This is a genomic window from Kribbella sp. NPDC050459 (genome assembly GCF_040655315.1).
Taxonomy (GTDB): Bacteria; Actinomycetota; Actinomycetes; order Propionibacteriales; family Kribbellaceae; genus Kribbella.
Genome location: NZ_JBFAJQ010000009.1, coordinates 109,777 through 333,735, shown reverse-complemented (window position 1 = coordinate 333,735; position 223,959 = coordinate 109,777). Strand labels below are relative to the sequence as shown.

At 69.4% G+C, this 223,959-nt stretch carries 216 protein-coding genes, 3 tRNA genes and 2 pseudogenes (2 of these 221 cut by a window edge); 110 read left to right on the top strand and 111 right to left on the bottom strand.

Annotated elements, in window-relative coordinates:
• Together AB0I12_RS28025 and AB0I12_RS28020 are read right to left on the bottom strand one after the other, a co-directional pair.
• Positions 1 to 917: the 5' portion of a peptidoglycan-binding protein gene (locus AB0I12_RS28025; RefSeq protein ID WP_359935026.1), read on the bottom strand. 379 nt of this gene lie to the left of the window's left edge; 917 of the gene's 1,296 nt are visible here — the first part of the coding sequence; the start codon lies at positions 915 to 917; its stop codon lies beyond the left edge, outside the window.
• Positions 914 to 1,960, bottom strand: coding sequence for a hypothetical protein (locus AB0I12_RS28020; protein ID WP_359935024.1), 1,047 nt, complete (start codon positions 1,958 to 1,960; stop codon positions 914 to 916). Before AB0I12_RS28020 ends, AB0I12_RS28025 begins: the two co-directional genes overlap by 4 nt.
• 113 nt (positions 1,961 to 2,073) lie before the next feature.
• Here AB0I12_RS28020 and AB0I12_RS28015 point away from each other — a divergent pair, with 113 nt between their 5' ends.
• Genes AB0I12_RS28015 through AB0I12_RS28005 form a run of 3 tightly spaced genes read left to right on the top strand, consistent with a single transcriptional unit; the run spans position 2,074 to position 5,036 of the window.
• The gene (locus AB0I12_RS28015; protein ID WP_355475692.1) at positions 2,074 to 2,772 is read left to right on the top strand and encodes a response regulator transcription factor; all 699 of its coding nucleotides are present in this window, start codon (positions 2,074 to 2,076) and stop codon (positions 2,770 to 2,772) included.
• Positions 2,762 to 4,612, top strand: a complete 1,851-nt coding sequence (locus AB0I12_RS28010) for a HAMP domain-containing sensor histidine kinase (RefSeq protein ID WP_359935022.1) — start codon at positions 2,762 to 2,764, stop codon at positions 4,610 to 4,612. The genes AB0I12_RS28015 and AB0I12_RS28010 overlap by 11 nt, the downstream gene beginning before the upstream one ends.
• Positions 4,613 to 4,622: 10 nt before the next feature.
• Positions 4,623 to 5,036: an MmcQ/YjbR family DNA-binding protein gene (locus AB0I12_RS28005; protein ID WP_359935020.1), complete on the top strand. Its 414-nt coding sequence runs from the start codon at positions 4,623 to 4,625 to the stop codon at positions 5,034 to 5,036.
• A 14-nt stretch (positions 5,037 to 5,050) separates the two neighbouring features.
• Here AB0I12_RS28005 and AB0I12_RS28000 read toward each other — a convergent pair whose 3' ends face one another.
• Genes AB0I12_RS28000 through AB0I12_RS27975 form a run of 6 tightly spaced genes read right to left on the bottom strand, consistent with a single transcriptional unit; the run spans position 5,051 to position 10,501 of the window.
• The gene (locus tag AB0I12_RS28000; RefSeq protein WP_359935018.1) at positions 5,051 to 5,998 is read right to left on the bottom strand and encodes an LLM class F420-dependent oxidoreductase; all 948 of its coding nucleotides are present in this window, start codon (positions 5,996 to 5,998) and stop codon (positions 5,051 to 5,053) included.
• The gene (locus AB0I12_RS27995) at positions 5,999 to 6,742 is read right to left on the bottom strand and encodes an SDR family oxidoreductase (protein ID WP_359935016.1); all 744 of its coding nucleotides are present in this window, start codon (positions 6,740 to 6,742) and stop codon (positions 5,999 to 6,001) included.
• Between the two features lie 8 nt (positions 6,743 to 6,750).
• Positions 6,751 to 7,404, bottom strand: a complete 654-nt coding sequence (locus AB0I12_RS27990) for a histidine phosphatase family protein (protein WP_359935014.1) — start codon at positions 7,402 to 7,404, stop codon at positions 6,751 to 6,753.
• Positions 7,405 to 8,463 (bottom strand): phosphotransferase family protein, encoded by a 1,059-nt coding sequence (locus AB0I12_RS27985; protein ID WP_359935012.1) that lies wholly within the window; start codon positions 8,461 to 8,463, stop codon positions 7,405 to 7,407.
• Positions 8,460 to 9,263 carry an SDR family NAD(P)-dependent oxidoreductase gene (locus AB0I12_RS27980; RefSeq protein WP_359935010.1) on the bottom strand — a complete coding sequence of 268 codons (804 nt, stop codon included), beginning with the start codon at positions 9,261 to 9,263 and terminating at the stop codon, positions 8,460 to 8,462. Before AB0I12_RS27980 ends, AB0I12_RS27985 begins: the two co-directional genes overlap by 4 nt.
• Positions 9,260 to 10,501 (bottom strand): acyl-CoA dehydrogenase family protein, encoded by a 1,242-nt coding sequence (locus AB0I12_RS27975; RefSeq protein ID WP_359935008.1) that lies wholly within the window; start codon positions 10,499 to 10,501, stop codon positions 9,260 to 9,262. The genes AB0I12_RS27980 and AB0I12_RS27975 overlap by 4 nt, the downstream gene beginning before the upstream one ends.
• A gap of 56 nt (positions 10,502 to 10,557) precedes the next feature.
• Here AB0I12_RS27975 and AB0I12_RS27970 point away from each other — a divergent pair, with 56 nt between their 5' ends.
• Positions 10,558 to 11,145 carry a TetR/AcrR family transcriptional regulator gene (locus AB0I12_RS27970; protein WP_359935006.1) on the top strand — a complete coding sequence of 196 codons (588 nt, stop codon included), beginning with the start codon at positions 10,558 to 10,560 and terminating at the stop codon, positions 11,143 to 11,145.
• A 38-nt stretch (positions 11,146 to 11,183) separates the two neighbouring features.
• Here the strand turns inward: AB0I12_RS27970 and AB0I12_RS27965 are convergent, their stop codons facing one another.
• From AB0I12_RS27965 to AB0I12_RS27955, 3 genes are all read right to left on the bottom strand, one after another.
• A complete protein-coding gene (locus AB0I12_RS27965) occupies positions 11,184 to 13,310 on the bottom strand; it encodes a hypothetical protein (protein ID WP_359935004.1) in 2,127 nt (708 codons plus the stop codon).
• A 540-nt stretch (positions 13,311 to 13,850) separates the two neighbouring features.
• Positions 13,851 to 15,302, bottom strand: a complete 1,452-nt coding sequence (locus AB0I12_RS27960) for a M81 family metallopeptidase (RefSeq protein ID WP_359935002.1) — start codon at positions 15,300 to 15,302, stop codon at positions 13,851 to 13,853.
• Positions 15,303 to 15,366: 64 nt separating this feature from the next.
• Positions 15,367 to 16,389, bottom strand: a complete 1,023-nt coding sequence (locus AB0I12_RS27955; protein ID WP_359935000.1) for a LacI family DNA-binding transcriptional regulator — start codon at positions 16,387 to 16,389, stop codon at positions 15,367 to 15,369.
• Between the two features lie 113 nt (positions 16,390 to 16,502).
• Here AB0I12_RS27955 and AB0I12_RS27950 point away from each other — a divergent pair, with 113 nt between their 5' ends.
• Positions 16,503 to 18,407 (top strand): discoidin domain-containing protein, encoded by a 1,905-nt coding sequence (locus AB0I12_RS27950; protein ID WP_359934998.1) that lies wholly within the window; start codon positions 16,503 to 16,505, stop codon positions 18,405 to 18,407.
• Here the strand turns inward: AB0I12_RS27950 and AB0I12_RS27945 are convergent.
• Positions 18,398 to 19,627 carry an amidase gene (locus tag AB0I12_RS27945; RefSeq protein ID WP_359934996.1) on the bottom strand — a complete coding sequence of 410 codons (1,230 nt, stop codon included), beginning with the start codon at positions 19,625 to 19,627 and terminating at the stop codon, positions 18,398 to 18,400. The two genes, AB0I12_RS27950 and AB0I12_RS27945, sit on opposite strands and share 10 nt — an antisense overlap.
• A gap of 68 nt (positions 19,628 to 19,695) precedes the next feature.
• Here AB0I12_RS27945 and AB0I12_RS27940 point away from each other — a divergent pair, with 68 nt between their 5' ends.
• Positions 19,696 to 20,145, top strand: coding sequence for a GNAT family N-acetyltransferase (locus AB0I12_RS27940; RefSeq protein WP_359934994.1), 450 nt, complete (start codon positions 19,696 to 19,698; stop codon positions 20,143 to 20,145).
• Here AB0I12_RS27940 and AB0I12_RS27935 read toward each other — a convergent pair.
• Entirely contained in the window at positions 20,142 to 20,753 is a 612-nt protein-coding gene (locus tag AB0I12_RS27935; RefSeq protein ID WP_359934992.1) for a hypothetical protein, read from the bottom strand. The genes AB0I12_RS27940 and AB0I12_RS27935 overlap by 4 nt on opposite strands.
• 18 nt (positions 20,754 to 20,771) lie before the next feature.
• Between AB0I12_RS27935 and AB0I12_RS27930 the strand changes: the two genes are divergently transcribed.
• Positions 20,772 to 21,566 carry an aminotransferase class IV gene (locus AB0I12_RS27930; RefSeq protein ID WP_359934990.1) on the top strand — a complete coding sequence of 265 codons (795 nt, stop codon included), beginning with the start codon at positions 20,772 to 20,774 and terminating at the stop codon, positions 21,564 to 21,566.
• Here AB0I12_RS27930 and AB0I12_RS27925 read toward each other — a convergent pair.
• Complete coding sequence (locus AB0I12_RS27925; protein WP_359934988.1) at positions 21,541 to 22,962, bottom strand: CCA tRNA nucleotidyltransferase; 1,422 nt, start codon at positions 22,960 to 22,962, stop codon at positions 21,541 to 21,543. The two genes, AB0I12_RS27930 and AB0I12_RS27925, sit on opposite strands and share 26 nt — an antisense overlap.
• Positions 22,963 to 23,025: 63 nt before the next feature.
• Between AB0I12_RS27925 and AB0I12_RS27920 the strand changes: the two genes are divergently transcribed.
• The 10 genes from AB0I12_RS27920 to AB0I12_RS27875 all read left to right on the top strand — a co-directional run bounded on the left by AB0I12_RS27920 (position 23,026) and on the right by AB0I12_RS27875 (position 33,764).
• The gene (locus AB0I12_RS27920; protein ID WP_359934986.1) at positions 23,026 to 25,314 is read left to right on the top strand and encodes a hypothetical protein; all 2,289 of its coding nucleotides are present in this window, start codon (positions 23,026 to 23,028) and stop codon (positions 25,312 to 25,314) included.
• Entirely contained in the window at positions 25,307 to 26,953 is a 1,647-nt protein-coding gene (gene murJ, locus AB0I12_RS27915; RefSeq protein WP_359934984.1) for a murein biosynthesis integral membrane protein MurJ, read from the top strand. The genes AB0I12_RS27920 and murJ overlap by 8 nt, the downstream gene beginning before the upstream one ends.
• Before the next feature lie 102 nt (positions 26,954 to 27,055).
• A complete protein-coding gene (locus tag AB0I12_RS27910; protein ID WP_359934982.1) occupies positions 27,056 to 28,720 on the top strand; it encodes a protein kinase family protein in 1,665 nt (554 codons plus the stop codon).
• Positions 28,717 to 29,445, top strand: coding sequence for an RNA polymerase sigma factor SigM (gene sigM / locus AB0I12_RS27905; protein WP_359934980.1), 729 nt, complete (start codon positions 28,717 to 28,719; stop codon positions 29,443 to 29,445). Before AB0I12_RS27910 ends, sigM begins: the two co-directional genes overlap by 4 nt.
• A gap of 124 nt (positions 29,446 to 29,569) precedes the next feature.
• Positions 29,570 to 30,331, top strand: a complete 762-nt coding sequence (locus tag AB0I12_RS27900; protein ID WP_359934978.1) for a hypothetical protein — start codon at positions 29,570 to 29,572, stop codon at positions 30,329 to 30,331.
• Positions 30,332 to 30,449: 118 nt separating this feature from the next.
• Entirely contained in the window at positions 30,450 to 31,439 is a 990-nt protein-coding gene (gene trxB / locus AB0I12_RS27895) for a thioredoxin-disulfide reductase (RefSeq protein WP_359934976.1), read from the top strand.
• A 47-nt stretch (positions 31,440 to 31,486) separates the two neighbouring features.
• A complete protein-coding gene (gene trxA / locus AB0I12_RS27890) occupies positions 31,487 to 31,804 on the top strand; it encodes a thioredoxin (RefSeq protein ID WP_355475881.1) in 318 nt (105 codons plus the stop codon).
• 43 nt (positions 31,805 to 31,847) lie between these two features.
• The gene (locus tag AB0I12_RS27885; protein ID WP_359934974.1) at positions 31,848 to 32,972 is read left to right on the top strand and encodes an N-acetylmuramoyl-L-alanine amidase; all 1,125 of its coding nucleotides are present in this window, start codon (positions 31,848 to 31,850) and stop codon (positions 32,970 to 32,972) included.
• An 85-nt stretch (positions 32,973 to 33,057) separates the two neighbouring features.
• Positions 33,058 to 33,312: a type II toxin-antitoxin system prevent-host-death family antitoxin gene (locus AB0I12_RS27880; protein WP_359934972.1), complete on the top strand. Its 255-nt coding sequence runs from the start codon at positions 33,058 to 33,060 to the stop codon at positions 33,310 to 33,312.
• Complete coding sequence (locus AB0I12_RS27875; RefSeq protein WP_359934970.1) at positions 33,309 to 33,764, top strand: type II toxin-antitoxin system VapC family toxin; 456 nt, start codon at positions 33,309 to 33,311, stop codon at positions 33,762 to 33,764. Before AB0I12_RS27880 ends, AB0I12_RS27875 begins: the two co-directional genes overlap by 4 nt.
• Here the strand turns inward: AB0I12_RS27875 and AB0I12_RS27870 are convergent.
• Complete coding sequence (locus AB0I12_RS27870) at positions 33,742 to 35,871, bottom strand: MMPL family transporter (protein WP_359934968.1); 2,130 nt, start codon at positions 35,869 to 35,871, stop codon at positions 33,742 to 33,744. The two genes, AB0I12_RS27875 and AB0I12_RS27870, sit on opposite strands and share 23 nt — an antisense overlap.
• A gap of 73 nt (positions 35,872 to 35,944) precedes the next feature.
• Between AB0I12_RS27870 and AB0I12_RS27865 the strand changes: the two genes are divergently transcribed.
• Positions 35,945 to 36,271 carry a helix-turn-helix transcriptional regulator gene (locus AB0I12_RS27865; RefSeq protein ID WP_359934966.1) on the top strand — a complete coding sequence of 109 codons (327 nt, stop codon included), beginning with the start codon at positions 35,945 to 35,947 and terminating at the stop codon, positions 36,269 to 36,271.
• On the opposite strand, the gene AB0I12_RS27860 is transcribed toward AB0I12_RS27865, so the two are convergent.
• The 4 genes from AB0I12_RS27860 to AB0I12_RS27845 are packed head-to-tail and all read right to left on the bottom strand — an operon-like array spanning position 36,251 to position 38,215.
• Complete coding sequence (locus tag AB0I12_RS27860) at positions 36,251 to 36,889, bottom strand: permease prefix domain 1-containing protein (RefSeq protein ID WP_359934964.1); 639 nt, start codon at positions 36,887 to 36,889, stop codon at positions 36,251 to 36,253. The genes AB0I12_RS27865 and AB0I12_RS27860 overlap by 21 nt on opposite strands.
• Positions 36,890 to 36,918: 29 nt before the next feature.
• Positions 36,919 to 37,311 carry a DUF2784 domain-containing protein gene (locus AB0I12_RS27855; protein ID WP_359934962.1) on the bottom strand — a complete coding sequence of 131 codons (393 nt, stop codon included), beginning with the start codon at positions 37,309 to 37,311 and terminating at the stop codon, positions 36,919 to 36,921.
• 2 nt (positions 37,312 to 37,313) lie between these two features.
• On the bottom strand, positions 37,314 to 37,967 hold the full coding sequence (locus tag AB0I12_RS27850; RefSeq protein ID WP_359934960.1) for a GNAT family N-acetyltransferase: 654 nt from the start codon (positions 37,965 to 37,967) through the stop codon (positions 37,314 to 37,316).
• Between the two features lie 47 nt (positions 37,968 to 38,014).
• Entirely contained in the window at positions 38,015 to 38,215 is a 201-nt protein-coding gene (locus tag AB0I12_RS27845) for a hypothetical protein (protein WP_359934958.1), read from the bottom strand.
• Positions 38,216 to 38,413: 198 nt separating this feature from the next.
• On the opposite strand from AB0I12_RS27845, the gene AB0I12_RS27840 reads away from it, so the two are divergent.
• The 4 genes from AB0I12_RS27840 (at position 38,414) to AB0I12_RS27825 (ending at position 42,009) form a co-directional block, all read left to right on the top strand.
• Positions 38,414 to 39,724 carry a PLP-dependent aminotransferase family protein gene (locus AB0I12_RS27840; protein WP_359934956.1) on the top strand — a complete coding sequence of 437 codons (1,311 nt, stop codon included), beginning with the start codon at positions 38,414 to 38,416 and terminating at the stop codon, positions 39,722 to 39,724.
• A 144-nt stretch (positions 39,725 to 39,868) separates the two neighbouring features.
• On the top strand, positions 39,869 to 40,816 hold the full coding sequence (locus tag AB0I12_RS27835; protein WP_359934954.1) for a D-alanine--D-alanine ligase: 948 nt from the start codon (positions 39,869 to 39,871) through the stop codon (positions 40,814 to 40,816).
• Positions 40,817 to 40,831: 15 nt separating this feature from the next.
• On the top strand, positions 40,832 to 41,656 hold the full coding sequence (locus AB0I12_RS27830) for an SURF1 family protein (protein WP_359934952.1): 825 nt from the start codon (positions 40,832 to 40,834) through the stop codon (positions 41,654 to 41,656).
• Positions 41,653 to 42,009, top strand: coding sequence for a DUF3817 domain-containing protein (locus AB0I12_RS27825; RefSeq protein WP_359934950.1), 357 nt, complete (start codon positions 41,653 to 41,655; stop codon positions 42,007 to 42,009). The genes AB0I12_RS27830 and AB0I12_RS27825 overlap by 4 nt, the downstream gene beginning before the upstream one ends.
• Positions 42,010 to 42,192: 183 nt before the next feature.
• On the opposite strand, the gene AB0I12_RS27820 is transcribed toward AB0I12_RS27825, so the two are convergent.
• The 9 genes and pseudogenes from AB0I12_RS27820 to rpmH form a co-directional block, all read right to left on the bottom strand.
• Positions 42,193 to 42,939, bottom strand: a complete 747-nt coding sequence (locus AB0I12_RS27820) for a dihydrofolate reductase family protein (RefSeq protein WP_359935054.1) — start codon at positions 42,937 to 42,939, stop codon at positions 42,193 to 42,195.
• Positions 42,940 to 43,043: 104 nt separating this feature from the next.
• Positions 43,044 to 44,018 carry a ParB/RepB/Spo0J family partition protein gene (locus AB0I12_RS27815; protein WP_359934948.1) on the bottom strand — a complete coding sequence of 325 codons (975 nt, stop codon included), beginning with the start codon at positions 44,016 to 44,018 and terminating at the stop codon, positions 43,044 to 43,046.
• 157 nt (positions 44,019 to 44,175) lie between these two features.
• Positions 44,176 to 45,111 (bottom strand): AAA family ATPase, encoded by a 936-nt coding sequence (locus AB0I12_RS27810; protein WP_359934946.1) that lies wholly within the window; start codon positions 45,109 to 45,111, stop codon positions 44,176 to 44,178.
• 518 nt (positions 45,112 to 45,629) lie between these two features.
• Positions 45,630 to 46,301: a 16S rRNA (guanine(527)-N(7))-methyltransferase RsmG gene (rsmG, locus tag AB0I12_RS27805; RefSeq protein ID WP_359934944.1), complete on the bottom strand. Its 672-nt coding sequence runs from the start codon at positions 46,299 to 46,301 to the stop codon at positions 45,630 to 45,632.
• A 10-nt stretch (positions 46,302 to 46,311) separates the two neighbouring features.
• Complete coding sequence (locus AB0I12_RS27800) at positions 46,312 to 46,821, bottom strand: R3H domain-containing nucleic acid-binding protein (protein ID WP_355694295.1); 510 nt, start codon at positions 46,819 to 46,821, stop codon at positions 46,312 to 46,314.
• 313 nt (positions 46,822 to 47,134) lie between these two features.
• Positions 47,135 to 48,115, bottom strand: a pseudogene (gene yidC, locus AB0I12_RS27795) (membrane protein insertase YidC); the annotation flags it as partial.
• 9 nt (positions 48,116 to 48,124) lie between these two features.
• On the bottom strand, positions 48,125 to 48,439 hold the full coding sequence (gene yidD, locus AB0I12_RS27790; RefSeq protein ID WP_359934942.1) for a membrane protein insertion efficiency factor YidD: 315 nt from the start codon (positions 48,437 to 48,439) through the stop codon (positions 48,125 to 48,127).
• The gene (gene rnpA / locus AB0I12_RS27785) at positions 48,436 to 48,786 is read right to left on the bottom strand and encodes a ribonuclease P protein component (protein WP_359934940.1); all 351 of its coding nucleotides are present in this window, start codon (positions 48,784 to 48,786) and stop codon (positions 48,436 to 48,438) included. Before rnpA ends, yidD begins: the two co-directional genes overlap by 4 nt.
• A gap of 26 nt (positions 48,787 to 48,812) precedes the next feature.
• Positions 48,813 to 48,950: a 50S ribosomal protein L34 gene (gene rpmH, locus AB0I12_RS27780; RefSeq protein ID WP_130386492.1), complete on the bottom strand. Its 138-nt coding sequence runs from the start codon at positions 48,948 to 48,950 to the stop codon at positions 48,813 to 48,815.
• Positions 48,951 to 50,786: 1,836 nt separating this feature from the next.
• On the opposite strand from rpmH, the gene dnaA reads away from it, so the two are divergent.
• The 6 genes from dnaA (at position 50,787) to AB0I12_RS27750 (ending at position 58,099) form a co-directional block, all read left to right on the top strand.
• Entirely contained in the window at positions 50,787 to 52,475 is a 1,689-nt protein-coding gene (dnaA, locus tag AB0I12_RS27775) for a chromosomal replication initiator protein DnaA (protein ID WP_359935052.1), read from the top strand.
• A gap of 451 nt (positions 52,476 to 52,926) precedes the next feature.
• Positions 52,927 to 54,072: a DNA polymerase III subunit beta gene (gene dnaN / locus AB0I12_RS27770; RefSeq protein WP_359934937.1), complete on the top strand. Its 1,146-nt coding sequence runs from the start codon at positions 52,927 to 52,929 to the stop codon at positions 54,070 to 54,072.
• A gap of 26 nt (positions 54,073 to 54,098) precedes the next feature.
• A complete protein-coding gene (gene gnd / locus AB0I12_RS27765) occupies positions 54,099 to 55,019 on the top strand; it encodes a phosphogluconate dehydrogenase (NAD(+)-dependent, decarboxylating) (RefSeq protein ID WP_359934935.1) in 921 nt (306 codons plus the stop codon).
• A 1-nt stretch (position 55,020) separates the two neighbouring features.
• Positions 55,021 to 56,160 carry a DNA replication/repair protein RecF gene (gene recF, locus AB0I12_RS27760; protein WP_359934933.1) on the top strand — a complete coding sequence of 380 codons (1,140 nt, stop codon included), beginning with the start codon at positions 55,021 to 55,023 and terminating at the stop codon, positions 56,158 to 56,160.
• Positions 56,153 to 56,701: a DciA family protein gene (locus AB0I12_RS27755; protein WP_355693690.1), complete on the top strand. Its 549-nt coding sequence runs from the start codon at positions 56,153 to 56,155 to the stop codon at positions 56,699 to 56,701. The genes recF and AB0I12_RS27755 overlap by 8 nt, the downstream gene beginning before the upstream one ends.
• A gap of 48 nt (positions 56,702 to 56,749) precedes the next feature.
• Positions 56,750 to 58,099 (top strand): hypothetical protein, encoded by a 1,350-nt coding sequence (locus tag AB0I12_RS27750; RefSeq protein WP_359934931.1) that lies wholly within the window; start codon positions 56,750 to 56,752, stop codon positions 58,097 to 58,099.
• Between the two features lie 11 nt (positions 58,100 to 58,110).
• On the opposite strand, the gene AB0I12_RS27745 is transcribed toward AB0I12_RS27750, so the two are convergent.
• From AB0I12_RS27745 to AB0I12_RS27735, 3 genes are read right to left on the bottom strand one after another with little or no spacing between them, the layout of a single operon-like run.
• Positions 58,111 to 58,668, bottom strand: a complete 558-nt coding sequence (locus AB0I12_RS27745; RefSeq protein WP_359934929.1) for a hypothetical protein — start codon at positions 58,666 to 58,668, stop codon at positions 58,111 to 58,113.
• On the bottom strand, positions 58,665 to 59,273 hold the full coding sequence (locus AB0I12_RS27740) for a hypothetical protein (RefSeq protein WP_359934927.1): 609 nt from the start codon (positions 59,271 to 59,273) through the stop codon (positions 58,665 to 58,667). Before AB0I12_RS27740 ends, AB0I12_RS27745 begins: the two co-directional genes overlap by 4 nt.
• Positions 59,270 to 59,908 (bottom strand): hypothetical protein, encoded by a 639-nt coding sequence (locus tag AB0I12_RS27735; RefSeq protein WP_359934925.1) that lies wholly within the window; start codon positions 59,906 to 59,908, stop codon positions 59,270 to 59,272. The genes AB0I12_RS27740 and AB0I12_RS27735 overlap by 4 nt, the downstream gene beginning before the upstream one ends.
• 342 nt (positions 59,909 to 60,250) lie before the next feature.
• Between AB0I12_RS27735 and gyrB the strand changes: the two genes are divergently transcribed.
• From gyrB to AB0I12_RS27700, 7 genes are all read left to right on the top strand, one after another.
• A complete protein-coding gene (gyrB, locus tag AB0I12_RS27730) occupies positions 60,251 to 62,302 on the top strand; it encodes a DNA topoisomerase (ATP-hydrolyzing) subunit B (protein WP_359934923.1) in 2,052 nt (683 codons plus the stop codon).
• A gap of 44 nt (positions 62,303 to 62,346) precedes the next feature.
• Positions 62,347 to 65,004, top strand: a complete 2,658-nt coding sequence (gene gyrA, locus AB0I12_RS27725) for a DNA gyrase subunit A (protein ID WP_359934921.1) — start codon at positions 62,347 to 62,349, stop codon at positions 65,002 to 65,004.
• Complete coding sequence (locus AB0I12_RS27720; RefSeq protein WP_359934919.1) at positions 65,004 to 65,858, top strand: DUF3566 domain-containing protein; 855 nt, start codon at positions 65,004 to 65,006, stop codon at positions 65,856 to 65,858. Before gyrA ends, AB0I12_RS27720 begins: the two co-directional genes overlap by 1 nt.
• 97 nt (positions 65,859 to 65,955) lie before the next feature.
• A tRNA-Ile gene (locus tag AB0I12_RS27715) sits at positions 65,956 to 66,029 on the top strand.
• 34 nt (positions 66,030 to 66,063) lie between these two features.
• Complete coding sequence (locus AB0I12_RS27710) at positions 66,064 to 66,192, top strand: DLW-39 family protein (RefSeq protein WP_311136380.1); 129 nt, start codon at positions 66,064 to 66,066, stop codon at positions 66,190 to 66,192.
• 9 nt (positions 66,193 to 66,201) lie between these two features.
• Positions 66,202 to 66,277: transfer RNA gene (locus AB0I12_RS27705), tRNA-Ala, on the top strand.
• Positions 66,278 to 66,647: 370 nt separating this feature from the next.
• Entirely contained in the window at positions 66,648 to 66,938 is a 291-nt protein-coding gene (locus AB0I12_RS27700) for a hypothetical protein (RefSeq protein ID WP_359934917.1), read from the top strand.
• 256 nt (positions 66,939 to 67,194) lie between these two features.
• Here the strand turns inward: AB0I12_RS27700 and AB0I12_RS27695 are convergent, their stop codons facing one another.
• Entirely contained in the window at positions 67,195 to 67,554 is a 360-nt protein-coding gene (locus AB0I12_RS27695; RefSeq protein WP_359934915.1) for a hypothetical protein, read from the bottom strand.
• A gap of 258 nt (positions 67,555 to 67,812) precedes the next feature.
• Between AB0I12_RS27695 and AB0I12_RS27690 the strand changes: the two genes are divergently transcribed.
• Positions 67,813 to 68,514 carry a tyrosine-protein phosphatase gene (locus AB0I12_RS27690; protein WP_359934913.1) on the top strand — a complete coding sequence of 234 codons (702 nt, stop codon included), beginning with the start codon at positions 67,813 to 67,815 and terminating at the stop codon, positions 68,512 to 68,514.
• 297 nt (positions 68,515 to 68,811) lie between these two features.
• Here AB0I12_RS27690 and AB0I12_RS27685 read toward each other — a convergent pair whose 3' ends face one another.
• The 4 genes from AB0I12_RS27685 to AB0I12_RS27670 form a co-directional block, all read right to left on the bottom strand.
• Entirely contained in the window at positions 68,812 to 69,171 is a 360-nt protein-coding gene (locus AB0I12_RS27685) for a YciI family protein (protein ID WP_359934911.1), read from the bottom strand.
• 91 nt (positions 69,172 to 69,262) lie between these two features.
• On the bottom strand, positions 69,263 to 69,946 hold the full coding sequence (locus AB0I12_RS27680) for an ROK family protein (RefSeq protein WP_359934909.1): 684 nt from the start codon (positions 69,944 to 69,946) through the stop codon (positions 69,263 to 69,265).
• A gap of 42 nt (positions 69,947 to 69,988) precedes the next feature.
• Positions 69,989 to 70,642 carry a hypothetical protein gene (locus AB0I12_RS27675; RefSeq protein WP_359934907.1) on the bottom strand — a complete coding sequence of 218 codons (654 nt, stop codon included), beginning with the start codon at positions 70,640 to 70,642 and terminating at the stop codon, positions 69,989 to 69,991.
• Positions 70,639 to 70,902, bottom strand: coding sequence for a hypothetical protein (locus AB0I12_RS27670; protein WP_359934905.1), 264 nt, complete (start codon positions 70,900 to 70,902; stop codon positions 70,639 to 70,641). The genes AB0I12_RS27675 and AB0I12_RS27670 overlap by 4 nt, the downstream gene beginning before the upstream one ends.
• 53 nt (positions 70,903 to 70,955) lie before the next feature.
• Here AB0I12_RS27670 and AB0I12_RS27665 point away from each other — a divergent pair, with 53 nt between their 5' ends.
• The 3 genes from AB0I12_RS27665 to AB0I12_RS27655 all read left to right on the top strand — a co-directional run bounded on the left by AB0I12_RS27665 (position 70,956) and on the right by AB0I12_RS27655 (position 72,125).
• Positions 70,956 to 71,213, top strand: coding sequence for a hypothetical protein (locus tag AB0I12_RS27665; RefSeq protein ID WP_359934903.1), 258 nt, complete (start codon positions 70,956 to 70,958; stop codon positions 71,211 to 71,213).
• Between the two features lie 91 nt (positions 71,214 to 71,304).
• Positions 71,305 to 71,670, top strand: coding sequence for a YciI family protein (locus AB0I12_RS27660; RefSeq protein ID WP_359934901.1), 366 nt, complete (start codon positions 71,305 to 71,307; stop codon positions 71,668 to 71,670).
• A gap of 92 nt (positions 71,671 to 71,762) precedes the next feature.
• Entirely contained in the window at positions 71,763 to 72,125 is a 363-nt protein-coding gene (locus AB0I12_RS27655) for a VOC family protein (RefSeq protein ID WP_359934899.1), read from the top strand.
• On the opposite strand, the gene AB0I12_RS27650 is transcribed toward AB0I12_RS27655, so the two are convergent.
• The gene (locus AB0I12_RS27650) at positions 72,122 to 72,418 is read right to left on the bottom strand and encodes a hypothetical protein (RefSeq protein ID WP_359934897.1); all 297 of its coding nucleotides are present in this window, start codon (positions 72,416 to 72,418) and stop codon (positions 72,122 to 72,124) included. The two genes, AB0I12_RS27655 and AB0I12_RS27650, sit on opposite strands and share 4 nt — an antisense overlap.
• Between AB0I12_RS27650 and AB0I12_RS27645 the strand changes: the two genes are divergently transcribed.
• A complete protein-coding gene (locus AB0I12_RS27645) occupies positions 72,397 to 73,155 on the top strand; it encodes a nucleoside triphosphate pyrophosphohydrolase family protein (RefSeq protein ID WP_359934895.1) in 759 nt (252 codons plus the stop codon). The two genes, AB0I12_RS27650 and AB0I12_RS27645, sit on opposite strands and share 22 nt — an antisense overlap.
• 19 nt (positions 73,156 to 73,174) lie before the next feature.
• Here AB0I12_RS27645 and AB0I12_RS27640 read toward each other — a convergent pair whose 3' ends face one another.
• A complete protein-coding gene (locus tag AB0I12_RS27640; protein ID WP_359934893.1) occupies positions 73,175 to 73,651 on the bottom strand; it encodes an NUDIX hydrolase in 477 nt (158 codons plus the stop codon).
• A gap of 176 nt (positions 73,652 to 73,827) precedes the next feature.
• Between AB0I12_RS27640 and AB0I12_RS27635 the strand changes: the two genes are divergently transcribed.
• From AB0I12_RS27635 to AB0I12_RS27615, 5 genes are all read left to right on the top strand, one after another.
• Positions 73,828 to 74,481: a cutinase family protein gene (locus AB0I12_RS27635; RefSeq protein WP_359934891.1), complete on the top strand. Its 654-nt coding sequence runs from the start codon at positions 73,828 to 73,830 to the stop codon at positions 74,479 to 74,481.
• A 146-nt stretch (positions 74,482 to 74,627) separates the two neighbouring features.
• Positions 74,628 to 75,404, top strand: coding sequence for an LLM class flavin-dependent oxidoreductase (locus tag AB0I12_RS27630; RefSeq protein WP_359934889.1), 777 nt, complete (start codon positions 74,628 to 74,630; stop codon positions 75,402 to 75,404).
• A 66-nt stretch (positions 75,405 to 75,470) separates the two neighbouring features.
• Positions 75,471 to 76,085 carry an FMN-binding negative transcriptional regulator gene (locus tag AB0I12_RS27625; protein WP_359934887.1) on the top strand — a complete coding sequence of 205 codons (615 nt, stop codon included), beginning with the start codon at positions 75,471 to 75,473 and terminating at the stop codon, positions 76,083 to 76,085.
• A 35-nt stretch (positions 76,086 to 76,120) separates the two neighbouring features.
• Positions 76,121 to 76,759: an SDR family NAD(P)-dependent oxidoreductase gene (locus AB0I12_RS27620; protein WP_359934885.1), complete on the top strand. Its 639-nt coding sequence runs from the start codon at positions 76,121 to 76,123 to the stop codon at positions 76,757 to 76,759.
• 55 nt (positions 76,760 to 76,814) lie between these two features.
• A complete protein-coding gene (locus tag AB0I12_RS27615) occupies positions 76,815 to 77,594 on the top strand; it encodes a putative hydro-lyase (protein WP_359934883.1) in 780 nt (259 codons plus the stop codon).
• A gap of 34 nt (positions 77,595 to 77,628) precedes the next feature.
• Here the strand turns inward: AB0I12_RS27615 and AB0I12_RS27610 are convergent, their stop codons facing one another.
• A complete protein-coding gene (locus tag AB0I12_RS27610; RefSeq protein ID WP_359934881.1) occupies positions 77,629 to 78,042 on the bottom strand; it encodes a hypothetical protein in 414 nt (137 codons plus the stop codon).
• 58 nt (positions 78,043 to 78,100) lie between these two features.
• Positions 78,101 to 78,916, bottom strand: a complete 816-nt coding sequence (locus AB0I12_RS27605; protein WP_359934879.1) for an endonuclease/exonuclease/phosphatase family protein — start codon at positions 78,914 to 78,916, stop codon at positions 78,101 to 78,103.
• Positions 78,917 to 79,186: 270 nt separating this feature from the next.
• Between AB0I12_RS27605 and AB0I12_RS27600 the strand changes: the two genes are divergently transcribed.
• A complete protein-coding gene (locus AB0I12_RS27600; RefSeq protein ID WP_359934877.1) occupies positions 79,187 to 79,825 on the top strand; it encodes a VanZ family protein in 639 nt (212 codons plus the stop codon).
• Positions 79,826 to 79,888: 63 nt separating this feature from the next.
• Here AB0I12_RS27600 and AB0I12_RS27595 read toward each other — a convergent pair whose 3' ends face one another.
• Positions 79,889 to 80,500, bottom strand: a complete 612-nt coding sequence (locus AB0I12_RS27595) for a pentapeptide repeat-containing protein (RefSeq protein WP_359934875.1) — start codon at positions 80,498 to 80,500, stop codon at positions 79,889 to 79,891.
• A gap of 104 nt (positions 80,501 to 80,604) precedes the next feature.
• Between AB0I12_RS27595 and AB0I12_RS27590 the strand changes: the two genes are divergently transcribed.
• Positions 80,605 to 81,495: an NAD(P)-dependent oxidoreductase gene (locus AB0I12_RS27590; protein ID WP_359934873.1), complete on the top strand. Its 891-nt coding sequence runs from the start codon at positions 80,605 to 80,607 to the stop codon at positions 81,493 to 81,495.
• Positions 81,496 to 81,499: 4 nt separating this feature from the next.
• On the top strand, positions 81,500 to 82,255 hold the full coding sequence (locus AB0I12_RS27585; protein ID WP_359934871.1) for a protein phosphatase 2C domain-containing protein: 756 nt from the start codon (positions 81,500 to 81,502) through the stop codon (positions 82,253 to 82,255).
• Here AB0I12_RS27585 and AB0I12_RS27580 read toward each other — a convergent pair.
• The 3 genes from AB0I12_RS27580 to AB0I12_RS27570 are packed head-to-tail and all read right to left on the bottom strand — an operon-like array spanning position 82,243 to position 85,374.
• Positions 82,243 to 83,184, bottom strand: a complete 942-nt coding sequence (locus tag AB0I12_RS27580) for a DUF4328 domain-containing protein (RefSeq protein WP_359934869.1) — start codon at positions 83,182 to 83,184, stop codon at positions 82,243 to 82,245. The two genes, AB0I12_RS27585 and AB0I12_RS27580, sit on opposite strands and share 13 nt — an antisense overlap.
• Positions 83,185 to 83,224: 40 nt before the next feature.
• Positions 83,225 to 84,757 carry a glycerol-3-phosphate dehydrogenase/oxidase gene (locus tag AB0I12_RS27575; RefSeq protein WP_359934867.1) on the bottom strand — a complete coding sequence of 511 codons (1,533 nt, stop codon included), beginning with the start codon at positions 84,755 to 84,757 and terminating at the stop codon, positions 83,225 to 83,227.
• Positions 84,754 to 85,374, bottom strand: coding sequence for a helix-turn-helix domain-containing protein (locus AB0I12_RS27570; RefSeq protein ID WP_359934865.1), 621 nt, complete (start codon positions 85,372 to 85,374; stop codon positions 84,754 to 84,756). Before AB0I12_RS27570 ends, AB0I12_RS27575 begins: the two co-directional genes overlap by 4 nt.
• Positions 85,375 to 85,493: 119 nt before the next feature.
• On the opposite strand from AB0I12_RS27570, the gene AB0I12_RS27565 reads away from it, so the two are divergent.
• From AB0I12_RS27565 to AB0I12_RS27550, 4 genes are all read left to right on the top strand, one after another.
• The gene (locus AB0I12_RS27565; RefSeq protein WP_359934864.1) at positions 85,494 to 87,074 is read left to right on the top strand and encodes an FAD-binding oxidoreductase; all 1,581 of its coding nucleotides are present in this window, start codon (positions 85,494 to 85,496) and stop codon (positions 87,072 to 87,074) included.
• A gap of 22 nt (positions 87,075 to 87,096) precedes the next feature.
• Positions 87,097 to 87,816 carry an SDR family oxidoreductase gene (locus AB0I12_RS27560; protein WP_359934862.1) on the top strand — a complete coding sequence of 240 codons (720 nt, stop codon included), beginning with the start codon at positions 87,097 to 87,099 and terminating at the stop codon, positions 87,814 to 87,816.
• Positions 87,813 to 88,814, top strand: a complete 1,002-nt coding sequence (locus AB0I12_RS27555) for an S-adenosylmethionine:tRNA ribosyltransferase-isomerase (RefSeq protein WP_359934860.1) — start codon at positions 87,813 to 87,815, stop codon at positions 88,812 to 88,814. The genes AB0I12_RS27560 and AB0I12_RS27555 overlap by 4 nt, the downstream gene beginning before the upstream one ends.
• A gap of 139 nt (positions 88,815 to 88,953) precedes the next feature.
• Positions 88,954 to 89,115, top strand: coding sequence for a hypothetical protein (locus AB0I12_RS27550; RefSeq protein WP_359934858.1), 162 nt, complete (start codon positions 88,954 to 88,956; stop codon positions 89,113 to 89,115).
• 2 nt (positions 89,116 to 89,117) lie between these two features.
• On the opposite strand, the gene AB0I12_RS27545 is transcribed toward AB0I12_RS27550, so the two are convergent.
• Positions 89,118 to 89,864: a rhomboid family intramembrane serine protease gene (locus AB0I12_RS27545; RefSeq protein WP_359934856.1), complete on the bottom strand. Its 747-nt coding sequence runs from the start codon at positions 89,862 to 89,864 to the stop codon at positions 89,118 to 89,120.
• A 60-nt stretch (positions 89,865 to 89,924) separates the two neighbouring features.
• Positions 89,925 to 90,455, bottom strand: coding sequence for a peptidylprolyl isomerase (locus AB0I12_RS27540; protein ID WP_359935050.1), 531 nt, complete (start codon positions 90,453 to 90,455; stop codon positions 89,925 to 89,927).
• 277 nt (positions 90,456 to 90,732) lie between these two features.
• Between AB0I12_RS27540 and AB0I12_RS27535 the strand changes: the two genes are divergently transcribed.
• Positions 90,733 to 91,608, top strand: coding sequence for a hypothetical protein (locus AB0I12_RS27535; protein ID WP_359934854.1), 876 nt, complete (start codon positions 90,733 to 90,735; stop codon positions 91,606 to 91,608).
• Positions 91,609 to 91,691: 83 nt separating this feature from the next.
• Here the strand turns inward: AB0I12_RS27535 and AB0I12_RS27530 are convergent, their stop codons facing one another.
• On the bottom strand, positions 91,692 to 92,006 hold the full coding sequence (locus AB0I12_RS27530) for a hypothetical protein (protein WP_359934852.1): 315 nt from the start codon (positions 92,004 to 92,006) through the stop codon (positions 91,692 to 91,694).
• A 125-nt stretch (positions 92,007 to 92,131) separates the two neighbouring features.
• Entirely contained in the window at positions 92,132 to 92,605 is a 474-nt protein-coding gene (locus tag AB0I12_RS27525) for a methylated-DNA--[protein]-cysteine S-methyltransferase (protein WP_359934850.1), read from the bottom strand.
• 109 nt (positions 92,606 to 92,714) lie between these two features.
• Between AB0I12_RS27525 and AB0I12_RS27520 the strand changes: the two genes are divergently transcribed.
• The 3 genes from AB0I12_RS27520 to AB0I12_RS27510 all read left to right on the top strand — a co-directional run bounded on the left by AB0I12_RS27520 (position 92,715) and on the right by AB0I12_RS27510 (position 96,609).
• Complete coding sequence (locus tag AB0I12_RS27520; RefSeq protein WP_359934848.1) at positions 92,715 to 93,440, top strand: DUF4328 domain-containing protein; 726 nt, start codon at positions 92,715 to 92,717, stop codon at positions 93,438 to 93,440.
• Between the two features lie 229 nt (positions 93,441 to 93,669).
• The gene (locus AB0I12_RS27515; protein WP_359934846.1) at positions 93,670 to 95,802 is read left to right on the top strand and encodes a DUF4328 domain-containing protein; all 2,133 of its coding nucleotides are present in this window, start codon (positions 93,670 to 93,672) and stop codon (positions 95,800 to 95,802) included.
• A 12-nt stretch (positions 95,803 to 95,814) separates the two neighbouring features.
• Positions 95,815 to 96,609: a sugar phosphate isomerase/epimerase gene (locus AB0I12_RS27510; protein ID WP_359934844.1), complete on the top strand. Its 795-nt coding sequence runs from the start codon at positions 95,815 to 95,817 to the stop codon at positions 96,607 to 96,609.
• Here AB0I12_RS27510 and AB0I12_RS27505 read toward each other — a convergent pair.
• Positions 96,576 to 97,136, bottom strand: coding sequence for a TetR family transcriptional regulator (locus tag AB0I12_RS27505; protein ID WP_359934842.1), 561 nt, complete (start codon positions 97,134 to 97,136; stop codon positions 96,576 to 96,578). The two genes, AB0I12_RS27510 and AB0I12_RS27505, sit on opposite strands and share 34 nt — an antisense overlap.
• 88 nt (positions 97,137 to 97,224) lie before the next feature.
• On the opposite strand from AB0I12_RS27505, the gene AB0I12_RS27500 reads away from it, so the two are divergent.
• Complete coding sequence (locus AB0I12_RS27500; protein WP_359934841.1) at positions 97,225 to 98,367, top strand: NAD(P)/FAD-dependent oxidoreductase; 1,143 nt, start codon at positions 97,225 to 97,227, stop codon at positions 98,365 to 98,367.
• Here AB0I12_RS27500 and AB0I12_RS27495 read toward each other — a convergent pair.
• Positions 98,364 to 99,362, bottom strand: coding sequence for a LacI family DNA-binding transcriptional regulator (locus AB0I12_RS27495; RefSeq protein ID WP_359934839.1), 999 nt, complete (start codon positions 99,360 to 99,362; stop codon positions 98,364 to 98,366). The two genes, AB0I12_RS27500 and AB0I12_RS27495, sit on opposite strands and share 4 nt — an antisense overlap.
• 119 nt (positions 99,363 to 99,481) lie before the next feature.
• Here AB0I12_RS27495 and AB0I12_RS27490 point away from each other — a divergent pair, with 119 nt between their 5' ends.
• The 5 genes from AB0I12_RS27490 to AB0I12_RS27470 all read left to right on the top strand — a co-directional run bounded on the left by AB0I12_RS27490 (position 99,482) and on the right by AB0I12_RS27470 (position 105,949).
• A complete protein-coding gene (locus AB0I12_RS27490; RefSeq protein WP_359934837.1) occupies positions 99,482 to 100,969 on the top strand; it encodes an alpha-N-arabinofuranosidase in 1,488 nt (495 codons plus the stop codon).
• 115 nt (positions 100,970 to 101,084) lie between these two features.
• Positions 101,085 to 103,211, top strand: a complete 2,127-nt coding sequence (locus AB0I12_RS27485) for a family 43 glycosylhydrolase (RefSeq protein ID WP_359934835.1) — start codon at positions 101,085 to 101,087, stop codon at positions 103,209 to 103,211.
• Positions 103,212 to 104,105 (top strand): glycoside hydrolase family 43 protein, encoded by an 894-nt coding sequence (locus tag AB0I12_RS27480; protein WP_359934833.1) that lies wholly within the window; start codon positions 103,212 to 103,214, stop codon positions 104,103 to 104,105.
• A gap of 61 nt (positions 104,106 to 104,166) precedes the next feature.
• On the top strand, positions 104,167 to 105,057 hold the full coding sequence (locus tag AB0I12_RS27475; protein WP_359934831.1) for a hypothetical protein: 891 nt from the start codon (positions 104,167 to 104,169) through the stop codon (positions 105,055 to 105,057).
• A gap of 1 nt (position 105,058) precedes the next feature.
• A complete protein-coding gene (locus tag AB0I12_RS27470) occupies positions 105,059 to 105,949 on the top strand; it encodes a hypothetical protein (protein ID WP_359934830.1) in 891 nt (296 codons plus the stop codon).
• Here AB0I12_RS27470 and AB0I12_RS27465 read toward each other — a convergent pair.
• Entirely contained in the window at positions 105,936 to 107,303 is a 1,368-nt protein-coding gene (locus AB0I12_RS27465; protein ID WP_359934828.1) for a PLP-dependent aminotransferase family protein, read from the bottom strand. The genes AB0I12_RS27470 and AB0I12_RS27465 overlap by 14 nt on opposite strands.
• A 17-nt stretch (positions 107,304 to 107,320) precedes the next feature.
• Here AB0I12_RS27465 and AB0I12_RS27460 point away from each other — a divergent pair, with 17 nt between their 5' ends.
• The 3 genes from AB0I12_RS27460 (at position 107,321) to AB0I12_RS27450 (ending at position 110,251) form a co-directional block, all read left to right on the top strand.
• Positions 107,321 to 108,265 (top strand): RNA polymerase sigma-70 factor, encoded by a 945-nt coding sequence (locus AB0I12_RS27460; protein WP_359934827.1) that lies wholly within the window; start codon positions 107,321 to 107,323, stop codon positions 108,263 to 108,265.
• Positions 108,266 to 108,347: 82 nt separating this feature from the next.
• Positions 108,348 to 109,523 (top strand): FAD-dependent oxidoreductase, encoded by a 1,176-nt coding sequence (locus AB0I12_RS27455; protein WP_359934826.1) that lies wholly within the window; start codon positions 108,348 to 108,350, stop codon positions 109,521 to 109,523.
• 53 nt (positions 109,524 to 109,576) lie between these two features.
• Positions 109,577 to 110,251, top strand: coding sequence for a pyridoxamine 5'-phosphate oxidase family protein (locus AB0I12_RS27450; protein ID WP_359934825.1), 675 nt, complete (start codon positions 109,577 to 109,579; stop codon positions 110,249 to 110,251).
• Here AB0I12_RS27450 and AB0I12_RS27445 read toward each other — a convergent pair.
• The 5 genes from AB0I12_RS27445 to AB0I12_RS27425 all read right to left on the bottom strand — a co-directional run bounded on the left by AB0I12_RS27445 (position 110,248) and on the right by AB0I12_RS27425 (position 113,996).
• Positions 110,248 to 111,033 carry an ABC transporter permease gene (locus AB0I12_RS27445; protein WP_359934824.1) on the bottom strand — a complete coding sequence of 262 codons (786 nt, stop codon included), beginning with the start codon at positions 111,031 to 111,033 and terminating at the stop codon, positions 110,248 to 110,250. The genes AB0I12_RS27450 and AB0I12_RS27445 overlap by 4 nt on opposite strands.
• Positions 111,030 to 111,974 carry an ATP-binding cassette domain-containing protein gene (locus AB0I12_RS27440; protein WP_359934823.1) on the bottom strand — a complete coding sequence of 315 codons (945 nt, stop codon included), beginning with the start codon at positions 111,972 to 111,974 and terminating at the stop codon, positions 111,030 to 111,032. Before AB0I12_RS27440 ends, AB0I12_RS27445 begins: the two co-directional genes overlap by 4 nt.
• A gap of 132 nt (positions 111,975 to 112,106) precedes the next feature.
• Positions 112,107 to 112,631 carry an EXLDI protein gene (locus tag AB0I12_RS27435; RefSeq protein ID WP_355693597.1) on the bottom strand — a complete coding sequence of 175 codons (525 nt, stop codon included), beginning with the start codon at positions 112,629 to 112,631 and terminating at the stop codon, positions 112,107 to 112,109.
• 115 nt (positions 112,632 to 112,746) lie between these two features.
• On the bottom strand, positions 112,747 to 113,358 hold the full coding sequence (locus tag AB0I12_RS27430) for a hypothetical protein (RefSeq protein ID WP_359934822.1): 612 nt from the start codon (positions 113,356 to 113,358) through the stop codon (positions 112,747 to 112,749).
• 377 nt (positions 113,359 to 113,735) lie between these two features.
• Entirely contained in the window at positions 113,736 to 113,996 is a 261-nt protein-coding gene (locus AB0I12_RS27425; protein WP_359934821.1) for a cell division protein CrgA, read from the bottom strand.
• A 99-nt stretch (positions 113,997 to 114,095) separates the two neighbouring features.
• On the opposite strand from AB0I12_RS27425, the gene AB0I12_RS27420 reads away from it, so the two are divergent.
• A complete protein-coding gene (locus tag AB0I12_RS27420; RefSeq protein WP_359934820.1) occupies positions 114,096 to 114,866 on the top strand; it encodes a DUF881 domain-containing protein in 771 nt (256 codons plus the stop codon).
• 17 nt (positions 114,867 to 114,883) lie between these two features.
• A complete protein-coding gene (locus AB0I12_RS27415) occupies positions 114,884 to 115,501 on the top strand; it encodes an aminodeoxychorismate/anthranilate synthase component II (protein ID WP_359934818.1) in 618 nt (205 codons plus the stop codon).
• A 53-nt stretch (positions 115,502 to 115,554) separates the two neighbouring features.
• Here AB0I12_RS27415 and pknB read toward each other — a convergent pair whose 3' ends face one another.
• From pknB to AB0I12_RS27385, 6 genes are all read right to left on the bottom strand, one after another.
• Positions 115,555 to 117,399: a Stk1 family PASTA domain-containing Ser/Thr kinase gene (pknB, locus tag AB0I12_RS27410; protein ID WP_359934816.1), complete on the bottom strand. Its 1,845-nt coding sequence runs from the start codon at positions 117,397 to 117,399 to the stop codon at positions 115,555 to 115,557.
• Positions 117,400 to 117,525: 126 nt separating this feature from the next.
• Positions 117,526 to 118,980 (bottom strand): penicillin-binding transpeptidase domain-containing protein, encoded by a 1,455-nt coding sequence (locus tag AB0I12_RS27405; RefSeq protein ID WP_359934814.1) that lies wholly within the window; start codon positions 118,978 to 118,980, stop codon positions 117,526 to 117,528.
• The gene (locus AB0I12_RS27400) at positions 118,977 to 120,374 is read right to left on the bottom strand and encodes an FtsW/RodA/SpoVE family cell cycle protein (protein ID WP_359934812.1); all 1,398 of its coding nucleotides are present in this window, start codon (positions 120,372 to 120,374) and stop codon (positions 118,977 to 118,979) included. Before AB0I12_RS27400 ends, AB0I12_RS27405 begins: the two co-directional genes overlap by 4 nt.
• Positions 120,371 to 121,786, bottom strand: a complete 1,416-nt coding sequence (locus AB0I12_RS27395; protein ID WP_359934810.1) for a protein phosphatase 2C domain-containing protein — start codon at positions 121,784 to 121,786, stop codon at positions 120,371 to 120,373. The genes AB0I12_RS27400 and AB0I12_RS27395 overlap by 4 nt, the downstream gene beginning before the upstream one ends.
• Positions 121,787 to 121,796: 10 nt before the next feature.
• On the bottom strand, positions 121,797 to 122,279 hold the full coding sequence (locus AB0I12_RS27390) for an FHA domain-containing protein (RefSeq protein ID WP_359934808.1): 483 nt from the start codon (positions 122,277 to 122,279) through the stop codon (positions 121,797 to 121,799).
• Positions 122,280 to 122,289: 10 nt separating this feature from the next.
• Complete coding sequence (locus AB0I12_RS27385) at positions 122,290 to 123,132, bottom strand: DUF3662 and FHA domain-containing protein (RefSeq protein WP_359934806.1); 843 nt, start codon at positions 123,130 to 123,132, stop codon at positions 122,290 to 122,292.
• 170 nt (positions 123,133 to 123,302) lie between these two features.
• On the opposite strand from AB0I12_RS27385, the gene AB0I12_RS27380 reads away from it, so the two are divergent.
• Positions 123,303 to 123,386 (top strand) — tRNA-Leu (locus AB0I12_RS27380).
• Between the two features lie 65 nt (positions 123,387 to 123,451).
• Here AB0I12_RS27380 and AB0I12_RS27375 read toward each other — a convergent pair.
• The gene (locus AB0I12_RS27375; protein ID WP_359934804.1) at positions 123,452 to 125,212 is read right to left on the bottom strand and encodes a GAF domain-containing protein; all 1,761 of its coding nucleotides are present in this window, start codon (positions 125,210 to 125,212) and stop codon (positions 123,452 to 123,454) included.
• A 183-nt stretch (positions 125,213 to 125,395) separates the two neighbouring features.
• On the opposite strand from AB0I12_RS27375, the gene AB0I12_RS27370 reads away from it, so the two are divergent.
• The 3 genes from AB0I12_RS27370 to AB0I12_RS27360 all read left to right on the top strand — a co-directional run bounded on the left by AB0I12_RS27370 (position 125,396) and on the right by AB0I12_RS27360 (position 129,251).
• Positions 125,396 to 126,151: an ABC transporter ATP-binding protein gene (locus AB0I12_RS27370; protein WP_359934802.1), complete on the top strand. Its 756-nt coding sequence runs from the start codon at positions 125,396 to 125,398 to the stop codon at positions 126,149 to 126,151.
• A complete protein-coding gene (locus tag AB0I12_RS27365) occupies positions 126,136 to 127,971 on the top strand; it encodes a hypothetical protein (RefSeq protein ID WP_359934800.1) in 1,836 nt (611 codons plus the stop codon). Before AB0I12_RS27370 ends, AB0I12_RS27365 begins: the two co-directional genes overlap by 16 nt.
• A gap of 302 nt (positions 127,972 to 128,273) precedes the next feature.
• Positions 128,274 to 129,251: a helix-turn-helix domain-containing protein gene (locus AB0I12_RS27360; protein WP_359934798.1), complete on the top strand. Its 978-nt coding sequence runs from the start codon at positions 128,274 to 128,276 to the stop codon at positions 129,249 to 129,251.
• Between the two features lie 48 nt (positions 129,252 to 129,299).
• On the opposite strand, the gene AB0I12_RS27355 is transcribed toward AB0I12_RS27360, so the two are convergent.
• Positions 129,300 to 132,932 carry a S8 family serine peptidase gene (locus AB0I12_RS27355; protein ID WP_359934796.1) on the bottom strand — a complete coding sequence of 1,211 codons (3,633 nt, stop codon included), beginning with the start codon at positions 132,930 to 132,932 and terminating at the stop codon, positions 129,300 to 129,302.
• A gap of 147 nt (positions 132,933 to 133,079) precedes the next feature.
• Between AB0I12_RS27355 and AB0I12_RS27350 the strand changes: the two genes are divergently transcribed.
• Both AB0I12_RS27350 and AB0I12_RS27345 read left to right on the top strand, forming a co-directional pair.
• Positions 133,080 to 133,889: a PrsW family intramembrane metalloprotease gene (locus AB0I12_RS27350; protein ID WP_359934794.1), complete on the top strand. Its 810-nt coding sequence runs from the start codon at positions 133,080 to 133,082 to the stop codon at positions 133,887 to 133,889.
• Complete coding sequence (locus AB0I12_RS27345; protein WP_359934792.1) at positions 133,873 to 134,988, top strand: pyridoxal phosphate-dependent aminotransferase; 1,116 nt, start codon at positions 133,873 to 133,875, stop codon at positions 134,986 to 134,988. The genes AB0I12_RS27350 and AB0I12_RS27345 overlap by 17 nt, the downstream gene beginning before the upstream one ends.
• Here the strand turns inward: AB0I12_RS27345 and cysS are convergent.
• Positions 134,985 to 136,466, bottom strand: a complete 1,482-nt coding sequence (cysS, locus tag AB0I12_RS27340; RefSeq protein WP_359934790.1) for a cysteine--tRNA ligase — start codon at positions 136,464 to 136,466, stop codon at positions 134,985 to 134,987. The genes AB0I12_RS27345 and cysS overlap by 4 nt on opposite strands.
• 335 nt (positions 136,467 to 136,801) lie before the next feature.
• Between cysS and AB0I12_RS27335 the strand changes: the two genes are divergently transcribed.
• Entirely contained in the window at positions 136,802 to 137,917 is a 1,116-nt protein-coding gene (locus AB0I12_RS27335) for an endonuclease (protein WP_359934788.1), read from the top strand.
• 1 nt (position 137,918) lies between these two features.
• On the opposite strand, the gene AB0I12_RS27330 is transcribed toward AB0I12_RS27335, so the two are convergent.
• A complete protein-coding gene (locus tag AB0I12_RS27330) occupies positions 137,919 to 140,525 on the bottom strand; it encodes a hypothetical protein (protein WP_359934786.1) in 2,607 nt (868 codons plus the stop codon).
• Positions 140,526 to 140,707: 182 nt separating this feature from the next.
• On the opposite strand from AB0I12_RS27330, the gene AB0I12_RS27325 reads away from it, so the two are divergent.
• The 3 genes from AB0I12_RS27325 (at position 140,708) to AB0I12_RS27315 (ending at position 143,692) form a co-directional block, all read left to right on the top strand.
• Positions 140,708 to 141,760: a hypothetical protein gene (locus AB0I12_RS27325; protein ID WP_359934784.1), complete on the top strand. Its 1,053-nt coding sequence runs from the start codon at positions 140,708 to 140,710 to the stop codon at positions 141,758 to 141,760.
• Between the two features lie 3 nt (positions 141,761 to 141,763).
• On the top strand, positions 141,764 to 142,795 hold the full coding sequence (locus AB0I12_RS27320; protein ID WP_359934782.1) for a hypothetical protein: 1,032 nt from the start codon (positions 141,764 to 141,766) through the stop codon (positions 142,793 to 142,795).
• Between the two features lie 72 nt (positions 142,796 to 142,867).
• Positions 142,868 to 143,692, top strand: coding sequence for a siderophore-interacting protein (locus AB0I12_RS27315; RefSeq protein WP_359934780.1), 825 nt, complete (start codon positions 142,868 to 142,870; stop codon positions 143,690 to 143,692).
• A gap of 3 nt (positions 143,693 to 143,695) precedes the next feature.
• Here AB0I12_RS27315 and AB0I12_RS27310 read toward each other — a convergent pair whose 3' ends face one another.
• Complete coding sequence (locus tag AB0I12_RS27310) at positions 143,696 to 143,947, bottom strand: hypothetical protein (RefSeq protein ID WP_359934778.1); 252 nt, start codon at positions 143,945 to 143,947, stop codon at positions 143,696 to 143,698.
• A gap of 90 nt (positions 143,948 to 144,037) precedes the next feature.
• Positions 144,038 to 144,745: a hypothetical protein gene (locus AB0I12_RS27305; RefSeq protein WP_359934776.1), complete on the bottom strand. Its 708-nt coding sequence runs from the start codon at positions 144,743 to 144,745 to the stop codon at positions 144,038 to 144,040.
• A gap of 46 nt (positions 144,746 to 144,791) precedes the next feature.
• Between AB0I12_RS27305 and AB0I12_RS27300 the strand changes: the two genes are divergently transcribed.
• The 6 genes from AB0I12_RS27300 (at position 144,792) to AB0I12_RS27275 (ending at position 152,353) form a co-directional block, all read left to right on the top strand.
• A complete protein-coding gene (locus tag AB0I12_RS27300; protein ID WP_359934774.1) occupies positions 144,792 to 145,682 on the top strand; it encodes an aminoglycoside phosphotransferase family protein in 891 nt (296 codons plus the stop codon).
• A gap of 12 nt (positions 145,683 to 145,694) precedes the next feature.
• On the top strand, positions 145,695 to 146,153 hold the full coding sequence (locus tag AB0I12_RS27295) for a group II truncated hemoglobin (RefSeq protein ID WP_359934773.1): 459 nt from the start codon (positions 145,695 to 145,697) through the stop codon (positions 146,151 to 146,153).
• Between the two features lie 77 nt (positions 146,154 to 146,230).
• Positions 146,231 to 147,286, top strand: coding sequence for a glycine betaine/L-proline ABC transporter ATP-binding protein (locus tag AB0I12_RS27290; protein ID WP_359934771.1), 1,056 nt, complete (start codon positions 146,231 to 146,233; stop codon positions 147,284 to 147,286).
• Positions 147,286 to 149,238 (top strand): ABC transporter permease subunit, encoded by a 1,953-nt coding sequence (locus tag AB0I12_RS27285; protein WP_359934769.1) that lies wholly within the window; start codon positions 147,286 to 147,288, stop codon positions 149,236 to 149,238. The genes AB0I12_RS27290 and AB0I12_RS27285 overlap by 1 nt, the downstream gene beginning before the upstream one ends.
• Positions 149,235 to 150,188: an ABC transporter substrate-binding protein gene (locus AB0I12_RS27280; RefSeq protein ID WP_359934767.1), complete on the top strand. Its 954-nt coding sequence runs from the start codon at positions 149,235 to 149,237 to the stop codon at positions 150,186 to 150,188. Before AB0I12_RS27285 ends, AB0I12_RS27280 begins: the two co-directional genes overlap by 4 nt.
• Positions 150,189 to 150,673: 485 nt before the next feature.
• Entirely contained in the window at positions 150,674 to 152,353 is a 1,680-nt protein-coding gene (locus AB0I12_RS27275; RefSeq protein WP_359934765.1) for a DUF222 domain-containing protein, read from the top strand.
• A 550-nt stretch (positions 152,354 to 152,903) separates the two neighbouring features.
• Here AB0I12_RS27275 and AB0I12_RS27270 read toward each other — a convergent pair.
• Positions 152,904 to 155,714 carry a BTAD domain-containing putative transcriptional regulator gene (locus AB0I12_RS27270; protein WP_359934763.1) on the bottom strand — a complete coding sequence of 937 codons (2,811 nt, stop codon included), beginning with the start codon at positions 155,712 to 155,714 and terminating at the stop codon, positions 152,904 to 152,906.
• A 42-nt stretch (positions 155,715 to 155,756) separates the two neighbouring features.
• Between AB0I12_RS27270 and AB0I12_RS27265 the strand changes: the two genes are divergently transcribed.
• Entirely contained in the window at positions 155,757 to 156,614 is an 858-nt protein-coding gene (locus tag AB0I12_RS27265; RefSeq protein ID WP_359934761.1) for an NAD(P)-binding domain-containing protein, read from the top strand.
• Between the two features lie 26 nt (positions 156,615 to 156,640).
• On the opposite strand, the gene AB0I12_RS27260 is transcribed toward AB0I12_RS27265, so the two are convergent.
• Together AB0I12_RS27260 and AB0I12_RS27255 are read right to left on the bottom strand one after the other, a co-directional pair.
• Entirely contained in the window at positions 156,641 to 156,889 is a 249-nt protein-coding gene (locus AB0I12_RS27260; RefSeq protein ID WP_359934759.1) for a hypothetical protein, read from the bottom strand.
• Entirely contained in the window at positions 156,886 to 157,407 is a 522-nt protein-coding gene (locus AB0I12_RS27255; protein WP_359934757.1) for an RNA polymerase sigma factor, read from the bottom strand. Before AB0I12_RS27255 ends, AB0I12_RS27260 begins: the two co-directional genes overlap by 4 nt.
• Before the next feature lie 258 nt (positions 157,408 to 157,665).
• On the opposite strand from AB0I12_RS27255, the gene AB0I12_RS27250 reads away from it, so the two are divergent.
• Positions 157,666 to 158,262: a ParA family protein gene (locus AB0I12_RS27250; RefSeq protein ID WP_359934755.1), complete on the top strand. Its 597-nt coding sequence runs from the start codon at positions 157,666 to 157,668 to the stop codon at positions 158,260 to 158,262.
• Positions 158,263 to 158,428: 166 nt separating this feature from the next.
• Here the strand turns inward: AB0I12_RS27250 and AB0I12_RS27245 are convergent, their stop codons facing one another.
• The 4 genes from AB0I12_RS27245 to AB0I12_RS27230 form a co-directional block, all read right to left on the bottom strand.
• Positions 158,429 to 159,598 (bottom strand): ROK family transcriptional regulator, encoded by a 1,170-nt coding sequence (locus AB0I12_RS27245; protein ID WP_359934753.1) that lies wholly within the window; start codon positions 159,596 to 159,598, stop codon positions 158,429 to 158,431.
• A 50-nt stretch (positions 159,599 to 159,648) separates the two neighbouring features.
• The gene (locus tag AB0I12_RS27240; protein ID WP_359934751.1) at positions 159,649 to 160,533 is read right to left on the bottom strand and encodes an oxygenase MpaB family protein; all 885 of its coding nucleotides are present in this window, start codon (positions 160,531 to 160,533) and stop codon (positions 159,649 to 159,651) included.
• 221 nt (positions 160,534 to 160,754) lie between these two features.
• A complete protein-coding gene (locus AB0I12_RS27235; RefSeq protein ID WP_359934749.1) occupies positions 160,755 to 161,288 on the bottom strand; it encodes a GNAT family protein in 534 nt (177 codons plus the stop codon).
• Positions 161,289 to 161,292: 4 nt separating this feature from the next.
• A complete protein-coding gene (locus tag AB0I12_RS27230; protein WP_359934748.1) occupies positions 161,293 to 162,588 on the bottom strand; it encodes an XRE family transcriptional regulator in 1,296 nt (431 codons plus the stop codon).
• 228 nt (positions 162,589 to 162,816) lie between these two features.
• Between AB0I12_RS27230 and AB0I12_RS27225 the strand changes: the two genes are divergently transcribed.
• Positions 162,817 to 162,990 carry a hypothetical protein gene (locus tag AB0I12_RS27225; protein ID WP_355475507.1) on the top strand — a complete coding sequence of 58 codons (174 nt, stop codon included), beginning with the start codon at positions 162,817 to 162,819 and terminating at the stop codon, positions 162,988 to 162,990.
• A gap of 375 nt (positions 162,991 to 163,365) precedes the next feature.
• On the opposite strand, the gene AB0I12_RS27220 is transcribed toward AB0I12_RS27225, so the two are convergent.
• Complete coding sequence (locus tag AB0I12_RS27220; protein ID WP_359934746.1) at positions 163,366 to 163,866, bottom strand: hypothetical protein; 501 nt, start codon at positions 163,864 to 163,866, stop codon at positions 163,366 to 163,368.
• On the opposite strand from AB0I12_RS27220, the gene AB0I12_RS27215 reads away from it, so the two are divergent.
• Positions 163,865 to 164,296 carry a MarR family winged helix-turn-helix transcriptional regulator gene (locus AB0I12_RS27215; RefSeq protein ID WP_359934744.1) on the top strand — a complete coding sequence of 144 codons (432 nt, stop codon included), beginning with the start codon at positions 163,865 to 163,867 and terminating at the stop codon, positions 164,294 to 164,296. The genes AB0I12_RS27220 and AB0I12_RS27215 overlap by 2 nt on opposite strands.
• Before the next feature lie 149 nt (positions 164,297 to 164,445).
• On the opposite strand, the gene AB0I12_RS27210 is transcribed toward AB0I12_RS27215, so the two are convergent.
• Complete coding sequence (locus tag AB0I12_RS27210) at positions 164,446 to 165,453, bottom strand: GNAT family N-acetyltransferase (protein ID WP_359934743.1); 1,008 nt, start codon at positions 165,451 to 165,453, stop codon at positions 164,446 to 164,448.
• Positions 165,454 to 165,463: 10 nt separating this feature from the next.
• On the bottom strand, positions 165,464 to 166,915 hold the full coding sequence (locus tag AB0I12_RS27205) for an MDR family MFS transporter (protein WP_359934741.1): 1,452 nt from the start codon (positions 166,913 to 166,915) through the stop codon (positions 165,464 to 165,466).
• A 145-nt stretch (positions 166,916 to 167,060) separates the two neighbouring features.
• On the opposite strand from AB0I12_RS27205, the gene AB0I12_RS27200 reads away from it, so the two are divergent.
• Positions 167,061 to 167,426, top strand: a complete 366-nt coding sequence (locus tag AB0I12_RS27200) for a hypothetical protein (RefSeq protein WP_359934739.1) — start codon at positions 167,061 to 167,063, stop codon at positions 167,424 to 167,426.
• Position 167,427: 1 nt separating this feature from the next.
• Here AB0I12_RS27200 and AB0I12_RS27195 read toward each other — a convergent pair whose 3' ends face one another.
• Entirely contained in the window at positions 167,428 to 168,546 is a 1,119-nt protein-coding gene (locus AB0I12_RS27195) for an MFS transporter (protein ID WP_359934737.1), read from the bottom strand.
• A 3-nt stretch (positions 168,547 to 168,549) separates the two neighbouring features.
• Here AB0I12_RS27195 and AB0I12_RS27190 point away from each other — a divergent pair, with 3 nt between their 5' ends.
• Positions 168,550 to 169,371, top strand: a complete 822-nt coding sequence (locus AB0I12_RS27190) for a helix-turn-helix transcriptional regulator (RefSeq protein WP_359934735.1) — start codon at positions 168,550 to 168,552, stop codon at positions 169,369 to 169,371.
• Here the strand turns inward: AB0I12_RS27190 and AB0I12_RS27185 are convergent.
• From AB0I12_RS27185 to AB0I12_RS27145, 9 genes and pseudogenes are all read right to left on the bottom strand, one after another.
• Entirely contained in the window at positions 169,344 to 169,955 is a 612-nt protein-coding gene (locus AB0I12_RS27185; RefSeq protein WP_359934733.1) for a TetR/AcrR family transcriptional regulator, read from the bottom strand. The genes AB0I12_RS27190 and AB0I12_RS27185 overlap by 28 nt on opposite strands.
• Positions 169,948 to 171,504, bottom strand: a complete 1,557-nt coding sequence (locus tag AB0I12_RS27180) for an AMP-binding protein (RefSeq protein WP_359934731.1) — start codon at positions 171,502 to 171,504, stop codon at positions 169,948 to 169,950. The genes AB0I12_RS27185 and AB0I12_RS27180 overlap by 8 nt, the downstream gene beginning before the upstream one ends.
• 15 nt (positions 171,505 to 171,519) lie before the next feature.
• Positions 171,520 to 172,677, bottom strand: a complete 1,158-nt coding sequence (locus AB0I12_RS27175) for an acyl-CoA dehydrogenase family protein (RefSeq protein WP_359934729.1) — start codon at positions 172,675 to 172,677, stop codon at positions 171,520 to 171,522.
• Positions 172,674 to 174,581 carry a biotin carboxylase N-terminal domain-containing protein gene (locus tag AB0I12_RS27170; protein WP_359934727.1) on the bottom strand — a complete coding sequence of 636 codons (1,908 nt, stop codon included), beginning with the start codon at positions 174,579 to 174,581 and terminating at the stop codon, positions 172,674 to 172,676. Before AB0I12_RS27170 ends, AB0I12_RS27175 begins: the two co-directional genes overlap by 4 nt.
• A 5-nt stretch (positions 174,582 to 174,586) precedes the next feature.
• The gene (locus AB0I12_RS27165; protein ID WP_359934725.1) at positions 174,587 to 176,140 is read right to left on the bottom strand and encodes a carboxyl transferase domain-containing protein; all 1,554 of its coding nucleotides are present in this window, start codon (positions 176,138 to 176,140) and stop codon (positions 174,587 to 174,589) included.
• The gene (locus tag AB0I12_RS27160) at positions 176,137 to 177,249 is read right to left on the bottom strand and encodes an acyl-CoA dehydrogenase family protein (RefSeq protein ID WP_359934723.1); all 1,113 of its coding nucleotides are present in this window, start codon (positions 177,247 to 177,249) and stop codon (positions 176,137 to 176,139) included. Before AB0I12_RS27160 ends, AB0I12_RS27165 begins: the two co-directional genes overlap by 4 nt.
• Positions 177,246 to 178,955, bottom strand: coding sequence for an acyclic terpene utilization AtuA family protein (locus tag AB0I12_RS27155; protein WP_359934721.1), 1,710 nt, complete (start codon positions 178,953 to 178,955; stop codon positions 177,246 to 177,248). The genes AB0I12_RS27160 and AB0I12_RS27155 overlap by 4 nt, the downstream gene beginning before the upstream one ends.
• Positions 178,952 to 179,740, bottom strand: coding sequence for a TIGR03084 family metal-binding protein (locus AB0I12_RS27150; protein ID WP_359934719.1), 789 nt, complete (start codon positions 179,738 to 179,740; stop codon positions 178,952 to 178,954). The genes AB0I12_RS27155 and AB0I12_RS27150 overlap by 4 nt, the downstream gene beginning before the upstream one ends.
• Before the next feature lie 1,134 nt (positions 179,741 to 180,874).
• Positions 180,875 to 180,970, bottom strand: a pseudogene (locus tag AB0I12_RS27145) (SOS response-associated peptidase); the annotation flags it as partial.
• A 143-nt stretch (positions 180,971 to 181,113) separates the two neighbouring features.
• Between AB0I12_RS27145 and AB0I12_RS27140 the strand changes: the two are divergent.
• The 3 genes from AB0I12_RS27140 (at position 181,114) to AB0I12_RS27130 (ending at position 184,029) form a co-directional block, all read left to right on the top strand.
• Entirely contained in the window at positions 181,114 to 181,752 is a 639-nt protein-coding gene (locus AB0I12_RS27140) for a hypothetical protein (protein ID WP_359934717.1), read from the top strand.
• 71 nt (positions 181,753 to 181,823) lie between these two features.
• Positions 181,824 to 182,717 (top strand): BadF/BadG/BcrA/BcrD ATPase family protein, encoded by an 894-nt coding sequence (locus AB0I12_RS27135; protein ID WP_359934715.1) that lies wholly within the window; start codon positions 181,824 to 181,826, stop codon positions 182,715 to 182,717.
• Between the two features lie 70 nt (positions 182,718 to 182,787).
• Entirely contained in the window at positions 182,788 to 184,029 is a 1,242-nt protein-coding gene (locus AB0I12_RS27130) for a hypothetical protein (protein ID WP_359934713.1), read from the top strand.
• A gap of 3 nt (positions 184,030 to 184,032) precedes the next feature.
• Here AB0I12_RS27130 and AB0I12_RS27125 read toward each other — a convergent pair whose 3' ends face one another.
• Together AB0I12_RS27125 and AB0I12_RS27120 are read right to left on the bottom strand one after the other, a co-directional pair.
• Positions 184,033 to 186,096: a YhgE/Pip domain-containing protein gene (locus AB0I12_RS27125; protein ID WP_359934711.1), complete on the bottom strand. Its 2,064-nt coding sequence runs from the start codon at positions 186,094 to 186,096 to the stop codon at positions 184,033 to 184,035.
• The gene (locus tag AB0I12_RS27120; RefSeq protein ID WP_359934709.1) at positions 186,093 to 186,791 is read right to left on the bottom strand and encodes a hypothetical protein; all 699 of its coding nucleotides are present in this window, start codon (positions 186,789 to 186,791) and stop codon (positions 186,093 to 186,095) included. The genes AB0I12_RS27125 and AB0I12_RS27120 overlap by 4 nt, the downstream gene beginning before the upstream one ends.
• 56 nt (positions 186,792 to 186,847) lie before the next feature.
• Between AB0I12_RS27120 and AB0I12_RS27115 the strand changes: the two genes are divergently transcribed.
• Entirely contained in the window at positions 186,848 to 187,459 is a 612-nt protein-coding gene (locus tag AB0I12_RS27115; protein ID WP_359934707.1) for a TetR/AcrR family transcriptional regulator, read from the top strand.
• Here AB0I12_RS27115 and AB0I12_RS27110 read toward each other — a convergent pair.
• Together AB0I12_RS27110 and AB0I12_RS27105 are read right to left on the bottom strand one after the other, a co-directional pair.
• The gene (locus AB0I12_RS27110; RefSeq protein WP_359934705.1) at positions 187,440 to 188,906 is read right to left on the bottom strand and encodes a molybdopterin-dependent oxidoreductase; all 1,467 of its coding nucleotides are present in this window, start codon (positions 188,904 to 188,906) and stop codon (positions 187,440 to 187,442) included. The genes AB0I12_RS27115 and AB0I12_RS27110 overlap by 20 nt on opposite strands.
• A 496-nt stretch (positions 188,907 to 189,402) precedes the next feature.
• On the bottom strand, positions 189,403 to 189,783 hold the full coding sequence (locus AB0I12_RS27105) for a MarR family transcriptional regulator (RefSeq protein WP_355693484.1): 381 nt from the start codon (positions 189,781 to 189,783) through the stop codon (positions 189,403 to 189,405).
• A 367-nt stretch (positions 189,784 to 190,150) separates the two neighbouring features.
• Here AB0I12_RS27105 and AB0I12_RS27100 point away from each other — a divergent pair, with 367 nt between their 5' ends.
• The 6 genes from AB0I12_RS27100 (at position 190,151) to AB0I12_RS27075 (ending at position 195,872) form a co-directional block, all read left to right on the top strand.
• Positions 190,151 to 191,167 (top strand): ATP-binding cassette domain-containing protein, encoded by a 1,017-nt coding sequence (locus tag AB0I12_RS27100; protein ID WP_359934703.1) that lies wholly within the window; start codon positions 190,151 to 190,153, stop codon positions 191,165 to 191,167.
• Positions 191,164 to 191,970, top strand: a complete 807-nt coding sequence (locus AB0I12_RS27095; RefSeq protein ID WP_359934701.1) for an ABC-2 family transporter protein — start codon at positions 191,164 to 191,166, stop codon at positions 191,968 to 191,970. Before AB0I12_RS27100 ends, AB0I12_RS27095 begins: the two co-directional genes overlap by 4 nt.
• Positions 191,963 to 192,772: an ABC-2 family transporter protein gene (locus AB0I12_RS27090; RefSeq protein WP_359934699.1), complete on the top strand. Its 810-nt coding sequence runs from the start codon at positions 191,963 to 191,965 to the stop codon at positions 192,770 to 192,772. Before AB0I12_RS27095 ends, AB0I12_RS27090 begins: the two co-directional genes overlap by 8 nt.
• A 92-nt stretch (positions 192,773 to 192,864) precedes the next feature.
• A complete protein-coding gene (locus tag AB0I12_RS27085; RefSeq protein ID WP_359934697.1) occupies positions 192,865 to 193,653 on the top strand; it encodes a hypothetical protein in 789 nt (262 codons plus the stop codon).
• Between the two features lie 11 nt (positions 193,654 to 193,664).
• Positions 193,665 to 195,005 (top strand): hypothetical protein, encoded by a 1,341-nt coding sequence (locus AB0I12_RS27080; protein WP_359934695.1) that lies wholly within the window; start codon positions 193,665 to 193,667, stop codon positions 195,003 to 195,005.
• A gap of 90 nt (positions 195,006 to 195,095) precedes the next feature.
• Positions 195,096 to 195,872, top strand: a complete 777-nt coding sequence (locus AB0I12_RS27075) for a metallophosphoesterase family protein (RefSeq protein WP_359934693.1) — start codon at positions 195,096 to 195,098, stop codon at positions 195,870 to 195,872.
• A gap of 71 nt (positions 195,873 to 195,943) precedes the next feature.
• On the opposite strand, the gene AB0I12_RS27070 is transcribed toward AB0I12_RS27075, so the two are convergent.
• Positions 195,944 to 196,588, bottom strand: coding sequence for a GNAT family N-acetyltransferase (locus AB0I12_RS27070; protein WP_359934691.1), 645 nt, complete (start codon positions 196,586 to 196,588; stop codon positions 195,944 to 195,946).
• Positions 196,589 to 196,650: 62 nt separating this feature from the next.
• On the opposite strand from AB0I12_RS27070, the gene AB0I12_RS27065 reads away from it, so the two are divergent.
• Positions 196,651 to 197,577, top strand: coding sequence for a hydroxymethylglutaryl-CoA lyase (locus AB0I12_RS27065; RefSeq protein WP_359934689.1), 927 nt, complete (start codon positions 196,651 to 196,653; stop codon positions 197,575 to 197,577).
• A gap of 12 nt (positions 197,578 to 197,589) precedes the next feature.
• On the opposite strand, the gene AB0I12_RS27060 is transcribed toward AB0I12_RS27065, so the two are convergent.
• Entirely contained in the window at positions 197,590 to 198,591 is a 1,002-nt protein-coding gene (locus tag AB0I12_RS27060) for a hypothetical protein (RefSeq protein ID WP_359934687.1), read from the bottom strand.
• Positions 198,592 to 198,594: 3 nt separating this feature from the next.
• Complete coding sequence (locus tag AB0I12_RS27055) at positions 198,595 to 199,038, bottom strand: hypothetical protein (RefSeq protein ID WP_359934685.1); 444 nt, start codon at positions 199,036 to 199,038, stop codon at positions 198,595 to 198,597.
• Between the two features lie 114 nt (positions 199,039 to 199,152).
• Here AB0I12_RS27055 and AB0I12_RS27050 point away from each other — a divergent pair, with 114 nt between their 5' ends.
• A complete protein-coding gene (locus AB0I12_RS27050) occupies positions 199,153 to 199,998 on the top strand; it encodes a helix-turn-helix transcriptional regulator (protein ID WP_359934683.1) in 846 nt (281 codons plus the stop codon).
• Here AB0I12_RS27050 and AB0I12_RS27045 read toward each other — a convergent pair.
• Positions 199,990 to 200,376, bottom strand: coding sequence for a VOC family protein (locus AB0I12_RS27045; RefSeq protein WP_359934681.1), 387 nt, complete (start codon positions 200,374 to 200,376; stop codon positions 199,990 to 199,992). The genes AB0I12_RS27050 and AB0I12_RS27045 overlap by 9 nt on opposite strands.
• A complete protein-coding gene (locus AB0I12_RS27040) occupies positions 200,373 to 201,068 on the bottom strand; it encodes an EcsC family protein (protein ID WP_359934680.1) in 696 nt (231 codons plus the stop codon). The genes AB0I12_RS27045 and AB0I12_RS27040 overlap by 4 nt, the downstream gene beginning before the upstream one ends.
• Before the next feature lie 134 nt (positions 201,069 to 201,202).
• Between AB0I12_RS27040 and aat the strand changes: the two genes are divergently transcribed.
• Complete coding sequence (gene aat, locus AB0I12_RS27035; RefSeq protein ID WP_359934678.1) at positions 201,203 to 201,868, top strand: leucyl/phenylalanyl-tRNA--protein transferase; 666 nt, start codon at positions 201,203 to 201,205, stop codon at positions 201,866 to 201,868.
• On the opposite strand, the gene AB0I12_RS27030 is transcribed toward aat, so the two are convergent.
• The gene (locus AB0I12_RS27030; protein WP_359934676.1) at positions 201,861 to 202,547 is read right to left on the bottom strand and encodes a TetR/AcrR family transcriptional regulator; all 687 of its coding nucleotides are present in this window, start codon (positions 202,545 to 202,547) and stop codon (positions 201,861 to 201,863) included. The two genes, aat and AB0I12_RS27030, sit on opposite strands and share 8 nt — an antisense overlap.
• Positions 202,548 to 202,659: 112 nt before the next feature.
• On the opposite strand from AB0I12_RS27030, the gene AB0I12_RS27025 reads away from it, so the two are divergent.
• Complete coding sequence (locus AB0I12_RS27025; RefSeq protein ID WP_359934674.1) at positions 202,660 to 203,127, top strand: nitroreductase/quinone reductase family protein; 468 nt, start codon at positions 202,660 to 202,662, stop codon at positions 203,125 to 203,127.
• 13 nt (positions 203,128 to 203,140) lie between these two features.
• Here the strand turns inward: AB0I12_RS27025 and AB0I12_RS27020 are convergent, their stop codons facing one another.
• Positions 203,141 to 204,928, bottom strand: a complete 1,788-nt coding sequence (locus tag AB0I12_RS27020; RefSeq protein WP_359934672.1) for an ABC transporter ATP-binding protein — start codon at positions 204,926 to 204,928, stop codon at positions 203,141 to 203,143.
• A complete protein-coding gene (locus AB0I12_RS27015; protein ID WP_359934670.1) occupies positions 204,915 to 206,756 on the bottom strand; it encodes an ABC transporter ATP-binding protein in 1,842 nt (613 codons plus the stop codon). The genes AB0I12_RS27020 and AB0I12_RS27015 overlap by 14 nt, the downstream gene beginning before the upstream one ends.
• Positions 206,757 to 206,821: 65 nt before the next feature.
• On the opposite strand from AB0I12_RS27015, the gene AB0I12_RS27010 reads away from it, so the two are divergent.
• Positions 206,822 to 207,880: an adenosine deaminase gene (locus tag AB0I12_RS27010; RefSeq protein WP_359934668.1), complete on the top strand. Its 1,059-nt coding sequence runs from the start codon at positions 206,822 to 206,824 to the stop codon at positions 207,878 to 207,880.
• Here AB0I12_RS27010 and AB0I12_RS27005 read toward each other — a convergent pair.
• The 6 genes from AB0I12_RS27005 to AB0I12_RS26980 all read right to left on the bottom strand — a co-directional run bounded on the left by AB0I12_RS27005 (position 207,872) and on the right by AB0I12_RS26980 (position 213,057).
• Positions 207,872 to 208,639, bottom strand: coding sequence for an ABC transporter permease (locus tag AB0I12_RS27005; RefSeq protein WP_359934666.1), 768 nt, complete (start codon positions 208,637 to 208,639; stop codon positions 207,872 to 207,874). The genes AB0I12_RS27010 and AB0I12_RS27005 overlap by 9 nt on opposite strands.
• Positions 208,636 to 209,616, bottom strand: coding sequence for an ATP-binding cassette domain-containing protein (locus AB0I12_RS27000; RefSeq protein ID WP_359934664.1), 981 nt, complete (start codon positions 209,614 to 209,616; stop codon positions 208,636 to 208,638). Before AB0I12_RS27000 ends, AB0I12_RS27005 begins: the two co-directional genes overlap by 4 nt.
• A 143-nt stretch (positions 209,617 to 209,759) precedes the next feature.
• The gene (locus tag AB0I12_RS26995; protein WP_359934662.1) at positions 209,760 to 210,455 is read right to left on the bottom strand and encodes a PadR family transcriptional regulator; all 696 of its coding nucleotides are present in this window, start codon (positions 210,453 to 210,455) and stop codon (positions 209,760 to 209,762) included.
• Between the two features lie 58 nt (positions 210,456 to 210,513).
• Positions 210,514 to 211,584 carry an acyltransferase gene (locus AB0I12_RS26990; RefSeq protein ID WP_359934660.1) on the bottom strand — a complete coding sequence of 357 codons (1,071 nt, stop codon included), beginning with the start codon at positions 211,582 to 211,584 and terminating at the stop codon, positions 210,514 to 210,516.
• A 103-nt stretch (positions 211,585 to 211,687) separates the two neighbouring features.
• Positions 211,688 to 212,104 carry a GNAT family N-acetyltransferase gene (locus AB0I12_RS26985; RefSeq protein ID WP_359934658.1) on the bottom strand — a complete coding sequence of 139 codons (417 nt, stop codon included), beginning with the start codon at positions 212,102 to 212,104 and terminating at the stop codon, positions 211,688 to 211,690.
• The gene (locus AB0I12_RS26980) at positions 212,104 to 213,057 is read right to left on the bottom strand and encodes a helix-turn-helix domain-containing protein (protein WP_359934656.1); all 954 of its coding nucleotides are present in this window, start codon (positions 213,055 to 213,057) and stop codon (positions 212,104 to 212,106) included. Before AB0I12_RS26980 ends, AB0I12_RS26985 begins: the two co-directional genes overlap by 1 nt.
• 82 nt (positions 213,058 to 213,139) lie before the next feature.
• On the opposite strand from AB0I12_RS26980, the gene AB0I12_RS26975 reads away from it, so the two are divergent.
• Positions 213,140 to 213,403, top strand: coding sequence for a hypothetical protein (locus AB0I12_RS26975; RefSeq protein ID WP_359934655.1), 264 nt, complete (start codon positions 213,140 to 213,142; stop codon positions 213,401 to 213,403).
• On the opposite strand, the gene AB0I12_RS26970 is transcribed toward AB0I12_RS26975, so the two are convergent.
• Together AB0I12_RS26970 and AB0I12_RS26965 are read right to left on the bottom strand one after the other, a co-directional pair.
• Positions 213,391 to 214,563 (bottom strand): DUF418 domain-containing protein, encoded by a 1,173-nt coding sequence (locus AB0I12_RS26970; RefSeq protein WP_359934653.1) that lies wholly within the window; start codon positions 214,561 to 214,563, stop codon positions 213,391 to 213,393. The two genes, AB0I12_RS26975 and AB0I12_RS26970, sit on opposite strands and share 13 nt — an antisense overlap.
• Positions 214,564 to 214,649: 86 nt before the next feature.
• Positions 214,650 to 214,790, bottom strand: a complete 141-nt coding sequence (locus AB0I12_RS26965; protein WP_359934651.1) for a hypothetical protein — start codon at positions 214,788 to 214,790, stop codon at positions 214,650 to 214,652.
• 102 nt (positions 214,791 to 214,892) lie between these two features.
• Here AB0I12_RS26965 and AB0I12_RS26960 point away from each other — a divergent pair, with 102 nt between their 5' ends.
• Positions 214,893 to 215,750 carry a DNA-formamidopyrimidine glycosylase family protein gene (locus AB0I12_RS26960; protein ID WP_359934649.1) on the top strand — a complete coding sequence of 286 codons (858 nt, stop codon included), beginning with the start codon at positions 214,893 to 214,895 and terminating at the stop codon, positions 215,748 to 215,750.
• A gap of 10 nt (positions 215,751 to 215,760) precedes the next feature.
• The gene (locus AB0I12_RS26955; RefSeq protein WP_359934647.1) at positions 215,761 to 216,192 is read left to right on the top strand and encodes a DUF2871 domain-containing protein; all 432 of its coding nucleotides are present in this window, start codon (positions 215,761 to 215,763) and stop codon (positions 216,190 to 216,192) included.
• Positions 216,193 to 216,249: 57 nt separating this feature from the next.
• On the opposite strand, the gene AB0I12_RS26950 is transcribed toward AB0I12_RS26955, so the two are convergent.
• Entirely contained in the window at positions 216,250 to 217,089 is an 840-nt protein-coding gene (locus tag AB0I12_RS26950) for a hypothetical protein (protein ID WP_359934645.1), read from the bottom strand.
• A 127-nt stretch (positions 217,090 to 217,216) separates the two neighbouring features.
• Here AB0I12_RS26950 and AB0I12_RS26945 point away from each other — a divergent pair, with 127 nt between their 5' ends.
• The 3 genes from AB0I12_RS26945 (at position 217,217) to AB0I12_RS26935 (ending at position 221,931) form a co-directional block, all read left to right on the top strand.
• A complete protein-coding gene (locus AB0I12_RS26945) occupies positions 217,217 to 217,540 on the top strand; it encodes a rhodanese-like domain-containing protein (RefSeq protein ID WP_359934643.1) in 324 nt (107 codons plus the stop codon).
• Between the two features lie 143 nt (positions 217,541 to 217,683).
• Positions 217,684 to 221,013, top strand: a complete 3,330-nt coding sequence (locus tag AB0I12_RS26940) for a phosphodiester glycosidase family protein (protein WP_359934641.1) — start codon at positions 217,684 to 217,686, stop codon at positions 221,011 to 221,013.
• A gap of 9 nt (positions 221,014 to 221,022) precedes the next feature.
• Positions 221,023 to 221,931, top strand: a complete 909-nt coding sequence (locus AB0I12_RS26935) for an LD-carboxypeptidase (RefSeq protein ID WP_359934639.1) — start codon at positions 221,023 to 221,025, stop codon at positions 221,929 to 221,931.
• Here the strand turns inward: AB0I12_RS26935 and AB0I12_RS26930 are convergent.
• Both AB0I12_RS26930 and AB0I12_RS26925 read right to left on the bottom strand, forming a co-directional pair.
• The gene (locus tag AB0I12_RS26930; RefSeq protein WP_359934637.1) at positions 221,903 to 223,681 is read right to left on the bottom strand and encodes an alpha/beta fold hydrolase; all 1,779 of its coding nucleotides are present in this window, start codon (positions 223,679 to 223,681) and stop codon (positions 221,903 to 221,905) included. The genes AB0I12_RS26935 and AB0I12_RS26930 overlap by 29 nt on opposite strands.
• A 60-nt stretch (positions 223,682 to 223,741) precedes the next feature.
• Positions 223,742 to 223,959, bottom strand: the end of a protein-coding gene (locus AB0I12_RS26925) for an ABC transporter ATP-binding protein (RefSeq protein WP_359934635.1). It continues 1,561 nt past the right edge of the window; only the last 218 of its 1,779 coding nucleotides appear in the window; its start codon lies off the right edge, out of view — the gene reads right to left on this strand; its stop codon occupies positions 223,742 to 223,744.

The window sequence follows — 223,959 nt, the reverse complement described above, 5'->3', positions numbered from 1 at the left end:
TTCAGCCGCTGCGCGGTCTCCGCGTCGACCTTGACCGTGACGACCAGCGACGCACCGCTGGCCGACATCACCACACCGTTCACCGTCCCGCCGCGCTCGACCTTCACGTCGTCGACGCGGCGCGGCAGCGTCTTCACGTAGACCACCTCGGACACCGGCAGCGGCGTACCGGCCTTGAACTCGGCCTCGTTCTGCGCGTCCTTCGCGTCGGCGAGGTTCTCTTCGGCGTCGTCCACAGCGCCTTGCTGAACTGAGGTGTCCTTCGCCTTGGCGTCCTTGGCCGCCTTCAGCTGCGACTGCGCCTGCCGGAGCTGCTTCTTCGCGGCGTCGACCTGCTTTTTCGCCTGGTCAACGGCCTGGGTGAACTGCTCGTCCGCCGCCGGGGCGTCGTATCCCGCGTTCTCGTACAGCCGCTCGACGGCCGCCGAGGTGTCAAGGTCGTACTCGTCGTCGACGTCCCCGGGGTCGAGCCCCAGCCTGTCGAGCGTCTGCTCCAGCTGCAGCACGTCAGGTCCCTTGCTTCCGGGCGACAGCGTCCGGTACATCGGCAGGACGCCGGCCAGCCCGATCACCGGCCGCCCAATGATCTCGAGCAGCGCCTTGCCTTCGGTAAGCGTCGAGCCGACCGCGGGCACCTTGCCGGTCACGATCGGCGCCGTCTTGATCCCGCTGGTCTCGACCCGGATGTTCACCGCACCGTCGAACGACGCGTCACCCCGGCCGACCACCTTGCTGGACAGGGCCTTCTTCGCCACCGGCACCGTGATCTGGGAGGCCTTCGGGGCCGCGGTCTTGGCGGCGGCGTCCTCCGGCGAGCTGATCCGGCTGCCCGCCATCACACCGATTCCCAGGGAGGCGACGGCCACACTGGCCACGCTGACCAGGACCCGGCGCCGGGACTTGGGCGAAGCGGTCACCGGTTCGCCATCTCGTCGCGGTACGCCTCGAGCTCGGACTTGTGCTGGTCGACGAACTCCTTCTCGGCCTCGTACTGGACCTTCTTGTACGCGTCCTCGTACCCCTTGGCCTTGCACTTCTGGTCCGCCACCGCGAGGTCGATCTCGGACTTGCGCAGCTCGGCCAGCTTGGTCGCGTCGACCTTGTCGAACGACGGCGGGCCGCTGACCTTGGCCGGGCCGTTCTTCGCCGGCGGCTTGTTCCCGGTCAGCGTGTCGAGTTTCTGCTGGATCTGCTGGCGCGGGTCGTCGACCTTCTTGAATCCCGAGTGTCCGGCGTCGGCCAGACAGTCGGTCCAGGCGGTGGTCGCGTCCACGACCCGCTGGTCGGACTCGATCCGCTTCTGCAGCGCCTGGATGTCCTTGAACAAGCTGTCGAATTTCTTGAAGTCGACGTTCCGGTTCGAGTCGTCGCCGTACACCTGCTTCACTGCCTTGCCGCGACAGCCGAGGTCCATCTCGCCGCTCGAGCTCGGGCCGTCCTTGCCGCCCTGGATCACGACGGCGCCGTTCCCGTTCGCGTTCGGGCCGTTGAGCGCCTTGTCGTAGGCCTTCTGCGCGGCGGGCGACAGCGCGGCGCGGATCTTGGTGTTCGGGTTCGAGTCGTCCTCCCCGGCCTTCGACCAGTCGATCGTGCTGATCCCGTACCCGTACTGCTCGGCGAACTTGTCCGGCGGCAGGTTGAACGCGTCAGCGAACTTGCTCTTCGCGTTCTGCTCCGGCGGTACGGCGACGTACTCGAAGCCCGCCGCCTTCATGCAGGTCACGGTCGCGTCCTCGACCTTGCGCTGCTTGGCCAGGTCCTCCTCGGTCGGCTGCTGCGCGCCGCCGGCCCGCATCGCGATCTTGAACCCGCCGCCGCCGGACGAGCTGACGAACCCGTCGCCCATGTACTCCGCGAGCGGGCTCTTGTCGCTCTTCTGGTCGGACGCGACCGGCGCCTTGTCGTTCCCGCAGGCGGCCAGCGCCAGGACCGCCACCACGGCGAGTGCAGTTGTCTTCATGGCTGTGGAGCGTGCCGCCCGGGCGGTGAAGAACCTGTGAAGGTCCCGTTTGCACCTGATGCTCTCAGCCGATCTTCATCGGATTCTCATGTCTTTCGGCGACATTGAGGACTATGCCAGCGCGGATCCTGGTCGCCGAAGACGACCTCAAGCAGGCGGAGCTGATCCGGCGGTACCTCGAGCGGGAAGGGCACCTGACCGTCGTCGTACACGACGGCCGGGAGGCGATCGACGAGGCCCGCCGGCGCAGCCCGGACCTGCTGGTGCTCGACGTGATGATGCCGAAGGTCGACGGCCTGGACGTCTGCCGTGTCCTCCGGGCAGACGGCGACGTGCCGATCATCATGCTGACCGCCCGCTCCACCGAGGACGATTTGCTGCTCGGCCTCGATCTCGGCGCGGACGACTACCTGACCAAGCCGTACAACCCGCGCGAACTGGTCGCCCGGGTCCGCACGGTCCTGCGGCGGACCCGCAGCCGCGCCGAGGGCGAGGTGTACCGGGTCGGCGAACTGGAGATCGATCCGGCTCGCCACGAGGTCCGGCTGGCGGGCCGCCTGGTCGAGCTGACGCCGGCCGAGTTCAAGATCCTCGCGTGCCTGGCCGCGTCGCCGGGGCGTGCGTTCTCGCGGCAGCAGCTGCTGGAGCACGCGTTCGGCTTCGACCACTACGTGTTCGACCGGACCGTCGACGTACACGTGATGAACCTGCGGAAGAAGATCGAGCCGTCGTCGGGCGCCCCGGCGTACCTGAAGACCGTGTACGGCGTGGGCTACAAGCTCGCCGACAAGGCGGTCAGCCATGCGTCGTAGCGTGCTGGTGCGGTTCCTCGGGCTGTCGCTCGCGGTCGCGCTCGGCGCCGTGATCGCGACCGCGGTGATCGCGACGTACAGCACGTCGGAGAAGCTCCAGGGCGAGATCGACGCGAACACGGGTCAGCTGCAGGTCGACGGCGAGATCTACGGCGAGCTGACGCGGTACGCCGCCGATCATCCGACCTGGTCGGGTGTGGCCCGTCTGGTGCACGACCTGGCCGACAAGCTCGGCCGGCGGATCGCGGTGACGAGTGAGACCGGCGAGGTGATCGCGGACTCGGCCCGGATGCTCGGCGCCGCGCCGGACCTGCCGTCGGTGCCGGCGGCAACCGTCGACGTGCGCACCTCCGGATTGGGGAAGCTGAGTGGCGCGATGACGGTGTACGCCGCGCGGAAGACCGTCGCCGCGACCGGGGGATTCGTCGCAACCGCCGCGATCGGGCCGCCGTTCGTCGCCTACCCGGAATGGGGTCTGACCGACGACGAACTGAAGGAGCGTGACAAGCTCGCGCAGCAGGCGGCGGACTGCTCCACCGCCAAGGGCAAGCCGGCGAGTGTGAACCGGATCGCCGGGGCCGTCCCCCAGGTGATGGTCGAGTCGACGCAGTCCGTGGCCGGCGTCCGGGTGGAGAAGGCCAACACGCTCGCGGACGACGAGTGCATGCCGCCCGGACTGACCGCGCCGAGCGCGAAGGCGAAGATCGTCAACGACGACGAGGTCAGGCGCTCGACCGCCTGCCTGGACGCCGCCGGGATCGACTACAAGGTCAACGAGTTCCAGGGCCTGAAGTCCGTCGACCCGGCGGTGAAGGAACTCGCCGGCGACACGTTCGGCAACTGTCTCCAGCAGGCCCGTGTCCAGGCGCTCACGCCGTACGTCGCTCCGCCCGCGAAGCTGTACCTCGGGGCGAAGAGCACGTTCGACGTCTTTTCCGGCGAAGGCCTGCTCCGGACGGCGGCCACCGCGCTCGGCGTGCTGCTGATCGCGGCACTGGTGATGCTCTTCGCGGGGCGCCGGCTGGTCCGGCCGATCGTGGCGCTGACCGGTGCGGCGCAGCGGATGCGGAACGGCGACCACGCGGCCCGGGTGCCGGTGAGCGGGAAGGACGAGGTCGCGCGGCTCGGGCACGCGTTCAACGACATGGCCGAGGCGATCCAGCGGCACGATTTCCAGCGTAAGGCGATGGTCAGCGATGTGGCGCACGAGCTGCGGACACCGCTGGCGAACATCAAGGGCTACCTGGTCGCGTCGGAGGACGGCGTGGTGCCCCTCGATCATGCGCTCGTCACCTCGTTGCTGGAGGAAACGGCTCTGCTCGAACACCTGGTCGCCGATCTCCAGGACCTGGCGCTCGCCGACGCCGGCATGCTCCGCCTGCACCCCGCCGAGCGCGACCTGTCGGAGTTGGTGCAGCAGGTCGTCTCGGCCCACCGTCCGACCGCTGAGCAGGCCGCCGTCACCCTCTCGTCCACAGCTCGTGGGCCCGCGCCGGCGGTTGTCGACGGCGCACGCATTCGTCAGGCTCTCGGCAACCTGGTCTCGAACGCCATCCGGTACACCCCGCCCGGCGGCCAAGTGCAGGTCGGCGTACGGCCTGTGGACAACGGCTACAACCTCAGCGTGAGTGACAACGGCACCGGCATCGCGGCGGAACACCTCCCACACCTGTTCGACCGCTTCTACCGCGCGGACGTCTCCCGCACCCGCACCACCGGAGGCAGCGGCCTCGGCCTCGCCATCACCAAACACCTCGCCGAAGCCCACCACGGCCGCATCACCGTCACGAGCCAGGTAGGCGACGGCTCCACCTTCACCATCTGGATCCCGGCTGGCTAAGGTCGACTGTGTGAAGGCTCGGGTGGCCGACGTACACGCGATCGCGTCCGGGATGCCGCACGTCACCAAGTGGGAGCGCGACGACGGGACCGACCGGCCCGTGTACCAGGTCGGCGGGAAGTCGTTCGTGTTCTTCCGGACGCCGCGCCCCGACGCCGTGGATCCGGTGAGCGGCACGAAGTACGACGACGTGATCATGATCTGGGTCGAGTCCGAGACCGAGAAGCTCGCGCTGGTGTCCGACGACTCCAACCCGTTCTTCACCACACCGCACTTCGACGGCCACCCGTCGGTCCTCGTCCGGGCCGGCGAGCTGGGTGAACTGTCCCGGCAGGAGCTCACCGAGATCATCCAGGACGCCTGGCTGTCCCGCGCCTCGAACCGCCGCGCAACGATGTGGCTGCGAGAGCACCGGTTGAGCTGATCCCGCTGCCACCGCTAGTTCGGGGTGAGTGAGCGGGCGGTTTCGAGGAGGCTGGTGCCGGTTGGGAGTGTGGCGATGATGGGGGTGTCGAGGCCGTTCTCGACGTAGCGGTTGATGTGGGCCCGGCATTGGGCGGGCGTGCCGTGGACGATCAGGTCGTCGACGAGCTCGACGGGTACGGCGGCCATCGCGGCGTTGCGGTCGCCGGCGGACCAGGCGTCGCGCATCGGTTTCATCAGCTCGGCGCGGCCCAGCCAGTCGTGGAACGCGGCGTACCCGGGCACGGTCAGGTACGTCGCGATCAAGTAGCGCCCGATGTTGCGCGCCATCTCCGCGTCCTCGGTGACGCACACGAAGATCCGCGCGGCGAGTTCCTTGTCCGGGCCGAGCTCGGCGCGCACCCGGCGTACGTCGTCCGCGGACAACCAGTTGGTGATCGCCCCGTCGGCCTCCCGCGCGGCGAGCCGGAGCATCTGCGGCCGGAGAGCGGCGAGCATGATCGCGGGCGGCACGTCCGGCGCCTTCTCCAGCCGGAACCGCCGGATCGTGAAGCTGTCGAACTCCCCGTCGACCTTCTCCCCCGCGAACGCCTGCCGCAGGAACCGCAGCACGTCGCGGGTCCGCGCCAGCGGCGGGTCGTACGCGATCCCGTTCCACCCGGTCACGATCGTCTCCGACGACGCCCCGATGCCGAGCACGAACCGCCCCGGCGCGAGATCCGCCAGCGCCGCCGCGCTCATCGCCAACGCGGCCGGCCCCCGCGTGTGCACCGGTACGACGGCCGTCCCCAGCCGCAACGAAGAGTCCCACTCGGACGCGAGCACGAGCGGCGTGAACGCGTCCGCGCCGGCCACCTCCGCCGACCACAGATCCGTGTACCCGAGGTCGAACAACGATGAGATCAACGAACGATGCTCCCGCAGCGGTACGCCGGTCAGCGGCACCGTCAGGCCCCAGCGCATTCAGATCATCCTCTTCAGCACCGGCAGCGGCGCGAACCGCATCACCTGCGCGAGCGGCCACCACGGCCGCGCCGGGACGTACGCCTTCGCCTTCTCCGCCTCGATCGCGGCGACCATCGCGCGCACCCCGACCTCCGTGTCGACGATGAACGGCGCGCGCTCCACGTGCTCGTTCATCTCGGACCGGATGTACCCGGGATAGATCGTGCTGACCTTGATCGGCTTGCCCATCAGCTCCAGCCGCAGCCCTTCCCCGAGCGAGGCGAGCCCGGCCTTGGTCGCGGCGTACGTCGTGATCGTCTTCGGGAAGCCGCGCAGCGCGGAGATCGACGCGATCAGCACCAGGTGGCCGGCGTTGCGCGCGCGGAACAGCTCGAGCGCCGCCTCGACCTGCGCGAGCGCGCCGACGAAGTTGGTGAGCGCGGTGTCGCGGTTGGCGTCGAACCTGCCGGTGCCGAGCGGCGCGCCCTTGCCCAGGCCGGCGTTCACGACGACCCGGTCGAGCGGCAGCTCGGCGTCGATCGCCCGGAACACCTTGAACACCTGGTCGTGATCGGTCACATCCAAACTGTGGATAACCACTGTGATCTGTGGATGGCGCTCGGCCAGCTCGGTCCGCAGCGCCTCCAGCCGTTCGGTACGGCGTGCGGTCAGCGCGAGGTCGTGCCCCTTCGCGGCGAACTGCCGCGCCATCTCCGCACCGAGGCCGGAGCTGGCGCCGGTGATCAGGATGTTCCGTCGCATCGGGTGTCCTATCTGTACGTGAGCAGGTCCGCGCCGAGGTGGACGTGTTCGTTGTAGCTCACCACGGTCAGCCCGCCGCGACCGGACACGACCTTGGTGATCGCGGTGTTGATCGTCACCGAGTTCAGCTTCGTCCACAGCCCGTCGCCGCCGGACAGCAGCCGGCTCACGACGGCCGCGATCGGCCCGCCGGACGTGAAGACGAGCGCCGTCTCCCCCTTCCCGAGCCGCTCGGCGGTCCGTCGTACCGCGGCCTCGGACCGTTCGCAGAACGCCTGGAAGGTCTCGGTGTACCCGTCGCCGCCGTCGATCCACCGCTGGGTCGCGGCGCTGAACACCTCTTGGAACGCTCGCCGCGGATTGCCGGTCCGCGCGAGATCCGCGACCATCACCGCGTGCCGCCGGTACGCCGGTTTGTGCGCGACGATCACCTCCTGGTGATCGAACTCGTCGAACCCCGGATCCACGTCCACCGTGAATCCCGCGAGCGACGCGGTCTGCTGGTGCCGGCGCATCGAACCGGACACCACGAGCGCCGGCTTCACGCCCGCGAAGGTCTCGCCGAGCCGCGCCGCCTGCTGCTCACCGAGGGCGGACAGCTTGTCGTAGTCGCGCGCACCGAACGACGCCTGCGCATGCCGGATCAGATAGATGGCGGGCACTCACGCCTGCCGGATGATCCTGCGGCAGCGCCGCTCGAGCAGGTTCACGGGCAACCAGAAGTTCTTGAAGCGCGGGTTCCGGGTCTGCTTGTGGTGATAGCGGTAGTAGATCTGCTGCGCTATCACTGCCAGCCGGAAGAGCCCGAACACCTCGTAGAACGCCCAGTTGTCCGCCGTGAGCCCTGACTGCTTCGCGTAGTACTCGACGATCTCCGCCCGGGTCAGCATGCCGGGCACGTCGGAGGGCTGCAGCCTGAAGCGGCGGAAGGCCCAGTCGTCGTCGGCCTGCACCCAATACGCGAGCGCGCTGCCGAGATCCATCAACGGATCCCCCAGCGTTGCCAGCTCCCAATCGAGTACGCCGACCACGCGCAGCGGATCGTCCGGTGCCAGGACGACGTTGTCGAGCCGGAAGTCGTTGTGGATGACGCAGGTCCGTACGTCGGTCGGCTGATGCGCGGCCAGCCACGCCATCACCTTCTCGTAGCTCGGCACGTTCCAGGTCTTCGCCTTGCGGTAGCGCTCGGACCAGCCGTTGACCTGGCGTTCGACGTACCCGGCACCGCGCCCGAGATCAGCCAGCCCGGCGGCGACCGGATCGACGGCGTGCAGTTCGGCGAGCGTGTCGATCAACGTGAACCCCAGCTGCCGGGTCTGGGCCGGTGTGAGGTCGACGCCCAGCTGGTGATGCCCGGGGATCGTCCCGACGACCCGCTCCATCACGTAGAACTCGGAGCCGATCACCGTCTCGTCATTGCAGTGGGCAACCATCTCCGGGACGTACCGGAAGACCGGCTTCAGGCTCTGCTGGATCCGGAACTCGCGGCCCATGTCGTGCGCGCTCTTCGCCTTGGTCCCCGCGGGCGGCCGCCGCAGGATCAGGTCGTGTCCCGGATAGCTCAGCAAATAGGTGAGGTTCGAGGCCCCGCCGGAGAACTGCTTCACCTCGGGCAGCCCGTCCGGCACCGCGGTCTGCTCGCGCAGCCAGGCGTCGACGGCGGGTACGTCGAACGCGTCCTCGTCCCGCACCGGCCGAGCGCCGTCCGGCACGCCCGTCACCGCCCGTCCGTCGGTCGTGTCTCCGCCCCGTGCTCAGCACGTTCGTGCGCACGCGCGGCGATCCTGCGCATCTGGCGGTCGTACAACGGGCGGGCGAACCGCTTGGTCAGCCAGGCGAGCTGTGCCGGCCGGTCCGGGACGATCAGGAACCGCTGCTTCTTGATCCCGTCGATGACAGCGACCGCGATGTCGTCCGCGGACCGCGGCGACTTCTCGATCAGCTGCCGCGCGGTCGCCCCCATCGCGCTGTCCGCACCGCGGATCGAGTCCGCGAGATTCGTCCGGAAGAACGACGGGCAGACCACCGACACGGTCACGCCGTACGGATGGAGCTCGTGCGACAACGTCTCGGAGAGCGCGACGACGCCGGCCTTGACCGTGTTGTACGAGCTCATCATCGGCGGATGGACGAGGCCGGCCGCCGATGCGGTGTTCACGATGTGACCGGCGCGCTGCCGTTTGAACAGCGGCACGAACGCGCGGCAGCCGCGGACCACGCCCATCAGGTTGATGTCGACGACCCGGTCCCATTCGTCCAGCGTCTCGACGTCGATGCGCCCGCCGGTCGCGATACCGGCGTTGTTCACCAGGATGTCCAGGCCGCTCCAGTTCTCCTCGCACCACGCGACCGCGGCGTCCCAGTCCTCCGGGCTGCGGACGTCCAGCTTCAGGTACGGCGTACTCCCCGGTGCGTCCGGCGACACGTCGGTGCCGAGCACCTGGTGGCCGTCAGCAACGAACCGGGCGACCAGGGCGGCGCCCAGCCCGCTCGCGGCACCGGTGACGAGAACCCGACTCACTTGGCCTCCTGAGCTGCCGCGAGATAGGACGCGAGCTCGATCCTCGCGATCACCCCACGATGCACCTCGTCGGGGCCGTCGGCCAGTCGCAACGCGCGGGCGCTCGTCCACGCGGCCGCGAGCGGGAAGTCCTCGGACAGCCCACCGCCGCCGTGCAACTGGATCGCCATGTCGATGACGTCCTGCGCCATCCGCGGTACGGCGACCTTGATCTGGCTGACCTCACTCAACGCCCCGACGAGCCCCTGCGTGTCCAGCAGGTGCGCCGTCTGCAGCACGAGCAGTCGTGCCTGGTTGATCGCGATCCGTGCGTCCGCGATCCGCTCACGGTTGCCGCCGAGGTTGACCAGCGGCTTGCCGAACGCGGTCCGGCTGGTGCCGCGCTGCAGGGCAAGCTCGAGCGCCTTCTCGGCCAGGCCGACCAGCCGCATGCAGTGGTGCACGCGCCCCGGACCGAGGCGGCCCTGGGCGATCTCGAACGCCCGGCCGGGTCCGACCAGGATGTTCGCGGCCGGCACCCGAACCTCGGTGAAGGACACCTCGCCGTGGCCGTGCGGCTCGTCGTACCTGCTCATCGCGGGGAGCAGGCGCTCGACCTTCACGCCGGGGGTGTCGCGCGGGACGAGGACCATCGTGTGGCGCTCGTACCGATGCGCGTCCGGGGCGGTGAGGCCCATGAAGATCAGCAGCTCGCAGTCCGGGTGACCGACGCCGGTGCTCCACCACTTGCGGCCGTTCAGCACGACGTCGTCACCGTCGACGACCGCCGTGGCCTGCATGTTCGTGGCGTCGGAGGACGCGACGTCCGGCTCGGTCATGCAGAACGCGGAGCGGATCGTGCCGTCCAGCAGCGGCTCCAGCCAGCGCTTCTTCTGCTGGTCGTTGCCGTAGCGGAGCAGAACCTCCATGTTCCCGGTGTCCGGCGCGTTGCAGTTGAAGATGTACGGCGCGATGAAGGACCGGCCGGTCAGCTCCGCGATCGGGGCGTAATCGAGGTTGCTGAGGCCTTCGCCGTACTGCTCGTTGCCTGGTTCCGCGGGCGGGAGGAACAGGTTCCACAGGCCTGCGTCGCGGGCTTTCACCTGCAGGTCCTTGATCAGCGGCTGCGGCTGCCACGGGTCACCGGCGGTGCGGATCGCATGGTGCAGCTCCGCCTCGACCGGCTCGATCTCGCTCCGCAGGAAGGCTTCCACGCGGGTGATCAGCTCTTGAGCCCGGGCCGAAGGTTCGAACCCCATCAAGACTCCTCTCCCTCGCCTTGACCGTAGCGGGCCTCTAAGCAATGCTCAATAGCATGGATCACCGGCTGTCAGCGGAAGACCGCAAGAAGCAACTGGTCAAGATCGGCCTGATGATGCTTCGCGACCAACCGATCCATGAGCTGTCCATCGACGCGATCGCCGCCGAGGCCGGAATCTCCCGCGGGCTGCTGTTCCACTACTTCCCGAGCAAGCGCGACTACTACCTCGCGGTCATCTCCGCGGCCGGCCGCCGCCTGCTCCGGGTCACGAAGCCGGACGACGCGCTGCCCCCCGAGGAGCAGCTGCGCGAGATGCTCGTCCAGTTCGTCGCGTTCATCACCCGCCGGCGGACGGCGTACATCTCGTTCGTCCGCGGCGCCGCCGGCGGCGACGACTTCGCCGTCAAGGTGTACGACGAGACGCGCGCGGGCCTGACCAAGCGCGTCCTCACCTACCTGGGCACGCCCGATGTGGCCGATGAGCCCGCCTCCCAGGATTACCTCCGGATCCACGCCTGGCTGTCGTACGCCGAGGACCTGGCGATCGAGTGGTCCGGTCTCCCCGAGGCGGACCGGCCGTACTCGGCCGACCACCTCGTCGACCACTCGATCGAGGCCCTCCAGATGCTGCGGAAGTTGTAGATCGGGACCGGCCGTGACGACCGGCCCCGATCGGACTGTCAGCCGTTGGCGAGAGTGAAGCGCTCCACGCCGCAGGCCGAGGTGGCCGGGTTGTTGTTGGTGTCGCCGCTGTAGGTGACCTGCCAGCGCCAGGTCCCGAGCGTGCTCGCGACGAAGGACGTGTTGGTCGTGCTGTACGTCCCGTTGCCGTTCACGGTCACCGTCTGCGTGTACGCCCCGGCGCCGGCGCAGGTCGCGTCAGCAGGAGCGAACAGCTTGAACGTGATCGTGCCCGTCGGAGTGAGGGCGCCGCTGATCGTGGCGTCGTCGTTCGGGATCAGGTTCGGTGCGGTGCTGATCGCCGGGCTCTTCTTGGTCACGACGAGGTGCTCACTGGTGCACACGCTCGTCGCCCCGTTGTTGTTGGCGTCGCCGCTGTACACGGCCTGCCAGTAGTAGTCGCCCGCGGTGTTGAACGTGATCGCGTTGGAGTCAGGCACGACGCCGTTCGTCACGTTCACTGTGCCGGCGCTCTGCGCACCGGTCGAGCAAGCGTTGTCGGTGTAGACCGTGTAGGTCACGGTCCCGCCGGCGTTCGCCGTGGCGTTGCTCAGCGTCGCCGAGTCGTGAACGCTGCCGCCGACCTCGACGGTTGTGGCCGACAAGCTGGTGGCGATGGTCGGCGACTTCTTGGTCACGACCAGATGCTCACTGGTGCAGACGCTGGTTGCCGGGTCGTTGTTCGAGTCCCCGCTGTAGGCGGCCCGCCAGTAGAAGTCACCGGTCGAGTTGAAGGTGACCGCGTCGGAGTCGGGCACGACACCGTTGGTCACCGTCTTGGTCCCCGCGTTCGCGAAGCTTGTGGAGCAGGTGGAGTCGGAGTACACGGTGTAGGTCACCGTTCCACCGGCGTTCGCCGTCGCTCCGGTGAGGGTCGAGGAGTCGTGCACTGTACCTCCGACCACGACCGTATCTGCCGACAGCGTGGTGGTGATGGCCGGCTGCCTGTTGATGTGGTTGGTGTAGGTGCAGTCGACCACGCCCTCAGGCGCCATCGTGATGTTCGTTGTCGCACCACTGAGCGAGTAACTGGTCCCGGTACCGGTCGCGGTACAGGCGAGGTTCTTCAGCGTCCAGCCGGTCGGCAGGGTCGACTCGGTCACGCTGTAGTTGCCGGCCTGGACCTGGGTCGCGCTGCTGTAGGTCTGCACGCCACCGTTGGACAGGTTGAACGTCGAGGGGCTGAGTCCACCGGTTGTGGTGTAGCCGAACGAGGCGTCGCCGTTCTCGGTGACCTTGCGGATGATGATCTTGCCGCAGTTCGCGATGTTCACCGGCTGCGGTGCGACGAAGTCCTTGACCTCGGCCGGGAACGACGCCGACGAGCGGCTCTTCAGGAACGCGCTGCCGAACGCGGTGCACTGACCGGCCGGGAAGATTCCGGCATCGGTCATGTTGATTGCTGCCTCACCGAACTCCAGTCCGGCGAGAGTCCCACCGGCGATCGGTTCGGTGATGGTGCCGGCGTTGACCGCGCCTTCGGCGAAACCGGCGGCGCTCAGGTCGACCCGCTGGCCCCAGCACGGCAGGGAGTTCGCCGAGAAGCACTGGCTTGCAGAGCCTGTGGTGGTCCACTTGAGCAGGCCGAGTACGGGGTTGCCGCCACCGTTGGTGAAGTCGAAGGTGATCAGCAGGTCGCCGGCACTCCGGTTGAGCGTCTTCTGGCCGGTCGTGGTCAGGTTCGGCTGCGCCAGTTTGTTGATCTCGAAGTCCATGTTGGCCGAACCGAGGACGTTCGACCGCTCCCACGCCAAGTACAGGTAGACCTTGCCGTTGGCTGCGGTCTCGCTGGCGACGTAGAAGCGTGTGAGGTCGCTCTTCTGCGGCGGAATCGAACCGGTGACCACGGAGACGTTCGGGTCGTCTTCCTTCGAGCCTTGACCGAACGCGTTGTCGGTCGAACCGCTGGTCAGGTCGTCGCCGCGGACACGGTTCGGGGCGTTCACCCAGTCGGTGTTTCCGCCGGTGTTGACGATCATGTTGCCGTCGTTGCCTTCGAAGCTGCTCCCGGCCAGATTCGCGTTGGCGTTCGGCACCAAGGCCGCCGCCAGCAGCGCGACGCCGGACGCGAGGATCAGGGGACGCCGGAAACGCCGAAGCGTCCGCGGCTCTGTTCGCGATGTCACGGTGGTGTGCCCTTCTGTTTGAGCACTGAAATGCGGTACTGCGGTCGTGTCCGGGGAGCGATAGGGAGCAGAGAGGCTTACTCGTGCGGACGCGGCTTCGTCCTGCCGTCAGCAGAACGGCGGCCGGCGGATCGACGGCGTGATCGGGGCGGCATGGACGCGCCCGCGATCGCCGGGTGCACGCCGCGAACACGGCGGAGCACGGCCGGTCGGCCGGACCTCGTCCGGCGCACATCGACGGCCCATGGGTCCCCCCACCTGGAACGTCGCCGGCCTCGGGTCCCCACCCCGGGCGACGCTCCGTCACGGTCAGCGTCACCCACGTAAGCGCTGCCCCCAGCACCACGATCACGAGGCGTTATGAAGCTACACCCGCCCCCCACCGCCAGCAAGACATCGAACCGATGCCCAGGGCAAGAAATGAAACCCGCGGTCCGGCCACCGCGCCCGCCTTGGCACTGTGCACTTTCCCGGCTACTGCCGGCGGTCGCGAACTACCGCTCGCGTTCACCCACAGGCACAGCGCCACGGACGCGTGGGTCAGATTCTCTCGGGCTTCAGGTCGGGGTCTGCCATGTCAGGGTCGAAGGGGAACAGCGGGCGTAGTACGCCGTGGTGGCCGAGGCGGAGGAGGTCCTGATCGACGCCGCCGGGGGTGAGAGCCAGGAGCCAATCGGCGGCGAGGTTGTAGAGCTCTGGTTCCAGGTAGCCGATCTTGACGATGACCAGGTCGGTGGTCGCCGGGTCGAGGCCCAGGAGGGTGAAGTCCGCGATGTGGTGGTAGGGCTTGCGGCGGGTGGTCAGGATCGAGTACAGACCACCGACCTGAACCACCGCGACAGTCCCGCCGACAGGATCCTCGGAGATCGAGAACACGGTGCCGGACAGCGCGACCGGGCCCGCGGGGCCGGAGTCGACCTTGCCGCCGGCGGTGACCTCGACCGGGTTGCCGACGCCGGCCGCGACGCAGGCGGCGACCGCCTCGGCGTCGGCGATGCCGGCGTGGATCGCGGTGGCCTTGCCGGAGGTCAGTTCCTCGATCGTGAGCAGCTCACCGAGGGTCCACGACGTGTCACCGGCGCCGCCCGCCGTCGGGTTGTCGCCGGAGTCGCTGATCAGGAACGGCCGCGCGGTGGAAGCGAGCCCGGCCGCAACGCATTCGTGCAGGGTTCCGGTGGGTGCCACGAACTCGAACCCGTCCCGGGCGTCCCAGTACGCCCGCGCCAACTCGGCAGCGCGCTCGCTGATCAGCGCGTCGTCGTCGCCGGTGACGACCACGGCGGCCCGGCACCGCGGCTCATCGGCCCACGCGTACCCGACCCACACGGCCGCGTCCAGAACACCGGGTTCGTCCGCGATCTCGCCGACGCGCCGGTAGATCGACTTGGCCGGCTCGAGCCGCGTCGAGGTCTTCTCGCCCGGCAGCAGCACCGGCACCTGCACCCACGCCTTCCCCGGCTTCCCGAGCCCGGACCGGACCCGCTCGACCAGGTTCCGCAGGGCGCGTTCGCGGCTCTCCATCGCGTCCTCGTGCGGCGCCATCCGGTAGCAGGTGATCAGATCGACCGCCGTACCGAGCTCGCGGGACACGTTGCCGTGCAGGTCCATCGATGCGGACACCAGCACGTCAGGGCCGAGCACAGCCCGGATCCGCGTGGCCAGGTCGGCCTCCGCGTCCTGCCGCCCGACCACACTCATCGCGCCATGGATGTCGAAGAAGAACCCGTCCAGCTCACCGGCACTCTCGAGGCGCGTGATGATCTCGGCGGACAGGTCGTCGTACACCTCCGGCAGGACCGCTCCGCCGGGCAGGGAGCGTGCGTGCAGCAACGGGACCCACTCGATCCCCTGCGCCCAGTCCTTGCCGAGGAAGTCGTACCGCTCCAGGATGCGGTCACCGCGGCGGACGTCGAAGTCGGCGAGGCCGGCCCGGTGTGGCGAGAACGTGCTGGACTCGATGGCGATCCCGGCGATGCCGATCCGAAGGTTCATGTCTAAAACCTGCCACAACCGAGCCGTTTCGCGCACCGCCTAACTCCGCATCTGGACACCGGGTTCAGCGAAGGTCGGGTGGTGGGGCGGTCGAGGCTCGGGGGGTAAGGGTGGTGGCTAGTTCCACGTGTAGGGCCTCTAGGGCGTGGCGGTCCAGGAGGCGGATGAGGAGGCTGACGGCCATTCGGCCCATCTCCTGGAGCGGTTGCCGGACCGTGGTGAGTTGAGGGGTCGTGGCGCGGCTGAGGTCGAGGTCGTCGAAGCCGGCGATCGACACATCGCCGGGCACTGACAGGCCGCGCTCGCGAGCGGCTTGGAGCGCTCCGACGGCGGCCTTGTCGTTGAAGGCGACCAGCGCCGTCGGGCGGGGGGCGAGGTCGAGCAACTCGCCCGCGGCGCGGTAGCCGTGCTGCGTGGTCGGCTGGTCGTGGCGGATGAGCGAGGGGTCGGGCAGGATGCCGGCGTCGGCGAGGGCCGCGGAATGACCGCTGAGCCGGGCATCGGCGGCCAGCCACTCCCGCGGGCCGGCGATCACGCCGATCCGGGTGTGCCCCAGCCCGGTCAGGTACGTCGTGAGTTGCCGGGCGCCGGAGTGATGGGCAGCGGACACGGACGGGATGTCGGGCGGAAGCGCCGTCCGCGGGTCCACGACGACGAACGGAAAACGGCGCGTGCTCAGCCGAACCAGTTCGTCGCTCGGCTCCGGCGGGAGGATCAGGATCGCGCCGGCGAGTGAGCGCTGGGCGGGCAGCTGGCCGAGCACGCGCTCGTGTTGCGCGGCCTCGCCGGCGTTCAGGACAACCTGCCGACCGTGACGGTCCAGCGTCTCGGCGATCGACGAGACGATCAGCCCGAAGTAGTCGGTGAGCACGTAAGGACACCGGACGTAGACGGCTCCGTCGACCGGTTTCGCCGTACCGCCGCGCGGTGCGGGCGCGCGCAGGCCGAGCTCCTCGATTGCCTGCTCGACGAGCTGCCGGGTCTCGGGTGCCACGCTGCCGGCCTGGTTCAGGACGCGGGACACCGTCGCGATCGACACCCCGGTCGCCGCCGCGACGTCCCGAACGGTCGCTTTAGCACGCGGCATTTGTTACATCCCCTTGTTTCACGCTCAGCACTCTAAACCCACGCTCCCAGACCTTGACAGTCCTCGGCGGCGAGCGTTTTCTGTGGCCGTTTGTTTCATCCCTGAGGAGCGCGATGAGAACACCCGTCTTCGGCGTCGCCCTTGCTCTCGCGGCGGCGTCACTCACCGGGCCCGCCCAGGCCCAGCCCCCGACGACCCAGGTCCAGGTCTGGGTCACCACACCGGACCGCGCCGAGCTGCTGCACGAGCGCGCGCCGGTCGCCTTCAGGTCCACATCGGACGGCGCGAGCGACCGGACCACGATCACGGTCGACCCGCGCACGACGTACCAGACCATGGACGGCTTCGGTGCCTCGATCACCGACTCGTCCGCCGACGTGCTGTACCGGCTCAGCCCGGCCGATCGCGAGCAGACGATGCGGTCGCTGTTCGACCCGCGACAGGGCATCGGCGTCAGCTTCCTGCGGCAGCCCGTCGGCTCGTCCGACTTCACCGCGGCGGCCGAGCACTACACGTACGACGACGTACCCGCGGGCCGGACCGACTTCGGACTGCGGCACTTCAGCATCGCCCACGACCAGCAGCAGGTGCTGCCGCTGCTCCGCCGTGCGAAGCAGCTCAACCCGCAGCTCAAGGTGATGGCCACGCCGTGGAGTCCGCCGGCCTGGATGAAGACCGGCGACTCGCTCGTCGGCGGCCGTCTCAGGGATGACCCGAAGGTGTACGACGCGTACGCGCGCTACCTGGTGAAGTTCGTGCAGGCGTACATGCGGGCCGGCGTACCTGTCGACTTCCTCTCGATCCAGAACGAGCCGCAGAACCGCAAGCCGAGCGCGTACCCCGGAACGGACCTGCCGGTCCGCCAGGAAGCAGCTGTGATCACCGCCCTGGGTCCGCTGCTGCAGAAGGTCAGCCCGCGGACCAAGATCCTCGGCTACGACCACAACTGGACCACGCACCCCGGCGACATCGCCTCCACGCCGCCCGGTGAGGACCCGGAGACCGACTACCCGTACAAGCTGCTGCGCACCTCGGCGGCGAAGTGGATCGCGGGTACGGCGTACCACTGCTACTCCGGCGACCCGTCCAAGCAGACCGACCTGCACAAAGCCTTCCCGTCGAAGGGGATCTGGTTCACCGAGTGCTCCGGCTCGCACGGGCCGAACGACACCCCGCCGCAGATCTTCCGCGGCACGCTCACCTGGCATGCCCGCACGCTGATGCTCGGTACGACGCGGAACTGGGCGAAGTCGGTCGTGAACTGGAACATCGCCCTCGACTCGACCGGCGGCCCGCACCTCGGCGGCTGTGACACGTGCACCGGCCTGGTGACGCTGCAGCCGGACGGCACGGTGTCGACGGACGCGGAGTACTACACGATCGGCCACCTGTCGAAGTTCGTGCAGCCGGGCGCGGTGCGGATCGCAAGCACGTCGTACGGGACGACCGGGTGGAACGGGCAGCTGATGTCGGCCGCGTTCCGCAACCCGGACGGTACGACGGCGCTCCTTGTCCACAACGAGAACGACGATCCGCGCTCGTTCGCCGTGGCGCTCGGAGACGAGACCTTCGAGTACGAACTGCCCGGCGGGTCGATCGCGACCTTCACCTGGGGACGGACGGCAGCGGACGCACCGCAGCAGTTGACGCCGCAGAGCGCGTCGGCGAGCGTCAACGGAGCCGATGCCGGTCTGCTGATCGACGCGGACGGATCGACCGTGTGGCAGAGCAAGACGGCGCAGGCACCGGATCAGTGGGTGCAGGTGGACCTGGGGAAGGCACAGACGTTCCGGCAGGTCGCGTTGGACAGCGGCGGGAACATCGGTGACTACGCGCACGGTCATACGGTTGCTGTCAGCAACGACGGGAGCAGTTGGCGGACGGTTGCCACTGGTACGTCGAGCAGTCAGCTGACGACGGTCGAGTTGCCGCCTACGCGGGCACGGTACATCCGGGTCACGCAGAACGGCAGTGCCGGTAACTGGTGGAGCCTGGCGGATCTGCGGGTCTACCGCTGAGCTTCGATCCAGCATGCAACCGCGACCGCCTGCTCATTGCTCGCAGCAATGACCTGCAGGCCCACGGGAAGGCCGTCAGCCGGGATCGGCAGGCTGACGGCCGCGTGCCTGGTGAGGTTCGCCAGGCGGGTGTTGTTCAGTAGCTGCCGGCGTACGTCGGCGTCGGGGGTGGCGAGTGGCGGGGCTGTGGTGAGGACTGTCGGGGTGATGACCGCGTCCACCGTGGACAGCACCGCGTCGAGCTCGGCCGTGATCGCTGCTGCTTGTATTTTGGCTCGCTGGTAGTCGGCCGGCTGCACCAGCGCGGCTTCGAGCAGCCGCTGGCGGACGTCTGGCTGGTAGCTGTCCTGAATCCGGTCCTTGTGGTTGGCAACCGCTTCCGGGCCTTGCAGATTCGCAGCTGTGGAGAAACTTGTGGACCAGTCGGGCAGCTGCACGTCAACAGTGTCGAGTTTCTCCACAGCCGCCAGCCAGGCACTACGAACCTCAGGACCGAGGTGTAGGTACTCAGCGTTCGTCACGATGCCGAGGCGAGGCCGAGCGCTGGGCTCCAGGGTCGTGGTTTCGGTCAGGGCAGTCAGGGCGTAGCTGGCATCTCTGGCAGTGCGGGTCAGGACGCCCACATGGTCGAGCGTCTGGGACAGGGGGAAGACGCGGTCGGTCGGCAGCGTGTTGTAGGTCGGTTTGAAGCCGACGACTCCACACAGCGCGGCCGGGATGCGTACTGAGCCCGCAGTGTCCGTTCCGATCGCCAGCGGGACGACCCCGGCCGCCACCGCGGCTGCTGAGCCCGAACTGGAGCCGCCGGTCATCCGCGACGGGTCGTGCGGGTTGCGGCACGGGCCGACGCGGTTCGACGTGCCGGTGCAGCCGTACGCGAACTCATGGGTGTGCGAGAGGCCGATCACGATCGCCCCCGCGGCGCGCAACCGGCGTACGACGTCGGCGTCCTGGCGACCGACCTCGTCCATCGACGCGGACCCGCAGCGGTACGGCAGGCCTTCGACCTCGACGATCTCCTTCACCAGCACGGGTACCCCGGCGAGCGCACCCGTGCGGTCGTGCGCCGCGGCCGCCTTGCGCGCACCGTCCGCGTCGAGGTGCACGATCGCGTTCAGGTGCGCCACGGCAGCCGCACGCGTCAACGCGTCCTCGACCAGCAGCACCGGATCCAGCACGCCGGCCCGCACCAGCGCGGCGGTCTCCTCCAACGTCCTCACTCGCCCATCAGACCACGGAGAGGAAACGGAAACAGGAGCGTCATGCCGTGTTGCTACCGTCCGATCGCATGGTGATCGAGGGAGTGGAACTGCGGACGGCACCGCCGACGGACGCGGAAGTACTGGCCCTGACCACGGCGCAACAGGCCGAGCTGGCGGCGATGTACGGCGAGGACCAGCCGCTCGTCGCGCTGCATCCCGACATCGCGTTCACGCTGCTCACGCTGGACGGAGCACCGGTCGGCTGCGTCGGCCTGCAGCCGGTCGCGCCGGGCCTCGGCGAGATCAAACGCATGTACGTCGCCCCGTCCGCGCGCGGCTGGGGCCTGTCCCGCATCCTGCTCGAGGCTGTCGAGGCGTCGGCCCGCACCGGTGGAATGACGCGGCTCCGCCTCGAAACCGGCACCAAGCAGGTCGAAGCGATCGCCCTCTACACGAACCACGGCTACCGCCCCACCCCGCCGTACCCGCCCTTCGAGAACGAGATCGCCTCGCTCTGCTACGCGAAGGACATTTAGAGGTTCAGCACCAGGTCGTCGCCGTCGCGGTGGAAGCCGAGGTTCTTCAGGTACGGCGTGGAGTCGCGCATCCGGGGTGACGCGAGGACCTGGCGGAACCCGCGATCGGTGAAGACGTCACTGCGCCGGTAGACGAACTCACCCGGCGTGAAGTCGCGGTACTTCGGGACCGCGTAATCCAGGTCGATCTGCGCCCGGCCGTCGCCGGCGTCGTGCGCGAGGACGACGCCGACGGTGCGGTCGCCGTGCTGCACCAGGAACGCGTACTGGCTGGTGCCGGGCGTGAAACCGGGGTTGAACCGGGTGATCTCCTTCTGGTGCCGGTCGAGGATGTAGCCGAGGTATTCGTCGGACTCGTCCACCTGCAGCACCTGGTACTCCTTCTCGTCGTGCCGGTGCCGGAGCAGCCGCCACAGGTACACGACGTTGATGACCGCGAGCACCGCGTTCATGCCGACCATCGGCCAGACGCCGATCACGGCGTTGAACCCGACCAGGATCACGCAGCCGACCAGGTTCAGGATCCGCAGCCGCAGGATCCGGGTCTGCAGCAGTGACACTACGACGAGCGCGGATCCGCCCCACCCGATGATGCTCCACACGTCCACACGGCGAGACTAGGGCCTGTGAGCGATTTCCTGATGCTGGACGGCGCCCGGTCACCGGCGGTCGACGCGACGTTGCTGCGAGCAACGGCGTACGGGCATTTCACGTCGATGCAGGTGCGCGACGGGCGTGTCGACGGGCTGGACCTGCACTTCGAGCGCCTGGACCGCAGCACGCGGGAGGTCTTCGGGCAGCCGTTGCCCGAGGATCGGGTCCGTCGCGACCTGCAGGCAGCGCTCGAGCAGGCAGGTACCGGCGATCTCTCGATCCGCGTCAACGTCTTCGCCACCGACGAGCTTCACCTGCTGACCCGAGTCGGCCCGCCGGTCCCGGCTGGCACCGAGCCGCTCCGCCTGCTCGCGTTCCAGCACGAGCGCGGTGTCCCGCACCTGAAGCACACCGGCACCTTCGACCTCACCTACTACGCCCGCAAGGCCGAACTGTCCGGCTACGACGACGCCGTCTTCCACACCGCGACCGGCGAGATCTCCGAAGCCTCGATCTGGAACATCTGCTTCGCCCGCGGGCCGGACCTCGTCTTCCCGTCGGCGCCGGCACTTCCCGGCATCCGCCAGCAGGTCCTCCAACGCGGCCTGGACGACTACACCACCACGCCGGTCCCGCTGGCCGACCTGACGACGTACGACGCCGCCTACCTCACCAACTCGATCGACCCGGCGCTCCCGGTCGCCTCGATCACCACGCAGGACGGCACTACGACGTACGAGCCGCACCCGATCTCGGCGGACACCATCGCGAAGGTCTACGCGGCCGTCCCCGCCCAGCCGATCAGGAGCGGTTCGACCACCAGGTGAGGAGCTCTCCCCGGGCGCGGTCCTCGCCGAGCGGGCCCTGGTCGAGGCGGAGGTCCATGAGGAACCTGTAGGCCTCGCCGACCTCGCGGCCCGGCGGGATGCCGAGGATCTCCATGATCTGGTTGCCGTCGAGGTCGGGGCGCAGGGCGTCGAGCTCCTCCTGCTCCTGCAAGCGTTCGATGCGTTCCTCGAGGTCGTCGTACGCGGCCCGCAGTGAGTCCGCCTTGCGGAGGTTGCGGGTCGTGCAGTCCGCCCGGGTCAGAATGTGCAGCCGGTCGAGCTGGTCGCCGGCATCGCGGACGTAGCGGCGGACCGCGGAGTCCGTCCACTCGCCGTCGCCGTACCCGTGGAAGCGCAGGTGCAGCTCGATCAGCTTGCTGACCTGGTCGATCTGCTCGTTGCTGAACCGCAGCGCCTTCATCCGCTTGCGGGCCAGCTTGGCCCCGACCACGTCGTGATGATGGAACGTCACTTTGCCGCCGGCTTCGTTCCGCTTCGTCTTCGGTTTGCCGATGTCGTGGATCAGCGCCGCGAACCGAACGACGAAATCCGGCGTCGGAACAGAGAGACGAGACTCCAGATCCATGGCCTGATCGAGGACGGTGAGCGAGTGCTGGTAGACGTCCTTGTGCCGATGGTGCTCGTCGACCTGCAGCTTCAGGGCCGGCAGCTCGGGCAGCACGTGCTCGGCCAAGCCGGTCGAGACCAGCAGGTCGAGCCCGATCCGCGGGTGATCGGAGCAGATCAGCTTCTCCAGTTCGTCCCGGACCCGCTCGGCCGACACGATCGTGATCCGGTCGGCCATCGCGGTCATCGCCGCGACCACCGCCGGGTCCGGCGTGAAGCCGAGCTGTGCGGCGAACCGGGCCGCCCGCATCATCCGCAGCGGGTCGTCGGAGAACGAGTCCTCCGGCGTACCGGGGGTGCGGATCCGGCGGTTCGCGACGTCCTCGATCCCGCCGTACGGGTCGACGAACTGGCGCGACGGCAGCCGGACCGCCATCGCGTTCATCGCGAAGTCCCGGCGGGCCAGATCGCCCTCCAGGGAGTCGCCGTAGGCCACCTCCGGTTTGCGCGAGGTGGGATCGTAGGTTTCCGACCTGTAGGTCGTGATTTCCAGGACCCACTCACCCTTGCGACAACCGATGGTGCCGAACGCCTTGCCGATATCCCAGACATGGTCCGCCCAGCCGGACAGCAACCGCTCGATCACGTCCGGGTGCGCTGACGTGGTGAAGTCCAGATCCTTGCTCCCCCGGCCGAGGAGAATGTCCCGGACCGGACCGCCGACCAGCGCGATCTCGTGGCCCGCGGCGGTGAACCGGGATCCCAGTTCGTCGACGACCGGAGCGAGTTGCAGCAGGGCCTGGACGGCGCGCTGCTGTACTGCTGACAACGATCCGGCTGAGGCTGACTGGTCGGCAAAGGGTGACACGGGGAACTAGGTTACGGTGACGGCGTGTTCAGACGGCGACTGAGGCTCCCAGCGGTGCTGGGCGCTTGCCTGTTGGTTGCTGCTTCGGCAGCGACCCTGGCTGCTCCGGCCGAGGCCGCGCCGAGCGACGAGCCGACCGTCCAGGTCACGATCGACTCGTTCGGCCCGGCCGCGCCGAAGGTCGGCGAGCAGGTCGTGATCAAGGGCCGGGTGACGAACACCAGCTCGGTGACGTTCGACGACCCGCAGGCCCTGGCCTGTATCGACCGGACGCGGCTGGCCAGCACTGCCGCCCTGGACGCGATCCCCACCGATCAGAACGTCCCGATGAACGACCGGGACAGCTGCCGCAACCTGACGAACGACGAGCAGACCTTCCAGCCGTTCGAGCAGCCGCTGGCGCCGAAGCAGACGGTCGAGTTCACCTTGACGGTGCCGTGGAAGGAATGGCGGATCACCGGCCACACCGGCGTGTACGTCGTCGGCGTCACGTTCCGCGGCAAGCCGCCGAACAGCGAGCGCGTGATGGCCGGCCGGGCCCGCACCCTGATGCCGGTGCTGGGCCAGGAGCCGCTGACCCGATCGGTCAACACCGCACTCGTCGTACCGCTGCGGCACCGCCCGACCCAGCTCGGCGGCAAGAACTTCGCCAACGAGTCGCTGGCCCGGTCCCTGGCTCCGTCCGGGTCGCTCGGCCGGCTGCTCGCGCTCGGCCAGCAGCACAAGGTGACCTGGCTGGTCGACCCGGCGATGCTCGACGAGATCCGGCAGATGGCCACCGAGTATGTGGTGGTCGGCGAGAACGGACAGACCACACCCGGCACCGGCAAGGCCGTCGCGACCGCCTGGCTCAAGGAGTTCGAGTCCGGCCGGGCCCGCGGCAACCAGATCGTGCTGCTGCCGTACGGCGACCCGGACGTGGCCGGCCTCGTGGACTCCGGCGACCCGCTGAAGAAGCTTGTCGCCCAGGCCCGGACGAAGACCGAACGGTCCGGCGGCGAGCTGGCCCCCGGATTCACCAACGGCCTCTGGCTCGAAGGCGGCGCCGCCGCGAGCCGCTACCTGGCTGCCGCGGCCGGCGGGTTCCCGGGCTCCACCCCCGACGACCTGAACCTGGTCAGCAGCTCCTCGTGGTCTGCCGGCACCCGCCCGGTGCTGACCACCACCCCCGTGTACAACGTCCTCACGCCGGGCGGCACGCACCGCACGGAGCGCACGGTGATCGCCGACTCGTCCCTGACCGCCGGCGGCCCCGACCCGGAGACCGCCGAGAGTCCGCTCCAGGTGCGGCAGCGGTTCGCGGCCGTCACCGCCCTGATCGCGGCTGCGGGCAAGAGCACCGCGTCGGTGGTCATCGCGCCGCCGCGCGGCTGGGACAGTGACGGCGTCGCGACCGCCGCGCTCGCGGGCAGCCTCTCGCTGCCCTGGATCAAGGCCACCGACGTCGCCGGCGTGGTCGCGGCCAACCCGCGACCGCAGGAGACCAAGGCACCGGCCGCGCCGAAGACGAACGGCGTACTCACCGAGTCCCACCTGCAGAGCGTCAAGGACCTCGACGAGGCCACCACGACGATGCAGGACCTGCTCGTCGACGGGACCGCGCTGCCCGAGGTGATGACGCAGGCGCTGCTCCGGTCCACGTCCTCCGGCTGGAACGGTCACCCGGAGGAGGCGCGGCACTTCACCGCGATCGAGCTCGGCTCCGCCAACCAGCAGCTGGGCAAGGTGCACCTGGTGAACGCGAGCGTCGACCGCGGGCTGCGCAAGGAGATCAAGGTCAACCTGGCCGGCAGCAAGGGCACGTTCCCGCTGACGATCACCAACGAGACCGACTGGTCGGTCCGGGTCGGCATCGTGGTCACCTCGGTGAACCGGTCCGACCTGAAGATCAGGACGCCGCAGACCGTCGTGCTCGGTCCCGGTCAGAAGTGGACGCCGCGGATCAACGCGAGCGCCGAGCAGAACGGTCTGATCCGCGCGAACGCGCAGGTGACGAACGCGGCCGGCAAGCCGGTGGGCAAGTCCCAGGAGCTGCTGATCCAGGCCAGCCAGTACGGCAGCGTCGGCTGGATCCTGGTCGGCGCGGCCTGCGCGCTGCTGTTCGGTACGTCGTTCGTCCGCATCTACCGCCGGGTCCGCACCGAGCGCCGCACCACGGCCGCCGCGAGCGCCACGGCCGGCACCGCCGACGCGGCGGAGACGACCGAGACGACGGACACCCCTGATCCCGCCCACGATCGCCCCGGAACGAACGGCGTCGCCGAAGCCCCGGACGCGTCCCTGAAAGAAGGAGTCGGTTCGAAGGATGGCTGACCGCACCCTGCGCTCCGCGGCGGTGATGGCAGCCGGAACGGTGCTGTCCCGCCTGCTCGGATTCGTCCGGATCGCCCTGCTCGCGGCCGCCATCGGCACCGCGCTGCGCGGCGACATCTTCACCGCCGCGAACACCATCCCGAACAGCCTGTACATCCTGCTCGCCGGCGGCGTGTTCAACACCGTGCTGGTCCCGCAACTGGTGCGCGCGATCAAGAACCACGACGACGGCGGCCAGGATTTCACCAACCGGTTGCTGACCTTCGGCTTCGTCGTGCTCGCGGTCGTCACGGTCGCCTGTGTGCTGGCGGCGCCGGCGATCGCCGAGCTGTACATGCCGAAGGAGCTGCACGAGCCGTCCCGGGCGATCGAGAAGGCGAACATGGTGATGTTCGTCCGCCTGTGCCTGCCGCAGATCTTCTTCTACGGCGCGTTCGTCCTGGTCGGGCAGGTGCTGAACGCGCGCCGCCGGTTCGGTCCGATGATGTGGGCGCCGATCGCGAACAACATCGTCGCCTGCGCCTCGATCGTGGTCTTCCTGTTCGTCTACCGGGTCGGTGACCCGCCCGCGACGTACAGCCACGGCGAGGAGCTGTTGCTCGGTCTTGGGCACACGGTCGGCATCGCCGTCCAGCTCCTGGTCCTGCTCCCCTACCTGCGGGCCAGCGGGCACTTCTACCGGCCGAAGTTCGGTCTCCGCGGTACCGGTCTGGGACACACTGCCCGATTGGGCATCTGGACGGTGCTGTTCGTGGCGGTCAACCAGGTGACCCTGGTCGTCGTCACCCGGCTCGCGATCGCCGGTACCGCCTCGGGCGACCCGGGCGCGAAGGCCGGTCTGTTCGCGTACAGCACCGCGATGCTGATCATCCTGGTGCCGCACGGCATCGTCACGGTCTCGCTCGCCACCGCCGCGCTGCCCCAGATGTCGGCGCTCGCGGCCGACGGCGACACGGCCGAGGTGGCGCAGTTGTCCGCCCGGTCGATCCGGCAGACGCTGGCGATCGTCGTACCGGCGGCGGCAGCGATGATCGCGTTCGCGTACCCGATCGTAACGATCATCGCGGGCTACGGCTCGGGCAAGAACAACCTGACGCTGATGTCGTACACGCTGATGACGCTCGCGCTCGGCATCGTGCCGTTCACCATCCAGTACTTCCAGCTGCGCACGTTCTACGCCTTCGAGGACACCCGGACGCCGTTCTTCCTGCAGTGCGTGATCGCGGCGGCCAACATCGCGGCGGCCGTGATCGGGGTCCGGGTGCTGCTCGACCAGGCGCACCTCCGGTTCAGCGGTGTGGTCCTCGGCGCGGCGTACGCCCTCGCGTATCTGGTCGCCGTACTGATCTCCCGCCCGGTGCTGCGCCGCAAGGTGCCGCGGGTCCCGGGCGCCGGGATCGGGCTGCCGCTGCTCGCGATGGTCATCGCCGCGGTGGCCGGCGCCGGCGCGGGACGGGTCGTGCTCTGGGTGCTCGGCCTGGCGATCGACTGGTCCGGCCCGCTCGGCGCGGTCCTCGAGCTGGCGGTCGCGGCGGTCGTGATGCTGCCGGTGTACGCCGCGGTGGCCCGGGTACTCCGTATCCACGAAGTGAACGACGTGGTGTCCATGGTCACATCGAAGCTGCCGATCCGCCGCTGATCCGGACCGCTTGTGCGTTAGTGCACCACCTGTCCGGTCAGCGGGGCACTACGATGGGGCCTGCGATCAGGCCGCTGGGCATCAAGGAGGGCGAGAGACACCGTGTCGAACCAGACCGTGAGTCCTGGTGCCCTCTTGGCCGGGCGGTACCGGATCGCCGAGCTGCTCGCGGAGATCGACGGCGCCCGAGTCTGGCGTGCCGTCGACGAGGTGCTCAGCCGCGCGGTCGTCGTCGACGTCCTGCCGGTCGGTGACCCGCGGACCAACCTGCTCTTCGACGCCGCCCGCCGGGCCGCCGCGGCGAACGACCCGCGGTTCCTGCGGGTGCTCGACTGCGACATGCACGACGGCGTGACGTACTGCGTGCGCGAGTGGGCCGGCGGCCGGTCGCTGGAGCGGATGCTCAGCAGCGGCCCGCTCACCGGGCAGCAGGCCGGGTGGCTGGCCCGCGAGGTGTCCGAGGCCCTCGAGAACCTGCACCGCACCGGCTACGCGCACGGCGCGATCAGCCCGGCCACCGTCGTGGTCACCGACGCGGGCGCGATCAAGGTCATCGGCGTCTCCACCGAGGCGGCGCTGCGGTCGTCCGGCGCCGGTTCACCGGAGGAGGACGTCCACTCGCTCGGCGAGTTGCTCTACGCCTCGCTGACCGGCCGCTGGCCCGGCCCGGCTCCCGCCTGGGGCCTGCAGCCCGCGCCGGTCGAGCACGGCCGGCTGCTGAGCCCGCGCCAGGTGCGCGCCGGCGTGCCGCGCTCGCTGGACGACATCAGCGACCGCCTGCTCGGTGACCCGCCGCGGCACCACGCGCCGCCGATCACCAGCGCGGCCGGCCTGTCCGCGGCGCTGTCCGGGGTCGTCGGCAGCTCGCACGAGCCGCCGAACCAGATGGACGAGACGGTCCAGGTCGCCCGTCAGAACGGCAGCATCGACGACGCCACCCAGGTGGTGCCGCAGCCCCCGCCGCCCGCGCTCGATCCGACACCGCAGCCGTCGTACGACGCCGAGCAGAACGGGTACGGCGCGCCGCAACCGGCGTACAACCAAGCGGCCGAGACGCGTCCGGTGCGCCGCCAGCCGCCCCCGCCGTCGAACGGGAACGGCCGCCGCCGGCATGACGAGCCGAAGCCGAAGGGCTCGTGGGGCGGCCGGATCCTGATCCTGCTCGCGATCCTCGCGCTGCTGTCGGTGATCGCGATGGCCCAGTTCCTGCTCAAGGGCGCGATGAACAACGACCAGGGCAGCGGCGACGGCGGGACCAAGAGCAGTGCCCCGCCGCAGACCAGCACCACTCCGTCGTCGACCGGCGGCGTGGCGAAGATCGTCGGCGCCAAGGACTTCGACCCGGAGCCGGCCGGCAACGGCAACGAGCACTCCGAGGACGTGAAGAACACCTACGACGGCAAGGCGTCGACGACCTGGACGACGATGTCGTACAGCCGGGCGAACCTCGGCGGCCAGAAGCCCGGCGTCGGCATCTACTACGACCTCGGCGCGCCCACCAGCGTGTCGAAGGTCCAGGTAGCGCTGCAGGGCGACGGCACCAGCGTCCAGCTGCTCGTGCCGAAGAGCGCCGACGGCGCCGCGCCGAGCACGGTGGACGGCTGGAAGCCGGTCGCCGACCAGGACGACCAGCCGGAGGGTACGGTGACCCTTACCCCCTCGGCACCGACCGAGACGCAGTACGTGCTCGTCTGGCTGACGAAGCTGCCGAAGGACGACGGCGGCAAGTACCGGGGCACGATCTCGGAGGTCACGATCCAGAAATGACCGCTCACGTGGACTCGGGCAACCCGCCGCCCCGGCCGGACGTCCCGCGCATCGGAGCGGGCGATCCGGTGGCGCAGGGCGCGGTGCAGCCTGCCGCGGCCGGCGGTCCGGTGAGCTACGACCAACTGGACGACCACGAGCTGCTCCGGATGCACGTGGCCGGCAACCCGGACTCGTTCGGGTTCCTGGTCAAGCGGCACCGGGACCGGATGTGGGCGGTCGCGATCCGCACCCTCGGCGAGCCCGAGGAGGCGGCGGACGCGCTGCAGGAGGCCTTCATCTCGGCGTTCCGGCGGGCGGACTCGTTCCGCGGGGACGCGAAGGTGACCACCTGGCTGCACCGGATCGTGGTGAACGCCTGTCTGGACCGGATCCGCCGCCGTCAGGTGCGCGCCGCCGACCCGTTGCCCGAGGACGAGGACCGCGCCGCCGAGCTGGCGGGGCCGGCCGAGGACGATCCGGCCGAGGTGCGGGAGCGCCGGCTGGACGTGCTGAACGCGCTCAAGCAGATCAACGAGGACCAGCGCGCCGCGCTGGTCCTGGTCGACATGGAGGGCTACTCGATCGAGGAGGCGGCCGCGATCCTCGACTGCGCCCCCGGCACGGTCAAGTCGCGCTGCGCCCGCGGCCGCGCCAAGCTGCTCCCGCTGCTGCGCCATTGGCAGACGACCCGGGAGTCCGACGTACCGGACAAGTCCGCCGCGGAAGCGGTGGGAACCGAATGACCGGGTCCCCCGTCGAAGCGAAGTCGCCTGCCTCTGGCGACCGGACGACCGACGCCTTTGACGGAGTTCTTCCTATGACCCTGTGGCTACGGCTGCGTACCTCCCGTGAGGAGGCGAGCCCCCGATGACCGACCCCGGTCTGCCGACCAGTGAGCACCTCGAGCACCTGGACACGGACACGATCGCCGACCTGATCGAGAACCTGCTGCCCGCGACCGAGGCGCACCGCGCTCGTGAGCATGTGAAGGCCTGCCCCGAGTGCCAGCAGACGTACGACGCCCTCCTGGAGCTGACCAGGGACCTGGCCGAGGAGGGGCGCGCCGACATTCCGATGCCGACCGACGTCGCCGAGCACCTGGACGCGGTGATCGTGTCCGAGTCGGTGCTGCGCGCGTCCACGGTCGGCGTGCACTCGCTGGCCCAGATCCGCGAGGAGCCGCGCCGGCACCTGCCGAAGCTGCTCGGCGCCGCGGCGGGTGTGGTGCTGATCGCCGCGCTCGGCGTCGGTGTGGTGTTCGCCACCAAGGACCAGGGCGGCGACGGCGCCGCGTCCGCCGACCCGAACACCCCGCCCGCCGACACGGTTGCGGTCAGCTCGAAGGACATCGGTCCGTCGACGAAGCGCTGGCTGGACCACACCCCGAGCGCGATCCTGCACGGATCGGCCGACGAGCAGTCGTGCGCACGGTCGTTCGCGGCCTCCCGCCCGAACTCGGACGTCCGGCTCGTCCAGCCCGCCAAGGTGGACGGCAAGCGGGCTACGATCATCGGCCTGCAGGGTGCGCAGCCGAGCCAGATCCAAGTGTTCGCGGTCACCGGATGTAGCGTTCCCGGCGGCTCGCCCAGCTCGTTCTACGAGACCACGGTGACGCTGCGCAACCGGTGAGCCCACGTCCGTCTGTCGATGCGGTGCCCCGGCCCCGTGATGGGTACCGTGGGAATGGTCGGCCTCTAGGATCCGTTGAGTACGACGTCACTGTCTCGACGACACGAGGAACGCCTGGATGAGCGAGTCCACCACAGTCCGCAACGTCATCATTGTCGGCTCCGGCCCGGCCGGTTACACCGCCGCCGTGTACGCCGCGCGCGCGGCGCTGGAGCCGCTGGTCTTCGAGGGTTCCGTCACCGCCGGCGGCGCGCTGATGAACACCACCGAGGTGGAGAACTTCCCCGGTTTCTCGCAGGGCATCATGGGCCCGGCGCTGATGGACGAGATGCGCACGCAGGCCGAGCGGTTCGGCGCCGAGCTGGTACCGGACGACGTGATCAAGGTCGACCTGACCGGCGACATCAAGGTGGTCACCGACTCCGCGGGTACCGAGCACCGCGCCAAGGCCGTCATCCTGGCGATGGGTTCGGGCTACCGGAAGCTGGGCCTGGCCGACGAGGAGCGGATGTCCGGTCACGGCGTGTCCTGGTGTGCGACCTGTGACGGCTTCTTCTTCCGCGACCACGAGATCGCGGTCGTCGGCGGCGGCGACTCGGCCGTCGAGGAGGCCACCTTCCTGACCAAGTTCGCGAAGAAGGTGCACCTGGTGCACCGCCGCGACGAGCTGCGGGCCTCGAAGATCATGGCCGACCGGGCGTACGCCAACGACAAGATCGAGTTCCACTGGAACTCGGCCGTCGACACGATCCACGGCGAGGACAAGCTGACGCACCTGACGCTGAAGGACACCGTCACCGGCGAGACCCGCGAGCTGCCGGCCACCGGCCTGTTCATCGCGATCGGCCACGACCCGCGCTCGGAGCTGGTGAAGGGCCAGGTCGACCTGGACGCGGAGGGCTACGTGCTGGTCAAGCCGAACACCACCGAGACCAACCTGCCGGGCGTGTTCGCCGCGGGTGACCTGGTGGACCACACCTACCGGCAGGCGATCACCGCGGCCGGCACCGGTTGTGCGGCCGCCCTGGACGCCGAGCGCTTCCTGGCCACCCTCGAGGACGCGGCCACCGCGGCCGCCGCCGCGGCCACCCAGCCCGTCTCTGTCTGACCTGAACCTCACACCTCACTGAAGGAGATACGCCCGTGGGCGAGAAGATGAACGCTGTCACCGACGCCGAGTTCGACCAGACGGTGCTGAAGAGCGACAAGCCGGTCCTGGTCGATTTCTGGGCCGAGTGGTGTGGCCCGTGCCGCCAGGTGTCCCCCATCCTGGAAGAGCTGAACCAGGACCACGGCGACAAGATCACGTTCCTGAAGATGAATGTCGACGAGAACCCGGTCACCCCGAGCAACTACCGCGTTACCGGTATCCCTACGATCAACGTCTACGTGAACGGTGAACTGGCCAAGTCCATCGTCGGCGCCAAGCCGAAGGCGGCGCTGCTCAAGGAGCTGGCCGACTTCACTGGCTGAGAAGCAGGACAACCCCGTCCGCCACGGTAAGAGGAGCCAGTTGATGGAAGCCCCCCACGGCGTGTACAGGATCGGCGACAGCGGTGAGGCGGTCGCCGAGATCGTCGGCAAGCTGCAGCGGCTCGGGCTGCTGACCGGCGGTCACGACGTCTACGACGAAGCGACCGCGCACGCCGTCCGGGGCTTCCAGCAGCAACGCGGGCTGATGATCGACGGTGTCGTCGGCCCGCAGACCTACCGGGCGATCGACGACGCGCGCTGGCGGCTGGGCGACCGGCTGCTGACCTACGTGCCGTCGCATCCGCTGAGCGGTGACGACGTCCTGAGCCTGCAGGCCAAGCTGCAGGAGCTCGGGTTCGCGGTCGCCCGGATCGACGGGATCTTCGCCGCGGACACCCAGCGCGCGGTGACCGAGTTCCAGCGCAACATGGGCCTGCCGGCCGACGGCACCTGCGGCCCGTCGACGTTCAAGGCCCTCGAGCGCATCCGCCCGATGGCGACCGGCGGCCGCCCGGATGCGCTGCGCGCCCGTGAGGCTGTCCGCGCCGCCGGACCGCGACTGTCCGGCAAGACCGTGGTGATCGACCCGGGCCACGGCGGTTTCGACTACGGCTGGGAGGGCTTCGGCCTGCGCGAGTCCGACATCGCGTACGACCTGGCCGCCCGGATCGAGGGCCGTCTCGGCGCCACCGGCGTCCGGGCGTACCTGTCCCGCGGCCGCGACCAGGGGCCGGACGAGCTGGCCCGAGCCGCGTTCGCGAACGAGACGGACGCGAACCTGTGTGTCTCGCTGCACACCGACGGGTCGATGAACCCGCAGGCGCAGGGCGTCGCGACGTACTACTACGGCAACGACCTGCACGGCGCCTCGTCGAGCGTCGGCGAGCAGTTCGCCGGCCTGGTGCAGCGCGAGATCGTCGCCCGGACCGACCTGCTGAACGCCCGGACGCACGCCAAGACGTGGGACCTGCTGCGGCGGACCAAGATGCCCGCGGTGCGACTCGAGATCGGCTACGTGACGAACCCGCACGACTCCGCCCGGCTGGCCGACCCGGCGTTCCGCGACGTGATCGCCGAGGCGATCGTGGTCGCGATCCAGCGGGTGTACCTGCCGCCGGAGCAGGACGCCGCCACCGGCATGCTCCGCTTCGGGCAACTCACCGTCTGACCACAGTTCGGCGATCGTCGGGTGTATCCCGGAATAAAGTGGCTACAATGCTCTCGAGGTAAGTAGCCACCTAAGGGAGAGCGGCATGGACGTCGGCATTCGGGAGCTTCGCGACAACCTCAGTCGCCACCTGGCTGAGGTCCGCTCCGGACGCACGGTGACAGTGACAGACCATGGGCAACCGGTCGCCCGCATTGTGCCCGTCGGGCAACCGACGCGACTGGAGCGACTTCGCGCCGAAGGGCGCGTGCAGCCCGCCCGTCAGAAGAAGCAGCTCGCGCCCGACCCGATTCATGCCGAGGGCTTGGTCGGCGAGCTCATCGACGAGCAGCGCCGGTGATCGGCTATCTCGACACATCGGCTTTCGTACCGCTGCTGGTCAGCGAGCCGAGCAGTGCGGCTTGTCGGCGATTCTGGGATGACGCGGACGCCGTGGTGTCGAGTCGACTGCTCTATGTGGAGACCGCGGCCGCACTCGCGCAGGCGCATCGCATGGCGCGCCTGGACGACCAGGCGTATTCGTCGTGTCGCCGGCTGCTGGACCAATTCTGGCCGCAACTCGAGATCACCGAGCTTGACGAGGCATTGATCCAGCGCGCGGCAGAACTCGCGGACCTTCTCGCGCTGCGCGGGTACGACGCCGTCCACTGCGCTTCCGCCGAACAGCTGGAGGACGCCGATCTTGTCGTCGCATCCGGCGACAAGCGCCTCCTCGATGCATGGAAGTCTTTGGGGCTGGTCACCTTCGACACCAATGCGCCCGACGACGCTACGAGTGATCCTCGAGCTTGATCTTCGGGAGGATCCGGTCGAGCCCGCTCGGCAGCCACCAGGCGCGGATGCCGAGCAGGCGCAGGACCGCGGGGACGATGACGCAGCGGATCAGCACGGCGTCGAGCAGCACCGCGGTGGCCAGGCCGAGACCGAACTGCTTGAGCATCCGGTCCGGGCTGAGCAGGAACGCGCCGAACACCACGATCATGATCGCGGCCGCCGCGGTGATCACGCTGCCGGTCGTCGCCAGGCCTTCGCGGACCGCCACCCGGGCGTCGCCGGTTCGCCGCCACTCCTCGTGGATCCGGGAGACCAGGAACACCTCGTAGTCCATCGACAACCCGAACACGATCGCGAAGATCATCACCGGGACGAACGCCTCGATCGGCCCGGCCTGCGCACCGAACCAGCCTTGCTGGAACACCAGCGTGATGGCACCGAGCGAGGCGCCGATGCTCAGCAGGTTGAGGACGGCGGCCTTCAGCGGGATCAGCACCGAGCGGAACACCGCCATCAGCAGCAACGCCGACAACCCGACGACGACCAGCACGAAGATCGGCAGCCGCTTGCTCACCGCCGCCGCGAAGTCGTCCGCGGCCGCCGTCGACCCGCCGATCAGGTACGTCGCTCCGGTCCGCCCCTCCAGCGCCGGCAGCGTGTCGTCCCGCAACCGCTGGACGAGGTCGCTCGTCGCCGCGTCCTGCGGAGCCGACTTCGGGAACGCCAGCACGGTCGCGATCTTGCCGTCCGGCGTCAGCTGCGGCGGTGTCACCGCCGCGACCCCAGGATCGGCGGCCAGCGTCTGGCCCAGCGCCTGCGCCGCGGCCGAGTCGCCCTCCGAGACCACGACGAGCGGACCGTTGAAGCCGGGCCCGAACCCGTCCGCCAGCAGGTCGTACGCCTTCCGGCTCGTCTTGGCCGGATCGTCCGTGCCCGCATCCGCGAACCCGAGCCGCATCCCAAGCGCAGGCAGCGACAGCGCCACCAACGCGACGACGCCGAGCACCAGCGGCACCCACGGCCCGCGCTGCACCAGGCCGGCCAGCCGCCGCCACCCGTCGCCCGGCGTACGCCGCTGCTTCGCGGCATGCTTGCGTACGCTCCGCTCGATCCGCTTCCCGAACAGTGTCAGCAACGACGGCAGCAAAGTCACCGCCGCGAGCATCGTCATCAGGACGGTCAACGTGACACCGAGCGCGACGCCCTGCAGTGAGCCGAGTCCCAGCGCCAGCAGGCCGAGCAACGCGATCACCACCGTGCACCCGGCGAACATCACCGAGCGGCCTGCAGTGTCCAGAGCGACGGCCTTCGGGTCGGCCGTGCCCTTCAACAGCTCGTGCCGATAGCGCGAGAAGATCAGCAACGCATAGTCGATGCCGACGCCGAGACCGACCAGCATCATCACCGGCGTCGTGTACTCCGGCACGGTGAAGAAGTGCGACGCGAGCATCAGCAACGCGACCGTGCTGCCGACCGCGAACACGGCGGTCAGCAACGGAAGTGTTGCCGCCAGCAACGACCCGAACAGGAACACGAGGATCACCAGCGCGGCCAGGATGCCCGCGCCCTCGGACGCGCCGCCCGAACTCTCGGCGGCGTTCCGGGCCAGATCGCCGCCGGCCTCGACCTGGAATCCCGGCCGGGCGAGGTCCTGCGCACGGTGGATGATCGTCCGGACGTCCTCCACCGGCATGTCCGCGGCGGCGACGTCCAGCCCGACCGTGGCGTAGGCCGTACGTCGATCTGTCGACATTGCGCCCGGTGCCGCGAACGGATCGGCGACCGAGGCGACGTGCGGGAGGTCGCGGACCGCGGCCAGCATCGACGCGACCCTGGGCTTCTCCGCCGCGAGACCGCTCTCGGCCCGGAACACGAGTTGCACGCTCGCGGTGTCGCCCTGAGGCTGGTGCGCCGCGAAGATGTCCGTCACCCGCTGGGAGTCGGTCCCCGGCAAGGAGTTGTCGTTCTTGAAGTTCGCGCCGACCACGGTCGACGCGACGGTGACCGCGGCCAGCGCGAGCACCCAGAGCACGAGTGCCAGGCCTGCGTGCCGCATGGCCCAGCCGGAAACCCGGTGCAGCACACCGGGCCGGGTCGCTGGTCGGATCGGGGTCTCCACACTCATCGCAGGTCCCTAATAGGTAGATCGGCTACATGTTGCCTCTCGACATTAACAGACCCATGAGTAGACTGGCTACATGAAGGCGGATGCGCTGCGTGGACACCTCGACCCGATGATCCTGGCGGTCGTCGAGCACGAACCGCTGCACGGCTACGCGATCATGGAGGCGTTGCTGGAGCGCAGCGGCGGCGAGCTCGACCTGCCGACCGGCACGCTCTACCCGGCGCTGCGCCGCCTGGAGCGGGCCGGCTACCTGGCCAGTGAGTGGAGCACGGTCGGCGGCCGCAAACGGCGGACGTACCAGCTCACCAGTGCGGGTGCGAAGATGCTTGCCACCGGCAAGCAGGAGTGGGTGACGTTCCGGGCGGTGGTGGAAGGGGTGCTACGCCCAAGCGAGGCGTAAGCCGCGCGTGGCCTGCTGGGCGACCAGAAGCAGCGGCAGCACGACGAAGCCGCAGACCACGCCGAGGCCGAGCAGGCCGTTCGGATGCGGGCTGGTCAGCGCCATCAGGAGGCTGATCGCGCCGATCGCCGCCGCGTTCGCGAGCGCGAAGACCGTCGTCACGCCGGCCAGGTGGTCCCGGACCAGCGGATACCGCAGGCCGATGCCGGCGGCAACGACCGCGAGGACGGCGCCGGCGATGGCGATCGTGCCGACGTCGCGGACCAGCGCCTGCAGCAGGTCGTTCAGCGGGTTGGGGTCGTCCGGCCCGCTGTTCCAGCTCCAGGCGCCTTCCCGCCACACGATGGGCTGGATGATCAGCGCCGCGAACAGCAGCACCGCCGTACGCCGGCTCTGACTGACGGCAAGATCCGCGCGATAGCCCGGCGCGACCTCCTCGAGGGTCCCGAAGTCGGCCACCGCGTGCTTCTCCGCGGCGCGCCTGTCCATACCGTCCGCCTCGAAGGCCTCGGCGGCGTCGGTCAGGTGGTCCCGCGCCTCGGCGAGCAGGTCCGCCTTGCGGCGGCGGGGTCCCCAGAGCTCCTTGCCGAGGGCCGCGAGGTAGTCGTCGATAGGCACTGCTCCAGTATGAGGAGCGCGTCCCCGGCTCACGTCCGGGGTCCCACTGACTCACCCCTGAGCTTGGCGCGGCGCCGGTGCCGGAGGACGAAGAATCCGATGTACCCGATCACGACGAGCGCGAAGCCGACCTTCTCTGCGACGGGAGTCGCGCCGTCGGGCCACAACCAGCCGTTGAGGTAGTGCTGGATGTATCCGCCCGCGTAGACGCTCTCGCCGCCCTCCCGGCGGAAGAACTTCTCGGTCGCCGTCACCGGACAGCCGAAGTCGACCAGCACGATCACCAGGTTCCACACCACGATCGCGAGGTGATACCAGATCAGCTGCGGCCAGCGCCAGGCGAGGAACGCGCCGATCACGAAGAACACGAGCAAGGCGCCGTGCACGAGCATCACCACGTCCGCCAGCACCCGATAGATCACGGCTACTCCGGGCCCGACCGCAGCGCGTCGCGGACCGTCACCGGCGCCGCCGGCGACTGCTCCGGACGGATGGCGCCCATCAGGCGCTCGACGGCTGCCTCCATCTCACTGCGCCAGGTGATCGCCGACCGCAGGTCCAGCCGCAGCCGGGGATTGCGCGGGTGCTCGCGCACCACCCCGAACCCGACCGCACGCAGGAAGTCGGTCGGCCACACGCAGCCCGGCCCGTCCCAGCGTGAGTCGCCGAACGCCTCGACCGCGCGGAAACCTCGCTTCAGTACGTCCTTGGCCACCGCCTGGACGAGGATCTTGCCGAGCCCGAGTCCCAGGTACCGCGGCAGGATCCGGCCGGTCGCGAGAACGACGGCGTCCGGGCTGACGGGTGCCGTCGGGAACGCCTGGATCCGGGGCAGGTACGTCGCTGGGGCGTACACCGCGAAGCCGGCCGGCTCGTCGTCGACGTACAGCACGATACCGGCGGTCCCCCAGTCCAGCAGCAACTGGGACAGCCAGGCTTCCTTCTCCAGCCCGGTGTCGCCGTTGCGGTCGGCCTGCCGCGCCGCCACCGGATCGAGCTCCCAGAACACGCAGTCACGGCACGGGACCGGCAACTCGCCGAGGTTGGCGAGCGTCAGCGGTTCCAGCCGTCGGGCCATCAATGCATCCGTTCAGCGCTACGTGCTGTTGGCTTCGTCACCATCCGTCAGCGGGTGACCGGTTCGGCCGCCGGTTCGGGGACCGGGGCCGGGGTCCGCGCGTCCGGCGTGCGGGTCGCCTCCGGGGCGACGTACCGCTGTTGCACCTTCGCGGCCGGTTGCCGCCGGAACAGCTCGCCGGCGAACCCGGCCAGTACGCCCAGCGCCAGGCCGCCGAGCGCCCATCCGGCTGTCCTGCCCACGCTCATCCCTGATTCCGCCTTCCGGTTCCACCTCTCAGGCCGCACCGCGCGCCCCTCCGGCTGTCTCAGCAGCCAGATTCCGGCATGGTCGAACCTGCCCCTATAAGGCATGGTAGTGAGAGGTCACGCCGATCCCCAGTCCCGACCTGGGTCTGTCGACGTAACCTGGTGACTTCCCCCTCGATCACCGTTGGAGTGGCCCTCGTGAGTGCTGACGTGCCCGATGTCCGGCAGACCCGTCTCGACAACTACGTCGAGGCGTACGCAGCCCGGACGAAGGGCATGACCGCATCGGAGATCCGGGCGCTGTTCTCGGTCGCCAGCCGCCCCGAGGTGGTCTCGCTCGCGGGCGGTATGCCGAACATCGGCGGCCTGCCGCTCGACGTGGTCGGCGGCGCGGTCCGCGACCTGGTGATCGAGAGCGGCGCGACCGCGATGCAGTACGGCTCCGGCCAGGGCGACCCGGCGCTCCGCGACCAGATCTGCGACATCATGCGGCTGGAGGGCATCGAGGCCCATCCCGACGACGTCGTCGTCACGGTCGGCAGCCAGCAGGCCGTCGACCTGGTGACCCGGGTCTTCTGCGATCCGGGCGACGTGGTGATCTGCGAGGCGCCGTCGTACGTCGGCGCGCTCGGCGTGTTCCGCGCGTACCAGTGCGAGGTCGTCCATGTCGCGATGGACGACGACGGCGTGGTGCCGGAGGCGCTGGAGCAGGCGATCGCGTCGGTCCGGGCGGCCGGCAAGCGGATCAAGTTCTTCTACACGATCCCGAACTTCCACAACCCCGCCGGGGTCTCGCTGTCCGACGAGCGGCGGGCGCGGGTGCTGGAGATCTGCCAGCGGGCGGAGCTGCTGATCCTCGAGGACAACCCGTACGGACTGCTCGGATTCGAAGGTGAGCCGCAGCAGGCGTTGCGCGCCGCGGACCGGGAAGGGGTCATCTACCTCGGCTCCTTCTCGAAGACGTTCGCCCCCGGCTTCCGGGTCGGCTGGGCGGTCGCGCCGCACGCCGTCCGCGAGAAACTCGTGCTGGCACAGGAGTCCGCGACCCTGTGCCCGCCGACTTTCAGCCAGCTCGCCATCTCGTCGTACCTGGTCCGGCACGACTGGATGGGGCAGGTGAAGCAGTTCCGGGAGATGTACCGCGAGCGCCGCGACGCGATGCTCGCGGCGCTGGCCGAAAAGATGCCAGCAGCAACCACCTGGACACGGCCGCGGGGCGGGTTCTACGTCTGGCTGACGTTGCCGGACGGGCTGGACGCGAAGGCGATGCTGCCCCGGGCGGTCACCGCACGCGTCGCCTACGTGCCCGGAACGGCCTTCTTCTCCGACGGTTTCGGCTCCCAGTGCATGCGGCTGTCGTACTGTCATCCGACGCCGGAGCGGATCACCGAGGGAGTCGGCCGGCTCGCCGCGGTGATCCACGAGGAGCTCGAGCTCCGCCAGACGTTCGGCCCGCTGCCACCCGGCGCCGGCCGCGAGTACGACGCTCCGGGGCCGGAGCTTTCGTAGGTTTTTCGCCGCTCTGCTTCGCAAAGGTTGCGCAAGGGAGCTGCGGGCGGCCGGGGGTGCGGGAATCGGTAGGGGTACCGTTCGAGTGGGCCTCGGGACCGGCGGCCGTGCCGGAGTCGCCCACGAGTGATCGGGATATTTGTGATGAGTGATCTGGGTCGGGTGCTGGTACTGGCAGGTGGGCTGTCGCACGAGCGGGACGTCTCGCTGCGATCCGGCCGCCGGGTGGCGGACGCGCTGCGCAGTGTCGGCGTCGAGGTCGAACAGCGCGACGTCGACGCCTCGCTGGTCGACCGGCTTCGCGACGATCCCCCGGACGCGGTCTTCCCCGTCCTGCACGGCGTCACCGGCGAGGACGGCGCCCTCCGCCAGGTCCTCGACCTGTACGGCGTTCCGTACGTCGGGGCCGACGCGGCCGCGTGCCGTACGGCGTTCGACAAGCCGGTCGCCGCGACGGTCGTCGGCGCCGCGGGACTGCACACGCCTGCCTCGGTCGTGCTCGGGCACGACACGTTCCGCGAGCTCGGCGCTGCGGCGTTGATGGAGGCAGTGATCCAGCAGGTCGGGCTGCCGCTCGTCGTGAAGCCGGCCCGGGGCGGGTCGGCGCTGGGTGCTTCGATCGTGCGCTCGGTCGAGGAACTGCCGTCGGCGATGGTGAACTGCTACGCCTACGGTCCGGTCGCGTTGATCGAGCAGTACGTCGACGGGACCGAGGTGGCCGTCACGGTCGTCGACACCGGCGACGGGCCGCGGGCGCTGCCTGCCGTCGAGATCCGCCCGGACTCGGGGTTCTACGACTACGAGGCCCGGTACACCGCAGGCGCGACGCAGTTCGTCGTACCTGCTCGGTTGGAGCCTGAGGCCGCCGGTGCCTGCGCCGCGGCCGCCGTCCAGGCGCACCAGGCGCTGGGACTGCGCGACCTGTCCAGGACCGACCTCGTGGTCGACGCCGCCGGCGTGCCGTGGTTCCTCGAGGTGAACGTGGCTCCGGGGATGACCGAGACGTCGCTGGTCCCGCTGGCCGCCGAGGCGGCCGGGATCGAGCTCGGCGTCCTCTGCCGCGATCTGCTTGCCACCGCAGCAGCCCGCTGAGCGCCGGACGTAGCAATGCCAGACCCCCGCTCTCCGGAGCCCGCTCGGCCGCTGTGGCGGACCGTGCTGACGCCGCAGTGGTCCGGTCTCCTGGTGCTCGCTTTGGCGCTCGCCGGTGTCATGACCGCCATGGGTGTGTGGCAGTTGAGCGTGTACCAGTCGAAGACGGCGGACGCGACCGCTCAGCGCGCTGCTGCTCCGCCGGTCGCTCTGCAATCACTCTTCTCCATCGACGAGGGCCTGCCGTCGAAGGCCGTCGGTCGGCGCGTCACCATCGAGGGGACCTGGGGGCCGGCCGCTGACCAGGTGTTCATCGCGGATCGCGCCCAGGACGGCAAGAACGGCTTCTGGGTGCTTTCGCCGCTCATGCTCCCCGACTCCGGCGCTGTGATGGTGGTCCGCGGCTGGGTGCCTGTCGTGGCCGACGCGGCCGCGCAGGCGCCTACCGGTCCGGTGCGGTTGACCGGCTCGGTGGTGGCGTCCGAGGCCGAGGACTCGTCGGCCGACGCCGCCAAGGGGCGGGTGCTGTCGTCGCTGCGGATCCCGACGATCGTGCACCTGGTGAAGTACCGGGTGTACGACGCGTTCGTCGTGCAGACCGCTGTCGACGCGGGCACCGTACCGTCACCGGCACCGGCCACTGTCGTGCCGCCTCCGCCGCCGACGGATCACGCCGGCCTGCGGAACGTGGCGTACGCCGTGCAGTGGTGGATCTTCGCGGCGTTCACGCTGTGGATGTGGGCCCGGATGGTGCTGGATGCACACCGCACCCCGCCGGACGCCGAGACGGGCGACCAGGTCGGGGAGCCTGTGGAGTCAAGCGGTACCGTTTCAGCGTGACTTCCTCTGCTGACCCCGCCACTTCCGCCGCCGGCCCGCAGCCGCTCACCCCGGCTGTCCGCGGCGCCCTGATGCGCTACCGCGTGATCGCGTACGTGGTCGGCGTGATGCTGCTCCTGCTGCTGTTCGTGGCGATGCCGCTGAAGTACCTGGCCGACGACCCCGGCGCGATGAACGTGATCGGCCCGATGCACGGCTTCCTGTACGTCGTGTACCTCCTCGGCACGTTCGACCTGTTCCGCCGGGTCCGCTGGTCCTTCCCCCGGCTGGTCCTGATGGCGGTCGCCGGCACCATCCCGTTCCTCTCGTTCTACGCCGAGCGCAAGACGTCGCACGAGCTTCTCGGTCGCTAGTCGTCGATGTTTCACATGAAACATTCGCGGGAGGTGGCGACGTGGATTTGTCGACATGTCTCTCTGGTGATGAATCCCGACAGTTCGTGCCGTTAACTAGCTCTGTCAGCGCGATCCTAAGCAACCTCGCGGGACTTACATCCGTGTGATTTCTGGGCTCGACGCCGCAGGACAGCGGCCATTTCAGGTCCGCAGAACGGCGTAGTGGAGCCGAACGCTGCCACCGGCATCCGCTCGCATCGAGAGCAGCTGCAACCGGGTCGGAGCCTCGCCGATCGCGAGCGGAGCGCCGTCCATGATCGACGGCGTGCCCAGCCCTCCGACCAGAGCGGGCGCCACCGTCAGGTGCAGCTCGTCGATCAGATCTGCTCGCAGGAGCGTGCCGTTCAAGCCGCCGCCTGCCATCGACAACACGCAGCTGATGCCCAGCTCGGCGCCCATCGCGGCGATTGCCTGCGCCAGGTTGACCCGCTCCTCGCCGGCGACGAGATAGCAGATGCGCTCCCGGCGGAGATAGGCCAGATAGTCCGCCGGCGTCGATCGCGCCACCAGAACCAGCACATCCCAGCCTTCATGCTTCTCGGTCCAGCGCACCCGTCCGCGGCTGTCGACCACCGTGAACCACATGTGCGGCGGCGACGGCTGTCCGATCACGTCGGCCGGGAGGAAGTGGCCGTAGAGCCCGGCCGGATCACCGTCGTACGCCGGCAGCTCGTCGGGCGTCTCGTCCTCGGCGACCAGGCTGCCACTCCCCTCCAGAACGGCGCTGCAGCCGTACTGCTGCCTGACCAGCTCGACGACATCCATCGCGACCGAGTCCGGCGCCGATGGAGTCATCGCCTCCCACAGCCGCGAGCTGGGCTCACGCATCAAGAGGGCATCCCGAACGAGCGCGACCTTCCCGTCGGCACTTGCTCCTACGCTGACCACCACGCGCGGTCGGTTCTGCACCTGGGCCTCCTCGGGCTCGAGAGACCCCCAGACATACCAACGCCCGCCGACAATTCGGCGGGCGTTCGTCTGGGTGATCGGCGTCAGGCCCCGCTGGCCTTGTTCGGATCCATCAGCGTGACGATGCGCTCGAGGTCGTCGAGAGAGGCGAACTCGACGGTGATCTTGCCCTTGGTCTTTCCGAGGTCGACCTTCACGCGCGTCTCGAACCGGTCCGACAGTCGATCCGCGAGGTCGACCAGCCGCGGTGCGACCGGCTTGTTCCGGCGGCGCGGCGCGGCCGTGTCGTCGCCGTGCATGTCCCCGAGCGCGACGATCTCCTCGACCGTCCGCACCGAGAGCCCTTCGGCGACGATCCGCTGCGCGAGCCGCTCGATCGCGTCACCGCTCGGCAGACCGAGCAGCGCCCGCGCGTGGCCGGCCGACAGCACCCCGGCCGCGACCCGGCGCTGAACGGATGCCGGCAGCTTCAGCAGTCGCAGCGTGTTGGAGATCTGCGGACGCGACCGCCCGATCCGCGTCGCGAGCACCTCCTGCGTGCACCCGAAGTCGTCGAGCATCTGCTGGTACGCCGCGGCCTCTTCCAGCGGGTTCAGCTGGCTGCGGTGCAGGTTCTCCAGCAGGGCGTCCCGGAGCATCGCATCGTCCGACGTCTCCCGCACGATCGCGGGGATCGTCGTCAGGCCGGCGGCCTGCGTCGCGCGCCAGCGGCGCTCGCCCATGACGAGCTCGTACGTGTCGTCTTCGAGCCGGCGGACGACGATCGGCTGCAGCAGGCCGATCTCCTTGACCGAGTGGACGAGCTCCTCCATCGCATCCTCGTCGAAGACCGTCCGCGGCTGCTTCGGGTTCGGCGTGATCTTGTCGACCTCGATCTCCGCGAACGACGCCCCCGGCACCGCGGCGAGCTCCGGCTCCTGCGCTCCCTGCGGCGCGGCCGGCGTCGCCACCGGCGGCGCCCCCGGGATCGAGTTCGACTTGCTGCCGAGGGTGGTGGTGCCAGGCGCCGGCGAGCTGGGGATCAGCGCACCAAGTCCGCGTCCGAGTCGGGTGTTCATCGCGCTCCCTCGAGTTCGACTGCCTGCTGAGCTACTGCTGACCTAATCACAACGCTGACCGACGACCGCGGCCGTCACCGCAGCCTGCGTGTCCTGTTTCACGTGAAACGAGCCGGGCCCGTTCCACGTGAAACACTGCCACGCCGCTGCGCCTGGCTCAGGAGTTGTTCCGCATCGCGATCTCGCGCGACGCCTCCAGGTACGACAGCGCACCGGCCGACGCCGGGTCGTACGCGAGCACGGTCTGCCCGTGGCTCGGGGCCTCCGAGATCCGTACCGACCGCGGTACGGCGGTGCGCAGGACGGCGTCCTTGAAGTGACCGCGGACCTCGGCCGCGACCTCGCCGGCCAGCTTCGTCCGGGCGTCGTACATGGTCAGCAGGATCGTCGACACGTCCAGCGACGGGTTGAGGTGCGACTTCACCATGTCGATGTGCCGCAGCAGCTGCGACAGACCCTCGAGCGCGTAGTACTCGCTCTGGATCGGGACCAGGACCTCGCGGGCGGCGGTCAGGGCGTTCACGGTCAGCAGGCCGAGCGACGGCGGGCAGTCGATGAAGACGTAGTCGTATTTCTCCCCCGCGGTCTCGGTCTCGCTCAGGTAGGCCTCGAGCACACTCTTCAGCCGGCTCTCCCGGGCCACCAGGCTGACGAGCTCGATCTCGGCGCCGGCCAGGTCGATGGTCGCCGGGATCACCTGGATGCCGGGGTGCTCGGCGCACGGCTGGATCAGCTTGCTCAGCGGCTCGCCTTCGATGATCGCCTCGTACACACCCGGCGTACCTTCGGTGTGGTCGATACCGAGGGCCGTCGACGCGTTGCCCTGTGGGTCGAGGTCGATCACGAGGATCTTCGCGCCGTAGAGGGCAAGGCCGGCCGCGACGTTCACCGTCGTCGTGGTCTTGCCCACGCCACCCTTCTGGTTGGCGACGACGAAGACTCGGGTCTCGGCAGGCAGCGGGAACTCGCGGCCCATCGTGCGTCCTTCATTCACCAGCAGGGTCCGTTCGGTGGCGGCGGCGATCGGAGTCTCCAGGAGTCGTCGCTGAAGCTCGTCCGACGTGGCCCGCGCGGCGATCTGTGCGGCAGTCATAGCGCCCATTCCAATAGGTGCGGGACTTGGCCCGAAGAGGATGTCTGTAGGGGTCGGAGCGGGTCTGCCCCCAGCTCCGTCCACAGGCTTCTGTGGACGAATTCCCGTGTGCAGAGGCAGTTTCATGCGGTGGTCATCCACAGGCGGCGGAGACTCCGAGAGGTCCGGCTCGACGTCCACCAGTGACGCCGAATCGGACCCGGGACCATCATCTCGCATCTCAGGCGTTTCACGTGAAACAGACGCCTGGTCGCCGTCCGCCGCACTGCCGAGACCGGCCGCGGCAGCGGCCTGGAGTCTCGAGGTGTCGATCGGCGGCGCGAGGTACGGCTGCTCGGTAGCCGGCGTCGAAGAGGTCTGGACAGGGGTTGCCGGCGCGGGCGACGAGCTGGGAGCGGGTTCCTGAGTCACCACACGGACGGCGGAGTCCGGTTCGGTCGGCCAGCCGATCCCCTGGGACGCCCCTGGCTCACCGGTGCTCTTCTCGGGCCATCCGAGGGCACGACTCACCAACCCGCTCACCTCCCGTGTCTTGCGTGCCGGGATCCCCCTGCAGCACGTCCGGCCACAATACTCACCACAGTCGTGGGGTTGGCCAGTTCATCGCCGCCAAGTTCGTGAATATGACAAACCTCTGCGCCGAGCTTCATCAACTCGCGTTCTGAGGCGTCCAGTTCCTCCTCTGCGGACGCCCCTTTCATGGCCAGCATCAGTCCGCCCTCGACACAGAGCGGCAGACACCAGCGCGCCAGTTTCCCGAGCGGAGCGACCGCCCGCGAGGTGACTACGTCGTACGACGCCGACGGCAGATCCTCGGCCCGCGCGCGGACGACCGTCGCGTTGGCGAGCTCCAGGGAATCGACCGCCTCCTGGAGAAAGATCGTGCGCCGGAGCAAAGGCTCGACGAGATCCACCTGGAGGTCGGGCCGCACGATCGCGAGCACGATGCCGGGGAGGCCGGCGCCGGTGCCCACGTCGGCGACCGACGCGCCCTCCGGGATCAGCCGCTCGACCACGGCGCAGTTCAGCAGGTGGCGGTCCCACAGCCGCGGAACCTCGCGCGGTCCGATCAGGCCGCGCAGCGTGCCCTCGGTCGCCAGCAACTCGGCGTACGCCGAAAGCCGGACCGCCGCCCGTGGAAACAGCCTGTCCACGAGCGGCGGTGTTTCACGTGAAACGTGTTCGGTCATCGGTGCGCTGTCATGGCTGAACCACCACGCGGCGGCGGGGCTCCTCGCCCTCGGACTCCGACGTCAGGCCGGCGGCCGCGACGACGTCGTGGACGACCTTGCGCTCGAACGGCGTCATCGGGTCCAGCCGCACCGGGGTGCCGGTCGCCTTCGCCTCCTCGACGGCCTTGCGGCCGACCTCTTCGAGCTCCGCCTTCCGGTTCGCCCGGTAGTTCGACACGTCGAGCATCAGCCGCGACCGCTCACCGGTCTCCCGGTACACCGCGAGCCGGGTCAGCTCCTGGAGCGCCTCCAGGACCTTGCCGTTCTCGCCGACGAGGTTGTTCAGCTCGGCGCCGACGATCGAGACCGCGGCCCGGTCCCCGTCGATGTCCATGTCGATGTCGCCGTCGAGATCGGCGATGTCGAGCAGTTCCTCGAGGTAGTCCGCCGCGATGTCGCTCTCCGCCTCGAGGGCCTTCAGGCGATCCTCGGCCGAGTTCGTGCCGGCGGACTGCTCCGCCGTGTCGGTGTTCTGCATGCCGTCGGTCACGGCCACTCCTTCACAGTGTCGGGATCCGCCTCACGGGGACCCGGGGCTCGGGGCAATCAGGGGGTGCGCCGGGTCAGCGCGAACCGCCGGAGCGCTTCTGCGCCGCCTTCTTCTGCGCGGCCGACTTCGCCGCGGGCTGGCGCTTGGCTCCGGTGCCCTTCTTGCCGGCCGGCTGCTTCTTGGCAGCTGCGGCCTGAGTCTTCTTCGGTGCGTCCTGCTTCGGCGCCGTGTCCTGCGGCCTGCTCGAGGACGGCTGTCCGTTGCTCGAGGCGTCCGCGCCGCCGGCTGCCGGTCCGCCGGTCCTCCGGTCACTGCGCGACTGCCGCTTCGGCTGCTGGCGCTGCGCGGGACGACGGTCCGTCGTCTCGGTCTCGGTCGCGGTGCCGACGGCGCCCGGGACACCCTCGTCGGCCGCCCGGCCGTGGCGCAGGTTGTGCTCGCGCTTGCGGGCCTGCATCGCGTCGTACGCCGGGGTGCCCGGAGCGGGATTGCGGCGGATCACGTAGAACTGCTGACCCATCGTCCACACGTTGGAGACGAACCAGTAGATCAGCACACCGATCGGGAAGTTGAAGCCACCGATGAGGAAGAAGATCGGGAAGACGTACAGCATGATCTTCTGCATCTGCGCGGCCTGGCCGGTGAGGGCCTCCTTCGGCATGTTCTTCCGCATCAGCTGCAGCTGAGTGATGAACATCGTCGTCGTCATCAGGATGATGAGGACGATCGCGACGACCTTGACGTTGTTGGCGCCGGGGCCGCTGGCCTTCAGGAAGGTCTGCGAGATCTCCGCGCCGAAGATCTTCGCGTGCTGCAGCGAGTAGACGTACGGCTCCATGATCGCGCTGTGCGCCTTGCCGTTCGCCGCGTAGTCGAGCACCCGGAACAGGGCCAGGAAGATCGGCGACTGCAGCAGCAGCGGCAGGCACGAGGAGAACGGGTTGGTCCCGGTCTCCTTGTACAGCTTCATCATTTCCTGACCGAGCTTCTCCCGGTCATGGCCGTACTTCTTCTGCAGCTCCTTCATCTTCGGCTGCAGCAGCTGCATGTTCCGGCTCGAGCGGATCTGCCGGACGAACAGCGGGATCAGCAGCGTCCGGATGGTGACGGTCAGACCGACGATGGACAGCGCCCACGCCCAGCCACTGTTCGGGTCGAGCACCTGGCTGAACAGCCAGTGCCAGCCGACGAGCAGCGCCGACACGGCCCAGTAGAGCGGGGTCATCACCGTGTTGAACAGGTCTACGATCCCGTCCCACACCGCGAGTCCGGGGATGGCCAGAAGAGTCACTCACACACCTCGCTGCGCAGGCCCGGCGTCGGCCGACGGTCCGGGCTGGTTGGCGGAGAAAGACTCTCCGCGCTGGTCGACATCTCTGGGAGGAACGGGGTCGTAGCCTCCGGGGTTCCACGGGTGGCAGCGGATGAGTCTCCTCATCGCCAGCCAGCTACCGCGCACCGCACCGTGGCGTTCGACCGCTTCCAAGGCATACGCCGAACAACTCGGGTAGAACCTGCAGACCTGCCCGTACAGCGGGCTGATCAGCAGCCGGTACAACTTCAGGAAACCGATGATCCCGCTCCGCACGGGATTGATCCGCATCATGGCCGCAGCACCCGGCCCAGGGCGCCGTCCACGTCGGCCGCCAACTCGTCGTACGACGCCGCGGCGGACGACGGGAGAGCGCGGACGACGGTCAGGCTGCCGGCCGGCAGATCGGGTAAGCGCGTGGCCAGGACCGCACGCAGACGGCGGTGGACCCGGTTCCGCAGAACCGCGTTGCCCACCGCCTTGTTCACAACGAACCCGACGCGCGCCGGGCCGACAGCATCGCCTGTGTCGGCCTGCGCCAGCACATGCAGGACCACCGCGCGTCGCGCCGCGCGCCGTCCGGACCGGACGGCGCGACGGAAGTCGTCGGACCGGCGCAATCGGTTCGACGCGGGCAACACGAGGTGGTCACCGTCCGACGGGTCGCTCAGGCCGCGAGGCGCTGACGACCCTTGCCACGGCGGGCGGCGATGATCGCGCGACCCGCGCGGGTGCGCATCCGAAGACGGAAGCCGTGCTTCTTGTGCCGACGACGGTTGTTCGGCTGGAACGTCCGCTTGCTCACTGGAATGACTCCGGTTACTCGAGAACACAAATTTGTCGACAAATCCACTGATTCGGATCTGCCCGTTGGTGCATCCTGCACACCGTCGGAGAACCAGAGATGGTCCCGCAGGGAGCGCAGCACGAAACGGCCGGCTCAACACCGACCGATCCACGGTACGTGGCTCCTTGTGGACAGGTCAAACCAGGTATCCCCAAGGTTTTCCACAGGCTTGTGGACAGGATAGTGGACGAGCGGTCGGCGGAGTACTCGTCACTGTCCGGCCGGATCGGCGACAGAGAGCGACCTCGCACCATGACTACGCTCCGGCGTCTACCCGACACGCCGCAAGTTGCCCCCAATTTCCTGTTCATAGCCTGTGGATGACAGCTTGAAGCCGTGTGGGCGGACTTGTTAGCGTCACTTCTTCACACCAGAGGTCCCACACCCCGCGATCGGTAACCAACCTGCTCCGGCGGTCGTTCACAACTGTGGACAACCGTGTGGACAGCGGCCCGCACGGTGGTCGGGTCGAATGGTCGCGCAGCCCGGATCAGTCCGGAACGCGCCGGCCACCGCAGCGATGGATTCGGGGAGCAACGCGTGGTCGAGGACCAATCCGCCAGTGCGGAATTCACACCGGTGGAATTCAGCCCGGCCGAGCACCGGACGGACCACACCGCTGACGGCCGGCAGGACCTCCGGCCCGAACCCGACGCCGGCCTCCGGCCCGAACCCGAGGCCAACTTCCGCACCGAGGTGCCGCCCGCGCCGGAGCCGCTGCCCCGGACCGAGACCACACCCGGTCCGCGCGCGGAGACGCCGATGCCGCGGATGGATCCCGGTGACTACCTGAGCCCGTCGCTCCCGATCCCGATGCCCGAGCCGCCGGCCGCCGGTTACCGGCCCGCGCCGCCCCCGGGTCCGTACGGCTACCGCTCCGAGCTCGAGCGTGCGGCCACCGATCTTCCGTCCGGCCCATCCCAGTCCACAGCAGGTACGTCGTACTTCGGTGCGGCACCGGCCGTGAATCAGCACCCCGGCGCGGGCAACGCCTGGGGTGCCGGCGATTGGGGTACTGGCGGCACTGCAGCAGGAGCGGTACCGATCGAGGGGGAGGCACGTGTGGACGACGCAGCCACTAACCAGTGGTCACCCGACGGCAGACCGGCTCAGCAGAGCGCGGCCGCGCCACCAACCGCCGAGCACACCTCCGCGGAGCTGCCCCAGGTAGAGGCGACGCCCGAGCGGGCCGTCTCCGACCAGCAGGCACCGCAGCAGCCGGTGGCCGTCGAGCGCACGCCCGACGAGCGAGCAGCTGAGCACCAGCCCAGCGAGCCGCAGTCCACTGACGTGCAGACCCCGCACCAGGCCGCACAGCAGCATCACCTGCCCCCGCAGCTCCACCACAACCAGCACCTGCCTCTGCAGCCGCACCAGCAGGCGCTACAGCCTCCGGTCGCTCAGCAGAGCGCTCCACAGCACCCGCAGCAGCAGCTGCCGCAACACCCCACCGCCCAGCAGGGCGCACCACACCACCCGCAGCAGCAGTCAGCGGAGCAGCAACCGCAGGCGCAGCAACCGACGCAGCAGCCAACGCAGCCACAGCCGGAGGAACAGCAACCGCAGGCGCACGCGGCGCAGCAGCCACAGGCGCAGCAGCCACAGGCGCAACAGCCGGCAGTGCTACAGCCGACGCAACCGCAGGCGCAACCGCCGGCGCAGCAGCACGCGCCAGCGCAGCAGCCGCAGCACCAGCAGTCGCCACCACAGCAGTCGCAGCCACAGCCGACTCACCAGGGGCAGCCCCAGCAGGTGCACCCGCAGCAGCCGCATCCGCAGCAGGTGCAGCCGCCGGTGCAGGCACAGCCGGCGGCTCCGGCTGCGACGGACCTGGGTGAGGCGTGGGCTCGCGTGCTTGCCGGGCTGCCGCCGAACCAGCGGGCCTGGCTGACCAACTCGCGTCCGGTCACGCTGCACGAGAGCACGGCGATCGTCGCGGTGCCTGACGACTTCACCCGCGGACAGCTCGAGACCCGCCTCCGTCCGGACCTCGAGCGGATCCTCACCGAGAGCTTCGGCCGTGACATCCGGATCGCCGTCACCGTCGACCCGTCCCTCGATCCGGAGCTCCGCGAACAGCAAGCTCCGCCGCAACCGCAGTACACACAGCAGCCTCCACAACAACACACGCCGCAGCGGCACGTGCCCCAACAGCACGCGCCGCAGCAGCCGATGCAGCAGCAGCCGCCGCCCGTCCGCGAGCCACTGCGCACCGACGGTGCCTTCCAGCCGACCATCCAGTCCGCGCTGACCGATCCGGCCAACCATTTCAGCGCGCCGCCGGCTCCGCAGCACTACGAGCAGCAGCCGGCCCCGCAGCAGCAGTCGTCGTTCGGTCAGCCGCTCGGATCGGTCGCCCCGCCGCTCGGATCGGTCGCCCCGCCGCTCGGATCGGTCGCCCCGCCGCCGAACGGTTCGTCGCAGGCGGCCACCGAGGCGCAGGGTGAAGCGCGGCTGAACCCGAAGTACACCTTCGAAACCTTCGTCATCGGAAGCTCGAACCGGTTCGCGCACGCAGCGGCCGTCGCCGTCGCGGAAGCACCGGGCAAGGCGTACAACCCGCAGCTGATCTACGGCGACTCGGGTCTGGGCAAGACCCACCTGCTGCACGCGATCGGGCACTACGTCCGCAGCCTCTACACCGGCGCCCGCGTGCGGTACGTGTCCAGCGAAGAGTTCACCAACGACTTCATCAACGCGATCCGCGACGACAAGGCGTCCCAGTTCCAGCGCCGGTACCGCGACGTCGACGTGCTGCTGATCGACGACATCCAGTTCCTGGAAGGCAAGATCCAGACCCAGGAAGAGTTCTTCCACACCTTCAACACGCTGCACAACGCGAACAAGCAGATCGTGATCAGCTCCGACCGCGCGCCGAAACGCCTGGAGGCGCTGGAGGACCGGCTGCGGAACCGGTTCGAGTGGGGCCTGATCACCGACATCCAGCCGCCGGACCTCGAGACCCGGATCGCGATCCTGCGGAAGAAGGCCGCGACCGAGCGGCTGACGGCGCCGCCGGAGGTGCTGGAGTTCATCGCGTCGAAGGTGCAGACCAACATCCGCGAGCTCGAGGGCGCGCTGATCCGGGTCACCGCGTTCGCCAGCCTGAACCGGCAGCCGGTCGACCTGAGCCTGGCCGAGATCGTGCTGAAGGACCTGATCCCCGAAGGCAGCAAGCCCGAGGTGACCGCGAGCATGATCATGGGCCAGACGGCGTCGTACTTCGGTTTGTCGATCGACGACCTGTGCGGCTCGAGCCGGAGCCGCGTGCTGGTGACCGCCCGGCAGATCGCCATGTATCTGTGCCGCGAGCTGACCGACCTGTCGCTGCCGAAGATCGGTCAGCAGTTCGGCGGCCGCGACCACACGACGGTGATGCACGCCGAACGGAAGATCCGGCAACTGATGTCGGAGCGGCGCAGCGTCTTCAACCAGGTCACCGAACTGACCAACCGGATCAAGCACCAAGCCAAGCAGCAGTAACCACACAGGCTGGGGACACAGCTGTGGAAAAGTGTGGGTATCGCAGTGGAAAGCCTCGTCTGTGGTGTGGATTGGCTGTGGGGACAGATTTCGCCGTCCACCGTTGTCCTCAGCACAAGCGAGCGTCGTCCACACGGCGTCCCCACCCCGATTTGGCCTCTGACCTGGGAAGTCGCCGCTTTTCCACAGTATCCACCGGTGCGAAGAACACTATGGAATCTGTAGAGAGCTCGAAGGCCACAAAACGATCGAGCGGCCCGATCTGGGGAAAACCCCGATCTCGCGCCGGCTTGCGGGACCTGTCAGGCTGTTCTCGGAAGTACTCGGAGCAGTACTTGAACGACGCCGACGCGACCCGCCCGAAGCGCCACGTCAGGCCCGATGGGCGCACAGCACACTTGTCCGTGGCAGGATCTGCCTGGCACACAGCCGAATCAGGAGGCACCCAGCGGTGAAGTTTCGCGTCGAGCGCGACGTACTGGCCGAGTCGGTGGCCTGGGCCGCGCGCAGTTTGCCCAGTCGTCCCAGCGTCCCGATCCTTGCCGGCCTTCTCGTCGAAGCCGAGGACGGGCAGATCACCCTGTCCGGCTTCGACTACGAGACGTCGGTGCGGGTCACGGTGCCCGCGCAGGTGGCCGACTCGGGGAAGTGCCTGATCTCCGGCCGGCTCGTTGCCGACATCTCCAAGAGCCTTCCGAACCAGCCCGTGGACGTCGCTGTGGACGGCGCGAAGGCACAGGTCACCTGTGGCAGCTCGCGGTTCACGCTCCAGACGCTTCCCACAGAGGAATATCCGGCCTTGCCGGACCTTCCGGCCGCCAGCGGGACGGTCAAGGCCGACGTCTTCGCCCAGGCCGTCTCCCAGGTGGTGACCGCGGCCGGCCGCGAGGACACGCTGCCGGTGCTGACCGGTGTCCGGGTCGAGATCGAGGGCTCCACCATCTCGCTGCTGGCCACCGACCGCTACCGGCTGGCGATCCGCGAACTGCAGTGGAACCCGCAGTCCCCCGACGCCTCCGCGGCCGCGCTGGTGCCGGCCCGGGTGCTGTCCGAGACCGCCAAGGCGATGACCGGCTCCGACGTGATCGTGTCGCTGGCCGCCCCGGGCAGCGGTGACGGCATCGTCGGCTTCGAGGGCCAGGTGTCCGGTGGCAACCGGCGCGCCACCACCCGGTTGCTGGACGGCGAGTTCCCGAAGGTGCGCGGCATCATCCCGACCGACGCGGCGATCGCGACCCGGGTGCGGATAGACACCGCGACCCTGGTCGAGGCCGTGAAGCGCGTCGCGTTGGTTGCGGAGCGCAACGCTCCGGTCCGGCTGACCTTCGAGGAGGACAGCGTCACCCTCGACGCGGGCAGCGGTGACGAGGCGCAGGCGTCGGAGTCGCTCGAGGCCCGGGTGGTCGGCGATCCGGTGACCGTAGGCTTCAACCCGACGTACCTGCTCGACGGTCTCGGCGCGATCGGTACGCCGGTCGCGCACCTGGCGTTCACGCAGGCGACGAAGCCGGCCGAACTGACCGGTGTGACGGACTTCGACGGTGAACCGATCAGCGAGTTCCGCTACGTCCTGATGCCGGTCCGCCTGAACAGCTGAACACCAACAGAACAAGGGGATTCACGATGGAGCTCGGCCTTGTCGGTCTCGGCAAGATGGGCGGCAACATGCGCCAGCGGATCCGGAACGCCGGTCACACGGTGGTCGGGTTCGATCACAACCAGGACATCTCCGACGCCGAGGACCTGGCCGGCATGGTCGGCAAGCTCACCGCCTCCGACCAGCCCAAGGTGGTCTGGATCATGGTGCCGGTGCAGGCGATCGACGCGGTCGTCACCGAGCTGGCCGAGCTCCTGTCCCCCGGCGACATCGTGATCGACGGCGGCAACAGCCGCTGGACCGATGACACCCGGCGCGCCGCGCAGCTCGCCGAGAAGGACATCCGCTTCGTCGACTGCGGCGTGTCCGGCGGTGTCTGGGGCCTGGAGAACGGCTATGCGCTGATGTGCGGCGGCGACAAGGAGACCGTCGAGCAGGTGATGCCGATCTTCGAGGCGCTGAAGCCCGAGGGCGAGTTCGGCTTCGTGCACGCCGGCAAGGTCGGCGCCGGGCACTTCTCGAAGATGGTCCACAACGGCATCGAGTACGGGATCATGCAGGCCTACGCCGAGGGCTACGAGCTGCTCGAGGCCGCGGACGTCGTGGAGAACGTGCCGGAGGCCTTCGAGTCCTGGCGCGAGGGCACCGTGATCCGGTCCTGGCTGCTCGACCTGCTCGTCGCCTCGCTGAAGGACGACAGCCACCTGGCCAAGATCCGCGGGTACGCCGACGACTCCGGCGAGGGCCGCTGGACGGTCGAGGCCGCGATCGACCACGCGGTACCGATGCCGGCCATCTCGGCCGCGCTGTTCGCGCGGTTCGCGTCCCGGCAGGAGGACTCGCCGGCGATGAAGGCGATCGCCGCGATGCGCAACCAGTTCGGCGGACACGCGGTGAAGGGTGCCGAGGCCGCCGATCCGTCGTACGCGACCCCGCCCAAGAACTGAGGTGTACGTCACCGCCCTGGGTCTGCTCGACTTCCGGTCCTACCAGCAGGCGGAGGTCCAGCTCGCTCCGGGCGTGACGGCCTTCGTCGGGCCGAACGGCCACGGCAAGACCAACCTGGTCGAGGCGATCCACTACACCGCGACCCTCGGGTCGCACCGGGTGGCCAACGACGCACCGCTGGTGCGGGCCGGCGCCACCCGGGCGATCGTGCGGACGGAGATCCGCAGCCAGTACGACCGCGACGTGGTGGTCGAGCTGGAAATCAATCCTGGGAAGGCAAACCGGGCCCGGATCAACCGGTCGCCGGTGCCGCGGCCACGGGAAGTGCTCGGTCTGCTGCGCACGGTGCTGTTCGCGCCGGAGGACCTCGCGCTGGTGAAGGGCGATCCGTCCGAGCGCCGGCGGTTCCTCGACGAGCTGCTGACCCTGCGAGCGCCGCGGATGGCCGGCGTACGGCAGGACTACGACCGGGTGCTCAAGCAGCGGAACTCGTTGCTGCGGAGCGCGTCGCAGGCGCGCCGGCAGAACCGGACGAGTGCCGCCGAGGGACAGCTCCGGACGCTCGAGGTCTGGGACTCGCATCTCGCCCGCTCCGGGGCCGAGCTGCTGGCCACCCGCCTGGAGTTGCTGGAGTCGCTCCGCCCGCTGGTCTCGACCGCATACGACGCTGTTGCCCGCGGCAAGGGTGACGCGCGGCTCGAGTACAAGTCGTCCGTGCTGCTCGAGCCCGGGGTGGCGTCCCGGGAGCAGCTCGAGGAGGTGCTGCTCGCGGCGGTGCGGGAGAAGCGGCAGGACGAGCTCGACCGCGGCGTGTCGCTGGTCGGCCCGCACCGCGACGACGTACTGCTCGGGCTCGGGGACTTGCCCGCGAAGGGGTACGCGAGTCACGGTGAGTCCTGGTCGTTCGCGCTCGCGCTGCGACTGGCGTCGTACGACCTGCTCCGCGCGGACGGGGGTGAACCGGTGCTGATCCTCGACGACGTGTTCGCCGAGCTCGACTCGCAGCGCCGGGACCGGCTGGCCGAGCTGGTCGCGCCGGCCGAGCAGGTGCTGGTGACCGCGGCGGTCGGCGCGGACGTGCCCGCCGAGCTCAGCGGAGCGCGCTTCGAGGTGGGTGAGGGGGTCGTTCAGCGTGCCTGAACCCCCGGATTCCTCCGAGAGCGTCCCCGAGAGCGAGGCCGAGCACGACAAGCAGGGCCTGGAGCTCGCCAAATCCCTGGCGGCGCGGCTGAAGCAGCAGGCGGCGAAGGGCGGGATCAAGCCGGTCAAACGCCGCCGCCGGCCGCGGCTCGGAGCCCAGATCAGCAGCGCCCGCCCCGATGACCGCGATCCCCAGCGCCTGACCAACACGCTCGGCCGGCTGATGCGCGACCAGGGCTGGGAGGTCGACGTCGCCGTACACGGCGTGATGGCGCGCTGGCCGTCCATCGTCGGCCCCGAGATGGCCGAACACTGCAAGCCGGAGTCGTACGACGACACCGTCCTCACCGTCCGTACGTCGTCGACCGCGTGGAAGGTCCAGCTCGACCTGCTCGTCCCGCAACTGCTCTTCCGCCTGAACGCCGAACTCGGCGAAGGCACCGTCTCCCAGGTCAAGGTCCTCGGCCCCAACACCTACACCTGGCGCAAGGGCCCCCGCACCATCCGCGGCGGCCGCGGCCCCCGCGACACCTACGGATGACGGACTGAATTGCTCGGAGGACCCGGCCCTCCCCTAGGATCAGGCGCGATGCGCACGCTCGTCGACGGCTTTCGCGAGATGGTCCACCTGATCGGGGATACGTTCCGGCTCTGGTGGAAGAACCTCCTGCCCATGACCACCTGGTGGGTGGCTGGGTTCGTCGGCTTCACGGTGTGCTCGCAGGGCGCGATCTGGCTGGCCGAGCACCTGCACTCGAGTCTCGGCACCGGCCTGTTTGCGGTCGGCGTCCTGCTGCAGATCATCGCGGCCGTCGGCATGATCCGGACCTGCGCCATGTCGCTGTACCGCTGGCGGGATGCGGCGAGTGACGACGCGGAGGAGACGTCGGACCCGACGCAGCGCGGCCTGCTCGAGCTGCTGGCCGTCACGCTGCTGCCGCTGGTCGCGGTCTGGTCGGCGTGGGGCTTCTTCGATGCTCAGGTCAGCCAGTTGAGCGCGACGTACCTCGTCCAGAACGGACTGCAGCCGGGCTCGTCGTTCTTCAAGGTGGGAATGCACAGCTGGCACAACTACCTGCCGGCGCTCGCCGTCCTCCTGGTGCTGCGCCGCGTCCTGCAGTCGGTCGACGACCGCTGGCCGAGCCGCCCGGTGAAGCTCACCCAGGTCTGGGCCGAGGCCTTCTTCGTGCTGCTCACCTTCGTGATCACGCCGTACGCGATCGACGAGGGCAAGGAGTGGTTCAAGGACCGCAGCTTCTGGTACTGGTCGCTGGACTGGTGGGATGGCGTCAAGGGCTTCTTCGACAAGATCCACATCCCGATCCCGGCCGGTATCGAGTTCCTCTGGGGCTTCCTGTGGGAGACGCTCTGGCCGATGTTCAAGCTGGGCATCGCCGAGCCGCTGACCTGGCTGGCGATCACCACGGTCGTCTTCGGCCATCGGGTGCTGTCCAGCGGAGGTGTCTTCCGCGGGACACGGCTGGAGCGCCGGCTCGGCGCGCAGACCGAGGCGCAGGAGGCGCCGCAGCGGGGCCGGATCGTCGGCCTGACCTACAAGGCGCCGGACCTGCTGCTGGCCGGGGTACGGGAGAAGTTCTACCCCGCGATCAACGCGTTCCGGCTGCTGGTCCGGGTCGGCCCGGTGTTCCTCGGCGTGGTCTGCCTGGTCTACACGTTCTGGCTGCTCGGCAACGACTGGGCGTTCGTCGCCTTCCAGCGGCTGCTCGGCATCCACGGGCAGTACTGGGGCCTGATGAACCACGAGATCGCGAGCCTGATCCAGGGGCTGCTCTTCGAGCCGCTGCGGATCGCGCTCCTGGCCGCCGCGTTCGACCTGTGCATCTCGGTCGGCAACGAGCGCCGGGCCGAGGCCGCGGCGATCGCCCAGGCCAAGGCGCCGCGCGAGGTCGTCAAGCAGCCGGCTCCCGCGACCGTCTGACGGGCTTTTCGTCAGGGAGTGATCAGGACCCGTCGGTGGATGTAGAAGTCCTCGACGACCAGGCCGACCAGGTTCGGTACGGCGCTCTTCGGGACGATGTACACCTTCGCGATCTTGGCCGGCTTGTCCATCGTGAACGGATGGTCGTCGTCGCCGCAGAACGTCGGCAGCGGGTACCCAGTCGCGAGCGTGTCGTCCCAGGTGTTGCCTTTGCTGTCCCGCAGCAGCGCGTCACAGCTGAAGCCCTGATCCTTGAGCATGATCCCCTTCCGCGGGGTCACGGTGAGCGTGGCCAGCATGAAGATGGACCCGGCCGGTGCGTCGAGCTCGATCGCCTCGCCGTCCTCGTTCAGGATCGAGGTGTAGGCCTTCAGCGAGTCCAGCTTCCACTCGATGCTCTGGACCGTCACCGGGCCCTGGGTGACGACCTCGTCGACCCGGCCCTGCTTGTACAGCTGCTCGTCGTCGCTCAGGTACGGGTGCAGCAGGGTGAACGATCCGAGGCCCAGCAGGCCGACCATCAGCGACGCCTGCACGACCAGCCGGCTCGCCCGGCTCGCGAGGTTCACGACGCCACCCGGGTGACCGAGTCGTTGACGACGTACTGGTCGTCGGCGTGGTCGACCATCTGCTGGGCGATGTCCTCGGTCGGGACACCCAGGTCGACGCGCACCTCGGAGTTGTAGACGTTCCAGAGCATGCTCGGCTTGAGTCTCAGGGTCAGGCCCTTCAGGTCGGTCGGGTTGACCTCGAAGACGATGGCCCCCGTGCTGGCGAAGCCCGCATCGGGGAAGCTCATGTCGCTCTCGTTCGGGTCGCTGACCTTCTCGTACACGCTGTCGCCGTCGGTGATCAGCGTCGGCGTGAACGTGTCGGGGTCCTTCACGCCGCGCACGGCGTCCCACTCGACCGCGACGAAGATGCCATTGGTGTCGATCGGCTTGTCGTCGGAGCCCCCGTCCCCGCTGAGGATCTTGCGGGCGAACTTGATCCGGGTCACCTTGATCGTCGACCCGCTGCCCGCGTACGGGAGGGCTTCGCCGATGGTGCCGTGCACGACCGTCAGGTTCGAGTCGTCGCCGTACACCTGGTCGGGGCCGGCCAGCCGGGCCACGCCGCCGATCAAGATGAACAGCAGACCGACCAGGATGGTCGCGGGGCGGTAGAGCTTCACTTGTTCTTCCCGTCGTCGATGACAACGGTCGGCTTCAGCCGGACGACGGCGGCCGGATCCTCGTTGTGCCAGTACGGCTTCTCGTTCACGCCGAGGGCCCCGTTGTCGCTGTCGTAGTGCTCCTGCAGGACGCCGATCTCGACGACGTCGGCGGCGAAGTCCGGTTCGACGTCGAACTTCGTGCTGCATTCCTCCGGTGGGAGCCCGTAGACGAGCACCCAGTTGAGGTTGTCGCCGCGGCAGGCGCCGCCATTCGAGTCGATCAGATCCTGACCGCCGCCGGGGACGAACTTGACCAGCTTGCTGGCTACCGACTCACTGGTGAATTCTTCGGAGTCGATGTTCTTCGCGGTGAAGTAGACCCGGAGCGTGGTCTCAGCGTCGGTGTACTCGCCCTTGGGCTTGCGGATGATCTCGGCCTTGGTGAAGTTGAACTCGAACCGGCCGGCGGTCACCGTCGCCGGGGCGTCCAGGGTCGGGACCGTGCGGCCCGTCTTCTCTTTCCAGCCGCCGGTGGCCAGCACGATCAGCGCCGCCACCACGACGAGGGCGATCAGCAGCAACCAGATCCGCCGGTGCCGGTGAATCACCCGGTCGGCGATCATCGCATCGATGACCTCGTCGAGACTTTCCACGGCTGCGATCCTAGAGGGCCGTGGGTGCGCGCCGGGCACACGCTCCCCGGCCGGACTGTGTGGTCTGGACCGGTAGCCGCCGGGATGGTCAGTGGCGAAACACCCGGAGGCCGCTGAGAGGCCGTGAGCGCTTTCTGGCCCCCCTCCCGCGAGAGGGGACATGGCAATGAGGGAGAAAAGACGGCCTGTCCACAGTTTCAGGCGACTGGTGGCCGGTTCTGCTTCGCTCGACGGGTAGAATGGACGGTGTAGAGCGAGCCGCGCCTCTGCCATCACCGTAGAGGGCGGCTCAACTGTGCCGCGATGCCTCGCGAACGCGGGGTCCGAGGAGGACAACCACCGGTGACCGACGAGCCGACCGAGATCGACGCCAACCAGTCCGCCGACCCCATCGGCCCCAGTGATACCGCCGCAGCCGATCTGCACGAGATTCGCTCCTCGGTCGTCGAGCGCGAGTACGACGCGAGCGCCATCCAGGTCCTGGAGGGTCTGGACGCGGTCCGGAAGCGTCCCGGTATGTACATCGGGTCCACCGGCGAGCGGGGTCTGCACCATCTGGTCACCGAGGTGGTCGACAACGCGGTCGACGAGGCGATGGCTGGGTACGGCGACCGCATCGTGGTGACGCTGCTTGCCGACGGCGGGGTCCGGGTCGAGGACAACGGGCGTGGCATCCCGGTCGGCATCGTCGAGTCCGAGGGCAAGCCGGCCGTCACCGTCGTACTGACCGTGCTGCACGCCGGCGGCAAGTTCGGCGGCGGCGGTTACAAGGTGTCCGGCGGTCTGCACGGCGTCGGCGTCTCGGTCGTGAACGCGCTGTCAACCCGGCTCAAGGTCGACGTGAAGACCGGCGGCAAGCTGTACACGCAGTCCTTCACGATGGGCAACCCGGACGAGGACCTGGCCGAGATCGGCACCTCGACGTCGAACGGTACGACGATCACGTTCTGGGCCAGCCCGGACGTCTTCGAGACCACGACGTACTCGTACGAGACGCTGGCCACCCGCTTCCGCGAGTACGCGTTCCTGAACAAGGGCCTCGAGCTGGTGATCCGGGACGAGCGCCCCGACCACATCGACGAGGACGGCAAGCCGCTCGAGCAGTCCTTCCGGTACGCCGACGGCCTGGTCGACTACGTGAAGTACCTGACCGGGATCCGCGAGACCGTGCACCGCGACGTCATCTCGTTCGAGGCGGCGGCCGCCGACGACACGATGAGCCTCGAGGTCGCGCTGCAGTGGAGCGGCTCCTTCCAGGAGTCCGTGCACACCTTCGCGAACGCGATCAACACCCACGAGGGCGGCACCCACGAAGAGGGCTTCCGGGCCGCGCTCACCTCGCTGGTGAACGGCTTCGGCGAGGACCAGGGGATGATCAAGAAGAAGGAGGACAGGCTCACCGGTGACGACATCCGGGAAGGCCTGACCGCGATCATCTCGGTCAAGCTCGCCGAGCCGCAGTTCGAGGGCCAGACCAAGACCAAACTCGGCAACACCGAGGTCAAGGGCTTCGTCCAGCGGGTCGTGAACGACCGGCTCGGCGCCTGGTTCGAGCAGAACCCGGCCGAGGGCCGCGAGATCATCCGCAAGGCGACCGCCGCGGCCAGCGCCCGGATCGCGGCCCGCAAGGCCCGCGACCTGGCCCGCAACCGCAAGGGTCTGCTCGGCGGCGGCGGCCTCCCGGGCAAGCTGGCCGACTGCCAGTCGACCAACCCGGAGGAGTGCGAGGTCTACATCGTCGAGGGTGACTCGGCGGGCGGCTCCGCGAAGGGCGGCCGGGACCCGAAGTTCCAGGCCATCCTGCCGATCCGCGGCAAGATCCTGAACGTCGAGAAGGCCCGGATCGACAAGGTCCTGCAGAACAACGAGGTCCAGGCGATCATCTCGGCGCTCGGCACCGGCATCCACGAGGACTTCGACGAAGAGAAGCTCCGGTACCACAAGATCGTGATCATGGCCGACGCCGACGTCGACGGCCAGCACATCCGGACCCTGCTGCTGACCCTGCTGTTCCGGTTCATGCGGCCGCTGATCGAGCGCGGGCACGTGTACGCCGCGCAGCCGCCGCTGTACAAGATCCGCTGGAGCAACCAGCCGCACGAGCTGGCCTACAACGACCGGGAGCGCGACGGACTGCTCGAAGCCGGCCTCGAGGCAGGCAAGAAGCTGCCCAAGGAGAACCCGATCCAGCGCTACAAGGGTCTGGGCGAGATGAACGCGAACGAGCTGTGGGAGACCACGATGGACCCGGCCAACCGGGTGCTGCTGCAGATCACCCTCGACGACGCGGTGCGCGCCGACGAGACGTTTCAGACGCTGATGGGCGACGACATCGAGGCACGGCGCAGCTTCATCCAGCGCAACGCCCGCGATGTCCGGTTCCTCGACATCTGAGTTCTCGCCCCACACCGACGTACCTGATCTGAACGGGACTTTTCATGACCGAGACCCCCACCACGCCGGGCCACGACCGGGTCGAGCCGCTCGACCTGCAGACCGAGATGCAGCAGTCGTACCTCGACTACGCGATGGCCGTCATCGTCGGCCGCGCGCTGCCGGAGGTTCGCGACGGCCTGAAGCCGGTGCACCGCCGGATTCTCTACGCGATGTACGACGGCGGCTACCGGCCGGACCGCGGTTTCAACAAGTGCTCCCGCGTCGTCGGTGACGTCATGGGTCAGTACCACCCGCACGGCGACTCGGCGATCTACGACACCCTGGTCCGGCTCGCGCAGCCGTGGGTGATGCGAGCGCCGCTGATCCAGGGCCAGGGCAACTTCGGCTCGCCCGGTAACGACCCGGCGGCTGCCATGCGGTACACCGAGTGCCGGATGGCGCCGCTGGCGATGGAGATGGTCCGCGACATCGACCAGGAGACCGTCGACTTCCGGCCGAACTACGACGGCAAGTCGCAGGAGCCGGTGATCCTGCCGGCCCGCTTCCCGAACCTGCTGGTCAACGGCTCGTCCGGGATCGCGGTCGGGATGGCGACCCAGATCCCGCCGCACAACCTGCGCGAGGTCGCGGCCGCGGTCGACTGGGCGCTGGAGCACCCGGACGCGACGCAGGAGGAACTGCTCGAGGCCTGCCTGCAGCACATCAAGGGCCCGGACTTCCCGAACGGCGCGCTGATCGTCGGCTACAAGGGCATCGACGACGCGTACCGCACCGGCCGCGGCTCGGTCACGATGCGCGCGGTGGTCGACATCGAGGAGGACGCCAAGGGCCGTACCAGCCTGGTCGTCACCGAGCTGCCGTACATGGTGAACCCGGACAACCTGGCGCAGAAGATCGCCGAGCTGGTGAACACCGGCAAGGTGAACGGCATCGCCGACATCCGCGACGACAGCTCGTCGCGGACCGGTCAGCGGCTCGTCATCGTGCTGAAGCGCGACGCCCAGCCGCGCGTCGTGCTGAACAACCTGTACAAGCACACCCAGCTGCAGGACACCTTCGGCTGCAACATGCTGGCGCTCGTCGACGGCGTACCGCGCACGCTCAGCGTGAACCTGTTCATCAGCCACTGGATCGACCACCAGATCGAGGTCATCCAGCGGCGCACCCGCTTCCGGCTGCGTGAGGCCGAGAAGAACGCGCACATCTACCGCGGGTACGTGAAGGCGCTCGACGCCCTCGACGAGGTGATCGCGCTGATCCGGCGCAGCCCCGACGTGGACGAGGCGCGCACCGGCCTGATCCAGCTGCTCGAGATCGACGAGATCCAGGCGCAGGCCATCCTCGACATGCAGCTGCGCCGGCTGGCCGCCCTGGAGCGGCAGAAGATCATCGAGCGGTTGCAGGAGCTCGAGGCGATCATCGCCGACCTCGAGGACATCCTGGCCAGCCCGGAGCGGCAGCGCTCGATCGTCAAGGACGAGCTCGCCGAGATCGTCGAGCGGTACGGCGACGAGCGGCGGACCGAGATCATCGCGGCCGACGGCGACCTGTCCGTGCAGGACCTGGTGCCGGACGAGGACGTGGTCGTCACGATCTCCCGCGGCGGGTACGCGAAGCGGACCAAGACCGACCTCTACCGGACGCAGAACCGCGGCGGTAAGGGCGTCCGCGGCGCCGCGCTGCGGGCCGAGGACGAGATCAGCCACTTCTTCGCCACCACGAACCACCACTGGATGCTGTTCTTCACCACCAAGGGCCGGGTCTACCGGGCCAAGGTGTGGCAGCTGCCCGAGTCGGCCCGGGACGCGAAGGGTTCGCACGTGGCCGGTCTGCTCTCGTTCCAGCCGGACGAGCAGATCGCGCAGGTGCTGACGCTGCGCGACTACGGGCAGTCGGACTACCTGGTGCTCGCGACCAAGAAGGGCCTGGTCAAGAAGACGGCGCTGGGCGACTACGACTCGGCCCGGCAGAGCGGCATCATCGCGGTCAACTTCCGCGAGGAGGACGACGAGCTGATCGGCGCCGACCTGGCCACCGCCGAGGACGACCTGCTGCTGGTGTCGCGCAAGGGCCAGTCGATCCGCTTCACCGCGAACGACGAGCAGCTGCGGCCGATGGGCCGGGCCACCTCCGGCGTCACCGGCATGAAGTTCCGCGACGGCGACGAGCTGCTGTCGATGTCGGTGATCCGGGCAGGTGCGGACGAGGACACGCAGTTCGTCTTCACGGTGACCGACGCCGGATACGCCAAGCGTTCGCGCGTGTCGGAGTACCGGCAGCAGGGCCGCGGCGGTCTCGGCATCAAGGCGGTCAAGCTGAACGACGAGCGCGGCTCGCTGGTGGGCGCGATCATCGTCGTCGACGAGGACCAGGTGCTGGCGATCAAGGCCAGCGGCCAGGTTGTCCGCAGCCGCGTCGACAGCGTCCCGGTGAAGGGCCGCGACACGATGGGCGTCCGGTTCGCCGGCGTCGCCGAGTCCGACGCCGTGGTCGCGATCGCCCGGAACACCGATCTGACCGTGGCTCTGGAGGAGTCGGAAGGCGCGGAAGCGGGTACAGAACCGGCTGATGCCCAGAATGTGGACGGATCGACAACCGAATCCACCTCTGAGAGCGTCCAGAATGATGACGAGCGTTCGACGGACGTGGACGGCGCGGCTACCGTCGAAAGCGACGAAGCCGGCCAGGAGGGTGACTGATGACCAACCGCGCGAGGCCGACATGGCCTGAAGGTGCGGCCGACAGCTCCAACTCCCAGCGCACCGCGCCGGGCGCGAAGCCGTCTGCCGCCCCGGCCAACCCGGCCTCCAACGGTCGTTCCAACGGCCAGCCGAGGACAGGTACGCCGAACGGCCAGCGGCCGTCCGAGTACCGCCCGCAGGCGAGACCGGCCACTCCCGGGGCCACCCCGGCACGCCCGCAGCAGCCTGCGCCGAGTACCCCGGGCCGCCCGGAGCCGTGGTCGGCGCCTTCGGCAGGCGCACCCGCCGCCGGCGGCGCCGCGCCGTACGGCGGGGGCGAGGCGAAGACCGAGTCGCTCGGTGACCGGATGAACGCGGCGCGTCAGGCGGTGCTGGACAAGGCCAACTCGGTCAAGGACGCCAAGGCCGAGCGCACCGAGACCCGGCAGAACCGGCTCGCCGCGAAGGACGCCAAGGAGGCGAAGACCTCGAGCCGCCACCAGACGCGGAAGGCGCGGCTGCGGATGTCCCGCATCGACCCGTGGTCAGTGATGAAGACGGCGTTCCTGCTGGCGATCGCGTTCGGCATCGTCACCTGGGTCGCGGTCTTCATCGTCTGGTCCGCGATCGGCGCGGCCGGCGTGTTCGACAACATCAACTCGACCGTCCAGGAAGTCCTCGGGACGCCGGCCGGCGAGCCGTTCCGGGTCGAGAACTACATCAACACCGGCAAGGTGATGGGCTTCACCACGCTGCTGGCCTGCGCGGACGTGCTGATCATCACGGCGCTCGCGACCCTCGGATCCTTCCTCTACAACATCGCCGCGACACTCCTCGGCGGCCTCGAAGTCACCCTCGCGTCGGAGGACTGACCAGCTACGGCCGGGCCCGATGAGGCCCGGCCGGAACCGGTTTGGGAGTAGGGCACTTGGTGCGGTAATCTCTCCCGGGTTCGACACCGCAGTTCGCGGGCCTATAGCTCAGACGGTTAGAGCGCTGCCCTGATAAGGCAGAGGTCACTGGTTCAAGTCCAGTTAGGCCCACTTTGTTCGAAGCCCGACCCAAGGAGTCCCAGTGCTGCGAAAGATCATGCTGGTGCTGCTGGCCGGCGTCGGCGGATACTTCGTCTACAAGAAGACCCAGCAGTCCCGCGCCGAAAAGGACCTCTGGGCCGAGGTCGCCGACCCGGTAACCCCGGGTCACTGACCACCCCACGGGGGCGTAGCTCAACTGGCAGAGCACTGCCTTTGCAAGGCAGGGGTTAGGGGTTCAAGTCCCCTCGTCTCCACCACAGCATTCCTGCACTCCAGACCCCGATCCTCGGCCGGCGCGACCGTCCTCACCTGATTCGTGGGGAAGCGGCGTGCCCTAACGAGCCGCCCTCGACCTGGGGGCAATCCTCCCGCAGCCGGGCGTTTGAGCTTGTCGGCGAGTGCCGCGAACGAGCCTTCGACATGTGCAGGCATGGCAGTACCGATACGTCGGCGACTGGCACAGCATGAGCCTCGCCGGGCTGGTCATCATCGCGGTCATCGCTGCCGGGCTCGGCACGTACTGGCTGATGGTGCCGGTCGTCATCTGCCGACGGCGAGTCGTCTCTTTACATCCGCCGCGCTGGCCTGGGCTGGCGACTATCAAGACGTCGTGGCAAGAATGTCGACATGCTGCTCGTCGCCGAAACCGTCTGGCACGGAATGCCGAGCTGGGTGTGGACGGTCGCGAGCGTAACGGCCCTGATCCTGTTGTCGATCGGCATCGGAGCCCGCCGCCTAGGCCGCGTCGATGACTGGTACTACACGGCCAGCGGGGCACTCCTCATGCTGTTCATCGTCGCCGATAGCCTTCATTGGGACCTCGTGATGGTGGCCGGATACGCGGCGGCGCTTGGCCTTGGCGCATACGGCACAGTCATGCGGTTTCGACGCCCGAAGGAGGAGCGGCGACCGAACTGAATCCGCCCGGTTAGTTCGTGCCCCCGCGTGCCCTAACGAGAACATGGGAGCGAGCTCGACCAGTCACCATCGGGCCTAAACCGGTCGGCCCATGCTCAGGTCAACTCCCCTCGTCTCCACCACAGCATTCCTGCACTCCAGAGCCCAATCCTCGGCCAGCCCTCCCCGGTCTGTGACCCGCCAACAAATCCGGGACATGGCTAGAAGACCGGCGGCCACCTGGGGCGCCGACGTTGCCGTCTCATTGAGCCCGCCGTCATTCCTGCCCGAGATCGACTTTGGACTGGAGCAACGGGCCACCGAATCTTCGTGTCGCATCGATCCAGTCCGGCCCGAGCGTCCATGGCACCACCCGGATGACGGCCGCATCGACGATATCGGGATCAGGGCTGTCCAAGAGTTCTTCGAGGAAGTGATAGCACTTCTCGATGCGGGCTACGTCGTTGGACCGGATGGCAGGATCAAACACAGGGTGAAAGAAGCCCACCGATACGTAGGAGAACATCGCGGGGCCGACGACGTCCTGCCCGTACATCTGGATGACCTCCGTGACGGAGTCCCGCGCATCGGGAAACTCGGACACGATCCGGGCAGCAATGTTTTGGCCTGTGATCACCGACCGATCCTAAAGCGCAGTCCCACGCAGAGCTCCCGAGATTGCATCCGGACCCCCGGTCCGCCCGCGGGGAGCCGGGATCCTCCCGCATCGGACGGCCACCGCAAGCGGCTATCCAGGTTTTGCAGGTTTAGACCCAAGTTCAAAACTTATATTCCGGCGCCTCGCCGTGCAGACTCATGGCCTCGCAGAGCGACTCACAGCCATCTCACCGATCCGCGGCCGAAGGAAGTGGTTCAGATAACTGTGACCGGACCCATGCAGCTGACATGGCCCAACTGTCTCAACGTCCGCGACCTCGGCGGCCTCCCCACCAGTGACGGACGCCAGATTGCTGCCGGGGCATTGATCCGTTCCGACAATCTGAGCCGATTGACTGACGCCGGCGTTACAGCGGTACGGGAGGCATCCGTGAGCCGCATCATCGACGTGCGAACGCCACCGGAGTGCGACGGCGACCCGTCGCCCTTCGCAACGAACCCTCTCTATCGCAACATGCCTCTCTACAACGCCGACGATCCGTACGACCCAACCCTGAGCCTCGAACAGAACTACGTGGCGATGCTCGACCTCCACCCCGAGTTGCTCGCCGCCGCCGTCGGGGCGATCGCGGACGCACCGACCGGTGCAGTCGTCGTCCACTGTCATGCCGGAAAGGACCGCAGTGGGAACGTGGTCGCACTGGCCTTGAGCGTCGCGGGAGTACCGGCCCAATCAGTCGCCGCCGACTACGCCTTCCTGGACGACCGCATGCGCGACCACTTCGCCGAACAGCTCGCCCTCATCAACGACCCCAACGAACGTAGCCAACTAGCCGAGTCCTTCACCGCTCGCCCAGAGACGATGCTCGCCGTACTTCAGCACCTCGAAGACCAATATGGCGGCGCCGAGGCGTACATCCGTCAGAGTGGGCTGGGCGACAACCAGCTCTACGCGCTGAGAGCCCGACTCGTCGCTTAGCGACGGCCCAGACGGTCAATCACGAAGCAGGCACGGACCCCCACAGTAGGTACCTCGCTACGACTGCCCCAGTCAGACCCAACGAGCTGCAACACCGAGCGGCAATGAGGCCGCTTGTGCGGCGCTCTGACTCATGCGATCCGTCAAACCCCTCGTCTCCACCAAGTAATGGCCTGACGTGCACCGGGTGTACGGAGAGCAGATCGCCGACGGCGTCGGCGCGGTCAGTCGGTTGCAGCCAGTACACCCGGAGACCGCGGACCCCGCGGCGATCATCCGGGGTCGTCGGTGGTGGAGCTACTTGGCTAGGCGTTGGGGTTTGAAGCGGCGGATTTCGTGGGGCCAGCCGCAGGCCTCGGCTACCTTGGCGGCCCACATCTTGGCGGCTTCGTCGTCGGCGACGCTCACCAGGGCGAAGCCGCCCAGGTACTCCTTGGTCTCGACGTACGGGCCGTCGGTGACGAGGACCTCGCCGCTCGTCGGGTCCGCGTTGTAGATCGGGCCGTCCTCTTCCTCCAGTCCCCCGGCGAAGACGTACACGCCGGCGGCCTTCATCTCCTCCGTCACGGCCCGGGCGCGGTCTCCGCGGCCGTGGTACCACTCCTCGGGGTGGTCGCCGACCCACTGCTGGTTGAAGTAGATGAGGTACTCGGGCATGCCTGCTCCTCCAGTTCCAGCGGACCCGATGCCCGCTCCCACCTACGCTACGAACAGTCTCCGGCGAATCCGACAAGCGCCCGCGAGACATTCATCCAGCCGCGTGCAGCAGACCTAGGTACGCCGCCGACTTGTACTGAGGCTCGCAGCGAGACGCGAGTACGTCGAGGCCAGGGACCTCGGCCTGTACGGCGGTGACGACGCCGGGGTGGGTGCGGATCAGGCCACCGGCCAGGACGACCCTGTCGATCGCCGGCCGCTGTGCCCGGATCGCCTTCGCCAGGGAACGCACTACGAGGTCGCACTCGGTCGCCTGCAGCGGTGTGGACAACGCGTGGCCGCCGATCTGTGCATCCAGACAGCCGAGTCGACCGCATCCGGCGCAGACCTTGTCGCCGAACGACGTCAGATGACCGAACTCGACCGGCACGATCTGCGCTTCGCGGATTCCGACGGCGCCGACGCCTGTACCGATGCCGACGTACAGCGTGATTCCTGGCGGCCGGCCGAGGAGCAGCCACTCTCCCGTCGCGGCGGCCTCGGCGTCATTCATCGACAGCGCCGCCGGTGCCGGCATCCCCAGTTCGTGGCTGATGCTGACGTCCATCCAGCCGAGATGGTGCGCGCCCCGAACCCGATCACCTTCCACCAATCCCGGCGCGGCGACCAGCCAGGGCAGGTCCCGGTACCCGTTCGGATCCACCTCGTGCGGTGGCTCGTCGTCGCGGATCAAGAGGGTTTGGATCGACGAGCCGCCGACCTCGATCGTGAGCACCGATACGCGCGGCAGCCTAGCCGGGCGAGCGGGTGCATCGGCTCAGAGGGTGAGGCGGCGGCCGCGGTAGCCGTGGCCGGTTTTGGTGAGGGTCCAGCGGGTCCAATGTCTGGGTGAGAGGCGGAACGGGAGGTGGGCCTGCAGCCATGGGATGAGTGTGGCCAGGTCGTTGTCTGTTGCTTCGGGGATGCTGAGGCGCAGACCCATGGATCGTCTGGCTTCGATGTGCAGGTTGGTCCAGGAGGAGCCGAGACGAACGCCGCCGGGGGTCTCGAAGCCGGTTGCACCCTGATTGGGCCAGATGTCGCCGGAGGGGGTCTTCAGGGTGAAGTCGGCGTTGGCGGTCAGCCAGATCGGCGCCATTCCCCAGGGGTTGGTGGGCAGGGGCTCCAGGTCCCTGAGCAGGTCGAGAGCTTCGTGGATCCGGTCCGGCGGGACCGGAAAGCGGTGGTCCTGCGCGGGGAAGGCCTTGCGGATCCTCCGTACCGCCTGCCGGGCAGGCTCGAGTTCCGGCGTGTGCGGCAGGTGGAAGTAGTACGCGGTGCCGTCGACGACGGTGCACGAGTCCAGAAATCCTTGCCAGGCCGAGAAGGCGTCGTGCACCGAGGTACGGCCCAGGCGATGAGCTCCGCCGGACGAGATCGGCAGGCCGTCGTACACCACGGCCGACTGAAGGCTCGGATCCGCGTGGATCACCGGTTGAACCAGCGGCCCGCGCGGCTGAGGAAGCCGCCGGAGCGGCGGTCGGCCGATTCCACGAACTTCTCGTTCGGGATGAAGTCGCCTTCGATCTCGCCGTTGTCGTCGACCTTCCAGGCGCCCCGGATCGCTGTCGGAGGCACCTTGTCCTTCGGGCCGAAGTCGCCGACGATCTCGTACACCCAACCGCCGGGCGTGTTCTTCGCCTCGGCGACCAAATCCGGGGGAACCTCGCGATCGGTCATCTGCCTGCCCATCTGACGAAGGTGTGCGCCGAACGATAACAACTGTCGGTCGTACCCTGCGGCATATGAGGTACGACCTCTATTTCTGGCTCTCGGGTGCGGCGGAGGACCCCCAATGGCACGACGATCTGGACTGGCGTCAGCCGTGGGGCCGTATTGACCTTGCTGATCGGTTCGTGGGGCTGACGCTGCCGTACAGCTGGGAGGCCACCGCCGCGCTTCCGGCTATCGCCGGTGCGTACGGGCTCGACGCCTACGACCCGCAGGCGGACCAACTGGTGCCGGCCGGGCGGATAGAGGCGTTGCCTGATGAGATGGAGTGAGAAAGTCGCGGCGGGTGTGTCGGATCGCCGTGTCCTTGTTCGTGGTGTTGGTGTGGCGGCTGGTTGGTCGCCGGACTGAGAGGAGAGGGCTGTGGCGCAGTATTTGATCTCGTTCAACGACGAGTGGGTGCCTGAGCACACGGGTGAGGAGTTGGGGGCGAAGAGCATCGCGGGGCGGGCGGTGATCGCGGAGATGGAGGCTGCTGGGGTCTTCGTGTTCAGCGACGGGGGTATCGACGCCTCGACCGCGATCTGCAGCGTGGAGGCGAAGGACGGGGAGCCGATCTTCAGCGACGGGCCGTACGTCGAGACCAAGGAGCACCTCGGCGGCTTCTGCGTCGTCAACGTGCCGGACGACGAGACCGCTCGCTACTGGGCCGGCCGACTCGCCGTCGCGCTCGACTGGCCGCAGGAGGTCCACCGCTTCCCGGGCAGCGAGCGCCACAACCGCCCGTGACCCACGCGGGGTGGGTCAGGCGCGGCGCGTGACCCACCCTGGACTGGGCTGGTTGAGAGCATGAGACTGGCCGGCGAGGGAAGGAGATGCTCGTGCAGGTGACACATCTGTTCGCGAATCTGTCGGTTCCGGACATCGACGAAGCTCGCGGGTTCTACGTGGACTACCTGGGGCTCAGCGACGCAGGGCTGACCGAGCTGGGTTGGGTCGCCAGGTTCCAGACGCCGGACGGACAGGCCGCCGTACAACTCGTCACGCGCGACGCGACGGCGCCGGCGGACTCGGTGCTTTCGGTTGCCGTGGGCGACGACATCGAGGAGGCGTACGAGGAGGCGCAGCGGCGCGGCTTCGAGATCGTGTACCCGCTGACCACCGAGCCGTGGGGGATCCGGCGGTTCTTCGTCCGCGCGCCCGACGGCAATCTGATCAACGTCAACGGGCACAAGGACGGCTAGCGGCCGAACGCCCAGGCCGCCATCCGCGGGAACTCGGCCTGCCAGAACGGGTCGCCGTGGTTGCCCTGGCGCTCGGTGAGGACGACGTCCGCATCGGCGTCGCGGAGGGCGTCTGCCCAGCGGGCGGCGTTCTCCATGAACCAGGGCTCTTCGGTGCCGGCGACCAGGTAGGTGCGTGGCAGCCTGCTGGGCATGACGTCCGGAGGGCGGTAGCCGCCGCCGGGTGAGGAGGCGAAGACCGCGCCGTAGATGTCGTGGTGCCGGAGGCCCCATGGTGAGCGCGAGTTCGGCACTCGCGGACACGCCGAACACCGCGGTCCGCTCGGCCGGCAAGGCGACCCCGAAGCGCGATCGCACCCAGTCGCGGACGTCGTCGACGAAGAACTTCTCGTGTGCCGCGAACCGTTCCGGGCTGAACGACGGCGAGTACTCCTCGATCCGTGCCATCTCGTCCGGATCCTCGGTCCGGTACGCACCGACCACCAGCGTCGGCGGTACGTCGGCTTGCTCGAGATCCCTGCCCCACTGCGAGATCAGCTGGCCGTCACCCGCGAACACGACCGCTTCCGGCGGATCCGACGGCACGTACACGGCGACCTGGCGCCCACCGTCGTACTCGAACATCTCGGTGACGAGCTCGCTCGTGCGCAGCGAGTATTCCACGCCTGGCAGACTGACGCGCGTGACTGATCAGGGTGCGTTCGACTTCAGCGGCTACCAGGAGGCAGCGGCGCGGACCGCCGGGCTGGTCGCGACCGATCATCCGATCGTGTACCCGACCTTGGGCCTGGTGAACGAGGCCGGCGAGGTGGCCGGCAAGGTGAAGAAGATCTTCCGCGACCGGCAGGGCGTGATCACCGACGCCGACCGGCAGGCGCTGACGCTCGAGCTGGGCGACGTGCTCTGGTACCTGTCCGAGCTGTGCACCAGACTCGGCATCAGCCTCGAGGACGTCGCCGAACAGAACATCGCCAAGATCGCCGACCGCGCCTCCCGCGGCGTCCTCCACGGCGACGGCGACCACCGCTGATCAGCCGACGGCGCCGTGGCTAATGCTCGATCAGGCCGCCGGGGTGGACGGGTGGGACGTGGCCGGTGGGTGGGTGTGAGTGGGTCAGGGTGATGCCGACGTCGACGAGGGCGGCGCGGCGGAGGGTTGGGACGTCGGTCAGCGGTGTCCACACGGATTCGGCGGTTTCGCCGTTGGGCTCGGGGCGGGTGGTGCCGGCGGTGATGCGGACGGCGTAGAAGATGCCGATGTTCTGGTGATCCTCCGGCCCCGGACGACGGCGTACGGCGGCCGGGACGATGCGCGAGTCGACGCCCAGCAGCTGCTCGACCACCGACTCGTACCCGGTCTCCTCCGCCACCTCACGAGTCACGGTGTCGAACGGATCCTCCCCCGGCTCGACGCCGCCGCCCGGTAGCGTCCACCAGGTCCCGTCGCCGTACGGCGAGACGTAGCGCGCCAGCAGCACCCGCCCGCCCTCGACACACACCGCGTACGCCGCCACCCGTCGACTCATCCCCGGACCTTAACCCGCGGGACATGTTGCCTCGGGCAATAGCGGTCTCGCGGTGGACGCATCCGGCCAAGCGCTGGCCACATCCGCACACGCCAGGAGGATGTGACCGACCGCAACTAGTGTCGACCCTCGGTGATCGTACGATCACAATAAGCAATCATCACTGAGGAGGACTGATGCGGAAACTTGCGGCCCTGGTGGCCGGGCTGGTCGCGGCGGCCGGTGGGGTCTACGTCTTGGCGGCGCCCGCGGCGCAGGCGGCTGACTGCGGCGGGACGTACACGATCGTTGTCGGCGGCACCGGGGACAACGACTCCAACGCGCCGTACTGGCAGGGAAACATCAGCCAGCGCGTCGGGTACCCGGCCCAGCCGATCGGCTACAACGCGCGGCAGGGCGTCAATGAGCTGAACCGGCTGATCCGCGATCACCGCAACGCCTGCCCCGACCAGCACGTGAAGGCCGTCGGGTTCTCGCTCGGCGCCGCGGTCGTGCATACCTGGGTGACCGAGAACTGGCAGACCATCGACAACGTCAACGCGGTGCTGATCGCTGATCCCAAGCGCGCGGCAGGTCCTGGCTCGGCGGGCGCCGCTGCCCACCCGCTGGTTGCCCCGGTCGTCGGAGCGCCGCTGGCCGGTGCCGACAACTTCTTCGGCGACATCCCGACGCTGACGCTGTGCACCGACGACATCATCTGCGACGCCAACGCGGCGTCGGGTCTGCCCGGATACCTGTGGGAAGGCAGGCACGGCAACTACAACTTCAACGTCGACGTGTACACCGACGACGCCCGCGGCCAGTGGTTCAACGGGGTCTACATCCCCTGACTGTGCCCGCTCGACAGGTAGTGCACCAGCGAGACACCGTACGCACGAGCGTGTCCACGCCTAGGTGCACTACCTGAATGCAGGACACCTCCTGTCGAGAGGGCCCGCAGGGAATGCGGCCCGCCTCGAGCAGGGTTGCGACGGGTATGACGATTGAGATCGGAGTCATCCTGCCGACGTCCTCGCCGGATCCGGCGCGGCCGATCCTCGGCGACGTGCGCGAGAGTGCGCGGTACGCCGAGGAGGCCGGGCTGGACTCGGTGTGGTCGACGGATCATCTGATCGCCAGTGCGCCCATGCTGGAGAGTTCCGTCGTGCTGGCGACGGCGGCCGCGGTGACCGAGCGGATCACCATCGGGTACAACGTGATGCTGCTGGCGCTGCGGCCGGTCGCGTGGGCGGCGAAGCAGATCAGCACGCTGCAGCTGGTCTCGAACGATCGCCTCGTGCTCGGTGTCGGGACGGGCAATCCCGCGCACGGCGATGCCGGATGGCGGGCGGCCGGTGTCGAGTTCGCCGACCGCGGGCGGCTGACCGACGAGGCGCTCGCCGTCCTGCCGGACCTGATCGCGGGCACCAGCCCCGATTTCCAGATCTCCCCCGGCGCGAAGGTGCCGCCGATCTTCGTGGCCGGCAACGGCGCCCGGGCGCACCGGCGAGCGGCGGCGTACGGCGACGGGTGGGCGACGATCGCGATGACGCCCGATGAGGTACGCATCAACCTGAAGCAGATCAACGAACTTGCCGACGGCAAGCAGTTGAAGGCGACCGTGGTCGCGCCGCAGCTCGACGGCGACCTGATCGAACTGCTCGCCGCGTACGAGGGGGCCGGCGCCGAGCGCATCATCCTCCCGCCCACGGGTGACTGGCGCCGCGATTACGACCAGGCGGCAGAGCTTCGCAACCGTTACCACCGCGGCTGAGTGGGCTGATGGAAGGCCGATCGATTGGACCTGTCCGGGCGAGGCGTCGGTAGGGAAACTGGTTCCATGTATGTTCCTGCGCATTTTGCCGGTGAGGACGAGGCCGTCCAGGAGTTGCTGCACAGCCGTGGAGCGGCGGATCTGGTGACGGCCACGCCGGAGGGGCTGGTGGCAACGATGTTGCCGTTCCTGTACGACCAGGAGCGGAACGTGTTGCTCGGCCATCTGGCGCGGAACAACGAGCACTGGAAGCTCCCGGTGATCGGTGACGCGCTGGTGATCATGCGCGGCCCCGACGCGTACATCTCCCCCACCTGGTACGCCTCCAAGCAGGAGCACGGCCGTGTCGTCCCGACCTGGAACTACATCACCGCTCACATCCACGGCACGATGACCGTGCACGACGACCCTGCCTGGGTGGAGGACGTCGTACGGCGGCTGTCGGACCGGCACGAGTCCGGCCGCGCGGAGCCGTGGTCGGTGGACGACGCGCCGGCGAAGTTCGTCAGCGGGCAGCTCCGGGCGATCGTCGGCGTGGAGATCGCGATCCAGCGGATCGAAGCGAAGTTCAAGCTCAGCCAGAACCGCCCGGCTGCGGACGTCGACGGCGTGATCGCCGGCCTCCGAGCCGACGGCGACGACCGGTCGGCCGCAGCGGTGGAGCACCATCGCCCAGTTTGACCTTGACCTTGGGGTCAACGTTTATCCTCCGGAGCATGTCGGGAGTCGTGGTGGTGGGAGTGGGGCCAGGGATCGGCCTGGCGGTGGCGCGACGGTTCGTCCGCGAGGGGATGAGCGCCGGCCTGATCGCGCGTTCGGACGCGACGGTGAAGTCGGCCGCCGCGGAGTTCGGAAGCGCCGACGTGCTCCCGGTGACCGCGGACGTGACCGATGAGCGCGTGCTGCGTGCGGCACTCGACCGGATCGTCGAGGCGTACGGCGTACCGGATGTGGTCGTCTACAACGCGGCAATGATCCGGTCGGACCGGATCGGTGACCTCACCGCCCACCAGCACCTCGACGCGTTCGCGGTGAATGTCGTAGGTGCGATCACCACCGCCGCCCACCTCGCGCCCGCGATGGCCGAGCGTGGCAGCGGGTCGTTCCTGATCACCGGCGGCATGCCCGTGCCGAAGCCGGACTACGCGAGCCTCTCCCTCGGCAAGGCCGGTGTGCGCGCGGTCGTCACGCTGCTCCACCAGCAGTACGGCGCGGCCGGCGTCCACGCCGCGAGCGTCACCATCAGCGGCGGCGTCTCTCCCGGCAGTCTCTGGGACCCGGACGACATCGCCAACCACTATTGGCGCCTCCACCAGCAGGCTCCGGCGGAATGGATCCACGAACTCGTCGTCTGACCCTTGTCGTATTGTTCAACAATCCCTATCGTGAGATCACCTGAGAGGGGGTCTCATGACGATCGCAACGCTCACTCCGGCCCAGGCGCGGTCCCTGTTCCGGGACGACTACAGCGGGCCCACCACCGGTTGGGCCGGCGGCTACACGCAGACCAACCTCATCGCGGTCCCCGCGGACTGGGCGTACGACGTGCTGCTCTTCTGCACGCGCAACGCCCAGGCGTGCCCGGTGCTCGACGTGAGTGACCCCGGCGACTCGGCGACGCGGCTCGCGCGCGGCGCCGACCTGAGGACCGACCTCCCGCAGTACCGGATCTGGCGCGACGGCCAACTGGTGGCCGAGGTGGCGGATGCGACCGAGGCGTGGCGGGACGACCTGGTCGCGTTCTCGCTCGGTTGCAGCTTCACGTTCGAGAGCGCGCTGGCGGCCGAGGGGATCCCGCTGCGGCACGTCGAGCAGGGGCGGAACGTGGCGATGTACGTGACCAACCGCGAGTGCGAACCTGCCGGGCGGCTGCACGGTCCGCTCGTGGTGTCGATGCGCCAGATCCCCGCCGATCGCGTGGACGACGCGGTCCGGATCACGCGAGCGATGCCCGCGGTGCACGGCGGTCCGGTGCACATCGGCGATCCGGCTGCGCTGGGGATCACCGGCCTGGCGCGGCCGGACTTCGGCGATCCGGTCGACGCGGCCGACGGCGACGTACCGGTGTTCTGGGCCTGCGGCGTGACGCCGCAGGCGGCGCTGATGGCGTCGCGGCCGCCGTACGCGATCACCCACGCGCCGGGCTACATGTTCATCACCGACCGCCGCGACAGCGACTACCGCCTCTAGCGCAGACCGCAGTGGCCAGACCTGCTCGCTCAGGTCACCCGGTGAACACCGCGCGGAGGTGCTTGCCGTTGACGAGCAACGCGACGCCGAGCAGCAGCAGACCGCACACGGCCTGCTCGCCCTTCAGCCACAGCGGGAAGGTGCCCGGCAGCGCGATGATCACCACGATCGCGACCAGCATCGCCGCCGAGACGATCCGGAGCCGGAGGAACCCCCGCCGCGAACCTCGGGACGCACTGCGGGCGAACAGAACGGTCAGCAGGGCACTCGCGACGACGATCGTGCCGCGGACCCAGACGGCATCGTTCACGACGGACGCATGATGGCGGAGGGCAACGATCGCGGCGAGCGTCAGCACGCTGATCGCGAGATACCCGCCGGTCAGCAGTTGCACGCTCCGCAGCGCGGCCGTGCTGCGTGGGTGTCCCACGTTCACTGGAGTAGTCATGTCTCGACTGTCCCGCTGTGGCCGTGGCCGGCACATCGCCCGCTCGGCTCCACCCTGATCAACCGATCGGTGGATTCCCCCGGTGCCGCCAGCGGAAATCGCAGACGACCGCGCGGTGGTCCGAGGGATGGATGCCGTCGACGGCGTCTCCCGCGACGACGGCCGACTCGACGTTGACGAGCTGGTCCTCGTGGCCCGGCCGGTAGAAGATGTGGTCGATCCGCTGGTCGACCAGCTCCGGGCCGGCCTCGAGCGGTGCGGACGGATGCGTCGACGGCAGCGTCACCGCATCGGGTCCACCGTTGCCCGCCGTCCACGCGTCGATCATCACGTCGCGGAGGGGACGCAGTACGGCGCTGTCCGCCGCGGCGTTCAGATCGCCCATCACCAGGGACGGGCACGGCCCGTCGGCCGATGGATGGGTGCCGAGGTCGGCGAGCAGCGTCGCCTGGGCGAGCCGGTCGTCGCTGAAGGTCGTCGCATGTTCCAGGCAGGCCGCCACGACCGGCAGCGGGCCCGCCGGATGAGCGACCCGGGCGCGCAGCGCGACCGGATCCCAGGATCGATGGCGGGCCGGCATCGGGATCGTCTCCTGCTCGACGATCGGCCAGCGACTCAGCAGTGCGACGCCGAGCTCGACCCCGGCGTGGTCGGGCGCCTGTGCCGGATCCGGGGACCGCGGGTACGACGGCGACGCGAAGACCGCATGGAATCCGAGCGCGTGGGCGAACTCGTCCGCCTGGGTGGTGCCGTCGCCGCCCCACACCTCCTGCAGGGCGAGCACGTCGGGCGTGAACCGCTCGATCGTCGCGAGGATCCCCGGCTGCCGCTCCCGCCAGCGCGGGCCGAACCGCCACCAGATGTTCCACGTCATCGCGCGAAGCTGCGGATCGACCACGGCTGTTCCCTCCGAATCGGCTGCGACCGATCCCCTGTACCCACCTCCGGCCCGCACAAGATCGTTGCCTCGAGCACCTTCCTTCTGTGTCAATTCGTGCACGGAGTATCACAGACTGTCACGGCGGGTTTACGGCTGCGTGCAGATGTCCGGACAGGGCTGGCGGCAGTACCGGCGGTCGGCTGATCGTCGAGTCAGGAAGTCGAGAGAGTTCGAGTCAGGTCGACCACGGGAGGGTCCGGACACGTGCTCGAGACTTATCGCGGGATCCCACACCTGTTGGACACCTGGCTCGTGCTGACCGGCATGGCATTGCCGGTGGCGCTGTCCTCGCTCCGTCGCCCGGGCGATCTGGTCCCCCGGCTGGCGGCGTTCTGTGCACCGGCCGCGTTCGCGCTGGTGATCGCGGCGACGCTCAGCCCGACGACCCACCGGCTCGGTCAGATCGGCCAGTGCGGCACGCACCTCACCACCACCGGCGGGCTGACGTCGCTCCAGGGGCTGCTCAACGTCGTGCTGTTCGTGCCGGCCGCGGGCATGCTGACGCTGGCCAGCGGTCGCCCCGGTGACGGCATCGCCGCCGGGATCGGGCTGTCGGCCGCCGTCGAGGCCGTCCAGGCGCTGGTGCCGCAACTCGGCAGGTCGTGCCAGTTGCACGACCTGATCGCGAACTCGCTCGGTGCGGCCTGTGGAGTCGGCTTGGCCGCCGGCGTCCAGACGCTGACCCGCCGGGTCGGCCCGGGCTTCCTGGTCGTCAGCCCGGCGGTGGTCGAACACGCTGCGATGCTCGTCGTCCGGCGGCCGCGGCCTCCGGCCCGGCACCGCCGGGGAACCCTCACCCGCCCGGTGCGATATCACAGTACGAATACACAGTTATCCGGATAGTTATCCACAGGCTGTGGATAGGACCGTGGATGACCGCCTGGCTATCTGGGGATATCCACAGCCTCAGGGGCGGACGTCGAGCCCGAGAGCGGCCGCGACGACCATCGCCTGGGTGATGTCGATGCGGGCGTCCCGGAGTGTGACGGTCACCGGGTCGAGCGTCGACAGGTCGGATCCGCGCAGGTCAGCACCGGTGAAATCGGCCTTCTGCAGGTACGCCCCGGACAGGTCGAGGTCCCGCAGCACCGCCTTCGGCGCCCGGACGCCGGTCAGATCTGCCTCGCGGAACTTCACCCCGGTGATCTCGGCGCCCTTCAGGTCCGCGCCGGGCAGTCCGGTGAACGACCAGTCGCCGCCGGACACCTTCATCAGGCTGTACGTACAGTCGTCGAAGAAGCTGCCGACGAACTTGCACCGGGCGAAGGTCGTGTCGAACAGCGAGCACCGGACGAACGTGCAGTTCACGAACGCGGCGTCGGTGTGCGTCGACGCGTTGAAGCGCACCCCGCGGAACGTGCACTCGTCGAACACACCGCCGCGGTTGTCCACCTCGGTCAGGTCACAGTCCACGAAAAGCACCCGCCGGTACGTCTGTCCGGACGGGTCCGCGTCGTCCCAGTCCCGGATCGTCGACTCGGTCGGCGCCGCCGGGCGCCCGTCCACTCGATCGGCCATGGCGCCCAGAGTGCCACGCCGTACGGACAGATACGGACAGAGTTGTGATGCTGACGACGGAGAACTCCCACGCGACCGACAAATACGGGCCGCACGATGGAGGAGTGACCGGAACTGAGCGGGTGATGGTGTTCGGCGCGGGAGGCTTCCTCGGCGCCAGGATCTGCGCGCTGCTCGCCGACCGGGGCATCGAGTACCGCGGGCTGAGCCGGACCCGGAGCGAGCCGTACCGGCGCTGCGACCTGGCCGCGATGCACCCGTACGCGCTGGACACCCAGATCGGGATGTACAAGCCGACGGTGATCGTCAACGCGGTCGGCGCCACGGTCGGCGAGCCGTCCGACCTGGTCCGGGCGAACGTGATCGCGGTCGAGGCCTTGCTCGCCTCGGTCCGCAGCCAGGCCGACCACGCCCGGTTCGTCCAACTCGGCTCCGCCGCGGAGTACGGCGGGGCGCCGCACGGCACCAGCCTGTCCGAGGAGAGCGCGCCGCGGCCGGCCGGCCCGTACGGCATCACCAAGCTCGCCGGGTCCGAGCTCGTCCTCCGGGCACAGCGAGCCGGTGCCGACGCCGTCGTCCTGCGGATCTTCGACGTGATCGGGCCGGGGGCTCCGGCCAGCACGCTGACCGGCCGGGTGATCCGGGACCTGCGGTCGCGCCAGTTGATCGAGGTCGGGTCACTGGACGTGTGGCGCGACTTCGTCGACGTCCGGGACGTCGCCGAGGCGGTGCTCGCGGTCGCGCTCGCGGACCGGAAGCTGTCGCCGGTGCTGAACGTCGGGACCGGCCGGGCGACGCTCGCGCGGGACGTCGCCGGGCAGTTGTTCGAGCTCAGCGGCCAGCCGGCGACGATCGTCGACGATACCGGCGAGGAGACCGCACTCGGCGCACCGTGGCAGCAGGCCGACACGACACGCATCGGGGATGAGCTCGGCTGGTCACCGAAGATCTCCCTGGACCAATCCCTCTCCGACAGCTGGGCTGAGTCAGACTAGGTGCGTGGAGATCCGCTCGCTCAGTGAGGCCGCGCCGGATCGGGTTCCGCCCGCCGTCAACGAGGATCTCGTGGTGACCGGGCCCGACTTCGCCGTCGTACTGGACGGAGCCACCGCTCCGCAGGGCGTCGAGTCAGGCTGCCGGCACGATGTCCCGTGGCTGGTGAAGCAGCTCGCGCAGCAGCTGGCCCCTCCGCTGCTCACGCAGACGTCCGCATCGCTGCCCAATGTGCTCGCAGACGCGATCGCCGCCGTCCGCGCGACCCACGCGGACACCTGCGACGTCAGTAATCCCGACAGCCCGTCGTCCACGGTCTCGATGGTTCGTCTGCACGCGGATCACGTCGAGCATCTGGTCCTGGCAGACTCGCCCGTGATCATGCGCTCCCCCGACGGCAAGGTCACCGTCCACAGCGACGACCGGATCGACCGGCTCCCGGAGCGGACCCTCGAGGCGGTACGCCGGTTGCGTAATCGGCCCGGCGGCTTCTGGGCGGCGAGCACCGCGCCCGAGGCGGCGTACCAGGCAGTCACCGGGACGACGGACCGCGCCGACGTCGACGTGATCGCGATCCTCTCCGACGGCGCGTCCCGCTTCACCGAACGCTACGGGCACTCGTGGGACGAGCTGCTCGACGTACTGACTGTCGACGGTCCGCGACAGCTGATCGACCGCGTCCGGGAACACGACGCCGCCTGCGCCGCACCTGGGTGGAAGCGGTACGACGACGCGAGCGCCGTCCTGCTTCAGGGACCGTAGGTCGGGAAACCCGGACCGGGGTGCTGCCGGCGCGGGGCGTACTGCGGCGGTTGGGGCGGGGACGCGAAGTCCTGGACCCGCGGCGGCGCGAGGCGCTCCTGCTGCCAGCTTCCGACCTGGAGCAGCAGCAGCGCGGCCGTGATCGCCGCGACGACCAGCAGCACCGCCGCCACGGTGAACCCGATGTTGACGCCCAGCGCGAGGCGGACCATGAAGTCCTGCAGGTCGTAGATGTCGACGTACGAGCTGTTCGGATCGCCGCTGTCGGCGGCGTTGACCAGCCGGACGATCCAGATGATCATCCCGATCACCGCGGCCGCACCGCCGCCGACGATGATCACCCAGAAGGCGCTCCACGAGACCCACCAGGTATAGAGCAGGGCGTGGATCCGGCCGGATCGCGCGACACCGGGCCGGCTGGGAGGCTCACTGGCGCGGGCGACGTCCTCGACGACCTGCAGCGGGTACCAGAACTGCACGATCGGGCAGAACCAGGAGCCGACGACCCAACCGGGTGCCCTCCGGTGCATGCGCTGCACAGGCACGGTCGGGGTCGGGGAGAACGGCGAGTAGAGGAAGTCGACGTTGTCGCGGGCCCGCCACAGCCAGACCAGGAACGCGATCCCGGTCCCGACCAGCAGGTAGCCCACCAGGTCGAGGAGCGGTCCGCTGCCGGCGATCGACTCGAGGCCGCGGTCGATCTCCTCGTCCGAGAGCAGCCCGTACACGAACCGCTTCACCTCGCCGTACGAGCGCCACATCAGCACGCACTGGATCACAGCGCCGAGCGCGGTCACCCCCATCAGCGCGATGCTCACGATCGCCAGCGCCCGCAACGGCCGGTACTGCGGCACGACCGGCATCGGCCGGTACGGCATCGGCTGGTACGGCCCCGGACCTTGATACGGCCCCGGATACGGCTGCGTCACACTCCACCTCCCCGGAGCCAAGTTAACCCCACGGCTGGAGTCACACCGCCGCGAAGGCCTCCAGCACCGCGGGCAGGGCCAGCTCCCGGTCCGCCGCCGACAGCCCGATCCGCGTCCGCCGATCCAGTACGTCGTCCGCGGTCAGGGCCCCCTCGTGCCGGACCGCGAACTTCACCTCGGCGTACGTCGTCCGCAGCCCCGGCGCGATCGGGGCCTGCAACTCGGGCGCACCGGCGATCACCTGCGGCGCCTCCACGCCGTACCGCTGGACGAACCGGGCGGGCGCCCTGACCGCGGCCAAATGCACGCGATCGGCCGCGCCGACCAATGGGATCCGATGCGTCTCACAGGACCGCCGCACCTCGAGCGTCGACTGCGCGAGCGCCGTGTCGAGCGTGTCCTGTGCCATCCGGCGGTACGTCGTGAGCTTGCCGCCGACGATCGTCACCACGCCGTCCGGGCTGGTGATCACCGCGTGCCGCCGGGAGATGTCGGCGGTCTTGTCCTCGCCCTTGTGGTGGCCGGTGTCGAGCAGCGGCCGCAGCCCGGCGTACGTGCCGAGCAGGTCCGCGCGGGTCACCGGCTGCTGCACCGCCGAGCTGATCGTGCCAAGCAGGAAGTCGATCTCCGCGTCGCTCGCCCGCGGTACGTCGCTCACCGGGCCGGGCGCCTCCTCGTCGGTGAGGCCGACGTACACCCGGTCGTCGGGCGCCGGGATCGCCATCACCACGCGGCGCAGCTCGCCGGGCACCGGCACGGTGAGGATGGCGGACAACCCGCCGAACACCGACTGCGGCAACACCAGATGGGCACCGCGGCTCGGGCGGAGCTTGATGCCGGAGGCAACCTGGTCGGCCCAGATACCGGCCGCGTTGATCACGATCCGCGCGTCCACCGACCGCCGGTCCCCGGTCAGCTGGTCGACCAGGACCGCTCCCCGGCCGGTGACCTCGGTCGCGGCGACGCGGGTCAGGATCCGGGCGCCGTACTGCGCCGCGGTGCGGGCGATCGCGACGACCAGGCGCGCGTCGTCGTACAACTGGCCGTCCCAGGTCAGGAAACCGCCGCGCAACCCGTCCGGGCGCAGCGTCGGCGCGTACCGGAGGATCTCGGCCGAGCCGATCCGGCGGGAGTGCGGGAGGTAGTCGTCGCTGGTGCGGGCGAACGTGCGCAGGACGTCGCCGCCGAGGAACGCCGACCGCAGCATCGCGGCCTGCGCGAAACTTGCCTGCGGCAACCACGGCGCGATCTGCGGGATCGGGTGCACCAGGTGCGGCGCGGTGGTCTTCATCAGGATGCCGCGCTCGACGGCGCTCTCGTACGCGATGCCGACATGGCCGGACGCCAGATATCGCAGCCCGCCGTGCACGAGCTTCGAGCTCCACCGGCTGGTCCCGAAGGCCAGATCGTGCTTCTCCACCAGGACAACGCTCAGTCCGCGCGCGGCCGCGTCCAGCGCCACGCCGGCGCCGGTGACCCCGCCGCCGATCACGAGCACGTCGACCGCCCGGAGCTCGCTCAGCTCCCGGGCCCGCCGTGCCGCGTTCAGACTCGCGTTGCCCACGGAGATCATGGCGCCAAGTACCTCGTGAGCATCGTCCGCAGTTCCTCGTCGAGCTTCGGGTACTCGTCCTTCTCGGCCATCACCGGGCCGGACACCGCGGACGCCAGCGAGACCAGGATGATCTGCCGCGCCAGCCACACCGGGTCGCCGTCGCGGATCGAGCCGTCGGCCTGACCCTGGCGGATGCCCTCCTCGACGAGCGCCAGGTGCGCGACCGTGCTGCTGCCGCGGCGCTCCAGCAGGTACGGCGTGAGGAACTCGGGGTCGAGCTCGATGATCTTCCGCATCAACGGGTGCACACGGGTCTTCGCGACCACCTCGACGACACCCTCGACCAGGCGGGCGCGACCGTCGACGGCGTCCGGCTGGAACGCGGACACCAGCGCGATCGTCCACTCCCGGGTCATCAACGCGGCGACCACGGCCTGCACGTTCGGCCAGCGCCGGTAGAGGGTCGCGCGGGAGACCTCGGCGTGCCGGGCGATGTCGGCCATCGTCATCCGGCGCATCCCGATCGCGAGCAGCAACTCGTACGCCGCGTCCAGGATCCGCTCCTCGCCGATCGCGTTCGCCGGCGTCGGGCGCGTGCTGGTCTCTTGGTCCGGTTCGCTGCTACGCTGAGACATCACACGTCAGAGTGTATCAGCGACTCTGTCATCCCGGAACTGTCCAGGGGAGGTGGGAGCCAGGGGGTTCCACCTCCCCTGGACGCTACCTCGCCACACCACCTGAAAGGGAGTCAGCGATGACCGAATCCGACCTCCCGGTGGTGCAACTCACGCCCGGCCGCTGGGGCGACCCCGCCCACCCGGTCGACCTCCCCGCAGCCGCCCGGGAAGCTCTCAAACACCTAGGCGTCCACCGCCCCGCCCCAGCACCCAGCGCAGCGGCCGGTGGTGAGAGTGAGCTGTCCGCGTCGCAGCTCGGGTTCTTGACGGCTGTTGTGGGCTCTCAGCACGTGGCGTCCGACTGGGACTCTCGCTGGGCACACACGCGGGGATACTCGACGACAGACCTGCTGCGGTTCCGCGCCGGCGACACCTCCGACATGCCGGACGCGGTCGTCTACCCCGCCACACACGACGAAGTGCAAGAGCTTCTGACCGGCTGCGCAGAGCACGACTTGGCAGTCGTCCCGTACGCCGGCGGCACCTCGGTCGTGGGCGGGCTCGCACCCACTCGCCGCTTCGTCACTGTGGACCTCAAGCGCCTTGACCAGCTGCTCGAGCTGGACGAGATCTCGAGAACAGCCACGCTCCAAGCGGGCGTCCGCGGTCCAGCAGCCGAGGCACTGCTGGCCGAGCGCGGCTACACGCTCGGCCACTTTCCCCAGTCGTACGAAGGCGCATCGATCGGCGGGTACGCGGCGACGCGCTCGAGCGGTCAGTCCTCCGCCGGATACGGCCGGTTCGACCAGATGGTGGTGGGCCTGACCGTCGCCACCCCGAGCGGCACGATCGAGCTCGGCCGGGCCCCGATGTCCGCGGCCGGCCCCGACCTGCGCCAGCTCGTGCTCGGCTCCGAGGGTGCGTTCGGGGTCATCACCTCGGTCGTCGTACGGGTCCGCCCGCGGCCCACCGAGCGGCACTTCGAGGGCTGGCGTTTCGACTCGTTCGAGGCCGGCCTGACCGCCGTCCGGCGACTCGCGCAGGACGGCCCGCTGCCGACCGTGCTCCGCCTGTCGGACGAGGTCGAAACGGCGGTGAACCTGGCCGACCCGGACGTGCTCGGTGGCGGATCCGGCGGCGTCCTGGCGATCATCGGCTTCGACGGCCCGTACAACCAGGCGACCGCAGACGTGCTGACCGCGGCCGGCGGGCAGAACCTCGGCGAGGGACCGGGCGAGACCTGGCGGACCGGCCGCTACCGCGCGCCGTACTTGCGCGATCCCCTCCTCGACGAGGGCGCGCTCGTCGAGACCCTCGAAACAGCCGCGTTCTGGTCGCGCATCCCAGCCCTGAAGGCGGCCGTCACCGAAGCCGTCACCGGCGCGCTGAGCGCGACGCCGCCGTTGGTTCTGTGCCACATCTCCCACGTGTACGAGACCGGCGCTTCGCTCTACTTCACGGTGATCTGCGCCCAGGCCGACGATCCGGTCGAGCAGTGGCGCACCGCCAAACACGCGGCGAACCAGGCGATCGCGGCGGCCGGCGGCACGATCTCCCATCACCACGGCGTCGGCACCGACCATCGCGACGCCTACGCGGCAGAGATCGGCCCGCTGGCGATCGAGGCCCTCCAGGCCGTCAAGCACACGCTCGATCCACACAACGTGATGAACCCAGGAATCCTGCTCCCCGAAGAGCGGCCCTTGACTTCAAGTTGACTTGAGGTACGACGGTGTCGGCATGACTCCTGAACCGTCCGATCGTCCCGTTGCTCTCATCACCGGTGCGTCCGCCGGGCTCGGGCTCGCCCTTGCGCACGGGCTCGCCGATCGCGGCTGGGCGCTCGTCATCGACGCCCGCGGCGCCGAAGCGCTCAAGGACGCCGCCGACGCCTTGGCCGACCGTACGGACGTCGTACCGCTCGCCGGCGACGTCACCGACCCGGATCACCGCGCCGACCTGGTGGACGCGATCGCCGAACTCGGTCGGCTCGATCTGCTCGTCAACAACGCCAGCTACCTCGGGCAGAGCCCGCTGCAAGCACTCGGCTCGGCGGACCTCGACGAGCTCCGCCGCGTCTACGAGGTCGACGTACTCGCACCGATCGCGCTGACGCAAGCCCTGCTCCCCGCACTCACCACAGCGTCCGGTGTGCTGATCAACATCAGCTCCGACGCGGCGGTGGAGGCATATGAGACCTGGGGCGGCTACGGCTCGGCCAAGGCCGCGCTCGACCACGCGACCCGGGTACTGGCCGCGGAGCACCCGGCGCTGGCCGTGTACGCCGTGGATCCGGGCGATCTGCGGACGGCGATGCACCAGGCCGCGTTCCCCGGTGAGGACATTTCCGACCGGCCAGAGCCCGCAACCGTCGTACCGGCGTTCCTCAACCTGCTGGACAGCCGGCCCGCGAGCGGCAGGTACCGAGCGGCCGAGTTCGCGCCGGCGGTGGCGTCGTGAAGGTGCACCCGCACACCCGATTCGTGCTGCCGGAGGCGCTGAACGCCGGCGAACCACCGGAAGCCCGCGGCGTGTCGCGGGACCAGGTGAAGCTGCTGGTCGCGGAGGGGTCGACCGTCACGCACACCCGCTTCGACCGGATCGGCGACCATCTGCGGCCCGGCGACCTGCTGCTCGTCAACACGTCGACCACCCTGGCGGCCGCCGTCGACGGCACGCCGTACACCGTGCACTTCTCGACGTCGCTCGACGACGGCACCTGGGTCGTCGAACTGCGCAACGGCGGTCGCCCGATGTTCGACGGTACGGCGGGCGAGCGGGTGGAGTTGCCCGAAGGCGCGCTGACGCTGCTGGCGCCGTACCACGGCAATCGGCTGTGGATCGCCAAGCCGCCGGTCGACGATGTGCTCGGGTATCTGCGGCGGCACGGGCGGCCGATCACGTACGACTACGTCGGCAAGCGGTGGCCGGTGGCGTCCTACCAGACCGTCTTCGCGCGCGACCCCGGCAGCGCGGAGATGCCGAGCGCCGCACGTCCGTTCAGCTTCGAGCTGGTGAGTCACTTGGCGTCGGAGGGCGTCCTGATCGCGCCGATCGTGTTGCACTGCGGCGTGTCCTCGCTGGAGAGCCACGAGCCACCGCAGCCGGAGCGGTACGACGTGCCCGCGCACACGGCTCGCCTCGTCAACTGGGTCAAGGCGAACGGTGGCCGCGTGATCGCGGTAGGCACCACCGCCGTCCGAGCCATCGAGACCGCCGCCGGCTCCGACGGCACCGTCACCCCGTCCCACGGCTGGACCGACCTGATCCTGAGCCCGGACCGCCCGCCGCACGTAGTCGACGGCCTGATCACCGGCTGGCACGCCCCCGAAGCCTCACACCTACTCCTCCTGGAGTCGGTAGCCGGCCCCGAACAGGTCCAGCACGCCTACAACGCCGCGATCGCCCACAACTACCTCTGGCACGAGTTCGGCGACAGCTGCCTGCTGCTCCGCTGACGGTGGCGGTTCAAAGTGCAACTAATTGGCCTAGGCCACAACTTGTGCTCAGTTGGGTAAAACCTGGTGACAGGCCGGGCGCGGTACTCGTCTAATCAGGTGACGTCCCGACGGGGGACCAACTGGTAAGGACATCCACATGAGCCCACGCGCAGTGGACAAACGGGCCCGCCCCGGCAACGAGCATCAGGTCGTGCAGCCTGCCGCCCCGGAGACGCCCAGCGCGGTCACCGCGCTCCAGGCCGCCGATCACACCAAGCGCATCTCCGAGCACAAGCAGCCCACCAAGGCCGCCTCCTGAGCTCAGGCGTTCTGTTTGTCGCGGTGGTTGTGATCTGAGAGCCGGACGAAGATCCAGCCGATCGCGGCACCGGTGACGAAGCCGCCGAGGTGGCCTTCCCAGGAGACGCTCGGGATGGCGAAGGACAGGAACGCGGTGACGGCGACGTACATGATGATCCAGGTGATGTCGAGGCCGCGGGCGCGGCTGATCACCAGGAGGGCGCCGACCAGGCCGAGGACCGCGCCGGAGGCACCGAGCGTCGCGCCGCCGGGGGACGACAGCAGCCAGACCGCGACGCTGCCGCCGATCGCCGACAGCAGGTACAGGATCGTGAACCGGAGCCGGCCGAGCATCCGCTCCAGCGGCGGGCCGAGCTGCCAGAGCATGAACAGGTTCGCGAAGATGTGGAAGAACTGCCAGTGCGTGAAGGCGGAGGTGAGCATCCGCCACGGCTCGGTCTCGACCAGGACCGGGACCATCACCAGGTCGCCCAGGAGTTGCGGGCTGCCGACGCGGACGGCGATGAAGACCAGGAGGTTCAGCGCGATCAGCGTGTAGGTGACGACCTGCTGGTTGCCGGCGCGCTGGATGCCGCCGAGTGACGTCCGGGTGCGCGGGATCGAGCGGACGCCCTCGTTGAAGCAGTTCGGGCACTGGAAGCCGACGGCGGCGCTGTTCATGCAGTCCGGGCAGATCGGCCGGTCGCAGCGCTGGCAGCGCACCCCGGCGGGCCGATCCGGGTGCCGGTAGCAGACGGTCTCGGTCACGCGGGTTGCGTCCCTCCCCTGGAAGCGCGGGGCCGACGGTGCGCCGGCCCCGCGGGAAACTCAGGCGTTCTTGCGCTCGACGACGACCTTGTTGATGACGATCGGCTCGAGCGGCCGGTCACCGGGTGCCGTCTTCGCGGTGGCGATCGCGTCCACGACCTTCTTGGACTCGTCGTCGACGACCTCGCCGAAGATCGTGTGCTTGCGGTTCAGGTGCGGCGTCGGGACCACGGTCACGAAGAACTGCGAACCGTTGGTGCCGCGGCCGAACTGGATGCCGGCGTTCGCCATTGCGAGCAGGTACGGACGGTCGAACTGGAGCTCCGGGTGGATCTCGTCGTCGAACTGGTACCCGGGCGTGCCGGTGCCGGTGCCGAGCGGGCAGCCGCCCTGGATCATGAACCCGTCGATCACCCGGTGGAAGCCGAGGCCGTCGTAGAACGGGCGGGTGACCTGCTGGCCGGTCTCCGGGTCGGTCCACTCCTTGGTGCCCTCGGCCAGGCCGACGAAGTTGCTCACCGTCTTCGGCGCGTGGTTGGGGAACAACCTGATGACGACGTCGCCCTTGTTCGTCTGCAGGGTTGCGTACAGCTCTTCGGCCACGGGAGTCACTCCTAGTCGGAATACAACGGCTTACCCCTCGATCCTGTCATGTGAGTTCAAGAACAACCGCATCGACCGGCGGAGCAGGACGCCCGGATCGGCACGATGTGTACGGAGAGTGCGGTGGGGGCACCGGGTTATCGGCTCGTGACGTCGTACGATGCAGATGAAGCCGGATTTGTCCAGAGCCGTAACCAGATGGAGCCCATGTCGCCGATGGGCGGGAGAGCTGTCCGCTGGGGCGGGTGGCACCGAGGAGGGAACCGTGGGTTTGAGGAAGTCCAAGGGCCGGGTCGAGACCGCCAAGGGCCGGGTCCGGCCACTTGCCGAGTCGGCGTCGGAGAAGCTCGGACCGGCCGTCGGCCAGGTCCGTGAGCACCTCGCACCGGCTGTGGGCACCGCACGGGAGAAGGTGTCGCCGTACGCCGAGAAGGCCGTCGAGCGGGGCGCGCACCTCGCCAGCCAGGCGGTGGAGAAGGCCGGTCCGGTGCTCGACGACGCGCTCGCCAAGGTGGGACCGGCGACCGAGCACGCGGCCGAGAAGGCGCGTGAGCGACTGAACGACGACCTGCTGCCGAAGGTGACCGCCGCGCTGGCGACCCTGGCAGCCGCCGCCGAGCCGGTCGTCGAAGAGACCGCCCGCCGGGGCAAGGCCACCAAGGCCGCGCTCAAGGGTGAGCTCGACGTGCCGAAGAAGAGCCACAAGCTCCGCAACGTGGCACTGTTCCTGGGCCTCGGCGCACTGGCCGCGGCAGCGGTGAAGAAGCTGCTGACCCCGCCGGAGCCGGCCTGGCAGTCCACGCCGACCAGCGGTCGCGACTACAGCTCGGCCCCGGCCGGGACGGCGTCGCGCCCGACCGACACCACGACGTCGTCCAACGGCCAGACGGACGCGAAGCCGGCCTCCGAGGCCAAGCCGGACGCCGCCACGACCGACGCCGCCACGACCGACGCCGCCAAGGCGGAGGCAGCCAAGACAGAGGCAGCCAAGGCCGACGCCTCCAAGGCCGAGGCCCCGAAGGCGGAGGCCAAGGCCGACGAGGCCAAGGACGACGTGAAGGCTGCTTCGAACGGCGTGGCGAAGAAGGCCACGACCAGGAAGTCGACGGGCTCCAGCGAGTCCAAGCCCAGCGACTCCTGACACCACCGCAACGGCGAAGGTCCCGAACCCCAGGTGGGGTTCGGGACCTTCGTCTGTCCGGACGTCGCCTTGCGCGAACGACGTCAGTTGGCCTCGGGTTCCGGGTCGCCGGACTTCGCGATCGTGTAACGGCCGGCGGAGAGCAGCTGGGTCGCGTACCGGTGCGTGATGCACGGGTAGGTGCCGCCGCAGCTCAGGCAGACCGCGTCGTTGCGGTGCAGCCAGGGGACGACCTTGAGCCGCTTGGTCCAGGTCAACGGCTCCCGGTCAGGGGCGTGCATCCGGAGCGCCGCGCGCGCGGCGTCCTGGATCTCCGGGGCCGACCATTCCTCGGCGCTCTTGTTCATCAGGGCACTGAGGTCGGGGTGGAGGTGGTCAGTGGTGCGGGCTTTGTTCATTTGTATGTCTTCCAAGGCAGGTGGGAGGACGCCTGACGGATGGCACTGAATCACTCGCTTCAAACGTTAGTGCCCCGCAATGTCAGGCGCGCTCCGAGACGACCCGCCCGGGTGTCAGATCTTCGTTAGTTCCACAGCGTCTCGAGGGTGACCCGGGCCTCGAGCTCGAGCAGGTGCCGCTTGGTCGGGATGCCGCCGCCGAAGCCGACCATCTTCCCGCCGGCGCCGACCACCCGGTGGCAGGGCACGACGATCGCGATCGGGTTGCGGTTGCACGCCGTGCCGACGGCGCGGGCGGCACCGATGTCGCCGACGATCTTCGCGACGTCGCCGTAGGTCTGCATCTCGCCGTACGGGATCCGGGTGAGCTGTTTCCAGACGGCGCGCTCGAAGTCGGAGCCGCCGCGCACCGACAGCGGCAGGGTGAACTCCTGGAGCTCACCGGCGAAGTACGCCTTCAGTTGCTCGGCGGCCTCGGTCAGCAGCGGGTCGGTGCCGAGCGGCCGGTCGGTGGCCCCGAAGTGCAGCCGGCAGAGCCCGGTCTCGTCGACCGCGAGCGTGAGGTCGCCGATCGGCGAGTCGATCACGGACCAGTCCATAGGACCATCCTCCCTACCCGGACCGACATTTTCTGGCAGGAATGCGCCACGGACCGGCCGCAACCGGATGTTCTCGCCCGGTCACGCCCTGTTGTGCTATGTCTGATCCATGCCGAGCCGGGCGTCGCAAGTACCGCTGGACCGGTGGTTCAGTTCCGAGCGGGCGATGGGTATGGGTGCCTCGATCCTGATCGGACTCGTCACCGTCACCACGTGGTCGACCGCGTGGTCGGACTGGAACCTGTATCGGACCCGCAAGCTGTACGCCGACCGGCCGGGCAAACTGGCCGAGGCGGACCTGATCTCCGGCTCGCTCGGGATCGTGGCCGCGCTGGCGCTGCTCGCGGCGGCCGTGGTGTTCATCGTCTGGCTCTGGCGGGTCCGCTGGAACGCGGAGATGTTCTGCCGCGGCGAGCACCGCTTCACCCGAGGCTGGGTGCTCGGCTGCTGGCTCGTCCCGGTGGTGAACCTCTGGTACCCCAAACAGGTCGTCGACGACGTCATGGCGGCCAGCGATCCGCGCACCGACCCGTTGACGCCGGCACTCAAGGACATCCCGGGCACCCGGCTGGTGTGGGCCTGGTGGCTGACCTGGGTGGTCGGCCTGGTCACCGGAAACATCGTGCAAAGAGGCGTCCTCGTCGGCGCGTCGCAGCTGGGAGACCTGCAGACGAACGTCATACTGTCCTCCGTCTCGGCGCTGTTCACCACCGCCGCGGCCGTCTTCGCGGTGATCCTGGTCCAGCGGATCGACGAGCTGCAGACCCAGCGTCCCTGGGTGCCGTGGTGGGCGGTCGGGACACCGCACAGTGGCTTCCAACCCCCTGCGCGGTAAACCAAACCGTCACGCCCCGTCCGGTGCCTCGTTACCAATGGTGATGGGCGTACGAAAAGAACACGTTAAGTCGACACCCTCCGTGCTGGGGCCGACTGCCCTGGCATACCTACTTCGTGGTATCAATGTGGCTCGGTCACGCGGGGGCAGGGCCAGGCAGACAAGCCGGACAGACGACGGAGTTCCAGCAACGCGAGGGACGCGAGACGTGAGCCACCCGCAGGCATTGATGACTGCTGTCGAGGATCAGGAAGAATGGCAGCCGCACGCGGCTGAGGAGTTCCAGCAGGTCGGGACGGTCGGGAAGATCGCCATCGGACTGCTCGGGGCCTCGACGGTCACCCACCTGTTGTCCACCTGGTCCGACTGGAACACGTATTCCGTGGTGCACCGCTATCTCGGCGGGATGCCGAACGTCGACGATGCGGACCTGAACCGCGCCGACGCGATCGCCAAGGTCACCGCGATCCCGAACGTGGTCGTCTCGGTCGCGGCCGCGGTGGTCTTCGTGATCTGGTTGTGGCGGGCCCGGGTCAACTCCGAGGTGTTCTGCCAGGCCGACCACCGCCGCAGCCACGGCTGGGTGCTGGCGAGCTGGTTCTGCCCCGGCCCGAACCTCTGGTACCCGAAACAGATCGTCGACGACGTGTGGCTCGCCAGCGATCCGAAGACCCCTGTGTACAGCGACGACCTGCGCCGGTTCAGGACCCCGACCCTCACCTCCGTGTGGTGGGTCGCCTGGATCGGCGCTCTCGCGTTCGACGTCGTGGTCCGCCGGTTCCTGATGTGGATGGAAGCCACCGTCGGATCGCTGCGCGGGATCGCCCTGGCCGGTACGGCGTCGCTCGTGCTGACGGTCGTGTCCGCGATCGCCGCGACGATGGTGATCCGCAAGATCAACCACATGCAGACCACCCGCAAGTGGGTGCCGTGGTGGGACCAGGGCCCGAAGCTGAGCGCGGTCCCGGCGTACGAGTCCGCCGCCGTCCCGTCGTACGCGAACGACGACACCGACGAGCAGCCGGCGATCTCCGAGCCGATCGCGTCCGGCCCGGCGCTGGGCCTGGTCCGCGAGCCGCAGCTGCAGATGGCCGGTGCTCCCGAGGCGGCCGGCCCGTTCGCCCCGGCCGCCCAGGCCCCGACGCCGTTCGCGCCGACTGGTTTCGCTCCGGCCCCCGCCCCACAGACCCCCGCGCCGTACGCTCCCGCCCCACAGACCCCCGCGCCGTACGCTCCCGCGCCGCAGGCTCCCGCTCCGTACGCGCCGGCCGCCGAGCAGGCGCCCGCGCAGAGCCCGTTCGCGCCGCAGAACTTCCCGGGTGACGGCGCGGCCGCACCGGCCGCGTTCGCCGGTAACCCGCAGCTCGACGAGGGCCCGAAGTGGAGCCCGTTCGCCCCGGTCGTGGAGAACTGGCGCGACGACGACGCCGGTCCGGCGACCGAGCAGTTCAGCCCGATCGAGTCGTGGCGGGACGAGAAGCCGGTCGAGGAGACGACGTACGAGGCGCCGCAGCAGAGCTGGGAGGACTACCGCAGCTCGGTCACCGCGGACGTGCTCGGTACGACGGGCAGCTGGCGCGACGAGGCCGCCCCGATGACGGTCGTCCAGCCGGACCCCTACGCGTACCAGCCGGAGCCGGCTCCGCAGCCCGCCGAGGAGCCGTGGGCGGCGCGCTACTCCGAGCCGTACTCCTACGAGTCCGACTACCTCACCTCGACGGCCTCCCCCGCGGAGGCGCAGACCGCACCCGAGCCTGAGCCCGCGCCTGTTGCGCGCGCCGGCCGCCGGGCCGCTCGGGTCGCGGTCGACAGCCCGTCGGCGATCCAGCCGGCGGTCCCGGACAACACGACGCACGCGGCGCCTGCCGAGACCTACTCGGCGTACCCGGACCACAACGTCTACGGCCAGTCCGAGCACGCCCAGCCGTCGTCCCACGTGTCCGCCTCGTCCGGGTACTACGAGCCCGCGCCGGCCCCGAGCCACCAGGAGCAGGACGACTTCCTGACCCCGTCGAAGCCGCTCCCGCCGGTGCCGTCGTACGGTCCGGAGCCGACGTACTCGTCGAACAACGACTACACCGACTACGGCTCGTCGTACACGCCGGACTACTCGTCGTCGTACAGCTCGAACAACTCGAACGGCTACGAGTACGACAGCTACAGCAGCGAGTACAACAGCACCGAGACGTACGAGACCTACAGCCCGAACTACGCGACCGAGTCGTACCCGTCGCAGCACGAGCCGGAGCAGACCGAGTACCAGCAGCAGTCGCCGTACCAGTACGAGCAGCAGCAGCCTGCTGACTCCGACCAGCCGACCGGTCCTCGGACACACGGTCGCCGTGGTCGCTGGGGCGTCTGATCTGATAGCGGTATGCGTCTAGGTTTCGCCACCCTCGGTTGTCCCGGAGCTCCACTCGACGACGTCCTGGCACTTGCCCGGGACAACAAGTTCACGGGTCTGGAGCTGCGGGCCGCGCCGGACGAGTTCACGCACACCGGGCTGTCCGCGGCCGAGCGGCGGGAGCTGCGGACCCGGATCGAGGACGCGGGCCTGGAGATCTTCGCGATCAGCAGCTACGTGAAGCTGTGCGCGGTGGAGGACCAGCCGCTGGAGGCGCACCTCGAGCTGGCCGCCGATCTCGGCGCGCTCGGCGTCCGGGTGTTCCCGGGTGACCAGACAGACGACCAGACAGGCGACGGTACGGTGGAGGGCCCGAGCGCCGGCGAGATCCGCGCGCTCGATCGCGTCACGGCCGCGCCGCGCGACGTACCGATCCTGCTGGAGACGCACGACTCGCACTCGACGGCCCGTCAGGTCGCCGCGTTCTGTGCGCTGCTCGACGCCGATGTCCCGGGCCACAACGTCAAGGCGCTCTGGGACAGCTCGCACACCTGGTCGCACGGCGAGACCCTCGCCGAGTCGTTCGCGCTGCTGCGGCCGTGGCTCCAGGTCGTCCAGTTCAAGCAGGCCGATTCGGGGCAGGACTACCGTCCGGTCGCCATCGACGCCGGCGACTTCCCGATCGGCGAGCTGATGACTGTGCTCGACGGTACGGACTACCCGCTCTCACTCGAGTGGGAGCTGAAGTGGCACCCGCAGCTGCCGTCCCTGGCCGAGACCCTGCCCGCGGTTCACGCCTGGCTGGGATCCGGCGCGGTCAGGTAGCGGGCCAGCGTCGGCCCGAGCCAGGCGACCACCTCGTCGTCGGGCATCTTCGCGATCGGCGGGAAGCCGAGGATGTAGCGGCACAGCGCGAAGCCGAGCACCTGGCTCGCGACCAGACCTGCCCGGACCTCGGGCTGGTCGACCGCCTGCACCCGCAGTGTGGGTGCGAGCTGGGCGGCGAAGATCCCGCGCATGCGCTCGACCGCGACCTCGTTGGTGACCGCGGTCCGCAGCAGGACGCGCAGTGAGTCGTCCGCCTCCCATCGCTCCAGGAAGTGCCGCACCAGCACCTGCCCGAGCGACTCCAGCGGTACGCCGTCGAAGTCCGGCAGCCGGATGTCGAACTCCGCCGCCGCCGCGAACAGCTTCTCCTTGTTGCCGTAGTACCGCATGACCATCGCCGGGTCGATCGCCGCGTCCGCCGCGATCGCCCGGATCGTCGCCCGCTCGTACCCGTCCTGGGCGAACCGTTCGCGGGCCGCCGCGAGGATCGCCGCGCGGGTCCGGTCGGACTTCTTCTCCGTCATGCCCGCAGCATATGCCAACACGTGTTGACTTTTCGAGCCGAGAGTTCTAGCGTAAAAGTCAACAAGCGTTGATAAATGAGGAGGGACGATGACTCCGCAGCAGGCAGAGGTCGTGGTGGTGGGTGCGGGTCCGGTCGGGCTCGCGGTGGCGGTCGGTCTCCGGCTGCACGGACACGACGTGGTGGTGGTCGACCAGCAGGCCGAGGGTGCGAACACCTCGCGGGCCTGCGTGATCCACCCGCGGACGCTGGAGGTCCTGGAGCAGCTCGGGGTGACCAAGCGGCTCGTCGATCTCGGCCTGGAGTTGCAGCACTTCGCGATCCGCGCCGACGACCGCCTGCTGGTCCCGGTCGGGTTCGCGGACCTGCCGACCGAGTACCCGTTCGTCACGATGATCCCGCAGCCGGTCACCGAGCAGGTCCTGCTCGAGCGGCTGGAGGAGCTCGGCGGCGCAGTGCTCCGTCCGTATGCCGCGACCGGCCTGGCCCAGACCGCCGACGGCGCCGAGGTCACGCTCGACAACGGCGACGTGATCACGGCTCGGTACGTCGTCGCGGCCGACGGCATGAACAGCACGATCCGCGAGCTCGCCGGCCTGCGGATGCCCGGCAACACCCTGCAGATCTCCTGCAGCCTGGTCGACGTGCGCGTCGACAGCGGCCTGCCGGTCGACGAGGTCGCGCTGTACTTCGCCTCCGCCGGGCTGCTCGTGGTGGCGCCGCTGCCGGACGGGAGCTTCCGGCTCGTGGCCGAGGTGCCCGACGCGCCGGAGCACCCGGACCTCGCGTACGCCCAGCGACTGCTGGCCGACCGCGGCCCGCGGAAGTCGCACCCCGAGGTCACCGAGGTGGTGTGGGGCTCGCGGTTCCGGATCCACGAGCGGGTCGCGGATTCGTACCGGGCGGGCCGGGTGCTGCTGGCCGGCGACGCGGCGCACACGCACAGCCCGGCCGGCGGCCAGGGGATGAACCTCGGGCTGCGTGACGCGGTGACGCTCGCCGACGCGCTGTCGCAGGCGCTGAACGGTGCCGAGGCCGGCCTGGACGCGTACGCCGAGAACAGCCGCGAGGAGGCGGTCCGGGTGATCGGGCTGGCGCACCGCCTGACCCGCCTCGCGAACGTCCCGCACGCGATCCGCCCGGTGCGCAACGCCGTCCTCGGCCTGATCGGCCGGGTCAGCAAGACCCAGAACGGCCTGGCCAAGCAGCTCGCCGGCTTCCCGGAGCGCTAACCGCCCGTGGACTCGCGGACCTCCAGCGTGTACGGGACGCTGAGGTCGCGGTGCGTCGAGTCGGTCTTGCCGGCGATGCGGTCGAGGAGCAAGCTGACGGCGCTGTCGGCCAGCCACTCCTTGTCCGGCGAGATCGTGGTCAGCGTCGGCGAGTGGTACCGGCCGTCCTCGATGTCGTCGAAGCCCACCACGGCAACGTCCTCGGGCACCCGCAGGCCCGCGTCGGCCAGTGTCCGCAGGGCGCCCAGGGCGAGCAGGTCGTTGAAGCAGAACACCGCGTCCGGCGGCTCCGGCAGCGCGAGCAGTTCACGCATCGACGTGGCGCCGTCGAGCCGGTGGTAGCCGGCCGCGGCGAGCTCGAGCGCCGGGTCGTGCGGCATCCCGGCCGCTTTGAGCGCCTTGCGGTACCCCTTCCGCCGGACCGCGCCGGTGCCGGTCCCGCCGACGCCGATCGCCGCGATCCGGCGCCGTCCCAGGGAGACCAGGTGCGTGGTCGCGTCGTACGACGCCTGCACGGAGTCGACCGCGACCCGGTCGAACTGGCCGCCGGCCGGTCGTTCGCCGAGCAGCACGAGCGGCTTCCCGGTGTCCGCCGAGCTGAGCTTGGCCGGGGCGGTGGCGAGCGGGGAGAAGATGATGCCGTCGATCAGCTGGCCGCGCATCCCGTCCAGCACGAACTGCTCGGCGGCGGCCTCGCCCTCGGTCTGGTCGATCAGCACGGTGATCCCGCGCCGTTTCGCGGCCCGGCTGATCTCCGCGCCGAGCTCGGCGAAGTACGGCGATCCCATCTCCGGGATCGCCAGCGCGATGAAGTCCGAGCGGCCCTTGCGCAGCGAGCGGGCGCTGACGTTCGGCGTGTAGTTCAGGGCGGCGATCGCGGCCTCGACCTTGGCCCGGGTGCGGGCGGTGATGTGCGGGTAGTCGTTGATCACGTTCGAGACGGTCTTGACCGAAACCCCGGCCCGCGCGGCCACGTCACTCAGCCTGGTCGCCATCGGAGAACCTCCTGTAACCGACTTGTCGCCCGAGTGTGCCACCGCCGAACCCTTTACACCGATTGTCAATCGTTGTAGACATCCACGTTAAACGTTGTAAACGGCCCTGTGGAGGTCTTGTGACGCGGCTAGTGGTGGACCCGGCGTTCGTGGTCGGCGCGCTGGACCGGCGTGTCTTCGGCTCGTTCGTGGAGCACATGGGCCGCTGTGTCTACACCGGGATCTACGAACCGGGGCATCCCGCCGCCGACGCGGACGGGTTCCGGCAGGACGTGCTCGAGCTGGTCCGGGAGCTCGGCGTGACCGCGATCCGCTACCCCGGCGGCAACTTCGTCTCGAACTACGACTGGGAGGACGGCGTCGGCCCGAAGGACGAGCGGCCGCGGCGGCTCGACCTGGCCTGGCGGGCGATCGAGCCGAACCAGTTCGGCACCGACGAGTTCGTCGCCTGGTCGCGCCGGGCCGGCGTCCAGCCGATCTGGGCGGTCAACCTCGGCACCCGCGGCATCCGCGAGGCGGTCGACCTGCTGCAGTACTGCAACCTGCCGGCCGGCACCGCGCTCGGCGACCGCCGGGTCGCGAACGGCAACCCGGAGCCGCACGACATCCGGATCTGGTGCCTGGGCAACGAGATGGACGGCCCCTGGCAGATCGGCCACAAGACCGCCGAGGAGTACGCGCGGCTCGCCGAGGAGACCGCGAACGCGATGCGCCGCGTCGACCCGGGCCTCGAGCTGGTCGCCTGCGGATCGAGCAACGCCGGGATGCCGACGTTCGGCGAGTGGGAGCGCGTCGTCCTCGAACGCACCTACGACCTGGTCGACCACATCAGCCTGCACGCGTACTACGAGCCGCGCGACGGCGACCAGGCGAGCTTCCTCGCCGCCGCCGAGGAGATGGACCGGATGATCTCGTCGGTGATCGCCACCGCCGACCACGTGAAGGCACTGCGGCGCAGCGACAAGGAGCTGACGCTGTCCTTCGACGAGTGGAACGTCTGGTACCAGCAGCACTTCCCCGGCGAGCTCGGGCTGCCGATCCGCGAGGCCGGCCCGCTGATCGAGGACACCTACACCGTCGACGACGCGGTCGTCGTCGGCAGTCTGCTGATCACGCTGCTCCGGCACGCCGACCGGGTGAAGATCGCTTGCCTCGCGCAACTGGTGAACGTGATCGGCCCGATCCGCACCGAGCCCGGCGGCCGTGCGTGGCGGCAGACGATCTTCCACCCGTTCGCGCTGACCGCGCGGTACGCCGGTCCGACCGTGCTGCGGACCGCGGTGAGCGGCGGTCCCGAGATCGACACGGCCGCCTTCGGCCGGGTCCCGGCGCTGTGGAGCACCGCGACGTACGACGAGGACACCGGGGAGACCGCGATCTTCGTGGTGAACCGGAGCGAGACCGACAAGATCGATCTGGAGATCCCGGTGGCCGGACATGCGGTCCGGCACCTGGCCCTGTACGACGAGGACCGTTCCGCGGTGAACACCGCGGACGATCCGGACCGGGTTCAGCCCCGGGCCGTCGACGCCACCGAGGTCGTCGACGGTATCTGCCGTGCCACGTTGCCGCCCGCATCGTGGCACGTGATCCTGCTCAGCAGTTGATTCGAGAGGGGACCCGCCCGTGCCTTCGAAACGACTACTCGCCGCAGCCCTGGCTGTGGTTGCCGTCGCAGCCGGTACCTCGGCCGCGACGGCCGCGCCTCTGGTGCCGTCTGGGGTGACCACGACCAACGCGATCAGCTCCAGTTTTGCCGACACCTTCGCCGACCCGTCGATCATCCAGGGCCGCGACGGCTACTGGTACGCGTACGCCACCTCCGACCCGTTGGTGGCGAACGGCCCGTTCGGCCTGATGCACATGGCCCGGACCAAGGACTTCAGCTCCTGGGAGTACCTCGGCACGGTGTTCAGCGACCAGACCAAGCCGGCCTGGGCAGCGCCCGGATCGTTCTTCTGGGCCCCCGACATCCGGTACTTCGACGGCCACTACGTCATGTACTTCACCGTCACCGACACGAACGCCAACGCCGGCGGCGACCCGGCCATCGGCGTCGCGACCGCCCCGACGCCGGCCGGCCCGTGGACCGCGACCGACGGCCCGGTCGTCACGCCGAAGCCGGACGGCAACGGCGGCTTCTACGGCACCATCGATCCGGCGATGCTGACCGCTGCGGACGGCAAGCGATACCTGTACTACGGCGGCTTCTACGGCGGCATCTCCGTCACCGAGTTGAGCGCCGACGGCATGCAAGCGGTTGGTGAACCGACCCAGGTCACGATCGGCGACCGCTACGAGGGCTCGTACGTCGTCTACCGCGACGGCTGGTACTACTTCATGGGCTCGTCGATGAACTGCTGCGCCGGCCCGACCACCGGGTACTCCGTCTTCGCCGGCCGCTCGCGCTCGCCGCGTGGCCCGTTCGTCGACGCCGACGGCGCCGCGCTGACCGACTCCCGCGTCGGCGGGACGACGGTCATCACGCAGAACGGCAACAAGTGGATCGGCCCGGGCCACCACGCGTTCATCACCGACGCGGCCGGTCAGGACCACATCGTCTACCACGCGATCGACCGCGGGACGCCGTGGCTGACGAATCCGTTCGGGATCAACCGCCGCCCGATGTTGATCGACAGGATCGACTGGGTCGACGGATGGCCTCGCACGCGCGCCGGCCTCGGCCCGTCCGAAGGCCCGGTGCCCGCGCCGACCACCGGCTCGTCGCTCGGCATCGACTCGACGGATCCCGCCGCTGCTCTCCAAGGCGCCACCGAACAACCCGGCGACGCACTGGGTGGGCCGACTGCGTCCATCAACGGCGCGGCCCAAACCCGGCAGTCGGCACCGGCCGGCGACCTCCGGGTGGAGGCGGACGTTCGCCTGGGCACCTCCTTCAGCACAGTGCTTGGCAATCAGGTGGTGGCGACTGTCGCGAACAACCGTCTGACAGTGACGGCCGGCCGGCGGACGACGTCCGTGAACCTGCCGGCGGACTTCGATCGCACCCAGTGGAACAAGCTGTCCGCCCAGGTGTCCGGATCGACCGTGACGGCACGCCTGAATGACGCCGGTCTGGGAGATGTGTACGGCGAGGCGCAGTTGACCGTGCCGGGTCTGCGGCTGGGTTCTGCGCCGGTGCGGTGGTTGGGGTCGGCGGAGGTCGACAACCTGACCGTGCGGCCGGTGGCGAAGCCGGTGACGCGGATGGCCGACGTACCGCGGACCGGGGACCTTCTGAGTGCGGACGACTTCAACGCGCCGCTCGGTGCCGACTGGTCGTGGGTGCGGCCGGACGCCAAGGCGACCGTTGCCGACGGCAAGCTGTCGTGGCCGCTGGAGAACGCCGACATGACCGGCTCGTCGAACAACGCCGGACTCCTGTTCCACACGGTCCCCGCCGGCGACAGTTGGATCGCGGAGACCAAGCTGCACCTCGACACCGGCGCGGGCGACGTCCGCAACTACCAGCAGGCCGGGATGATCGCGTATCTGAACGACAGTGATTTCGCCCGCCTCGGCAACGTGGCGATCTGGAAGACCCGGCAGACGGAGTACGGGCGTGAACTCGTGGCCCGGCCGTCGGACGGCGCCACGTCGTACGGCGCGGCCGCGATCGGGCGTTCGGCGCCGACGTTGTGGATGCGGCTCGCGTACCACCGCAACGCTGCCGGGGAGCACGTGTACCGCGCCGGTACCTCGGTGGACGGGAAGAACTGGACCTGGGGCGCGTCCTGGGTGCTGCCGTCGGCGGCGAAGATCGGCCTCTACGCCCACGGCGAGTTCACCGGCGCGAACCCGCCGCCGGTCGCCACGTTCGACTACCTGAAGTTCTACGAGAGCAGATAAATGGGATTCTCCAATCCGGTGTACGACGGCAGCTTCGCCGATCCGCAGATCATTGCGGTCGGCAACGACTACTACGCCTTCGCGACCAACGGGCCGCTGGGCAACGTGCAGACGCTGACCTCGCGTGACCTGGTGTCGTGGGAGACCGTCGGTGACGCGCTGCCGTCGTTGCCGGATTGGACGGCGCCCGGACGGGTGTGGGCGCCGGAGGTCGCCGTGCACGCGCCCGACCGGTACGTCATGTACTACACGTCCCGCGACGTCGCCGCCGACCGGCAGGCGGTCGGCGTCGCGGTGGCGTCCACCCCCACAGGTCCATATGTCGACAAATCGATGAAGCCGTTCATCAGTCAGGATGCCGAGGGCGGCTCGATCGACGCGTCGCCGTTCCAGGACTCGACCGGCCGGCGCTGGCTGTATTGGAAGAACGACGGCAACGCGATCGGTGCCGACACCTGGATCTACGTGTCCGAGTTGTCCGCCGACGGCCTCACGCTGACCGGCCCGGTGCATCGGCTGATCAAGCAGGACCTGCCGTGGGAGGGCAACTTGGTCGAGGCGCCGTACATGGTCGAACGCGAAGGCAAGTTTCACCTGTTCTACTCCGGCAACGCGTTCGACAAGGCGTCGTACGCCGTCGGCCACGCACTCTGCGAGTCCCCGACCGGCCCCTGCGTGAAGTCCGGAGCCCCCATCCTGTCCACCTCCCCCGACGCCGCCGGCCCCGGCCACAACATGGTCCTCGGCGACTGGTTCGTCTACCACGCCTGGGACCCGACCCAGGTAGGAACCGACCCGAAGGGCCGCACCATGTGGCTCTCCCACCTCACCTGGAACGGTGACACCCCGATCGTCCAACCACCACTACGAAACAACCCGATGAACGGCGATTGACATAACCTTCCACCCGGGACGCGCATCAAGGTGAGCAGGAGCTCTGAGACCGGGAGGAACCTTGAAGCGTCGAGCCAGAGTCAGCGCACTACTCGGGGCGGCGGCGCTGGGCGCCGCCGCCCTTACGCCGAGCGCGCACGCTGCCACCCGGACGGTGAGTGAGGCGTGCCGGATGAATCCCGGGGCGGTCACCGCTGCCGGTGAGCAGGTCGGGTTCACGGTGACGGCGGGGTCGCCGCCTTCGATGACGAAGCCGGGATCGGATGACGGGCCGGCGCCGTTTCCGGCCGGGCAGGTGCGGTTGAGCAGTACGTTCGAGGCCGAGCCGAACGTGGCCGGGACCGATCGCACCGGGTATGTGGTGCAGGGCGATTCGCTGTACTACCGGTCGTACAACTTCAACGTCGGGATCGACGTGACCAAGCGGATCGGGGGTGGCTGGTCGAACTTCACGGCCTTCGAGGTCTCGCACTTCGAGCAGGGCAAGACCTCGCACTTCATGGCGTACGGGCTGCGCAGCGACGGCACGCTGTTCCGCTGGAGCAACGGCTGGCGCGGCGCCGGGTCGTACGCCGGGTTCGGGGCGGTGAAGTCGATGGCGCTGATCAGCAAGACGCCGACGTACGACACGTTCCTGGCGAACACCCGCGGCGGGGCGCTGTACACGATCCGGATCCCGATCACGTCGCCGATGAAGCCGATTGTCACCAAAGTGCGGGCCGGCACCTGGCAGGGTTTCGAGACGCTGATCGCGGACAAGTGCGGCAACTACGGCACGCTGCTGCTCGGCATCGACAAGGACACCAAGTCCGGCTACCTGTACGCCGTCGGGCACGCGAACGGAACCTCGACCGTGATCAACAGCCTCGGCAAGGTCAACGGCAGCTTCCCCGAGCAGGTCTACTTCCGCTGGGGCGTCGTCTTCTACCTCGACCCGCTGAACGGAGACTGACATGAGACGGCTGTTCTCCACCCTGAGTGTGGCGGCGTTGATCGCCGCCGCCGTCACGACACCGGCCGCCGCCCACGAGGCGTCGGCGCCCTGTTCGCTCCAGCCTGGGTCTGTGCTCGCCAGCGGTGCGCAGAACAACGGGGGCATCACCGTCGGCTATCCGCCGCGCACTGTCGGGCTGCCCGGCCCGATCTTCGACGTCTTCGATCCGGGCAGGGTCCGGCTGAGTACGTCGTTCACGAGTGACGCCCACGACAACTGGGGCGCCACCAACCACGGCTGGGTGGTGGCAGGCGACTCGTTGTACTACCGCGAGTACTCCATCGACACCATGAACGAGATCCGCACCGACCAGCCGAACGAGATGCGGCGGGTCGGCGGCGGCTGGTCGAACTTCACCGCGGTCGAGGTCTCCGAGTTCACCACCCGCACCACGGGGTACGGACTGCGCAGCGACGGCACGCTGTTCCGCTGGGGAGTCATCGCCTGGACCTGGAAGGCCACCGGATCCGCGCCCGGGTTCGCCGCCGTGAAGTCGATGGCGCTGATCAGCAAGACCCCGACGTACGACACGTTCCTCGCGAACACCCGCGGCGGTGCGCTCTACACGATCCGCATCCCGGTCTCGGCGCCGATGAAGCCGATCGTGAAGCCGGTGCGGACGAGGACCTGGCAAGGGTTCGAGAAGTTGCTGGCGAGCAAGTGCGGCAACTACGGGACGCTCCTGGTCGGCATCGACAAGGACACCAGCACCGCGCACACGTATGCCGTCGGTCGCGCGAACGGCACGGCGACGGTGATCAACCATCTGGCCGTTTCCACGGTCAGCAACGATCCGGTGCACTTCCGGTGGGGTGGCATTCCGTCGATCGACCCGCTCAACGGCGACTGAGCACCTCGGTCAGGATCGTCAGGGCCTTGTGCAGATCGGACGTCGACGGCGTCGCGTACCCGATCACCAGCCCTGGCGGTCCTGCCACGCTCCGGCGGTACTCGGACAGCGGCGCGACCACGACACCCGCCTCGCGGGCCGCGCGGGCGATCCGCAGATCGTCCTCGCCGTCGGGCAGCAGCAACGTGATGTGCAGGCCCGCGTCTTGGCCGACGATCCGGCCGTACGGCGAGAGCACCGCGCAGGTGTGGGTACGCCGGTCCGCGTACAGCCGGCGCCCGCGGCGTACGGCCTGGTCGAGGTACCCGTCGCGGAGCATGGCGAGCAGGGCCGCCTGCATCGGCCAGCCCGGCCAGTCGCCGGAGTCGGCCCGGAACGTGGCGAGCCGCTCCACCATCGCCTCGGACGCCACCAGCCAGCCGAGGCGGAGCGCGGGGCTGAGCGTCTTCGACAGCGTCCCGAGGTGGACGACCCGCTCGAGGTCGAGCTGGGCGAGCGCGGGCAGCGGCGCGACGTCGTACCGGAACTCGCTGTCGTAGTCGTCCTCGATCAGCAGGCTGCCGGTCCGGCGCGCCCACCGGACCAACTCGTTGCGGCGGGCAACCGGCAGCCGCCCGCCGAGCGGGTACTGGTGGGAAGGCGTGACGTAGACGGCGGCGAGGTCGTCGGTCAGTTCCCCGACCAGCAGGCCGTCCTGGTCCACCCCGACGTCGACGATGTCGAGCTGGTGGTCGCGGGCGGCGACGACCGCGTTCAGGTACCCGGGGTCCTCGATCGCGATCCGGTCGCCGGCCGCGCGCGTGACCGTGAGCAGCAGCCGGAGGCCGTGGACGGTGCCGTTGGTGACCAGGACGTTCTCGGGGCCGCAGGCGATCCCGCGAACGCGGCCGACGTGGTCCGCGAGTGCGGCGCGGAGCGCGGGCAGCCCGGCCGCGTCGTCGTACCCGCGCGGCGGCGACTGGGTGGACACCTCACGCCACGCGCGCCGCCAGCCCGGGTCCGGGGCCGGGGCGATGTACGGGATGCCAGGGCGCAGCGTCAGCAGCTCCGTGTCGGCGTCGGGCCGGTGCTCGATGCGACGTCGTACGGCGGGTTGCAGCGGGACGACGTCGGTGACGTACGTACCGGCGCCGGTGCGGCCCTCGATCCAGCCTTCCGCGTGCAGCTGGTCGTACGCCGCCTGCGTCACCGATCGCGAAACGGCGAGCTCCCGCGCCAGGTCACGGGTCGACGGCAGCCGGTGGCCCGCCTGCAGCCGGCCGTCCAGCACCGCAGCCCGGAACTGCTCCGCGAGCTGCAGGTGCAACGGCAGCCCGGACGTCCGGTCGATCGTCAGCGGCAGCGAACTCTGCACGCCAACTAGGATGCAGCATGGCCATGACCGCGGAGGACGTGTCTCGTTTCGAGCGGTTCAGGGGTCGGCTCGAGGCGATCGCGTACCGGATGCTCGGCTCGGCCAGTGAGGCGGAGGACGCCGTCCAGGAGACGTTCCTGCGCTGGCAGGCCGCGGACCTCACCCGGATCGAGGTCCCCGAGGCCTGGCTGACGAAAGTGCTCACGAACCTCTGCCTCAACCAGCTCGCCTCCGCCCGCGCGCGGCGCGAGACGTACGTCGGTCAGTGGCTGCCGGAACCGCTGCTCGACGGCGACCCGATGCTCGGCCCCGCGGACACCGCGGAGCAGCGCGAGTCGGTGTCGTACGCCGTACTGACGCTGATGGAGCGGCTGTCCCCGAACGAGCGGGCGGTCTACGTCCTGCGGGAGGCGTTCGACTACGCCCATCGGGAGATCGCCGAGATCCTCGAGATCAGCGAGTCGTCCAGTCAGCAGCTCTTCCGCCGGGCCAAGCAGCACCTCGCGGACGGTCGCGCCCGGACCCACGTCGACGAGGCCGTGGCGCGGCGGATCGTGGACGAGTTCCTCGCCGCCGCCACCAGCGGCCGGACCGATTCGATCGTGCGGCTGCTGACCGCCGACGCGATCTCGGTCGGCGACGGCGGCGGGAAGGTCGCGGCCCGGACCACCGCGGTCGAGGGCGGCCTCGCGGTCGCGCGCTTCCTGCGCGGCATGTTCAAGCCGACCGACGCGAAGCGGCTGTACGTCGGCGGTGCGGCGGAGGTGTACGCCTGGGCGGTCAACAGCGAACCCGCCCTGGTGGTGGTCGTGAACGGCGAGGTCATCGGCGTGATGTGCCTCGAGGTCACCGCCGACGGAGTCACCGCGGTCCGCACCCAGGCGAACCCGGACAAGCTGGCGCGCGCGACCGAGCTGTTCGCCGCCTCCGAGCACGGGGAGCCGCTGACCACCATCTTGTGACGTGCTTCACAGTCCGTACCTGTCATGAAACCGCGCGCTGCCCGGTTCAAGGGCTGACACCACATCAGACAGGAGTACGGATATGAAGCACCGCATCGTCGTCCTCGGCGCCGGGTACTCCGGAGCCGTCGCGGCCGGCCGCCTCGCCGCGCGGCTGTACCGCGACGAAGTGAGCATCACCCTCGTCAACGGCGAGACCGACTTCGTGGAGCGGGTCCGCATGCACGAGCTGGCCACCGGCCGGGACCTGAAGCCGCGCCCGCTGGAGCAGGTGTACGCCGGGACCGGCGTCGACCTGAAGATCGCGAAGGTCACCGGCGTGGACGTCGAGCGCAAGACCGTCGCCCTCGACTCCGGCGAACTGGAGTACGACACGCTCGTCTACGCGCTCGGCAGCGGCTGGAACTCGCAGGGCGTCCCGGGTGCCGCCGAGCACGCGTACCGGATCGCCAGCCGGCCCGGCGCGCTCGAGCTGCGCGAGCGCCTGGCGTCGCTGACCGCCGGCCAGACTGTGACCGTTGTCGGCGGCGGCCTCACCGGCGTGGAGTTCGTGACCGAACTGGCCGAGTCGCGGCCGGACCTCGACGTCTCGCTGGTGGTCCGCGGCGAGCTCGGAGACTGGCTGTCGCCCAAGGGCCGCCGGCACCTGCGCAAGGTCGCCGACAAGCTCGGCATCACCGTGCACGAGAACACGGCGGTCGCAGGCGTCGACGCGGATCACGTCACGACCGGCGACGGTACGTCGATCCCCGCGGCGGTCACGGTCTGGACGGCCGGGTTCGCCGTCCACCCGATCGTGCGGGAGACCACGCTGGAGGTCAGCGACACCGGGCGGATCGTGGTCGACGAGACCATGCGGTCGGTTTCGCACCCGGACGTCTACGCGATCGGCGACGCGGCGTACGCGATGGGCTCGAAGAACAAGCCGCTGCGGATGTCGTGCGCGTCGGGTCAGCCGATGGCGTGGCAGGCCGCCGACTCGATCGCGGCCCGGTTGACAGCGCGCAAGCTGCCGCACGCGCCGCTGGCCTACTTCAACCAGTGCATCTCGCTGGGGCGCAAGAACGGCCTGATCCAGTACGTCACGAGCGACGACCGCGCGATCAACGCGACGCTGAGCGGCCGCGTGGCCGCCGTCTACAAGGAGTTCATCTGCAAGGGCGCCGCGTGGGGTGTGGAGAACCCGATGACCGGCGTGCCGGTCCGGCGTCGCCACGTCGTCGAGCAGCCGGTCCCGATGCGCGAATGGACTAGGTGATTCGTCGCGGAATGGCCCGTGCCACCATGCCACTGCACACCGACTCTGGTCTTATGACCGCTTTGCAGCCAACCGCCCGGACCTCCCTGCGTCGCTCGAAAGAACGCGCCGCCACCGATCGCCAGGCGCTGCACGACGTACTGCTCGACGGCATGTTCTGCCACCTCGGCGTCATCGTGGACTGCGATCCGCTGGTGCTGCCAACGGCGTACGGCGTGGACCTGGACCGCGGGCCGGACGGCGAGATGTACCTGCACGGCTCGGTCGCGGCCAGGAGCGTGGTCGCGGCCCCGCTGCAGACCGTCTGTGCGACGGTGACGCACACCGACGGGCTGGTGCTGGCGAGGTCCGCGTTCCACCACTCGGTGAACTACCGGTCCGCTGTCATCTTCGGCATTCCGCGTCTCGTCACCGATCCGGAGGAGAAGCTGCACGGGCTCAACCGGATCGTCGAGCACCTCGTCCCCGGGCGTTCGCTCGAGGTCCGGCCGCCGAACCGCAAGGAACTGGCCCAGACCTCGGTGCTCGCGCTGTCGCTCACCGAGGCCTCGGTGAAGACGCGCTCGGGGCCCGCCAACGACGAGGAGCAGGACCTCGACCTGCCGTACTGGACAGGCGTGCTCCCGCTCCGTGTCGTGGCCGGCGATCCGGACACCAACCCCGACTGCGACCTTCCGGTCCCCGCCCACGTCCGCACCCGCGCGAAGCTGCTGGGCGCACAGTCCTAGGCGACGGTCCCCTTGTTGTAGCTCGACTGGGCCCAGAAGTACCCGACTACCGCGATCGCCACGCACCAGGCCGCGGAGAGCCAGCCGCTGCTGCCGTCCATCGGCGTCCCGAGCAGCAGGTGCCGCAACGTGTCGATGATCGGCGTGAACGGCTGGTACTCGGCGAACCAGCGGATACCGCTCGGCATCGCCTCCAGCGGGATGAACGTGTTGCTCAGGAACGGCAGCAGCAGGCTGATCGGCAGCACGACGTTGCTCGCGCCCTCCGGCGTCTTGCTGGTCAGGCCGAGCGCGATCGCGAACCAGGTCAGGCCGATGGTGAGGCCGATCAGCAGTACGGCGGCCAGCAGCCAGTCGCCGAGCGAGGCGTTCGGCCGGAAGCCGATCAGGACCGCGAAGCCGACCACCAGGGTCAGGCTGACGCTCGTCACCAGCACGTTGGCGAGCACGTGCCCGGTCAGCACGGCCGGCCGGAAGATCGCCATCGTCCGGAACCGGGCCACGATGCCCTCGGACATGTCCATGCAGACGGCGACCGCGGGCGACATGGTCCCGGACGCGATCGACATCAGCAGGATGCCGGGCGTGAGGAAGTCGATGTAGTCGAAGTCGCCGCCGGCCCCGCCGAGGCCGGCCGCGAACGTGTCGCCGAACACCAGGCCGAACAGCAGGATCATGATCACCGGCATCCCCAGGGCGCCGAGCGACAGGCCGGGGTAGCGCTGGGCGTGCCGGAGGTTGCGGCGCAGCATCGTCGCCGTGTCGTTCAGTGCGTAACTCATTTCGCCGTCACTTCCTTCGGAGCGGGCTGACCGGTGACGGCGAAGAACACGTCGTCGAGGTCGGGGGTGTGGACAGTCAGTTCGTCGACCTCGAGCGACGAGTCGTCGATCCGGGCCAGCAGGTCGCGCAACGCGTGCACGCTGCCGTCGTTCGGCACCTGCAGGACCAGTGCTTCGTGGTTCGGTACGGCGGTCGGCAGCGCCCGGCCCGCGAGCGTGAACTCCTCGGGCGACGTGAACCGCAGCCGGATGTGTCCGCCCGGTGCGAGCCGCTTCAGCTCCTCCGGCGTCCCTTGGGCGACCAGCCGCCCGTGGTCGAGCACCGCGACCCGGTCGGCCAACTGGTCGGCCTCCTCGAGGTACTGCGTGGTGAGCAGGACCGTGACGCCGCCGGCGACGAGCTCGCGGATCAGCGTCCACATGCGGTGCCGGCTGCGCGGGTCGAGACCCGTGGTCGGCTCGTCGAGGAAGATGATCCGCGGCCGGCCGACCAGCGTCATGGCCAGGTCGAGCCGGCGCTTCATACCGCCCGAGTAGGTCGACGCGAGCTTCTTGCCGGCGTCGGCGAGGTCGAACCGTTCGAGCAGCTCGTCCGCCCGGCTGCGGGCCTCCTGCTTGCCGAGGTGGTGCAGGTCGCCCATCAGGATCAGGTTCTCGCGGCCGGTCATCAGGCCGTCGACCGCGGAGAACTGGCCGGTCACGCCGATCGCTGCGCGGACCGCGTCCGGCTCCTGGTGCAGGTCGTGGCCGGCCACCCGGATCTCGCCGGCGTCGGCCGTGCTCAGGGTGGACAGGATCTGGACCGCGGTGGTCTTGCCGGCACCGTTCGGGCCGAGCAGAGAAAAGATGGTGCCTTCGGCAACGTTCAGGTCGATGCCGTCGAGCACGAGTTTCTCGCCGTAGGACTTGCGCAGTCCGCGGACGTCGATCGCTGCTGACATGAGGGATCCTCGGTGGTTTCGGGCAGGGGGAACCTGACCCGGGACGGTTGACGGGTCTGCTGAGGGAGGATTCGGGCGTGCCTGACCACCCGGGCGCCCGCGACGGGGCTCCGGTGCTGGTGCGGGGTTCAGTTAGATGTCGAGATCCTCGACCGCCGGCTGCTCGGCGGCCTCCTCGACGAGGGTGTAGAGGTCCTCCGGGATCAGGGCGCGGAGCTCCTCGACCGTGTCCACGACGTGCAGGGTGGCCTCACCCTGCGCCATGCTCCAGGACTGGTCGGTGCTCCAGTTGCCGACCCAGGAGCGCCACCCGGTCAGGTAGCGCTCGTCGTCGGCGTTCTGCTTGAACTGGCTGCGGCGGTCCGCGTGCAGGACGAACTTGCCGGTCCGGCTGCGGTAGACCTTGAAGGCCTCGTAGCCGTCCTTGCTCGACCGGCCGCCTTCGGCGAGCAGCACGCCGGAGAACCGTTGCTTGCGGCCGGTGCCCCGGCCCACCCGCACGGTGATCTCGTCGTACCCCTCGAGCCGGCCCTCTTCCATCTCGACGTACCTGCGCAGTGCGATCGAGATCGCCGAGGACAGGTTGCCGGCGAGCTCCTGGGCCCGCTTGTACAGCGGCAGGTCGTCGTCGGACACGTAGATCGTCTTGTTCGGCATCGCTTGTCTCCTCCTACGTAGAACTATACGCACATGGGTACGCAGATGTCTACGTATAGCTCTACGTAGAAGTGGAGGCGGCCGCGACCGGCCGCCTCCAGAGGGTCGTGGCTGGTTACCTGGGCGAGTACAGCCAGGGATGCTCGATGTCGTAGAACATCGGCGGGCCGGCGGCGAGACTGTTCATCTCGTCCATGTCCGCCTGCAGCTCCGGCGGTACCTCCTTGCGCTCACCGGCGCGGGCCTCGGCCTCGGTGGTGAAGTACATCGCCATCGTGTAGTCGCCGTCGTCGTACATGGCGACCTCGCTGCCGAGGATCTCGGGCCGGAACGCGGCCCATTCGTCGCGGTGCTGCCCCATCACTTCCCGCGCGCGCTCCGGGTTGCTGCCGGCGCCCTGCATGACCTGCACGAAGCCGGCCGAGTCCGGATTCCCGTGCACGTCCAGTACGACGTCCTCCGTGTCGTGGAAGGTGGCATTGCCGTCGCTGAGCAGCGACGTGAACTCGTGCCACCACTTGTCCTGCGCCGGGCTGTCGCTGTTCCGCCGCGCGGCGTCGGCGGAGTCGAAACGAGCCAGCGCGATGAACTTGCCGTCCGCGGTGACACCGGCCGTGGTCCCCAGCCAGCCGGATGCCTCGGGCGCCAGTTCTTCCATCCACCGATCCATCGCTTGGTGCGCCTGGTCGGCGTCGGTGACCTGCCCCTGAATGACCTGAACGAACATGTGAGACCCTCCCCGTCTCTCAGGCCGCTACTTGGCATTTCGACGGTACGCCCGCCTGGCGTGAGCGGCGAGCGTCGGCAGGATCGCGACGGTGGACAACTGGGGCCGGCCATCTGAACGGTGTGGAAACTGGGGTCGCTAAACCTGACTTATCCACAGATTCGGGGCGGTTTTCGGTGGAATCGGTGGAGAAGTAAGGACTGAGCTGGGGACAACTCGCCCGAATCGGTGTGCACAACTGGGGATACGGGTGTGGATAACTCCCGAGATCCCAGGCAGCCTAAGGCAAGCCTTGCCTTACTTGACTCGGTCCGGACCTCGGCCGGGTGCGCCCGGTCGCCGGCTGAGGTCCGTTGCAGAGGTCGGTCAGCGGCGGGTCAGACCCACTGGGTGGAGACGACGAAGCCGACCGCGATCAGGCCCATGCCGATCAGCAGGTTCCAGTTGCCCAGGCCGTCCATCACCGGGATGTCCTGGCCGGCCACATAGAAGACGACCAGCCAGGCGAGTCCGAGCAGCCAGCAGGCCAGCATCAGCGGCGCGACCCACACGCGGCTGGTGGTGCGCGGCTTCTTCGGCGTCTTCTCCGCCTTGACCTTCTCGGTCTTCTTCTTGTTGCGACTGCTCGACTCGGGCACGACTGAACTCCTTGTAAGGACGCATAAGCTGACCGCTGCGGACCTTTTGGGGCCCGGTTCCGGGTTAGCGTAGTGCAGAGAGCAATGTGGAGATCACGGGTGCGTAGGTTGAGGCGGATTTCATTGTGGCGCGCGGGCGCGCCACTGGCGCTGTTGTGCGCCGGTCTGCTGTTCGCGACCAGCGCCACCAACGCCCGGGGCACCGACCTGCGACCCAGCCGTAACACTACGCTCGCGGGCCTTGTGGAGGAACAGAGCCGCCGCAGCGCCAGCCTGGTCCGCCAGCACGCGGCGCTGACTCAGGACATCGAGAAGCTGCAGGCGCAGCAGGGCTCGATCGACCCGGCGCTGGCCAAGCAGCTCAAGGACCTGTCCGACGCCGTCGGCACGACGCCGGTCACCGGGCCGGGGCTGACCGTGACGCTGAAGGACGCGCCGTCTGAGGTGGTCAAGGAGAACCCGGACGTCGACGCCGACTGGCTGGTGATCCACCAGCAGGACATCCAGGCCGTGGTGAACGCGCTCTGGGCCGGCGGCGCGGACGCGATCTCGATCCAGAACCACCGGGTCATCTCCACCACCGGGATCAAGTGCGTCGGCAACTCCGTCGTCCTGCACGGCGTCCCGTACCTCCCGCCGTACAAGATCACCGCGATCGGGGACCGGCGGAAGCTGCAGAAGGCGCTCGACGACTCGCAGTACATCGAGAACCTGCAGGACTACGTGGTGAAGTTCCAGCTCGGGTACGACGTGAAGAACGAGTCGTCGATCTCGATGCCGGCCTACGAGGGCACGCTGGACCTGCAGAGCGCCACGGTCCCGGGCTTCGACCGCACCCCGTCGGCCAGTCCCACGGCCTCGGGCCGATAGCTGTCACAATGGTCCGCATGCCGCGGATCCTTGTCGTCGACAACTACGACTCCTTCGTCTACAACCTGGTGCAGTACCTGCAGCAACTGCAGGCCGACACCACGGTGCTGCGCAACGACGAAGTCACCCCTGACCAGGTCGGCGAGTACGACGGTGTGCTGCTCTCCCCCGGCCCTGGTACGCCGGAAGAGGCCGGCGCCTGCGTCGACATCGTGAAGGAGAAGGGCAGCGAGGTCCCGATCTTCGGCGTGTGCCTCGGCCTGCAGGCGATCGGTGTCGCGTACGGCGGCGTCGTCGGCCGCGCGGACGAGCTGCTGCACGGGAAGACCAGCCAGGTGTTCCACGAGGGCGCCGGCGTGCTGTCGGGTCTCCCGTCGCCGTTCACCGCGACCCGGTACCACTCGCTGGCGATCGCGCAGGACAGCGTGCCGAACGAGCTTCAGGTGACCGCGCGGACCGAGGCCGGCGTGATCATGGCGGCCCGGCACCGCGACTACCCCGTGGAGGGTGTGCAGTTCCACCCGGAGTCCGTGCTGACCGAGGGTGGCCACCGGATGCTCGCCAACTGGCTCGAGATCTGCGGCGACGAGGGCGCGGTCGCCCGCTCCGCGGGCCTGGCCCCGGTCGTCAGCTGAACCACCCGTAACCGAAGAACCCCCGGAGCGACCGCTCCGGGGGTTCTGTCGTCTCAGCCGCCGATCGTGATGCCGGGCGTCGTCGGCCCGGACGGCGGAGGCGTCTCCGTGTTGCTCGGCGGCGGCGTGTTGGTGGGCTGCTCCTGCAGCTTGTTCACCGTCAGCGTGATCAGCGAGCCCTTCGCGGCCTTGCTGCCCGCCTTGACGGACTGCTGCAGCACGGTCCCCTCGGGGGCGTTCTGGTCGTTGCCGAAGGTGTACCCGACCTGGAAGCCGGCCTTCTCGAGGGTCAGCTTCGCGTCGTCGTACGTCTGGGTGACGACGTTCGGTACGTCGACCTCGGTCTTGCCGCTGGAGATCGTCAGGGTGAACTCCTGACCCGACGGGTACTGCGCCGTCGGATCCGGGCTGACGGCGATGACGGTGCCCTTCTTCTCCTCGCTGTCCTGCTCGATCGCCTTGTCCTTGACCTTGAACTGGCCCTTGGCGTCCTCGAGCGCGTTGCGCGCCTTCGACTCCGACAAGCCGATCACGTCCGGCACCGAGAACGCGGTCTGGCCCGCCGACACCACGACGTTGACGGTCGAGCCCTGCTCCGCCTCGGTCCCGCCCTGCGGCGTTTGCCGGATGATGAGTCCCCGCCCGACCGTGTCGCTCTTCTCCGATGTGGACGAGATCTTCAGGCCCTGCTGCTCGAGCAACGCGGTCGCGTCGGCCAGCGACTTGAGCTTCAGATCGGGTACGGCGACCTTGGCCGGCGGCGTGGCCGTCGTACCACCGCCGGCGGTGTCGTTCTTGTTCATGTTCGAGAACAGGGCGTACGCGCCGACGGCGACCGCGACGATCGCGAGACCCAGCAGGAAGTACGCCAGGCCGCGGTTGCGGCGGGAGCCCGAGTCCAGCTCCTCGTCCAGGTCGTCGCCGTCCGGGGGCAGCAGGTCGTTCGCGGCGGTCTGCCGGTACTGCTGGGTCGCGGCCGTCGCCGCCAGCGCGGTGGGGGCCATCGACCGGGTCTCCGCGACCGCCGCCATCGGCGCGGTCACCTGCTGGCCGGCCAGCACCCGGTGGATGTCGGCGCGCATCTCCGAGGCGCTCTGGTACCGCTCCTCGCGGTTCTTCGCGAGCGCCTTCAGGACGACCGCGTCGACCTCCGGCGGGATGTCGGGGTCGAACGACGACGGCGGCAGCGGCTGCTCGCGGACGTGCTGGTAGGCCACCGAGACCGGCGACTCGCCGACGAACGGCGGCCGGCCGGTGAGCAGTTCGTACAGCAGACAGCCGGTGGAGTACAGGTCGGAGCGGGCGTCCACGGTCTCACCGCGGGCCTGCTCCGGGGACAGGTACTGCGCGGTGCCGATCACGGCCGCGGTCTGGGTCATCGTGGAGGACGTGTCGGCGACCGCGCGGGCGATACCGAAGTCCATCACCTTGACCTGGCCCTGCGGGGTCAGCATCACGTTCCCGGGCTTGATGTCGCGGTGCACGATGCCGGCCCGGTGGCTGTAGTCGAGTGCCTCGAGCACACCGGAGGTGATCTCCAGCGCCCGCTCGGGCATGATCTTGCGGCCTTCGCGGATCAGGTCTCGTAGCGTCTTGCCGGTGACCAGTTCCATCACGATGTACGGAATGGTGACGCCGGAGCCGTTCGGGTCCGGCTCCTCGCCGGTGTCGTAGACCGAGACGATCGTCGGGTGGTTGAGTGATGCGGCCGACTGCGCCTCGCGGCGGAACCTGGCCTGGAAGGTGGCGTCGCTGGCCAGGTCGATCCGCAGCCGCTTGATCGCGACGCTCCGGCCGAGCCGGTTGTCGACACCCTTGCGGACCTCGGCCATGCCGCCGCGGCCGAGCGGTTCGCCTTCTTCGTACCGGCCGCCGACGAGACGTGCCTGCGATGTCATGACCTCAGCCTTCCAACCTGTCTGCGTTAGACACGAAAACCACACTCAACTTGCCCACGGTAGCGGCCGCCACACGCGGATCCCCGTTGGAAAGACGCGCTGTGATCGCATCATTCCGTATGGTGCTCATTGGCTCAGCACCGCCTCCATCACCTTCTTGGCGATCGGCGCGGCCAGCCGGCCGCCGGCCACGTCGTCGCGCGCGACGTCGGCCTTCTCGATCAGCACCGCGACCGCGATCTTCGGATCGTCGGCGGGCGCGAAAGCGGTGAACCACGCGAACGGCGGGCGGTCCTTCGAGGTCTGCGCCGTACCGGTCTTGCCGGCCACCTGCACGCCGCTGATCGCGCCCGGCTTGCCGGTGCCGTTGGCGACGACGTCGACCATCATCGCCGTCAGCTGCGACGCGACCTGCGGGGTGATCGCCTGGTGCAAGGACTCCGGCTTGGTCTCGGACACCGTCTTCAGGTCCGGGGTCTTCACGTTCTGGACCAGGTACGGCTTCATCACCTCGCCCTTGTTCGCGATCCCGGCCGCCACCATCGCCATCTGCAGCGGGGTGGCCCGGACGTCGAACTGGCCGATCGCGGACTGCGCGGTCTGCGGCTCGTTCGGGTCGCCGGGGAACTGGCTGGTGGCCACGCTCGGCAGCTCGGTCAGCGGCCGGGCGCCGAAGCCGAACTTCGCGGCCTGCTCGCGCAGCGCGTCCGGGCCGAGGTCCATACCGACGGTGCCGAACGCGGTGTTGCAGGAATACCGCAGCGCGATCGTGAGGGTCGCGTTGTTGCTGCCGCCGCAGTTCTTGCCGTCCTCGTTCACCAGCGGGACCGTGGTCTGCGGCAGCGGCAGCTCGGCCGGCGAGTTCACCTTGCTCTCCGGCGTGTACTTGCCGCTGGACAGCGCGGCCGCCGCGGTCACCAGCTTGAACGTCGACCCCGGCGGATACAGCTCCTGCACCGCGCGGTTCGACAGCGGCTTGTCCTTGTCGGCGTTCAGGTTCTTCCAGGCCGCGCCGACCTTCTCGCTGTCGTGGGACGCGAGCTGGTTCGGGTCGTATGACGGGCGGCTCGCCATCGCCAGGATCCGCCCGGTCTTCGGCTCGATCGCCACCACCGCGCCGGTCTTCCCGGCCAGACCGCTGTACGCCGCCTGCTGGGCCGCGGCGTTCAGCGTCAAGGTCACGCTGCCGCCCTGCTGCGGCCGGTTGCTGATCACGTCGATGATCCGGCGGAACGCCATCGACGGGTCCGACCCGTTCAGCTCGGCGTTCATCGTCAGCTCGATGCCGCCGCGGCCGAACAGGTACGAGTAGAACCCGGTCACCGGCGCGTAGACCGGGCCGCTGGCGTACGTGCGCTGGTATTTGAACCGGTCGTCGGACGGCTTGCTCTGCGCGACCGGCGTACTGCCGATCAGGATCGGGCCGCGGTTCACCGAGAACTGCGAGTCCCGGACCCGGTTGTTGTCGTTGCGGCCGTTGATCTCGTTCGCCCGGAACGCCTGCAGGTACGTCGAGTTCGCCATCAGCGCGAGCATCAGGATCATCGCCGCCACGGCCAGTCGTCGGATCGCCGAGTTCACTGCTTCTGCACCGCCATTGCGATCGTTTCGTCGGACACGGGAGCGGCCGGGGTCTGCGGCCGCCGGGCCTGGTCGCTGATCCGCAGCAGCAGCGCGATGATCGCCCAGTTGGCGACCAGCGACGTACCGCCGAGGGCCATGAACGGGGTGGCCAGACCGGTCAGCGGGATCAGCCCGGTGACGCCGCCGACGATCACGAACACCTGCAGCGCGAACGACATCGCCAGACCGGTCGCGATCAGCTTGCCGAAGATGTCCCGGCACCCGAGGGCCGTGCGCAGGCCGCGCTCGATGATCAGCGTGTAGACCAGCAGGATCGCGATCAGGCCGGTCAGCCCGAGCTCCTCGGCGAACGAGGAGATGATCATGTCGCTCTGCGAGTACAGCGTCGCCTCCGGGTGGCCCTGCCCGAGGCCACGGCCGAGGATGCCGCCCCAGGCCTGGCCCATCAGCCCGAGCTTCACCTGACCGCCGTCGATCGCCCACGGGTCGAGCCAGTCGGTGACTCGGCGGTGCACGTGACCGAAGGTCGTGTAGGCGAAGAAGGCGCCGCCGGCGAACAGCAGGCCACCGATGATCAGCCAGCCGGCCCGCTCGGTGGACACGTACAGCAGGAACAGGAACAGGCCGAAGAACAGCAGCGACGAACCAAGGTCGCTCTCGAACACCAGCACGCCCAGGCTGACCGCCCAGGCGATGCCGATCGGCCCGAGGTCGCGGGCCCGCGGCAGGTCGAGCCCGAGGAACCGGTGCCCCGCCAGCGTGAGGACGTCGCGTTTCACCACCAGGTAACCGGCGAAGAACACGACCAGGCAGATCTTCGCGAACTCACCGGGCTGGAAGGACATGCCGGCCAGCCGGATCCAGATCCGGGCGCCGTTCAGGTTCACGCCGAGGCCCGGGATCAGCGGCAGCACCAGGAGCACCAGACCGGCCAGGCCGGCGGTGTAGGTCAGCGCCTGCAGCCGGCGGTGATCCCTGATCACGAGGATGACGACCAGGAACAGCACGATGCCGACCGCGGTCCAGGTGATCTGCTGCGGCGCCGCGGCCGCCTTGGGCGTGTTCCCGCGCGCCTCGGCGACGATGGCCAGGCCGAGGTCGATGCGGTGGATCATCGCGACGCCGAGGCCGTTCAGCAGCACGGCGCAGGGCAGCAGCACCGGATCGGCGTACGGCGCCCGGTACCGCAGGGCGAGGTGCGCGATCAGGGCGAGCAGCCCGATCCCGGCGGCGTAGTACCCGGTGCTCGCCGGGACGGTGTTCTGCACGGTGACGCCGATGTTCACGTAGGCGCCGACCGAGACCGCGATAGCGATCACGAGCAGCAGCAGCTCCACCCCGCGTCTGGTCCGCGGGATGATCTGGATGACTGAGGTGGACGCGATGCTCATCGGACCCCGTCGCAGTCGTCGGGGTCGACCGGCGTGCTCGGGGACGCCGTACCGGTCGGGGCCGTCGACGGGGGCGGCGAGGAGACCGGCGGCTTCGAGACGGGCGGTTTCGAGACCGGCGTGGAGACCGGGGGCTTCGCCGGCGTGGTCGAGGGCTTGGGGGTCGGCGTCGGCTTGACCTTGGCGGCGCACTCCGCCGCGGTGTGCTGCAGCTCGGCGACGATCGACCGCGCACCGGCCAGGTTGTCCGCCTGGATGTTGCCCTCCACCTGCTCCCGGCTGTACGTCGGGAGCTTGTCGACCTGCAGCGCCTGCCGCTCGTACACCTTCGACAGCGACAGGCCGGGCAGGTCCGCCTCGACGCCCTTGAAGATCGCCACGTAGTCGCCGTCCGTGCCGACGTAGTACTGCTTCTGGGTCCAGCTGTACGCGAACCAGGCGCCGCCGCCGATCAGGCCGAGGATCACGACCAGCACGGCGATCCGCCGCAGCCACGGGAACCGCTTCGGGGGCCGCGGCGCGTACCGCAGCTCCTCCGGGTCGAGAGCCGTGCCGTGACCGCCGTGACCGCCGCCGTGGCCGTGACCGCCGCCGGCGCGGACCGCGGTCGTCGGCTCACCGCGACCCGTGCTGCCCTGCGCCAGCTCGGCGGCCGCGCCGACCAGCTGCGGCCGGGCACCGCTCGCGGGCTCGGTCTCGACGACGTCCGCGACGACGCAGGTGACGTTGTCGTTCGAGCCGGCCTCGAGCGCGTGCGTGATCAGCTCGACGACGACCGAGTCAGGCGTACCGGAGGCCATCGAGGTGGCGATCACCTCGTCGCTCACGTAGTCGGGCAGGCCGTCGCTGCACAGCATCAGCCGGTCGCCGGCCTGGACGTCGAGGATCTCCAGGTCCGGGTCGGAGTCCGGGCGGCCGTCGAGGACGCGCAGGATCAGGTTCCGGTGCGGGTGGCTGAAGGCCTCCTCCTGGGAGATCCGGCCCTCGTCGACCAGCGACTGTACGAAGGTGTGGTCGTGGCTGAGCTGGTAGAGCTGACCGTCCCGCAGGCGATACGCCCGGGAGTCGCCCAAGTGCGCCAGGCCGAGCTGCTTGCCGTCGAACATCAGCGCGGTCACGGTCGAGCCCATGCCCTCGCGCTCCGGGTCCTCCTCGACCAGCTCGGACAGCCGCTCGTTGGCCCGGTGCACGGCGCCGGCCAGCGCCTCGATCATGTCCTCGCCGCTGATCTCCGCGGTGTCCAGCCGCCGGATCACCTGGACCGCCGCCGCGCTGGCCACCTCACCGGCCGCCGCACCGCCCATCCCGTCGGCGAGCAGCAGCAGGTGCGGACCGGCGTACGCCGAGTCCTCGTTGTTGCGGCGCACCCGTCCGACGTCGGAGAGGGTTGCGTAGTCGAGCGACAGGGTCATCGAGGCAGGCCTACTTCGCGATGTTCAGCGTCGTCCGGCCGATCCGGATCGAACCGCCGATCTCGGCCGGGACCGGGCGGGTGACTCGCTGGCCGTCCAGGTACGTGCCGTTGGTGGAGCCGAGGTCCTCGACCCACCACTGGCCGTCGGACTGGAAGACACGGGCGTGCCGGGTGGAAGAGTAGTCGTCGTCCAGGCGGATCTGACAGTCCGAACCCCGGCCGATGATCACCGGCTCGTCGGCGAGCGACGCGCCGACCCCGGCCTGCGGGCCGTCCGCGATGCTCAGCGAGCCGGGCAGACCCTTGCGCTTCTTGGCCGGTTTCGCGGGCTTCGGCGTCCGGGAGGTCTGCGGTACGACGGCAGCGGCGGCGCGGCTGTCCACCTTCGCGCCGAACAGGTCGGACCTGATCACGGACAGCACCGCGAGGACGAACATCCACAACAGGGCCAGGAACCCCAGTTTGATCAGGGTCAGGGTCAGTTCCGACATGGAAGGTCAGTCACCACCCGCTGCTCGGCGGCTGGGCCATCGGCTCGTCCGCGAGACGCAGCGTCATGGTCGTGTTGCCGATCCGGACCGTCGAACCGTCGACGAGCTCGGCCTCGGTGCTCCGGCGGCCGTTCACCAGGGTGCCGTTGGTGGATCCGAGGTCGACCAGCACGACGCGGATACCGCCCGGGCCTTCCGGCATCAGGCGGATCTCGGCGTGCCGGCGGGAAACGCCCGGGTCGTTGATCTGGATGTCCGCGTCGGTACCGCGGCCGAGCACCACGCCGGGCGGGTTGACCGGGCGGCGGCGGCCGTTCACCTCGAGCATGACCTGCGGGTGCCCACCGCGGCGCGGGGCCGGCTGCTGCGGGGGCTGCTGGTACTGCTGCGGCGGCGGCGGGGTCTGCACGACCGGCTCGTTCGGCGGCACGTAGGGCTCCTGCTGGTAGGGCTGGGGCTCGTAGGACGGGCGCCGCTGGGGCGTCCCGACCGTGGCGCTGACCACCCGGAACTTACCGGTCGGCAGCTCATCCTGCTGGACCAGCTCGATGTCGATCGGCCCGGAGAACGTGTAGCGCTGGATGTCGGCGTGGTCCCGCAGCTCGTTGGCGAGCTCGTGGTTGAGGGTCCGGCCGTACGCGTTCAGCCGCTCGAAGTCGTCCGGGCCCAGCTCGATGGTGAAGTGGTTCGGCACCAGCCGGCGGTCCCGGGACAGGATCCGCGCGGTGTTGTCGATCTCACGCTTGAGGGCGGCCGCCAGCTCGATCGGCTCGACGTCACCCTTGAAAGCGCGCGCGAAGACACCGCTCACAATGCCTTCCAGTCGTCGCTCGAAGCGCTGCAGCGGTCGCACGCCTCCTCCTCCATGGTCGGTACGTCGGACGTCGTCCACCGGCACGGCGGACACACCGGGTACGACGATCGATCGTATCGGGAGGTTCGACCCAACCCGCAATGTGAAGCTCCGGTAGAACCCGTGCTACTGTTTCTCCTCGTCGCCAGGAGATCATCTCAGGCGGCAGCGCGCGGGTGGCGGAATAGGCAGACGCGCACGGTTCAGGTCCGTGTGCCCGAAAGGGCGTGGGGGTTCAACTCCCCCCTCGCGCACAACGAAAGTCCCGGTCGAGTCGACCGGGACTTTTTCGTTGCCGGGCGCTCCGGCGAGAGCGATGTCACTCTCCAGCCGGCCAATGGGTGAGCGGAGCGCGGAGTTCGAGGACCGTGCCGCGTGCCCCGTTGGGGCCGAGTTCGAGCGAGCCGCCCAGGGCAGCGGCCCGATCCCGGAGGTTGCGCAGTCCGCTGCGCCGGACGCCGTTGCCGATACCGACGCCGTCGTCGGCGACCCGCAAGGTGACGAGCGTGGCGGTGACCTCGACGTCGATCTGTACGGTCGCGGCGCGGGCATGACGAACGACGTTGGACAGCGCTTCCCTGAGGACCGCCAGCAGGTGCCGGCCGGTCTCGGGCGGGACACCGACGTCGAGCGTCCCCCGGACGGTACAGACAGGCCGGAACCCGAGCGCGGCCGCGTACTCGTCGACGAGCGCCTCGACCGCGGACCGCAGCGAGCCGCGGCCGGTCGCGTGGCGTTGTTCGAAGATCGTGTCCCGCACTTCGCGGATGGTCAGGTCGATGTCGTCGACCGAGCGCGCGACCTCTTCGGCCTCCGCCGGCGGGAGCAACCGCTGCAGGCCCTGGAGTTGGAGCCCGATGCCGAAGAGCCGGTCGACGACCGAGGCGTGCAGGTCCTTGGCCAGCCGGTCGCGATCCGCGAGCACGGTCAGCATCGAGCGGTCCGCCTGGGCGACCGCGCGGTCGAGCGCCAGGGTGGTCTGGTTCGCGAACATCGTCAGCAGGTCGGTGCCCGGCGTGACGCCGAGCACGTCGCCCTGGGCGGCCGCGACCACCAGGAAGCCGCCGGCGTGGTCGCTGCCCGCCGGGAGCGGCGCGATGATCGTGCGCCCGAGTTCCTTGACCTCGGGCAGCAGCGGCAACCGGCCACGGTCCGCGATCACCTGCGCCAGGTCGTCGATCACGGTGCGGTCCTTGCCGTTCAACATGCTCGCGATCGCCGAGGCGGTGCCCGGCAGTCGCCGGCCCACGTAGTGACCGAAGGACGACGGGCCGTCGAGCGCCCTGACGATCAGGTCGTCGTCCTCGGTCACCAGGATCGCTCCGACCAGCGAGCACGAAACCTCCCGGGCCTTCCGCACGATCAGCCGCAGGGTGTCCTCGGGATCGGCGTCGTCGAGCAGGACGTGGATGATCTGCGCGGTGGCCTCGTGCCAGCGTTGACGGCGGTCGGCATCGGTGTAGAGGCGCGCGTTGTCGATCACCGCGCCGGCCGCCGTGGCCAGCGCGAGGACGGTGCTTTCGTCGTTCTCCGAGAAGTCCGAGCCGTCGGTCTTCTCGGTCAGGTAGAGCTGTCCGTAGGTGCGGCCGCGGCTGCGGATCGGGACGCCGAGGAAGCTGCGCATCGGGGGGTGACCGGCCGGGAAGCCGGACGAGCGCGGGTGCTGGGTCAGGTTCTTGAGCCGCACCGGCTCCGGGCGCTCGATGAGCAGACCGAGGATCCCGTGCCCTTGCGGGTACGGCCCGATCGCGGCGATCTCGTCCGTGCCGACGCCGAAGGTGACTAACCGGGACAGGGTCCGCCCGTCCGGGCCGATCACACCGAGCGCGCCGTACCTGGCCTTGGCCAGCGTGCACGCGGCTCCGACGATGCGCTTGAGCGTGCTGGTGAGATCCAGGTCGGCGCCGAGGCCGACCACGGCGTCCAGCAGTTCACGCAGGCGCTCCTGGGCGTCCAGGATCTCGTCGACGCGGCCGATCAGCTCCTGCAGCAGCGAGTCCAGCCGGACGCGCGACAGAGCGTCGGCTTCGAGAGCGCCGGCGTCCCACAGGACAGCCGGCTTCTTCATCGGCGTCGCCATGTGAGCACGCGCCTCCCCGGACCGGACAACTCGGTACCGGGGTCCAGGGCACCCTTCAGCACATTCACCATAGTCTTCTGCGGCCCGGGTCTGCCAGAGAGCGGATGTCCGACGGCCGGATGAGACGTCGTGTCGGTCCTCGGGCGGACGGCTGGTGAGGCCGGCTGCTGTCAGAGTGCCGGCATGGAGGAAGCGCTGGAGCTCGTGGGGCTCGCCAAGGTGTTCGGGGAGCAGCGGGCCGTCGACGGGGTGAGTCTGACGGTGCCGGCCGGGTCGTTCTTCGGGGTGCTGGGGCCGAACGGGGCCGGCAAGACGACGTCGCTGTCGATGGCGGTCGGGTTGTTGCGGCCGGACGGCGGTACCGCGCGGATCTTCGGGGTGGATGTGTGGCAGGAGCCGACGCGCGCCAAGGCGCTGGTCGGTGTGCTGCCCGACGGGCTCGGCATGCCGGAGCGGCTGACCGGGCGGGAGGTCCTGACGTACCTCGGCCTGCTGCGTGGACTGCCGGAGGACGAGGTGAATGCGCGGGCCGGTGAGCTGCTGGAGGTGCTCGAGCTCGACCATGAGGACGACAAGCAGGTGATCGGCTACTCGACCGGGATGCGGAAGAAGCTCGGCCTGGCGGTCGCGTTGCTGCACGCGCCGCGGCTGCTGATGCTGGACGAGCCGTTCGAGGCCGTCGACCCGGTGTCGGCGGCGACCATCCGGACCATCCTGCACCGGTTCGTCGCGGGCGGCGGGTCGGTGGTGATGTCGAGCCACGTGATGGCGCTGGTCGAGCAGCTGTGTGACCGCGTCGCGGTGGTCGCCGACGGGAAGGTCGTTGCCGCGGGCACCGTCGCGGAGGTGCAGGCCGGCGGCAGTCTGGAGGACGCCTTCGTGTCGCTCGTCGGTGCGTCGACCCGGGGTGCCGAGGGGCTGACGTGGCTCTCGCACTGACGTACGGGACGTCCCGCACACTGGTGCGGATGCGGCTGGCTGCGTTCCGGCGCGCGCTCGAGGACCAGTTCCGGCGCTCGTGGATCGTCACCGGCGGGTTCGTCGGCCTGGCGCTCGCGGGCGGCACGCTCTGGGTGGCGGCGCGGGGCGATCAGGACACCCTGGTCGTCGTACTCGGCCTGTGGATGCTCGGGTGGGTGGTCGGTCCGCTCTTCGCCGGTGGCGGCGACGAGACGCTCAAGCCCGAGTACTTCACGATGATGCCGCTGCCTCCGCACACGCTCTCCACCGGATTGCTGGTGGCCGCGCTGGCTGGTGTCGCACCGGCCATCAGCCTGATCGCCCTGCTCAGCCTGGTGGTTGCGAGCGGCGGTGTCGTTGCTGGACTCGTTGCTGTGCCTGCACTGGTGCTGCAGTTGCTCTGCTTCGTCCTGGCGTCGCGTCTGGCTGTTGCGGTGTACGGCGTGCTGTTGCAGGTGCGGGCCGGTGCGGTGATCGCGGCGCTGGTCAACGCGTTCATCCTGGCGTTCGCCGCGCAGGGGTGGGCGCTGATCGTCGCCTTCGTGTCGACCGACGTACAGGGTGCGTTCGCGACGGCTGCGCGGATCGCTCCGTCGGGGTGGGGTCTCGTGGCGGTGGAGTCTGCTGGTCGGGGCGAATGGCTGCAGGCAGTTGGGCTGCTTCTTGGCCTGGCGGTGCTCGCGCTGGCGATGCTCGTGGCGTGGTCTGCCCTGCTGGTACGACGTACGACGGTCAGCCTCACCGGCCGGAAGCCGAGGCGGTTGCTGGCGGCCAGGTCTCCCGAAGGGGCTGCGGCTGCCAAAGAGCTGCGGTCGTGGACGCGTGACCTGCTGTACGGGCACCGGGCCGTCTTTGCGATCGCCTACGGGCTGTTCTTCTGCCTGATGCCGTTGGCGATCGGGGTGAAATCGATGCTGCCGTGGGCCGGTCCGGCCGCAGTGGTGATGGCAGGTTCGATGGCTGCCAACTTGTACGGCGCTGACGGTACGGCGTTCTGGACCACGCTGATGACGCCCGGCTCCAGCCGGCCGGACGTACGGGCGCGGCAGCGGGCGTTCCTGCTCGTCTTCGGGCCGTCGACGCTGCTGATCACTGTGGTGCTGACGTGGTGGTCGGGCGTGACCAGTGCATGGCCCTTGGTTCTCAGCGTGCTACCCGCTCTGCTCGGCGGTGCGGCCGGTCTGGTGGTGGCGTGCTCGGTGTACGCCGCCGTGCCGACGACCGATGCGCACAAGCGGTCCGGAAACCCGCTCAACTCGGGTGAGAACGAGGGCGAGACGATGGGCATCGTCTACGTGATGCTCGTGCTGGTCGCGACGACCTGTGCCCCGGCGCTCGTCGTGGCGCTCTACACCGGCTGGTGGGGCGTGCCGGTCGGTGTCGCGTCCGGCGTACTGGCTTGGTGGTACTTCGGGCGCGTGGCGGCCCGGCGTCTCGACGTACGGGGTCCTGAGCTCCTGACGCTGCTCAGGCACGGCCGGTCGCCCGCGGAGCAGGCCAAGAAGACCGCGGGGCTCGACGCGCTGCCCAGGTGGCGGCGTACGTTGGCCGGCTTCTGCCTCGGGTTCGGGGCGATCCCGTTGTTCCCGCAAGCCCTCGTACCGGCGATCTTCAAACTGACCGGCAACGACGACACCAAGTCGTGGTTCCTGGCGCTTTACCAGGACGGACTGTGGCAGTGGGTCGTGATCGCGGTGATGGCCGCGCTCGGCTTGTCGATGTACGGGTTCGGCGGGCTTACCTACTACCGCGCGAGGAAGCGCGCTCCGGGTGTGTCGGTCGTGGCAGCCGCAGAGTAGGTGCGCCGCGGTGCCTGGCGGTCGGGGCGACCGCGCGGTGATTGCGGAGCATCCAGATCGCCACGGCGGCCGCGGCGATCAGGCCGGCGATCCCGGCGTAGTCGGTGAAGCTCATCATCGGTTCTCTTCTCCAGGGCGGGTTGCTCGGCGGCGGCGAGTTCCGCTGGCGTTCTGACCGGAAAGTGACGGGCGCTCACCCAGCCTCTGATGACACTCGGGTGTCATGGCTCGACAGTGCCAATAGGAAAGCGCTCGCTTCCGGATTGCGAAGCCTGATTAGGTGGTGGCCGGAGGTGGGGTGGATGCCGGACGGTGCGTTGCTGGACGAACGCGAGGAGCAGGCCTACCGGCTGCTCGTCGGACTGGCGGCGGCCAGGGCCGGTGACCTTGCCGAGGTCGCCAAGCTGCCGCAGCAGGAGGCCGACGAGGTGCTGCAGCGGTTGCAGGCCAAGGGGCTGGTGACGGTGCAGCCGGCCGACGATCCGGTGTTCCGGCCGTTGCCGCCGGACGTGGCTTTCGGTACGACGCTGCTGCGGCGCCAGGAGTCGCTCGAGGCGGCCCGGAAGACCGTGGCCGCGCTCAGCGAGGAGTTCCGGGCCAGCGCGAGCCGACGCGACGCGCACCACCTGGTCGAGGTGATCGTCGGCGCCACCACACTTCGTGAACGGCTGCGCGACCTGCAGAACGCGGCCCGCGAGGAGATCCTCTGGTTCTGCCGCGCGAACCCGCTCGCGATGCAGGGCGCCGACAACACCGAGGAGTACGGCGCGTTGTCCCGCGGCGTCCGGTACCGGGCGATCTACGAGCGCGCGCTGATCGAGACGCCCGGTGAGCTGGACTCGATCGCGGAGGGGGTCAGCTGGGGCGAGGAGGCGCGGGTGGTGCCGACGCTCCCGGTCCGGATCGCGATCGTGGACCGGTCGACGGCGATCTGCCCGCTGGTCCGCGACGACGAGCAGAGCATCGGGGAGCCGTCCGCCGCGATCATCAGCCGCGGCCAGTTGCTGGACGCGCTGCTGGCGCTGTTCGAGAGCTACTGGGAACTGGGGACACCGGTCCGCCTGCAGCCCGAGGAGGCCGAGGAGTCGGAGGGGCTGGACGACTCCGAGCGCTTGCTGCTCTCACTGCTGGTCGGCGGCGTACCGGACAAGTCGATCGCCAATCAGCTGGGAATCAGCCGCCGAACCGTCCAACGCCGCCTGGACCGCCTGATGGCCCTGGCAGGCGTCGACACCCGAACAGGCCTGGCCTTCCAGGCCGCGAAGCGCGACTGGCTGTAGGTCACGCGGGCCGGCGGCGGAGGGGGATCCGCCGCCGGCCCGTGTGAGTCAGCGGACGCCGTAGGCGCGGATGACCGTCTGGGTGACCTTGGCGCCGTTCGGGGCGGTGGCTGCGACCTTCAGCGACACGGTGTCGTGGGCGTTCGGGACCACGGCCAGGTAGTGGCCGACGGCACCGATCACCGCGAGCCGCGTCCAGGTCTTGCCCTCGTCGAACGAGGCCCAGGCCTGCAGCGCGGTCGCACGCGGCGACTCGAGGCCGACGACGTGCGTCCGGGCGCCGACCCGGCCGGTCAGGTCGACCGGGACCTTGTAGTCGATCTGCTGCAGCGCGAGCGGCACCGCCTTGTCCTCGGCCTGCTTGGCCGAGCGGAACTCCCAGGAGGTCTGCGTCCGGGTACCCCAGTTCCACTCGCCCTCGCTGTCGATCCGCTCGGTCGACAGGTCGAGTTTGTACGCCGCATCCGCGCTGGAGGTGATCACGTCCTCCCACGCGTCCGGAAGGTCGGCGATGACCTGACCGTTGCGCGACAGGGTCGCCGACGCCTTCGTGGTCTCACCGATCGTGTAGTGCCCGACCGCGTCGACGAACGCCGGGATGCGGAGCGACAGCCGGTCCCCGGTGCGCGTGGACTGCACACCAGGCGCTGCCGCGGGCCGTACGACCGGACCGAACCACGTCTCGTCCGACACACCGGTCCGGTAGCTGCGCGGTACGGACGTCATACCGCCGGCCAGCGGGTTCATCGTGTCCCACGTGTAGAGGTGATGCACGCGGTGCTGCCAGAGCGAGTCACCCGACGTCACCCATTCCTCGCGGACCTTCGGCGTCTCGACGAAACGCTGGGAGTCGTTCCACGAGTACTCCTGCCACGGCCGCCACCCGAACCGCTGCTCCTTGGCCCAGTTGAACCCGCCGTTGTCGGCGTACCGGGTGGTGATCCGGGCGCTGTTCGCCGTCGTCACCTTGTAGGTGATCTTTGCCGGGATGAACCCGCTCGACACCTGCTGTACGTCGTACAGGTACGGGCTGGACGTGGTGAGCGTGAGGTCGATCGTGGCACGGCCCTGACGCGCACGGGCGAGAAGCTTCTGACCGTCGTTGTACGTCGTCACCATGGCCGGGATCGGCTCGCGGTCGCCGACCGGACGCCAGACCGTCCACGCGGACCAGTCGGCCGGCCGGACCAGGATCACCGCGGCGGCACCGGCCTTCGAGGCCGCCTCGATCTGGTCCCCTTCGCTGCCGTTCCCCCAGCCGTCCTCGCTGGAGTCCAGGACCGCGACAGCGCCCTTCACGCCCTGCAGCGACGAGTCGGCGTACACCAGCGGGAACCGCTTCTTGCCCTCGTACGACGGCGACTGGTGCAGCAGGTTGATGTCCAAGGGGCCAGGGACCCCTTGCACCGATGCCTGGACCAGGGGTGCGACGAGTTGCCAGCGGGACGAGAACTCGAAGCTGCCGTCCGTGACCGGCTTCGTCGGGGTCACGTTGACCTGCTTGACGGTGCTGAAGTGCATGACACCGTGGCTGATCGACCGGCCGTTGCCGTACTCACGGTGCACGTAGTAGCTCAGGATCGCCTGCTGTTCCGACGGCTTCGGGGTCTCGATCGTGATCGGGACCGCCTTCCGCGCGTCGATGACGATCTCGGTGTCCTTGCTGACCACGATGTTCGGGTCGGTGAACAGGCTGACCTGCTCGTCCTGCGGGTCATAGTTCTCCACCAGCGAGTGCAGCAGGTAGGTGCCCTCCTCGACCTCGGCGGTGAACGTCTCGCCGTCCCCGATCCAGGCCAGGACGTCGGAGCGCGAGTTGTCGCCGTACAGCGAGATCACCGGGACGCCGGTGGGCTGACCGTCGAGGCCGACCGCGCGCAGCGTCACCTTGTGCTTGGGGCCGGCCCGGAGCGCGCCGACCGCGGTGTGGGTGACGACGCCGTCGGCGCCGGTGGCGACGATCCAGCCGCTGTACTGCCCGCGGCCGAGCTTGGCCGGGTCCAGCGTCAGCGGTACGTCGGCGGTGCCGTTCGCCGGGACCGTGACGGTCGCCGGCAGGCCGAAGCCGTCGGTCTCGGGCTGCTTGTCGTCGAGGTTGGTGACCTGGACGGAGAGGTTCAGCGTGACCGCGGCGGCGGAGTCGTTGCGGTAGGTGATGGTCCGGCTGCCCGCGTCCGCGGTGTCCACGCCGAAGTCGGCGACGCCGCTGGCGGTCACCTTCTGCGCGACCGCCCGGGTCAGGTCGACCCGACCCGAGCCCTGCTGGTACACGGTCTGGTCCGGCTGCGTCTTCGCGGTGCTGACCAGCGCGTTCTTCAGCTGGTCGGCCTTCCAGTCCGGGTGCTGCTGCGCGAGCAGCGCCGCCGCGCCGGCGACGTGCGGTGTCGCCATCGACGTACCCGACGCGGAGGTGTAGAGGTCGTCGACCGGGCCGCCCATCGCCGTGCCGGTCGCGCGGGCGGCGATGATGCCGACGCCGGGCGCGGTGATCTCGGGCTTCACGCCGGCGTCGCCGAGCCGCGGTCCGCGGCTGGAGAAGTCGGCGAGCTTGTCCTCGCGGTCGACGGCGCCGACGGTCAGCGCGGACGCCGCGGCGCCCGGCGTACCGACCGACTCGTCCTGGCCGTCGTTGCCGGCCGCGACCACGAACAGGGTGCCGGTCTGGGCGGTGATGTCGTTGACCGCCTGGCTGAGCGGGTCGGTGCCGTCGGTGGGGCCACCGCCGAGGCTCATGTTGACGACCTTCGCGCCTTCGGCCGCGGCCCACTCCATCCCGGCGATGATCCAGGAGTCGTAGCCGTACCCGTCGTCGTTCAGCACCTTGCCGACCAGCAGGTCGGCCTTCGGCGCGACGCCCTTGCGGGTACCGCCGGCGCCCGCACCGGTGCCCGCGATGCTCGCGGCGACGTGCGTGCCGTGACCGAAGTGGTCCTCGGTGCCGGTCGCACTGCCGGAGAAGTCCTGGCTCTCCTTGACCTTGCCGTCCAGATCCGGGTGCGTCGCGTCGACGCCGGTGTCCAGTACGGCGACCTGGACGCCGGAGCCCTCGTACCCGGCCTTCCACGCGTCCGGGGCGCCGATCTGCGGCACGCTCTTGTCGAGCACCGGACGGACCTTGCCGTCCAGCCAGATCTTGGTGACGCCGCTGTTCAGCGACCGGGCACCCACGGACGGCTTCAGCGATTTCCACAGCTCCGGCAGTTGGTCCTTCGCCGCGGTCAGCGCGCGACCGCCGATCGAGGGCAGCTGCCGCGTGGTCGTCGTACCGGCGAGGCTCTGCGCGGCGCGGGCGCCGGGCGTGTCCTTGACGATCAGCGGGAGGCTGGAGGCCGTGCCGTACCCGTCGGCGATCAGTTCGTCGACGTCGAACAGGTCCACATCCAGGACGCCGGAGGACACGAACGGTACGGCGTCGCTCGGCAGCACGCGGAGCCCGCCGTCGACCTCGACGGTGTGGAACGAGACGCCTTCGCGGCCGGCGGCAGGCCGGACCGTGGCGGCCTTCTTGCCGCCGCCGGCGTCGGTCACTTCGACCACGTCACCGGTGATCAGGGTGACCGCGGACGTCGTGACCGCGGTGGACCCGGAGGGAGGGGCGGCGGCGGACGGGATCACCGTCGCCGCGCCGAGTGCGAGGACCGCCGCGGTGGTGAGCGCGGCGGCACGTCGGGTGGAGGACATAGGCGGGATTCTCCTTCGAGAGGCTTGGGGCAGGCACACCTCTGCTTCCGACAGAGTTTGCAATCCCGTCACACCGATCCGCCCTGTCCACGACCGCCGTGGATGCGACATGGCGCAACCACGCCACGAACCGGCACCATTCACCTCATGAGCGCGCAGCAGCTGGTCCGCCGGTGGGCCTGGGTCGGAACCTTCCTGGTCGGGGCCGGGCTGTACCTGGCCGTACTGGCCGTCCTGACCGACACCGGGAACCCGAACCTGTTCCCGACCATGATCCTGCTCGGGGCGCTCGTCGTACCGCTGACCTTCGTGACGTTCGCCGCCGGCCGGTCCGGGCGGTGGCTGATCGACGGGCCGACGCTGGGCGGCTGCCTGCTGTTCGGCGGCGTGGTCGGCGTCCTGGTCGCGGGGCTGCTCGAGTACGACGCGATGCGCCGCCTCGGGACGCTGCCGATGGTCGGGGTGGGGCTGATCGAGGAGGCGGCCAAACTCGTCGTACCGGCGGTCCTCGTGGTGTTCTTCGGGCACCGGTACCGGACGTCGATCGGCCGCGGGATCATCATCGGCGTCGCGGTCGGCACCGGGTTCGCCGTGCTGGAAACGATGGGCTACGCGTTCGTCGCGCTGCTGCAGTCGAACGGCAACGTCGGCGCCGCCGAGCAGACGCTGTTCATCCGCGGGCTGCTCTCCCCGGCCGGTCACGCGGCCTGGACCGGTTTGGCGTGCTGGGGCCTGTGGCGGTTCGTGACCGCGCCGAGCGGCAAGCACTTCGCGGGCTTCCTCGGCATGTACGCGCTGGCCGTCGCGCTGCACTCCACGTGGGACGGTCTCGGCGGCCGGGTCACCTACGCCGTGGTCGGCGCGATCTCGATCGGTCTGCTGCTCTACGGTCTCAAGCGCGCGCAGCGTGCCGAGCTCGGGCAGGTCGTGAAGGAGCCGTATGCCGACCCTGCCTGACTTCCGCCTGGAGACCTATTTCGCGCGGTGGGAGTTCAGCGCGCGCTACCACCTGACCGCGTCCGACGCGCAGACGCTGCCGATGTCCGAGCTGCTCGCGCTGGCCGACGAGGACGGCCGGGAGCGCTGGGAGTCGCTCACCCTCGGCTACACCGAGACCCGCGGTCTCCCGGCGTTGCGCGAGGCGATCGCCGCGACGTACACCACTGCTGAGCCCGAGGACATCCTCTGTTTCGCAGGCGCCGAGGAAGCCATCTACCTGGCGATGCGCACCCTCTTGGAGCCCACGGATCACGCTGTCGTCCTGACCCCCAACTACCAGGCAGCGGAAACTGTCCCGCTGTCCGTGTGCGAGGTGACAGGGGTGGCACTGCAGCCCGGCGACGGATGGGCACTCGACGTCGACGCGATCGCAGCCGCTCTGCGCCCGAACACGAAGCTCGTGTCGGTCAACTTCCCCAACAACCCCACCGGCGCGCTCCCGGCCCCGGACGCCTGGGCGCAGCTCGTCCAGCTGTGCGACGAACGCGGCATCATCCTGTTCTCGGACGAGGTCTACCGCGGCCTCGAAGCGGATCCATTGCCGCAGGCAACAGATCTGTCGGGGACGGCGATCTCGCTCAACGTGATGTCCAAGGCGTACGGCTTGCCGGGCCTGCGGATCGGGTGGATCGCCTGCCGCGACCGCACGGTTCTGGACCGGCTCGAACGTGCGAAGCACTACACGACGATCTGCAACGCGGGGCCGAGCGAGGTCCTCGCGCTGATCGCCCTGCGGGCCAGGGACTGCATCCTGGAGCGCAACCGGGGCATCATCGCGCGCAATCTGCCCCTGTTCGAGGAGTTCTTCGGGCAGCATTCCGAGCTGTTCGAGTTCACCGCGCCGGACGGCGGCTGTGTCTGCTATCCGCGCTACCTCGGCCCCGACGGCGTCGAAGCGATGTGCGCCGAGCTGGTCGAGCAAGCGGGTGTGCTGTTGCTGCCGGCCAGTATCTACACGTCGGAGCTGACCGAGACGCCGAAGGATCGCTTCCGCCTCGGGGTGGGACGCAGCGGGCCGGAAGAGGCGCTCGCGGCCTGGGCCGACTGGCTGGACTAGCTGGTGCGGGTCCAGGTCGGGCCGTCGGCGGTGTCGGTGACCTGGACACCCAGCTCGGCCAGCTCCGCGCGCAAGGCGTCGGCCCGCGCCCAGTCGCGGGCAGCGCGTGCGGCCTCGCGGTCCGCGACCAGTTGCTCGACGGCCCCCTCGTCCACCGCGGAAAGGTCGGCTGCCTGGTTGACGTCCAGCGCACCGAACGGCAGCCCGAGGACGGCGGCGCACGCGGCCACGACCGCCCGTTGGCCCTGCTCGGACAGCGCCTGATCGCGCAGTGACTCCTGCAGCAGCGCGAGCACGCGAGGCGTGTTGAGGTCCGCGCTGATCGCCTCGTCGATCTGGTCGATCACCGCGACAGCCGCGGCATCGTCTCCGGCCGCGGCGCGGGCCTCGTCCGCGGTCGTCACCACCGGCAGCTCGCCGAGAGACGCCGTACGACGAGCCAGCCGGCGCAGCGCGGACTGTGCGCTGTCGAGCCCGGCCATGGTGAACTCGAGCTGAGCGCGGTAGTGGCCGCCGAGCAGGAACAGCCGGTACGCGAGCGGTTGGTAGCCCTGCTTCGCCAGGTCGCTGACGGTCAGGATGTGACCGGCCGACTTCGAGATCTTCGCCGAGCCGAGCTGCAGGAACTCGTTGTGCAACCAGAACCTCACCCACGGCTGCCCGTCGCCGAGATACGCCTCGCTCTGGGCGATCTCGTTGACGTGGTGCAACTGCCGGTGGTCGACGCCGCCGGTGTGGATGTCGAAGTGCTCGCCGAGCAGCAGCATGCTCATCACCGAGCACTCCAGGTGCCAGCCCGGCGCACCCCAGCCCCACGGCGAATCCCACCGCATCGCCCGCAGCTGTCCGGGCGCCTCCGCCCGCCACAGCGCGAAGTCGGTCTTCGCCCGCCGGCCGGGCACCTCCTCGACGCGCGCGCCCTCGAGCTGACCGCTCACGTCGATCAGCCCGAGCTGTCCGTACGTCGGGTCCTTCGAGGTGTCGAAGTACAGCCCGGACTCGATCTCGTACGTGAAGCCGCGCTCGACCAGGCGCTCCGCGAACGCGATCATCTGCTCGACGTACTGCGTGGCGCGCGGGTAGTGGTGCGCGGGCAGGATGTTCAGCGCGGCGAGGTCGGCGAAGAACGCCTCGGTGTACATCGCTGCGATCTCCTCGACCGACCGGCGTTCGCGGGCGGCCGCGACCTCGAGCTTGTCCTCGCCGAGCTCGGCCTCCGCGACCGCGTGGCCGACGTCGGTGATGTTGATGACGTGCTCGACCTGCCGGCCCTTCCAGAGCAGGGCGCGGCGCAGGGTGTCGGCGAATGTGTAGGCGCGCAGGTTGCCGATGTGCGCGAAGCTGTAGACCGTCGGGCCGCAGCTGTACAGCCGCACCACGTTGTCAGGGTTGCCGGCGCCGTCCGTGGCGGGCGTGAAGTCCTCGACGCGGCGCCCGAGGGAGTTGAAGAGTCGCAACGGCATGGACGGCGTGGTCACCAGCGCGATGCTACCGGTCGAGGAGTGAGATGGCCCGGGCGGAGGCATGGACAACGCGTGGTGGAGTGAGTACCGTCCGTAAACGGCGTCCGCTCCACGCCGACCTCGACGGTGAGGTGCCGCCCGCCAGTGGCACCTCGCTGGTGTGTGGGCAGAGCGGGCCGCGGCGGTCAGTCACGGCCTGATGGGGGCCCGTACACCCAGGTGGGGTGGTGAACGGCACTCACTCGTTCACCGCCCCACCGGTTCAACTCTTCACCTGCTGTTTGTTAGGTGGCCCGGCATCCGGGGCAGACTGATCTGCGTCCGGTCCCCAACCGCCCCTGGGAGTAGCCGTGTCCCGATTCTTCCGTCCGGCGTTGCTCGTCACCGCCGTACTGGCACTGCTCGGTTTCGGCATCACGCCGTCGAACGCCGCCACCGCAATCTCCGTCAGTACGGCGATCAGCCGCCAGGACGGATCAGTTGCCTCGGTCACCGGGTACGTCGTCGGCCAGCCGACCGCGACCACCACGGTTGTCCGCAGCAACTTCCCGAACGACTACGCACTGGCCCTCGCCGACTCGGCGTCCCAGACCAGTACGTCGGCGATGCTCTACGTGCAGATCCCGGCCGAGTTCCGCGCGTCGTACGGGCTGCAGAGCAACCCGAGCCTGCTCGGCCGGCAGATCACCGTCACCGGGTCGCTCACGGCGTACTTCTCGCATCCCGGCCTGAAGAACGCGACCGCCTTCACCGGCGGCGGCTCCTCGGATCCCGGTGATCCCGGCGACTACTACGCCGGCGCCGAGGGCAAGACGGGCGCTGCGCTGAAGTCCGCGCTGCACACGATCATCTCGAGCCAGACCAAGCTCACCTACGACCAGGTCTGGGACGCGCTGAAGGTCACCGACCAGGACCCGAGCAACAGCAGCAACGTCATCGAGATCTACTCCGGCCGCTCGATCAGCAAGAGCCTCAACGGCGGTGACGCCGACGACTGGAACCGCGAGCACGTCTGGGCCAAGTCGCACGGCGACTTCGGCACCGCGACCGGCCCGGGCACCGACATCCACCACCTGCGTCCCGAGGACGTCACGGTGAACTCGGCGCGCGGCAACCTCGACTTCGACAACGGCGGTACGTCGGTCGCGCAGTGCTCCGGCTGTACGGCGGACTCGGACTCGTTCGCGCCGCGGGCCGCCGTGCGCGGCGACGTCGCCCGGATGATCTTCTACATGGCCGTGCGGTACGAGGGCGACGACGGGTTCGCGAACCTCGAGCTGAACAACTCGGTCGGCAACGGCACCGCGCCGTACATCGGCAAGCTGTCGGTGCTGAAGGCCTGGGCCGCGGCCGACCCGCCGGACGCGTTCGAGAAGAACCGCAACGAGGTCATCTACAGCCAGTTCCAGCACAACCGGAACCCGTTCATCGACCACCCGGAGTGGGTCGCCTCCATCTGGCCGTGAGCTAACGCTTGGCCTGCAGGTCTTCGCGCTTGGGCCCGCCCGCACCGAGGGCGGGCCTGAGTGTGTCCGCCGAGGCGAGCTGTGCGCGGGCCGCGGACGGCAGCGCGACTCCGGCCTGGGCGGCGCTGACGCCGAGGCGGGTCTGGACCCAGTCCTGGAAGCCCGGGTCGGCGACCCGGATCTGGTGACCGGTACGGGTCAGCAGGCCGCGCGAGACGAGTTTCTGCGCGGCGCCGTCGAGGTCCCAGCGGGCCGGCCCGGCGGCCTCGGAGCGGGACGGGATCGGCATCCCGCGAGAGCCGTGCGCCGCGGTCTTCGCGAGCAACTCCTTCTCCGTCGGTGCGCAGTTGTACCAAGCCGCGTCGTACAGCGCCCGCGACTGGGCGTTGAGCCGGCTCGTCGCCGTCGTGGCGACCTCGGTCGTGATGCCCCGCTCAGGTCCGGCGAGCTCGAGGGCGGCGCTGGTCAGCGTCCGCAGCCGGCTCGGGTTGCCATTGGCGGCGTCGACCAGGTGGTCCACCGCCTCCGGCTCGAACCGGATCCCCGCCTGCTCCAGCGGCCGGGTCAGCGCGGGCCGCAGTTCCTCGGCGCTGAGCGGCGTGAGCCGCCGTACGTCGAACCGCGCGGCGTCCTGGGTCTCCACGCCGGCATGCCCACCCGATGCCTCGAGCAACCGGCTGGTGGCTTCCTCGCCGCCCGCCGCGATCAGGAACAACGGCTTGCGGGACCGATGCAGGTGCGCCGACAGCTCGGTCAGTGCGACCAGGTCGGTCTTCGACGCGGCGTCCAGGTTGTCGACCATCAGCAGGATCGGTTGCCGCTTGGGGTGCGCCATCTTCGCGAGGTGCTCGGCGACATCGTTCAGCGTCGTACCGACGGAGTCCTTCTTGACGCCCTCCCACGCGGTCCCGACGCGGATCTTCGGCCCTGGTGCGATCCCGAGCCCGACCTGCGCCGTGTGCATCGAGTTCCGGGTCCGGATGGCCATCTTGTTCAGGAGCTGCTTCAGCTCCTTCACCTCACCGGCCGGATACTTGCCCTCGAAGTTCCGCAGCTGGCCCTGGACCGCGCGGATGACGCGGGCCTCCAGCGACTCGCGGCGGGACGCGTCCAGCCGGATCGAGATCCACCCCTGCTCGTCGGCGAACGCCTTCGTCCTGGACAGCTCCTGGCTGGTGCCCATTCCCGGGGGGCCGGTGAACAGCACCGAGGTGCCGCGCGGGGTCCGCTGGTCGAGCGAGACCGGTCGGCCCTGCTCGTCCGTGCGGTCGACCTGGTGAACGAGCTCCCGGGCGTTGCCGAACACCTGGTTGACCAGGGCACGGTCGCCGAGCGGATGGGCCGGTGCGAGCGCGGCCTCCTGGCGGCCGGGCTCGATCGGCTGCGCGTCGGAGTCCGGCGGCGTCTGGCCCAGATGGTCGTTCAGCCAGTCGCGGAATCCGCGGTCGGGGATCGTCACGACCCCGCCGTCGTGCTCGCGCAGCAGCCCGCGGGCCACCAGCTCCTGGCGAGCCCGGTCGATCTCCTGCCAGTTCCCGGGGCCGGCGGCGCCGGTCTCGGCCGGCATGGACAGCCCGGCCGGGCTCTGGGCGGCGACGCGCGCGAGCAGGTCCTTCTGCGCGTGCGTGGTGCCCTTCTGGTCCCACACGCTCTGGTACATCACCGCGGTGTCGGCCCTGACCTGGGCGGTCGCGGTGGCGGCTGACCCGACCGTGATCCCGCGCTCCGGGTCCCGGTACGCGACCGCGGCTTGCCCGAGCCGCCGCAGCCGGCCGGGGTCGCCGTTGGCCGCGGCCAGCAGGTCGTCGATCGCGGCGTGGTCGTAGGCGATCCCGGCCCGGTCCAACGGCTCGGTCAGTGCCGGCCGGAGCTGCGCGTCGGCCAGCGGACCGAGCTCGCGGATGTCGAACTGGTTGGTGATCGTGGTGGCGATCCCGGACATCCGGCGGGACGCGTTCATCAGCGCGCTGGTCGACATCGAGCCGCCGGCCGCGACCAGCCAGACGGGACGGTTCAGCTCCTCGATGTGGATCGCCAGCTCGTTCAGGCCGGCCCGGTCGTGCTCCGACGCCTGGTCGATGTTGTCCACCAGCAGCAGGATCGGCTTGCCGTCGATCTCGGTGAGCTTGCCCAGCTCGTCGGCGAAGTCGTTCAGCGTGGTGCCGAGATCGTCGTACGCCGTGGTGTCCTTCTCGCTCTTGCCGATCAGCTCGACCGGCATCGGACCGCCGCCGAGCCGGTACTCGATACCGACTCGGGTCTTGCGGCCACTGCGGGTGAGGTCGCTGACCGTCCGGCTGAGCTTGCGCACCGCTCCGCGCCGGAACCGGGCCCGCAGCGCGTCGAGGTTGGTCCGGACCGCGCCGGTCAGCTGGTGCTCGAGCGGGACGTTCGCGGAGGCCGTCAGCCGGATCGCGGTCCAGCCCTGGCGGGCCGCCAGGTCCTCCGCGCGGTCCAGCTCCGAGCTCTTGCCCATCCCGGGCGGACCGGTGAACAGGATCGCCTTGCTCTCCGGCAGCACGTCACCGAGCGAGATCGGGTTGCCGAGCCGGTCGGTCCGCGTGACGGAGTACGCCGGGTGCCGGACCGTACCGAAGACCTGGCTCATTGCACCAGCCTGCGGACCGTAGCCGTCGCCGACGCGGGCGACGCGTGACCGAGCGGTTAACAGTCGGCCCCCGGAAGTTGAACCCCGGGCGCGCGGCAACCGGTCTACACGCTCCGGCCCGATCGCGCAGTCCTGGACCGAAAAGGTTGGAACGACCCTGTACCGCTGTCACCCTCAGTTGCATGCGAATCAGACGAGTACTCGCGGCGCTGCTGGCTGCACCGCTTGCGGGAGTCATGCTCGGTGGTGCGCCGGCCGCCCAGGCCTCCCCCGATCCCTACCTGACCATCTCTCAGGTCACCCTCGACCGTACGTCGGTCGCGGTGTCCGGCCTGAACACCTACCCGATCAACGTGACCGTGAAGGGCGGCTACCACTCCGGTGAGCCGGGCGACAACGGTCTGGTGCTGAACATCGTGCTCAAGCGCACCGGCGGCACCGGCCCGCGGGACAGCATCGTGTCCGCGGACCTGAAGCGCACCGCCGGCACGATCGAGAACGGCACCTGGACCGGTCGGCTGAACGTGGCGTCGACCGCCAACGGCACCTTCAAGGTGACCGGCGTGATGACCGGTCCGTACGGCTCCCCGGGCTCCGGGACCCCGGTCGACCCGACGCCGTACTCCGGCCAGACGATCACCGTGAAGGGCACGAACCTGCCGAAGATCACTGCATCGGTGAATCCGAAGGTGGTGCCCTGGGGCAAGCCGTACTCGATCACCTGGGCGGTCACCAACACCGCGACCGGCAAGCCGTACGGCTCGCAGATCCCGATCGGCCTCGGCGTCGACACGCCGTGCGCCGAGGGCGGCAGCCCGATGTACAAGACCGGGACGAACGGCCTGATCACCAAGCCGTACACCGCCTCCGACGGCGGCGCGCTGAACTGTGCGCACATCTACGCCGACCCGTACTACATCGTCGGCCAGTGGCTGTTCGTGGCGCACCCGGCGATCGTGTCGGCGGTGCCCTCGAAGACCAGCGCCCCGGTCGGAACCATCGTCCCGGTCAACGGTTCGGTGTACCGCGTAGGTGGTTGCTCCGTGCAACTGCAGCGGCTGTACGGCGCCTCGCAGTGGCGGTCGGTCGGCACCGCGTCGGTCCGGCAGTCCGGGCGTTTCACGGTCAACGCGCAACCGGCGTACAAGGGTCTGATTCCGTACCGCGTCTACTTCCCGACCTGCGGCAGCATCGTCGCGGGGCTCAGCAAGACCTTCTACATCCGAGGGACGTGACCCATGAAACGAGCACTGTCCGCCCTGCTTGCCGTACCGATGCTGGGGCTGGGGTTGGCCACCGGGCCGTCGGTCGCGCAGGCCGAGCCCGATCCTGACCTGCACATCACCTCGGTGACGCTGAACAAGACCAGCGTCGCTGTCAGCGGCCTCAACACCGCACCGGTCACGGTGACGGTCAAGGGCACGTACGACGCTGACGCGAAGACTTCGGTGAACGTGATCCTCGAACGGACCGGCGGCACCGGCCAGCAGCGGACGCTGTTCTCCACCAACCTGCCGCGGCTGGCCAACGGGACGTGGAGCGGACCGCTGCAGGTCCCGTCGACCGCGAACGGAACGTTCAAGGTCACCGGCGTGATGACCGGCCCGTTCTTCCCGGGCAGCGGGAGCATGACCGACCCGACGCCGTACTCCGGGCCGTCGCTCGCGATCACCGGGACACACCAGCCGAAGATCACCGCATCGGTGTCCCCGAAGGTGGTGCCGTTCGGCTCCGGGTTCAAGATCACCTGGGCGGTCACCGACGCGCAGACCGGCAAGCCGTACGGCAGCCGCGTCCGGGTGGTCCTCGGAACCGACAACATCTGCGCCGAGTACTTCGGCCCGGGCTACACGAACCTCACCGGCACCAACGGCCTGGTCACGAAGTCCTACTCGGCCGATTCCGCCAACTGGGTCAACTGCCTGCTGCTCCCCGGCAACCCCGCGTCGGTCGGCGGGCTCGGGCTCGTCGTCGTCCGGCCGGGCATCGTGTCCGCGGCCCCGTCGAAGACCAGCGCACCGGTCGGCACGATCGTCCCGGTCAACGGGTCGGTGATGGGTGCACCGTCCGCGTGCAAGGTCCAGCTGCAGCGGCTGTACGGCGCCTCGCAGTGGCGAACCGTCGGCACCGGCGCGATCCGCCAGAGCGGCCGCTTCACCCTGAGCGCGCAACCGGCGTACAAGGGACTGATCCCGTACCGCGTGTACTTCCCGAAGTGCTACAACTACCTGGCCGGCGTCAGCAAGGTCTTCTACATCCGCGGAACCTGAGCGGCTCTTGGGCGGGTGGGTTAAGGTTAGTTAGGTTGCCCTAACCTGCCCGCCCGAGAGGATCGTCGTCGCGTGACCACTCCCGCACCCCGCCGTAACCGCGTCTGCAAGCGCGCCGTCGTCCTCCGGACCGAGCGGATCACGCCGCACATGATCCGGGTCGTGTTCTCGTCCGACGACTTCGCCGACAATGGGTACACCGACCACTACGTGAAGCTGCTGTTCTGCAAGGACGGCGTCGAGTACCCCGAGCCGCTGGACATGGGCGTGGTGCGGGAGACGTACCCGGCCGATCAGTGGCCGACGATGCGGACCTACACGGTCCGGAGCTGGGACGAGGCGACGCGTGAGCTCGCGATCGACTTCGTGCACCACGGCGACGAAGGGGTGGCCGGTCCGTGGGCGGCGTCGGCGCAGCCGGGCGACGTGCTGTGGTTCAACGGCCCCGGCGGCGCCTATACGCCGGACACGGCGGCCGACTGGCACCTGCTGGTGGGTGACGAGAGCGCCCTGCCGGCGATCGGCTCCGCGGTCGAGCAGTTGCCGCCGGGAGCCCGCGCGACCGTTCTCGTCGAGGTGGCGGACGGCGCCGAGGAGCAGAAGTTCGGCGGCTCCGGCGACGTCGACGTGCGCTGGTTCCATCGCGGGACCGCCGGCGCCGAGCGCGGCGACGGTCTGGTCGCGGCGGTGGAGGCGTTCGACTTCGGCGACGGAACGCCGCACGTGTTCGTGCACGGCGAGGCCGGGTTCGTGTTCCGCATCCGCAAGAACCTGTTCCAGGTCCGCGGACTCTCCCGCGACCAGGTCTCCCTGTCCGGCTACTGGCGCCTCGGCAAGAACGAGGACGGCTGGCAGGCGGAGAAGGCCGAGACCGCCCGCCAGGAACGGTCCTCCTAGAGCTCAGTCACGCTCGACCGTCCGGCGCTGACCGGCCCAGTCGTACACGTCCTGGAACAGGTGCGCGTGGATCGCCTCCACGTGCCGGCCGTCGTACGTCCGCGGGATGTCGGCCTCGCCGGACTCCAGCTGCCGCTGACGTTCGGCCGCCGCCGCGTACTCCAGGCCCTTCAGGATGTCCTTGTCGAGCTCGCCGAACTCGTTCCGCAGCGTCTCCTGGTGGGGCGGTGGGTAGACGTACGGGTCAGTTGCCACCCGCGTCAGCCCTGATTCGTCGCGTGCCGGCGGGCGGCGGCGTGGGCGCGACGCAGGTACTCGTCCTGGTCGATGGCGCCGCGGGCCGGATCAGGCTCCGCGGCGCTCGGCGAGGACGTCGATCAGCGAGCCGGCCTGGTTCGTCGGGAGCACCCAGTCCTCGCCGTTCACCTGCAGGATCACGGCCGGTCCCTCGCTCGCGACGGCGTGCGTGATCGCGATCGGGAACCGGAGCCGCTCCGCCCCCGACAGCGAGAACTGGTGCGTGGCGGTGATCGCGCTCAGCGGGTAGGTGCGGAACTGCTGCTCGGACCGCGGCACCGGATGCGACTGCACGGTGACCGAGTCCGCGCCGACCAGCACCGCGGCGAGCGGGATGCCCCGCAGCCGGAAGACCAGCTCGTACGGCGTACCGGCGAGCTCGGGGTCGAACGGGACGAGCAGGGCGCGGTCGGCGGCGCGCGCGAGCGCCAGCCCGCCGACGATGCCCACGATCAGCCCCGGCAGGGCGAGGATCGCCGGCCACCACACCCCGACGGCCAACGGGAAGAGCGTCACCGTCAGCCCGGCCAGCCCGCCGAACAGCCCGGCGACGCCCAGCCACCAGCGCGGCGTGTACCGGTGCCGCCGGCGCAGCACGAACCCGAGCACCAGCATCGCGACCGGCACGACACACCCGATCCACGCGGCCGCCGGACCCGTCGCCGCGATCGCCGCGACGACCACCAGCAGCACCACGGGAATGCCCAGGTACGCCACTGCCACCAACCGCTGCGCCCGCCGATGCCTGCTCTCCACGGGAAAACCCAAGCACATGTCTGCCGCAGCACCTACTCTGCCGAGGGTGATCGAGATCCCCGCGAAACTCGTCCGGAACCACAGCGCGAAGGCCGCCGACTGGCTGGACGGGCTGCCCGGGGCAGTCCAGCGGTACGTCGACGAGTGGCAGCTGACCGTCTCCGGCGACCCGTTGAGCGGCGAGGCGTCGCTGATCGTCCCCGTCGTACGGCGCGACGGCACCGCGGCGATGCTCAAGCTGCAGCGCGTCGACGAGGAGTCCGAGAGCGAGGCGCTCGCCCTGCGCGCCTGGAACCACGACGACGTCGTCGAGGTGTACGAGGACGACCCCGAAACGTCGACCCTGCTGCTCGAGCGCCTCCAACCTCGGACGCTGAACGACGTTCCCGATGACGTCGAGGCGACGCGCATCCTCGCGGAGCTCCTGACCCGTCTGATGGTCGTCCCCGCGCCACCCGGGATCCGTCAGCTGTCGGACATCGCGGCCGGGATGATCGAGGACGCGCCACGGATACTTCCGATGCTCGCGGACCCGGCCGAACAGGCACTGGCGCGGCGCCTCGCCGACCGGATGGCCGAGTTGCTGCCGGAGCCGGGTGACCGGTTGCTGCACTGGGACCTGCACTACGGCAACGTGATGGCCGCGGAACGGCGACCGTGGCTGGTGATCGACCCGAAGCCGCTGGCCGGCGATCCGGCGTTCGAGCTGATGCCGGTGTTGTGGAACCGGTGGGACGATCTGGTCGCGACCGGCGACGTCTCGCAAGCGATCCGCAACCGGTTCGACCTCATGCTCGGGGTGACCGGCATCGACCGGGACCGGGCCCTCGGCTGGACTGCCGGGCGGATCCTGCAGAACATTCTGTGGTTCACCGAGGACGGCGACACCCGGATCGAGGACGAGCTCGCGGCGGTGTCCGCTGCCCTGTTCTCGTGATTACATGATTACGTGACTACTCCGACGCTGTACGAATGGGCCGGCGGGCACGAGGCGCTCCGCCGGCTGACCGAGGTGTTCTACGACCAGGTGCTCGAGGACCCGATCCTGGCGCCGGTCTTCGCGCACATGAGCGAGAACCACCGCGAGCACGTGGCGATCTGGCTCGGGGAGGTGTTCCGCGGCCACAGCCGTTACACCGACGAGCTCGGCGGCTACCCGGCGATGCTGTCGCACCACCTCGGCCTCGGGCTGACCGAGGAGCAGCGGTCGCGCTGGGCCGCCCTGATCGCCCGCAGCGCCGACCCGGCCGGCCTCCCGGACGACCCGGAGTTCCGCTCGGCCTTCGTCGCGTACGTCGAGTGGGGCACCCGCATCGCCCTGGCCAACTCGCAGCCCGGCGCGACCCCGCCGCCCAAGGCTCCGGTGCCGCACTGGGGCTGGGGCGAGGCGCCGCCGTACCAGCCCTGACAGGAGTTGAGGGCCCGGCGGTTGGGTAGAGTCCCGGTTCACGTTGTGTCTGCCGGCGGGGATGCGAGGGTTTACCTGTGACCGCTCAGCTCGAGTACCCCGACATTCAGGATTCCGAGGCGCTGCTGTCCGTGCAGGGCCTGTGGAAAGTCTTCGGCCCGAAGGCGCAGCGGATCCCGCACCGTCCGGACCTCGCCGCCCTCGATCGCCCGGAGCTGTACGCGAAGACCGGGTGTACGGCGGCTGTCCGCGACCTGAGCTTCGACGTGGCGCCCGGCGAGGTGTTCGTGGTGATGGGGCTGTCCGGCTCGGGCAAGTCCACGCTGGTGCGCTGCCTGACCCGGCTGATCGAGCCGACGGCCGGGCGGCTCACCTTCGAGGGCGAGGACCTGCGCGCGGCCGACGAGAAGCGGCTGCGCGCACTGCGGCGGAGCAAGTTCTCGATGGTGTTCCAGCACTTCGGCCTGCTGCCGCACCGCAAGGTGATCGACAACGTCTCGTACGGCCTGGAGATCCGTGGCGAGAGCAAGCCGGACCGGCGGCGCCGCGCTCAGGAAGTCATTGACCTGGTCGGCCTGGCGGGTAACGAGCACCTGTACCCGGAGCAGCTGTCCGGCGGCATGCAGCAGCGCGTCGGCCTGGCCCGCGCGCTCGCGAACGATCCCGACGTGCTGCTCTTCGACGAGCCGTTCTCCGCGCTCGACCCGCTGATCCGGCGCGAGATGCAGACCGAGGTGGTCCGGCTGCACCGCGAGGTCGGCAAGACGATGGTGTTCATCACCCACGATCTGTCCGAAGCGCTCAAGCTGGGTGACCGGATCCTGTTGATGCGCGACGGCGCCGCGGTCCAGCTCGGCACCGGCGACGAGTTGGTCGGCGCACCGGCCGACGACTACGTGCGCGAGTTCGTCCGCGACGTACCGCGGGCCGACGTCCTCACGCTGCGCTGGATCGTCCGCGATCCGCGCCCGGACGAGCCGCTCGACGGTCCGGAGCTCGCGCCCGACGTCCTGGTCCGCGAGGCGACCCGGCTCGTGCTCGAGTCCGACCGCCCGGTGAAGGTCGTGGACGGCGGGACGTTGCTCGGGGTGATCGGCGACGAGGAGATCCTCGCCGTCGTCGCGGACCACTGATGGCTGCCATCACGAGCGACGTCGAGGTCGAGGTCCGGCGGCCTCGGCGCAGCGTGGTCCTCGGCGTCCTGCTCGTCGTCTGGGTCGCGGCGTACTTCGTCCTGCGCGGCATCGACACGCTCGTCCTCGGCGGCCAGGACACGACCGCGCTGCATCGGTGGCTGAACGATCACCGCGACGACGTCGGCCAGGGCAACGCGTTCTTCGACGCGATCCGGTTCGTCGTCGACCAGTTCGTCGTGCTGCTGCAGAACGTCATCTCGCAGCCGTCGTTCGACCGCCCGGTGCCGGTGATCGGGTGGCTCGGCGTGGTCGCCATCGCCGCCTACTGCGCGTGGGCGTTCGGCACCTGGAAGGTCGCCGTACTGACCGCGGCCGGGCTCGTCTTCGTCGGGCTGCAGGGGCTGTGGCAGGAGAGCATGGACACGCTCGCGCTGACGATCGCGGCGGTGCTGCTGTCGCTGCTGGTCGCGATCCCGCTCGGCATCTGGGCGGGGCTGTCGAACCGTGCGTTCCGGGTCGCGACGCTGGTGCTCGACCTGATGCAGACGTTGCCGACCTTCGTGTACCTCGCGCCGCTGACCTTGTTCTTCGCGATCGGGCCGGCCGCGGCGACGATCGCCACGCTGATCTACGCCGCTCCGCCCGCGGTCCGGCTGACCGCGCACGCGATCCGCTCCGTGCCGCCCGAGAGCGTCGAGGCGGCGCGCTCACTCGGCTCGACGCGTGGGCAGACGCTGCTGAAGGTGCTGCTGCCGATGTCGCGGTCGACCGTTGTCGTCGGCATCAACCAGACCATCATGGCCGCGCTCTCGATGGTGACCGTGGCCGCGCTGATCGACGCGCCGGGTCTCGGCCAGACCGTGCTGAAGGCGCTGCAGACCCTCGACGTCGGCGTCGCGTTCAACGCGGGGCTGGCGATCGTGGTGCTCGCGATCGTGCTCGACCGGGTGACGACCGCGGCGGGCGACCGGCCGTGGCGTACGGCGAGCGTGCGCCGCAAGGTTCTGCTCGGCGTCGGCGCAGTCGGTGTGCTGGTCGCGGTCTGGTTCTCCCGGACCTATGTGTGGGCGGCCGAGTTCCCCTCGGACGTGAACATCGGCTCGCGGATCGCGGTGGTGGCGTCGGACGTGACCGCGTGGGTCCAGGACGTCTTCGGCGGGTTCACGTACGGCGTCCGGGACGTGGTGACCGTGGGCCTCCTCAACCCGCTCGAAGGCTTGCTGACCGGATCTCCGTGGTGGCTCGTCAGTGCGGTCCTCGTGGCGCTGGGGGCCGTCCTCGGAGGCTGGCGCGGCGCGGCCCCGGCGGCGGTGTGCTGCGCGCTGCTGGTCGCCACCGGGGTGTGGCACGACAGCATGGTCACCCTGGCGTCGACGCTGCTCGCGACGGTCGTGGTGGTCGCGGTCGGGCTCGCGCTCGGCGTGTGGGCCGGGCGGAACCGGCGGGTGGACGGCTGGATCCGGCCGGTGCTGGACGCGGGGCAGACCATGCCGCCGTTCGTGTATCTGGTGCCGTTCCTGGCGTTGTTCGGGACCAGCCGGTTCACCGCGATCGCGGCGGCGGTGGTGTTCGCCGTACCGGTGACCACGAAAATCGTTGCCGACGGCATCAAGGCGGTGCCGGGCGCGACCGTCGAAGCAGCCAACTCGGTCGGGTCCAGCGCCTGGCAGGTGATCAGCAAGGTGCAACTGCCGGTGGCCCGGCGGGCGATCACGCTCGCCGTCAACCAGGGCCTGATCTACGTGCTGTCGATGGTGGTCGTCGGCGGGCTGGTCGGCGCGGGCGCGCTCGGGTACGACGTGGCCGCCGGTTTCGCGCAGAGCGAGTTGTACGGCAAGGGGCTGGCCGCCGGGCTGGCGATCGTCCTGCTGGGCGTCATGCTCGACCGCGTCACGCAGGCCGCGGCACGCCGTACCCAGGATTTCCAAGGTAGAGGAGACAAGCGGTGAAGAAGCTCCGGTACGCCGGTGTGCTGACGGCGGTCGCGCTCGCGGTCGCGGGGTGCGGCGGGGAGAAGGTCGGCGCGCAGCCGCAGCCGAGCGCCGGCAAGGAGTGCGGCTCGTTCAACCTGACCGTCAGCCCGTGGGTCGGGTACGAGGCGAACGCGGCGGTGGTGGCGTACGTCGCGACCAAGGACCTCGGCTGCAAGGTGGAGAAGAAGAACCTCAAGGAAGAGATCGCCTGGCAGGGTTTCTCGACCGGCGAGGTCGACGTGAACCTGGAGAACTGGGGCCACGAGGACCTGAAGAAGAAGTACATCGAGACCGACAAGGTCGCGGTCGAGGCGGGCTCCACCGGCGTCAAGGGCGTGATCGGCTGGTACGTGCCGCCGTGGATGGCCGAGAAGTACCCGGACATCACCGACTGGAAGAACCTGAACAAGTACGCCGCCCTGTTCAAGACGTCGGAGTCCGGCGGCAAGGGGCAGTTGCTCGACGGCGACCCGTCGTACGTCACCAACGACGAGGCGCTGGTGAAGAACCTGTCGCTGAACTACAAGGTCGTGCAGAGCGGCAGCGAGACCGCGCTGATCCAGGCGTTCCGGGACGCGGAGAAGAACAAGCGGCCGCTGCTCGCGTACTTCTACGAGCCGCAGTGGTTCTTCAACGAGGTCAAGCTGGTGAAGGTCAACCTGCCCGCGTACACGGCCGGCTGCGACGCGGTGCCCGCGAAGGTGGCCTGCGACTACCCGCCGTACGACCTGGACAAGATCGTCTCGAAGAAGTTCGCCGACTCCGGCAGCCCGGCCTACGACCTGGTCAAGAACTTCCAGTGGACCAACGAGGACCAGAACGCCGTCGCCCGGATGATCGCGGTCGACAAACTCACCCCCGACCAGGCCGCCGAGAAGTGGGTGAAGGCCAACGAGTCCAAGGTCAACGCCTGGCTCGGCAAGTAACCACCGCCCGTCGAACAGCAGCAAAAGCTCAAGAAAGAAAGAAGAAAAGAAAGAGATGTAGGGGAAGTTGGCTGCCTGGCTTGGTTTGGCGGTGCGGTGACACTCGGCATGCCAGAAGATGCCTCGCCCCCATCAGCACCACCAACCGAGTCGGCAGTACCCGAGGCGCTGGTGATGTGGCTGTCCGCACGGTTCCCCGTCGGCGGCAAGGTTCCTCCAGCAGTACATCGCGGTTGGCGAACACGCCGGTCAGCTCGGATTCGTGAGGCACAGCACCTCGTCGAGCAGCGGCATGATCGCGCGGTAGATCTGCGCAGCTGGGGATTCGTTGAGGGCTTCGCGACCGGGTGATGGACAGCGCTGAGTCGGCTGGGATGTTTGCTGGGTGTTTGCTGGTGTGGGCCCACAGGTAGCCCACGAATAGCCCACAAAATAAGGGGATTCCGGCTCGGAAACTGTAGGTGGTGCCGTCTACAGTCAATGGCATGGAACTTCTAGGCGAGCGACCGGCGTGGTCGATGAGTGGCAGCGAACTGCTGTCCACCCTCGACACCCTCGAAGCCGAGCTCGCCCGCCTGGAGTCCTACCGGCTGAGCGTGGTCGCCGCGATCGAGTCCACCGGCTACGCGCAGGAGCTCGGCGCCCGCGACACCGCCGAGCTGCTGCGCTTCCGCTACCGCCTGGACCCACCGGCCGCCCGCCGCACCCTCCGCCTCGCCCAGACCGCCCCGCACTACCCGGCCGTCTCCACCGCCCTCGACCGCACCGCCTCGCCCGCCCCCGCCACGACCGCCGCACCCGACAGCGGATCCGGGGACGGCGTACCAGACGACAGCGGATCTGGCGACGGTACTGGTGGTGGTTGGCTGCTGCGTCCGGCGCAGGCGGCCGCGATCGTGTTCGGTCTCGACCGGGTCCGGTCGCGGGTCCCGGTGGAGCACCTGGACGCGGCCGCGGAGCAGTTGGTCGGGCTGGCCGGTCACCTGTCGCCGGGCGAACTGCGCACCGCCGCCAAGGAGATCGCCGACCTGCTGGACTCCGACGGCCCCGAACCGGAAGAGCTGAAGGCGTATGAACGGGAGTCCTTGACGCTGTCGGCTGCGGACAACGGCGTGAAGTTCAAGGGGTTCCTGGCCAACGAGAACGCCGAGCTGCTGCGCGCGGTCGTGCATGCCGGTGCCCGCCCGCACAAGACCGTCGACGGCGACCACGACCCGCGCCCGCGCGACAAGCGCCAGGCCGACGCCTTGTCCGGTGCCCTGGGCATCGCCGCTGCCGCGTGGGACGCCATGGGACCCACCGCGCCCACAGGACCCACCGCGCCCACAGAACCCACCGCGCCCACCGGACCGACCGGACCTGCCGCGGCGACCACAGCCGCCGCGAGCAGCGCCGGCAATGCGGGCAGCGCCAGCAGCGCGGGCGATGCGGGGTGTGCGGGGGGTGCTGGGAGGGTGGGGAAGGATCGTCGGGTGGCCGGGTACGGCGCGAAGGCGAACATCACCGTCACGATCGACTTCGAAGACCTGAAGGCCGCGACCGCGGACGCGATCGGGCGCACCGTCTACAGCGGCGGGCTGTCCGCGGCCACGATCCGGCGGCTGGCCTGTGACGCGAACATCATCCCGCTGGTGCTCGGTTCGAACTCCGAACCGCTCGATGTCGGCCGCCGCGTGCGGCTGGTCACCGGGGCGATGCGCCGCGCCCTGGACGCCCGCGACCGCGGCTGCGTGGTCTGCGGAGCCCCGCCGGTCATGTGCGACGCCCATCACCTGATCTCCTGGATCGACGGCGGCGACACCAAGGTCGACAATCTGGCTCTGCTGTGCCGCCGCCACCACGTCGACCTGCACAGGGGCCGCTGGCACATCACCATCCTCGACGGCATCGTCCACGTACGCCGCCCCAGCTGGGCCGAACCCACACCCACCCCCGCCACAGCCCGACGCACCGCGCCTCCGCGCGCCCGACCACCCAGCGGCAGGACGGACCCGCGCGAGTCCGAGCCCACCGAGCCCACCGAGCCCACCCAGCCCACCGAGCCCGGAGACGTCGGCCTGCGGGCGGTCGAGGGCGTCGCGGTGGAGACCGTCGCCGACCGTTCCCGATGGCGGGCCGACGAGACTGTCCTCCGGGAAGCGGCCGCCTTCGCAGCCACCGCTTGAGGCCGGACAACACAACAACCTCCCCCGCGGACCTGCGGGCAGGAGGCGGCTCTGCTGCGGCGGGCCGGTCGGTTGCTGGCGTTGGCCAGCGGCAATGGTGCAGGCAAGATCAACGCAGCACCTGTACGCGCAGGCCGCTGTCCGCGTCATGAGAGGCCGGAATCCTTCCCAGCAGCCCGCGCCCGTCGCCCCCTTACCAGCAATCCGCGCCGCCGTGTGTCGTCGGCGGCGTCTGTCCTCCGCCGCTCGTGGCGGGCGCTGAACCGGTCGGCCGCGAGGGCGGAACAGGGCTGCCCCGGGGGCGGGTGGTTGTGGAGCGCCGTACGAGCAGCGGTCCCGGCTCGGCCGCTTCTGGCTACGCCGAGGTTTCCGCTCGTGCAAGTTGTCGGAGGTAGGGGCCGAGTAGTGCAACGGTCGCGCCGGTCAGCAGGATTAGGGTGCTGATGATGCGGGCGGGCTCCGGTCGCGCAGGCAAACATACGGCTGACCGCCGAAGCCGGCCACCTTTCCAAATCTCTTTCTTCTTCATCTTTCGTTGACCACAGGTCTGCTAGGCCAGGTTGAGTCTGGCTTCGATCCGGTCCACGTCGAAGCGTTCGGCTGGTGGCAGGGGGACGCCGGCCTGCTGACGTAGGGCTGCGGCTTCGGTGAGGAGTTCGAGGGCGCGGCCGGGGTCTTCGGTCGCGCCCGCGAGGCCTTCGAGGGCGAGGGCGATTGCGCGGTGGTCGCCGATCTCGCGGGCCAGTTCGAGGCCGCGCTCGTGGAGTGCGCGGGCCGTCGCGTAGTCGCCGCGTTGTTCGGCGACGAAGCCGAGTTGGGTGCTGATGAAGGCGATCCCGGGGGTGCCGCCGACCTGCGTCAGCCAGGCGAGCCATTTGCTGAAGTGCCGCTCGGCGTCGTCGAGGCGGCCCTGGCGCCGGGCGGTCAGGCCGAGGCCGACTTCGGCGTACTCCTCGGCCGACTTGTTCGACTGCTCGACCGCCAGCCGCCGCGCCTGCTCGTGCAGCTCGTCGGCCCGCGCGTAGTCGCCGGTCAGCAGCGCGATCCGGCCCAGCCCCGCGGTGCGGAACGAGACCTCGGTCCACAGCCCGAGGTCCTCCGCGTGCCGGATCGCGTCCTCCAGGTACGCCGTGGCGGTCGGATAGTCGCCGCTGATCTCGGCGGCCACGATCAGCGTGTACGTCGCCTGCAGCCGGCCCCAGTCGTCGTCGAGCGCGTCGAACAGTTCGAGGCTGCGCAGACTGTCCCGGCGCATCGCGGCCAGATCCGCGTGCACAATGTTGAGCTGCGCCCGCGTGCTCAGCGCCGCGGCGCGACCCCAGCGGTCGCCGCGGTCGGTGAAAGTCTCGATCGCCCGGTCGATCCAGCCGAACAGCACGTCCGCGTCGCCGTACGCCCACCGGGTCATGGTCAGGAACCAGAGCGCGTACGGGTCGTCGCCGACGGCTCGCAGCGCTTCCTCGCCGGCGCGCGCGACATCGGTGCCTTCGGCATCGGTCGCCGTCATCCCGACGAGCCAGACCGTGGCCTGCGCGCGCAGCGCCGGGTCCTGGCCTGGCGCCGCGAGCGCGGCCGCGAGTGACCGACGTGCTTCACCGTGACGACCCCGCAGGTACCAGTACCAGGCGAGCGCAGTGGCCAGCTCCAGCGACGGTGGGACAGCTCGGAAGTTCGCCGCCTCCTGGTCGAGCCGCTGCAGCCACTCGCGCTGACCGGCGCCGCGCAGCTCGGCCCGCCGCGCGAGCGCCAGATAGTAGTCCGCGTGCTTCCGGCGGGTGGCGGCCTCCTCACCGGCCTCGGCCAGCCGCTCCAGGCTGTACGCCGCGATCGACTCGAGCAGGCGGTATCTACCGCCGCCGGCCACGACAAGAGACTTGTCGACCAGAGCCAGCAGGAGGTGCTCGGGCAGCTCACTGACCTCGACAGCCGCTTCCAGCGAGAACGTGCCCGCCTGGACCGCGAGCCTCCGGAGCATCCGTCGCTCCTCGTCGTCCAGCAGGTCCCAGCTCCAGTCGATCGTTGCCCGCAGCGTCCGCTGCCGCTCCGGTCCGCCCTTGCCGCCGGACAGCAGCCGGAAGCGGTCGTCCAAGCGATCCGCGAGTCCTTGCACCCCGAGCGCGCGAACCCGGGTTGCAGCGAGCTCCAGTGCGAGCGGGATGCCGTCGAGGCGTTCACAGATCGCTGTCACGTCGCCGGTGACACCCGCGCGGGCCTTGAACAGCTGGGCCGCTGCTTCGGTAGTCAGCGGCGGTACGTCGAGCACGCGTTCACCGGTCAGCCCGAGCGGCTCACGGCTGGTCGCGAGTACGCGCAGACCGGGCGCTGCGGCGAGCAAACGCCGTACCAGGTCTGCTAGGTCCAGGTGCTCGCAGTTGTCGAGGATCAGCAGCAGCTGCCTGTTGCTGAGCGAATTGAGCAGCCGCGGGAGCAGGTCGGTCGACTCGTCACGCAGCTCCAGTGCTGCGGCCAGCGCGTCCAGTACGTCGTCTTGTCGCAGCGGGGCGAGTTCTACCAGGCAGGTGCCGGGCGAACCGAGCTCGAGCGCCAGGCGGGTCTTTCCGACGCCACCAGGGCCGACCAGCGTCACCAGACGGTTCGTGTCGAGGAGCTGTCGTGCGTCGGCCAGCGTCTGCTCCCGTCCGATCAGGTCGTTGAGCGGCGCCGGGAGCGTGGCGGACCGGCGGAGGGACCGGTCGTGGCGCAGGATCGCCTGGTACAGCTCGGTCAGCTCGGGGCCGGGGTCGGCGCCGAGCTCCTCGGCCAGTGCAGTGCGCAACTCGGCGTACCTGTCGAGCGCCTCGTGCTGCCGACCCGCCCGGTAGAGCGCCTTGAGGTGGATGGCGTGCAGCCGTTCATCGAGCGGGCGCTGCTGGATCAGTGCGGTTGTGTGCCGCAGTACGTCGTCACTGTGCTCGACCGCGGTCAGGTACAGGTCCTCCAGACGCTCACGAGCCGGCCGGGCGAACTCGTGGTCAAGCACGTCGGCGTAAGGCTGACCGCGCCACAGCTGTAGCGCCTCTCGTATCTGCCCGGCACGCACCTGCTGCTCGAAGATGTTGCTGTCGACAACGTCCGTGGTCAGCGCGTAGCCGGCCGGGCTGTGTTGGACGAGGCTGCGGGCACCGGGCTCGGCGCGGTCCAATGCGGTCCGCAGTTGGGACACGCGGGCCTGCAGGGTGCCGGTCGCGTTGCGCGGCGGGCGGGCGCCCCACAGGTCGTCGATCAGCCGGTCGGCGCTCACCGGCCGGCCCTGGTTCGCCAGCAGGTCGAGGAGCAGGGTCCGGACCTTCCGGTCGGGTACGGCGACCGGTTCGCCGGTGTTAGTCCGCACCAGCAGCGGACCGAGCACCCCGAAGTACATACCCGTAGTAAACCCGTAGCGCGTTCTCCGAGCATCGGGTGCATGAGTTCACGAGAAGCAGTGACAGTGATCGGGCTCGGCGCGATGGGCTCCACGATGGCCCGGACCTTCCTCGACGCCGGGCATCCGACCACCGTCTGGAACCGGACCCCCGGCAAGGCGGCAGGGCTCGGTGCGGTCGAGGCGACGAGCGCGGCCGAGGCGGTGGCCGCGAGCAGGCTGGTGGTGATCAGCCAGGTCGACTACCAGGCGATGTTCGATTCCCTGGCGGACGCGGATCTGAGCGGGCGGGTGCTGGTCAACCTGAGCTCGGACAGCCCGGCGCGATTGCGTGCGGCGGGCGAGTGGGCCGAGGAACGCGGAGCGAGGCTGGTCGCCGGCGGCATCATGGTGCCGCCGCCGGGGATCGGGAAGCCGGGCGCGTACGCCTTCTACGCGGGTCCTGCCGACGTGGTGGCGGCGCACCGCGAGACGCTGGAGGCCTTGGGCCGCGTCGACCACATGGGCAGCGATCCCGGACTGGCGATGCTGTACTACCAAGCCATGCTGAACATCTTCTGGACCACGTTGATCAGCTACTTCTACTCGGCGAGCCTGGTCGGCAGCGCCGAACGACTCCGTCCGTACGCCGCGGCGATGCTGACCGACCTGACCGAGGACGGGCCGATGGGCTTCCTCCGCATCCTCACCGCGGAACTGGAATCCGGCGAACACCCCGGCGCCGAGAACAATCTCCACATGCAGGCCGTCGGCGCCGAGCACGCCGTCCACGCGTTCACCGACGCAGGCCTCGACGTGACCGTGCCGGGTGCCGTGGCCGAGCTGTTCGCCCGCGCCGATGCGGCCGGGTACGGCGCCGACGGCCTGAGCGCGCTGGTCGAGCTGGTCCGCAAGCCCTAGGCCCTGTCTGGTGATCCAGCCAGGACCTAGCCCACGGACGTCAGCTTGCACTGGCCGTCGACGCAGTCGCGTTGCAGCCTGCCGCGCGAGACGGTTTCGATCAGGCCGATGACCCAGCACGTCGGGCAGCCGCGGAAGGCCAGCAGCGTGACGGGGAGCAGCAGGAGGCTGAGCGGTCCGACGGAGGGCAGCAAGGCGAAGGCGGCGATCAGGCTGCCGAAGCCGATCACGCCGCGGAGCAGATGGCGGGGCAGAGAGGCGCTGGCGAAAGTCATGACAGGGCTCCGAGAGATTCGCGCACGGTGCTCCGGGCGCGGTGCAGGCGGGATTTCATGGCGGGAACGGTGAGGCCCAAGGCCTTCGCGACCATCGGGCCGCTGTAGCCCTGGACGTCGCGGAGGATCAGGACGCTGCGCTGGTCGGCAGGCAGTTGCGCGATGGCCGCGGCAACTGCCTGCGCCTCCAGCTGGCGCAGCGCCTCCTCCTCCGCGGACGGCGCGGTGTCCGGGACCAGCGGCTGGTCGCGCAAGACGGTGCGGGCCCGGCGCAGGCACTCGTTGCGGATGATCCGGAACATCCACGACGTGAGCGCACTCGTGGCGCGGAGCATCCCGATCTTGCGGTACAGGATGATCAAGGCCTCCTGTGCCGCGTCCTCGGCGTCCTCCGGCGTGGCGCACAACGTCCGCGCGAACCGCCGTACGGTCGGGTGCGAGTCGGCGACGAGCGTGGTGAGCGCGTCGACGTCGCCGTGCTGGGCGGCGCGGATCAGGTGCTCGTCGAGGTCAGCCACGGGCCCGCCGGCGCAGGACGACGACGCTGCAGGTGCCGAGCAGCGCGACCGCGACGGCCGCGGCGACGATGATCCAGATCATGAGGTGCTCCTTCGTCAGAGTGCGATATCGGGAGTAAGAGGCACCGGGCCGGCGAAAGGATTCACGCTGAAGTCTGCTTGAGCTTGTACACACGGGCCACGGGCAACTATCACGATGTGACGGAGCAACGCCGACGACACGCCGGATTTCGGACAAAACCGGGTAAGTTCTCTCTCATGATCATCGTGACAGCTGCACTGAAGGGCGGGGTCGGTAAGACAACCACGTCGGTGTACTTGGCCGCGCTGGCATCTTCCAACCGTCGCACATCCACTCTGATCGACGCCGATCCGCAGGGCAGCGCCGCAGACTGGATCGCGGAGTCCGAGGACGGCCAACTGAACCGGATCGAGATCGCGGAGGCGCCGACCGAGCGCCTGCTGAACAAGGCGCTGGACAAGGTCCCGCCGGAGGGCATCGGCATCGTGGACATGCCGCCGTCCCACGAGCGGCTGCTCAACAAGGCCCTCGAACGGGCCCGCATCGTGATCATCCCGACCCGCGTCGGCGGCGTCGAGACGCCACGCGTCAAGGCCGTCCTGGAGCTCGTGCCGGACGACGTCCCGGCCGGCCTGGTGATCTGCTCGGCGCGGACCTACACGCGCTCGTACCAGGAGGCCATGCAGCAGTACGCACAGGAGAACATCCCGGTCTGGGGCACCATCCCGGAGCGCGTCTCGATCACCGCCGGCCCCGCCGGCCCGCTGGCGACCGACGGCCTCGAGTCCTACAAGAAGGTCTGGCGCAAGATCCTGGCCGCGGCCCGCAGTTAGGCCCTGTCTGGCAATTCATCGCCTACTGCGGGGCACTCGGCACGGCACCTCGCCGCACGGGTGCAAAGGCCACGATGCTCCGCATCGAGACCTTCGCCCCCGCACGCCGATGCACCGCACCGAGCACCTCCTCGCTACGGCGCTGAATTACCAGACAGGACCTAGCTCAGCGCTGGAGCGGCGGTTCGCCTCGTACGTACGAGCGGATCACGGTGGCCGCCGCTCCCCGCGCCCAGTCGTCGAAGGTGTGCGAGCGGAGCATCAGGCGGCAGTCCCCGGCGGCGCCGAACGCGTGCTCGGCGAAGGCCCGCCGCATCCGCTCCTCGTACAGGTCGTAGTCGGCGACGCCCTCGCCGGCGATCATCACCAGCTCCGGACCGACCAGGTTCACCATCGCGGCCAGCGCCGAACCGATCACCTCGCCGGCCCGGTCGAACGCCTCGCGCGCGTGCTTGTCGCCCTCGTGCGCCAGCTTGATCGCGCCGGCCAGATCCAGGTCGGCCCGCCCGGTCGTCTCCCGCGTCCGGGCCAGGATCGCGTCCGACGACGCCACGGTCTCGACACACCCCCGCCGGCCGCAGGTGCACACCAGGTCGCCCGGCGCGAGCGGCAGGTGCCCCAGCTCGCCGGACACGCCGTACGCGCCGGACACCACCTCGCCGTTGATGTAGAGCCCGCAGCCGATGCCGGAGCCGATCGTCACCACCGCGAACGAGTCCGCGTTCACACCGACCCCGAACCAGTGCTCGGCCACGGTCAGCGCGCGGACGTCGTTCGACACCACGATCGGCACCCGGACCTGCTTGCCGAGCAGCTCCGCGACCGGAACGCCGCGCCAGCCCATCAGCGGTGAGTCCCGCACCACGCCGTGCACCGCGTCGACGTCACCCGACACCGCGATTCCGATACCGGCGAGCGGCCCCGCGACCGCCGTCCCGGACTTGAGCGCGGCGATCAGCGCCTTCACGTGCTCGGCGAGCTGGTCGATCACCGCCTCCGGATCGGTGTCGTCCAGTGGGTCGTGCCGGACGTTCAGGATCCCGGCGGTGAAGTCGGTGGTGACACCGATCAGGCTGGTCGGCGTGACCTTGACGCCGATCACCGAGACGCTGCTCGGTACGACGGTCAGCGGGCTCACCGGCCGCCCGATCCCGAGCTGGCCGTCCCCGTCCGCCGGGGCGGCCTGGTCGGTGACGAACCCGCTCTCCATCAGCGGTGCGACCGCCTTCGTGACGGCCGCCTGGGACAGCCCGGTCCGGCGCGCGATCTCCACCCGCGGGATCGGCCCCTGGGTCAGGATCTTGGTCAGTACCTCGACTCCCGCTGGAGTGGCCATCGGGAGTGGACGATGTGGACGGAGCGGCACGAGGACAACCTACCGGCGCGTCATGCCTCCGCGCCGGTTTCTGCCAGTGTTGGAGAGGTCAGCGCCCACCGGATCGTCCTGGTGAGGCCGTCGCCGGCCGCCCGGACGACGGTTCGCTCGGCCAGCGGAAGGTACGGGAGACGCAGCGGCAGCCTGGTCCACCACGGCAACAGACCGACCGCGGCAGCCGCCAGTACGCCGTACGCGGGCCGGGCGGCGAACGGCACCGGCGGATGCACCAGCATGAAGCGGGCGGCCTGACGCGCCTCCGTCGTACCGCGCAGTTCGGGCTGGTACTCCTTCAGCAGTTGCCGCAGCTCCGCCACCGTGGTCGGCGGGTCGATGACCCCGAGCTTGGCGGCCACGAGCGCCGCGTCCTCGACGTACTGGTCCTGTTCCACGGCGTTGAGCGGCCGCGCGCCGTACCGCTGGTGCGCGGCGAGGAAGCTGTCCACCTCGGCCAGATGCACCCACTTGAGCAGGTGCGGGTCCGACGCGCGGTACTTCACCCCGTCCGGACTGGTCCCGCGGACGCGCTCGTGCACGCCTTGGACGTGGGCGATCGCCTCCTCGGCGTCCGGGATCGAGCCGTACGTCGTGATCGCCAGGAAGTAGCTCGTACGCCGCAGACGCCCCCACGGGTCACCCCGGTACCCGGAATGCGCGGCGACTGCGGCCATGGCCAGTGGATGCAGCGACTGCAGCAGCAGCGCCCGCAGCCCGCCGGCGAACATCGACGCGTCCCCGTGCACCCGCAGGATCGGCCGGTCCGGCGCGAACCAGCGCGGCCCAGGTGTCCCGTGTACCCGCATGCGCTCGGTCTGCGGGTCGGGCCCGGCAACCTTGGTCAGGATCATCCGGGCAAGGCTGTCCCGCAGCGGTCCGGTAACAGTGGTCGAAGCCATGCCCCCAGTGTTGCTCAGTCGAACTGGCGCAGGCAGCGCGCGTTCCGTTCCTCGCTGTCCCGGCGTCGGCCGGAGTTCGCGTTCGCGGGCGTCGCGCAGGCGGTCAACGAGGTGCACCACGATCTCTCGTACGGCGCCAGGTGCTGTACGCGCGGACACCGCTCGGCGCCGATCTCGCCGAGGGCGGGCCCGCCGCCTGGCGGGCCGCACAGTGAGCAGGGTCAGACGGTGTGCTCCTGCTCCAGCAGCGAGTACAGCAGGGAGTCGCGCCAGGCGCCGTTGGTGAAGACGTGGTCGCGGAGGTGGCCCTCGTAGGTGAAGCCGAGGCGTTTGACCACCGCGATCGAGGCCTCGTTCTCGGGGCCGATCGCGGCGGTGACGCGGTGCCGGCCGAGCGGGCCGAAGGCGAAGCGCAACAGCACCCGGGCCGCGTCCGTGGCGTACCCGCGGCCCCAGTGGTCGGCGCCGATCGCGTAGCCGAGCTTCGCCGTCCAGGCTCCGCTCGGCGCGATCCGGGCGAACCCGATCACGCGATCGTCGTCCGGCCGGGTCACGGCGAGCATGTAATCGGGACGGTCCTCCTGGGCGGACCGCTGGAGGATGCCGGCCAGGTTCTGCTCGGCCTTGGCCCGGTCGTAGCTGTCGAAGGCCATCCAGGTGGTGACCCGGTCGTCACCGGCGACGGCCAAGTAGTCGTCGAGGTCGGTTGTGCGGAATTCGCGCAGTACGGTCCGTTCGCCGGTGAGTGGATCCATCCGGCTAACGGGGGTAGGTCTGCATCGGGGTCCGGGTGAAGGTCTCGATCTCCTCCTGCAGCTCCCGCGCGTCGTCGGCGCGGCCGGACTGCCGCAGCGCCTGGTGGACCCGGCGCGCCGAGTGCACGACGCCGTTGATCCGGCGCTCGGTCGGCAGCGTCAGCACCGGGGCCAGCGCGTCCGCCGCGCCGTCCAGCTCACCGCTCGCGATCCGGGTGATCGCCATCGCCGCGTGGCTGCCGGCGGCGTCGCCGAAGGCCCACTCCGGGTGGTTCTGGTCGGTGTAGGCGTCGACGGCCTGGCTCGAGTACCGCTCGGCCTGCTCGACCTCACCGGGCAGCCAGGCGAGCGCGTCCGCGGCGTAGTACAGCTGGCGGTTGCGGCCGAAGGTGCACAGGCCGCCCATGTCGTCCAGGTCGTCGTTGTGGACCGAGTTCCACGCCTCCTCGGCGCGCTCCAGCGCGGCCCGGGTGGCCTCCGGGTTGCCGAGCGCGGCCCAGGCGCGGGCCTCGCTGACCGGCAGCCAGACGCTGGTGGTGCTGTTGGCCTGCTCGGCGTACCCGGCGCCGAGCTGTGCATACCGCACCGAGTCGTGCGGGTTGCCGGCCCAGTACGAGACCAGGGACTGCAGGCCGCGCACCCAGGCGCGCAGGCCGTGGTGGTCGGCGTTGTCGGCGCACATGAACGCGGTCCGCGCCTGGGTCAGCGCGGCGTGCGGGTTGCCGAGGTCGTGGGACGCCTTGGCGAGCAGGCCGCCGGTGACGCCGGCCAGGAAGTACAGCTGACGGTGGTGGTCCGGACGCTGCCGGCTCTCCAGCAGACCGAAGACCAGGTCCTGCGTCTCGACCAGCTGGCCGAGGATCTCCGGCAGTGGACGCTGCGGGTACGCCTGGGCGGCGTGGCGTACGTCGGCGTACACCTGTTCCATGGCCTCGCTTCCGAGACCGGACTGGGCCGCGAGGGCAAACGCCCTCGCGCGGCTGGCAGCCATGTCGAGAACCTCCATCTCATTACCTGTCGTGATCCGTCCACTCGCGGCAGGTGCCGGCACCACCTGGGCGGCCTGTTCCGGCGCAGACGGCGCGAGGAGCTCCTCGACCGGCTTGCCGAACATGCGTTGCAGGGTGCGCCGGGTCTGCGGAGTGGTCCCCGCACGCTCGCCCGATGCGAGGCGACGCAGGTGCCGCTCGGTGATGGTTCCACCCAGCTCGACGAACTCGGCGACGATCTCGGAGTAGGTCTGGTTCCGGCGCTGGATCAGCTGCGCCAGGACCGTCTTTGGCGCGTACCTACCCGCCATCGTTCCTCCCGTTCACGTCAGTCAGACGTTGTCTCGACTTGTGCCCCACGACAAGGTGCTGTCCCCCAGATGTCCGCGAGAGGACCGGAAGAGGTCCGGCAAAGGTCCGGTCCAGGTCCTAGAGCGGTCACGTTGGGCTCGTGCACCATTACTGCCATGACAACCAGTAAGTCCAACTGGTTGCAAGGGCTGAGAGTTACGGGGTGAGAGGTTGTGACCATCGCGGAAATGACGTCGAGGCAGCACCGGCGCAGAGTCCGGGTCTGGTTCGGCGAGCACGTGATCGCGCAGTACGTCGCGGAGGCGCCGCTGGCAGCCCGCTACGAACAGGCGATGCGGCGCCGTTTCGCCGGTCTCAAGGTGACCAACGACCTGCTCGGCCCGGCCGACCCGCTCGACTGAAGCACCTGAGCGCTTCCGGGTCCTCCTCAGACCCGGTCCGCTGCGCCCTGGAGTCTCCTCACGTTCAGGGGCAGCGCTTGGAAGGTCCGGAGCACTCCTCAGCTCCGGACGAAACCCGAGGTGCGGTCCGGAGCACTCCTCAGCTCCGGACCGCACCGCCCACCTGCCCGGCTGGGCTTGGCGGCTGATTTCCCTGTATCGCCGCCGCCCAGCCGTTCCAACCCACCTCCTGGCCGACACCTCGGGCCAGGCAGGGCCGAGTGTCCTGGGCGGCAGGACACCGGAGGCTCCCGACACCTCACCGGGAACCTCCCCCTTGAGGTGGTCGGCTCCGAGTGTGACCGTCGCGCCTGGGCGGTCACACCCGGAGCCTCCTCACGTCAGATTGCCGGCCATCCGCCGAAGCACGTCGACCGTCGCCAGGTACTCCTCGTCCGAGATCCCGGCCACCACCCGCCGCCGCTGCGCCCGAACCTTCACGCTCAGCGCCTCCAACGCCCGCTCACCGTCCGCCGTGAGCCCCTCCCCAACCAACCAGCCACGCGCAACCAACGGCCCCGTGACCGCCACCACCTCCGCCGGATCCCCACTCAGAAACGGCGCGAGCGCCTCCGCGATCCCCGCCCCAGGCGCTGCGGGTCCCGGCAATCCGAGCTCCTGCGTCGCCGTGTTGCTCTGTGCGTGTGCCGCCGGCGGCCGGCGGTGTGTGGCTGCGGCGTTGAGGGCCTGCCATTGACGGCGGGTGAGGTTGTCGGCGGCGAGGAGTTGTTCGAACGACGCCTCCAGTAGCCGGTCGACCTCCTTCAGCCACCAGCCGATAGGCTTGTTGTCATCGGACATATACATGTCAGCGAGCATATAGTTGGAGTCAGGCATGGACAAGACCGATCCGGTCGCCACGATCGAGGCGGCGATGATCGCGATCCGGCGGCGGCAGACCCGGCGTACGTTCGCCGTCCAGTCCGGCGGACCCGACCCGGTCCAGGAGGTCCTCGACGCGATCGAGGCGGCCGAACCCGACCCGCTCGGCGTCAACGGTGTCGCCGCGGCCCTCGGTGTCGACCAGCCCCGCGCGAGCAAACTCGTCGCCGCCGCGGTCTCGGCGGACCTCGTACGCCGCGAGGCAGACCAGGCGGACGGCCGCCGTACGAACCTCGTCCTCACCGCGGCCGGGAGAGCCCAGCTGGACACCGTCCACGCCTTCCGCCGGGACCGCTTCGCCGCCGCGATGGAAGACTGGACGCACAACGAACGAAACGACTTCGCCACCCTCCTGACCCGCTTCGTGACCGCCCTGGACCGCTAGATGTCCGCTCCCGGTCCGCCGCGCCGCAGTTCAGCTTCTGCTGATATCCGCGAAACCTGAGACAAGAAATGGTCTGCGGAGACCTGGTATTGCCTGTCCCAGGTCACCGTTGCTTGTCTCAGGTCCGAGCAACGCCACCGCGAGACGGGTCACCGACGGGCGGCGTACACCGCGAACGGGGCGTCGGGCACGATGGTGGAGGCGTCGGCAGCCCAGCCCTCGGCGCGGACCTCTCCGGCGTACTCCATGCCCAGCCGCTGCATCACTGCCTGGGAGGCCGCGTTCACCCGCTCGGTGAAACCTATGACGGACGAGGCGTTCAAGGTGTCGAATGCATAGTCCAGACCGGCGCGGCCGAGTTCGGTGGCGAGGCCGCGGCCGCGGGCCGGCTCGGTCAGGGCCCAGCCGAGTTCAAGCCGGTCGGCGGCCCAGGAGGGCCCGACCAGCTCCGCGATCGCCGCGGCCGTCGGCGCATCGGCCGGAATACGGGACAGGCCACCGCGCCCCACCGCCTCGCCGGTCACCCGCTCGTAGGCGATCCACTTGCCGGCAGCGTCTCGTTCCCAGTCCGCCTGATGCTCAGCGACCCGCACGGCCGCCTGCTCCGCCGACAGCGTCTCGTCGTACCAGCGGGCCACCCACAGGTCCTCGTAGATTCCCTGAAGGTCCGCCGCATGTCCGGGAACCACCCCGTTCGGACCGGTCAGCGGCTCGAGCCGCAGGCGGTCCGTGAACCGTGTCCGGACCGTGTGCGCGACCAGGTCCCGCAGTCGCCGGTCGCCGTCGGTCCGGTTCACCATCAGCAGGTCCAGGTCGTACGGTCCGGCCCAGGCGGACGCGTCGTGCTTGCCGGCTTCGAGGCGCGGCCGGCCGAGGTCTCCGTCGACGGTGACGAGGTAGTCGACCTCCCGCCGTACCCGGCCCTGCCACTCCCACTCCCAGTCCGCGACTGTCCAGACGATGTCGCGGACCTTCCAGCCGGTCTCCTCCTCGACCTCGCGCGCCAGCGCCTGCTCCGGAGTCTCACCAGCCTCCAGGTGCCCGCCGACGATGTCCCAGATCCCCGGCAGCAACCGCCGGTCCGCCGTACGCCGCTGCAGATAGACGCGGTGCTGCTCGTCCCGGATCAAAGCCCCCACACAGTCGACCGCGCGCATACAGCCCAACTTAGGCCCTGAGGGGGCGCTCGGTGATGCGGTTCGGCATGAAGAGCACGGCGACGACGAGGAGGAGTGCGGCCGCGGCGGCGCCGTAGTACACGTCGTGGACAGCGGGCGCGAGGATCTCGGCCGGCACCTTCTCCAGGTCTGCGTGGTCGTCGCCGAGGCGCGCGGCGACCACGCCGTTCGCCACCGCGCCGAAGACCGCGACCCCGACCGCGCTGCCCACCGAGCGCGCGAACATGTTCGCGCCCGTGACCACTCCGCGCGTCTGCCACTCCACCGACGACTGCGCGGCCACGACCGACGGCGACGCGGAGAAGCCGAGCCCGACCCCGATCACGAAGCACGCCGCGGCCAGGTGCAGGACCGAACTCCCGGACCCGACCGTGAGCAGTACGCCGGACCCGAGGACGACGATCAGCGAGCCCATCAGCATCGTCGTGCGGAACCCGACCCGCAGATAGATCCGCCCGGCGAACGACGCCGCGATCGGCCAGCCGAGCGTCATCGCGGCGAGCGCGAACCCGGCCACGAGGGCCGACGTACCGAGGACGCTCTGCGCGAACAGCGGCACGTACGTCGACAGGCCGATCATCAGCAAGCCGATCAGCAGCGCGGCCGAGTTGGCCGAGTTCAGGACCCGCTGACGCAGCACCCACAGCGGCAGGATCGGCTCGGCCGCCCGCCGCTCGACGAACACGAACCCCACCAGCAGGACGACGGCCGCGGCCAGGATCACGATGCTCGCCGGCGAGTCCCAGTCCCACATCACGCCGCCCTCGAGCAATCCGAGCAGCAGCAGCGAACCGCCGACCGCGAGCAGGATCGCGCCGGTGTAGTCGATCCGGTGGCTGGTCTTGTCCGCGACCTTCTCCTCGAACCGGCGGACCAGCACCCAGGCGGCGGCGATCCCGAGCGGGATGTTCACGAAGAAGATCCACCGCCAGGAGATGAAGTCCGAGAACACACCGCCGAGGGTCGGGCCGACGAACGACGAGATCCCCCAGACGCTGGCGATGTAGCCCTGCACCTTGGCCCGCTCCGCGACCGTGTAGATGTCGCCGACGATCGTCATGCCGATCGGCTGGATCGCGCCCGCGCCGAGCCCCTGCACGAGCCGGAACGCGATCAGCGCCGGCATGCTCCAGGCGAACCCGCACAGCACCGACCCGAGCACGAACAGCCCGACGCCGAGCAGCATGATCGGCTTCCGGCCGCGCTGGTCCGCGAGCTTGCCGTAGATCGGCACCGACACGGCCTGGGCGAGCAGGTAGATCGAGAACAGCCAGGGGAACTGGGTGAATCCGCCGAGGTCCGCGACCACGGACGGTACGGCGGTGGCCAGGATCGTCGCGTCGATCGCGACCAGTCCGATGCTCAGCATCACCGCGAGCAGAATCGGGCCTCGTTCCGACCGGAGCCCCACGCTCGTCCGGTCGATCCGCTCGGTAGTCATATCACCAACCAATGTATGTGAACCGACAACTGTTCCCCACCCGTGGACCGCCCACTGGACGTCGGTCCGTACGACGAAGCAGCGGGGGCGACTGCAAGGCCCGGAGGTTAGGGTTCTGGTTGTCCGCCGTGGAACAGGAGTGCTCATGCCAGCGATCACCGTCGACTACTCGCACCCGGTCGAGGATGCCTTCGACGTCGACGGGTTCACCCGCGCACTGCACGAGGCTGTTGTCGAGATCGCGGCCGCCAAACCCGAGGCCTGCAAGACCATGATCAGGTACGACAATCTCTCGGCCTTCGGGTACGAAGACCGCGCGGACGAAGGGCACGCTCTGGTGCAGGTGACGATCGGCCTGCTGCCCGGTCGCACCGACGAGGTGAAGGTGCGGCTGACCGAGGCCACGCTGGAACTGCTGGGCAAGTTCATCCCGCCGCAGGACGGCGTCACGCTGCACGCCTCCGCCGAGGTGCGCGAGCTCGACGCCTCGTACCGGAAGTTCGACCGCTAGCTCAGGCGGGTTCGTTGATGGCGTAGCCGATCAAGGTGCTGCACAGGACCAGCGCGATCAGCGTGCTGAGCGCCAGCCGCAGCGAGGTATGTTCCGCGATGGCGCCGAGGACCGGCGTGGCCACGCCGCCGATGCTGACCGCCAGGCCGAGTGTCATGCCGCCCGCCGTACCGACGCGTCCGGGCAGGAAGTCCTGGCCGAGTGTGACGTGCAGCGAGAACGGGATCGACATCGCGATCGCGGTCGCGGCGAGGAACCCGAAGAAGGCCGGCCCTGGTACGAACACCAGGCAGGCGATCGCGGGGACGGCGACGGCGTACGACGTGCGCAGTGTGCGGACCCGCCCGTAGCGCGTGGCGAGCCGGCCGCCGAGGAGGGTGCCGAGCGCGCCTGCGGCGAAGAGCACGAACAGCGCGACTCCGCCGGTCGTCGTACCGCCGCCGACCCGCTGGCCGGCGTACAGCGCGATGAACGTGCCGAGGCCGACGAACACGATCGAGCGGCAGATCATGATCAGCGACAGCCGCAGGAACGACGGCCAGTCGTCCGTTCCCTGGGTCTGGCTGCGGGCTGCCGTGACGGCGACGCGCGAGCGGATCGCCCACGAGGTGATCGCGGCGCCGAGGACCGCTGGTACGACGAGCAGCGGCGTCAGCGACAGCCCGCCCGTGGCGATGATCGGTGTGACCAGCACCGGCGCCAGCGCGAAGCCGACGTTCCCGCCGACCGAGAACCAGCTCATCCCGACATGGCTGCCGTCGCTCACGACCCGGGCCAGGCGGGCTGCCTCCGGGTGGTACGCCGCGACGCCGAGGCCCGACAGCGCCGCCGCCAGCCAGGTCAGCCAGTAATCGTGCCCGACGCCGATCAGTGCGATGCCGAGGCCTGCGGTGGTCATCGCCACCGGGATCAGCCAGGTCAGCGGACGGCGATCGGTGAGGACGCCGAAGACCGGCTGCACGACTGAGGACAACAGGGTTGCGGCGAGCGTGATGCCGGACACCGCGACGTACCCGAGGCCGCGCTCGGCGACCAGGAACGGTACGAGCGCCGGCACGCAGCCCTGGTAGATGTCCACGCACGCGTGGCCGGTGGCCATCAGTCCGATCGGTCTCTTCACCCGTTGATCGTCACCGCCGGATGGCGTGTCCGGCTTCCGATAAAATGCCAACTGATGCCGGAAACCCGCCAACGTCCCGCGACCACCGGCCGACGCCCGATCGAGGCCGGCGGCGGCATCGAGCCGCACTGGCACGACCGGAACCAGATCGTGTACGCCGGCCGCGGCGTCCTCTCGGTCACCACCGACGCCGGCACGTGGGTTGCCCCCGCCACCCGAGCCATCTGGATCCCCGCCGGCACCCTCCACCAACACCGCGCCTACGGCGAAACCACCCTCCACACCGTCGGCCTCACCGAAAACCCGCTCGCCCTGACCACCCCCTCAGCCCTGGTGGTCAGCCCTCTCCTGCGAGAACTCATCCTCACCTACACAGCAGATGAGGAAGCCGGCGAAGCCGGTCGGCCTGGTCAAGGCGCGGAGGGCCTTGAGACTGGTGAGCGTGGGCGGTTGCGGCGTGTGTTGTTGGACCAGTTGCGGCGGTCGGCTCAGCGGCCGACCTACTTGCCTGCGCCGCGGGACGCGCGGCTTATGGCGGTTTGTGGGGTGTTGCGGGCGGAGCCCGCGGACGGGCGGACTCTGACTGAGCTGGGGCGGGAGGTGGGTGCAAGTGAGCGGACGTTGAGTCGGCTGTGTCGTGCTGAGCTGGGGATGAGCTTTCCGCAGTGGCGGACTCAGTTGCGGTTGCACGAGGCGTTGGTTTTGCTGGCGAGTGGGGAGTCGGTGACTCGGGTGGCGCACGCGACAGGCTGGGCGTCGACGAGTGCGTTCATCGACACCTTCAAGAGCGCCTTCGGTCACACCCCCGGGTCGCGCAGAGCCTGATCGAGGATGCGGCTCCACTGGCGTACGATGCCGCGCCGCCGCGCACTGTCGTCGGTCAACAGATCAGCCAGCCCCAGACCGCGCGCCATGTCCAGCACACCCTGCACGGTCTCCCGCACACCAGGCGTCCGTTCGCTCACCTCGAGGACGTCGAGCAGCGCCCGGTGCGCCTGCCGCCCGACGTGTGCCTCCAGCAGCACGATCTGCTGCCGCAACGCCTCCTCCGTCGACGCCGCCACCCACAGATGCAGCGCGGCGCGGAACAACGGCCCGGTGTACACGTCGGCCAGCATCCCGACGATCGCCTCGGTCCGCCCCGCCCCACTCGGCAGCGCGGCGGCCTGCGCACGGATCTCCGCCAGCCGTACCTCGGTCATGTACTCGACCGCCGCCGCGAACAGGTCCGCCCGGGTCGGGAAGTGATGCTGCGCCGCACCCCGCGACACCCCGGCCCGCGCCGCGACGACCGACACCGTCGTCGCGGCGTACCCGACCTCGGCCAGCGACTCGACCGCGGCCTCCAGCAACCGCTGCCGGGTCGCCCGCGAACGGTCCTGCTGGGGTGCTTTCAGGGCCTCACTCACGCGCGGCCTCACGCGCCCGCAGCTCGCGCCGCAGGATCTTCCCCGACGCCGCCTTCGGCACCGCGTCGATGAACTCCACCTGCCGGATCTTCTTGTACGGCGCCACCCGCGCCGCGACGTACTCGATCACATCCTCGGCGGTCAACGACACCCCCGGCATCGGCACCACGAACGCCTTCGGTATTTCGTTGCCGTCGGCATTGACCCCGATGACGGCCGCGTCGGCGATCCGGTCGTCGGTGAGCAGCACGGCCTCCAGCTCCGCCGGCGGCACCTGGTACCCGTGGTACTTGATCAGCTCCTTCACCCGGTCCACGACGTACAGATAACCCCGCGCGTCCATCCGCCCGATGTCGCCGGTGTGCAGCCAGCCGTCGCGGTCGATCGTCGCGTCGGTCTCGGCGGGCCGGCCGAGGTACCCCTTCATCACCTGCGGCCCGCGGATCCAGATCTCGCCCTCGTCCGCGTCCTCGCCGTCCGCACCGACCAGCCGCATCTCCGTCGACGGGAACAGCTTGCCGACCGCGCCCGGCGGCGGCTCCGGGTCGTCCTGCGGTACGGCGTGCGTGCCCGGCGACAGCTCGGTCATGCCGTAGGCCTGCGTCACCGCGTGCAGACCGAGGCGCTTCGCGCACGCCTCGGCCAGCTCGCCGTCCAACGGTGCCGCGGCCGACATCACGTGCTGCAGCGCGGACAGGTCGAACGAGTCGACGGCCGGGTGCTTGGCGAGCGCCAGAACCACCGGCGGTGCGACGAACGCCCGTGTGATCCGCTGGTCCTGAAGCGTGGTCAGGAACTGCTCCAGGTCGAACTTGGGCAGCACCACGACCGTGATGCCGAGCCGCAGCGGCAGGTTCATCAGGACGGTCAGTCCGTAGATGTGGAAGAACGGCAGGATCGCGATGACCCGCTCGTCCTCGCCCAGCTTGATCGTGGCCTCGGCCTGCGCGATGTTCGTCGCGATGTTCCGGTGCGTCAGCATCACGCCCTTGGCCGCGCCGGTGGTTCCGCTCGAGTAGGGCAGCACCGCGACGTCCACAGCCGGATCGATCGTCACCGACGGCTCGGGAGCGGTCGACGCGAACAACTCCTGGATCGACCGGTACCCCTCGGCCTGGTCGCAGACGAAGATCTGCCCGACGTCGGTGCCCTCGACCGCGGCGGTCGCGACCGGCAGAAACAGCGAAATCGTCACCAGCAACTTCGCCTTCGAGTCGATCAACTGCTTGTGCAACTCGTCCGCGGTGTAGAGCGCGTTCACCGTGGTCACGGTCGCGCCGGCGCGGGTGGCGCCGTAGAACACCACCGGATACAGGATCGTGTTCGGGCTGTACAGCGCGATCACGTCGCCGTGCTGTACGCCGAGCTCTGCCAGGCCGGCCGCGACTCGCCGGGTCAAGTGGTCCAGTTGGGCGTAGCTGAGTGCCTTGCCGGTGACACCGTCGACCATCGCCGGCCGGTCGCCGTACTCCTGGGCTCTGCCGAGCACGGCGTCGTGGATCGGGACGTCGAGCACCTCGACGGGCGGGAATTCGCTGGTGATGATCATCGGCCCAGGCCTTTCTCAGTAGGACTTCGGCAACCCGAGGCTGTGCTGTGCGACGAAGTTCAGGATCATCTCCCGGCTGACCGGGGCGATCCGGGTCGCGCGTGCGGCCGCGACCAGTGACGCAACGCCGTACTCGACAGTCATACCGTTCCCGCCGAGCGATTGCACTGCCTGATCGGTCGCTCGTACGGCGACCTCGCCGGCCGCGTACTTCGCCATGTTCGCGGCCTCGCCCGCGGCCAGGTCGTCGCCCGCGTCGTACAACGCCGCCGCCTTCTGCATCATCAGCCGGGCCAGCTCGAGCTCGATCTTGATCTGCGCCAGCGGGTGCGCGATCCCCTGGTGCGCACCGATCGGCTGGTTCCACACCTGGCGTTCCTTGACGTACGCCGTCGCCTTGCCGAGCGCGTGCCGAGCGATCCCGATGGCGAACGCCGACGCCATGATCCGCTCGGGGTTGAGGCCCGCGAACAGTTGCATGAGAGCCGCGTCCTCGGAGCCGACGAGCGCTTCGCGCGGCAGCTGTACGTCGTCCAGGAACAGCGCGTACTGCTTGTCCGGGCTGATCAGGTCCATCTCGATCTGCCGGAACTCCACGCCCGGCGCGTCGGTCGGGACGATGAACAGCGCCGGTTTCAGCTTTCCGGTGCGGGCGTCTTCGGTGCGGCCGACGACCAGGACCGCCTTCGCGACGTCGAGCCCGGAGATGTACACCTTGCGCCCGGTCAGCGACCAGCCGTCGTCCGTCCGGCGGGCCGTGGTGGTGATCTGGTGCGAGTTCGAGCCGGCGTCGGGTTCGGTGATCGCGAACGCCATGATCGTCGTACCGTCGGCGAGGCCCGGCAGCCAGTGCTGCTTCTGGTCGTCGGTGCCGAACCGGGAGATCACCGTGCCGCAGATCGACGGCGACACGACCATCATCAGCAGTGGGCAGCCGGCCGCTCCGAGCTCCTCGAGGACGATCGACAGGTCGGCCATGCCGCCGCCACCGCCGCCGTACTGCTCGGGAAGGTTCACGCCGAGGAACCCGAGCTTGCCGGCTTCCAGCCACAGCTCGGTGGTGTGACCGCCGGTCCGCGCCTGCCGGTTGAACCACTCGTAGCCGTACTTCTTCCCGAGCTCGCCGACCACCCTTCGCAGCTCATGGCGCTCTTCCGACTCGACGAAGCTCATGCGTCCTCCCCAACCACGGCCAGTACGGCGCCGACCTCGACCTGTTGTCCTGCTGCCACCTTCAACTCGCCGACGACGCCGTCCGCCGGGGCGGCGATCGTGTGCTCCATCTTCATCGCCTCCAGCCAGAGCAGCGGCTGTCCTTGTTTCACCACCTCACCGACCGCGACGCCGACCCGGATCACGGTGCCCGGCATGGGCGCCACCAACGACTCGGCGGCGACCTGATCGGCCGGATCGACGAACCGCTCGACCGGCCGCAGCGTCACGCCGCCGAGCGCCGAGTCCACGCACACGAGCCCGCCGTACGCCGCGACCTCGAACGACCTGCGCACACCGTCGACCTCGAGCGCGACGCTCCCGGGGTCCAGGGAAATCAGCGCAGTGTTGCCGTCGACAACCAATCCGTCCCGCGTCAGCCGGTACGCCACCTCGACCACGTCGTCGCCGTACCGATAGCTCTTCCGCTGCGGCTGCGACACCAGATTCCGCCACCCGCTGGGCACCCGCACCGGCGTACGCCGTCCCGCCGCATCCGCCAGCGCGGCCGCCAACGCCGACGTCCGCACCACCGAGTCGTCGACCGTCGTCCCGACCCCGTGCGTGTCGAAGAACGCGGTGTCCGTGTCGCCCGCCAGGAACGCCGGGTGCCGAAGGATCCACGCGAGCAGCTCCCGGTTGGTGCCGACGCCGTGGATCGTCGCCCGCTCCAGCACACCGGCCAGCCGCCGCGCGACCGCGACCCGATCGGCCCCGTACGCGATCACTTTCGCGAGCATCGGGTCGTAGTACGGCGAGACTTCCGACCCGTCGACCACCCCGGAATCGACCCGCAGACCCTCCTGCTGCTCCAGCGCGAAGCGGTGCAGCACTCCGGTCTGCGGTTGCCATTCGTGCTGGGGATCCTCGGCGTACAGCCGGACCTCGATCGCATGCCCGACCGTGGGCGGCGGCTCGGGCGGCAGTTGCTCACCGGACGCGACAGCGATTTGCAGCTCGACGAGGTCGAGCCCGGTCGTCTCCTCGGTCACCGGGTGCTCCACCTGCAGCCGCGTGTTCATCTCGAGGAAGTAGAAGTTCCCGTCCTCGTCGGCGAGGAACTCGACCGTCCCGGCACCGGTGTAGTTGATCGCCGCGGCCGCCTTCCGCGCCGCGTCGAACAACTCGGCGCGCATCGCCGGGATGCGGTCGACGAGTGGCGAGGGGGCCTCCTCGACGACCTTCTGGTGCCGGCGCTGGATCGAGCACTCCCGTTCGCCGATCGCCCAGATCGTCCCGTGCCGGTCCGCCATGATCTGTACTTCGATGTGCCGCCCGGTCGCGAGGTACCGCTCGCAGAACACCGTCCCGTCCCCGAACGCCGACAGCGCCTCGGCCGACGCCGCGTCGATCTCGGCGGCGAGGTCCTCCAGCCGCGACACCACCCGCATCCCGCGTCCACCACCGCCTGCCGACGCCTTCACCAGCACCGGCAGATCGTCGGCGGACACCTCGGCGGGCGTGAGCTCGGCCAGCACCGGCACCCCGGCCGCCACCATCAGCTTCTTCGCCTCGATCTTCGACCCCATCGACGAGATCGCGTCCACGGGCGGGCCGATCCAGGTCAGCCCAGCGTCGATCACCGCCTGCGCGAACGCGGCGTTCTCCGACAGGAACCCGTACCCGGGATGGACGGCGTCCGCACCGGCCCGCAGCGCCGCCTCGACGACCAGGTCCGCCCGCAGATAGGTCTCGCCCGGTGTGTTCCCGGGCAGGTGAACGGCCGCATCGGCCTCGTCCACGAACGGCATCCGCGCGTCGGCGCTCGAGTACACCGCCACCGTGGACAGGCCGAGCGACCGGGCCGTGCGGAAGATCCGGCGGGCGATCTCGCCGCGGTTGGCGACCAGTACCGAGGAGATCATGCGCGTCACATCCTGAAGACGCCGAAGGACGACGTGCCTTCGACCGGGGCGGAGTGGATGGCGGACAGGCAGATGCCGAGCACGGTTCTGGTGTCGCGGGGATCGATGACGCCGTCGTCGTACAGGCGGCCGGACAGGAACATCGGCAGCGACTCCGCCTCGATCTGACCTTCGACGTACGCGCGCATCTGCCGGTCGGCCTGTTCGTCGTACGGCTGCCCCTTCGCGTCGGCGGCCGCGCGCGCGACGATCGACAGCACACCGGCCAGCTGCTGGGGGCCCATCACCGCCGACTTCGCCGACGGCCATGCGAACAGGAACCGCGGATCGAACGCGCGGCCGCACATCCCGTAGTGCCCGGCGCCGTACGACGCGCCCATCAGGATCGAGACGTGCGGGACCTTCGAGTTCGAGACCGCGTTGATCATCTGCGCGCCGTGCTTGATGATGCCGCCCTGCTCGTACTCCTGCCCGACCATGTAGCCGGTCGTGTTGTGCAGGAAGATCAGCGGCGTGTTCGCGCGGTTCGCCAGCTGGATGAACTGCGCGGCCTTCTGCGACTCCTCGCTGAACAGCACACCGCGCGCGTTCGCCAGGATCCCCACCGGGTAGCCGTGCACCGACGCCCAGCCGGTCGCCAGCGAGGACCCGTACAGCGGCTTGAACTCGTCGAACACCGACCCGTCCACCACCCGGGCGATGACGTCCCGCGGATCGAACGGGATCTTCAGATCACCCGGCACGATGTCCAGCAGGTCGTCCGCGGCGAAGCGCGGCTCGTCGTACGACGGGGCGGACGGCGGGCCGAGTTTGCGCCAGTTCAGCCGGGACACGATCTGCCGCCCGAGCCGGATCGCGTCGGGCTCGTCCACCGCGAAGTAGTCGGCCAGGCCGGACTGCCGCGCGTGCATCGACGCACCGCCGAGCGACTCGTCGTCCGCGTCCTCGCCGGTCGCCATCTTCACCAGCGGCGGCCCGGCCAGGAACACCTTCGCGCCGCCGTCGACCATCACGACGTAGTCGCTCATCCCCGGGATGTACGCGCCGCCTGCGGTCGAGTTGCCGAACACCAGCGCGATCGTCGGGATCCCCTCGGCCGACAACCGGGTCAGGTTCCGGAACATCGCGCCGCCGGGGATGAAGATCTCCTTCTGCGTCGGCAGGTCCGCGCCGCCGGACTCGACCAGGCTGATCACCGGCAGCCGGTTCGCCCGCGCGATCTCATCCGCGCGCAAGGCCTTCTTCAGGGTCCACGGGTTGCTGGATCCGCCTTTGACGGTCGGGTCGTTGGCGGTGATCAGGCATTCGACGCCCTCGACCACACCGATGCCCGTGACCAGGCTGGCGCCGACGGTGAAGTCGGATCCCCAGCCGGCCAGCGGCGACAGCTCGAGGAAGTACGAGTCCGGGTCGAGCAGCAACTCGATCCGCTCGCGGGCCAGCAACTTCCCGCGCTTGTGGTGCCGGTCGACGTACTTCTCGCCGCCGCCCGCCAGCGCCTTCGCGTGCTCGACGTCCAGCGCGGCGAGCTTGTCCAGCATCGCCTCACGGTTACTCATGCGGTGAACCCCAGTCTCTTCGAGGCCAGGCCGGTCAGGATCTCGGTGGTCCCGCCGCCGATGGCGAGGATCTTCTGATCGCGGTACTGGCGTTCCACCTCGGCCTCGCGCATGTACCCGAGGCCGCCGTGCAGCTGCAGCGCCTGGTCACAGACCCACTGTCCCGCCGCGACCGCGGTGTTCTTGGCGAAACAGGTCTCAGCTATCACGTCCGCGCCCGCGTCCGCGCGCCGCGCCACGTCGCGCACATAGACCCGGGCCACATCCACCCGCCGCGCCATCTCGGTCAGCGTGTGCTGCACCGTCTGCCGAGAAATCAACGGCCGCCCGAATGTCTCGCGCTGACGGCACCACTCGACGGTCAGATCAAGCGCCCGCTGAGCCCCGGCATAAGCCTGCACAGCCAACGTCAACCGCTCCGCAACGAAGTTCACGGCCAGCTGGACGAACCCACTGCCAGGCGCGCCGATCAGGTTGCCCACCGGCACCCGCACGTTGTCGAACGACAGCTCGGCCGTGTCGGAGCACAGCCAGCCCATCTTCTCCAACCGCCGCGACACACCGAACCCAGCCTCGATGACCAGCAGACTGATGCCGTGCGCTCCCGGGCCGTCGGTGCGAACAGCTGTCGTCACAAAATCCGCACGACACCCCGACGTGATGAAGGTCTTCGCGCCGTTCACCACGAACACGTCACCCTCGCGCCGCGCCGTCGTACGAAGTGACGCCACGTCCGACCCGCCGCCCGGCTCCGTGATGGCCAGCGCCCCGATCAACTCGCCGTCCAACGTCGGCCGAACCCACCGCTCGATCTGCTCTTCGTTGCCGCTAGCAATTATGTGCGGAAGTGCGATGCCGCAGGTCAGGAGTGCGGCCACGAGGCCGCCGGAGCCGCCCGCGTAGTGCATCTCCTCGACGACGTCGATCGCGTCTAGCAGCGATCCGCCGCCACCACCGACCGCTTCCGGGAATCCGACGCCCAGCAACCCGAGAGCGCCGGCCTTCTTGTGCAGCTCCCGCGGCAGCTCGCCGTCCCGCTCCCACTGGTCCAGATGCGGCAGCACCTCGGCCGCCATGAACCGCCGTACGGACTCCCGGAAGTCGTTCACAACAACACCTCCGGCACGTCGACGTACCGCGACCGCAGCCACTCGCCGAGCGCCTTCGCCTGTGGATCGAACCGTGCCTGCGCCGCTACGCCCTCACCGAGCAGGCCCTCGACGACGAAGTTCAGCGCCCACAGGTTCGGAAGCAGGTAGCGCGTGACGGTCAGCGGCCGTGTCTCCGGCAGGAGCGTCTGGAACAGCTCGATCGTGAGGGAGTGCGCGAGCCAGCGCCAAGCCTTCTCGTCGCGGACCCACACGCCTACGTTCGCGTCGCCGCCCTTGTCGCCCGATCGCGCGCCGGCGATCCGGCCGAGCGGGACCTCGCGAGTGCGCGGCGGTCCGCTGGACAGGTGCAGCAGCGGCATCGGCGCCTCGATGTCGTCGACCGGCCGCAGCGGCCGCGTCTCGAGCGCGGGGTCGACGACCTGCCGCGATCCGTCGGGCAGTACGACGACGTGCTCCACCTCGTGGATGTCGACGTACCCGGCGCGGAAAACGCCGTACGGCGAACCGTCGCCGGGCGGCGCGGTGACATGGAAGCCGGGGTAGCTCGCCAGCGCCAGCTCGATCGCCGCGCTGCTGAACGCGCGGCCGACGACCTGCTGGTCCGGATCCTTGACTGCGCACCGGAGGAAGACGCTGGCCTCCTCCTCGGACTCGGCGTTCGGCTTCTCGGTCCAGGCCAGCGTCCACTTCAGCTCGGCCGGCCGTTTCGGCAGCGCCTGCTCGAGCTGCTGCTGCACCAGCTCGGCCTTCTGCTCCAGCTGCAGCCCGGTGAGGACGAAGTCGACCTCGTTGCGGAAACCGCCGACGCTGTTCAGCGAGACCTTGTACGTCGGCGGCGGGGCCTCGCCGCGGACCCCGGAGATCCGGACGCGGTCGGGGCCGTCGGCGGTGAGCTCGATCGTGTCGAGGCGGCTTGTGACGTCCGGACCGGCGTACCGGGCGTCGCCGACCTCGTACAGCAGTTGTGCCTTGACCGTGTCGATCGTGACCGCGCCGCCGGTGTTGTCGTGCTTGGTGATCACGCTGCTGCCGTCCGCGTGGATCTCCGCGATCGGGAACCCAGGCCGCCCGAAGTCGCGGATCTCGGTGAAGAACGCGTAGTTCCCGCCGGTCGCCTGACAACCGCACTCGATCACGTGCCCGGCGACGACCGCCCCGGCGAGTTCGTCGTACTGCGTCCGCTTCCAGCCGTGGTGTGCCGCGGCCGGGCCGACGATCACGGACGCGTCCGTGACCCGCCCGGTCACCACCACGTCCGCACCGGCCTGCAGCGCCTCGGCGATACCCCACGCGCCCAGGTACGCATTGGCGGTCAACGGCGCGCCCAGCCGCAGCTCCTGCGCTCGGCCGACGAGATCGTCGCCTTCGACGTACGCGATCTTCGGATGCAACCCGAGCCGCTCCGCCAGGTCGGCGATCGCCGCGGCGAGCCCCGACGGGTTGAGACCGCCCGCGTTGCTGACGATCTTCACGCCTCGGTCGAGCGCCTCGCCCAACCCGGTCTCGAGCTGCTTGAGGAACGTCTTCGCATACCCCAGGCCCGGGTCCTTCATCCGGTCCCGCCCGAGGATGAGCATCGTCAGCTCGGCCAGGTAATCGCCCGTCAGCACATCCAGCGGCCCACCGGTCAGCATCTCCTGCACCGCGCTGAACCGGTCCCCGTAGAACCCGGACGCGTTACCGATGCGCAGCGCCTCGGTCATCCGAACTGCCCCGCCCGACGCCCCTTCCCCGGCAACCCGGCGAAGGCCTGGATGATCCCCAACCACTCCTCGGCGTCCGCGCCCTCCGCTCGCACGGACAGGTCGTCCCGGTGCCGGCGTTGCGTGGCGAGCAGGCAGAAGTCGAGGGCCGGCGCGGTCACCCGCTGCGCTGCATCCTCAGGTCCCCAGGTCCACACGTCACCGTCCGGGCCGGTCAGTTCGACGCGGAACGGCTCGGCGGGCGGTGTGCGGTCGTTGAGCAGGTACGCGAAGTCCCGCGTGCGGACCGCGAGATGCGCGACGTGCCGCAGACGGTTCGACGGCTGGCGTTGGACGCCGAGGGCGTCGAACACGTCCTGCCCGTGGGCCCACGTCTCCATCAGACGCGCCGTCGCCATCGACGTCGGACTCATCGGCGGCCCGTACCACAGCACCTTCTCGCCGGGCGGCACCTTCTTCAGCACCTCGGCGACCTCGGCCCGGGTCTCCCGCCAGTAGGTCAGCAGCTGGTCCGGCGGCAACGCGGCAGTCTCCGCGGCGCCGTCGTCGACGTACGTCGTGGGACTCGCTGCGGCCGTCTGCAGCGACGCCTTGAACGCCTCAGGGTCGGTCACGGCCAGCTGCGTCGCCTCGTCGGTCCAGGTCAGATGAGCGATCTGATGCGCGATCGTCCACCCCTCAGCCGGCGTAGGCGTCGCCCACTCCTCCGCCGCGAGCCCACCCACCAACCGATCCAGCTCAGCACTCTCAGCCCAAAGATCCGCCAGCACTTCGTCCAGTTGCACGCCACACTCCCTCGCGAGCCACCCGTCCAGCCGAGCGTCCCACGCCCCACAAAAAGAATCAAGCGTGCTTGTTTCTTGCCAGGCGGGGGAAGTGGAAGGGGAAGGGAGCCGTGAAGGAAGGACGTGAAGACAGGGCGGAGGTTCTTCGGAGGTCTCAGGAAGAAAGAGAAAGAATGACGAGAGTGGCTGGGTGCCTGGTTGGGTCAGCCTGTACTCGCGGGCTGGGCCCACATTCGGGTGACCTTCGTCGGCAGCAGGATGACGGACTGTGGCTCGGTCGGTTGACCACCACTGGATCCCAACGCCGATGATTGAATTCGTTGGTGCAGCACCGCCGTGCTCATGCGGCCCACGCGAGGACTGCAGCGGAACTTGAGCTCGATTTGATGTTCTCTTGGCGTCCGCCTGATCGCTCGTTCGCGACCGTAGTCGCATGACCGGTACAGCCGGCCGCGCGGATTGCGGCTGTGGCGGACGGAGGCCGACGCCATGACGAACCCATCTCTGTCTTCTTTCCGCCGCCGACGCACTCTGCTGCGCCGATCGGCCGCAGCCGCCGCCGGTGTCACGGTCGCCGGTCTGACCGGTACGGGACTGATGATGCTCGGATTCGATCAAGGTCTGCTGGCCGACTCCCGGACAGGTAAGAGCGCCTCAGATCCAGCTGAGAACGCGCCGAACGCCGAACCGTCGCCGGGTTCCACTTCCGACCAGGCGATATGCCCGCCGCCGCAGTTAGGTGGCGGACCGGCGCCAGGCCCGACGCCCACCAGCCGGCCTGCTCGCCCAGGGAACAATGCAGATCGCGACGACAACGAGGGCGATGACGAGGACGCGATCACGCGCGGCTCCGACTACCGCACGACCCCGCCGAACGTGGTCCGCAACCCGGTGCCGGCGAGTCCGACGCCGGCGTCGCTACCACCCGTCTGCCTGTCCCTGCCTCCTCGCGGCGGTCAACCTCGACAACCCTCCACTTCACAACCTCAGGCACCGGGACTCGGCGGCACGGGAAACAACCAGCAGCCGCCGGCGGGTGGAACCCACGGCTCTTGACGGCGACCGACACGTCCGGCATAGCCCGGCCAACGTCAGCGTCGAGCCGTCGACCGGCTGGTAGCGCGAACGGCTGCTTCAACTTCCTGCCGACTTCCCGACCTGGTCGGTCTCCAGCCACTCGTAGAACGCGTCGACCGGGATCAGCAACCGCTGCGACTTGAACGCCCGCCGGTACGATCCCGGCTCCGATCACCAACGCAGTTCGAGGCATGCGGCGGACAGTCCTTCTCGTTGGCGAACCGAACGATCCGGGGTAGCTGACCCGTCATGGTGATTACTTGCGCGGCGCGGTGATCACTACTGTGGTTCGGGTTATGGATCTGAAGAGCCCGATCAGCACTGTGGTGCCGTCGTTGGACGGGCCGGTGCTGGAGGTGCTGGCCCGGGCCGAGGACGGGCTGTCGGGGCGGCAGATTCACAAGCTGGCCGGGGCCGGGAGTGTCGCGGGTGTGCGGCTCGTGCTGCAGCGGCTGGCTGCGACCGGGCTCGTGCATGTGGACGATCTCGGGAACTCGTTGCTGTACCGCCTCAATCGCAAGCACCTGGTCGCGCCGATCGTCGAGCAGCTCGCGAATCTCCGCGGGATGTTGATCGCCCGGCTCGCCGACGAGATCGGCGGCTGGCGGATCCCGCCGGTGCACGCGAGTGTGTACGGCGCGATCGCCCGCGGTGACGGTGAGCTCGACAGCGACGTGGACCTGTTGCTGATCCGTCCGGACCGCGACGACCTCGAGGCCGCGCTCTGGGAGGACCAGGTCGGCCGGCTGATGCAGACCGTCGTCGACCTGACCGGCAACCCGGCGCACGTCTTCGAGTTGAGCCAGACCGAGCTGTCGGACCACCTGGCCGGCGAGGACCCGATCCTCAACGACTGGATGCATCCGAGCATCCAGCTCACCGGCGTACGGCTGGCGACGCTGCTGAATCAGTTCGAGGCAGCCCTTCCCCGGTAGCGGGATCGTGTGGGTACTCTCCTTTCAGCATTGTCAGGAATTGTCAGGACTATCCACCCCGGGACCATCCAATGACGCGCATCGCCATCGACGGCGGCCAGTCCGCGCTCCGTCTTCGTGTCCTCCCGTCCGGACGGACCGGCCAAGGGCCCGGCTACACGCACGGACCTGATGCCGTGTCCAAGCTGCTGGACGCGATCCGCATCGCTGCGGCCGAGGCCGAGGTGGACGGTCAGGTGGACGTCGTCGCGCTCGGCCTGACCGGCTACCCGCAGGCCCACGGCGCCGCCGAGCGGTTCGCCGCCGATGTCGCTGAGCTGCTCGACGCCGGCGAGGTGCGCCTGACCCAGGACATGGTCACGGCCCACGCCGGCGCGTTACCGGACGGGTACGGCGTGGTGGTGGCCGCCGGCACGGGGCTGGTCTGTCTCGCGGTGGATCGCGACGGTACGTGGCGCAAGCTCGACGGCCACGGGTACCTGTTCGGCGACGCCGGCAGTGCGTTCGCGATCGGTCGCGCCGGCCTGGTCGCCGTCCAGCGGGCCCGGGACGGTCGCGGTCCGATGACGAAGCTCGCGGACACCGCGCTCGATCCGGTCGCGCTCTACCGGTCGACCACGCTGGTCGACGACGTGGCCCGGTTCGCCCCCGAGGTCCTGCGGTGTGCGGGCGAAGGGGATCCGGTCGCCGTCGAGCTGCTGGTCCGGGCGGCCGGCGACATCGCCGAGACGATCGGCGCCGCGGTCGCCCAACTGGCCGGCGAAGGGCCGGTGCCGGTCGCGTGCGTCGGCGGCCTGTTCGACGGTGCCGGGGAACAGTTGCTGACGCCGGTCCGCGAGGCCTTGCCCGGGCGAGCAAGACTGACAGTGGCGGCCGGCAACTCGCTCGACGGCGCCGAACGTCTCGCCACGGGTTCGGTGGGGCCGTACGCCGACCTGATCGTCGCGCATCCGCATCCTCGATAATTACGGTGTTGACCGTATATCTTGGCAGGCATCGTCCGATCCGAGCCGGTACGACAGCTGGAGACTTCACGTGAACGAACTCCTTCTGGCCGCGACGTCCTTGGACGTCACGCCGCCGCCCGGCCATCGGCTCGACGGGTACGCCGCCCGCGCCGGGCTCTCGACCGGCACCGCGGACCCGCTTCACGCAACGCTGATCTGGTTGTCCACCAAGGACGATCCGGGCGTGCTGTGGCTCACGCTCGACGCGATTGCCGTCGGGAGCGCGCTCTCATCGGAGCTCGCGGCGGCCGCCGGAGCCGCCGCCGGCATCCCGCCGTCGCAGGTCGTGGTGTCCGCGTCGCACACGCACTCAGGCCCGTCCGGGTGGACCGGTGAGATCCATCCGGTGATCCCGGCCGAACGCGAATGTGTGCTGGTCGACTCGTTGGTCGGCGCGGTGCGCGGGGCCCGGCTGGAGCGGCAGCCGGTGACGGCGAGTTGGCATTCGATCGAGGTCGTCGGCGTCGGGACCAACCGGCATCGCAAGAACGGGCCGCACGACAACACCGCCGGCATCCTCGCGTTGCACGGCGCTTCCGGCGCTCTCGAGGCGGTGCTGCTGGACTTCGCGTGCCACCCGACGACGTACGGCCCGGAGAACCTGCAGTACTCCGCCGACTGGCCCGGCGCCGCCCGTGCCGCCTTGGCTCCCGCTGTGGTCGGCTTTCTGCAAGGTGCGGCCGGTGACGTCAGTCCGCGCTTCACCCGTCAGGGTCGCGGCGCGGCCGAGGTCGCCCGGCTGGGTGGGTTGCTGGCCGCGCGTGTCCGTGAAGCTCTGGCCGGCCCGGGGCTCGATCTACCGCAGTCGGCGCCGGCAATCCGTCGTACCACTCTGACTTTGCCTGTGCGATCGGTCCCGCCTGTGGACGAGTCCGAGAGGCTGGCGTCCGTTGTGGAGAGCCGGGTCAGCACGGCCGACGACCCTTCGGGCCGCATCTCGCAGACCCGCTTGGACGGAGCCCGCGGCCAGGTCCTGATGGCCGCCGCGTCGCTCCCGCCGGCTCTGGACCTCAACATCAGCAGGGTCACCATGGGCGACGTGTGCTGGATCAATCTTCCGGTCGAGCTGTTCGCGGTCCACGGCGCCTGCCTCCAGTCCGACAGCATCTACCCCGTCACCCGGGTCGTCGGCTACACCGACGGCTACTACGGCTACGTGGTGGACCCGTCGGCCGCCGAGGCAGGCACCTACGAAGCCCTCATCACCTTCTTCGACCAACCGACGACCCACGAACTCATCAGCCGCACCGCGACCTTCGTGAACAGCTAGGACCTACAGAGCCAGCTCTGGCTGAAGCTTCTTGGCCGGCCAGACGCGTTGGTTGCGGGCGGCGAGGGTGGAAGCGGTGAGGGCGGCGGTGAACCAGAGGGCGAGGGCCAGGAGGTCTCCGCCGAGGGAGGCACCCGGGCCGCCGTACATCAGGTGGCGGACGCCGTCGATGGCGTAACTCATCGGCAGGGCGTGGTGGAAGAAGTACAGCGGCCCCGGAATCGTCTGCCACGGGAACGTGCCGCCGGCGCTGACCAGCTGGATGACCATCAGGACCAGGCCGAGGAACTTGCCCACAGCGCCGAACCACGCGGACAGCGCGTGCAGGATCGCGACGAAGGTGAACGACGTCAGGATCAGGAAACCGACGGTCAGCCACGGGTGCGCGGCGTGGATGCCGAGGCCGAGGACGACGGCGACGAAGACCAGCGTGGCCTGGATCGCGCCGAACAGCGCAGGCGGCAACCAGCCGCCGAGCGCCACCCGGAACGGCGACTGCAAGGCTGCGAGCGCTCGCGGTGACAGCGGCCGCACCAGCAGGAACAGGACGTACGCACCGATCCAGCAGGCAAGGCAGAGGAAGAACGGAGCCAGACCGGCGCCGTAGCTGTCGGCCGTGGCCTGCGAGACGTTCTGCAGCGTGACGGGTGCACCGAGCGTCTCGGCGACCGCCTTGCGCTGATCCGCTGACGGGTTGGGGATCTGCTTCACGCCGTTGTGCAGGCCGGTGCTCAGTTGCGTCGCACCGGTCTTCAGTTGACCCACACCGGTCGCCAGGCTGTTCGCACCGGTCAGCAACTGCCCCTGCCCGGTCACGGCCTGCTTCTCTCCAGCAGCAAGCTTCTGTGCACCGGTTTGCAGGGTGCCCAGCCCGGTCTTGAGCTGGCTAGCGCCTGTGCTGAGCTGATGCGCCCCACTGGACGCCGTACGGATGCCGTTCGTCAGAGCAGGTGTCGCCTTGGCCAGAGCGGAAGCGCCGTTCGACACCTTCCGCGCCCCCGTGGCGAGCGTGTTGAGCTGCTTGGACGTCGACTGGATCTTGGTGTTCGCCTGTACGACGGGAGTACGCAGCTTCGCCGTCTCGGTCAGCACCACGTTGATCTGATGCTGGCTCAGCCCCTGGGCTCGCAACCGCGCCGCCAGCTGGGTGTCGAAGGTCTTGAGGTCCTTCACCAGCGTGCTGGACGCGGTCGCCACCTGGCGTCCCGCGCCGGCGATCTTCTCGTTGCCGTCAGCAACCTGATCCGCACCGGCCGCCAGCTGCTTCGTCTGCTTCGGCAGCGCTGCGGTCTTCTCCTGCAACGTGTCCAGACCGTTGTCGAGCTTTGCTGCGCCGGTCGCCAAGGATGACGCGCCCCGCGACGCCTGGGTCGCCCCGGCGGCCAGCTGTGTCGCGCCGGCAGACAGCTGCTTCTGTGCGGTGTTGAGTTGCGACGCACCGGACTGCAGCTTCGCGACGCCGGTCGCAGCCGAGGTCAGCCCGTTCTGCAGCTTGGCGGCACCGGCGGCTGCGGAACTCACGTTCTTGTGGATGGTGTTGTACCCGGCCAGCAACTGCGATGCCGCGGTCTCACTGACCTGTGACGCGACCGTCTTCGTCACCTGCGCGACGACCTGGTTGGCGATCGTGTGCGCGATGTAGTTGTTGGCGTCGTTCGTCAGCAGCTCCAGCTCCGCCTGCCGCGGCGTGAAGTCCGCACTCGACGCCAGGTCGGCCGAGAAGGTCTTCGGCAGCACCAGAGCGAACTCGTACTTGCCGTCGGACACCCCCTGGGTCGCGTCGGCACGGTCCACCTGGTGCCAGTCGAAGCTCTTCGACTTCACCAGTTCGTCCGCGACCTGCGGTCCCACGTTGAGCTTCTCGCCGGTCGCGAGCGTCGTACCCGCGTCCTCGACGACGACCGCGGTCGGGATCTTGTTCAGCCGGCCGTACGGATCGTGGTTCGCGTACAGGTACAGGCCGCCGTACAGCACCGGCACCAGCAGCAGCGCCACCACGGCCAGTTTGGGCAGCCGTCCGGCCGTCAGACGCCGTAACTCACTCAGGGCCATCCGCAGCGCGGTCACGCCTCTGTCTCCACTTCTTCCTCGATTGGGGTGACTGGCTCCACCGGAGAGATCGGGGTGACCTGCACCGGGTCGGGCTGGTCCGTCTCACCCATCCGGGCGGCCTTGACGTCCAGCAGCCGGGCCGACGCGTCAGAGCACGTGATGATCACGCCGTACCCCTGTGCCGCCAACCCGCGGCCCAGCTCGTACCAGCCGTGCGGATCGCCCCCGTGGCGATCCGGCATGGTCAGAATGACCATCTGTACGTCAGGGCGCGCCACCGTGAGCTCCGTGAGCAGTCTGGTGCGCACGGCGACCGGGAGGTGCTCGAACCGCTTGTCGGCGTGCTCTGCCGCGTCGTGCTCGTTCAGCCACTCCAGAACGGCCTTGCGCCCGGCCTTGCGACCCGCGACGGCCAACTCCTCGCCCACAACGGTCTGAACGGGCAGGGCGTCGTCCGGCTCGGTGATGCCCGGCGCGTCGACCACGGCAACGTGTCGTCGCAGCAGGGCCGGCTCAGCCTTGCCGTTGAGGCGGACCGAACCGGTGTCGAGCTTCAGCCGCCCGGACAGACCGAGTGACGCGGCCACGTGGCCGGCGCCCGGGTATCCGGTCAGCAGCACCACCTGATGATCCGCGACCGACAGTGACGTGGCGTGCAGCATCGGCGCGTGCGGACCCCGCACGCTGATCCCGGTGGCCTCGAGCTCCATCCTGCATCCCCGTTCAATACGGTTGTGTATTCAATACAGAACTGTATCCTACTCCTATGGAAACGCCCAAGCGCCGCCGCTCCAACACCCGGGCCCGACTTCTCGAGGGAGCCCTGGAGGTGTTCGCCGAGCGCGGCTTCCACGGCGCGTCGGTGGAGGACATCTGCGAGCGGGCCGGATTCACCCGCGGCGCCTTCTACTCGAACTTCGGGTCCAAGGACGAGTTGGTGCTCGCGCTGTTCCAGGCCACGACCGACCGGCTGCTGGAGCAGATCGAGGCGCTGCTCCCCGAGCTCGCCACGCAGCCCGGCACGCTGCTCGACGCCGTACTGGGGCTGCTCGACGAGGCCGCGCCGGACCAACGGCAGTGGCACCTGATCTCGGCCGAGTTCACGCTGCACGCACTGCGCGACCCGGCGGCGGCCGAGGCGCTGAACCAGCAGCGTGCGATGTTCCGCACGAGTCTGACCGGACTGGTCGAGCAGATCGCCGAGGCCGGCGGGCTGGAGCTGACCGTTCCTGCGGAGCAGTTCGTCCGGATGGTGATCGCGCTGCACGAAGGGGCTCGCTCGCAGAGCCTGCTCGAGCCGCGGAAGGTGCCGTCCGGCTCGCTCGAGCACACGTTCCTGCCGATGGTGCTGGACGCGGTCAGCCGACCTTCACGCTGACCGTGTGCAGTCCGGTCGCGCCGTCCGGAGCCGGTGGCGCCGACGACTCGACCTGCGGATTGCCCTTCGCGTCGAACGCCCGGACCTGCAGCACGTGCGTGCCGCGCGGCGCGTTCCACGTCCAGTGCCACTGCCGCCAGGTGTCAATCGACGGGTCCGTGGCCAGCGTGGCTTGTTGCCAAGGGCCCCCGTCGACCCGGACCTCGACCTTGGACACCCCGACATGCTGGTCCCAGGCCACGCCGGCGACCGTCACCGGTCCCGGGTCGACCTTCTTTCCGAGCGGAGTGTCGATCCGCGACGACAACTTGATCGGGCCGAGCGCCGACCACCCGCGCGGCGTCCAGTACGCCTCGAACCGGTCGAACCGGGTGACCTCGATGTCCACCAGCCACTTCGTCGCCGACACGTAGCCGTACAGCCCCGGGACGACGATCCGCACCGGGAACCCGTGCTCGACCGGCAACGGCTCACCGTTCATCGCGAACGCGAGCATCGCCTGCCGGTCGTCGAGCAACGTCGGCAGCGGCGTACCGGCGGTGAACCCGTCCTTCGACGTCGACTGGATCGCGTCCGCGTCCCGCGCCGGACCGGCCTCCTCGAGCAGATCCTTCAGTAATACGCCGGACCACAACGCGTTGCCGATCAGGTCGCCGCCGACTTCGTTGCTGACGCACGTCAACGTGACCCACTTGTGGATGACCTGGCGCTTGAGCAGATCGTCGAAGCTCAGGGTGAGCTCGCGGTCGACCATGCCGTGGATGCGCAGCTTCCAGTCCGCGGGCACGATCTGCGGCACCGAGAGGGCGGTGTCGATGCGGTAGAAGTCCTCATTCGCAGTCGCCCACGGTACGGCGCCGTCGGCCTGGACGCCGGCGGGCGGCGCCAGGGTGGGCGGCTGCGGAAGGCGGAGCTGCTTGCGGGCGTCCGCCACGGCGGCGCGGTTCCCGCCGACGATCTTGCCGGCCGCGGCGACCGCGGCGGAGCCGAGCGCGACACCGGCCGACAACTGCAGGAAGCCGCGGCGACTGACGCCGTCGTCCGGGAAGTCGAGCAGCGGTTCGAGCCGGCGGCTGAAGAGTCTGAGGATGACCAAGGCGGTCACACCGGCGAGCGCCGACGGGAGGAACCCGGTCTGGCCGGAGTCGGCGCGGGTGACAGCTGCGGCGACCGCGACACCGGCGAGTGCGATCGTGATCAGTGCGCCGGCCCAGAACCGCCGTACGGCGAGAATCCCACCGACCGCGGCGAGGGCCGCGACGACGATCAGGATGCCGACCCGGAGCGCGGTCTTGTCGTGCGTCCCGAACCAGGAGATCGCGAGATCCTTCATCCAGGGCGGCACCCGGTCGATGAACGCCGACCCGATCGCCACCACCGGCGTCTGCGGTGTCCCCAGAACGCCCGCCGCCACACTCCCGACGGCCAGCCCGGCAAGAGCAGCCAAAACCCCACCGAGCGCACCACGCCACCAAACGCCCCGCGCAGCTGCCCGAGATCCGCCCCCACGTCCCGATCCACCACCGGATCCACGGGCCGATCCACCGCCCGATCCACCGCCCGATCCACGGGCCGACGCACCGTCCGATGCGCGGGCCGATCTACCGTCCGAGGTGCGGGCCGATCCGCCGGCCGCTCCACCGTCCGATGTGTGGGCTGATCCGCCGGTCGACTGGTCGCCGGTTTCGCGGCCGACCTCACCCGCACCGCCCGGCGCGTAGGTAGGCCAGTCGCCGGGCTGGTTCCCGGGACCGCCGGAAGTGACCGGCGACGCACTTCCTCCGGGCCGGTCGACGCCGGCCTCGTGGGACCTTGTGCTGCCGGGTCGCGGCTGATCCGGGGGTTGTTTCACTTCTCAACCATTACGCGGCGGGGCGCCCGACACCAGTCGGGCGCCCCATCCGTTAGTCGCGGGTAATGCTCTTGTGTAGTTGTGAAGTCGGTCAGATCCGGTCGGGCGTGATCGGCCCGAGGCCCGGGCGGCCGTTCGGCCAGCGGCGGGCGTTGTCCCGGACTCGACGGAGCTTGCCGAGGACGACGTCCCGCTCGTCGGCCAGCTGGGACATCCAGAGGCTGTCGATCTCGAGCAGGTGGTCCGGCAGTGCTTCGCGCAGCCGCCGCTTCCCCTCCTCGGTCAGGACCGCGAACGAGCCGCGGGCGTCGTCAGGACAAGGCTCGCGGCGGACCAGGCCGAGGTTCTCGGCACGGTCGACCAGCCGGGTGATGCCGCCGGTGGTGACGGTCAGCTCCCGGGCGAGAGAGGTCAGACGCTGTTTCTCACCGTGGCTGCGGGCAAGCCGCAGCAACAGTTCGAACATTGCCATTTGCAGTCCACTGCGCTTCAGAGAATGGCGCATCAGGTGATCCAGCTCTGCTGCTGCTTCTCGCAACAGGCCGTAGGCCGTCAGCACGTCGCTCTCCCAGGGTTCGGCAGCGCGAGTGGGTTCTGCATCGGCGAGCGCTAGGGGCGAGCAAAGCGAAGGCGCGATGGTCATGCGCGGACTCTATTAGCTGACTAGGTCACTTCGCTACACGGGGTGACCTCTCGGCTACAGATCGACCCCTAATCGTAAGTCTTCTGAGCGTAACGGACGCTCTGCGGCGCATCTGGTCTAGAACGGTGAAATACAACCTGCGTCGCCGCCGGAACGGTGGGAGGATGACCGGACGCGCTCGCTGGGGAGGGTACGCATGGCGGTGATCGAGGCGGCCGAGCTGGTCAAGGAGTTCAGCAGACCGGCCGTCCTGAAAGGCCGGTTGCCGCGGCTGCGGGCGCTGTTCAGCACTCAGCGAGACATCACCCGTGCGGTGAACGGGGTGAACTTCGTAGTCGAGCCCGGCGAGCTCGTCGGGTACCTCGGGCCGAACGGCGCCGGCAAGTCGACCACGATCAAGATGCTCACCGGGATCCTCACCCCGACGTCCGGCGTCTGCCGGGTCGCAGGCCTGGAGCCGTCCCGGGACCGCGCCCGGAACGCCCGCAACATCGGCGTCGTGTTCGGCCAGCGAACCCAACTCTGGTACGACCTTCCCCTCCGGGACTCGTTCGAGGTCCTCGCGGATCTCTACGACCTCGATCGATCGACCTACCGCAAGCGCGTCGGCCTCTTCACCGAACTGCTCGACCTCTCCGACTTCCTGGACACGCCGGTCCGCTCGCTGTCGCTCGGCCAGCGGATGCGCGGCGATCTGGTCGCCGCCATGCTGCACGAACCGTCGATCCTCTTCCTGGACGAGCCGACCGTCGGTCTGGACGTCGTGGCGAAGGCCCGGCTGACCGAGTTCATCGCTGAGACCAACCGGTCCGCCGGAACGACGGTGGTGCTGACCACGCACGACATGGACGACGTCGAGCGACTCTGCCAGCGCATCATCGTGATCGACTCGGGCACGGTTCTGTACGACGGTGACCTGTCCCGGCTGAAGGAACGCTTCATGCCGTACCGCTTCCTCGTCCTCACGCTGGCCGAACGCAGCATCCGCCGCGTCGCCGACATCCCGTTCGCGACCGAGGTCGACGCCGGCGCCGTCGGCACCGTCCTCCCGTACCCGGACCGCAGCGTCGTCCTGCGTTTCGACCCGCGCGAGATCACCACGCCCGAGCTGATCGCGCGGGCGTCGCAGGTGTACGAGGTGGACGAGCTGTCCATCGTCGATCCACGGCTGACCGATGTGATCTCGCAGCTGTACGACGGCTTGCTGACGTGACTACGGCGACGCAGCTCAGGGCGTTCCGCGGGATGACCCGTGCCGGGACGCGATCCGTCCTGATCTACCGCGGCGACCTGATCACCGGCGCGGTCACGCTGGTCATCCAGGTCGTCCTCGCGATCGCGGTCTGGCGGATCGTGTACTCCGGGCGCGGGCCGGTCGGCGGCATCGACGCCGGGACGGCGGTTGCGTATGCGGCGATTGCGGCCTGCCTGCAATCGGTGCTCCTTCCTTGGCAGTTCTCGTCGTTGCCGATGCGGATCCGCAACGGGCAGATCGCGACCGACCTGACGCGGCCGCTCGGCCTGATGTGGCAGGTCTTCGGGCAGAACCTCGGCGTACTGCTCGGTCGGCTGCCCCTCGGCGCGATCGGCCTCGCGGCCGCCGCGGTCCTCGGTGCGCTGACGGTTCCGCCCGGATGGGCTGCGGGACTCCTCTCGGTCGTCGCGACCGTCGGTGGCGTCGTGGTCGCGATGCTGTGCAACCTGATCGTGTCGATGGTGACGTTCTGGACGTTCGAGGTCAGCGGGCCGTTGATCGTGTACCGGTTCGGGAGCGCGTTCCTCTCGGGGTCGTTGATTCCGTTGTGGTTCATGCCCGGATGGTTGCGGGCGTCGGTCGAATGGCTGCCGTTCCAGGCGCAGGTGTACACACCCGTGTCGATCTATCTCGGTCAGACGCGCGGCGGCGAGGCGCTGGCGCTGGTCGCCGTACAGCTAGCGTGGGTGGCCGTACTGGTCGTCGTACTCGAGCTGGTGTGGCGGCGGGCGCGCTACCGGGTGGTGGTGCAGGGTGGCTGAGCAGACGTGGTTCCGCCAGTACGTCATCCTCGAACGCGCCGCGTTGCGGGCGCAGCTGCAGTACCGCGTGAACTTCTGGACCACGCTGATGGGCGGGGTCGCCTACCAGGGCACGCAGTTGCTGTTCCTCGGTGTCCTCCTCGGGAAGTTCGGTCTGATCGGGGGCTGGGGTTTCCCCGAGGTCGCGTTCGTGTTCGCGATGCGGCTCGCGTCGCACGCCTTGTACGTCGTCCCGTTCGGATCGCTGCGGTTGCTCGACGAGATGGTCCGCGACGGCGAGTTCGACCGGGTCCTGTTGCGCCCGGTGAACCCGTTCCTGCAGCTGGTCACGCGGTGGTTCCCGCTGATGTCGCTCGGCGACGCCATGCTGGGCGCGGGCGCGCTGATCATCTTCAGCTGGCAGGCGCCGATCGACTGGACCGGGGCGAAGGTCGTCTACCTGCTGCTCGCGGTCGTCGGCGGCGGCCTGGTCGAAACCGGCATCCAGACCTTCTTCTGCGGCCTCTCCTTCGTCGCCACCTCCACGTTCTCCCTCCGGATCTTCGCCGACACCTCGATCACCCAGTTCTCCGGCTACCCGCTGACCATGTTCGGCCGGGGCGTCTTCTACGCCTTCTGCACGCTCGTCCCGATGGCCTTCATCTCCTTCCTCCCGGCGACCGTCCTCCTCGGCCGCACCGCCGACGTCCCGCTTCCCACCTGGCTGACCTTCCTCTCCCCGCTCGCCGGCGCCGTGGTCTTCGTCCTGGGCTACTCCTTCTTCACCAAGATGATGCCGAGATACACGAGCCCCGGGAGCTGACTCTTTGGGCCTGTGGATAACTTCCGCGGCGGTCCGGCGATTTTTGCGAGCCTTGATCCGTGAGGTTGTGCACCAACGGAACGGGGAGTCGGATGAGCAAGGACCAGGACGAGAAGTCGCCGTACGGCGCCGGATTCATCGCGGCCTGCATCGTCGTCGGCGCGGTGCTGATCTGCGGCGTCGTCATCATCTTCGCGGGCGGGCACGACGCCACTCCGGCGAGCGCCGCGGCCCAGCCGGTCACCGCGTCCTCGGCTCAGCCCACCAACGATCCGGCATCAGCGCCTGCCACGTCAGGCGCGCCGGCGCCCGAGTCCAGCGGCGCAGGCAGCCAGGGGCGGACGAGCGTCTGCGGCCTTCCCGCGGGTGACCAAGCTCTTCCGTCGGCGGCGCCGACGGCCGACGGCTGGGACGTCAGCCGACGCGTCATCGTGCCGCGGTCCTCAACGTTCGGGCCGGGCAAGACCGACACCGACGGCTTCCGGCACTGCTTCGCGCACTCGCCGACCGGCGCGGTCTACGCGGCGTACAACGCGATCGCGGCCATCGCGGACCAGAGCAAGCTCGTCCCGACGGTGAAGAAGCTGATGGTCCCGGGGACGGCGACCGACAGCCTGCTCCGCCAGGTCGCCACGGCGGAGCCTTCGGGCGACCCCTCGACCGTCCAGGTCGCCGGCTACCGGATCATCGACGCCGGCCAGGACCGCGTGACCGTCATGCTCGCGATGCCCGTCGAGTCCGTGTACATGAGCGCCAACCTGACGCTGGTCTGGCACCACGGCGACTGGCGCCTCCAGCCCCCACCACCCGGCGAGCCCGTCGGCGCCCCCTTCTCCCAACACCGCGACCTCGGCGACTTCGTGAAGTGGAGTGGTATCTGATGTGCTCCCCGATGGACATGAAATGCCACGTGGTGGACGGCGTGCAGTCCGTCGCCAGCAGTTGGATCGACACGGCCAATCGGACCTCGACCGAGTTCTTCTCGACGATCCTGAACTCACTCGCGACGTTCTGGGTCAAACCCAAGATCCCGGTCCAGCTCGCCACCAGCACCGACGACGGCCATACCTGGACCGACACCAAGACGGTTGCGTTCGTGCACGGTCAGACGCTCAAACTCACCCTCGGGATCCTCACCATTGCGATCGTCATCGCCGGAATGCGGATGGCGTGGGAGCAGCGAGCGAAGCCTCTCCAGGAGTTGCTCAAGGCGCTACTGACCTTCATCGTCGTCTCCGGAGCCGGGACGGCCGCGATCCAGCTCTTGATCACCGCCTCGGACGAGTTCGCCGTCAAGGTCGTGAACGCCGCAGTCGGAGGCGAGTCGTTCTCGTCGACGATCCGGAGCATGCTGATCAGTCCGTCCGACTACGGCGGGGGTTCGGGGATCACGTCCGCTCTGATGCTGATACTCCTCGGGCAGATGGCGGCGTGGGCGTCGCTGATCCAGATCGTGTTGATGCTGATTCGATCGGCGATGCTGGTGCTGCTCGGTGCGACATTGCCCCTCGCGGCGGCCGCGACCAACACCGAGGTCGGCAGAGCCTGGTTGAAGAAGTACTGCGCGTGGACCCTGGGCTTCATCGCCTACAAGCCGGCCGCGGCGCTGATCTACGCGGCCGCCATCAAGCTGAAGGACGACCAGATGCTCGGCTCGGACACCAGCCTGATGAAGTCGCTCACCGCCTTGATGATGATGCTCCTCGCGATCCTCGCCCTGCCGGCCCTTCTGCGCCTCGCGGTGCCGGTCACTGCGGCGGTCGCGGGCGGCGCGGCAGGGATGGGCGGTACGGGTCCTGACATGAGCTCGTTGCCGAGCGGCGCGATGAACGTCGGATCATCCGGCGGCGCTCACGGCGGCCTCAGTACGGCGTCCTCCGGTGGCGCGGGGGCGTCCGGGGCCGGCGCGTCGGGGGCTGGGGCGACCGGGGCGGCGACCACTGGGGCGAAGGCTGCGGGTGGTGCGGCGTTGGGGCCGGCGGGTGTTGCTGCTGCCGCGGCGCGCAAGGCTGCCGGGGCCTTCGCGGGGGCGGCGGCGCACTCTGCGGGAGAAGCGGGCGGCGGCAGTTCTGGGGCCTCCATGCCCCGATCGAGTGGCAGCCGTCCATCCGGCGGCGGTCGCGCGAACAGCCGAAACGCCGGCGGCCGGACCCACCCGTCCGCGCCACACCCCAGCCCCAAGGTCCAGGCCGGCGCCACTACCGGAGACGCCGGTCCCTCCGGCGGCTGGTGACTCCGACGGCACGCGGTCCGCATAGCACTCGGGCTTGCGTCGCCCGTCGCTCGAGGCGCGTGCGGTCCGGGCGGATGAAAGCATGGCCGTGTGGATCGGATCGCGCTGATTTCGGATGTGCACGGGAACCTGACGGCGTTGGAGGCGGTGCTGGCGGATCTTGGGGAGCGCGGGATCGGGCGGGTGTTCAACCTCGGGGACTACGTGGGGAAGGGGCCGCGCGGGCAGGCTGTGGTGGATCGGTGTCGCGAGGTCTGCGAGGTGAACATCCTGGGGAACTGGGACGACTTCCTGCCTGATCCCGAGCGGTCCGAGGACAGCGAAGGGCTGCGGTGGTGGAAGAACGAGTTGCGGGAGGACCAGTGGGCCTGGTTGCGCGGGCTGCCGTTCTGCCATGACTTCCTGCTGAGCGGCCGGCAGGTGCGGTTGTTCCACGCGTCGTCGACGAGCGTTCACCATCGGATCGTGTTCGATCACGACGAAGCGCAGTACGCGAGCTTCTTCGAGAACACCCCGGCGACCGGGGACGGGCCGCTGCCGGTGATCGTTGGGTACGCCGACATCCACGACCCGTTCTACGAGGAGGACCGCGGGCGGACGCTCTTCAACACCGGCTCGGTCGGCAACAGCCTCGGTGACCCGACGCCCGGATACGTGATCCTCGAAGGGATCCTGGACTCACCCGACCCGGCGCCGTACTCGATCCAGTTCGTCCGGGTTCCGTACGACGCGCACGCCGAGCTGGCGATCGCGCGCGACCTCGGGATGCCGGAGCTCGACGGCTACGAGGCGGAGATCATCCGCGGTGTCTACCGCACGACCTTCTACGCCGGCCGCGATCCCCGATACCACCGCCGACCGGCCTGAACGCGGTTGTCCCCAGGGTTATCCACAGCTGTGCATTGGGTGCTTTCAGCAACGACCTGTTCACCCACTGGTCACTTCACCAGCAGGGCTTCGGATCCCACAGGCTTGTAGCCGGCCGCGAGGAAGGTGCGCAGCGACGCGGCGTTGCCCGGTGTGACCTGGGCCCAGATCGACGCGTCCGGCGCGATCAACGCCCGCGCGGCCGCCGCGAGCCGTCGGCCGTACCCGTGACCGCGGGCGTCCGGCGGCACCTCGATCGCGCACTCCAGCCGCCCGGCCAGGCCGCGGCCGGTCACCACGAGCCCGCCGTACGCATCGGCGTACACCCGGACGTCGTCGCGGTACCGCCAGGCGCGTTCGACCCGCGGGTGGTCGTGGTCCGCGAGTTCGGTCAGCCCGGCCGTCGCCGCGGCGCGCTCGGCCCGGGCGGTGAGAGCCGGGGCGAGCAGCAGCGCGTCGATCGCGTTGACCCGGCGGCCGGTGAACTCCTCGAGCGCCGCGAGGAACGGCGGGTTCGTCGGCGCGGACAGATCGCCGGCCGGGATTCGCTCCGCGACCCATTCCGGATCGACGTCCGCGGCGATGACGATGTGGCCCGTGAAGGCGACCACGCACGACTCCCGGTGCGACGGCGCGGGAACGACGGTGAGCCCGAGATCCGGGGGTGGGAACACGCCGCGCTCGACGCCCCGCAGAATGGCAGCAAGAGATGTCATCACGAGCATTGTCGCGGAGATCCCGGGGCACGCTCGACGACGCCCTCCGAGGAGGCAGCAGGATGCGCAAACCGCAGCTGGTGAAGGCCGAGGGACTGCCGGAGCGGGTCACGATCTACGAGGTCGGGCCGCGGGACGGGTTGCAGAACGAGTCGGCGGTCGTCGATGTCGCGGTCAAGGCCGAGTTCATCCGGCGGCTGGTCGAGGCGGGACTGACGACGGTCGAGACGACGAGTTTCGTGCACCCGAAGTGGGTCCCCCAACTGGCCGACGCCGCCGAGTTGCTCGACCAGCTGGAGCTGCCGGAGGGGGTCCGCGCGCCGGTCCTGGTGCCGAACGAGCGCGGCCTCGACCGTGCACTCGCGGCCGGGGTCCGGGAGATCGCGATCTTCGCGAGCGCGACCGAGACGTTCGCGGCGAAGAACCTCAACTCCACGCTCGACGACCAGTTCGCGATGTTCACGCCGACGATCCAGCGGGCGCTCGCCGAGGGCCTGGCGGTGCGCGGGTACGTGTCGATGTGTTACGGCGATCCGTGGGAGGGCGACGTGCCGATCGACCAGGTGGTCAAGGTCGGCGCACGGCTGGCCGACCTCGGGTGCCACGAGTTGTCGCTGGGCGACACGATCGGTGTCGCAACACCGGGCCAGGTCGTCGCGCTGATCGGGGAGTTCGGTGCGGCCGGGGTCGGTGTGGACAAGCTCGCGGTGCACTTCCACGACACGTACGGCCAAGCGCTCGCCAACACGCTCACCGCGCTCCGTGAGGGCGTGACCACGGTCGACAGCTCCGCCGGCGGCCTGGGCGGCTGCCCGTACGCCGAGAGCGCGACCGGCAACCTCGCCACCGAGGACCTCCTCTGGCAACTCGACGGCCTCGGCATCGAGACCGGCGTCGACCTCGAGAAACTCGTCACCACCAGCACCTGGATGGCCACCCAACTAGCCAAACCGTCCCCAAGCCGGGTAGTCCAAGCCCTCGCCGGCTGAGCTGTGTGACGCCTACTCCGTCGAACGGCTGGCAGGGCGCAGTGACACCTTGGGTCCTGCCGGGCCCCCGATTCGTCGTGCGCCGTCTCCCAGTGACGGTTTCGCGCGCACAGCACCCGACGCGGGCGCCTGCCCATCGAGGAATCGTGGCGGCTCGGGGCCGGTACGTCGCTCAGGCGATTCGCGCCGTACAGCGGCTGCGTTGGGCGATTCGGCGGGAAACACCGTACGTGGAGTGAACGAATAGTGCCGGTGGATCTCGTCCACCTTGGCATTGAGGTTCTGGCGGATTTCGTCGGCCAGATGTTCGCCTGCCTCCAACGGGCGCTGGCGGATCGTCGGCCAGTAGGGATGTGCCAAGGACGGAATCAGCGCGGCCCGGACTGCCTGCCGGTGGTCGGCGCGGTCCGGCACGACCTCACTCAGCCGGTTCCGTAGGACGGCGTCCGCGAACTGGTCGAAGTGCATCGCTCCCGGCCCGCGAAACACGGTGTCGAGCAGCTGTCGGCGTGGCACAGAGATCCCCGACGCTTGGTTCACCAGGCTATCGGTCGCCGAGTACGCGGCCGGATATTCCGGTTGGAAGTAGCCCAAGTCGCGATAACCCGCCGTACGGGAGAAGAGTGCGAAGTCTTCGACGGCACGAAGCTCCGCGACACCCTCCATGATTCCCAGGCTATGGGCGGACCGCACTGCGTTTGGTTCGTCCGGAGCATCGGTCGCCATGCCGGTATGGGTTGCCTCGTGCAGCACGGTCGCCAACGCCTGGGCCTGCTTGCGCGGATCGTCCGGCGACGTCGATCCGGTGAGGTACCTGAGCACCCGGTCCTCCGCGAGGCGGACGGCACTCGTGCGCGGATCGAATCCGCCCCAGGTCCCGGGCGCCAACGCGTACAAGTCACCGCTCCACCGATCGACAGGGCTGCCGAGAAGCGTGTGGGCGATCCGGTGCAGACGCGCGAACTCGCGGTAGACCGAACTGTCGCGGGGAATCAATCGGTCCCAGGCGTCCATCGGCTACTCGAGCTTGGCCGGTGGTTCGTCGTCGAGTGGGAACACTGGATAGCGGAGTTGGTCCTCGAGATGCTCGATGCCCCGGGTCAGGGCTCGGATATCGGCCTCTTCGTCGGCGGATGCGCGATCCGCGATCTCCCAGATCCTGCGCCTGGCGAGCTCGAGCGCGGCGATGCGCTCTGCCGGCGTGCCGACGGCGCCGTACGCCTCGGCGTGGATTCGGTTGGCCTCGTGGTACAGCTCGCTCCACTCGCGCGGGGGCGGCAATGGCTCGGCGAGAGACTCGATCAGGTCGAGCGCCCAGGCGCGCTGCTCAGGTGAATCCGTCTCCGACAGGAGTTCCCGCAACTGCGCTTGCTCGGCCGCGATGTCGAAGCCCTGCTCCGTCCGCCGTCGGTGGTTCGCATCCGAGAACGCCGAGGCGAACTTCGTGGTGTCGAGTGGCAACGGTCCCTCCGAGGCTGGTGAGCACTGTCCGCAACGGTACCGAACCGGGGTCCGGCTCCGCGGTGGTTATCCACAGGGTCGGGAACTGTCGGTGGGGCGGGTGAGGATGGGTGGGTGAGTGGGCAGCGGCAGCGGGTTGAGCTTGGGGAGTTTTTGAAGGTTCGGCGGGGGCGGGTGGCGCCGGAGGATGTTGGGTTGCCGGGTGGGGGGCGGCGACGGACGCCTGGGTTGCGGCGGGAGGAGCTGGCGCAGCTGGCCGGGGTGGGTGTGACTTGGTACACGTGGCTCGAGCAGGGGCGGCCGATCAATGTGAGTGGGCAGGTGCTGGATGCGGTCGCGTCCACGCTGAGGCTCACACCGGTCGAGCGTGAGCATCTGTACCGGCTCGCGGAGGCGACGCCGGTGCGGTTGCCGCGGACGACGGACGGCGCGAGTGAGGCCGTGTTCGAGGAGATCGTGGAGGCGCTCGACCCGCTGCCTGCGGTGATCACGAATACGCGCTTCGACATCGTCCGCGCGAACCGGGCGTACAACGACCTGTTCCACGACTGGCACCAGCTGCCCTGCATCCACAAGAACCTGCTCTGGTGCATCGTCACCGAGCCCGCGGCGCGGGCGCAGTTGCTCAACTACGACACCGAGGTCCCGTATCTGGTCGGCCGGCTGCGCTCGGCGTACGGCGAACACGTCGGCGACCCGGACTGGGAGACCGACCTCGACCGGCTGCGAGCAATCTGCCCCGAGTTCGCCCAGCTGTGGGGACGCCACGAGGTCGCGGACTGTACGCCGCGCCTGCGCCGGATCCTGAACCCGGTCGCCGGCGAGCTGCACTTCACGATCACGGAGCTGGCCGTGTCGGCGCACCCCGACCTGATCCTGTACGTCGAGACGCCGGCGGACGAGGACACCCGCGCCAGGCTTCCGCTCACCCGGAGGGAACCCGTCGACCAGTCAGCGTGATTCGGGCGGGCCGCTGGGGGTTCGCCAGGTTGTCAGGCAGAACGGGTGGCCGGCCGGGTCCAGGAACACGCGGAAGGTGTCCGGTGACGGCTGGACATCGGTTGGCGTGGCTCCGGCGGCGACGATGCGGTCCTGCTCTGCGTCCAGGTCCTCGGCGGAGAAATCCAGGTGCGCCTGCTGCGGGATTCGCGGGTCGGGCCAGGTCGGCGCGCGATAGTTCAGGTCCCGCTGGAAACCGAGGCTGAACGCGTCGAACCGCAGCTCGACGAACGAGTCGGTGACGACGGCCAGCTCACCGCCGGCCACCACCCGGTAGAACGAAGCGAGCGCGAGTGGATCCGGACAGTCGAGCGTCGGCCCCCAGAACGGCGCCGTCACTGCTCGATCGGGCGGCGGATGCGCCGGACCAGGCTCTTGTCCGCGAACTGGCCGACACGGTACGTCGACCAGCCGTCGACGCCGGCGCCCACGGCACCGCCGAGGAACGGGACGCGCCGGGTGACGGTCAATGCCATCCGCTTACCGCTGATCCGGCCGATCAGCTCCGCGACGACCTCGCCGGAGATCTGCCGATCCAGCTCCGGGTCGAAGACGGGGGCGGTCGCGATGGCGAGCGGGGACGAGACCAGGCTCGCCTTGCGGAGCCGGTCCGTCACGCCTTCCTCTCCGAGCAGGCAGGTGATCACCGCCGTCCGGACTCGCGGGTCGTCGAGGTCGTACCCGCGCAGGTGGGCGATCGCCGCGACCATCCGGCACTGCACGACCGCGAGGCCGGTCAGGTTCGCGGGCAGGGCGACGGGCAGCGTGACAAGACCGCCGATGCTGGTGGCGAACCCCTGCACGCCGGCCAGCCGGATGTGCTGGTCGATCACAGCCTCGATCGCGTCCGTGACATCGCCGCCGCAACGCTCCAGCTTGGTGTCCGCAATCCGCTCCGCGCCGGGGAACCGCTGGTACCCGTCGATCGCGACCTCGAGGATCTGGCGCAACACGCCGCCCGCTGCCGTCGGGGCGAACCGCTGGGCGGCGGGCGCGAGACTACTGGCGACGAACCTGGCTACTCCGGCCACGGTGCTCCTTCCCGCCCGGCCCCACGCGTCAGAACCCGGACGTGCTTCAACTGTACGTGGCTCCCGGCCCCTCGCCACTCGGGACAATCCCTTGGTGTCCCCTAGTGGGGATCCGCATGGTCCAGGATGGTGCTGTGGCGATCGAACCTGCTCCGTCCCAGTGGGAGTTTCCGCCGGTCGGGGTGGCCGGCGGAAGTGACGTCGTGGCCGGGGGTGCCGACCTGGCGCCGGGCACTGTGCTGGCGGCGTACCGGCGAGGGCTGTTCCCGATGCCGGACCACCGGAGCTCGCTGCTGTGGTGGTCGCCGGTCGACCGGGGCGTGATCGAGGTCGACGGGTACCAGCCGTCGCGGTCGATGCGCCGGGCGCGCGCCAAGTTCGAGATCCGGGTCGACACCGCGTTCGACCGGGTGATCCGCGCGTGTGCGGATCCGCGCCGCCCCGGTTCGTGGATCGACCGCGACATCATCGCGTCGTACACCGAGCTGCACCGGCTCGGCTGGGTGCACTCGGTCGAGGCCTGGGACGGCGACGAACTGGCCGGCGGGCTGTACGGCGTCGCGATCGGCGGGCTGTTCGCGGGCGAGTCGATGTTCCACCACCAGACCGACGGCTCGAAGGCCGCCGTCGCGGGCACGATCGAGCTGCTGAACGACGAGCACGCCGCCGACCGGGTCTTCGACATCCAGTGGGTCACCGACCATCTGGCGACCCTCGGCGCGGTCTCGATCCCGCGGGAGACCTACGTACGCCGGGTGTCGGCAGCGCTCGACGTACCGCTGCCGAAGGCGTTCACCTGAGCCCGACGAAGGCCGCCATCTGCCGCGAGGCCGACGCGTAGAACTCGTCCGCCGGGTCCATCGAGCCGACCAGCTGGCCGAAGAGTTCGAAGCTGAGCATGCCGAAGAGCTGGGTCCACACGATGATGGTCCGGAGCAGCACCGGGCGGGGGACGTCAGGCGCGAGCTCGACGAGCACTTCCACCTGTCGGTCCAGCAGCCCGGACGGTACGGGTGCGTCGGGCGGTGTGACCAGGCGGCCCGTCGCGTGGGCGCGCTGCAACAACTCCAGCAGCAACAGAGGGACCCGCACCGCCGGTTGGACCGTGGTCTGAGGCGCCTTGTAGCCGCTGATCGGTGACCCGTAGATCAGCGCATACTCGTGCGGGTGCGCCCGTGCCCAGTCCCGGACGGCCACGTAGATCGCCATCCATTCGTCGACCGGGTCGTCTCCGCCGGCCGCGCTCTCGGCTGCCTCGCCGAGAGCGTTGTACGCGTCGATGATGAGCGCGGTCAGCAGCTCGTCGCGGCTCGCGAAGTACCGGTAGAGCGCCGACGACACCATCCCGAGCTCCCGCGAGACCGCCCGCAGCGACAGCGCCTCGGCGCCGACGGTCGCCAGTTGCTGCCGGGCGGCCGTCTTGATCTCCTCGGTCAGCTCGGCCCGGGCACGTTCACGGGCGGTACGTCCGGCGTTCATGAGGTCAGTCTGCCACAAAACCGAGAGCAGTGCTCTTGACAGTGAGCGGCGATCTGATGTTCACTGATCACAACAGAGAGCACCGCTCTCGAAAACCCGCGAAGGAACCGCCATGACCGAGTACAAGCAGACCTACGACAGCAAGCGCGTGATCACCGCCTCCGAGGGCAGCATGCGGGTCTTCAACCGGATCGTCGCACGGCTGACGAAGCTCGGTCTCAGCCTGATGGGCAGTCGGGTGCTGTCGGTCCAGGGCCGCAGGTCCGGCGAGTGGCGCAGCACCCCGGTGAACCTGCTGGTGATCGACGGCCAGCGCTACCTGGTCGCCCCGCGCGGCCACACGCAGTGGGTGAAGAACCTGCGGGTCAGCGGCACCGGCCGGCTGCAGTTGGGGAGCAAGGTGGAGACGTTCCACGCCGAAGAGGTCGCCGACGCCGACAAGATCCCCGCCCTGCGGCTGTACCTGAAGAAGTGGGCGTGGGAGGTCGGCACGTTCTTCAGCGGCGACGTCTCGAAGAACTCCCCCGACGAGGTCCTGCGCCACATCGCGCCCGGCGTCCCTGTCTTCAAGATCAACTAGTCTTCAAGATCAACTAGTGATAGGCGGCCGCCTGGATCCGGTACAGGTCGGCGTAGTGACCGTCGAGGGCCATCAGCTCGTCGTGGGTGCCGGTCTCGACGACGTGGGCGCCGTCCAGGACGACGATCAGGTCGGCCATCCGCACCGTCGAGAACCGGTGTGAGACCAGGATTGTGATCCGGCCGTCCGTGCCGTCGCGGGCCGCCTCGGCGTACCGCTCGAAGAGCGCATGCTCGGTCTCGGCGTCCAGCGCGGCGGTCGGCTCGTCGAGCACGAGTAGCAGCGGCCGGTCGCGCATGAACCCGCGGGCCAGCGCCAGCTTCTGCCACTGCCCGAAGCTGATCTCCGCTCCGTCCGGCCAGGTCGACCCGAGCTGGGTGTCCAATCCCGACTCGAGCCGCTGCAGCACGTCCTCCGCGCCGGCCCGCCCCACCGCGGTGGTGACCGCCGGTACGTCGTCCAGGCGCGGGAGGTCTCCGAGCCCGACGCTGTGCACCGCGCGGAACTCGAACCGGAAGAAGTCCTGGAACGCCCCCGCGATCTTGGCCCGCCAGGCCTCGGCCGGGATCCGGGCCAGCGGCCGGCCGTCCAGCAGCACCTGGCCGCTGCTCGGCTCGTACAGCTTGCAGATCAGCTTCACCAGTGTGGACTTGCCGGCGCCGTTCTCGCCGACGACCGCGATCACCTTGCCGGCCGGGAGCTCGAGGTCGACATCCTCCAGCGCGGGACGCGACGCGCCGGCGTACGAGAAGGACACATGGTCCAGCCGGATGCCGTCGACGAGCCGCTCGGGGGCGGGCTGATCGGCCGTGCTGTCGAACGAGGCCGCGTAGTTCTCCAGCCAGACGAGCCGCCGCGACCCGTCCAGCCAGATGCCGCGCAGGAACCCGATCTCGCCGACGGTCGCGCCGACGTACGCCGACAGCCGCGCACCGGCCGCGAGGATCAGCAACACGTCACCGACCGAGCCGTTCAGACCCGACGCGACGAACAGCACCGCGCCGACGTACGCCGCGCCGAAGATTGCCCACGCGATCCCGTGCCAGACGGCGCTGGTCCAGCGCGCGGCGGCCATCGGCCGGTACCACTGCTCCCACTCGCGGCGACGGCCCGCGACGAGATCGGCGCCGATCCCGGTGACGCGGACCTCCTTGCCGGGGGCGGCCGTGGTCGCGGTCTTGAACAGGTGCTGGGCGAGCCGATAGTGCGCGGAGTACCGCTCTTCGACCTCGCGCTCGACACCCGGACGCCAACTGGAGCTGACAACCGTCGGCAGGGCGAACACCAGCAGCAGCGCGAGGGAGGGATGGATCGACATCAGCAGGGCGACCGTCACCGCGAGCCGCAGGATCCAGCCGCAGGTGGAGAACAGCGACATGTACATGTGGTCGAGCACGAAGACCTGCTTGCGCAGGACGGCCAGCCGGTCCAGGTAGTCACGCCGCTCGTGGTGCTCCACCGTCGCGACCGACGCCTGCAGCCGAGCGACGTGCGCCTCCAGCATGATCGTCACGCGGTCGCGGAACCGGCGCGAGATCCGCGTCGACAACGTCCGCAGGAACCAGGTCGCCGTCACCGACACCGCCAGGCCGCTCGCGGCCAGCAGAGTCGCGCGTCGATCCCCGGCCAGCACACCGTCCGCGAGGATCTTCAGCCACAAGGCCAGCAAGGCGTCCGGTACGGCGGCCAGCAACGTCATCACGAAGGCGGCGACCAGCAGCCCCGGCTCGTGCTGGTAGCCCAGCTTGCAGAGCCGCCACATCGCCGGCAACGCGCGAGGCAGGTCGTCAGAGCGTGTCATAGCTGAGCCCCTCCTCGTCGACCTCGGCCGTGAAGCGTTGCGCCTGCAGGTCGAACATCGTCCGGTACCGCCCGCCGAGGGCCATCAGCTCGTCGTGACTGCCGAGCTCGACGACGCGGCCGTGCTCCAGTACGCAGATCCGGTCGGCGTGCCGCACCGTCGAGAACCGGTGTGAGACGAGGATCGTGGTGACGTCGCGGGTCGCGGTCAGGATCCGGTCGAAGATCGCCGCCTCGCCGCGAACGTCCAGCTGGGCGGTCGGTTCGTCGAGCAGTACGAGACCCGCGCCCTGCCGGACCGCGCACAGGGCCCGCGCCAGCGCGACGCGTTGCCACTGTCCGCCGGACAGATCGGTGCCGTCGCCGTACCCGGTCGCCAGCCGGGTGTCGAGGTCGGCCAGGTCGGCGGCGCCGGCGTCCGCGAGAGCCGCGCGGATGTCGTCGTCGGGAGCGCCCGCCGGTGCGACGTTGTCCCGCAACGACAGCTCGAGTTTGAGGAAGTCCTGGAAGACCGCGGCGACGCGGGTCCGCCACGCGTCGACGTCAAGGTCCCGCAGATCCGTGCCGTCGACCCGGATGGTCCCGGAATCCGGGTCGTACAACCGGCACAGGAGCTTGGCGAGCGTGGTCTTGCCGGCGCCGTTCTGACCGACGACGGCGAGCGACGAACCGGCCGGGACGGTCAGGTCGAGCCCGTCGAACACCTGCCGATCGCCCTGTGGATAACCGAAGCTGAGCCCGCGCAGCTCGATCCCGACCGCGCCGCGACCGCCCGCCTCCGAGCGAGGCGCCAGAGGGCCGGGTGTCGGAGAGCCGGGCGCCAGAGATCCAGGGGTCAGCGCGCCTGCCGGTGCCATCGCGGGCTCCAGCCGGTGGACGGCGGCGACCGGCGCGGCCGCTCCGTCCAGCGCCCAGTTCAGCCCGCCGAACGCGATCATGCCGACCCCGATCGCGACCTGGGCGAAGACGACCAGACGGTCGACCGGCAGCCGTCCGTCGATCGCCGCCGCGCCGAGCGACCAGAATACGAGACCGTTGGCCACCGCGATGATCAGCAGGCTCCAGACCATCGGGCGCTCCCGCAGGCGCGTCGCGGCGTACTGCAGCTCGAACAGGCGGCGGCGTCGCTCGGTGAAGCGCCGCACGGTCCAGTCGGCGAGACCGAACAGCCGCAGCTCCTTCGCCGCGTCCGGCTCGACCGCCAGCTCGTACGCATAGTTGGCGTGCCGCTGCGCCGACCGGACCTCGGCGGTGTTGCGGTCCTTCCACACACCGCTCTCCCGGAGCAGCCAATGCGTCGCGGACCACGCGACCACCAGCACCAGCGGCGCCCACCAGCTGAATCCGAACAGCACCACCGCGGACGCGACCCCGCCGACGAGCTCGACCAGGCTGCCGGCGACGAAGTCGACGTTGAGGTACATCGGCGGACCGGTCTGGCCGTGGTCGAACTCGCGCGCGACGGTCAGGTCCTCGCTCAGCTCCGGATCCTCCAGATGCCCGATCCCCGGCGGCCCGACACAGGCCTTGGCGAGTTCGTCGTTCAGGTACGCCGAGACGCGACTGCCGAGGTTGGCGCTGACGGCCTGATGAACCGGTGTCAGCACCTGCATCAGGATGAACGTCGCACCCATCAGCACCAACGGCCCGCCCAGCGCCGCGCTGTGCTGCACCGCACCCACCATCCGCCCCATCGCGATCGCAAAGACCGCCGGCAGCGCGCCGCGGGCGATCAGCAGCACCCACCAGGCGATGGCCAGCCCGCGATCGGCCCGCGGCAGCACCCCGAAGAACTGCCACTCAGGACGGCTCAGCAACCGACTCACCATCTCCTCACGATGACACCCCGCACCGACAGAAGTCTTGAACGTTTGCCGGGTGGCACTATGGCCGCATGATCACGCCTGAGGAGTTGAACGCGGCGCCGAAGGTTTTGTTGCACGACCATCTGGACGGCGGGCTGCGGCCGGGGACCGTGCTGGACCTGGCGCGCGAGATCGGGCATCAGCTGCCGCGGACGGACGCGGCCGAGCTGGGTGCATGGTTCGTGGAGTCGGCGGACTCGGGGTCGCTGGAGCGGTATCTGGAGACGTTCGACCACACGGTCGCGGTGATGCAGACGGCCGAGGCGATCACGCGGGTCGCCAGTGAGTGCGTGCAGGACCTCGCGGCGGACGGCGTGGTGTATGCCGAGGTGCGCTACGCGCCCGAGCAGCACCTGACCCGCGGCCTGACCCTCGAACAGGTCGTGGACGCGGTGCGCGAAGGGTTCGAGCACGGGATGTCGGTGGCCGAGCGGCCGATCGTCGCGCGGCAGCTGCTGACCGCGATGCGGCACAAGGCGCGCTCACGGGAGATCGCCGAGCTGTCGGTCGCGTACCGCGACGCGGGCGTGGTCGGCTTCGACATCGCCGGCGCCGAGGCGGGCTTCCCGCCCACCCGGCACCTGGACGCGTTCGAGTACCTGCAGCGCGAGAACGCGCACTTCACCATCCACGCCGGCGAGGCGTTCGGGCTGCCGTCGATCTGGCAGGCGATCCAGTGGTGCGGCGCGGACCGGCTCGGGCACGGCGTCCGGATCATCGACGACATCACCCACGACGGCGACAAGGCGGAGCTCGGGCGGCTCGCGGCGTACGTCCGAGACCGGCGGATCCCGCTGGAGATGTGCCCGAGCTCCAACCTGCAGACCGGCGCGGCCGAGTCGATCGCCGACCACCCGATCGGCCTGCTCGCCAAGCTCCGCTTCCGGGTCACGGTGAACACCGACAACCGGCTGATGAGCGGCACGTCGATGAGCCGCGAGCTCGCCCTGCTCGCGGAGGCCTTCGGATACGGCCTGCACGACCTGCGCTGGTTCGCGATCAACGCGATGAAGTCCGCCTTCATCCCGTTCGACGAGCGACTCGCGTTGATCGACGACGTCATCAAGCCCTGGTACGCCTCACACTGACCGCTGGTACGTACGGAAGGCCCGGGTCGAGAGCCATCCGACGATCAGCGTGAAGGCCAGCAGGTACAGGCTGTACCGGCCCACCGAAGACCAGTCCGGGTCGGCGGCCAGCGACTGGCGGGCGGCGATGGTGGCCCAGTTGACGGGGTTGAAGCGGGCCGCGACGTTCACCCAGTGCGGCGCCACCGTCGGGTCGATCATGATCGACGAGAGGAACGTCAACGGCAGCGACACGAACTGGAAGATGCCGATCAGCGCCTCCTGCTGACGGGTGAGCAGCGCCACCGCGTTCGACAGCGACCCGAACGCCAGGCCGACGAGAACCGACGCGGCGATCGTGACCAGGTAGCCGACGGCCCCGCCGTCGTACCGGGCGCCCGCGGCGATGCCGATCGCGAACACCAGGATCGTCTGGATGAACGTGGTCGTCGCGTTGCTGAGCAGCTGCCCGGCCATCAGTCCGCCGCGGCTGACCGGTGACGCGAGCAACCGGTCCATCACGCCGCGCTCCATGTCCTGGATGAACGACGTACCGCTCCAGCCGCTCGTCATCAGCGCCGTCATCATCACGATCCCCGGTGTCAGGAACGCGATGTACGACGAGTCGCCGAAGCCCGGGATGTGGACGACGCCCTGGAACAGCTGCCCGAACAGCAGCAGCCAGATCGCCGGCTGCACCAGCGTGAACGCGATCAACGCCGGCTGCCGGTACGAGGCCCGCATGAACCGTCCGAAGACAAGACCCGTGTGCGCGATCATGCCGCCTCCTCCGTCACCCGGAACGAACGGCCGGTGAGCTGCAGGTACACGTCGTCCAGCGACGGCCGCGAAACCGTGACCGCGACCACCGGAATCGCCTTGTCCTCAAGGGCTCCCAGCACTTCCGGTACGGCGGTGGCGCCGCGGTCGACGCGAGCGCGCAGAGTGTTGCCCTCGACAAGGACCTCGTCGATCCCGGGCAACTGCGCGAGCAGTGAGCGAACCGTCCCGTCGGTGTCCGGATCGACCAGCTCGACCTGCACCGAGTCGCCACGCAGCCCGGCCTTCAGCTCCTCGGGGGTGCCTTCGGCAACGATCCGGCCGTGGTCGACGATCGCCAGCTGTCCCGCCAACCGATCGGCTTCCTCCAGGTAGTGCGTGGTCAGCAGCACGGTCAGGCCTTCCTGCCCGGACAGCCGCAGTACTTCGTTCCACAGATCGGCGCGCGCCTCCGGGTCGAGACCGGTGGTCGGCTCGTCCAGGAACAGCACCTTCGGCCGGTGGACCAGGCCGAGCGCGACGTCCAGCTTGCGCTGCATACCGCCGGAGTACGTCCGTACCGGGCGGTCGCCGTGGTCGGACAGCCCGAACCGCTCCAGCAGGTCACGGGCGCGCTGCACGGCGTCGTGGCGGGACAGGCCGAAGATGCGGCCGCTCAGCACCAGGTTCTCGAGCCCGGTCGCCATCGGATCGGAGCTGGACTTCTGCGGGACGTACCCGATCGCATGCCGCACCTGGTCCGGCTCGCGGTTCACGTCGTACCCGGCGACCCGGGCGCTGCCGGAGTCCGCCCGGGACAGCGTGGTGAGGATCTTGACGGTGGTGGACTTCCCGGCGCCGTTGGGCCCGAGCAGGCCGAGGACAACGCCTTCCGGAACGCTGACGGTGAGACCGTCGAGCGCGCGGAGCGCGGGTTTCTTCCGGCCGGCCGGGTACGTCTTGACCAGGTCGGCCGCTTCGAGGGCATGCGTAGCCATCACGTGACTCCCTTGTAGGTGGGGAGCCGGTCCGGGCTGGCTATCCTGATGGTTGTGCCCTTGGGTGCCAGGTCTTCGGACCGACTCGAGGAACCGCGGCCCTTGACCCTGGTGTTGCCGCACCGTGGGTCGAGGGCCGTCTCTTATCTTGCTTCCGGTGGCATCGCCTTCATCCAGGCGAAGTCCTGCCCGAAGTACTTGACGGGATCCTTCAGTTGCTCGGCCGGGCTGATGCCGTCCTCCAGATAGTGCTTCCACGCCTGCCGCCAGAAGTGCGAGCCGCTCAGCTCGTCCGTGCGGATCTCGTCGACGAGCTGGTGGATGTACGACGACTCCGCGCGCAGCAGCGCCAGCCGGAACTCGGACTCGACCCAGAAGATCCGCGGGAAGTCCATCGAGGCCATGTGCTCGTGCGTCGCGATCGTCTGCTCGATGTCGGTGTCGATCGCCTTGAGCCGCTGCTCGAGCAGCTCCATGGCGCGTTCCGGCTGCAGACCCGGGAGGTACGACAGCCCGGCCTCCAGCGGGTGGAACTCCCGCGTCGGCGTCCCGAGCAGCTCGGACAGCCAGTCGGTGAACTCGGCCTGGCCGGCGTCGGTGATCTGGTAGATCGTCCGCTCCGGCCGGTTGCCTTCCCGGACCGTCTCCCGCGCCTCGATGAAGCCGTGCTTCTCGAGCGACGCGACGATCGAGTACAGCGAGCCGTAGTTCACCTTGATGCTCTGGTCCTTGCCGCGGGCGCGGAGCATCGTCGAGATCTCGTACGGATGCATCGGCCGCTCGCTGAGGCTGCCGAGCACCGCGAACGCGAGCGGGTTCGCCACTCTCCGTCGCGCCATACCGGTCTCCTCGATCTCGATTACTCGAAATCGAGTATTAGCTCACGAGTATCCGATGTCAAGTAGTCAGCCAGGCGAACGCGCGCGCTCCCAGGCTGCGGATCCGGACCGCCGACAGCGCCCGGTACGCCGGCTCCTCGACGTACCTCGTCAGCAGCCAGGCGAGCCCGATCACGCCGATCATCGCGCCGGCGACCTGCAGCAGCCGGTCCGCGCCGAGCTCCATCAGGCGGTAGGCGATCAGGTATCCGACCACCTGGTTGAGCAGGTAGAGCCCGAAGGAGATCCGGGCCAGGAACTGGATCGGCCGCCGGAGCCGTGTGAACACCGTCCAGTCCGGGCCGCGGGCGGCCAGTGCGACGAGCACCAGCAGCGCCCCGATACCGAGGGACGACGGCAGGTCTGCGGTGTGTGCGTGCTGCGCGAAGACGGTCGCCACGAGCAGTGCGGCGAGGTGGACGACGCCGATCCGTCGCTGCGCCCAAAGCCAGATCGCGATGCCGATGGCGAACAGTTGCAGGCGATGCAGGCCGAGGCCGTTCCACGCCTGCTGCACCCAGAGCGGGCTGTGGCCGATGCGGTCGTTCCACTGCAGGACGACCGGCGCGATGATCATGATCCAGAGCAGTGTGGTGATCCGCTGCCCGAGGCCGCGCGGCCAGAGCAGTGCCGCGGCGGCGAACGCCATCAGCTGCAGCGGCAGCGTCCAGTACGAACCGTCGATGAGCTTGACGCCCGGGTCGAACGAGGCGGCCAGTGTGAGGTTGCTCCACAGGTCGCGCGGCGTCGGCAGGATCCAGTTCCGGGGCGCGAGCAGCACCACGACCAGATAGGTGAACACGACGGCGATCAGGTACGGCGGGAGCACGCGGCACGCGCGCCGCCACAGCCACCGGTGCGTCGAGCCCTTCCGGATCGTCACGCAGACGAAGTACGCACTGATCACCAGCAGGATGCTGGCGCCGACCTGGAACGGGTACGGCCCGAGCGGCCGGCCGAGCTCAGGGTGCAGGAACGGACCCATGTACGTCGTGTGGGTGAACATCACCGCCAGCACCGCCAGGACGCGCATCACGTCCCAGCTCAGCCGGCGTGCGGTCCTGCCCGGGGGGCGGTCCGGCGTCGTCACAACCACTCCATCTGTCCATCGCTGTTACCCCCCTGTGACCTTACGCAGAGCAGGGGGTGGCGATGCAAATCGGTCCGGTGATGCCTTCCTCACACCGGGCGGGTCAGAGCGGCTTGACCCAGCGCGACCATTCCGGCTGCAGTGCGTAGCCGGCGGTCGACCAGACACGGTGCGCCTGGGCGTTGTCGTCGAGCACCATCGCGTCCGCGCGAGTGCCGCCGTACGACGTGAAACGGGCCTCGGCCCGGGCGACCAGTTCGCGGCCGATGCCCTGGCGGCGATGGGTCGGCGCGACGGCCAGGCGGTACAGGTGGCAGCGCCAGCCGTCCCAGCCGACGATGACCGAGCCGACGACCGTCTCGCCGTCGGTCGCGAGGATCAGTGCCTCCGGGTCGCGGGCGATCAACCGGCGGACGGCGTCGGCGGAGTCCGGCGGGCGGTGTGAATCCTCGGCCGCGGTCGCCCAGAACGCCAGGACCGCGTCGACGTCGGCCGGCGTGGCGTTGCGATAGCCAACCATCAGCCGGCGGTTTGGAAGGTGCGGCGGTAATCCTGTGGTGGCACGCCCACCACCCTACGGAAGTGATGCCGCAGCAGGGCGGACGTCCCGAATCCTGATTCCGCGGCGATCTGCTCGATGCCCATCCGGGTCTGTTCGAGCAGCGTCCGGGCGCGCAGCACGCGCTGGGTGGTGACCCACTTGAGTGGCGTCGTACCGGTCTCGGCGACGAAGCGGCGCGCGAACGTGCGCTCGGACATCTGCGCGCGCCGGGCCAGTGCGGGCACGGTGTGGTCGACAGTCAGGTTGTCGACCATCCAGTCCAGGACCGGCTGCAGGCTTTCCCCGGACGACTCCGGCACCGGTACGTCGACGTACTGCCGCTGGCCGCCGTCGCGCTGCGGCGGGACCACCATCCGGCGGGCGATCCGGGTGGCGACCGCGCTGCCGAGCTCGCGGCGTACGAGGTGCAGGGCGGCGTCGATGCCGGCCGCGGTGCCGGCGCTGGTGATGATGTTGCCGTCATCGACGAACAACACGTCCGGGTCGAGCTTCGCGGCTGGGAACTGGTCGTGGAACTTGTCGATGTAGCGCCAGTGCGTGGTGCAGGCCCGGTCCTCGAGCAGTCCGGCCGCGCCGAGCACGAACGCGCCCGAGCAGACCGTCAGCAGGATCGCGCCGCGCGCGTCGGCCCGCCGCAGCGCGTCCAGGATCCGCTCGTCGTACGCGTGCCGCCAGGTGGTGGCCGGGATGCCGATCAGGTCGGCGTCCTCGAGCTCCTCCAGCCCGTACGGCGCGACGACCTGGGAGTGGGAGCTGGTCTCCATCGGGACGCCCGGCGTGGTCGAGCACACCTTGAAGTCGAACGGCGGCACTCCGTCGTCGGTGCGATCGATGCCGAAGACCTCGGCGAGCACCCCGAACTCGAACAGGGCGACGTCCTCCATCAGGACGACGGCGATCTTCTGCAGCATCCAGCCAGTATGGCAGTAATTTGTTGGACTATGTCAATAGTGCCACTAGTGGCAGGATCTAAATGGTAGAATCATTACTGCCATGACCGGATACATCGTTCTCGTAGTACTCGTGCTGGCCGTGATCGCGGCTCTGGAGTTCAGCAACAGGCGCCACTCGACCGGTCCGGCCGCCGGACCGCAGGGCACCTGGGTCGCTGACGACCGTGACCTGGCCCGGACCAAGCTCGACCTGCTCGCGCTCGGCGCGACGGTCAAGCCCTTCAACCACAAGCCTGCTTCGACCAGCGGGACCGTGCACACCATCCGCACCGCCCGCCTGCACCACGGCCGTCACGCGGCCTGAACGCGCCACCTGGGGGCGGTCCCGTTGGTGACCGCCCGCAGCGCCCCTTCGACCGGGCCATAGCGGAAGCTGCTGAGCCAGACATGGCTCAGCAGCACCTGCAGGACGAAGATGCCGACCGCGAAGCCGACTGTCTCCAGAGGAGACACCTGACCCGCCAGACCGAAGCCGACGCCGGTGAAGATCAGCATGGTGGCCACGGACTGGCCCAGGTAGTTCGACAGCGCCATGCGCCCGGCCGGAGCCAGGAGTTCACGGACGTCCTCCCCGCGGTCGGAGTGCATGAACCGGAGCAGGGTCGCGACATACGCGGCTGTCAGGAACGGTGCGGTGAGCACGCTGATCAGTACGGCGCCGGTGTCGCCGTTACCGCCGACGGAGGCGTAGTACACACCGCCCGAGATGCCGATGGTGAAGCCGACCAGCTGCATCAGCCGGAGCACAGCCTCGTTGCCGGAGAGGTTCTGCAGCATCCGGCGCCGGCCGACCACCATGCCGATCAGGAACGCGGCCAGTGTGGTCGGGCCTTGGACGGTCAGCAGCGACAGGCCGTACGTCGGGAGCGCGCGCACGTGCTCGCCGATGACGTCACTGAACGAGCCCGTCAGGTTCGCAGTGGTCTCCTGTGCGGCCGCTACTGCTGTGGTGGGGTCGATGAACTGGGTGCTGTCCACGAAGAGCGCGGCGATCGCCAGGGTGAGGAACAGATACGCGTAGATGCCTGCCGCGACCAGGAGCGCCGTACGGTCCTTCACCCGGCGCATGCCGAGCAGGATCAGGCCGATGATCGCGTAGACGCTCAGGATGTCGCCGGTGATCAGGAAGACGCCGTGCAGGACGCCGAGTACGAACAGACCGCCGAGCCGGCGCAGCATCCGCGGCTTGAACGCGGCCCCCGCTCGCTGCGCCGCCTCCATCTGCAACTGGAAGCTGTACCCGAACAGGAACGAGAAGAGCAGGTAGAACTTCATGTCCACGAACGCCGACGACAGCCAGTGGACGGAGTGGTCGAGCCACGAGTCGTACGCCGGGTCCTTCGCCAGATGGATCGGGAACCCGGAGGCGACGAAGGTGATGTTCACGACCAAGATGCCCAGGAGGGCGAAACCACGCAGCGCGTCGATGTCCTGAATGCGCGTCCGATCGAGTACCTGGCTCATGCACCCAGCACATCAGGGGAAACCCTGGCTACGCAGTCACGCTGAATCCTCCTCGAGGGTGGAGCTAGCTCTACCCACAAGCCATCTCACTGAGCGCGGCGCTGCTGAACCTTCTGAACCGCCTGCTTGATCTTCTGCTGATTCTCGGGCTTGCTGAGCTCCCGCTGGGCCACCTGCATCAGCTTGGCCACCACAGCACCCTTGAGCATTGTCTTGACGAACCCCATCAGGGCCTCCCAACTCGGTTGCCACCGAAACTACCGGCTCCCACAACCGTCCTCCATGGGTGATCCGCCGGAACTGTCCCTGGCGTCAGGCACACTAGGAGAATGCCTGAGTTGCCGGAGGTCGAGTCGCTGGCCGTGTTCCTGCGGGAGCGAGCGGTCGGGCATGCCTTCGTGCGGGCCGACATCACGGCGATCAGCGCGCTGAAGACCTACGACCCGCCGATCTCGGCGATGGTGGGGCTGCTGATCGACGACGTGCAGCGGCACGGGAAGTTCCTGGACATCTCCGCGCAGGGCGTGCACCTGGTCATCCACCTGGCGCGGGCCGGGTGGCTGCGCTGGAAAGAGGAGCAGAACACCGGGCTCGTGCGCCCCGGCAAGGGGCCGATCGCGCTCCGGACGGTCCTGGACGACGGCTCGGGGTTCGACCTGACCGAGGCAGGCACCCAGAAGAAGCTCGCGGTGTATGTCGTCCGCGACGTCAACGATGTGCCCGGTATCGCGCGCCTCGGGCCGGACCCGTTCACGCTCTCGCTCGACGACTTCGGCGGCATCCTGAAGAAGGCTGGCCGGGTCCAGCTGAAGGGCGTCCTGCGGAACCAGTCGGTGATCGCCGGGATCGGCAACGCCTACTCCGACGAGATCCTGCACGTCGCCAAGATGTCGCCCTTCAAACCCGCCTCGAACCTGTCCGACGACGAGCTCAAGACGTTGTACGACGCGATGCGCGAGACCCTCCAGGACGCCGTCGACCGTTCCGCGGGCCTCGCCGTCCAGGACCTGAAGGGCGAGAAGAAGTCCGGGCTGCGCGTGCACGGCCGCAAGGGCGAGAAGTGCCCGGTCTGCGGCGACATCGTCCGCGAGGTCAGCTTCGCCGACTCCTCCCTGCAGTACTGCGCGACCTGCCAGACCGGTGGCAAACCGCTGGCCGACCGAAGGCTGTCGAAGCTGCTCAAGTAGGTTCCCGGCCATGCGGAAGATCTACGTGGCAGCGCACGTCTACATGATTCTGGGGCTGATCAGCGGGCTGTACTACCGCGAGCTCACCAAGCTGAACGACTTCACCGGCGACACCCAGCTCAGCGTCGTCCACACGCACATCCTGGCGTTGGGCATGCTGTTCTTCCTGGTCGTGCTCGCGCTGGAGAAGCTGTTCACCCTGACCGCGGGCAAGCTGTTCGCCGCGTTCTTCTGGGTCTACAACGCCGGCCTCGCGCTCACCGTCGGGCTGATGATCGTCCGCGGCACGATGACCGTGCTCGGCCACCAGGCCGGCGCCGCCCTCGACGGCATCTCCGGCCTGGGCCACATCACCATCACCCTCGGCCTGATCTTCTTCTTCGTGAACCTCGGCAAGTGCCTGCCCGCCAAGGAGAAGGCCGACGCGGTCGAGGTCAGCTAGCACCGCCCGCGCCCGGCGTACTCGGATGGGCTGAGAGAGGATCGGGCGCAGCGCGGGTCAACCTAGGGCGACGACGTACGGCGACGACGCCGAACGGCGGCCCGCGTCCAGGCGAACCAGGAGTTCGTGTGCACCCGCGGGACCCGCGACCCGCGTCAGCCAACTGACCGACCGGCCCGGATCGAGCCCGTCGAACGTCCACGTCTGGTCGGTCGCCGACCAGCCCGCCGGCAGCGGCAGCTCGACCTCACCGCACGCCGGCGTCCGGCCGAAGTTCGTCACCACGACGGTGAGCTCGTCACGGCCCGGGTGGATCGAGGCCAGCACCGTGCCGACCGGCGCCACGAGCACCCGCCGTACGCCGGCCGGCACCGGCAGCGCGACGACGCGTCGCTCCGGCATCGGGAACGGGCCGATCGTGGTCCTGGTCAGCTGGTGACCGGTCACGCCGTACCGTCGGCCGGCGAGCCGGATCTGATGCCGGCTGTCCGGTTCGGCCAGGCCGATGAACCGGACGGCGACATCGGTGGCGCGGCGGGCGACGAGATGGGCCGGCGAACCGGTCGGGGTCAGGTCCCAGACGCCGTCCGAGTTCGCGGTGACGGTGTCCGGCGGGACGATCCGCAGCTTGCCCTGCAACGCGACGCGGACGACCGGCGGCTCACCGGCCTCCGGCAGGCGGACGACCAGGTCGTCGCCGTCGCGTCGCCAGGTCAGCGCCTTGCCGCTGTGGTCCTCGACGACGTGCCGCGGGGTGGTGGCCAGGCCCGGGAGGCGCACCTCGTGGTCGGGCGGGCGGCAGGCGATCCGGAGCAGCAGCAGCTCACGACTCCGCAGGATCGCCTCTCCCCAGGGTTGCGGCTCGAACTCCCCCGGGATGCCCTGAATCAGTGCCACCGCAGCCTCCCTTCGAGCCACGGTCCGAAATCCGCTGCCCGGTGTCAACGTTTTATCCGGACTGCAGGCAACCGCCTTCCGGATCCGGCCACCGGCCGGGCTCCGCCGGTCTGACATGCTGGGGCGCATGTTCCGGAACCAGGAGATTCCTTCGGTCGTGGTGGCTGAGCTCGACGACGACCTGCTCGCGGAGGCGTTCGTACTCGACGTACGGGAGCCGGACGAGTGGGACCGCGGCCACATCGAGGGCGCCACGCACATCCCGCTCGGCGAGCTGCAGCAGCGCGTCGGCGAGGTGCCGCTGGACCAGAAGGTGCTCTGCGTGTGCGCGGTCGGCGGCCGGTCCGGCATGGCCACCCAGTTCCTGAACCAGCTCGGCCGCGAGGCGATCAACCTCGACGGCGGCATGCACGCCTGGCAGGTCTCGGGTCGCCCGGTGGCCACCGGTTGACACATTGAGAAGAAAACCTTCCACACGGTGACCGTAGGCGTTACTTTGTCACCGGTCGGTTGACCGGCGTACACCTGCGGCTCACGAGGCGGTCGGGTGCGCGGCGTCGGATGACCGCGTCCGTCCACCGTGGGGAGGCTCCTGTGTCGCTCATCCGTCCCTTGACCACAGCGATCGGCGTAGGTGGCCTGCTCGCCGGGGTGCTCGTCAGCCCGGCGCTCGGCAAGACCGCGGCCGCGGGCATCCCGGACGCCGCGATCGCCGAGAACGGCGTCCTGACGTCACGCGTCGACAGCCCGGTCGCGCCCGGCGTGAACTACACGTCGTTCGAGCGGCTCGACCCGAAGGGCTGGCAGCGCGGCGACATCCTCGACACCGACCTGGACCAGCACGGCGTGACCGTCGACCTGGTCAACACCGGCAAGGTGTCGGGTGGGCAGCCGCTCAGTCAGCAGCTGGCGAGTAAAGGCGCGATCGCGGGTGTCAACGGCGACTTCTTCGACATCAACGACACGACAGCGCCGCTGGGCGTCGGGGTCGAGTCCGGCAAGCTGCTGAACGCTCCCGCCGGCGGCCACAACGACACCGCGGTGATCGGCAAGGACGGCCTCGGCAAGATCGCCCAGCTGTTCCTGCAGGGCACAGCGACCGACGGCGCCACCACACTTGAGCTGACCAACCTCAATTCGCCGACCGTCACCGCCGGCGGTATCGGCCTCTACACCCCGGAGTGGGGCGACGCGGCCCGGACCAGGACCGTGGACGGCCTGTCCACCGTCCGCGAGGTGATCCTTCGCGACGGTGTGGTCGTCTCCACCGCCACCACTCCGGCCACCACTGGGTTGGCAGCCGGCGAGCAGGCGCTGATCGGTCGCGAGGCCGGCGCCGACGCACTCACCGCCTTCGCGGTCGGGGACAAGGTCACCGTCGCGTACGGCCTGCGCCCGGACGCCGGTGAGGTCGCGGCCGCCGTCAGCGGCAACTACCAGCTCGCGAAGGACGGCCAGGTCCCGGACACCGTGCCGGACGCCGACCTCGCGCCGCGGACCGCGATCGGGTTCGACGCCGACGGCAGCCGGATGATCCTGCTCACCGTCGACGGCCGGGCCACCGGTTCGCGAGGCCTGTCGCTGAAGGAGATGGGTCAGCTGATGATCAGCCTCGGCGCCGACGACGCGCTCAACCTGGACGGCGGCGGCTCTTCGACGATGCTGGCCCGGACGCCGGGTGCGGCCGCGCCGGAGGTCGTCAACGACCCGTCGGACGGCGGCGAGCGGCTCGTCCCGAACGGCCTCGGCCTGGTTCCGGTCAAGGGCTCCGGCCGCCTCAAGGGCTTCCGCGTCGAGGCCGTCGGTACGGCGGCGGCAGGCCCCGACACTGACATCTCCCGCAGCTCCCGCGTGCTCACCGGGCTGAGCCGTGTCCTGAGCGCCACCGGCCACGACGAGACCTACGCGCCCGCGACCGGTACGCCGTTCTGGTACGCCGGGAGCAACGTCCGCGTGGACCAGCACGGCGTGGTCACAGGCCGCCGCGCCGGTGACGTGATCGTCACCGCCGCCCGCGGCGCGGCCAACGGAAGGTTCCCGATGACAGTGCTCGGTACGCCGACCCGCCTGGCGCCCTCGACCCGGCAGGTCTCGCTCGCCGACTCCGCCGCCAAGGGCTTCTTCGAGGTCGACGGGTACGACGCCGACGGGTTCTCCACCTGGGTCGAGCCGCGCGACGTCAAGCTCAGCTACGACCCGGCGCTCGTGAAGATTGTTGCGAAGGGCAGTGGCTTCGAGGTCAACGCGCTCGGAGACGAGGCCGTCTCGGCCGTGGTGACCGCGACCGTCGGCTCGCTCAGCACCCAGCTCAGCATCACGGCCGGTCTGACCGCCACCGTGGTCGACGAACTCGACGACGTCACCAAGTGGGCGGCCAGCGCCGTGCCGGCCGGCAAGGCGACCGCATCGCTGTCCGCCGCGGAAGGACACGACGGCGGGCAAGCGGTCGCGCTCGACTACTCGCTGACGGGCAGCACCGCCACGCGCGCGGCGTACCTCTCGCAGAACCCGCAGCAGACGCTGCCGGGCCAGCCGCAGAAGCTCGGCGCCTGGGTGTACGGCGACGGCAAGGGCGCGTGGTTGCGGGCCAACGCCTACGACGCGGCAGGTGGTACGGCGCAGACACTCAACCTGGCCGCCACGGTCGACTGGACCGGCTGGAAGTACGTCGAGGCCGACATCCCGCCCGGGCTGACGATGCCGCTGCGGTTCTGGCGGATCTACGTCGTCGAGACGTCGCCGACCCGGCAGTACTCGGGCCGGATCGTCGTCGACGACCTGACCCTCCGCAGCGCGCCGCCGGTCACGATGGACCCGCCGGCGAAGGTGATCGACCCGATGGTCGTGACCGACGGGACCGTGACGACGGCCGGCCGCTGGCGGTTCGCGGTGATGTCGGACGCGGAGTTCACCTCCGACGACCCGAACTCGGACTACGTGAAGCAGGCCCGCCGGACGATCCGCGAGGCGCTCGCGCAGCAGCCCGACTTCCTGGTGATCAACGGCGACTTCGTCGACCGTGCGTTCGGCCCGGACATCGCGCTGGCCAAGCAGATCATCGACGAGGAAGTGGCCGGCAAGGTGCCGCTGCACTACGTGCCCGGCAACCACGAGACCTACGGCCCGGGCGACCTGTCCGAGTGGAAGAAGGTCTTCGGCAACGCGACCAGCACGTTCGACCACAAGGGCACCCGGTTCGTGCTGCGGGACTCGTCGCTCGGATCGCTGCGGGCCGGCGGGTTCGACCAGATCCTCGACCTGCGCAAGCAGCTCGACGCCGCCGCTTCCGACCGGTCGATCAAGAACGTGGTGGTGATGGCGCACCACCCGATCGACGACCCGTCGCCGACGCAGAACTCGCAGCTCGGTGACCGCAAAGAAGCGGCAATGATCGTGAAGTGGCTGGCCGACTTCCGGGCCTCGACCGGCAAGGGTGCGGCGTACATGGCGGCGCACGCGGGCACGTTCGCCGCGACCCGGACGGACGGCGTCCTGCTTCCGCTGACCGGCAACTCCGGCAAGAGCCCGGCTGCGGCACCGGACGCGGGTGGCTTCACGGGCTGGGCGCTGGTCGGCATCGCAGCCAACCCGTCGGCCCAACCGTGGTTCCAGGTCGAGCTGCGAGCCCATGTCGACTCGCTCGAGCTGACTGTTCCTGAGAGCCTCAAGCGCGGTCAGTCGGCGCCCGCTTCCGCCACGGTCGTTCAGGAAGGTCGTCGAGTGCCGGTGTCCTTCCCTGTGTCGGCAGACTGGTGGGGCTCGTCGACACTGCACGTCGGCCCGGCCAAGACCGCTCCGTTCTGGGCAGTCGCTTCGTATGACCCGTCGACCGGCCAACTCACTGCGCTGCGCCCCGGCACGGCCCAGCTGGGTGTCACGGTCAACGGGGTCTCCAAGAGCGCGACCCTGCAGGTCAGTTGGTAGCGTCGCGGCGTGACTGACGTGGTGGTGCCGCAGCGACTGCGGAGCGGGGACCAGGTTGCTGTGGTGGCTCCGTCGGGCCGAGTGGACGCGGCCCGGCTCGATGCCGGCTTGGTCCACCTCAGGTCCTGGGGGGTTGAGGTGGACGTGATGCCGTCGGTACTGGCCGGGCACGAGCGGTTTGCGTACCTGGCAGCCGACGACAAGGCCCGGGCGCTCGACCTGCGCAACGCCTGGATGGACCCGCGGTACGCCGCGGTGTTCTGTGCGCGTGGTGGGTACGGCGTGCAGCGGATGATCGAGTACGTCGACCTCGATGAGCTGGCCGCCGTACCGAAGTGGTTTGTCGGGTTCAGCGACATCACTGCGCTGCACGAGCCGCTGAACGCACGTGGTCTCGTGACTCTCCACGGTCCGATGGCTGCTGCTGTCGAGCAACTGGACACGGCTGGGGGACTCGAGCGGCTGCGGGCGTTGCTGTTCGAGCCGGAGACCGTCACCGACCTGCTCGCCCCGGTCGGAGCGCGCACCGTGGTTGGTGGCGTCGCTGAAGGCGTGCTGCGCGGTGGCAATCTGGCGATGCTGGCGTCCAGTGTCGGTACGCCGACGTACGCGCCGCCGGCTGGTGTCGTCGTACTGGAGGATGTCGACGAAGCCGGCTACCGGGTCGACCGGCTGCTCACGCAGCTGCTGCGCGCCGGGTGGTTCGACGAGGTGACCGGTGTGGTCGTGGGCGACTTCACCGGCGCGCAGGACTCCGTTGAGGTAATCGCCGAGCGGCTCGAACCGCTCGGCGTACCGATGGTGGCGGGCGCGGCGATCGGGCACGAGGCGCTGAACCTCGCCGTACCGCTGGGGCTTCCGGTGCGGCTGGACGCGACCGCCGGTGTTCTCACCCCAGGTGGTCCCGCAGGAAGCTGAAGGCCTGCGGGTACGCGTCCAGGCGGTTCGTGAGCTTGGCCAGGCCGTGTCCCTCGTCCGGGTACACCAGGAGCTGGCAAGGGACGCCGCGCTTCGTCAGGGCGTCGGTGATCTGCTCAGCCTCCGACAACGGGACGCGGGGATCGTTCGCGCCGTGGATCACGAACAGCGGCGCCCGGATGTCGTCGACGCGGCTGAGCGGACTCGCCTCCTGGAGGAACTCGCGGTCTGTCGCCAAGTAGCCGTACTCGCGCTCCCGCATCGACCGCCGGTAGTCCGACGTGTTCTCCAGGAACGTCACCAGCGAAGCGATCCCGACAATGTCCACGCCGGCCGCCCACAGCTCCGGCTGGAATGCGACGCCGGCCAACACCATGTAGCCGCCGTACGAACCGCCCCAGAGCGCCGCACGCTTCGGGTCGGCGTCGATCGTCGGCAGCCAGGCGTTGATCGCGGCCAGGTCCTTCACCGAGTCCAGCCGCAACTGACGGTCGTCCAGCGAGTACCAGCGCTTGCCGTAACCGGCCGATCCGCGCACGTTCGGTACGACGACGGTGTGTCCTTCGCCGGCCAGCGCCGAGATGATCGGGCTCCAGATCCGCATCGCGGCACCTTCCGGGCCGCCGTGCACATGGACCACCGTGGACCCGAGGTTCTCGCCGGTCGGCCGGAACACGAACACCGGCACCTGCTCGCCGTCGAAGGACGGAACCCGCAGGCTCTCCGGATGCGGCAGCTCGACCGGGACCTCCACCGGACGGAGCGCGGTCAGCTCACCGCCCGGGACGAACCGGTACACGGTCGGCGGAATCACCGGGGAGTTGTAGGTGATCGCCGCGAACGAGCCGTCCGGCGACCAGATCGGGTCCGGCGTGGCCATCGTCAGGGCCGCACAGCCGCCCGCCGGCAGGTCGAGCGCCGCGAGCGCCGCGCCGTCGTCCAGCCGGTGCAGCTTGAGCCCGACTTCGCCATCCTCCAGTACGCCGACCAGCAGGTGCTCGCCGTTCGGTGAGGGCCACCCGGCGAGGTCACGGGCGTCGTCCACCAGCAGATCGCTCCACGCCGCGTCGCTCACGTCGTACCGGCGGATCGCCATCCGGTCGCGATCGGCGTTGCTCGACACCAAGAACGCGGAGGAGTCCGGCATCCATGCGACCGGGCCCTGGTCGTTGTGCGCGTCCTCCGCGGTGAGCTCGACGACTGATCGGCTCGAGGTGTCGACCAGGAGCAGCTGCATCGAGTTCGCCGGGCTGCTCGCCTTCGACAGCACGACCCACTTGTCGTCCGGCGACGGGTCGACGCCCATCACCCAGCCGCCGCCGTCGTACAGGACGGTCTCGCGGCCGCTGGTGAGGTCGCGCGCGACCAGGTCGAAGTCCACGCCGTTGCGACGGTTCGTGGTGTAGAGCACGCGGTCGGGCCGGGCCGCGACCAGGTGGTGGATGTACTCGCTGTCGTGCACCAGCGGGGTCAGTGCGGGCAGACCGGGTTCGTCGAGGTCGAGCAGGGACAGCTGACCGCGCTCGTCGCCGCCTGTGTCGTGTTCGACGACGACGCGGCTGCTGCCGGGCACGAACCGGGCGCCGCGGCACGTGTCGTCAAGATCGGTCAGCGCACGCCAGGTGCCGTCGGGAGCGACCTCGTTGACCTGGCGGGTGCCGGTGCCGTCGTACAGCACCAGCATCCGGCCCTCGTCGTCGATGTCGAGAGCCATGGACGTGGGCAGCGAGAAGAGCGTCGTCAGCAACACGCCTTCATCCTCACACGACAAGGGGTGTCCGACGGGTTCTCCGCCGGACACCCCCGCTGGTCATCGGTCGCCGTGCCAGGAGTGCCAGAGCGCTGCGTACGCCCCCTGCGCGTCCACCAGTTCGTCATGGCCGCCGAGCTCGACGATCTTGCCGTCCTCGACGACGGCGATCACGTCGGCGTCGTGCGCGGTGTGCAACCGGTGTGCGATCGCCACCACGGTCCGGCCCTCCAGCACGGTCGCCAGCGACCGCTCCAGGTGCCGGGCCGCCCGCGGGT

Excerpts from the sequence above, each read along its gene's own strand:
- AB0I12_RS27620 (WP_359934885.1), top strand. The coding sequence starts at position 76,121 with ATGTCGGGAGTCGTGGTGGTGGGAGTGGGGCCAGGGATCGGCCTGGCG.
- AB0I12_RS27885 (WP_359934974.1), top strand. The coding sequence starts at position 31,848 with ATGGAAGCCCCCCACGGCGTGTACAGGATCGGCGACAGCGGTGAGGCG.
- AB0I12_RS26945 (WP_359934643.1), top strand. The coding sequence starts at position 217,217 with ATGTTCCGGAACCAGGAGATTCCTTCGGTCGTGGTGGCTGAGCTCGAC.
- AB0I12_RS27010 (WP_359934668.1), top strand. The coding sequence starts at position 206,822 with ATGATCACGCCTGAGGAGTTGAACGCGGCGCCGAAGGTTTTGTTGCAC.
- pknB (WP_359934816.1), bottom strand. The coding sequence starts at position 117,399 with ATGACATCGCAGGCACGTCTCGTCGGCGGCCGGTACGAAGAAGGCGAA.
- AB0I12_RS27815 (WP_359934948.1), bottom strand. The coding sequence starts at position 44,018 with ATGAACACCCGACTCGGACGCGGACTTGGTGCGCTGATCCCCAGCTCG.
- AB0I12_RS27275 (WP_359934765.1), top strand. The coding sequence starts at position 150,674 with ATGGAACTTCTAGGCGAGCGACCGGCGTGGTCGATGAGTGGCAGCGAA.
- AB0I12_RS27180 (WP_359934731.1), bottom strand. The coding sequence starts at position 171,504 with ATGATCATCACCAGCGAATTCCCGCCCGTCGAGGTGCTCGACGTCCCG.
- AB0I12_RS27455 (WP_359934826.1), top strand. The coding sequence starts at position 108,348 with ATGAAGCACCGCATCGTCGTCCTCGGCGCCGGGTACTCCGGAGCCGTC.
- AB0I12_RS27460 (WP_359934827.1), top strand. The coding sequence starts at position 107,321 with ATGGCCATGACCGCGGAGGACGTGTCTCGTTTCGAGCGGTTCAGGGGT.
- AB0I12_RS27370 (WP_359934802.1), top strand. The coding sequence starts at position 125,396 with ATGGAGGAAGCGCTGGAGCTCGTGGGGCTCGCCAAGGTGTTCGGGGAG.
- AB0I12_RS27975 (WP_359935008.1), bottom strand. The coding sequence starts at position 10,501 with ATGGGGTTCGAACCTTCGGCCCGGGCTCAAGAGCTGATCACCCGCGTG.
- AB0I12_RS27225 (WP_355475507.1), top strand. The coding sequence starts at position 162,817 with ATGACGTCGAGGCAGCACCGGCGCAGAGTCCGGGTCTGGTTCGGCGAG.
- AB0I12_RS27070 (WP_359934691.1), bottom strand. The coding sequence starts at position 196,588 with ATGACATCTCTTGCTGCCATTCTGCGGGGCGTCGAGCGCGGCGTGTTC.
- AB0I12_RS27235 (WP_359934749.1), bottom strand. The coding sequence starts at position 161,288 with ATGGATCCACTCACCGGCGAACGGACCGTACTGCGCGAATTCCGCACA.
- AB0I12_RS27470 (WP_359934830.1), top strand. The coding sequence starts at position 105,059 with ATGAGACGGCTGTTCTCCACCCTGAGTGTGGCGGCGTTGATCGCCGCC.
- AB0I12_RS27645 (WP_359934895.1), top strand. The coding sequence starts at position 72,397 with ATGGTGAGCGCGAGTTCGGCACTCGCGGACACGCCGAACACCGCGGTC.
- AB0I12_RS27950 (WP_359934998.1), top strand. The coding sequence starts at position 16,503 with ATGAGAACACCCGTCTTCGGCGTCGCCCTTGCTCTCGCGGCGGCGTCA.
- AB0I12_RS27995 (WP_359935016.1), bottom strand. The coding sequence starts at position 6,742 with ATGCGACGGAACATCCTGATCACCGGCGCCAGCTCCGGCCTCGGTGCG.
- AB0I12_RS28000 (WP_359935018.1), bottom strand. The coding sequence starts at position 5,998 with ATGCGCTGGGGCCTGACGGTGCCGCTGACCGGCGTACCGCTGCGGGAG.
- AB0I12_RS27245 (WP_359934753.1), bottom strand. The coding sequence starts at position 159,598 with ATGGCCACTCCAGCGGGAGTCGAGGTACTGACCAAGATCCTGACCCAG.
- AB0I12_RS27360 (WP_359934798.1), top strand. The coding sequence starts at position 128,274 with ATGCCGGACGGTGCGTTGCTGGACGAACGCGAGGAGCAGGCCTACCGG.
- murJ (WP_359934984.1), top strand. The coding sequence starts at position 25,307 with ATGGCTGACCGCACCCTGCGCTCCGCGGCGGTGATGGCAGCCGGAACG.
- AB0I12_RS27270 (WP_359934763.1), bottom strand. The coding sequence starts at position 155,714 with ATGTACTTCGGGGTGCTCGGTCCGCTGCTGGTGCGGACTAACACCGGC.
- AB0I12_RS27395 (WP_359934810.1), bottom strand. The coding sequence starts at position 121,786 with ATGACCCTGTCGCTCGACTACGCAACCCTCTCCGACGTCGGACGGGTG.
- AB0I12_RS27610 (WP_359934881.1), bottom strand. The coding sequence starts at position 78,042 with ATGACTACTCCAGTGAACGTGGGACACCCACGCAGCACGGCCGCGCTG.
- AB0I12_RS27445 (WP_359934824.1), bottom strand. The coding sequence starts at position 111,033 with ATGAGTTACGCACTGAACGACACGGCGACGATGCTGCGCCGCAACCTC.
- AB0I12_RS26965 (WP_359934651.1), bottom strand. The coding sequence starts at position 214,790 with ATGGGGTTCGTCAAGACAATGCTCAAGGGTGCTGTGGTGGCCAAGCTG.
- AB0I12_RS27670 (WP_359934905.1), bottom strand. The coding sequence starts at position 70,902 with ATGGGCAGGCAGATGACCGATCGCGAGGTTCCCCCGGATTTGGTCGCC.
- AB0I12_RS26995 (WP_359934662.1), bottom strand. The coding sequence starts at position 210,455 with ATGGCGCGACGGAGAGTGGCGAACCCGCTCGCGTTCGCGGTGCTCGGC.
- gnd (WP_359934935.1), top strand. The coding sequence starts at position 54,099 with ATGGAGCTCGGCCTTGTCGGTCTCGGCAAGATGGGCGGCAACATGCGC.
- AB0I12_RS27505 (WP_359934842.1), bottom strand. The coding sequence starts at position 97,136 with ATGACGGAGAAGAAGTCCGACCGGACCCGCGCGGCGATCCTCGCGGCG.
- AB0I12_RS27440 (WP_359934823.1), bottom strand. The coding sequence starts at position 111,974 with ATGTCAGCAGCGATCGACGTCCGCGGACTGCGCAAGTCCTACGGCGAG.
- AB0I12_RS27215 (WP_359934744.1), top strand. The coding sequence starts at position 163,865 with ATGGACAAGACCGATCCGGTCGCCACGATCGAGGCGGCGATGATCGCG.
- gyrA (WP_359934921.1), top strand. The coding sequence starts at position 62,347 with ATGACCGAGACCCCCACCACGCCGGGCCACGACCGGGTCGAGCCGCTC.
- AB0I12_RS27220 (WP_359934746.1), bottom strand. The coding sequence starts at position 163,866 with ATGCCTGACTCCAACTATATGCTCGCTGACATGTATATGTCCGATGAC.
- AB0I12_RS27900 (WP_359934978.1), top strand. The coding sequence starts at position 29,570 with ATGACCGACCCCGGTCTGCCGACCAGTGAGCACCTCGAGCACCTGGAC.
- AB0I12_RS27345 (WP_359934792.1), top strand. The coding sequence starts at position 133,873 with ATGCCGACCCTGCCTGACTTCCGCCTGGAGACCTATTTCGCGCGGTGG.
- AB0I12_RS27615 (WP_359934883.1), top strand. The coding sequence starts at position 76,815 with ATGACGATCGCAACGCTCACTCCGGCCCAGGCGCGGTCCCTGTTCCGG.
- AB0I12_RS27430 (WP_359934822.1), bottom strand. The coding sequence starts at position 113,358 with ATGTTCGTTCAGGTCATTCAGGGGCAGGTCACCGACGCCGACCAGGCG.
- AB0I12_RS27570 (WP_359934865.1), bottom strand. The coding sequence starts at position 85,374 with ATGTCTCAGCGTAGCAGCGAACCGGACCAAGAGACCAGCACGCGCCCG.
- AB0I12_RS27015 (WP_359934670.1), bottom strand. The coding sequence starts at position 206,756 with ATGGTGAGTCGGTTGCTGAGCCGTCCTGAGTGGCAGTTCTTCGGGGTG.
- AB0I12_RS26960 (WP_359934649.1), top strand. The coding sequence starts at position 214,893 with ATGCCTGAGTTGCCGGAGGTCGAGTCGCTGGCCGTGTTCCTGCGGGAG.
- AB0I12_RS27205 (WP_359934741.1), bottom strand. The coding sequence starts at position 166,915 with ATGACTACCGAGCGGATCGACCGGACGAGCGTGGGGCTCCGGTCGGAA.
- AB0I12_RS27635 (WP_359934891.1), top strand. The coding sequence starts at position 73,828 with ATGCGGAAACTTGCGGCCCTGGTGGCCGGGCTGGTCGCGGCGGCCGGT.
- AB0I12_RS27830 (WP_359934952.1), top strand. The coding sequence starts at position 40,832 with ATGCCAGACCCCCGCTCTCCGGAGCCCGCTCGGCCGCTGTGGCGGACC.
- AB0I12_RS27665 (WP_359934903.1), top strand. The coding sequence starts at position 70,956 with ATGAGGTACGACCTCTATTTCTGGCTCTCGGGTGCGGCGGAGGACCCC.
- AB0I12_RS27020 (WP_359934672.1), bottom strand. The coding sequence starts at position 204,928 with ATGACACGCTCTGACGACCTGCCTCGCGCGTTGCCGGCGATGTGGCGG.
- AB0I12_RS27250 (WP_359934755.1), top strand. The coding sequence starts at position 157,666 with ATGATCATCGTGACAGCTGCACTGAAGGGCGGGGTCGGTAAGACAACC.
- AB0I12_RS27285 (WP_359934769.1), top strand. The coding sequence starts at position 147,286 with ATGGCTGCCATCACGAGCGACGTCGAGGTCGAGGTCCGGCGGCCTCGG.
- AB0I12_RS27320 (WP_359934782.1), top strand. The coding sequence starts at position 141,764 with ATGAAACGAGCACTGTCCGCCCTGCTTGCCGTACCGATGCTGGGGCTG.
- AB0I12_RS27525 (WP_359934850.1), bottom strand. The coding sequence starts at position 92,605 with ATGGACTGGTCCGTGATCGACTCGCCGATCGGCGACCTCACGCTCGCG.
- AB0I12_RS27200 (WP_359934739.1), top strand. The coding sequence starts at position 167,061 with ATGCCAGCGATCACCGTCGACTACTCGCACCCGGTCGAGGATGCCTTC.
- AB0I12_RS27350 (WP_359934794.1), top strand. The coding sequence starts at position 133,080 with ATGAGCGCGCAGCAGCTGGTCCGCCGGTGGGCCTGGGTCGGAACCTTC.
- AB0I12_RS27400 (WP_359934812.1), bottom strand. The coding sequence starts at position 120,374 with ATGAGCATCGCGTCCACCTCAGTCATCCAGATCATCCCGCGGACCAGA.
- sigM (WP_359934980.1), top strand. The coding sequence starts at position 28,717 with ATGACCGCTCACGTGGACTCGGGCAACCCGCCGCCCCGGCCGGACGTC.
- AB0I12_RS27510 (WP_359934844.1), top strand. The coding sequence starts at position 95,815 with ATGCGTCTAGGTTTCGCCACCCTCGGTTGTCCCGGAGCTCCACTCGAC.
- AB0I12_RS27880 (WP_359934972.1), top strand. The coding sequence starts at position 33,058 with ATGGACGTCGGCATTCGGGAGCTTCGCGACAACCTCAGTCGCCACCTG.
- AB0I12_RS27800 (WP_355694295.1), bottom strand. The coding sequence starts at position 46,821 with ATGCAGAACACCGACACGGCGGAGCAGTCCGCCGGCACGAACTCGGCC.
- trxB (WP_359934976.1), top strand. The coding sequence starts at position 30,450 with ATGAGCGAGTCCACCACAGTCCGCAACGTCATCATTGTCGGCTCCGGC.
- AB0I12_RS27230 (WP_359934748.1), bottom strand. The coding sequence starts at position 162,588 with ATGGCGGGTAGGTACGCGCCAAAGACGGTCCTGGCGCAGCTGATCCAG.
- AB0I12_RS28010 (WP_359935022.1), top strand. The coding sequence starts at position 2,762 with ATGCGTCGTAGCGTGCTGGTGCGGTTCCTCGGGCTGTCGCTCGCGGTC.
- AB0I12_RS27720 (WP_359934919.1), top strand. The coding sequence starts at position 65,004 with ATGACCAACCGCGCGAGGCCGACATGGCCTGAAGGTGCGGCCGACAGC.
- AB0I12_RS27565 (WP_359934864.1), top strand. The coding sequence starts at position 85,494 with ATGACCGAATCCGACCTCCCGGTGGTGCAACTCACGCCCGGCCGCTGG.
- AB0I12_RS27080 (WP_359934695.1), top strand. The coding sequence starts at position 193,665 with ATGGACATGAAATGCCACGTGGTGGACGGCGTGCAGTCCGTCGCCAGC.
- AB0I12_RS27330 (WP_359934786.1), bottom strand. The coding sequence starts at position 140,525 with ATGAGCCAGGTCTTCGGTACGGTCCGGCACCCGGCGTACTCCGTCACG.
- AB0I12_RS27265 (WP_359934761.1), top strand. The coding sequence starts at position 155,757 with ATGAGTTCACGAGAAGCAGTGACAGTGATCGGGCTCGGCGCGATGGGC.
- AB0I12_RS27955 (WP_359935000.1), bottom strand. The coding sequence starts at position 16,389 with ATGCCGCGTGCTAAAGCGACCGTTCGGGACGTCGCGGCGGCGACCGGG.
- AB0I12_RS26980 (WP_359934656.1), bottom strand. The coding sequence starts at position 213,057 with ATGCTGCAGAAGATCGCCGTCGTCCTGATGGAGGACGTCGCCCTGTTC.
- AB0I12_RS27530 (WP_359934852.1), bottom strand. The coding sequence starts at position 92,006 with ATGAACAAAGCCCGCACCACTGACCACCTCCACCCCGACCTCAGTGCC.
- trxA (WP_355475881.1), top strand. The coding sequence starts at position 31,487 with ATGAACGCTGTCACCGACGCCGAGTTCGACCAGACGGTGCTGAAGAGC.
- AB0I12_RS27450 (WP_359934825.1), top strand. The coding sequence starts at position 109,577 with ATGACCGCTTTGCAGCCAACCGCCCGGACCTCCCTGCGTCGCTCGAAA.
- AB0I12_RS26955 (WP_359934647.1), top strand. The coding sequence starts at position 215,761 with ATGCGGAAGATCTACGTGGCAGCGCACGTCTACATGATTCTGGGGCTG.
- AB0I12_RS27085 (WP_359934697.1), top strand. The coding sequence starts at position 192,865 with ATGAGCAAGGACCAGGACGAGAAGTCGCCGTACGGCGCCGGATTCATC.
- AB0I12_RS27520 (WP_359934848.1), top strand. The coding sequence starts at position 92,715 with ATGCCGAGCCGGGCGTCGCAAGTACCGCTGGACCGGTGGTTCAGTTCC.
- AB0I12_RS28020 (WP_359935024.1), bottom strand. The coding sequence starts at position 1,960 with ATGAAGACAACTGCACTCGCCGTGGTGGCGGTCCTGGCGCTGGCCGCC.
- AB0I12_RS27030 (WP_359934676.1), bottom strand. The coding sequence starts at position 202,547 with ATGAACGCCGGACGTACCGCCCGTGAACGTGCCCGGGCCGAGCTGACC.
- AB0I12_RS27575 (WP_359934867.1), bottom strand. The coding sequence starts at position 84,757 with ATGATCTCCGTGGGCAACGCGAGTCTGAACGCGGCACGGCGGGCCCGG.
- AB0I12_RS27970 (WP_359935006.1), top strand. The coding sequence starts at position 10,558 with ATGGATCACCGGCTGTCAGCGGAAGACCGCAAGAAGCAACTGGTCAAG.
- AB0I12_RS27940 (WP_359934994.1), top strand. The coding sequence starts at position 19,696 with ATGGTGATCGAGGGAGTGGAACTGCGGACGGCACCGCCGACGGACGCG.
- AB0I12_RS27135 (WP_359934715.1), top strand. The coding sequence starts at position 181,824 with ATGACGCGCATCGCCATCGACGGCGGCCAGTCCGCGCTCCGTCTTCGT.
- AB0I12_RS27260 (WP_359934759.1), bottom strand. The coding sequence starts at position 156,889 with ATGACTTTCGCCAGCGCCTCTCTGCCCCGCCATCTGCTCCGCGGCGTG.
- AB0I12_RS27865 (WP_359934966.1), top strand. The coding sequence starts at position 35,945 with ATGAAGGCGGATGCGCTGCGTGGACACCTCGACCCGATGATCCTGGCG.
- AB0I12_RS27605 (WP_359934879.1), bottom strand. The coding sequence starts at position 78,916 with ATGACGTGGAACATCTGGTGGCGGTTCGGCCCGCGCTGGCGGGAGCGG.
- AB0I12_RS28015 (WP_355475692.1), top strand. The coding sequence starts at position 2,074 with ATGCCAGCGCGGATCCTGGTCGCCGAAGACGACCTCAAGCAGGCGGAG.
- AB0I12_RS27210 (WP_359934743.1), bottom strand. The coding sequence starts at position 165,453 with ATGCGCGCGGTCGACTGTGTGGGGGCTTTGATCCGGGACGAGCAGCAC.
- rsmG (WP_359934944.1), bottom strand. The coding sequence starts at position 46,301 with ATGACCGAACACGTTTCACGTGAAACACCGCCGCTCGTGGACAGGCTG.
- AB0I12_RS27120 (WP_359934709.1), bottom strand. The coding sequence starts at position 186,791 with ATGGAGCTCGAGGCCACCGGGATCAGCGTGCGGGGTCCGCACGCGCCG.
- AB0I12_RS26985 (WP_359934658.1), bottom strand. The coding sequence starts at position 212,104 with ATGGTTGGCTATCGCAACGCCACGCCGGCCGACGTCGACGCGGTCCTG.
- AB0I12_RS27850 (WP_359934960.1), bottom strand. The coding sequence starts at position 37,967 with ATGGCCCGACGGCTGGAACCGCTGACGCTCGCCAACCTCGGCGAGTTG.
- AB0I12_RS27960 (WP_359935002.1), bottom strand. The coding sequence starts at position 15,302 with ATGAACCTTCGGATCGGCATCGCCGGGATCGCCATCGAGTCCAGCACG.
- AB0I12_RS27175 (WP_359934729.1), bottom strand. The coding sequence starts at position 172,677 with ATGAGCTTCGTCGAGTCGGAAGAGCGCCATGAGCTGCGAAGGGTGGTC.
- AB0I12_RS27100 (WP_359934703.1), top strand. The coding sequence starts at position 190,151 with ATGGCGGTGATCGAGGCGGCCGAGCTGGTCAAGGAGTTCAGCAGACCG.
- AB0I12_RS27500 (WP_359934841.1), top strand. The coding sequence starts at position 97,225 with ATGACTCCGCAGCAGGCAGAGGTCGTGGTGGTGGGTGCGGGTCCGGTC.
- AB0I12_RS27005 (WP_359934666.1), bottom strand. The coding sequence starts at position 208,639 with ATGATCGCGCACACGGGTCTTGTCTTCGGACGGTTCATGCGGGCCTCG.
- AB0I12_RS27845 (WP_359934958.1), bottom strand. The coding sequence starts at position 38,215 with ATGAGCGTGGGCAGGACAGCCGGATGGGCGCTCGGCGGCCTGGCGCTG.
- AB0I12_RS27140 (WP_359934717.1), top strand. The coding sequence starts at position 181,114 with ATGGATCTGAAGAGCCCGATCAGCACTGTGGTGCCGTCGTTGGACGGG.
- AB0I12_RS27025 (WP_359934674.1), top strand. The coding sequence starts at position 202,660 with ATGACCGAGTACAAGCAGACCTACGACAGCAAGCGCGTGATCACCGCC.
- AB0I12_RS27640 (WP_359934893.1), bottom strand. The coding sequence starts at position 73,651 with ATGAGTCGACGGGTGGCGGCGTACGCGGTGTGTGTCGAGGGCGGGCGG.
- AB0I12_RS27240 (WP_359934751.1), bottom strand. The coding sequence starts at position 160,533 with ATGGCTTCGACCACTGTTACCGGACCGCTGCGGGACAGCCTTGCCCGG.
- AB0I12_RS27685 (WP_359934911.1), bottom strand. The coding sequence starts at position 69,171 with ATGCCCGAGTACCTCATCTACTTCAACCAGCAGTGGGTCGGCGACCAC.
- AB0I12_RS27105 (WP_355693484.1), bottom strand. The coding sequence starts at position 189,783 with ATGGCAATGTTCGAACTGTTGCTGCGGCTTGCCCGCAGCCACGGTGAG.
- AB0I12_RS27560 (WP_359934862.1), top strand. The coding sequence starts at position 87,097 with ATGACTCCTGAACCGTCCGATCGTCCCGTTGCTCTCATCACCGGTGCG.
- AB0I12_RS27750 (WP_359934931.1), top strand. The coding sequence starts at position 56,750 with ATGCGCACGCTCGTCGACGGCTTTCGCGAGATGGTCCACCTGATCGGG.
- AB0I12_RS27480 (WP_359934833.1), top strand. The coding sequence starts at position 103,212 with ATGGGATTCTCCAATCCGGTGTACGACGGCAGCTTCGCCGATCCGCAG.
- AB0I12_RS27155 (WP_359934721.1), bottom strand. The coding sequence starts at position 178,955 with ATGACCGAGGCGCTGCGCATCGGTAACGCGTCCGGGTTCTACGGGGAC.
- AB0I12_RS27390 (WP_359934808.1), bottom strand. The coding sequence starts at position 122,279 with ATGTCGGAACTGACCCTGACCCTGATCAAACTGGGGTTCCTGGCCCTG.
- AB0I12_RS27115 (WP_359934707.1), top strand. The coding sequence starts at position 186,848 with ATGGAAACGCCCAAGCGCCGCCGCTCCAACACCCGGGCCCGACTTCTC.
- AB0I12_RS27355 (WP_359934796.1), bottom strand. The coding sequence starts at position 132,932 with ATGTCCTCCACCCGACGTGCCGCCGCGCTCACCACCGCGGCGGTCCTC.
- AB0I12_RS27835 (WP_359934954.1), top strand. The coding sequence starts at position 39,869 with ATGAGTGATCTGGGTCGGGTGCTGGTACTGGCAGGTGGGCTGTCGCAC.
- AB0I12_RS26970 (WP_359934653.1), bottom strand. The coding sequence starts at position 214,563 with ATGAGCCAGGTACTCGATCGGACGCGCATTCAGGACATCGACGCGCTG.
- AB0I12_RS26975 (WP_359934655.1), top strand. The coding sequence starts at position 213,140 with ATGACCGGATACATCGTTCTCGTAGTACTCGTGCTGGCCGTGATCGCG.
- AB0I12_RS27495 (WP_359934839.1), bottom strand. The coding sequence starts at position 99,362 with ATGGCGACCAGGCTGAGTGACGTGGCCGCGCGGGCCGGGGTTTCGGTC.
- AB0I12_RS27435 (WP_355693597.1), bottom strand. The coding sequence starts at position 112,631 with ATGCCGAACAAGACGATCTACGTGTCCGACGACGACCTGCCGCTGTAC.
- AB0I12_RS27550 (WP_359934858.1), top strand. The coding sequence starts at position 88,954 with ATGAGCCCACGCGCAGTGGACAAACGGGCCCGCCCCGGCAACGAGCAT.
- AB0I12_RS27065 (WP_359934689.1), top strand. The coding sequence starts at position 196,651 with ATGCGCAAACCGCAGCTGGTGAAGGCCGAGGGACTGCCGGAGCGGGTC.
- AB0I12_RS27625 (WP_359934887.1), top strand. The coding sequence starts at position 75,471 with ATGTATGTTCCTGCGCATTTTGCCGGTGAGGACGAGGCCGTCCAGGAG.
- AB0I12_RS27060 (WP_359934687.1), bottom strand. The coding sequence starts at position 198,591 with ATGGACGCCTGGGACCGATTGATTCCCCGCGACAGTTCGGTCTACCGC.
- AB0I12_RS27170 (WP_359934727.1), bottom strand. The coding sequence starts at position 174,581 with ATGATCTCCTCGGTACTGGTCGCCAACCGCGGCGAGATCGCCCGCCGG.
- AB0I12_RS27870 (WP_359934968.1), bottom strand. The coding sequence starts at position 35,871 with ATGAGTGTGGAGACCCCGATCCGACCAGCGACCCGGCCCGGTGTGCTG.
- AB0I12_RS27515 (WP_359934846.1), top strand. The coding sequence starts at position 93,670 with ATGACTGCTGTCGAGGATCAGGAAGAATGGCAGCCGCACGCGGCTGAG.
- AB0I12_RS27810 (WP_359934946.1), bottom strand. The coding sequence starts at position 45,111 with ATGACTGCCGCACAGATCGCCGCGCGGGCCACGTCGGACGAGCTTCAG.
- AB0I12_RS27630 (WP_359934889.1), top strand. The coding sequence starts at position 74,628 with ATGACGATTGAGATCGGAGTCATCCTGCCGACGTCCTCGCCGGATCCG.
- AB0I12_RS27700 (WP_359934917.1), top strand. The coding sequence starts at position 66,648 with ATGCTGCTCGTCGCCGAAACCGTCTGGCACGGAATGCCGAGCTGGGTG.
- AB0I12_RS27165 (WP_359934725.1), bottom strand. The coding sequence starts at position 176,140 with ATGAGTAACCGTGAGGCGATGCTGGACAAGCTCGCCGCGCTGGACGTC.
- AB0I12_RS27690 (WP_359934913.1), top strand. The coding sequence starts at position 67,813 with ATGCAGCTGACATGGCCCAACTGTCTCAACGTCCGCGACCTCGGCGGC.
- AB0I12_RS27375 (WP_359934804.1), bottom strand. The coding sequence starts at position 125,212 with ATGGCGACGCCGATGAAGAAGCCGGCTGTCCTGTGGGACGCCGGCGCT.
- AB0I12_RS27000 (WP_359934664.1), bottom strand. The coding sequence starts at position 209,616 with ATGGCTACGCATGCCCTCGAAGCGGCCGACCTGGTCAAGACGTACCCG.
- AB0I12_RS27595 (WP_359934875.1), bottom strand. The coding sequence starts at position 80,500 with ATGGCCGATCGAGTGGACGGGCGCCCGGCGGCGCCGACCGAGTCGACG.
- yidD (WP_359934942.1), bottom strand. The coding sequence starts at position 48,439 with ATGATGCGGATCAATCCCGTGCGGAGCGGGATCATCGGTTTCCTGAAG.
- AB0I12_RS27325 (WP_359934784.1), top strand. The coding sequence starts at position 140,708 with ATGCGAATCAGACGAGTACTCGCGGCGCTGCTGGCTGCACCGCTTGCG.
- AB0I12_RS27415 (WP_359934818.1), top strand. The coding sequence starts at position 114,884 with ATGCCGCGGATCCTTGTCGTCGACAACTACGACTCCTTCGTCTACAAC.